This window comes from Alloalcanivorax profundimaris, assembly GCF_015265435.1.
GTDB classification, from domain to species: Bacteria; Pseudomonadota; Gammaproteobacteria; order Pseudomonadales; family Alcanivoracaceae; genus Alloalcanivorax; species Alloalcanivorax profundimaris.
The window spans coordinates 56,138-280,257 of sequence record NZ_JABJWH010000040.1; the positions used below are offsets into that span (position 1 = coordinate 56,138).

The following is a 224,120-nucleotide window of genomic DNA, read 5'->3' on the forward strand; positions in this document are numbered from 1 at the left end:
GGGTCAAGCTGTGGCCCACCCTGATCTTCCTGCGCGACGGTCAGGAGGTGGCGCGTCTGGTGCGGCCCGGTGACCAAACGGAAATCGACGAGGCCCTGGCGCGTATCACCGCCTGATCACGGCTGAAGCGGAACGCCGCCCGGCCGCCGGCGACACTCGCATCCGCGAAATCCCATCCCTATACTAGCCAAATGGACAGTATCGCCGCCCCCGCCACCCTGGATGACCCGCTCTATTACCTGCGCAACTTCGAGACCGTGCTGCGCTGGGTGAGCCACTGTCACGGGGATTTGCTGGACGACGCCGAACGGGCCTTCGTGGCCGGCGTGGCGGCGCAGCCGGTGGCGGCCCGGGCCCTGCTCACGCGCATGGTGATGCGCAAGGGCGAGCTGTTCCGCGCCGACAAACTGCGCTACCCGGAGATCGGCCCGGCGATGCCGGCGCTGGCGTCGCTGGAAGCGGCGGGCTGGGTCCGGCGGGACGGCGACCTGAGCCTGGACGACCTGTTCCGCCTCTACACCAAGGCGGAGCTGGGCCGCGCCCTGGCGCCCCGGCTGGCCGCCGCCGGCCTGGACCGGCACGGCCGCAAGGCGGACTGGCTGGCCACCCTGGCCGAGCACCCGCCCGCGCCCCGGCCGTTGCCCGCCTGGGACCCGGAGGGGCATCTTCCGCCGGCCTGGCGGCTCACCGTGATGCCGGTGTGCGAACGTCTGCGGCTGATGTTCTTCGGCAATCTGTACCAGAGCTGGAGCGAGTTCGTGCTCGCCGAGCTGGGCACCTTCCGCTACGAGCGGGTGCGCCTGGACGCCACCACCCGGCCGTACCGCCACCGTGCCGACCTGGACGCCTGGCTGGCGGTGCACGCCTGCCGGGAGCGGTTCGAGGCCGGCGAACCGGTGGAGGCGGTGGCCGCCGATCTGCCCGATGGCGACACCGGCAACCCCTGGGTGGAGGAGCGCCGCCACAAGCTGCGCTACAAGCTGGCCCGGCAGTGGGAGCGGGAAGACCAACTGGAGCGGGCCGAGGCGTTGTACGCCCAATGCCGCCACCCGGACGCCCGCGCCCGGCGCCTGCGGGTGCTGGAGCGGCGCGGCGAGTACCGCGCCGCTCTGGCCCTGGCCAGCGAGGCCGCCGCCGCCCCGGAAAGCGAAGCGGAGCGCCAGCAACTGGGCCGCTTGCTGCCGCGCCTGCACCGTAAGCTGGATCTGCCCCGCCCGGTGTCGACGCCGCCGCCGGCCACTGAGCAATGGTCGCTGACCCTGCCGGTATCCCGCCTGATGCGCGCCGGCTCCGTGGAGGGCGCGGTGGCCGAGCACTTCCACCGCCAGGACGCGCCGGTGTGCTACGTGGAAAACACCCTGTTCACCGGCCTGTTCGGCCTGCTGTGCTGGGAGGCGGTGTTCGCGCCCCTGCCCGGGGCCTTCTTCCACCCGTTCCAAAGCGGCCCGGCGGACCTGCACCGGCCGGACTTCCTGGCCCGCCGCCGGGAGCGCTTCGCCGCCGCCTTCGCCGACCTGGACAGCGGCCGCCACCGGCGGCGCATTCTCGATACCTTCCGGCGCAAGTACGGGACCCAGTCGCCGTTCGTGCACTGGGGCGCGCTCTCCGAGCCGTTGCTGGAGCTGGCCCTGGACTGCATTCCCGCCGCCCATCTGGCCCGCCACGGCGAACGGCTGCTGGGCGACATCAAGGCCAACCGGGCCGGTCTGCCGGACCTGATCCAGTTTTTCCCGGCGCGGGGCGAATACCGCATGATCGAGGTGAAGGGCCCCGGCGACCGGCTCCAGGACAACCAGCGCCGCTGGCTGGCGTACTTCGCCGAGCAAGGCATGCCGGCGGTGGTCTGCAAGGTGGCCTGGGAGGCGGGGTGAGCACGGCCTTCGAGACCACCACCTACACCGTGGCGGTGCGCGCCCTGTGCGAGTTCACCGCCAAGGCCGGGGACCTGGACCTGCGTTTCACGCCGTCGCCCACCGCCCAGGAGGGCATCGCCGGCCACGCCACCGTCACTGGCCGGCGCGGCCAGGGCTACGAAACGGAAGTGGCGTTGAGCGGCGAGCACCGCCACCTCAGGGTCCGTGGCCGCGCCGATGGCTATGATCCGCGCCGCAACCGGCTGGAGGAGATCAAGACCTTCCGCGGCGACCTGGCCCGCCAGCCCGGCAACCACCGGGCCCTGCACTGGGCCCAGCTCAAGGTCTACGGCGCTTTGCTGTGCCGGGCCCGGGAGCTGGACAGCGTGGAGCTGGCGCTGGTCTATTTCGATGTGGTCAAGCAGAAGGAAACGCCGCTACGGGAAACCCACGCCGCCGCCGATCTGGAGGCGTTTTTCCAGGACCAGTGCGAGCGCTTCCTGCAATGGGCGTACCGGGAACTGGCCCACCGCCGCCACCGGGACGAGCACCTGGCCCGCCTGGTGTTCCCCCACCAGGATTTTCGCCCCGGCCAGCGGGTGCTGGCGGAATCGGTCTACCAGACCGCCTGCACCGGCCGCGCCCTGCTGGCCCAGGCGCCCACCGGCATCGGCAAGACCCTGGGTACGCTGTTTCCGCTGCTCAAGGCGGCCCCCGGCCAGGGCCTGGACAAGCTGTTCTTCCTCAGCGCCAAGACCCCGGGCCGGCGCCTGGCCCTGGACGCGGTGCGCACCCTGACCCCGGACCCGGTGGCGCCGGCGCCCGGCGACCCGCCCCTGCGTACCCTGGAACTGATCGCCCGGGAAAAAAGCTGCGAGCACCCGGACCGGGCCTGCCATGGCGAGTCCTGCCCGCTGGCGGCGGGCTTCTACGACCGCCTGCCGGCGGCCCGCGCCGCCGCCGCTGGCGAGGCGATGCTGGACCGGGCGCGGCTGCGCGAGCTGGCCCTGGAGCACCAAGTCTGCCCCTACTACCTGAGCCAGGAAATGGCGCGCTGGAGCGACCTGGTGGTGGGCGACTACAACTATTTCTTCGACCTGTCCGCGCTGCTGCACGGCCTGGCCACGGAGAACCAGTGGCGGGTGGCGGTGCTGGCGGACGAGGCCCACAACCTGGTGGACCGGGCCCGGGGCATGTACAGCGCCGAGCTGGATCAGATCGCTTTCCGCCGCGTGAAGCGCGCCGTGCCCAAGGATCTCAAGGGCGCCTTCGACCGCCTCAACCGCCAGTGGAACGCCCTCAACAAGGACATCGACGCCGCCCAGCCGGACCGGGACTACCGGGTCCACGACGATCCGCCCCAGGCGTTTCTGTTCGCCTTGCAGCAGATGCTGGCCGCCATCAACGACCACATGGCCGAACACCCGGAACCCCTGGACGGCGAACTCACCCGTTTCTATTTCGACGCCCTGCATTTCAACCGGGTGGCGGAGCTTTACGACGGCGACGCCTTCCTGTTCGACAGCGAACGGCTGGCCCCCGCCCGGGGGCGGCCCGGCTCCCGCCTGTGCCTGCGCAACGTGGTGCCGGCGGCGCTGCTGGCGCCGCGCTTCGAGACCGCCCGCGCCGCCGTGCTGTTCTCCGCCACGCTGAGCCCGGCCCGTTATTACGCCGATCTGCTCGGCCTGCCGGCGGACACCGCCTGGGTGGACGTGCCCACCCCGTTCCGTGCCGAGCAGCTTGAGGTGCGTATCGCCTGGCGCATCTCCACCCGCTACCGGGACCGCCCGGCGTCCCTGGCGCCCATCGCCGAGCTGATGGGCGGGCAATACCGGCAGCGGCCCGGCAATTACCTGGCGTTTTTCAGCAGCTACGACTATCTGGAGCGGGTGCTGGCGGTGTTCCGCCAGCAATGGCCGGACGTGCCGGTCTGGGCCCAGGAGCGGCGCATGGACGAAAACGCCCGCCAGGACTTTCTGGACCGTTTCCAGGACGGCGGCGAGGGCATCGGTTTCGCGGTGCTGGGCGGCGCCTTCGCGGAAGGCATCGACCTGCCGGGCCGGCGCCTGATCGGCGCCTTCGTGGCCACCCTGGGCCTGCCCCAGGTGAACCCGGTGAACGAACAGTTCAAGGAACGGCTGGCGGCCCTGTTCGGCGACGGCTACGACTACACCTATCTGTACCCGGGGCTGCGCAAGGTGGTGCAGGCCGCCGGCCGGGTGATCCGCACCGACGACGACCAGGGCGTGGTGCACCTGATCGATGACCGCTTCGGCCGCTCTCAGGTACGCGCCCTGCTGCCCGGCTGGTGGCGGTTGGGGTAGGACCGGTTAACAGCCGCGCCGGTTAGCAGCCGAACCGCGCCGCCATGTCCAGCAAATCCTCGAACAGGAAATCGTGGTCCTCGGAAAACTGCTTGGCCGGGCCTTTCGGTCCGTATTCCAGTGGCCGTTTCACATAGGCGGTGCGCAGGCCGGCGGCCCGGGCGGCCTCCAGATCATCCTGGTGGGTGGCGACCATCAGTACCTGCTCCGGGCTCACCTGAAAGGTTTCCGCCACGCCCAGGTACATCCTGGGGTCCGGTTTAAAGGTGCCGAAGGTCTCGGCGGACAGGATACGGCTCCAGGGCAGATCCCCATGGGTGGCCAGATCCTCGAGAAGACTCAGGTTGCCGTTGGACAGGGTGCAGGTGGTAAAGCGCCGCTTCAGCCGGTGCAAGGCCGGCGAACCGTCCGGCCAGGGATCGAGCCGGTGCCAGGCCAGATTCAGATGCCGCTTCTGGCTTTCATCGAGATTGTCGATGCCGAATCGCTCCAGTATCTCCTCAAGGATCGAGAAGTGGATGTCATCGATCAGCGCCCAGGGCGCTTCCCCGGATACCACCCTGGCCATGGCCGGCTTATAGCCGGCCCGCCAGGCGAGGGTGAACTCATCGGAGGGCACCGGCAGGTTCAGGGCCCGCGCTTCCCGTTCGATGGAACCGAACCAGTCGACCACCGTCCCGAACACATCGAAGGCCATCACCTGAATGCTCATTGCCGTCACTTCCTGGCTTATTGAGCGTCCACGTTAGCACGAGGGCGGGCGCCGCCGTCGTGGTCCTTCTCCCATTGCTCCAGGGTCCCCGGCGCGCCCAGCTTGTAGCCGTTCACCGTCTTGCCGTAGTAGTCGCGATCCCGGTTGCCGTGGAACGCCTTGATGGTGGCCTCCAGGTCGCCGTCGAAGCGCGGGTCCTGGGGGCGCGGGTGGCTGTTGATGTAGGCGGACAGGTCCCAGGCCTGCTGGTCGGTGAGGCTGCCCGGGCGGCCCAGGGGCATGTTGGCCTTGATGAAATCCGCGCCGGTGTTGACCCGGTGCATGCCGGCGCCCCAGTTGTAGGCGTGGGGTCCCCACAGCGGCGGAAACTCATAGTCCTTGGTGGGCCGGTCGGTGCCGGGGCGGGCGGTGCCCTGGCCGTCGTCGCCGTGGCACAGCGCGCAGTGCGCGGCGAACAGGGCGGCGCCCCGCTCCGGCGACGGCGCCTGCGACGGCGCGGCCAGGGCCGGGTAACCCTGGCCGTCCAGGGTGCGGCCGCTGGGCGCGCCGCTGGCCTGCCAGTGCATGTAGGCCTGCAGGGCGGTGACCAGATCGCTGTCCGGCGCCGGTGCAACGCCCTTGGCCGAGCCCTGGGCGTTCTCGGAATAGGTGAAGCAGCCGACGATGCGGTCCGCCATGGTGTTGATGCGGTCGTTCTTGCTCCGGTACTTGGGGTACAGGCCCCAGGCCGCCCACATGGGGGCGGAATCCGCCTGGCGGCCGCTGTTCAGGTGGCAGTTCACGCAGGCCTGGCCGTTGCCCACGAAGGGCGCGGAGTCCGCATGGGTGGGGGTGGCGCTGAAGATGGCGGCGCCCCGGCGGATGACCTCGCCGTCCGGGCCGTCCGGCAGGTCGGCCAGCAGCGGTGGCTGGAAGTGGCCCTGGACGGCGTCCGCCCGGGCCGGCGCCGGGTCCGGCCGGGTGGTGTCCGGCACCTGGCCCCGGGCGGGCAGGGCGGCCAGCCACGCGGACACCGCCTTGATTTCCTCGTCACTGAGCTGTTCCGCGACCCGTTTCATCAGGCCGTCGGCATCGTTGTCCCGGGTGCCGTTCTTCCACGCCTGGAGCTGGCTTTCCAGGTAGCCGGCGTGCTGCCCGGCGAGGCCGGGGAAATGCGGCGCCACGCCGCGCGCGCCGGCGCCGTGGCAGGCCACGCAGGCGGGCAATTGGTCCGCCCAACGCCCGTTCACCGCCAGCTCCCGGCCGGCGGACCGGTGGTCGCCGGAGGCGGCGCCGCCGTCGCGGGGAGGCAGGCCGGCATAGTAGGCCGCCACGGCCTGGATCCGCGCGTCCGACAGGCCCTTGGCGATGGGCATCATAATCGGATTCCGGCGCTGGCCGTCCGCCAGATCGTGCATCTGCTTGGCCAGGTAGCCCGCCGGCAAACCGGCCAGGGACGGGAAGCCGGCGGCGTTGCCGTGGCCGTCCGGCCCGTGGCAACTGGCACAGGGGGCCACCCCGGGGGCGCCCTGGTTGGCCAGGGTTTCGCCGGAGACGGCGGCGGTGGCGGTACACGGCGGGCCGGCCAGCGCGGCGACGGCCAGCAGGGCCCGGAAGGTCGACGGGAATCGGGTTGTTGTTTTCATTGGGTGGCTCCCTGACGCGGTGGTGGAAGGGGAGTTGCCTGCGGACGATTTTGCGTCAAGGAGCCGTGAAGGTAAATATTGTTTATATGCTTATTCTATTTGGTTATTTACCCGTCCCCGCATATTGATCCCGCAGAGCCTTGCGGTTGAGCTTGCCCACGGCGGTCTTGGGGATGGCGTCGGTGAAGATTACCCGGCGCGGTTTCTTGTAGGACGCCACCTGTTCCGTCACGAAGGCGATCAGGGTGTCCTCGTCCACGTTCTGGTCCGGCTTCAGTGCCACCACGGCGGTCACCGCCTCCACCCATTTGGCGTCCTGGACGCCGATCACCGCGCACTCCGCCACCGCCGGGTGGGCCACCAGCACGTCCTCCACTTCCCGGGGGTACACGTTGTAGCCGCCGGTGATGATCATGTCCGAGGTGCGGTCCTTGAGATGCAGGTAGCCACGCTCGTCGAACGCCGCCACGTCCCGGGTGCGTAGCCAGCCGCCCTCCATGAACATCTCCTGGTTCAGCGCCGGGGCATTGTGGTAGCCGGCCATCATCGACGGCGCGCGCACCGCGATCTCGCCGGGCTCGCCGGCGGGCACGTCCTGGCCGGCCTCGTCCACCAGCCGGATCTCCACGTCCAGGGACGGCCGGCCGCAGGCGCCCAGCAGCTCGTCCTGGTGGTCCTCGGGGCGCAGCACCGCGATGGTCAGCGGGCACTCGGTCTGGCCGTAGTACTGCCAGAATTTCTCCCGGCCCCACAGTTGCATGGCCTGCTCGATCACCGGTCTTGGCATGGGCGAGGCGCCGTAGATCACCTGGCGCAGATGGCTCACGTCCGTGGTCACGAAGCGGGGATGGCCGAGCAACATCTGCAGCATGGTGGGCACCATGTTCACCGCGGTGATGCGTTCCTTCTCGATCAGGTCCAGGAAAGCGTCCGGGTCGAAGCCGGGCATGATCACGGTGCGCGCGCCGCGCAGCCAGAATGGCAGCACGAACACGCCGGAAGCGTGGATCAGGGAGGCGGCGTGCAGCATGGCATCGTCGCGCTGTACGTTGACCAGATTCAGCAGCACGTTGCGGCAGATGCCGGCGTAGGAGGCCTGGGTGTGTTGCGCCGCCTTCAGGGTGCCGGTGGTGCCGGAGGTGAACAGGGTCAGGATCACGTCGTCCGGTTGCACCGCCACGTCCGGCGCCGCCGCGCTGCAGTCCGCGGCGGCGGCCAGCAGATCGTCGCCCACGGCGTCGGCGCCGATGCCGTGGCACACCAGCCCCGGGCGCGCCTCGCGCAAGGCCGCCGCCCGTTCCGCCAGGTCGGCGCCGTACAGCAGCACCCCGGCGCCGGTTTCCTCCAGCATGCGGGCGTGCTCCTCCAGGGACAGACGGGCGTTCAGCGGTACCCGGTTGATGCCCGCCTTCACGCAGGCGAAATCCACCGGCACGCTGTACAGGCCGTTGTTGAGCAGCAGGGCGACCCGGTCGCCCCGTTGCACGCCCCGTTCGATCAGGGCGTGGGCCAGTTGATTGCTTAGCGCCTGGGTCTCGCCAAAGGTCAGGCTCTGGTCGCCGAACACGATGGCGGTGCGCTCCGGGTTGTAGCCGGCGCCGCGATGAATCAGATCCAGATAGGTGGTGGTCATTGCGTCTCTCTCCCGTTGTCGTTCTTGTTCATTCGAATTCACCGTGGCGGCCGGCGCCCTTGGCGAAGCGGTCCGCGCCGGCGATGGCTTCCTCGAAGACGATCGGGTAGCCGCCGGCGCCTTCCCGGCGCAGCGCCTCCGCCAGATCGTGGTCCCACTGGCCGTAGGCGGAGGCCCGGTCCGCCTTCATGCACTGTTGCGGGAAGCCGGCGATCTGGCGGGCCAGGGCCTCGGCGGCTTCAACAGCGGTGCCGTCGTCCACCACCCGGTTGGCCAGGCCCATTCGCAGGGCTTCCTCGGCGCCCACCGGGCGGCCGGTAAGAATCATGTCCAGGGCGCGGCCCTGGCCGACGATGCGCGGCAGGCGCACCGTGCCGCCGTCGATCAGCGGCACCCCCCAGCGCCGGCAAAACACGCCGAACACCGCCGAGCGCTCCACCACGCGCAGATCGCACAACAGCGACAGCTCCAGGCCGCCGGCCACCGCGTGGCCGGACACCGCCGCGATCACCGGCTTGCTCAGCATCATCCGGCTGGGCCCCATGGGCCCGGGACCGGTACCCTGGGGCTCCACCTCGTTGCGGCGCTCCGGATCGCCCAGGGCCGCCAGGTCGGCGCCGGCGCAGAAGGTGCCGCCGGCGCCGGCCAGCACCGCCACCCGCGCTTCTTCATCGGCTTCGAAGGCCTCGAAGGCGGCGCGCAGCGCGGTGGCGGTGGGACGGTCCACCGCATTGCGTTTGTCCGGACGGTTGATGATGATCGTGCGCACCGGGCCGTCGGCGCGGGTAAGAATGGGGGAAGCGGACACGGCGGACTCCTCGACGGCGGATCCTCGGATCCGCTTTGTTACATTTTTTGTCCAATGATGACAAATTAGGATATATTTCACGGAATGTCCAGATCAGACAAATTAAGTTATAAAAAGCCCGGCGGCCCACAACCCGCCGACACCCCGCCGCTCGCCGCCGGCGATCTGGTGCTGGACCTGCTTTCCACCCATGATGCCCACCAGCTCACCGTGGCCGCCCTGTGCCAGGCCGCGGAAATCTGCGGCGTCCGCCCCCAGAACGTGCGCGTGGCCCTCAACCGCCTGCAGCGCCAGGGCAAGGTGGACAGCCCGGAACGGGGCCTCTACCGGCTCGACACCGGCGGCAGCGGCCTGTTCGCGGAAGTGGCCAACTGGCTGCGCCGGGAACAGCAGGCGGTGCCCTGGCAGGGTGGCTGGGCGGCGGTGCTCGACAACGCCGTGCCGCGCGGCGAGAAAACCGCCTGGCGCCGGCACCAACGGGCCCTGACCCTGCGCGGCCTGCGCCACCTCGACGACACCGGCCTGTGCCTGCGCCCGGATAACCTCACCGGCGGCATCGACGGCCTGCGCCGGGACCTGCGGCGGCTCGGCCTCGCCGACGGCGCCCGCGTGTTCCGCGCCGCCGACTTCAGCGACGACGACGAACAGGCCGCCCGCCGCCTTTGGGACACCGCCGCCCTAAGCCGCCAGTACCGCGACATGGAAAAGCGCCTGGCGGCCAGCCACCGCAAGCTGGCCCGGCAAGCGGCGGAAAAGGCCGCCCGCGACAGCCTGCTGCTTGGCCGTGCCGCGATCCGCTGCATCCTCCACGACCCGCTGCTGCCCGATGAGCTCATGGACCAGACCCCGCGCCACCGCCTGATCGAGCGCATGGGCGCTTACCAGCGCGACGCCAAGGCGATCTGGATGGGGTTGCTTGACGCGGTTTGACGAGGTTCACGTTTTCGCCCAAAAACCGTTAAGTCGCGCTTTTTTCCTACAGCGGCCTTAAGAGATTTCTTACAAGCGCGGCGCCGTTCCGTTGCTAACCTCCCAGGTGCAAATGTTTGCTTTCTGTCCACTGGGGGACGGGGGGCCAGGACAATCTGGGGGAAAGGCATGGAAACGCCGCTGGCCAGCCATGGAGGCTGGTTTCGTCTTGTCGTCTGTTTTTGTTTTTTGTTCATCCTGCCGCTGAACGGGCAGGCCGGTCCCGCCGAGGGGCGGCAATGGCTGCTCGGCCAGATTCAGCAGGATGGGTCGCTGAACACTGAGGCCACCCTGGCCACCGCGTTCCAGGCCACCACGGAGAGCGTGGAAACCTTTCGGATTCAGCCGGACGCGGAGCCCGGCGACCTCTCCGGCGTCGCCGCCTATCTGGCCGCCGCCGCGCCGGACCAAAGCGCCGAGAATCTTGCCCGGCGCCTGATCGCTTCGCACGCTCTGGGGCTGGATTTCAATGCCGATCGGCAGGCGCTCATGGCCAGGCAACGTGCCTATTCCGGTTTTGGCGCGTTTCCCGGCCACGATGCCGACGCGGTCAGTACCGCCTTCGCCTTGCGGGCCTTGCACCGGCTGGGCGTGACCCAGGAGCCCGCGGCGTATTCGCTTCAATACCTTCTCGACAGCCAGCTCGACAGCGGCGGCTGGGCACTGGACGGTGACAATGCCCAGGTGCAGACCACCGCCCTGGCCATGCATGCGCTCTGGCTATACCGCAACCAGTACCAGGTGGCCGCCGCGCTCGACGCGGCCCAGTCGTTTTTGCTCGGTGAGCGCGACGGCGTTCTATGGGCGGATACCGAACAATCGGCGCTGGCCTTGATCGCGCTTTTGTCCCGGGCCGTGGATCGTTCCCCCTATGAACCGGCATTGCAGGCTCTGGCCAACGGTCAGAATCCCGCCGGGGACTTCGACGGTGGCGTGTACGTGACGGCGCTGGCTCTTCGGGTATTGGCGCTGGGATCGCTTCCTCCGCGGGATCTCACCCGGCTCACCGGCAGGCTGGTGGACGCGCAAACCGGCCAGCCCCTGGCGGATGGCCGGGTAAGTCTGTCCGGCAGTGATACCCGGGAAGCCCGGACCGGCGCCGATGGCGCCTTTCTGTTCGAGAACCTGCCCACCGGCCAGTATCGGATCGAGGCGGGCAAGGCCGGCTACGGCACCCTGGTGCTCAACACCGTGGTGCAAACCGGCGACAAGCGGGATCTGGGCAGTCTGGCTCTGGACGTACGGCAAACCGATCCCGACACCGGCGAACCGGTATCCACCGGGCTTCTGCGCGGGCGGGTGACCGCCAGCGAAGACGGCGCCGCCCTGGCCGGCGCCACCCTGACATTGGGGGGCTCAGGTCGCTCGGTGACCACGGGCCCCGACGGCCGCTACGTGATCGGTGACATCGCCGCCGGTCCGGTCACGGTGACCGCCTCCGCGCCGGGTTATCGGACCGCCGTGGGCAGCGCCGAGATTCAGGCGGGGCAGACCCTGGTGTTCTCGCCGGCCTTGCGTGTCGCCGTGACGCAGGGTGTGAACGTGGAGGGCCGGGTCACGGCGCAGGCCTCCGGTGACGCGGTGGCCGGCGCGCTGGTTAGCGCCCGGGTCGGCGATACCACGAAATCCGTGAGCACGGACGCGCAAGGCGATTATCGCCTGACCCGCTTGCCCGCCGGGGAGGTGGCGCTCACCGTCAACGCCGATGGCTATGCTTCCGTGTCTGGTCAGGCGCAAGCCGACGACGGCGATACCTTGTCATTCTCGCCACGGCTTGTCCCCGTGGGCGAGCCCCCGGTTTCCCTGCCCGGCGGCTTCCGTGGCATGGTCGTGGACGGCATCACCGGGCGCGGTATCGAAGGCGCTGAAATCCGGGTGGAGTACGAAGGCGGCTCCGAGAGCCAGGTCACCGACGCCGACGGTCACTTCCTCATCGATACGCTGAGCGCGGGGGACGTCGGTTTGATCATCAGTGCCCCGGGCCATGCATCGGTCAGCGCGACGGCGCGGGTGGAAGGCGGCTTCATCAGCGATGTGGGCGAGGTGGAACTTACGCCCCTGGACGAGGCGGTGAACAGTGTCGCCGGCCGGGTGGTGGATGTGCGTACCGGCGAGCCACTGGAAGGCGTGCTGGCCCAGGTTAAACCGCAAGCCTCCTCGTCCACGGTGGTGGCGGAGGCCCTGAGTGGTCCGGAGGGGCGGTTCGAAGTGCCGGGATTGCGGCTGGACGACTATGTCCTGGTGTTGTCGCTGACCGATTACCAGGACCTCACGGTTCCCTTCCTGATCGCCTCCGGCGGTGTGCTGGAAATGGGCGAGTTGCGTATGCGACCGCCGGGTATCGATGCCTTGCTGCCGGATCTGGCGATACAAAGCATCGCCACCGGCGATCTTTCTTCCGACCCGGATACCTTCGCGGCCAGTGGCGATCTGGACGTGGTGGTCATCAACCGCGGTAACACGGCGCTGGATCAGAGTTTCCGCGTGCTGGCCTTCAGTGACCGGGATCGGGATGGCGCGTTCGACCCGGACACGGATGTAGCGCTCGGAGAACAGGTCGTCGACGGGACGCTCGATGTGGATACCACCCGGTTGATCTCCATTGCCGTGGACGGGCCTCTTCCGTTCCGCGATGCACCGATCACGGTGATGCTCGACGCCGATGAAGCGATCTCCGAACTGTCCGAGACCAACAATCTGGAAAGCACCGCCGGGGAATGCGTCAACAACCAGAAGCCGTATCTGGATCTGGCCTTGTGTCTGGACGCGTCCGGCAGCGTCAGCCGTTCCGAGTTCCAATTGCAGTTGGAAGGCACGGCCCGGGCCATCGAGAACCCGGATATCGTGCCACGTGACGGTTCGGTGCGGCTTTCCCTGCTGCAGTTCAGTAACTCGGATCGTCTGGAAATCAACCCGACGCTGGTCGAGGAAGACAACGTGGCCGATCTGGCGGACGCCATCCGGGCGGTGCCGAAAATGGGTGGCGGCACTTCCATCCATCAGTGCATCGATGGCGCCGCCAACACCATCACCCAGACCACGCCGCCGGCGGCACTGCGAGTGATCGACGTGTCCACCGACGGGCAGTCCAGCCAATCCTCCGCGGTGGCCGCCGCCAATCGCGCCCGTGACGGCGGCGTGGATGTGCTCAATGCCATCGGCGTGGGCAGTGGCGCCAACGAAAACCTGCTCAACGCCATCGTCTTCCCGGAACCGGTGGGCGGCGACCGCGGCTTCGTGCTTATGGTCGACAGCTACGAGGAATACATCGAGGGCATCGCCGGCAAGATCGCTAAGGAAACCCGTATTCCCGATCTTACCGTGGGCGGCCTGAAACTGGTGGATCACGGAACCGGCGAACCGGTCAGCGTGGAAGTGGTGGTCGGCAACGCCGGCTCTGCGGCGATCACCGAGGACATTACCGTCACCTTCTTCAACGGTGACGCCAACACCGGCGAGGCAATCGGAGAGGTCACGTTGCAGGAAGGCATCGACGCCGGCGCTTTCCGCACCGTCAGCTTGGACGATGTGCCGGTGGCGGCCCTGAACAATGGCACCGTGCGCGCCGCTGCTGAAATCGCCGGCAACGTGTCGGAGTGCAACACCGGCAACAACGGTGTGAGCATCCCGGTCTCCGTGCAGCGGGGTGAAGTGTCCCTGGGGCTGTCGTCCAGCGCGCCATCGCCCATGGAATTGCTAGGGATTGATGCTCTGGTCGGCAATACCGGCGCTGTGGCCGGCGACTATCGGGTAACGCTGCGTATCGAGGATACCAATGGGGTTTTGGTGGCGGACCTTGGCGAGCACGCCGTCGACGAACTGGCCGCTGGCCAGCAGTACCAACGCACCGAGGAATGGGATACCGGTGTCACGCTGACCGGTGATTATCGGGCCGTGGCCGATCTCTATAACGCCTCCGGCCGTCTGCTGGACAGTGACCAGGCCGCTTTCCGGATCACCGAGGAGGAGGACCCGTCCGCTCCGGTGGCGTCGGTCCGGGTTGGCGCGGACCGGCCCGAATACCGCCTCGGTGACACCGTGATGATCGAGAGTTCGCTGAGCAACACCAGCCTCGGCACACCGATCCCGGCCCCCCGTTATCGCCTTGTGGTGGCCGGCCCTGAAGGGCAGGTGGTGCTGAGCGAGGAGACCGCGTTGGGTGGTCTGGCCATTGGCCAGGTGCTGACCCTGCCGGACCGGCTTGCTCTGGCTGACCTTCCGGTCGGTGACTACGCGGTAACCGGTACCCTGTTCGCCAGCAACGACCAGGTGCTCGCCCGGGACCAGGCCGGCTTCTCGGTCGCCGCCGATCCGCTCCGTGCCTTGCAGGGCGGCGTCTCCGTCGCAGCGGAGTCGGTCTTCCTGGGCGATGCCCAGAGCTGCCACTACCGGCTGCGTAACAGCGGCGAACAGGTCCTGGAAGACATCGGCGTGCGGCGAGCCCGTGTCGATCTGGATAACCAGCTTGAGCTCGCGGACGAAGCCGCCACGGTGACCCTGGCACCCGGTGAGGAACGGACCTTCACGGACACCTTCAGCACCGCCGGGTTCAATCTTACCCGCCACGCCTGCGTGCTTCAGGTCGCCGACGACGGCGAAAGCCGGGATCTCGGCAACGCCACCTTCCAGATTACCGAACCGCCCGTGTCCCTGGAGACCAGCCTCGGCCTGAGTGGTGGCCCCCGCCTGCTGGTATTGGCGGATAAAGAAGTGTCCACCTGCATGGCGGTCAGGACCCTGACTCTCGAAGCCGTGTTCCCGGAGACCTTGTCGCCCTTCGCACTGGTTCACGCCAAGGTGCTCGGGCGGCATTTCCGGATAGAGGATATGGAGTCCGCCACGCCCCGTTTCTTCGATGGTCCGGTGAATCATGGTGATGGCCGCGATGTGGATCTTACCTTGATGGATCTTGACCGGGAGCGGTTGACGGTACGGCTGCAAGGCGAGGGCCTGGTCGACGGTGACTATTCCCTTAAAGCGTTCTATCCGGCCTTCCTGTTCCTGCACAAAGACCTGGATAGTGGTGAAGTTCACTTTGAATGCGGTGAGCCTCCGCGACCGGGTGACGTGCTGGGTGATTTCAAGGTCACCGAGGTGGAGCTGGTGGAAAAAGTGCGCCGGGACGGCGGTGCGCCGGAAGTGCCCGCGATCGCCACGCAACGCCAATGGCTTGATGAAACCCTGGCCGAGCGGGATTACACCCTGGTGGACTCCCTGGAGGCCTTCGGCGCGGCGGTACGCTCCGGCGATTATCAACAATACCTGCTGTTGGCGGACCGTATACCGGTGGAGCACTGGACCGCCAAACAACTCCGGGAGGCGGTGAATCGTGGCGAAGGGCTGGTTTACGCCGCCGGCAATCTGCCCGAGGCAGGCCCGCTGCATGAAGTCTTGGGTATCCAACCTCACCGTGAACGGCCCGGCTTCGGCTGGCACCACCATGAGCCGCGCCAGGGCGCTTACGCCGACGGCGTGTTGATGGAGCGCTCGCCGCTGGGCGATGCCGGTTTCCTGCCGTTTGCTCTCAACCGTGAGCTGGCGCTGGTGCATCGCGAGAACAGCCGCGTGGCCGGTCATTACCAGAACCTGCGCCTGGGCGGCGGCCATGGCCGTGGCCGTCACTGCCCGTTGTACCCCGTCGAGCATCCGGCGGTGACGTATCGGGATTACGGCCAGGGCCGGACCGTGTTCGCCGGCTTCGACCTGGCTGCGGAAGGCACCGCCGAGCCCTCCACGCAGCGCTATGCCGAGTTGCTCCACGGCATGCTCGCCTTCACCGAAACCGACCTGACCATCGCGCGCCCCGGCGCCGTGGTGCCGGTCACCCTGACGGTGGAGAACACCGGGCCGGCGGTGGCCGTGGAAGCGCGCCTGACGCTGGAAGACGGCGGCGAGGTACTGGCGACGCTGCCGCGAACCGGCAATGGCCAACCGGTCTGGCAATTCGAGCTGGCGGAGAGAGAAACGCGCTCCCTGCGTGCCTGGGTACGCCCGGATTATCGGCAGGGCGTGAGCGACCTTTCCGCAACGTTGCAAGCGAGCGCGCCAAGCGGTGCCGCCAAGAGCTTTGAAGAGGCCCTGCGCATCGAACTGCGCGCGGACGCCCCCGAGACCCTGCCAGCGATTGAATCCTCGGTTCGTCAGGCGCTCTGGCAAGCACCCTGGGACCTGGCTCTGAAACACGCGGCGCTGAGCCTGCATCAAGCCGGCCACGCCCGGGAGCATGGCCGAACCGGGGATGCGATCAAACTGGCGCTTAAAGCCACCACGTCGTTGCAGGCATCCCGGCACCGGGATGCCGATGAATTGCGACGTCGCCTGGACTGGGTGATCTGGGCTCTCAACAAGGAAGGGAACTAGGGGGAATCATGCAAGGACGACAAATGACCACCACGATGATGGATCGCAACACTTCCGAAAGCCACGCGGCGCCAGCCATGGAGCGGATGCGCTACGCTCGGCGGCTCTGTCGAACCACCGCTCTGGTCGCGGTGATGATGCTGCTTAACGCGGTGATCTGGCCCTCCTGGGCGGTGGCCGTGGAAGTGGAACGCCAGAAAGAAGCCCAGGCGCAAGCTCGCTGGGAAGCACGCCATCAGTCCCTGGATCAGGTGCTCCTTGGCATCCGCCAGGAAGCCAGGGACGGGCGCTCGATGATGGCGGACACGCTCGCCGAACGAAATCAGGGCTTCCTGGGCAAGGCCCGTTCGCTGCTTGGCATCGAACAGGCGCCCGCCGAGGCGTTGCCCCGTCTGCAATGGCTCTCACAGCGGGCGGCCAACCTGCACGAGCAAGCCCTGGCCTCCTTCGATGAAACCGAGGCGCATTTGAGGAAGAAGGAGCTGCCGCGACGAATTCTCGACCGCAATGACCGTGCCCGCGAAGAATACCAACGGGCTTACGCCACCATGCGCGAAACGTTGAATCAGGCCCTCGATTCCGATTCACTCGGCGAGCAGGAAGAGGCCATGGCGGCGCTGGTTGACTTCATGGATCGCTTCACCCTCGACAAGCCCCGCGACCCCTTCGACCCGAACAAACTGCCCTGGCGCACCCCGGACCCGGACAGGACGCCGACCCCGGCCCGGTCCGCCGAGGCCCTTAGTCAGCGCACCGGTTTGCCCCGTTTTGAGCAAGGGCTCGAACTCGCCAGCCTGAATAACAACGCCGCCCTGAGCGTGGCGCCGGGCGCCCCCACGGACGAGGCCCTGGCCGCTACCCTGGATGCGCCGCAAACGCCTGCCATCCAGGCCAAAGCCGCCGAACTCGACCACGACCCGGTCCGTATCTACCAATGGGTGCGCAACAACATCGAGTTCATCCCCAGTTACGGCTCCATTCAAGGCGCCGAGTACACCCTGGAACTGGGCAAGGGCAATGCCTTCGACACCGCCAGCCTGCTCATCGCCCTGTTGCGAGCCTCGGACATCCCGGCCCGCTACGCCATGGGCACCGTGCGCATGCCCGCCGACCAGGTCATGAACTGGGTTGGCGGCGTCAACGTGCCCAGCGCCGCCGGCAACCTGATGGGGCAGGGCGGCATCCCCAACACCGGCCTGACCCGGGGAGGCCAGATCAGCCACTTCGAACTGGAACACATCTGGGTGGAAGCCTGGATCGACTTCCACCCCAGCCGCGGCGCCGATCACCGCACCGGTGATACCTGGGTACCCATGGATGCCAGCTTCAAGCAGTACCAATACAGCGAAGGTATGGACCTACAGGACCAGGTCCCCTTCGACGCCGAAGGCCTGGCCCGCACCATCGAACAGGAAAGCACCATCAACGAAGAGGAAGGTTGGGTGCAGGGTGTGCCCCAAATGACTATTGAGAATGTTGTAGAGGGTTATAGAGGGCGCCTGGAAAAACATCTAGAAAATCAAAATGCATCAATTAAGGAAACTATTGGTGGGCACGATATAAAAAAAATCATTAGTAAACAATTTTCTGGTGCCTTGCCATATGAATTGGTGACGCGAGAGCTTTTTACGAATGAGATTCCTGAAAAATTGAGGTGGAGATTCAGCTATGAGCTTTACGATGTCTCCTATGGGTTAAAAGGTACTGCGATCTTGGTCATAAATGAGGCTACGGCAAAATTGGCAGGTAGGAAACTGGCATTGTCGTTCTTTCCGTCTAATAAAGAAGATGAGGCAGCGATAGATAGTTATCTTCCAGATTATAGCAGCGAAGATGCCGAGACCAGTTCGTCACATAGTTTGCCGGGGTATTTGATTCGCTTATCGGCGGAATTCTCCGTTGATGATGAAATTGGTGCTTCTTCAGAGAAAGCCATACCTCTAGGCCAAGGGTTGCATTCCGAAATGGGGTACTGGAGTCCTATGTATGGGTGGGAAACTACAGAGAATCGGCCAGTTTCTGGAGAGTATAGATCTATAGCACTGGATCTCCAGGGTGTTAGCTTAGGGGCAGTAAATAAAAACAAATCAGATGTTTATCATGTAAATGATAAAATAAAAAGAGAGGATTATTTGGGGTTGAATAAAAGAGATTTGGTTGGTGATGCTCTCTATGGAACAATAAATAACTACTTCTTTTTAAATGATGTCCAGGACTCTGTTTCTGAGCGAGCATCTAAAAGCGTGGGTTATCGGGCCCCCAGTTATGGGGTTTTTGCCAGTGCCCTTGAGGCCGAGTACTGGTTTGGAGCCCCTCGCAATGTGAGCGTTGTTGGTTTGGCCATGGATGTAGATAATATGCGAAGTATCAGAGTTGATAAAAATAATAACCATGAAGACTGGGTTGGGTATAATAAGATTTTAGGTATGAGGATGTCGGCCATGGAGCACTTGGTTCCGGAAGAGATGTATGGTTTGAACGATAATGTGGAGGCCTTTAGTGCCGTTAAAGCGATGCATGTGGCTGCGAAAGAAGGGCAGAGGATATGGCAAATAAATTCTCAAAATGTTGATGTGGCATTGTCCGAAATTAAACTAAGTGGCTCCGTTAGAAAAAATATAAGAAATTCTGTTATGGCCGGAAAGGAGGTGACTGCCCATGAGAGTATGATTAATATCCAGGGTCGAAAAATGGCTGGTTATATTGTCATCGATCCTGAAACTGGTTCTGGTGCATACATGATATCCAGTGGGGAAAGCGGCGGTTTTTTGCAGACGGCCCTGGCAAGTTTGTTGGGTTTTCTGGGAGGTCTGACTGAAGGAGGAAATAGAGCCGAACCCCCAGTGTTTTCTGATCGACTTAGGAAGTTGGTAAAAAACGCGAGATACGTATCCGTTCTTGGAGCTATTGCACTCTTTTCGGATGCTTTGGTCACTCTGACGAGTTCAGATTTGGGTTGGGCAAGTAAGCTTGGCCGTATATCTACAGCCGTATTTGCTTACGCGGCGACAGCGATTCTGACGGCCTCGGCATTTGCGTTTGCAGGGCCTGTCTTTGCTGCTATTGCCGGGGCTTTGCTTGCCGGTTTTCTTACCGCACTACTTTCCAGATTCAACGAAAGATATTTTTCTAAAATAACGGGGAATAGAAGAAAGTGGGCGTTTTATGCTTGATTGGTTAATAATTGTCTTTGTGTTTTTTGTTTCCTCGGTGTCGTGGGGCTTGTTTGTTTTTTTGTCTTGGGCAAGAAAGTGGCCCAAGGTTGATGTGGCGCTTGGTGATATGGATGTGAAAAAATACAAAATACAAGGAAAAATATATTATCGTCCGGCAGCTAAATATAGTTACAGATGGTCAGGCGAAGAATATCTGTCGTCGGTTTTGTTTCTCATGGGTGGCCGATCGTATAGAGATCGAAAGTCAGCTGAGATCGTTTTGGGATTCGGATCTGCTCACGTTTGTCCGATTTTTCCCAGGTTCAGTTATGTTTATCAGGATAAAAGAGCCTATTGGGGATTCTTTTTGTTAGGGGTTATAGGTCTTTCCTTTTGTGGTTTTTTTTACTCATGGATAGTATAGGTATACAGTGATGGTTATTATCTGGCAGTCCCCTCCTGACGAGCAGTTTCAGTGAAGAACCCACCGTGGCCCTAGCGGGGAAAAGCCTGTCACTCTCCTTCTCCCCGGTGACCCAGGAGGATGAAGACACCCTGGTCAGCTATCTTCCCGACGCCGACGCCGACGAGGACGGTAAGCTGGACCCGGGCGAGCTTCCGGACATCCTGCCCGGTCATCTCATCAATCTGAAAGCACGATTCTCAATCGGATCGGAAACCGTTGCGAACCCGGAACAAGAACCGGCCATGGGCTCGGGCCTCGCCTCTGAAATGGGCTATTGGCAACCGGGTCGCGGATGGGATACCTCCGAGAACAAGCCGATCGCCGGTGAATTCCGCGCGCTTGCTCTGGATCTGCAAGGCATAAGCGGGTCGGCGGCGGAAAAATGGCTGTGTGGGCTTCTTTTTTTGCTGGTAGTGTGGCGGCGTCATTTTTCTCTGCGCAATGGTCTTGTAAAAGGTAGAGTAGATGATCAGGAAAGAGTTTTTTCTAAGAATAATGTTGATCGCCTTGGCCTGGGCTCTTGCCTCGGGTGGGTTGATTAAGGGTTATTACTATATGGCCGCGCTTTCCTTGTTTCTCGGGATCTGGCTCATTGCCATGCCGGATCGCTATAAGAAGGGCCAGGGACGGATGGCTTGGTCGGTAGTGGTTATCGTTTTCGTGGTGCTATGCGGGTTGTTGTACTGGCGCGGGTTGTCCTATTAGACAGCCGGCCTTGATAGAGGGTAGATATCGCAGTGGCGATGATAAGGGGGCGAGCTTGCCGCTGCGGATGAAAAAGCCCGGTGATCCGAAGGCGCCGGGCGGGGAGAGCGTCGCCGGCGCCGGGGGTGGACCACCGGGGGGAAGGGGAGTGGCGGGCTAGAGCAGAATCAGCGTGGAGGTGGCGCTGGCGTAGAGGGTGCCGTCGGCGCCGGTGAGGCGGGCTTCGGTGAAGGCCAGCCGGCGGCCTCGGGAGAGGATCTTGCCTTCGGCGCGGACCGGGCCGGTGTTTTTGGTCATGGCCTTGTGATAGGCGACTTTCAGTTCGGCGGTGCTGTAGCCCTGGCCGGCGGCGAGGGTGGAGTGCACGGCGCAGCCGCAGGCGGAGTCCAGCAGGGTGGCGGCGTAGCCGCCGTGGACGGTGCCAATGGGGTTGTAGACCTTTTCCGTGGGGGTGCCTTCGAACACCACCCGGCCTTCTTCCAGTTCGACCAGGGTGAAGTCCATGGTGCGGCCGATGCCGGGGCGGTCGTCGTTGTCCAGGGCGTATTGCAGGGCTTGCAGGCCGGTCATTTCGGCGAGGTTGCTCATTGGGGTTCCTTGGGTTCGGTGGAATGGGATGAGTGCTTAGCCGTGTGGCTGGTGTCCGGGTGCTGGGCGCCGGGGAGTTCGGCGGCCACCGCCTGGAGGAATTCGTTGGAAAGGGCGTCGTTGTCCACGGCGCGGGCCAGGATCAGCCCGCCGACCATGGCGGCGGTGGCGGCCAGGGCCTGACGCCGTTTGCGCGCCGCCCGGCCGCCGGGCAGGGCGCTTTCCACCAGGGCGACAAGGCGCCGCACGCTGCCGGTCATGGCGGCGCGTACCGGCGCGCTTTGACGTGGGGCGTCGTTGGCGAGGGCGGCCACCACGCAGCCGGCGCCGGGATGGTCCCGGTGGGCGCGGGACAGGTAGCGGCCGGCGACGGTGTCCATGGCGAGGGTGCCGTCGGGAGCGCGGGCGTCGCGCCAGCCCTGGCCGGCGGTGTTGATGGCGTGGTCGCAGGCTTCCGCCATCAGCTGTTCCTTGGAGTCGAAGTGGCCGTAGAAGCCGCCGTGGGTGAGGCCGGCCTGTTTCATCAGGGCGGCCACGCCGATGCCGTCGAAGCCCCGTTCGCGGAACAGCCGGGCGGCTTCCTCGACGATGCGTTCCCGGTTGGCGGCGGCCTGTGCCTTGCTGACGCGCATGCCCGTCTCCTGGCTTTTTGATGATGGTCGTCATTTATATATTGATGATGTCCATCATGTAAATAGCTGGCGCATGGCCGATGCAAGGAAACGGTGAATCCGGACATGCGCCCGGTGAAAACCGACGTCCGTGCCAATCGTGCATAAAACCCGCAAGCGTTACGGGCGCGCTTTTCTTTTGTGGGGGGACGTCGTTCAATAGACCGCGTTTGGCGGCTTTGGCCGGGTCCGGAATCCGTGGGAGGAACAACGATGCAAAACGCCGATATTGGCAAATTGGTGCTGCGCCTGGCGCTGGGGATCATGATTCTGCTGCACGGCATTCATAAGCTGCAGCATGGGGTGAGCGGTATTTCCGGGATGGTGGAAGGCGTGGGCTTGCCCGGCTTTCTGGCCTACGGGGTGTTCATTGGCGAGGTGATCGCGCCGATCATGGTGATCATCGGCTATCACACGCGCATCGGCGCGGCGCTGATCGTGGGGAACATGCTGGTGGCCATCGCTCTGGCGCACACCGGCGAGCTCTTCGCGCTGGGTGGTATGGGCGGCTGGGCCATCGAGCTGCAGGGGATGTTCCTGTTCTCCGCCGTGGCGCTGTGCTTCCTGGGCAGCGGCCGCTACGCGATGAAGAACTAGCGATAGCGGGCGGTTCGTGGGAGCGGCCCGGGCGGTGTGCCCGCCGCTTCGGCCGCGATTGCCATAGGATGGTTATCGCGGCTGAAGCCGCTCCTACGACCGTATGTTGTGGGTGTAATCACACGGCCGTGGCGGTGGGTTCTACAATGAGCCCTGCATCATATTCTTGGCGCTGACCTGGCCGTTCAGGGTCCAGAAGTCGTAGAGGATCCCCAGGCCGAACAGGCCGGCGGTGAACAGATAGAGAATGCCGGTGATCCACTTGCCCATGTAGAAGCGGTGCAGGCCGAACACGCCCAGGAAGGTGAGCAGAATCCAGGCGATGTTGTAGTCGGTGGTCCCGGAGCGGTAGCGCAGGTCGGCGTCGCGGTCCATTCCCGGGATCAGGAACAGGTCGATGATCCAGCCGATGAAGAACAGCCCCAGGGTGAAGAACCAGATGGTGCCGGTGATCTGCCGGCCGTAATAGAAACGGTGCGCGCCCATGAAGCCGAAGATCCAGAGGCAGTAGCCGATGACCTTGCTGTGGGTGTCCCGATACATGAATAACCTCTCCTTGCGTTAAACCACGGACCCGAAGGGAAGGGTGGACCTTACAGGTCCACCTGGATGCCGGCGATGACCTGGTTCGCCTTGGCGCGGGCTTTTTCCACGCTGTCGGCGCGGGCCAGGGCCACGCCCAGGCGCCGGCTGCCGCTCACTTCCGGCTTGCCGAACAGGCGCAGGTCGGTGTCTGGTTGCTCCAGGCCCCGCTCCAGGCCGCTGTAGCGCATGTTGGTGGAGTCGCCCTTGACCAGCAGCACCGAGGAGGCGCTGGGGCCGCGTTGCTCGATGAGCGGCACCGGCAGGCCGAGGATGGCCCGGGCATGCAGGGCGAACTCGGACAGGTCCTGGGACATCAGCGTCACCAGGCCGGTGTCGTGGGGGCGCGGTGACACTTCGCTGAACCACACCTGGTCGCCTTTGACGAACAGCTCCACGCCGAAGATGCCGCGCCCGCCCAGGGCGTCGGTGATGGCGCGGGCCTGGCGTTCCGCTTCCACCAGGGCGGCGTCGTTCATCGGCTGCGGCTGCCAGGATTCCCGGTAGTCGCCGTCTTCCTGGCGGTGGCCGATGGGCGCGCAGAAGGCGGTGCCGCCCACGTGGCGCACGGTGAGCAAGGTGATTTCGTACTCGAAATCCACGAAGCCCTCGACGATCACCCGGCCCTGGCCGGCGCGGCCGCCGGACTGGGCGTAATCCCAGGCGGCATCGATGTCGGCGTCGGTTTTCACCAGGCTCTGGCCCTTGCCGGAGGAGGACATCACCGGTTTGATCACGCACGGCAGCCCCACTTCCTTCACCGCCGCCAGGTATTCGTCCTTGTCGCCGGCGAAACGGTAGGGGGAGGTGGGCAGGCCCAGCTCCTCGGCGGCCAGCCGGCGGATGCCTTCCCGGTTCATGGTCAGGCGGGCGGCGCGGGCGGTGGGCACCACGTTGAAGCCTTCCTCCTCCAGCTTGATCAGCTCGTCGGTGGCGATGGCCTCGATCTCGGGCACGATGTAGTGGGGTTTTTCCTGCTCCGCCACGGCCCGCACGGCCTCGGCGTCGAGCATGTTGATCACATGGCGGCGGTGGGCCACCTGCATGGCCGGGGCGTTGTCGTAACGGTCCACGGCGATCACCTCGCAGCCCAGACGGGTCAGCTCGATGGTGACTTCTTTGCCCAGTTCCCCGGAACCCAGCAGCAATACGCGGGTGGCGCCGGCGGCGTAGGGGGTGCCCAGAGTCGTCATGGTGGCGGCTCCTCAATGTCGCGATGGTTCGCCGCGGGCGCGCGGCGGGTGAGGCACGATTGTAGCGGAAAGCGGGCCGGAAGCGACAAGCCGCGGAGCCTCCGTTGGCGGCGGCTTTAGCCGCGAAAGCGCGAAAGCGCTTTGATCGTGGTTGAAGCCGCTCCTACTATGGCCCTCGTTGAACGAGGAAACGAATTCATGGGCGACGACGAGTACTGGATGGATCGGGCGCTGGCGCTGGCGGAACGGGCCGGCGCCGAGGACGAGGTGCCGGTGGGCGCGCTGGTGGTGCGTGACGGCGAGGTGCTCGGCGAGGGCTGGAACCGGCCCATCGGCGCCCAGGATCCCACCGGCCACGCGGAGGTCAACGCCCTGCGCGACGCCGCCGCCCGGCAGGGCAATTACCGCCTGCCCGGGGCCACCCTGTACGTGACCATCGAGCCCTGCACCATGTGTTTCGGGGCCTTGATGCATGCCCGTATCGCGCGGCTGGTGTACGGCGCCCGGGAGCCCCGGGCCGGGGTCTGCGAGAGCCAGCTGGGCCTGCCGGAGCGGAGCTTCTACAACCATCGCGTGGAAGTGCTGGGGGGCGTGCAGGCGGAACGGGCGGCCGGATTGTTGCGGGACTTTTTCCGCCAGCGGCGGGCCCGGGGCACGGATCGCGGCTGAAGCCGCGCTCTTCGTCCGGAGGGATTATTCGCTGGTGGCGAGCAGGGTCTGGCCGTGGCGCTCGGAATTGTCGGCGCGCACCAGCAGATCGTAGTAGTGGCGGATATGGCGCACGTACACCGCCGCCTGACCGCCGGGGGCGGCGCCGTAGCGGAGCTGGTTCACGTAGCCCGGGTCGTCGAGCAGGGTGAGCCGGGTTTTCACGTCCTGCCAGCGGTCCGGGTCGTCGCCCTGGCGCTGGGTAAGAACGCGGGCGTCTTCCAGGTGGCCCATGCCCATGTTGTAGGCGGCCAGGGCCATCCAGGTGCGGTCCGGCTCCTGGATGCGCTCGGGAATGCGGTCGTGGAGCTGGCGCAGATAGCCGGCGCCGGCGCGGATGCTCTGGGCCGGGTCGGTGCGGTCGCTGATGCCCATTTCCCGGGCGGTGCGGTTGGTCAGCATCATCAGCCCCTCGACCCCGGTGGGGGAGATCGCCTGGGCGTCCCAGAGCGATTCCTGGTAGGCCATGGCGGCCAGCAGACGCCAATCGAAGCCGGCGCTTTCGGCGGCCTGGCGGAAGTCCGCGGTGTAGTTGGGCAGCCGGTCGTCCAGGTGGCGGATGAAGCTGCGCGCGGCGTACAGGTCGAACTGGTCCAGGTGGCCGTAGAAGCGGTCCGCCAGGCGCCGGGTGGTGCCGTCCGCCTTGACCTGGGTGAGGTAGCGTTGGGCGGCCAGATAGAGGCTCTGGTCGTCGTTGGCGTCGAACGCCCAGGCCAGGCCCTGGTCCCGGTTCAGGGTGAAACCGGAGGCCAGGTCCGGGAACAGGGCCCGGTGCATGACATAGGCGTTGGAGTTTATCAGGGCGTAGTCGGCGTCGCCCTGTTCGATCAGGGTCAGCACCTGCTCGGCGGAGCCTTTCTCCGCCACGTTGAAAGTAAGGCCCGGGTTGGCCACGCGGGCGTCGGCGAGCATCTCCGCGTGGCGGCTGCCGGCGCGCACCACCAGGGTCTTGCCGGCCAGGTCCGCCAGGCTGGTGGGGCGGGCGTCGCCCAGGCGGTACATCACCAGGGTGTCCACGTTCTGGTAGGGGGTGCTGTAGCGCAGGCCCTGGCGGCCGTCCTCGCCGGCCAGCAGGGCGGCGGCGGCCAGATCGGCCTTGCCGCGGCGCACTGCCTGGCGCAGGGCGTCGCTGCTGTCCAGCTTGAGCAGCTCCAGCTTCACGCCGAGCCGGTCGGCGAAGCCCTGGGCGAGCTCGTATTCCATGCCGGTCAGGCCGTCGGAATCCCGGTACACGGTGGTCAGCGACGGACGCGTGGCCACCACCAGCTCGCCCCGCGCCTGGATGCGTTCCAGGGCGGTGGGGGTGGGGCGCAGGGCCAGGGTGGCGCCGACCACCGCCAGCAGGGCGAGCGGGGCCAGAAGATGCCTGGCCAGGCCGTTTCGGCTTGGTTTCAACAGCGTCGTCATGTCCGTGGGGGCTCCGTTTGTGATCCCGATCACGTAATGCGGGCGCAATTTTGCCGATCAACTGCTTAAAAATCCAGCAAATTTGTCCGACAAAGCGGTAACCGGATATGTATTGGCCCCATTGGCGCAGGCTATGACCGGGCTCGGCATCGGCGGTTCCACGAATAGGAATTCCGACGTCCATCCCGTATCATTGCGGGCCTTGGAGCCCGTGGCTCCGCCGTCTCCCCGTACAGTCACCCGATGGAAAAAGCCGTTCCTATGCTGATCCTCCCAGGTAGCCCGGCGCTGTCCGCCTTTCGTAAGGAAAAACTGCTGGAAGCCCTGCCCAACGTGGCGGCGCTGTCGGCCCGATACGTGCATTTCGTGGAACTGGAGGCCGGGCTCGATGAGCGCGAGCAACGGGTTCTCGAGAGCCTGCTGGAATACGGTCCCACCCTGGACGAGACGCCGGTGGACGGCGATCTCTACGTGGTGGTGCCGCGCCCGGGCACGGTGTCGCCCTGGTCCTCCAAGGCCACCGACATCTGCCACAACGCCGGCCTGGCGAAGGTGGCCCGGGTGGAGCGCGGCATTGAGTACCGCCTGAGCATGGACGGCCCGGCGGAGCGCCGCGAGCTGGCCGCCGCCCTCCATGACCGCATGGTGGAAACGGTACTGGAGCGGCTCGAGGACGCCGAGCGCCTGTTCACCCATCACCAGCCGCGCCCGCTCACCACCGTGGACGTGATCGGCGGCGGCCGCGAGGCGCTGGCGGAAGCCAACGGCAGCCTGGGCCTGGCCCTGGCGGACGACGAGATCGATTACCTGGTGGAGCGCTTCACCGCCCTGGGCCGCAACCCTTCGGACGCCGAGTTGATGATGTTCGCCCAGGCCAACTCCGAGCACTGCCGCCACAAGATTTTCAACGCCGACTGGACCATCGACGGCGAGGCTCAGGAACTGAGCCTGTTCGCGATGATTCGCAACACCCACAAGCAGGCCCCGGACGGCGTGCTCAGCGCCTACAGTGACAACGCGGCGGTGGTGGCGGGCCCGGTGGCGGACCGTTTCTTCCCCGCCGACGACGACGGCGCGCAGGTGTACCGCTACGTCAACGAGCCGGTGCACATGCTGATGAAGGTGGAGACCCACAACCACCCCACGGCCATCGCCCCGCACCCGGGCGCGGCCACCGGCGCTGGCGGCGAGATCCGCGACGAGGGCGCCACCGGCCGGGGCGGCAAGCCCAAGGCCGGCCTCACCGGCTTCTCGGTGTCCAACCTGCGCATCCCCGGCTTCGAGCAGCCCTGGGAAGATGACTACGGCCGCCCGGACCGCATCGCCTCGCCGCTGGACATCATGATCGACGGCCCCTTGGGCGGCGCCGCTTTCAACAACGAATTCGGCCGGCCCAACCTGTGCGGCTACTTCCGCACCCTGGAAGTGCAGGCGCCGGGCATCAACGGCGAGGAACGGCGCGGCTACCACAAGCCGATCATGATCGCCGGCGGCCTCGGCAACGTGCGCGACGGCCATGTGCACAAGAACGAGATTCCCGACGGCGCCAAGGTGATCGTGCTGGGCGGCCCGGCCATGCTGATCGGCCTGGGCGGCGGCGCCGCCAGTTCCATGGCCAGCGGCGAATCCGACGAGACCCTGGATTTCGCCTCGGTGCAGCGCGACAACCCGGAAATCGAGCGCCGGGTGCAGGAAGTGATCGACCGCTGCTGGGCCCTGGGCGACGCCAACCCCATCGTCTCGGTGCACGACGTGGGCGCCGGTGGCTTGTCCAATGCGCTGCCGGAGCTGGTCCACGACCATGACCGGGGCGCGCGGCTGGATCTGCGCAAGATCCCCAGCGCCGAGCCCGGCATGAGCCCGGTGGAAATCTGGTGCAACGAAGCCCAGGAACGCTACGTGCTGGCGGTACTACCGGAGGACCTGGAGCGCTTCAGCGCCCTGTGCGAGCGGGAGCGCGCACCGTTCGCGGTACTGGGCGAGGCCACCACCGAGGAGCACCTGCGGGTGGCCGACGAGCACTTCGGTGACGCCCCGGTGGACCTGCCCATGGACGTGCTGTTCGGCAAGCCGCCCAAGATGCAGCGGTCCTTCGATCGCGAGGACTTTGAACGCCAGCCGTTCAGCACCGACGGCATCGAGCTCAAGGACGCCATCGAGCGGGTCATGCGCCTGCCCACGGTGGCCTCCAAGAACTTCCTGATCACCATCGGCGACCGCTCGGTGACCGGCCTGGTGCACCGCGATCAGATGGTCGGCCCCTGGCAGGTGCCGGTGGCCGATTGCGCGGTCACCGCCACCGGCTACAACCAGCGCACCGGCGAGGCCATGGCCATGGGCGAGCGCACCCCGGCGGCGCTGGTCAACGCGCCGGCGGCGGGCCGCATGGCGGTTACCGAGACCCTCACCAACCTGGCCGCCTCGCACATCGGCTCGCTGGGCAACATTCGCCTGTCCGCCAACTGGATGGCCGCCGCCGGTCACCCCGGCGAGGATCAGGCCCTGTTCGACACCGTCAAGGCGGTGGGCATGGAACTGTGTCCGGAACTGGGCATCGCCATTCCGGTGGGCAAGGACTCCCTGTCCATGCGCACCCTGTGGCAGGAGCGCGGCCTGGAGAAGAGCGTTACCGCGCCGCTGTCGCTGATCGTGTCCGGTTTCGCCACCGTCACCGACATCGGCCTGACCGCCACCCCGCAGATTCGCACCGGCATGGACAGCGAGCTGCTGCTCATCGATCTCGGCCGGGGCCAGAACCGCCTGGGCGGCTCCGCCCTGGCCCAGGTGTACGGTCAGGTGGGTGCCGAGGCGCCGGACCTGGATGATCCCAAGGATCTGGTGGCCTTCTTCGAGGTCACCCAGGCGCTGCTCGCCGAGGGCCGCCTGTTGGCCTACCACGACCGCTCCGACGGCGGTCTGTTCACCACCCTGGCGGAGATGGCCTTCGCCGGCCGGGTGGGCATCGACATGGTGCTCGACAACATCGCCGGCGACGGCCCGGAGGCGGTGGCCGCCCTGTTCGCCGAGGAAGCCGGCGCCGTGATCCAGGTGCGCGAGGAAGACCTGGCGGCGGTGCGCCAGCGCTACCAGGACGCCGGCCTGGGCGGCTGCGTCCACCACGTGGGCACGCCCAACGACGACGACATCATGCGCATCCGCCTGGGCGGCGCGGTGCTGCGCGAGCGCCCGCGCTGGGGCCTGCAGCGGCTGTGGTCGGAAACCAGCTACCGCATCCAGTCCCTGCGCGACAATCCGGATTGCGCGCGCCAGGAATTCGACGCCGTGCCCGATTCCAACGACCCGGGCCTGAACGTGCGGCTCACCTTCGACATGAGCGAGGATGTGGCGGCGCCCTATCTCAACGCGGGCGCCCGCCCGGCCATCGCCGTGCTCCGCGAGCAGGGCGTCAACGGCCACATGGAGATGGCCGCCGCCTTCGACCGGGCCGGCTTCCGCGCCGTGGACGTGCACATGAGCGACCTGCTCGCCGGCCGGGTGGATCTGGCCGACATGAAGGGCCTGGTGGCCTGTGGCGGTTTCTCCTACGGCGACGTGCTCGGCGCCGGCGAGGGCTGGGCCAAGACGGTGCTCTACAACGAGCGCCTGCGCGAGGCCTTCAACCGCTTCTTCTTCCGCGCCGACACCTTCGCCCTGGGCGTGTGCAACGGCTGCCAGATGCTCTCCAACCTCAAGGACCTGATCCCCGGGGCGGAGCACTGGCCGCGCTTCGTGCGCAACCTGAGCGAGCAGTTCGAGGCGCGCACCTCCCTGGTGGAAGTGCAGGATTCGCCGTCCATTCTGCTCAAGGACATGGCCGGCACCCGCCTGCCCATCGCCGTGGCCCACGGCGAGGGCCGGGTGGAAATCGGCGATGAGGCCCTGCGCCGCAACGAGGAGGACCGTCTGCTGGCGATGCGCTTCGTGGACGGCCTGGGCAACCCGGCGGAACAGTATCCGGCCAACCCCAACGGCTCCGCCCGCGGCGCCACCGGCTTCACCACCCGCGACGGCCGCGTGACCATCATGATGCCGCATCCGGAGCGGGTGTTCCGCGTGCTGCAGAACAGCTGGATTCCGGACGACTGGCACCGGTTCGAGAACGGCCCCTGGTACCGGCTGTTCGCCAACGCGCGCAAGTGGGTGGGCTGATGACCAACGAGACGTTTAACTACTTCGATCTGCCGATCGGCGAGTCCCCGGAGCCGACCCCGGTCTCCGAGCAACGCCGGGCGCTGGCCCGGGAACTGCTGGCGATCAGTGAGCAGCTGGTGCGGCTGGACGCGGACGAGGCGGCGCTGGCCGCCTACACCGAGCAGGCCCGCGCTCTGCGCGAGCAACTGGAAGGTCACGGCCACCGCAGCATGCGCGACATTCTGGGCCGGTTGATCAGCGGCCAGGGCAGCCGCCAGGACGCCCTGGACATGGCCGAGTTCGAGATCCTGTCCGGCCCGGCCAGCCCGCTGTCGCCGCCCATGACCCTGTGGCTGGACGGCGACACCGTGCACGGCAGCGCCACCTTCGGCCGGGTGTTCATGGGCCCGCCGGGCAAGGTGCACGGCGGCGTGCTGGCCCTGGCCCTGGACATGCTGATGGCCAAGACCCAGGATTTCGTCACCGGCCTGGGCATGACCGGCACCCTCAATATCCGCTACCTGGCGCCCACGCCGCTGAACACGGAAATCCGTTTCGAGGCGCGCCTGAACCGGCTGGAAGGGCGTAAGCTGTTCGTCGAAGCCAAGGTGTTCGCCGGCGACACCCAGACCGTGGAAGCCACCGGCATCTGGATTTCCGCCCAGGGCGATTACCGCCTGCGTGACCACTTCGCCCACCTGGGCGCGGCCCGCCAGCCGGCCTGACCGGAGACCATTGCCATGACCGTCTACAAGCTCTGTTTCTACGTCCCGGAAGACCACGTCGAGGCGGTCAAGACCGCCGTCTTCGAGGCCGGCGCCGGCCGCATCGGCAACTACGATTGCTGCAGCTTCCAGGTGCGCGGCCAGGGCCAGTTCCGGCCCCTGGAAGGCAGCAACCCCCATCTCGGCGAGCACGGTGAAATCGAGACCGTGGACGAATTCCGCGTCGAGATGATCTGCACCGACGACCACCTCAAGGCCGCCCTCAGCGCCCTGCGCCTGGCCCATCCCTACGAGGAACCCGCCATTGATCTGTGGCGCCTCGAGGACCTGCCCGGCTGACCGCGACTGAAGCGGTACGCCGCCCGGTGGCGGCTCCGTTTGGGGTATCGCGACTGAAGTCGCTCCTACGAAAGCGCGGTAGGAGCGACTTCAGTCGCGATCCGGCGTTCGGGGATCAAAGAGCGTCGTCGAGGGACGGTTTGCGCTTCAGCGGCTGGATGTCCTGGGTGCGGATCGGGTAGTCGTTGCCGTTGGCGCGGTCCTGGATGTAGTACTTCAGGGTGCGTCCGATGGTGGGGAAGGCCAGTTGGTCCCAGGGGATCTCGTCCTCGCTGAACAGGCCGGCGTCGGCGCTCTCGTCGCCCACCCCATAGTCGCCGTTGACCATCTCGCCCAGGAAGAACATGTACACCTGGTTGATGTGCGGCAGGTTGAACACCGTGTACAGGTCGCCGATGGCCACGGTGGCGCAGGCTTCCTCCCAGGTTTCCCGGGCGGCGCCCTCCTGCAGGGTCTCGCCGTTTTCCATGTAGCCGGCGGGCAGGGTCCAGTAGCCGATGCGCGGTTCGATGGCCCGTTTGCAGAGCAGAAAGCGGCCTTCCCAGACCGGCACCGCACCAACCACGATTTTCGGGTTCTGGTAGTGGATCACGCCGCAATGGTTGCACCAGTAGCGCGGACGGTTGTCGCCGTCGGGAACGGAGAACAGGACTTCGTTGCCGCAATGGCTGCAGTACTTCATAGGGGCTCTCGGCGGTTCAGGGGGCCCGCCCGTCGGCGTGGTCCGGGCGGGGAAGGGCCAGACTACTGGCTCCACGGGCCGGCGGCAATCTCGGGCAACGGCCCATCGCGGCTGAAGCGGTACGCCGCCCGGCCGCTTCCGTCAGGCCAGGTTCGGCTTGCCCGTCGGGCGGCCTCTGGTCAAACTGTTGTTTGAAGTAACCTCGGGAGCAGTCAGTGTTGGATCAATTACGGCAGCGGATGGCGGCCTACCCCTACAACGATTTGCCGGTGAAACTGCCGGAGGCCGCCGTTCTCATGCCGTTCGTGGATCAGCCGGAGCCGGAGCTGATCCTCACGGTGCGGGCCCAGGGCCTGTCCACCCACGCCGGCCAGGTGGCGTTTCCCGGCGGCAAGCGCGATCCGGAGGATCCGGATCTGAAGGCCACCGCCCTGCGCGAGAGCCATGAGGAGGTGGGGCTGCCGCATCACCTGGTGGAGGTGGTGGGCCAGCTGTCGCCGATTCCGTCCCGGTTCGGCATCAAGGTGACGCCCTTCGTGGGGCTGGTGCGCCCCGGCTTTTCGCTGGTGCCCGAGCCCGGCGAGATCGACACCATCTTCCATGTGCCCCTGAATTTTTTCCTGGATCAGCCGCCGGAGCTGTCCGCGCCGGTGGAATACTACGGCCGGCGCCTGCGCATGCCCAGCTACCAGTTCGAGGGCAAGCGCATCTGGGGCCTCACCGCCTTCATGATCCTGGATCTGCTCAACCATGTGTACGACGCCGACGTGCGTTTCGACCTGACAGGTGAAGAATGATTTATAAATTGGGAGATCGCCGCGTGGAGCTGCGCGGCGAGGGTCAGTGGATCGCCCCCAACGCCACCGTGATCGGCTCGGTGACCCTGGGGGAGAACGTCAGCGTGTGGTTCGGCGCGGTGATCCGTGGCGACAACGACCTGATCGAGATCGGCGACAACTCCAATGTTCAGGAAAACTCCGTGCTGCACGTGGACCCGGGCGTGCCGATGAAGATCGGCAAGGGCGTCACCGTGGGCCACAAGGTGATGCTGCACGGTTGCACCATCGGTGATAACAGCCTGATCGGCATCAACGCGGTGGTGCTCAACAAGGCCAGAATCGGCAATAACTGCATCATCGGTGCCCATGCCCTGGTGCCCGAGGGCATGGAAATTCCCGACAATTCCCTGGTGATGGGCGCGCCGGCCAAAGTGGTCAAGGAGATCTCCGACGGCCACAAGGCGATGCTGACCATGAGCAGCCAGCACTACGCCGCCCACGCCCGCCATTTCGAGGAGCATCTGGAAATCGATGAGCGCTTCCAGGACTGAGCCGGCGGTGGCCTCGCCCTGTGTGTCGATCTGCGCTCTGGACGGCGACGACGTCTGCGTGGGCTGCTTCCGCACCGGCCGCGAGATCAGCTACTGGGGCCGGCTGACGCCGGCCTGGCAACGGGAGGTGCTGGCCCGCTGCCAGCGCCGCATGGACGGTGACCCGGCCCCCTGCGCGGTGGCCGTGGCGGAGCTGACATGAACCTGCCGAAACCGAAACTCAAGGGCGACAAGAAGCCGGCGGGCAACGGCGGCGACCAGGGCACCGCGCCGCCGCCGCGCCGCCCGCGGGTGGGCCTGGCCCTGGGCAGTGGTTCGGCGCGGGGGTGGGCGCACATCGGTATCATCCAGGCCCTGGAGGAACTGGGCGTGGAGATCGACGTGGTGGCCGGTACCTCCATCGGCGCTCTAGTGGGCGGCGCCTACGTCAGCGGCGCCCTGGCGGAATTCGGCGACTGGGTGAAGACGCTCACCACCCGGGACGTGTTCAGCCTCATGGATTTCACCTTTTCCGGCGGCGTGGTCAAGGGCGAGAAGCTGTTCGGCTTCTTCGAGGAGATGCACAGCAACCCCAATATCGAGGAGCTGACGCAGCGTTTCGTCACCGTGGCCACGGACATGAAAAGCGGCCGGGAAGTGTGGATCAGCAAGGGGCCGGTGCTGGACGCGGCGCGGGCCTCCTGCGCGCTGCCGGGGCTGTTCTCGCCATTCCAGTACCAGCAGCGCTGGATGCTGGACGGCGGCCTGGTGAACCCGGTGCCGGTGTCCGCCGCCCGCGCCTTCGGCGCCGACGTGGTGATTGCCGTGAACCTCAACGCCCAACTGGTGGGCGCCCACCTCAGCCGTCAGCGGCCGCCGGACACCGGCGACGGCCACGGCGAGGAAGACCGCAGCGTTTGGCAGAAAATGATGGGCTACTTCGCCGCCGGCGATGGCGAGGATCCGGGCTTCTTCGACGTGGTGGCCTCCAGCGTCAACATCATGCAGGACCGCATCACCCGCTCGCGGATGGCCGGCGACCCGCCGGAAGTGACCCTGATTCCGCTGCTGGAGGATTTCGCCCTGATGGATTTCCACCGCGCCAGCGAAGCCATCGACGAGGGCCGCCGCCTGGTGGAGCGCCACGAGGGCGACATCCGCGCCTGGGTGGGCTCGCCCCACGCCGATCGGGTCTAGGGGCCGTCGGCTTTGGCCTGATCGGAGGCGCGCCGCATGCGCGCCGCCTTCACCATGTTGTCCTTCACCTGCAGGATCTCGATCAGATAGTCGTCGATGCGGATCGAGGTGTTGGCGTCGGGAATGTCCTCCAGGTGCTCCAGGATCAGCCCGTTCAGGGTACGCGGGCCACCGGTGGGCAGCGCCCAGTCCAGGGAGCGGTTGATCTCGCGCAGGTGGGTGGCGCCGTCGATCACGTAGCTGCCGTCCTCCTGGGGATGGATGTCCTGGCTGGTGGCCGCCAGGTCGGTGGTGAACTCGCCGACGATCTCCTCGAGAATGTCCTCCAGGGTCACCAGACCCAGCACGTCGCCGTATTCGTCCACCACGATGCCGATGCGCCGCTTGGCGTTCTGGAAGTTGATCAGCTGGCGGTTCAGGGAGGTGCCCTCGGGCACGAAGTAGGGCTCCACGGTGTACTGCATCAACTCCGCCTTGTTGATGTCCTCCTTGAGCAGCAGGCGGCTCAGCTTGCGCAGGTGCAGGGTGCCGAGCATGTTGTTCGGGTCGCCCCGGTACACCGGCAGGCGGGTGTGCTGGCTGGCGCGCAGGGTGTTGAGGATTTCGTCCATGTCGTCCTCGAGATCCACCCCCACCATCTCGTTGCGCGGAATCATGATGTCCTCGACGGTGACGCTCTCCAGGTCGAGGATGTTGAGCAGCATCTTCTGGTGTTTTTCCGGGATCAGGCCGCCGGCCTCGTTGACCACGGTGCGCAGCTCCTCCGGGCTCAGGTGATCGTCCTCGCTTTGCCCCAGGGGCGCGCCGGCCAGGCGCAGGAAGAACATGCTCACGCCGTTGACCAGCCACACCAGCGGCGCCAGCAGCACCTGCAGCGGCTTGAGTACGAAACTGGCGGGGAAGGCGATGCGCTCCGGCTTGAGGGCGGCGTAGGTCTTGGGCGTGATCTCGGCGAACACCAGCATCACCAGGGTGATCACCACCGGCGCCACCGCCGCCCCGGAATCGCCCAGCCAGCGGATCGCCAGGATGGCGGCCACGGTGGCCGCGAAGTTGTTGACGAAATTGTTGCCGATCAGGATCACCGACAACAGGCGGTCCGTGCGGCGCAGCAGTTCCTCCACCCGCGTGGCGGCCCGGTGGCCCTGGCGGGCCAGATGACGCAGCCGGTAGCGGTTGATCGCCACCATGCCGGTTTCACTGCTGGAAAAGAACGCGGAGCCGAAAATCAGGATGATCAGGGCGGTGATCAGCCACCCGTCGGAGAAACTGTCCAAGAGGAAGTCGTTCGGTTGCTTATTGGCAGGCCATTGTTTGGGGGTGGCCGGGGGCTGTCAAGCGAAAGGCGGCCAGCCGCTCAGTCGTGGCCCAACCAGAGCGCGGTGAGCTGGGCGCGGCTGCGCACGTTGAATTTGCGGAACAGGGTTTTCACGTACTCGTGGGTGGTGTGGGGGCTCTGGCCGAGAGTGTCGGCGATGCACTTCTCGGCGCTGCCGGCGAGCAGGTGCTTGAGCACCTGGCGCTCGGTGGGGGTGAGCGGCGCCTCGGCCATGAACTGGCCGTGGCTGAGGTGGATCTGGCGGTTCAGCCAGCTCAGGCTGCGCAGGGCATAGCGGGCCACCTCCAGCTCTTCCGGGGTGAAGTCCGCCTGGCCGCGCAAACGGTCGAATACGAAGTAGCTTTCCAGGTCCTGGTTCACTGGCATCACCACGAACAGCCGGTCGGTGATGCCGCGGCCCAGATAATGGTGGATGTAGTGCTCGCCCTGGTAGAACGCCTCGGAGATGTGATCCACCAGCAGGGTGGCGCGGAACCGGCCGGCCTCATGCACATGGTTGCGGGTGGACTCGTCGGGGATACCTTTGTCCAGCCGCTTCACGGTGGCCACGTAGACCTGCTGATCCGCCGGCAGCTCGCCGAAGAAGCGGATCGAGCGGGCACGCCAGCCGAGCAGGGGGTCGTTGGCGTCATCGCTGAGGCGGATCGAGCAGAGCCAGTAGCCGTGATCGGAGTCGATCAGGTCGGCGATGCGGTTGAGCAAACAGTCCAGGGCGGTGTCCGGTTGCGAGGCGGGCAATTCGGCCAGTTCGTCCCAGAGGGCATGGATCGCCGCCTGTCGCGCCTCGCTGACACTCATATCCGATCGAGCACCACTTCCAGCACCAGCTGCGAACCGAAGAAGGCCACCAGCAGCACGGCGAAACCGGCCAGGGTGAAGCGGATCGCGGTGAGGCCGCGCCAGCCGCGCAGGTGGCGGCCGCCCAGCAGCACGGCGAAGATCACCCACGACACCAGGGTGAGCACGGTCTTGTGCACCAGGTGCTGGGCGAACAGGTCGTCCACGTACAGGAAGCCGAACAGGATCGCCACGGTGAGCAGGCCCTCGCCCAGCCAGATGGTGTCGAACAGCATCGATTCCATCACCTGGATCGGCGGGAACACCCGCATCACCCCACGGATGTGACCGTCCTTGAGCTGGCGGTGCTGAATCAGGAGCATGATCGCCTGGCAGGCGGAGATCACCAGCACCGAGTAGGCCAGGATCGACAGCAGTACGTGCAGGCCGATGCCGTGCTCCAGGGGGTGCACCCGGTAGCCGGTGTCGATCCACAGGCTGGCGGGAATGATCAGCGCGGCGAACGGAAACACCAGGGCGCCGATCCACTGGAAGGGCCGGTACAGGCTACAGGCGATTACCAGCGCGGCGCCCACCGCCGCCATGCACGATGCCACCGGCAGCACGCCCAGCAGCAGCCCCTGGTCGGTGACCATGAGGAAATACAGCGACACCGCGTGCACCGCCGTCGCCACCGCGGCCGGGGCCAGCAACACGGCGGTGGATGGCGTGGGCTGGCTCCGGAATTGCCGGAATAGCAGCAGCGACGCCAGGGCGTAGAAAAAAGTGGCGGTCAGGCCAAGGACCTCGGCAGGGCTCATAAGTCGAGATTTCTCCGGAAAAGCCGCCGAAGTCTGGCATAGGTGGGGGTGGTTTTGAAGCGTCCCGCCATGACGGAGCGCCCCCCGGTGCCCTATAATCGGCCCCCTGTCGCTCAGGCCCCGGATTTCGGGCCGGGCGCCCGCAATCTGGAGGTTGATGATCATGTTCGAGAATCTCACGGACCGTCTGGGTCAGTCGCTCAAGAGCCTGGCCGGTCAGGGGCAGCTCACCGAGGACAACATCCGCGACACCCTGCGCGAGGTGCGCAAGGCGCTGCTGGAGGCCGACGTGGCCCTGCCGGTGGTCAAGGAGTTCGTCGAGCAGGTGAAGGAAAAGGCGCTGGGCCAGGAAGTGCTCAAGAGCCTCAATCCGGGTCAGGCGTTCGTCAAGATCGTCAACGACGAGCTGGTGCACACCATGGGCGACGCCAACGACGCCCTGGACCTGTCGGTGAAGCCGCCGGCCATCATCCTGATGGCGGGCCTGCAGGGCGCCGGCAAGACCACCTCCGTGGCCAAGCTCGCCCGCTACCTGCAGGAGCGCGAGAAGAAGAAGGTGATGGTGGTGTCCGCGGACGTCTACCGGCCGGCGGCCATCGACCAGCTGGAGACCCTGGCCGGCGAGGTGAAGGCGGAGTTCTTCCCCTCCAGCGGCGACCAGGACCCGGTGGACATCGCCAACGGCGCCCTGCAGGCGGCCCGCAACAAGTACATGGACGTGCTGATCGTGGACACCGCCGGCCGGCTGCACGTGGACGAGGACATGATGTCCGAGATCAAGCGCCTCAACAGCGCCATCACGCCCACCGAGACGCTGTTCGTGGTGGACGCCATGACCGGCCAGGACGCCGCCAACACCGCCCGCGCCTTCAATGACGCCCTGCCGCTCACCGGCGTGATCCTCACCAAGGCCGACGGTGACTCCCGGGGCGGCGCGGCGCTGTCCGTGCGCCACCTCACCGGCAAGCCGATCAAGTTCATCGGCATGGGCGAGAAGACCGACGCCCTGGAACCGTTCTACCCGGACCGGATCGCCAGCCGCATCCTCGGCATGGGCGACGTGCTGTCCCTGGTGGAGCAGGCCGAGCGCACCCTGGACAAGAAGAAAGCCGACAAGATCGCCAAGAAGTTCAAGAAAGGCAAGGCCATGGACTTCGAGGATCTGAAGGACCAGTTCCAGCAGATGCGCAACATGGGCGGCCTGGGCAGCCTGCTCGACAAACTGCCGGGCATGGGCGGCATGATGGAGGCCGCCCAGGACCCGGCGGCGATGAAACAGATGAAGCACATGGAGGCCCTGATCGACTCCATGACCCCCAAGGAGCGCCGCAATCCGGACGTCATCAAGGGCTCGCGCAAGAAGCGCATCGCCGCCGGGGCCGGCCTGGAGATCCAGGATCTCAACCGGCTCATGAAGCAGCAGAAGATGATGTCCAAGATGATGAAGAAGATGCGTACCAAGGGTGGCATGAAGAACATGATGCGCGGCATGGAAGGTATGATGGGCGGCGGTGGCTCCGGCGGCCCCGGCGGCGGCATGGGCGGTGGCGGCATGCCCCCGGGCGGCGGTATGCCGCCGATGGGCGGCGGTGGCGGCGGCCTGCCGCCCATGGGTGGAGGCCGCTAGGCCCCGCCGGGCTTTATCTCCCGGGCGGATGGCCGTATAATCCGCCCCCTTCGCGACCCGTCCGGCCCTGGCGCCGGCGGGGTTTCAAGCGGATACGATGGTCCGCGGCACTGCCCGCGGGCCGGGAAACCGGATTGAAAACAAGGTATTGCAACTATGGTAGTTCTTCGTCTTGCCCGTGGTGGCTCCAAAAAACGCCCCTTCTATCGCATCGTGGCCGCCAACAGCCGCGACGCCCGCGATGGCCGTTTCATCGATAACCTGGGTTTCTTCAACCCCATCGCCCGTGGTGGTGAGATCCGTCTGAAGCTGGACGTGGACGCCGTGGACGCCTGGGTGGCCAAGGGCGCCCAGCCTTCCGAGCGCGTCAAGGCGCTGGTCAAGGAAGCTCGCCGGGAAGCCCAGCAGAGCGCTTGATCATGCTGACACCCGATGAGGTGTTGGTGGTGGGCCGCATCGTCGCGGTTCACGGTGTCAAAGGGTGGGTGAAGGTGTATTCCTTCACCGACCCGATGGAGAACATCTTCGAGTACCAACCCTGGCATTTGTTCGAGGACGGCGCCTGGAAACCGGTGAAGCTCACCGGCAAGCGCCGTCAGGGCAAGGGGTTGGTGGCCGGCCTGGACGGGTACGATGACCGTGACCGGGCCGCCCGCGAACTGGTGGGGCGGGAAATCGCCGTCCCCCGCTCGCAGCTGCCCGAGGCCGGCGACGGCGAGTATTACTGGCGGGACCTGATCGGCCTGCGGGTGAAACTCGACGACGGCCGCGACCTGGGCCGGGTGCACGGCCTGATGGAAACCGGCGCCAACGACGTCCTGGTGGTGCGCGGCGACGCGGACAGCCTGGATCGCCAGGAGCGCCTGTTGCCCTGGACCCCCGGCGAGGTGGTCCGCGCCGTGGACCTGGAGGCCGGCGAGCTGCGGGTGGACTGGGACCCGGACTTCTGACCATGCACATCACCCTGGTCAGCCTGTTCCCGGAGATGGCCCGCGCCGTCACCGACTTCGGCGTCACCCGGCGGGCGGTGGAAAACGGCCTGCTGACGCTGGACACGGTGAACCCCCGGGACTTCACCGAGGACCGGCACCGCACCGTGGACGACCGCCCCTTTGGCGGCGGCCCCGGCATGGTGATGAAGGTGGCGCCGCTGGAAAAGGCGCTGGCCGAGGCCCGGCGCCGCGCCGGTCCGGCGAAAACGCTTTATCTGTCCCCCCAGGGACGGCCGCTGACCCAGGCGAAAGCGGCGGAACTGGCCGCCGAGCCCGGGTTGATCCTGCTGGCCGGCCGCTACGAAGGGGTGGACGAGAGGCTGATCGAGACCGAGGTGGATGAACAGGTGTCGATCGGTGATTACGTGCTCAGCGGCGGCGAACTGCCGGCGCTGGTGCTGATCGACGCGGTCACGCGTCTGTTGCCCGGGGTGCTCGGGCATCAGGATTCGGCGGCCCAGGACTCGTTCTCCGGCGACATGGAGAACCTGCTGGACTGCCCGCATTACACGCGGCCCGAAACGTACCGGGACCGCGCCGTGCCCGAGGTGCTGCTCAGCGGGGATCATGAACGGATCCGCCGCTGGCGGCTCAAACAGGCACTGGGACGCACCTGGCGGTGGCGTCCCGACTTGCTCGAGGCGCGCCGCGCGCGCGGTTTGAGCAAGGAAGAGAGCGAGTTGCTCGACGACTACATCCGTGAACACCAGGCGGACGGCGGCGAGTAGCGATACAGCGACCAATAACCGAGGAGCGCGCCATGAGCGGCAAGAAACCCCTGATTCAGGAAATCGAACAGGCACAGCTGAAGACCGATGTGCCCGAGTTCGGCGCCGGTGACACCGTCACCGTGCAAGTGAAAGTAAAGGAAGGCAACCGGGAGCGTCTGCAGGCGTTCCAGGGCGTGGTCATCGCCCGCCGCAACCGCGGCCTGAACTCCGCCTTCACCGTGCGCAAGGTATCCCACGGCGTGGGTGTGGAGCGGGTGTTCCAGCTGCACAGCCCGCTGATCGATTCGATCCAGGTCAATCGTCGCGGTGACGTGCGTCGCGCCAAGCTGTACTTCCTGCGCGAGCGCTCCGGCAAGTCCGCGCGCATCAAGGAAAAAATCCGCTAGGACGGCGCGCGCCGCCGGGCCGGCCCGCGAGCCACGTCGCTTCAGCCTTTGCTGTAGGGCAATCGGAAGCGACCTCTGGACCGGACCGCGCCCGCCGGGCCCTTCATGGGCCGGGCAAGGAAAAGGCCGCCCCTCGGGGCGGCCTTTTTTCGTTGCCGGATCGGCCCGCGCGGCCACCGAAGGCGGCTAGCGGGCCACCGCCCGGAACACCACCAGCACCACCAGGGCGCCGACGATGGCGGTGAACAGCCCGCCCAGGCTGAACGAACTCACCGGCCCGCCGATGCCGGCCATGGCACCCAGCCAGCCGCCGACGATGGCGCCGATAATGCCCAGGATGGTGGTGACGATGAAGCCGCCGCCTTCCCGCCCGGGCATGATCCACTTGGCGATGATGCCCGCCAGCAGGCCCAGAACGATCCACGACAAAATACCCATAAGGTCCTCTCCTGCACCGGTACATTGCTCGCCCCGCCAGTATGCCAAGAGGCCGCCACCGCGCCGGGTAATAAATGGTAAAAACGGGACCGTTTGAGTTTTACCGGGCCTTCGCCAATACTCCCGGCCATGAACGCCGCGCCCGCCACTCCGCTTCCGCCACTGCCCGACGCCGACCAGACGCTGATCGACGCCTGGCTGGACGCCCAGTGGCTGGAGCGGGGCCTGAGCCGCCACACCCTGGAAAGCTACGGCCGTGATCTGCGCCAGTTCGGTCAGTGGCTGGCCGCCCGGGGCGGCGGCCTGGCCCGCTGCCAGCGGCTCGACGTGCTGGAGTACCTGGCCGACCGGGTGGGCGTCAGCGCCCGCTCCGTGGCGCGCCAGCTGTCCGCCATGAAGAGTTTCTTCCGCTGGATGAAGCGGGAAGGGCGGCTCCAGGAGGACCCCACGCTCAACGTGGACCGGCCGCGCACCGGCCGCCCGCTGCCCAAGACCCTCTCCGAAGCGGACGTGGAAGCGTTGCTGGCGGCCCCGGACCTGGACGATGCCCTGGGCCTGCGCGACCGCGCCATGCTGGAGGTGCTGTACGCCTGTGGGTTGCGGGTGTCGGAACTGGTGGGCCTGACCCTGAGCCAGGTGAACCCCCGCCAGGGCCTGGTGCGCGTGGTGGGCAAGGGCGACAAGGAGCGTCTGGTGCCCCTGGGCGAGGAAGCTCTGTACTGGCTGGAACGCTATCTGCGCGACGGCCGTCCGGCCCTGCTCGGCGCCGACCGGGAGGTGCTGTTCCCCAGCCGTCGCGGCACGCGCATGACGCGCCAGACCTTCTGGCACCGCATCAAGCAACTGGCGGTCCGCGCCGGGGTGCAAAAGTCCCTGTCGCCTCATACACTGAGGCACGCCTTCGCCACGCACCTGCTCAACCATGGCGCCGACCTGCGCGTGGTGCAGCTGCTGCTTGGTCACAGCGACCTGTCCACCACCCAGATCTACACCCATGTGGCCCAGCACCGCCTGCGCGAAGTCTACGAACGGCACCATCCGCGCTCGGGAACCTGACTCCGGAACGCGCGGTCGTATCTCATTCTCGGCCCCAGGGGGGCGGACAACACGGACGGAGAACAACGATGAAAGCACTGACAGCCACCGCGCTCGGCCTGCTGATGGCCGCCACGGCCGTCGTTCACGCCGAGGGGGAAATGGACGAGAAAGCGTTCCGCGCCGAATTCCAGGAAGCCTTTCCCCGCGCCAGGGTCACCGCCATCAATCCGTCCCCGGCGGACAATCTGGTGGAGGTGGAGCTGAACGGCCGCGAGATCGTGTACGCCTCCAAGGATGGCCAGCTGATCTTCACCGGCGACGTGATCCAGATGCGCGATGGCGACGTGGTCAACCTGAAGGAGGAGCGCTACCAGAAGGTGCGCCGCGAAGGGCTCGCCGAGATGGACAAGGACGCCATGATCACCTACGCCGCCGAGGGTGACGAGAAAGCCGAGATCTACGCCTTCACCGACATCACCTGCGGCTACTGCCGCAAGTTGCACCGCCATATCGAGGATTACACCCAGGCCGGCATCACCGTGCATTACCTGGCCTTCCCGCGCGGCGGCCCCACTTCCCAGGCGGCCAAGGACATGCGCCACATCTGGTGCGACGCCGACCCCCGCCAGGCCCTCACCGCCGCCAAGCTCAACGACAAGGTGTCCGACGCGGAACTGGCGGACTGCGCCGACGCGGTCGACCGGGAATACCAGATGGGGCTCGATTTCGGCGTGCGCGGCACCCCCGCCATCTACACCGCCGAGGGCGCTCAACTGGGCGGCTACGTGACCCCGGAACAGCTTAACCAGCGCCTCGGCCTGTAATCGCCCGGCGCCTCCCGAGGCCCCGCCACGCGGCGTTTTGCGCCGCGCCGGCGCGGCCTTTTACATTGACGGAACCGGGCTTCGCCGTTAATGTGTCCGGCTTCCCAGTGACCCACCCAAGGTGATGCCGTGGACGCCGATTTTCAGCGCATCAAGCGCCTGCCACCCTATGTCTTCAACATCGTCGGCGAGTTGAAGATGGCGGCGCGCGCGCGCGGCGAGGACATCATCGATTTCGGCATGGGCAACCCGGATCAGCCGACCCCGAAGCACATCGTCGACAAGCTTACCGAGGCGGCCCAGCGCGGCGACACCCACCGCTACTCCCAGTCCCGGGGCATCCCGCGCCTGCGCAAGGCGATCAGCGACTGGTACCGGCGCCGTTATGAGGTGGAGCTGGACCCGGAATCCGAGGCCATCGTCACCATCGGCTCCAAGGAGGGCCTGGCGCACCTGGCCCTGGCCACCATGGGGCCCGGCGACACCGTGCTGGTGCCCAACCCCAGCTATCCGATCCACCCCTATGGCTTCGTGATCGCCAACGCGGACATCCGTCACGTGCCGTTGGTGCCGGGGGTGGATTTCTTCGAGGAACTGGTGCGCGCCATCAAGGAAGCCTGGCCCAAGCCCAAGCTGCTGGTGCTGAATTTCCCCGGCAACCCCACCGCCCAGTGCGTCGATCTGGCGTTTTTCGAGAAGGTGGTGGCCATCGCCCGGGAATACGGTATCTGGGTGGTGCACGACATCGCCTACGCGGACATCGTGTTCGACGGCTACAAGGCGCCGTCGATTCTGCAGGTGGAGGGCGCCCGGGACGTGGCGGTGGAATTCTTCTCCCTGTCCAAGAGTTACAATATGCCCGGCTGGCGGGTGGGCTTCTGCTGTGGCAACAAGGAGCTGATCCACGCCCTGGCGCGCATCAAGTCCTACCTGGACTACGGCACTTTCACGCCGATCCAGGTGGCGGCCATCGCCGCCCTGGAGGGCGACCAGAGCTGCGTCGAGGAAATCCGCGATCTTTACCAGCGGCGCCGGGACGTGCTCTGCGACGGCCTCGACGACCTGGGCTGGACGGTGGAAAAACCCCGCGCCACCATGTTTGTCTGGGCGCCGCTGCCGGAGCCCTATCGGGAGCTGGGCTCCCTGGAATTCTCCAAGAAACTGCTGCGCGAGGCGGGCGTGGCGGTGTCGCCAGGCATCGGCTTCGGCGACTACGGCGACGACCATGTGCGCTTCGCCCTGATTGAGAATGAACAACGCACCCGGCAGGCGCTGCGCGGCATCAAGAAGATGTTCCGCGCCGACGGCCTGCTGGACTGATCGAGAGGAAAGCACGTGAATCCGGTAAAGGTCGGCATCGCGGGTCTGGGCACGGTGGGCTCGGGCACGGTCAACGTTCTGCAACGCAATGCCCAGGAAATCGCGCGGCGGGTGGGGCGCCCCATCGAGATCGCCCACATCGGCGCGCGCCGCGATAATCCGGAGTGCGACATCAGTGGCATCCGTGTGTCCCGGGATATTTTCGCCGTCGCCACGGACCCGGCGGTGGACATCCTGGTGGAGCTGATCGGTGGCATCGACACCGCCCGCGAGCTGGTGCTCACCGCCATCAAGAACGGCAAGCACATCGTCACCGCCAACAAGGCGCTGATCGCGGAGCACGGCAACGAGATCTTCCAGGCCGCCCACGACAACGGCGTGGACGTGGCCTTCGAAGCGGCGGTGGCCGGCGGCATTCCGATTCTGAAATCCCTGGGCGAGGGCCTCGCCGCCAACCACATCAACTGGGTGGCGGGCATCATCAACGGCACCGGCAACTACATTCTCACCGAGATGGAGCAGGGCAACCGGCCCTTCGCCGAGGTGCTCAAGGAAGCCCAGGAGCTGGGCTACGCCGAAGCCGACCCCACCTTCGACGTGGAAGGCGTGGACGCGGCCCACAAGCTCACCATCATCGCCTCCATCGCGTTCGGGATTCCGCTGCAGTTCTCCAAGGTGTACATGGAGGGCATCGGCCGCATCACCATCGAGGACGTGAAAAGCGCCGCCCGGTTCGGCTACCGCATCAAGCACCTGGGCATCGCCAAGGACACCGGCCACGGCATCGAGCTGCGCGTGCACCCGACGCTGATTCCCATCGAGACCATGCTGTCGGCGGTGAACGGCGTGATGAACGCGATCATGATCGACGGCGACGCCGTCGGGCCGACCATGTATTACGGCGCCGGCGCCGGCGCCGAACCCACCGCCTCGGCGGTGGTGGCGGACATCATCGAAATGGGCCGCGCGCTGACCGTGGACCACGAGGAGCGGGTGCCCTACCTGGGCTTCCACGCCGATCAGATGTCCGACGAGCAGATTCTCACCATCGACGACGTGTCGTGCAGCTTCTACCTGCGCCTGCACGTGCAGGACAAGCCCGGCGTGCTGGCGGATGTCACCCGCATCCTCAGCGACAACCGCGTCAGCATCGAGGCCATGGTGCAGAAGGAAACCGAGGAGGGCCTGGTGCCCATCGTGATGATGACCCACAGGGTGCTGGAAGGGGACATGAACGCCGCCCTGGCCCGCATCGCCGCCCTGGACACCGTGGACAAGAACATCATGCGCATCCGCGTGGAAACGCTGGACGCCTGAGACGCGAGAGAGACGACGACATGCCATTCCGTGACCGCTACACCGGCCTGATCAACCGCTACCGGGATCACCTGCCGGTGAACGACGACACCCCGATCATCAGCCTCGGCGAGGGCAACACCCCGCTGATCCGGCTCAAGAACATCCCGCGCCTGCTCGGCAAGGACGTGGACATCTACGTCAAGTACGAAGGCCTCAACCCCACCGGTTCCTTCAAGGACCGGGGCATGACCATGGCCGTGACCAAGGCGGTGGAAGAGGGCAGCAACGCCATCATCTGCGCCTCCACCGGCAACACCTCGGCGGCGGCGGCGGCCTACGCGGCGCGCGCCGGCATCACCGCCTTCGTGATCATTCCGGAGGGCAAGATCGCCATGGGCAAGCTGGCCCAGGCGATGATGTACGGCGCCGTGATCATGCAGATCCGCGGCAACTTCGACCAGGGCATGCAACTGGTCAAGGACGTGGCCGAGACGTCGCCGGTGACGGTGGTCAACTCGGTCAACCCCTACCGCCTGCAGGGCCAGAAAACCGCCGCCTTCGAGATCATCGAGGAGCTTGGTCGCGCCCCGGATTACCACTGCCTGCCGGTGGGCAACGCGGGCAACATCAGCGCCCACTGGATGGGCTACAGCGAGTACCACAAGAGCGGCGTGGTCAGCGCCGCCCCCAAGATGGTGGGTTACCAGGCCAACGGCGCCGCCCCCTTCCTGCGTGGCGCGCCGGTGCGGGATCCGGAAACCGTGGCCACCGCCATCCGCATCGGCAATCCGCAGTCCTGGGACAAGGCCTGGACGGTGCGGAAGGAATCCGGCGGCTGGTTCGATGAACTGGCCGACGAGGAGATCCTGGCGGCGCAGAAAATGCTGGCGGAGAAAGAAGGCGTGTTCTGCGAACCGGCCTCCGCCGCGTCCATCGGTGGCGCCATGCGCGATATTCGCGCCGGTAAAATCGCCGAGGGCAGCACCGTGGTCTGCACGCTCACCGGCAACGGTCTCAAGGACCCGGACACCGCCATCGAGCAGTGCCGCGAGGACCTGCAAAAAGGCTCGCGCATGGTCACCATCGAGGCCGAGCTGGACGCCGTGCGCGACGCCATCGTTAATAATATGTGATGTCAACCCGGTTTACGTAACGACCCGGAGCGCGGCTTTTCAGCCGCGCTTTTTATTTGTTTTATCGCGACAAATTTTCTCTTGAACGATTGAGTTCCCGGCATTTTGCAATCTTTTTCCATTGCCGGAAACCCGCGTTTTTCCAGCATTTCATTGCGCAAAGTCTGATCAAAAAAATGTCGACGATTTGACATCGGCACGCTGATCTTTAGGCTTTCGCATACCTTCTGCTGGGGAGACGAGAATGAGAAGCTCTATTATCAAAATGCCCGCGATGGGCTTGATCGCGGCATCCGCCGCCTTTGTACCCATGACCGCGCAAGCCGGCGCGGAACTCAGTGCCGGTGTTTGGTGGGTCTACCAGAATGTCACCGATGCTCAAGGTGGCGACAGTGAAGTGCTGGATAACGAGACTGGCGGCAGCTTCGCCGATCCCTCTCTGATCATCTACGCTGATGATGATGGCAGCTATGGCCCCTGGCACTTCAGCGCTGAAACCCGGTTCGGTACCGGTTCCTTTACCAATACCGCTAGCAACAACAGCGGCGACAATATGACCGTTCACAAGGCCTGGATCGGTTATGACGTTACTGATGACAGCAGCCTTAAAATTGGTAAGAGTCAGGTGCCCTTCGGTTGGAAAACCGTTAACTTTTGGCCCGGCGATGGGGTGCAGGGCGGTTACGGCGACCAGATGGACGTGGGCCTGAAATACAGCGCCGACGCCGAAGGCGGCATCCATTACGATGTCGCTTATTATCACCAGGACGACTGGGGTGAGGATTCCACCGATACCGTGGATGATAATAACCATTGGGGTTCCAGCGATACCTACCGCAAAATCAAAACCGGTGTGGTGAACCTGGATTGGAACTTCATGGAAGGCCATACCGTCGGGATCTCCGGCCAATATGGGCGCATGCAGGATCTGGCTGCCGCTAGTGCCGCCAACCGCAACGACGAAGGCACCCACCAGGCCTACGACCTGCACTACATGTTCGAGAAGGGCAACTGGTCCGCCAAATACCGCTTCATTCACGCCGAGCGTGATTTCAGCGGCATGGACGCCTTCCTGGCTTCCGGAGACGCGCCGGCGGACGAGGAAGTGGAAACCCAGCGTCACGTGGCGGAACTGGGTTATAACCACGAAAACTGGTTTTATTACATTGATGCGGGTATTGCCAGCACCGACACGACCGGTAATGACGCCGACGATGTCACGTACTTCGCCCCCGGTGTGCGTTACCAATATGGGCCGGGCTGGATTTATTTCGAATACCTGCAATCCGATGGCGATATCAACGGGGCTGGCGACGTGTATGAATTCGACTTTGATGCCCTCTACGTCGCTTTCGACTTCTACTTCTAAGCGACGGCACGTCGACCACCGGCCGGCCCTTCCGGGCCGGCATTCCGGGGTCCGGCGTGCACACGCATGGTTATCCACGCGGGTAATCATGCGTGTCCACTCCGGGCCGTTCCGTGCGGACCCTCCTTACTTGATTTCCCGATTCGGTCCGCGCATGACGCAATAGGAGTCATGCCATGAGCGTGGAATACGAAACAGACTATGAAGTAGGGCAGGATAATGTGCAGGTCCTGGGCATGGACATGCACAATCCGGTCTTCTTCATCAGCGCGGTGCTGATCCTGGCTTTCGTGATCGGTACCCTGATTTTCCCTGAAAGCGCGAACAGCGCCCTGGCCGGTGCCAAAGGCTGGGCGATCGAAAACTTCGACTGGCTGTTCATGCTCGGCGCCAACATCTTCGTGGTGTTCTGCGTCGCCCTGATCTTCCTGCCGGTGGGGCGCATCCGCCTCGGTGGTCAGGACGCCAAACCCAGCTTCTCCACACTGTCCTGGTTCGCGATGCTGTTCGCCGCCGGCATGGGCATCGGTCTGATGTTCTGGAGCGTGGCGGAGCCCGTGGGCTACTACACCGACTGGTTCGGCACGCCGCTGAACGTGGACCCCAACACCCCGCAGGCGCTGGACGCCGCCCTGGGCGCGACCATGTACCACTGGGGCCTGCATCCGTGGGCGATCTACGGCGTGGTGGCGCTGTCCCTGGCGTTCTTCGCCTACAACAAGGGCATGCCGCTGACCATCCGCTCCGCCTTCTACCCGCTGCTCGGTGAGCGCTGCTGGGGCTGGGCCGGCCACCTCATCGACATCCTGGCGGTGCTGGCCACCATCTTCGGCCTGGCGACTTCCCTGGGGCTGGGCGCCAAGCAGGCCTCCGGCGGCCTGCATTTCCTGTTCGACACGCCCAACGCCATCAACGTGCAGATCGCCATCATCACCGGCGTCACCGCCTGCGCGGTGCTGTCCGTGGTGCGCGGCCTGGACGGCGGCGTCAAACTGCTCAGTAACATCAACATGGGGCTGGCGGCGCTGCTGCTGCTGTTCGTGATGGTGACCGGTCCCACCCTGCTGATCTTCACCTCCATGGGGCAGACCGCGGTGGACTACGTCACCAACTTCGTGCCGCTCAGCAACTGGGTGGGCCGCGAGGACCAGGGCTTCCTGCACGACTGGACCGTGTTCTACTGGGCCTGGTGGATTTCCTGGTCCCCGTTCGTGGGCATGTTCATCGCCCGGGTGTCCTACGGTCGCACCGTGCGGGAGTTCCTCACCGCCGTGCTGGTCGTGCCGACCGTGGTGACCATCGTATGGATGGCCACCTTTGGCGGCAGCGGCCTGGATCAGGTGGTTAACGGTGTCGGCCAGCTGGCCAACGGCATCGGTGAATCCTCCCTGGCCCTGTTCCAGATGCTGGAGCAACTGCCGCTGGCGGGCATCACCTCCTTCCTGGCCATCGTGCTGGTGCTGGTGTTCTTCATCACCTCCTCGGACTCCGGTTCCCTGGTGATCGACTCCATCACCGCCGGCGGCAAGCTGGACGCCCCGGTGCCGCAGCGCATCTTCTGGGCGGTCATGGAAGGCCTGATCGCCGGCGCGCTGCTGTTCGGTGGCGGCAAGCAGGCCCTGGACGCGCTGCAGGCCGGCGCCATCACCACCGGCCTGCCGTTCACCGTGGTGCTGCTGCTGATGTGCATCAGCCTCTACAAAGGGCTGTCCGCGGAACGCAAGATGCTCAAGGCGGCCGCCTGATCGGCCCCCCGAAGAGCATCAAGCAGCAATAGGCTGCACAAAGAAGGGCGCGTGAGAACGCGCCCTTTTTTTGTGTGATGACCCGTCCTGAATCAAAGCGGTAGGAGCGACTTCAGTCGCGATCAACACCGTTGCCTGCTTCATCGCGACTGAAGCGGAGTGCCGCCCAGTCGCTCCTACAAAAAATCCCAACCTACGAAGCGGCGGTCACCCGGTTGATGGTGTATTGCAGGTTGAGCAGCGCCGGCAGATGCGGGCCGATCAGCCCCTTGCCGGTGGTCAGCAGGGCGCCGCTCAGGGCCCGATCCGGGTCCGCCCAGCAATAGATGCTGATGAACCCCAGATGGCCGAAGGCACGCGGCGCCGACGGGCCGAACAGGCCGATGCCCCGGTTGCCGAGCATGAAGCCCGGCGAGAAGGTGAGCGGCAGCATCAGGGTGCGGTCCAGGCGCGGCCGGCGCGAGGCCGGGGCGCGGGCGGCGGCCACGGTGTCCGGGTCGAACACACGGTGGTCGCCCCAGCGGCCGCCGTCGAGCAGCATCTGGAAGAAGCGGCTTGCTTCCTCGGCGGTGGCGTAGAGGTTACCCGCCGGCACCGTCACGTCCTGGAAGCGGTCGTCGTTGGTGACTTGCACCACCTCGTCCAGGGTGCCGCCCACGGCGTGGTTGAGAAACAGATCCACCAGTTTCAGGGGCACGCCGGTGGTCATGTCCCGGGCCCGTTCCGGGCCGGTGGCGCCGAAAGTGAAGTAGCGCATCCCCAGCGGCTGGCGGACCACCCGGTCCAGGGTGGCGTTAAGCGGCTCGCCGGTGACTTTCTCCACCACCGCACCGAGCACGAAGCCGGCGGTGATGGCGTGGTAGGCCTGGGTGCCCAGGGTGCTGGGCCGGGCCCGGCACAGAATGTCCAGGATATCGTCCGGGCGGTAGAGGATGTCCGGGTCCACCGGCCGGTCCGGGCGCGGGATACCGGCCCGGTGGGTGAGCATATGGCGCAGGGTGGTGCGGTGCTTGCCCTGGCGGCCGTAGTCCGGCAAATAGCGGCTGATCGGGTCGTCCAGGTTCAGCCGGCCCGTCTCGGCCAGGTGGTGCACCAGCATGGCGGTGATGGATTTCGAGGCGGAGAACAGGCAGACCGGCGTTTGCGGGGTCAGCAGGCGCTCGCTGACCGGGTCCGCGTAGCCCAGGGTACGATCCAGAATCACCTGGCCATTCCGGCGCAGGCACAGGGCGATGCCCGGGCTCATGCCGGTGCGGTACAGTCGCCGGGTGGCCTTCCAGATCGCCGCCACGTCGGTGTCCGCCAGCCCCGCCTCGCCGGCCGGGACCTCGGCGCCGATACCGGTGAGCCGGTCCAGATCCCGGGGGATGGGGGTGCGCGTTTCACACAGCAGGCGGTTGAGGCGGGGGCGTAATACCATGGGACATCCTGTTTACCCGGAGCGGAGAAGCCATTGTCCGCCTCCGCCAAACGTGGACAATGGCCGGAAGGACTCGCGGCTGGTCAGCCGCGCCAGTCGCCCGCGCGGGCCGCAACGAGAAGGGAGCAACCGCCATGAACAGCGTCAAGCAATCCGATTTCCAGAGCTTCGAGGAGTTCTACCCCTATTACCTGCAGGAGCACAGCGACCCCACCTGCCGGCGGTTGCATTTCTTCGGCACCCTGGGGCTGTTCGCGGTGCTGTTGGGCGTATTGGTCACCGGTAATCCGTGGGGGCTGCTGCTGCTGCCGGTGGTGGGCTACGGGTTCGCCTGGGTGGGCCACTTCTTCTTCGAGAAGAACCGGCCGGCCACCTTCAAGCATCCCTGGTACAGCCTGGCCGGCGATTTCGTCATGTTCAAGGACATGCTGTCCGGGCGCATCCGCTGGTGAGCGCGCCGCAACGCTTCATCCCCGGCCAGCCGCCCCGGCCCCGGGACGACACCAAGCCCGACCTGGACTCCCCGGAACAAGTGGAGCGCATGGTGGCGTTGTTCTACCAGCGGGTGCTGGCGGATCCGCTGCTGGCGCCGGTGTTCCTGGAGGTGGCGCGCATCGACCTGGATGCGCACCTGCCGTTGATCGCCGCCTACTGGAAGAAGCTGCTGCTCGGCGAGCCCGGCTACGACCGGCACATGATGGCCAAACATCGCGCCGTGCATGACCGCGAGCCGCTCACCGGCGCCCATCATGAGCGTTGGCTGACGTTGTTCCATGCCAACCTGGACCGGCACTTCGACGGTCCGCAAACCGATCGCGCCCGCCTGATCAGCGCCCGGGTCATGCACAACCTTTACCACAACCTCTCGCGGATCTAGCGCACCACCACGAAGAAGATGCCGCCGTCGCGGTTCACCCGCAGCAGCAGGGCGGCGTCCTTGTCGTCCACGGCGCCACGCAATTCGTCCATGGAGGCCACGTCCTGGCGATTGGCGTTGATGATCACGTCGCCGCCGCGCAGGCCGGCCCGCCAGGCCGGAGAGTTGCGCTCCACGCCTTCCACCAGCACACCCTGGTCCACATGGCTCAGCTCGCCCTGGCGCAGGTCGCGCAGCTCGGCGCCCTTGAGGTAGTTGGAAATGGCGTCGCCGGCGCTTACTTGCTGGCTGGATTCGCTGATCACCGCGGTCACCTTGCGCGGCTTGCCGTCGCGCAGAATGCTCAGGGTGATCTTCTCGCCCACCGGCGACAGGCCCACCTTGTTGCGCAGGTCCGAGGCCCGGTTCACCGGCTGGCCGTCCACCGCGCGCACCACGTCGCCGGCCTTGAGGCCGGCTTTGGCGGCGGCGCTGTCCGCCAGCACATTGGTGATTACCACGCCCTTGCGCGCCTGCACATCCAGGGCCTCGGCCAGCTCGTCGCTGAGATCCTGCACGGTGACGCCGAGCACGCCACGGCGCACTTCGCCGTGCTCGATGAGCTGGGTCATCACGTTCTCGGCCATGTTGGTGGGGATGGCGAAGCCGATGCCCACGTTGCCGCCGGACGGCGCCAGGATGGCGGTGTTGATGCCCACCAGCTCGCCCTTCAGGTTGACCAGGGCGCCGCCGGAGTTGCCCGGGTTGATGGAGGCGTCGGTCTGGATGAAATTCTCATAGCCCTCGATGCCCAGGCCGGTACGGCCCAGCGCCGAGACGATGCCGGAAGTCACGGTCTGGCCGAGGCCGAAGGGGTTGCCGATGGCGACCACGAAATCCCCCACCCGCAGGGACGAGGAATCCGCCAGCCGCACCTGGGTCAGGTCTTCCGCCTTCTCCAGCTTGAGTACCGCCAGGTCCACTTCCTGATCCAGGCCCACCAGCTCCGCGGACAGCTCGCGGCCGTCCTTGAGGGTCACCTCGATCTTGTCCGCGTTGCGGGCCACGTGGGCGTTGGTGAGCACATAGCCCTTGTCGGCGTCGACGATCACGCCGGAACCGGCGGCCACCGCGCGGCGGGTGGGCGCCTGCTCGGGCAGGTCGAAGAAACGGCGGAAGAAGGGATCCTGCATGAGCGGATTCTGGGCCCGGCGCACCTGGGCTTCGATGGCGATGTTGACCACCGCCGGGGACACATCCTCGATCATCGGCGCCAGGGAGGGCAGGGCGCCGCCGTCCGGCGTCCGCTCCGGCAGGGCGGCGCCGGCGGTTTGCGAGAAGGCCAGCAAAACGGCGCCGGCCCAGGCCATCAGAACGTGCGGTTTCATCGCTGCATACAAGGGTCGATCCTCCTGTACCACATGGATAACACGAGGGGTTCGACCGAAAAGTGTGATCAGGGTTCCAGTTCGAAAATTCTGACCCGGTTGTAGTCGCTGGACTCGCCCAGATCCGGCCAGGTGGTGGCGTGCCAGTGGCCCAGCAGATGGAAGCCGGGCGGGTCCAGGTCGGGAATGCGCGAGTCCGCCAGCCACATGGGCAGGCCGGCGGCGTGGAAGCGTTCCAGCAGCGGCAGGTTGTCGCGGTCGTAGAGGATGTCCGCGGCGGTGAGCCGGTCCGCCCGCGCCAGGCTGGCTTCCAGGTCGTCGCTGAGCGTCACCGCCACGCCGTTGAGGAGGGCATTGGCCTCGGTGGCGGCCAGGGCGTCCGGGTCCAGGTCGCAGGCGATCACCTCGGCGGCGCCGGCCCGGGCGGCGGCGATCGCCACCACCCCGGAACCCGGCCCCACGTCCACCACGCGGCGGCCGCGCACCCAGTCCGGCCGTGCCAGCAGGTGGCGCGCCAGCACCTGGCCGGAGGCCCAGCACAGCGCCCAGTAGGGCGGCGCTTCCATGAGCGCGTTGGCGACGTCCTGATCGAGCCGTTCGTCCACCAGCTTGTCCAGCAGCCACAGGGACAGCTCGGGCACCAGGGGCAGCGGCGTGGCCACCAGGCGGATGTCCGGCAGCAGCCGGTTCAGGCGCGCCTGCAGGGCGGCGGGCGGATCAGTCCTGTTCGCCACGGCGGATCGCCTCGCTGAGCAGGAAATTGAAGCGCCGGGGATCGGCGATCTCGCCGGCCTCGTTGAGGGCCGGGTAGGGCACGCCGTATTGGCGGCAGTGCGCCGCCAGCCGGGGGTGGGACCATTGGAACAGGGTGTGCTGGTAGGTGGCCGGGTCCACGCGGCGGCGATCGTAGAGGCCGGCGGCGCGGCGCTGCTCGCAGACCTCGGCGAGGATGATGGCCGCCGCCACGCTGACGTTGAACGACGCCACCATGCCCATCATCGGAATGATCACGTGCTCGTCCGCCGCCTCGGCGGCCGCTTCGCTGACGCCGAACTTCTCGGTGCCCAGCAGCAGCGTCGTGGGGCGGGTGTAGTCCAGCTCCCGGTAGGGCACGGCGCGCTCGGAGAAGTGCGCCGCCAGGACCTGCATGCCCTGGTCGCGGACCCGGCGGATCGCCTCCTCGCCATCGTCGTGGTAGTGAATGTTCACCCAACGCTGGGACCCCAGGGCGGTGCCCGCCGGGAAGCGCGCCAGGTTGTCCGGCAGCGCCGCGTGCACATCGAGAATGCCCACCGCGTCGCAGGTGCGCACGATGGCGGCGATGTTATGGGGTTTGTGCACCCCGTCCATGATCACGCTGAGATCCGGCTGACGGCGGTCCAGGGTGGCCCGCAGGCGCGCGTGGCGTTCCGGGGTCATGGCGTCTCCTGGTGTCGGGAAAGGCGCGATTGTAGCAAAGTCCCGCCGTCTTCCGGACAATGGCGACCCTGGCAAAGCAAAGGATTGAGCATGAACGAACGCGCGCTGCCCCTGGCCGGGGTCAAGGTGGTGGAACTGGGACAACTGATCGCCGGGCCCTTCGCCGGCACGCTGCTGGCCTACTTCGGCGCCGAGGTGATCAAGGTGGAGCCCCCGGGCGGCGACCCGATCCGTGGCTGGCGCAAGCTGGACGACAGCGGCACCTCGTTCTGGTGGCGCAGCATCGGCCGCAACAAACGTTCCGTGACCCTGGACCTGAAGAGCGACGCCGGCCGTGATCTGGCCGCCCGGCTGATCGACGGCGCCGACGTGCTGATCGAGAATTTCCGCCCCGGCACCCTGGAAAAATGGGGGCTGGGCCCGGAGCGCTTCACCGACAGCAACCCGGGGCTGATCTACACGCGCATTTCCGGTTACGGCCAGGACGGCCCCTACGCGGACAAGCCCGGCTACGCCTCGGTGTGCGAAGGCATCGGCGGGCTGCGCTACGTCAACGGCTTCCCCGGCGAACGGCCGGTGCGGCCCAATCTATCCCTGGGCGACACCGTGGCCGGCCTGCACGCCGCCCTGGGTATCCTGCTGGCGCTGTTCGAGCGGCGCGGCAGCGGCCTCGGTCAGGTGGTGGACGTGGCGCTCTATGAAACCGTGTTCAATCTGCTGGAGGCGGTGATTCCCGAGTTCGACGGCGCCGGGCTGATCCGCGAGCCCGCCGGGTCCACGGTCACCGGCATCGTGCCGACCAACACCTACCGCTGCGCCGACGGCAAGTACGTGATCATCGGTGGCAACGGCGACTCCATCTTCAAGCGGCTGATGACCACCGCTGGCCGAGTCGACCTGGCCGACGACCCGCGCCTGGCCGACAACGCCGGCCGGGTGGAACACGAAGCGGAAGTGGACGGCGCCATCGAGGCCTGGTGCGCCACCCTGGACAGCGCCGAGGTGCTGCGCCTTCTGGAGGACGCCCGGGTGCCCTGCGGGCCGATCTACAGCGCCGCGGACATGATGGCCGACCCGCATTTCCAGGCGCGCGGCCTGTTCCAGCAGGTGGAGATCAACGGCAAGCCGCTCAGGATTCCCGCCATCGCCCCGCGCCTGGCCGGCACCCCCGGCGGCACCCGCTGGCCCGGCGGCGAGGCCGGTGGCCACACCGAGGCGGTGCTGCGCGAGCTGGGCCTCGACGAGGAGGAGGTCCGCCGGCTGCGCGCCGACGGCGTCATCGGTTAAGCGGAGAATCAATTGAGCGGGAAGTCGGTCCAGCCGTCGGTCCACACCCGGGCGGCGCCGGGCCGCACCGCGCCCAGGTAGAGCGCGGTCTCGTCCCAGAATTCGCCCTGGGGCGGGGTGGCGGCGCCGTTCTTCAGCGGCGAGGCGCTGCCCGGCGTGTAGTCGGGCCGCGCCAGATCCACCGCGTTGCGCGAGAACAGCGGGTCCTCGCCGAAGCGCATCCCCGGCAGCGCCTGGAAATAGAGGTGTTCATCCAGGCCGGCGTCGTCGTCGCCGCTTTCGCTTTCGTCCTCGAACCAGGTCACGCCACGGGCGCCCACGTTGTGCACCAGCACCGCGTCGAAGGTGAGGGTGCCGTCGTTCAGATTGACCACCGTGCTGGCGTCCTGGATGTCCAGGGTTTCGCCGGAGAAACCACTGATCACCAGATTGTGGAAATGGCCGCCGGTGCCCTCGCGCAGGGTCATGGCGCGCTGGTGCTGGCCGTGGCTGCGCGGGCTGATCAGGGAGACGTTGTACATCACCGGCTCCGAGCGCGGGCGGGCGTCATGGCGGTCGCCGTTGTTGTCCGCCTCGAAGGCGTTGTCGCCGTTGCTGCTGTACTGCTGGGCGATCAGGAACTGCACCCGGCCGCGCCAGCCCCAGTCCCAGTCCAGGGAATCGTCGCCGGCGCCGGTGATCAGGATGTGGCGCAGGTCGGCGGTGCCGCCGAACAGCTCGATGCCGTCGTCCAGGGCACGGTGCACCTGCACATGGCGGACGATGGTGCCGCTGCCGCAGCCGCCCAGGGTCAGGCCGTTCAGTTCGTTGTTGGCGTACACCTCGAAGCCGGCGAATTCGATGCGCGCGTATTCCAGCACGCCGCAGCTGCCGTTGGCGTTGTCGCCGCCAAAGGCGCCGCGCGGGTCGTTGTCCGGCACGCCCTCGATCTGAGCGTCGAGCTGGTTCACCGGCGCGTCGCCGAGCAGTACCACGCCGCCCCAGTCGCCGGCCTGGCGGGTGCCATCCGCCTGATTGCTGGTGAACACCACCGGCGCGTCGGCGCGGCCGGCGGCGTGCAGGCTGGCCGCCCGGGTCACCACCAGGGCCGAGCCGGGGCGCCCTTCCACGCGCGCGCCGGCGTCGATGGTGAGCCGGCCGCTCTCCACGTAGACGATGCCATCCAGAATCCAGGTGCGGTCGGCGCCCCAGTGCTGGTCGCCGTTGAGGGTGCCGCTCACCACCTGTTCGCCGGCCACCATCACCATCAGCGGCCGGTACAGCAACACGGCGGCGATCAGCGCCGCCACCGCGGCGGCCGCCGCCAGCCAGGGCCAGGGGCGGGACCGGTCGCCACCGGTGGTGGCCGCCGGTGCCGGCGCCGGTCGCGGCGGCGTGGTCTGGCCGGGCTGGCGGCCCAGCAGCACGCCCTGGCGGTTGGCGGTCTTGAGCTGGCGGCCCAGGTCGCGGATGCGGGGGTTGTCGCTGGTCAGCGCCTGCTCGATCACCTCGGCGCGGTATTCCGAATCGTTGAGCAGGGTGTTGAAGTGGATGAAACGCAGCCCGCCACCGCCCTCGCGGTCGTAGTTCTGCTTCAGCTGCCACAGCAACTCCACCAGCCGCGCCCGCGGCGAAGACTCGGCGCTCATGCTCAACCCCCTCGGAAAATGTTCCTAACGTCCGGGAGTCTGAAGGGTGCCCATGACCGCTTTATGAAGGTTTGCAAGCTACAAGCAGGCCGTGCTGGAGAAGGGGGCCATGCCAATGGCGGGGCGCCAGTTGAAAGTTACAAGTGGCAAGTTGAAGCGCGGGCGGGGGGCCACGAGACGGCAGGGCCGTGCCCGCGCTTAAGGGAATTCAGAACCGCGACCGGCCTTCCCGGCCGAAGGCCACGGGAAAGCCGCGCGGCCTCCCGCTTCAACTTTCAACTTGAAACTTGCAGCTATTCCGCCAGGATCTTGTCGGCGGCTTTCTCGGCGATCATCACCGTGGGGGCGTTGGTGTTGCCGCCGATCAGGGTCGGCATGATGGAGGCGTCCACCACGCGCAGGCCTTCCAGGCCGTGCACCTTCAGGTCCGGGTCCACCACCGCCTGATCGTCCACGCCCATCTTGCAGGTGCCCACCGGGTGGTAGATGTTGTCGCACTTTTCGCGCAGGAAGGCGCGGATCTGCTCGTCGCTTTGCACGCCGTCGCCGGGCAGGATCTCGGCGCCGCGCCACGGCGCCAGGGCGTCCTGGGCCATGATCCGGCGCATCGCCTTGACGCCACGCACCATGCCTTCCATATCGTCCGGATGGCTCAGGAAGCGCGGGTCGATGAGCGCCGGCGAGCGCGGGTTGGCGTCCGCCAGGCCGATGCTGCCACGGCTCTTGGGGCGCAGGATGCAGACGTGGCCGGAGTAGCCGTGGCCGAAGCTGAACAGCCAGTTGAGACCATGGTTGTCGAGCTTGGCGGCGGTCAGGTGGAGTTGCAGGTCCGGGCGCGGCTCCTCCGCGCGCGACTTGATGAAGCCGCCGGCCTCGGCCACGTTGGAGGTGAGCTGGCCGTTGCGGTGCGCGAAGAAATTCCACAGCGCCTTGGCGCCGGTGAAGGGCAGCTCCCAGGAGCCCAGCGACAGGGTGTCGTGGCGGCGGTTGCGGTGCACCACCAGGACGTCCGGGTGGTCCTGCAGGTTTTCGCCCACGCCGGGAAGCTCGTGGACCAGGGGGATGCCATGGCGGGCCAGTTCCTCGCCGGGGCCCACGCCGGACAGCTTCAGCAGTTGCGGCGAGTTGATGGCGCCGCCGCACAGGATCACCTGGCCGCCCTCGATGGTTTCCTCCCGGCCCTTGCGTTCCAGGCGCACGCCGGTGGCGCGCTTGCCGTCGAACTCCACCCGGTGCACCAGGGCCTCGGTGAGCACGGTCAGGTTGTCGCGCTCCATGGCCGGATGCAGGTAGCCGCGCGCCACGCCCCAGCGCTCGCCGTCTTTCTGGTTGACCTTGTACAGCGCCACGCCTTCCTGAACGTCGTTGTTGAAGTCGTCGGTGGCCGGGTGGCCGGCCTGCACGCCGGCCCGGACGAAGGCGTCGCTGACCGGGTGGCGGAAGCGCAGCTCGGCGATGTTCAGGTTGCCCTGGTCGCCGTGGAATTCGTTGGCGCCGGGTTCGTAGTGCTCGGAGCGCTTGAACAGCGGCAGTACGTCCCGATAGCTCCAGCCGGGATTACCCAGGGATTCCCAGTGGTCGTAGTCCCAGGGGTGGCCCCGGGTGTAGCACATGGCGTTCACCGCCGAGGAACCGCCCAGGGTCTTGCCCCGGGGAATATAGATCTGGCGGTTGTTTAGCGCTTTCTGTGGCACCGTGTAGTAGCGCCAGTTGCGGGCGTTGGAGCGCATCAGCCAGATGATGCCCGCGGGAATGCGCACGAACAGGCTGTTGTCGTCCGGGCCGGCCTCGATCAGGCACACCTTGTTGTTGGGATTTTCCGATAGGCGATTGGCCAGAACGCAGCCGGCGGAGCCGGCGCCCACGATCACATAGTCGAACTGCATGGCGCCCCCTGGGAGAATAAAAGTGTCATTGAACAATGGCAGTATATCGGGGCGATTGCACCGATGTGATTGACCTTTTGTATCCGCGCCCCGGCCAATGCGCCCCGGGCCGGAACGCGGCGCGGTTGCGGATTCGACGCCGGGCTGTTTATGATTTGTGCAATTCTGCTTTCTGATTAGCCGGTCGCGGTCGGTTAACCAGAGACCAGGGCAGGCCGCGCCGGACCGGAGCCGAACCCGGGCCTGGGCGCGCCGCCGCGAAGCGCGGTCGAAGCCGGATGCGCATCCCGCCTTCCATCCGCCCGTCACCGTATCGTCGTTATCCAAGGTGGCGCCCGCCGCGCGCGGGCGGCACCGGCAGGAAACTCCCGCCAGCGCGGGTTTGAAGTCGTCGGACGGGCGAGGTCGTCGAATGAGTGAACGAATACTGCGGTTGGACAAGGCCGGCACGCCGGTGGAGTGGCTGGACTGGCAGGCCGCGGCGGTGCTGTACGCCCGGGGGTTGGTGACCTGGACCCTGGGCGACGTGATCTACCAGCTGCGCGGCGGGGTCAGCCGGCTCACCGGCGACCGCTCCCGCCTGATGCTGCATTCCATCATCGCCTGCGATGGCCTGGCCAGCCCGCGCCGCCGCACCCGGCCGCCGCTCACTAACCGGGCCCTGTTCCGCCGCGACCAGCACTTGTGCCTGTACTGCGGCAAACACTTCCCGGAAGCCCGACTCACCCGCGACCACATCCGCCCCACCTCCCGGGGTGGCCGTGACAACTGGCTCAACGTCGTGGCCGCCTGCCGCCGCTGCAACCAGCACAAGGGCAATCGCCTGCCCGAGGAAATCGGCATGGAACTGCTGGCACTGCCCTATGTGCCGAACATGGCCGAGTACCTGGCGCTGATCAACAGCCACCGCATCCGCGGCGACCAGATGGAATTCCTGCGCGGGCAGTTCGGTAAGAACAGCCGGCTGCTTTAGAGCCCGGTAACCGTTCATTTTGTCCCGACGAAACCAAGCGCAAAAAAAACGGCGCCCAATGGGCGCCGATGAATCGTTTGGCTCGGGAGAGCTATTACGGAGCCGAAACTCCGCTGTCGACGGATGGGACCTCGTCGACAAGAGAAAGTATGTTCGTGACCTGGTTCAAAAACATTAGCTGTACAGCCGTTCACAAACGATTCGTTGGTCAATAAGTGTCCGTCCCCGTTCCCGCCCCGCCGGGCATTAAGCCGCAGGCGCCCATCAGGTCCCGCCAGCGCCCGGTATGGGCCTTCAGCGCCCGGTTGAGCCGGGCCACCTGGCCGCCGTCGCCGAAGTAGCGATCCAGCCAGGCGTCCAGTGCCGGCGTGCCGCCGGTGACCCCGTGCAGGGCGTCCAGGGCCTGGCCCAGGGCCCGGTGGCGGCGGTCCAGCTCCGCCAGAAAGGCCTGCACCCGCTCCCCGTAGTAGCCGTCCAGCAGATTTCGTAGCCGGTGGGCGCGCTGGCTGGCCCGCCCCCGGGGGCACAGGCGGTCGCCCTCCAGGCCGCGCAGCACGGCGGTGGCCCGTTCCAGTTCCACCCGGGCGCGGGCGGTCTGGCGCAGGATGTCGCCGCCGGCGGAGGAATGGGCCAGGGCGGCAAGGTGGGTTTCCAGGTCCGGCAGGGCCGCCGCCGGCGGCGCCTCCTGGCGGGCCAGCCGCGACAGCCGGTCCAGGTAGCCGTCCCAGAGCGCGTCCGCCGGGTCGCCGGGCCACAGCAGCGCGGCCAGGCCGATCAGGGCGGCCAGGGGCGGGGCCAGCAAAAAAGCCTTACGGGAAGTCATTTTTAACAAAGGCATCGCCGAATCGGGGTCGGCAACTGTGCTAGTTTTGCCGATCAGGCTTCAAGTCTTTCCAAATAACCACTGTTTCCAAATAACCACGAAGGCGGTCAAAGGAATGCGATTACATCATTGTGGCGTGCTGTTTCTGGCTCTGTCCCTGCTGGCCTGCGACCCGGCCCCGGAAAAACCGGAGCAGCAGGCCGCCGAACCCGATTCCGGGAGCGCGGCGGGGGAGACTGGTGGCACGCCGCGGGCGCCGGCCCCGGATCCGCGCTGGCGCGACCACCTGGACAGCTGGCCCCACGGCGCGGTGAGCGCGCGGGCGCCGCTGGTGGTGCGGTTCACCCATCCGGTGGTGGATGACAGCCGTCTGGACAAGCCCGCCGAAGGCGTCGCCCGGCTGGCCCCGGAGCAACCCTTCGAGGCGGTGTTCACCGCCCGCGACCGCCTGGAAATCCGGCCGAAGCAGGCGCAGCCCGCCGGTGAGACCCTGACCCTGACCCTGTTCCCCCAGGCGCTTTCCGGGGTCGACGACGGCCTGCCGCCGCTGCGCGCCGACGTCACCGTGATGACCCAGCGGCTCAGCCTGCGCGTGGACGCCCTGGCCCCGGAACCCGGCGACGATGGCGCCATGCAACTGAGCGGCGCCCTGCGCACCCGGGACCGGGCCGACCCGGCGGACGCCCAGGCGGTGCTCGGCGCCGCCCAGGGCGACCGCGACCTGGAGATCGCCTGGCAGCACGACGCCGCCAGCCTCAGCCATGAATTCGTGATCACCGGCATCCGCCGCGCCGACGACGCGGCGCCGGTGACCCTGACCTGGGACGGCGCGCCCCTGGACGTGGACGAGCGCGGCGAACGCCGCTATCCGGTGCCCGCCCCCGGCGAGTTCCGGGTCACCACGGCGCGCACCCTGAGCTACCCGGAGCCGCAGATCCTGGTGCAGTTCTCCGAGCCCCTGATGGGCACCCAGAACACCGCCGGCCTGGTCACCCTCAACGGCGAGGACGCCCGGGTGCGCATCGACGGCAGCCGCCTGCGCGTCTACCCGGCGGACCGGGACGATCTGGGCGACGGCCGCTTTCAGCTGCGCATCGACCCGGGTCTGCGCAGCGCCGCCCGCGCCCGCCTGGAGACCCCCTTCGAGCAGGACCTGACGCTCACCGTGGCCAAGCCCGGCGTGCGCTTCGTCGGCGAGGGCGCCATCCTGCCCAACGGCGAGACCCTGAGCGTGCCGTTCGAGGCGGTGGCCGCCAAAGCGGTGAAGGTGCAGGCCTTCGAGGTGTTCGAGGACAACATCGCCGGCTACCTGCAGGGCAATGAACTGGACACCGCCTACCAGGACAATCGCAGCGGCCGCTACCTGTGGCAGAAAACCCTGTCCCTGCCGCCGGCCACCGGCGGCGACTGGCAACGCTACCGGCTCGATCTCTCCGAGCTGATGGCCGGCCACCCCAACGGCTTGATCATGCTCACCCTCAAGCTGGACGGCGACACCATCGACTACCAGTGCGACGGTGAGGGCCCGCAACGGCGCGCGGAACTGCCGGACAGCTACGACGGCCCCGGCCAGGACGACGACGACAGCCGGCTGCGGCGCTATTACCGCGATGCCGGTTACCTGAGCTGGAGCGAACGGGACAACCCCTGCTCCGACGCCTACTACCGCTACAACGACCGGGCCGAATCCAGCCGCGCCTTCCTGGCTTCCAACCTGGGCCTGATCGCCAAGCAGGGCGAGAGCGACCGGCTCACCGTGATCGCCACCCACCTGGACGACAACACTCCGGCCACCAAGGTGCGGGTCACCGTGCACAACTACCAGCACCAGGTGCTGGCCAGTGGCACCACCAACAACAACGGCGAGGTGACCCTGGCCCTGGACGGCAGCCCCTTCTATCTGGTGGCCCGGGAGAACGACGACCGGGGCTACCTGAAGCTGGCCCGCAACCGGGCGCTGCCCACCAACCAGTTCAACACCGGCGGCGAGAAGGTGCGCGACGGCCTCAAGGGCTTCTTCTACGGCGAGCGGGACGTGTGGCGACCCGGCGACGACATCCACCTGACCTTCGTGCTGGCGGACCCGCAAAACCGCATTCCCGATGACCACCCGGTGACCCTGGACTGGTTCGACCCGCGCGGCGACAAGGTGGCCAGCTACAGCAACGCCGAGCCGGTGGGCCAGTTCCATGCCTTCACCCTGAGTACCGCCGAGGACGCGCCCACCGGCAACTGGCGGGCGGTGGCCCGGGTCGGCGAGCGCTACTTCGACACGCCCCTGCGGGTGGAAGCGATCAAACCCAACCGCCTGAAGATCGAGCTGGATGCCCCGGACCCGCTGAAGGTGGGCGGCGACAACCCGGTTTCCCTGCATGGCCAGTGGCTCAACGGCGCCCGCGCCGGCGCGCTCAAGGCCGACGTCAAGGCGCGCCTGGTCAACGCCGGCGACCCCTTCGAGGGCTACGACGGCTTCACCTTCTCCGACCCTACCCGCAACCTGGGGGCGGAACCCTTCACCGCCTTCGAGGGCAACCTGGACGCCGGCGGCGACGCCCGTTTCCCGCTGCAACTGCCGGACATCACGCCGCCGGGCATGGCGGCGGCCCTGCTCACCACCCGGGTGTTCGAGCAAAGCGGCGATTACAGCACCCAGATCAAACGCCTGGCGGTGTCCCCCTATGCCCACTGGGTGGGCCTGCGGGTGCCCGAGGGCAGCGGCTGGGGCGATTCCCTGGGCCGCGACCGGGACCATGAAATCGGCCTGCTGGCCCTGGACCGGGACGGCAAGCCGGAGGCCGGCCGCGCGCTGACCCTCGCTGTTTACCGCATCGACTGGCGCTGGTGGTGGGACCGGGGCGGCGAGGACCTGACCCACTTCATCAGCGATCCGCACACGGAAAAACTGCGCGAGGAAACCCTTACCAGTGACGACCAGGGCCGTGCCCAATGGACCCTGGCCGGCGCCGATTACGACTGGGGCCGCTATCTGCTGCGGGTGTGCCAGAAGGACGGCCGCCACTGCGCCGCGCGCACCGTCTACCTGGGCTGGAGCGGCGAGCGCAATGCCCAGGGCGACGCCGCCACCCGCCTGGCCCTGTCCAGCGACAAGGACCAGTACCAGGTTGGTGAAACCGCCCGCGTGCGGGTGCCCGCCAGCGGCCAGGGCCGCCTGCTGGTGAGCCTGGAAACCGGCGACCGGGTGCTCGATCACTACTGGGTGGACGACACCGGCGCCGAGGGCGAGAGCCTGACCCTGGAAATTCCGGTCACCGCCGACATGGCCCCCAATGTGTACGTGCACGTGGCCCTGTTGCAGCCCCATGGCGGCCGCGACAACGACCGGCCCATCCGCCTCTACGGCATCGCGCCGCTGATGGTGGAAGACCCGGCCACCCGGCTGGCCCCGGAGATCCGCGCGCCGGACGAGGTGAAGCCGGACAGCACCCTGAAAGTGGCGGTGTCCGAAGGCAAGGGTCGCCCCATGACCTACACCCTGGCGGTGGTGGACGAAGGCCTGCTGGGCATCACCGACTTCGCCACGCCCCGTCCCCACGACGCTTTCTACCAGCGCGAGGCCCTGGGCGTGCTCACCTGGGACCTGTTCGATCAGGTGGTGGGCGCCTACGGCGGCGAGCTCGACCAGCTGCTGGCCCTGGGCGGCTCCGATGCCCTCAAGGACGGCGACGAACAGCGCCGCCGGCGTTTCCCGCCGGTGGTGCGCTTCGCCGGGCCGTTCCAGCTCAAGAAAGGGGAGACCCGGGAGCACGACATCGACCTGCCGCCCTACATGGGCCAGGTGCGGGTGATGGTGGTGGCCGGCAACCAGCGCGCCTACGGCCACGCCGACCGGGACGTCACCGTGACCCAGCCGCTGACCCTGCTGTCCACGCTGCCCCGGGTGCTCGGCCCCGGCGAGACCCTGGATCTGCCGGTGACCGTGTTCGCCGCCGAGGAGGGCCTGGGCGAGGTGACCGTGAGCGCCGAGGCCGGCGCCCCGCTGACCCTGACCCGGGACAGCGCCACCCTGAATTTCCCGCAAAGCGGTGACCAGGTGGCGGCGCTGTCCCTGAAAGCCGGCGACGCCACCGGCATCGCCGACGTGACGGTGCGCGCCCGGGCCGGCGACCAACGGGCGGAGGAAACCGTGCACCTGCCGGTGCGCAGCGCCAACCCGCCCACGGTGCGCGACAGCGGCAAGTTGCTGGAAGCCGGGGCCACCTGGTCGCTGACCCATGTTCCCCACGGCCTGCCGGGCACCAACGAAAGCCGGCTCACGGTGAGCAGCCTGCCGGCCATGGGTCTGGAGCGGCGCCTGGAGTACCTGATCGATTACCCCCACGGCTGCATCGAGCAGACCGTGTCCGCGGTGCTGCCGCAGCTCTACCTGTCCCGGCTCACCACCCTGAGCGAGGAACAGAAAACCGCGGTGCAGGACAACGTGGACGCGGCCATCCAGCGGCTGCGCCGCTTCCAGCAGGGCGGCGGCTTCAGCTACTGGCCCGGCGACGGCGCCGTGAACGACTGGGGCACCTCCTACGCTGGCCACTTCCTGTTGGAAGCCCGCCGCCAGGGCTACGCGGTGCCCGCCGACCTGCTCGATCCCTGGCTCGCCTACCAGAGCCGGGTAGGGCAGAACCCGGGCCGCTACCCCTGGCAATGGGCGGCCCAGGCCTACCGCCTGTACACCCTGGCCCTGGCCGGCGAGCCGGAGGTGGGTGCCATGAACCGCCTGCGCGAAGCCTACCAGGCCCGCGCCGCCGAGAATGGCGGCGACCAGCCCGGTTACCGCGCCGGCCGCTGGCTGCTGGCGGCGGCCTACCAGCAAATGGGCCTCACCGAGGTGGCCGGCGAACTGCTCGCCGCCGCCCGGGACAACGACGCCGACTACGACCGGCCCGGGCCCACCTACGGCTCGCGGCTGCGTGACCGGGCCATCGAGCTGATGGTGCTGGACGCCCGGGGCGACGGAGACGGCGCCTGGGAACAGGCCCGCGTGATCGCCAACCAGCTGGCGTCGGAAAACTGGTACTCCACCCAAAGCACCGCCTGGGCGCTGATGGCCATGGCCCGCTTCGCTGGCAGCGATGGCGCCAAGGGGTACGACTTCGCCTGGCGCCAGGACGACGGCGACTGGCAGGCGATCACCAGCCAGGCGCCGGTGTTCCGCCAGACCCTGGATCTGGATGGCGACGGCGCCGAACTGGCGGTGCGCAACGACAGCGAGCGGCGCCTGTTCGTCTCGGTGAGCACCCGGGGCACCCCGGCGCCCGGCCAGGAGCGGGCGGAAAGCCGCGGCCTCAATCTGAACGCCCGCTTCCGCACCCTGGACGGCCGCGAGCTGAACCCGGCGTCCCTGGCCCAGGGCACGGATTTCCGCGCCAGCGTCACCATCACCAACCGCAGCGGCCGCGACCTGGACAATCTGGCGCTCACCCAGGTGATCCCCTCCGGCTGGCAGATCACCGACAGCCGCCTGGCCGGCGACGACCAGGCCGCGCCCCTGGACTACCGGGACCAGCGCGACGACCGGGTGCTCAGCTACTTCTCCCTGCCCGCCGGCAAAAGCCGCACCTACCACCTGGGGCTGAATGCCACCTTCGCCGGCCGTTTCTACCTGCCCGGCTGGCAGGTGGAGGCCATGTACCGGGGCGACGTTCGCGCCCGGGACCAGGGCCGCTGGGTGGAGGTGACCGACCCGGCGCGGCGGCGCGACGGCGATTGAGGGAACGGCCGTGAGCCGCCGGTGGCGCCGGGTCGCGGTGCCGCTGGCGCTGCTGCTGGCGGCGCTGGCCTGGTTGCAGTGGGCGCCGTTGCCCGCGTCCCTGCAGCGGGTGGATTACGCCACCCTGATGCTGGACCGGCACGGCCGCCCGCTGGCGGCGCGCATCGCCGGCGACCAGCAGTGGCGGTTCGCGCCGGTGACCACGGTGCCGGACAAGTACCGCCGCGCGTTGCTCGCCTTCGAGGACCGCCGTTTCCCCTGGCACCCGGGCGTGGACCCGGTGGCCATTGCCCGGGCGGCGCTGGCCAACGCCCGCGCCGGCCGGGTGGTCAGCGGCGGCTCCACCCTGACCATGCAACTGGCCCGGCTGCTGCGTGAAGATCCGCCGCGCACCCTGGACGAAAAGGCCCGGGAAGCGCTGCTGGCGCTGCGCCTGGAATGGCACCTGAGCAAGGACGAGATCCTCGCCGAGTACGCCAGCCGCGCCCCCTTCGGTGGCAACACCGTGGGCCTGCGCGCCGCCGCCTGGCGTTACTTCCGGCGCCCGCCGGAGGCGCTCAGCTGGGCCGAGGCGGCGCTGCTGGCGGTGCTGCCCAACAGCCCGGCGCTGATCCACCCGGGCCGCGACCGGGACCGGCTGCGGGCCAAGCGTGACCGGCTGCTGGCCCGTCTCCATGAGCAGGGCGAGCTGGACGCCGACGACCTGGCCCTGGCCAGGCTGGAACCGCTGCCCCGGGTCCACGAGCTGCCGTCCCTGGCGCCGCGCCTGCTGGATACCCTCAGCGCCGACGGCGGCGGCCCGCTGCTGCGCACCACCCTGGACGCGGACCTGCAGCGCCGGGTGCGCGAGCTGGCCGGCCGCCACGGCCGCCGCCTGGGCCGCCAGGGGGTGCACAACCTGGCGGTGGTGGTGATCGACCACCGCGACCTGGAAACCCGCGCCTACCTGGGCAATGTGCAGCACGGCGACGGCGACACCTACGGCGCCGCCGTGGACATCGCCAGCCGCCCGCGCTCCACCGGCAGCGTGCTCAAGCCGCTGCTCTATGGCCTGATGCTGGACGCCGGCCTGATCCTGCCGGACACCCTGATCCCGGATTTGCCCACCAACTACGGCGGCTACAGCCCGGAAAACTTCGATCGGGAATACCGGGGCGCGGTGCCCGCCCACGAGGCCCTGGCCCGCTCCCTGAACGTGCCGGCGGTGCGCCTGCTGCGTCGCTATGGTGTGGGCCGCTTCCACGACCAGCTCCGCGCGCTGGGCATGACCACCCTGTTCCGGCCCGCCGACGACTACGGCCTGACACTGGTGCTGGGCGGCGCCGAGGGCACCCTGGAGGAGCTCACCGGCATCTACGCCCGGCTGATCGCCACCGCCCGGGACGGCCAGGCCGCCCCGGTGACTCGCCTGGCCGGCATCACCCCGGTGGCGGAGCCGTTCGCGATCAGCCCCGGCGCCGCCTGGCTGACCCTGGACGCCCTGCGCGACGTGGCCCGGCCCGGCACCGCCCGGCAATGGCGGCTGTACCGCTCCAGCCAGCCGATCGCCTGGAAAACCGGCACTAGCTACGGCCTGCGCGACGCCTGGGCGATCGGCAGCAACGGCCGCTATACGGTGGGCGTGTGGGCCGGCAACGGCAACGGCGAGCCGGCGCCCCACCTGGGCGGCGCCGACACCGCCGCGCCCTTGATGCTGGATGTGTTCAGCCTGCTCGGCCCGGCGCCGTTCCCGGAACCGCCGCTCAACGATCTCAAACAGGTGCGGGTGTGCGCCGACGACGGCTACCTGGCCGGCGGGCGCTGCACGGCGAACACCGTGCTGGCGCCCCTGCACGGCCACTTCCAGACGGTGACGCCGCACCACCGGCGGGTGCATCTGGACGGCAATGGCCAGCGGGTGCACGGCGGCTGCGAAGCGGTGGCCGCCATGCAAAGCCGCGACTGGTTCGTGCTGCCGCCGGCCCAGGCCTGGTTCTACCGCCAGCGCCATCCGGACTACCGGCCCCTGCCGGCCTGGCGCTCGGATTGCCTGGCCGGGGCCCGGGCCCTGGACGCCGACCCGCCCATGGCGGTGCTCTATCCCCACGCTGGCGCCGGCCTCTACATTCCCCGGGAGCTGGGCGGGCGGCGCGGCCAGGCGGTGTTCCGGGTGGTCCACGAGCGGGCCGGGGCACGGCTGTTCTGGCACCTGGACGACCGCTACCTGGGGGTCACCGAGCACTTCCACGAATGGGCCCTGCGCGCCGACCCGGGCTGGCACACCCTCACCCTGGTGGACGATCAGGGCTTCCGGCTTCAGCGCCGCTTCAAGGTGCTCGGCGACTGAAGCGGTCGCGGAAAGGGAAGGGCGGTTTCACGCGCCCTTGGCCGGGGGGCGGGCAGGCTTCCGGGATTGTCGTTCCGCTTTGGAGATTTGCCATGCGCCTTGCCTTGATCGGAGTGTTCGCGGTGTTGCTGGCCGCCTGCCTGAGCCGGCCGGAGCGGCCGCCGATTCCGCTGGCGGAGAACCTGGATCTGGACCGCTTCATGGGCGACTGGTACGTGATCGCCAACATTCCCACGCCGCCGGAGAAGGGCGCCCACAACGCGGTGGAAAGCTACCAGCGGCTGGGGCCGGACAAGATCGGCGTGACCTTCAGCTTCAACGAGGACGGCTTCGACGGCGAGCGCGAAACCATGACGCCCACCGGCTTCGTCACCGAAGCGGACAACGCGGTCTGGAAGATGCAGTTCATCTGGCCGTTGCGGGCGGACTACCGGGTGGTCCACGTGGACCAGGATTACCGCGCCACCATCATCGGCCGGCAGAAGCGGGATTATCTGTGGATCATGGCCCGGGAGCCGAACCCGGACGAAGAGACGTTCGAGCGGCTCTACCGGATCGCCGCCGAGGCGGGCTACGACACCGACCGCATCCAGCGCGTGCCGCAGCGCTGGTGAGCACGGCTTGAAGCTGGCGTTCGCGCCCCCACCCCCGTAGGGTGAAAACGCAACGACCGGTCGGACCGAAGGAGACCGCAATGAGGATTCTGATCGCCGGGGCCAACGGCAAGATTGGCCGTCGTCTGGTGAAGCTGCTGGGCGACAGCGACCATGTGTGCCGCGCCATGGTGCGCGACCCGTCCCAGGAATGGGGACTGCGCGAGCTGGGCGCCGACGAAGTGGTGGTGGCGGATCTGGAAGGCGATTGCCGGGCCGCGCTGATCACCTGCGACGCGGTGGTGTTCACCGCCGGCTCCGGGCCGCACACCGGGCCGGAGAAAACCGTGGACGTGGACCAGAACGGCGCCATCAACCTGATCGACCTGGCCCAGGAAATGGGCGTGCCCCGTTTCGTGATCGTCAGCTCCATGCGCGCCGACGACCCGGACAGCGGCCCGGAAAAAATGCGCCATTATTTCGTCGCCAAGCAAAAGGCGGACAACCATCTGCGCGCCAGCCACCTGAACTACACCATCGTGCGCCCGGGCCGGCTCACCGAGGACGAGGGCACCGGCAAGGTGCGGCTCGCCGAGCGCATCGACGAGTTCGGCGAGATCCCCCGCCAGGACGTGGCGGCTGTGATCCGGGCGGTGCTCGACCACCCGGGCAGCAGCAAGCGGGAGTTCGACCTGATCAGCGGCGACACCGCCATCGATCAGGCGGTGGCCTCGCTGGAATAAGCCGCCCTGCATGCGGTGTTGTAGGAGCGACTTCAGTCGCGATGAAGTTGGCGCCGCCGGTGAATCGCGACTGAAGTCGCTCCTACAAATTACGGCTTGCGATTGAAATTGAGCCGCCGCCGGATGCGTTTCTCCGGCGGCAGGTCGGTGAAGTCGTCGGCTTCGAACACATCGGCGCCCACCGGCGTTTCCGCGTTGCGCTGATACAGCTCCACCAGCATGGCGCGGCGGTCCGCCCGCAGCTGCGACATCAGCACCCCCATCATCAGAAACAGCACCATGGCGAAGGGCAGCGCCGCCAGCAGGCTGGCGGATTGCAGCCCTTCCAGGCCGCTCGCCACGATCAGCGTCAGGCAGATCGCCGAGATCAGCACGCCCCAGGTGAGGCGCTTGTAGAGCGGCGGGTTGAGCGAGCCGTGGTCGGTCATCTGCGAGACGATGTAGGAGGCGGAGTCCGCCGAGGTGACCAGGAACACGAACAGAATCAGCATGGTGACGCCGGACAGGAAGGTGCTGAACGGCAGCGCCTGGTACATCTGGAACAGGGCGTTGGCCACGTCGTCGGCCACCGGCCCGGCCAGGTCCACGCCGCCGCTGAGTTGCAGGTCCAGGGCGGTGGTGCCGAACACGGCGATCCAGGCGCAGGCCAGCAGCGGCGGCACCAGCAGCACGCCGAGCACGTACTCGGTGATGGTGCGGCCCTTGGAGATGCGCGCCACGAAGGTGCCCACGAACGGTGACCAGGCGATCACCCAGGCCCAGTAGAACAGGGTGAAACGGTTCATCCAGTCCCGGTCTTCCAGGGGCGGAATGGTCAGCGCCATCTCGATGTAGTTGCCCAGGTAGGCGCCCAGGCCGTTCACGAAATTGTCCAGGATCAGCACCGTGGGGCCGGTGAACAGCATATAGCCCATGAAACCCAGGCACAGGGCCATGTTCAGGTTACTGAGCACGCGGATGCCCTTGTCCAGGCCGCTGTAGGACGAGGCCGTGTAGCACACGAACATGGCCCCCAGAATCGCCGCCTTGGTCCAGAAGCTGTCCGCCCAGCCGAACACCGTGTGCAGCCCGCCGTTCATCTGCAGAATCCCCAGGCCCAGGGAGGTGGCCACCCCCATCACCGTGGCGACCACCGCCAAGACGTCCAGGGAATCGGACAGGCCCTGGCGGCCCGGCAGTTTCACCGTGGCCGGTTCCACCATGGTGGACACCAGCCCGGGGCGCTCCTTGCGGAACTGGAAGAAGGCGATGATCAGGCCCACCAGGGTGAACGCCGCCCACTGGTTCATGCCCCAATGGAAGAAGCTGTACTGCATGGCCAGGGTGGCGGCCTGGGCGCCGCCGGGCTCGGCCAGGCCGTGGGGCGGCTCGGTGAGATGCTGGATCGGCTCGGCCATGCCGTAGAACACCAGGCCGACGCCGAAGCCCGCGGACAGCAGCATGCTCAACCAGGAAAACACCCCGTACTCCGGACCGGAATTCTGCGGCCCCAAGCGGATCTTGCCGTAGCGGCTCATGGCCAGCCCCAGCAGGAACACCACGAACACGAAGGTACTGATCAGATAGAACCAGCCGAAGTAGTGCCCCAGGGTATTGAGCACGGTCTCGGAGATGTTTTGGAAGGCCTGCGGAGCGGCCACGCCCAGGGCGACCAGAAGGGCCATCAGGGTGGTGGAGATAACGTATACGCGATGTCGTTTCAGCATCCGGCAAGACTACCAGCGGTGGCGCCGGACGCTACCCCAATTGTGAGCCTGTTCAAAAGTTATACATTTTCATCGCCGTTCATGGGTGGACCCGGGTTATTCAACGGTTGTAGAGTTTTTATTCATCGGCCGATGAATAATGAAAAAACGATCACAACAACCGATCAGAACAACAACGTAAAAACGGGAGAACACCATGATCAAGAAGGCCCTGGCCGTCCTCGCGGGCGCTCTGTTCCTGTTGGCGGCGCCGGTCCACGCCGGTAGCTGGCAGGACAACCTGTCCCTGGGCGGTTTCAACAATGTCCACCTCTACACCCCCGACACCGACTCGCCGGTGGGCGCCGGCAAGGCGCTGCTGATCGTGCTGCACGGCTGCACCCAGTCGATCAACGCCTACAAGACCGCCAACCTGGAAGTGGCCGCCGAGGAATACGGCATGGTGGTGGCGGTGCCGGACGCCATGAACAAGGCCGGCTTCAGTTGCTGGTCCTACTGGCAGGGCAGCAAATCGCGCAGCGCCGGCGACTACAACAACCTGATCGACCTGGCCAATGAGCTGTCCGACGACGGTGCCCGTGGCATCGATCCCAACCAGGTCTACATCGCCGGTCTGTCGTCCGGCGCCAGCTTCGCCAACACCACCGCCTGCCTGGCCCCGGACGTGTTCGCCGGCGTCGGCGTCAGCGCCGGCCCCAGCGTGGGCACCAGCTCCATCGGCGTCTGCGAGCAGGCCAACGTGGAAAGCCGCTGCCGCAACCTGGGCGGCGCCTACCGGAGCGCCTTCGACACCCAGGTAGCGTCCATCGCCCACGGCGACGCGGACACCACCGTGGACACCTGCTACAACCGCCAGAACGCGGAAGGCATGGCCGGCCTCTACGGCGTCAGCGAGCTGCCCGGCAGCACCGTGATCAGCCAGGACGGCGGCACCGCCGAGGAATTCCTGTGGCAGGACGGCCGCGTCTCCATGCTGTGGCTCAACGGTTTGGACCACTCCTGGTCCGGCGGCCAGGGCGCCAGCGGCAACTACATCGGCGGCGCCAGCATCAACTACGCCCGCTACCTGGGCGAATTCTTCAGCCAGAACAACGCCCGGGTGAATCGCAACCTGGCGCCCAGCGTGACCGGCCTGACCCTGGCCGCCAACGGCGACGCCATTCAGGTCAGCGGCCAGGCCGCCGACCAGGACGGCACCGTCACCGCCATCACCATCGTTATCGAGGGCCTGGCCGGCGGCGGCGACACCCTGACCACCACCGTGGACGGCGGCGGCGCCTTCCAGGCCAACAGCGGCGGCCTGGCGGACGACCTCTACACCGTGGCGGTCACCGCCGAGGACAACGACGGCGGCGAAAGCGACCCGGCCATCGACACCGTGCGGGTGGGCCCGGCGCCGCCGCCCAGCGCCCCGGTGCTCAGCGACATCGCGGTGAGCGTGGACGGCCAGTGCGCCACGGTCAGCGGCCAGGTGGTGGACCGCAACCAGGATCTCGCCTCGGTCACGGTGACCTTCGCCAGCGGCGCCGTCACCGCCGACCTGGACGGCGTGCACTACAGCGCCCGCGCCTGCGACCTGCCCGGCGGCACCAACAACGCCAGCGTCGAAGCCCTGGACCAGGGCGGCCTCGCCGACAACGACCAGATCACCTTCCAGATCGACGCCGGCCAGGTGGCCACCCTGGACCAGCACATCAGCGCCGGCCGCCTGGACTACACCAACTACGCCAACTGCTACCTGGAATACGGCACCGACACCTTCAAACTCACCGAGCAGGCCAGCGGCGACCAATGCCAATGGCAAGACGACGACGCCAGCTGCACCGGCCCGATCCAGGCCTGCGCCGGCGGCGGTGACGGTGGCGACCCGCAACCGGGCTGCCAGCAGGAAAGCGCCTACAACTACTACCACAAGACCGCCGGCCGCGCGTACAGCACCGGTAATTACCTGACCCCGGACTACTTCGCCCAGGGCAGCGACCAGCCCATGGCCGGCTCCACCTGGGGCAACACCACCCTGCACAGCAGCGACGGTGGCGCCACCTGGCAGGTCGGCACCTGCCCCTGACCGTTCTTGCCGGGGGCGTCCGTAGGAGCGACCGGGCGGCGTTCCGCTTCAGTCGCGATCAAAGGCGGTGCCACCGGCATCGCGGCTAAAGCCGCTCCTACACTCTCCATCCTGGCGCCGGGATAAACCCCGTTACGTGGAAGATCACTGCCAAGCGGTTCCGGGCCAGGCCCTTCCGGGACCCTTGAGAACAGGACGTTCGAAAGGGAGCCTACATGGACGTACTCGCGGCGTTCCCGGAAGGGCCTGGCCCGGAATCGCGCCCCGGCTGGAGGGTGACGCGCATAGGACCGGGTTGCTTGTCGTCCCAGCGGCGCTTGCGTACTATCCGCGCATGACGAAAAAGACCGTGGGCCGCCCCCGGGCCCGGGACGGCGCCGGCGATCGCGGCGCCACCATCCTCGATGTCTCCGAACGGCTGTTCGCCCGCCACGGCTACGACGGCGTGACCCTGCGCACCATCGCCCGGGAAGCGGGCGTGGACGTGGCCCTGATCAACTACTACTTCGGCCCCAAGCAGCAGCTCTTCGATACCGTCTTCCAACGCCGCGCCCGCATCCTCAACGACGACCGCCTGGACGCCCTCAATCGCGCCCGCGCCGAGGCCGATCCGCGGCCGGTGCCCCTGGAACGCATCATCGAGGCTTATCTGCGCCCGCTGGAAATGGCCCAGGAAAGCGAGGACCAGGGCTGGCGCAATTACTGCGCGCTGCTCGCCTTCGTGAATACCTCCCCGGTGTGGGGCCCGGTGCTCATGAGCCGCCACTTCGACGCCCCCATGGAAGCCTTCGTGGAAGCCCTGGCGCGGGTCCTGCCCGACGCCGAGCGCGCCGACCTCTACTGGTGCTACCACTTCATGTCCGGATCCATGACCCTGACCTTCGCCAACACCGGGCGCATCAACGCCATGTCCGGCGGCCTGTGCCGCTCCGACGATTTCCAGACCGCCTACGACCGCATGATTCCGTTCGTGGTGGCCGGGTTCGAGCGGGTGTGCGGGCCCCTGGCGGATCGCGGCTGAAACCCATCGCGGCGTACCGCTTTAGCCGCGATCCTCACCCAGGCTGCTATTCGGTATCACCATCCGGCCGGTCGGGCTCATCGGCGGGCGCGGTTTCGTCCTTGTTGCCGTCGCCATCCGAATCGCCCTGTTCCTGGGCCTGCTCCGCTTTGGCTTCCACTTCCTCGGCGCTCTTCTCCTCGCCGATGCGGTAGGCGGCGAAGCCGGCGTGCACCACCTGGTTCACCGCCATGCCCAGCACGCGCCCGTCGTAGGGGGCGATGATGGCGCTGCCGGTATTGCTGATCGGGTCGGTGACGGTGCCCAGGATCTGGCCCTTCTTGACCTGATCGTTGAGTTCCACCTCGGAGAGCAGAATCCCGCCCTGGCCGGCCCGAATCCATTCAGACTCATAGAACACCGGCTGCGGCGCCCCCCAGAAGCGGCTCGCCTTGCGCATGTCCAGGTTCTCCAGCAGCGTCTCCAGGGCCTGCACGCCGTAGTCCACCGCCTCTTCCTCCAGGCGGTTGGGGCCGCCGGCTTCCATGGTCACCGCCACGATGCCTTCGTCCACGGCGGCGGCGCGCAGCATGCCGTCCGCCGGCGGGCTGTGCAGCACGGTCATGCCGCCGAAGTGCTTGGCGAAGGCCACCACCCGGGGATCCTCCAGGTCGGCGCGCAGCTGCGGCTGGTTGATGCGTTTCTGGGAGCCGGTGTGCAGGTCCACCAGGTAGTCGCAGTGGCGCACGATGTTCTCGAACAGGGAGTACGCCACCCGGCTGGCGGCGCTGCCGCTCTTGCGGCCGGGGAAATAGCGGTTCAGGTCGCGGCGGTCGCTGAGGTAGCGGGAGCCGTTGCGGAAGCCGTCCAGGTTGACGATGGGCACGCCCACCACGGTGCCGGCCAGTTCGTCGGGCTCCAGCTCGTACATCAGCCGGCGCACCATCTCGATGCCGTTCAATTCGTCGCCGTGGACGGCGGCGGTGAGGCACAGATGGGGGCCGGGTTTGGTGCCGTGGGCCACCAGCACCGGCACCGGGGTGGCGATGGAGCGGAACGACTGGTCCGGGGTCCAGTAGAGGGTGTCGAAGGTGCCCACCGGCACGCTCTGGTCGAGCAGCGTCAGGGGCGCCACCGGGTCCGGCGCCGGCGGCATGGCCGGCTCGGGCTCGGCCTCGTCCTGGTTCGCGGCGCTTTCCCGGGCTTCGCCGCCGTCGTCATCACGGTCTTCATCGCGGCGCGCCGGCGGGCCGTCCGGGTCCTCCGGGCGTGGTGCCGCCTGGTCGGCGGTGGCCGGGGCGGCGTGGCGGCCGTCCTCGTCCTCGCTCTCATTGGCCGCCAGCGGCGCGGCCAGCGCCAGCAGGGAAAGGGCGATGATGGCGTTCTTCAGCGGTTGCCTCGGGGTCACGAAACACATCCTCCTCGCGGCCCGGGATCGCCGGGCCTTCTATGAGGGCCGCTGGTCCAGTTCTTCCCAGCGGCCGTAGTGGTCGTTGAGTGCCTGCTCCAGCGTCTGCAATTGGCGCTGGGCGGCGGCGATGTCCTCCGCCGGACCCTTATAGATGTCCGGGTCGGCGAGCCGTTCCTGGGCGGCGTCGAGCTCCGCTTCCAGGGCTTCGATCTTTTCCGGCAACGCCTTGAGCTCGAGCTGTTCCTTGTAGGTCAGCTTACGGGCTCCGTGGTCGTCCGCCGCGGAAGCGGGCGCGCTTTTTACCTTCGTTTCGGTTTTCGGCGCGGCGGCGGGTTTGACGCCCTCCGCCCGCGCCGGTTCCGGACGCTGGCGCAACCAGTCCTGGTAGCCGCCCACATAGACGTGGGGATCGCCGTCGCCCTCGAACACCAGGGTGGAGGTGACCACGTTGTCGATGAATTCCCGGTCATGGCTCACCAGCAGCAGGGTGCCCTGGTAGTTCACCAGCTGCTCCTCGAGCAGTTCCAGGGTTTCCACGTCCAGGTCGTTGGTGGGTTCGTCCAGCACCAGCAGGTTGAACGGCCGGGTGAACAGCTTGGCCAGCAGCAGCCGGTTGCGCTCGCCGCCGGACAGCGAGCGCACCGGCTGGCGGGCCCGCGCCGGCTCGAACAGGAAATCCTGCAGGTAGCCCATGACATGCTTCTTGCGGCCGTTGATCTCCACCACGTCGGAGCCTTCGGCCAGGTTGTCGAGCACGCTCTTGTCGCCGTCCAGGGTGTCGCGCAACTGGTCGAAGTAGGCCACCTGAAGCTGGGTGCCCGGTTTCACGGTGCCGTGATCCGGCTCCAGGCGGCCCAGCAGCAGGCGGATCAGCGTGGACTTGCCGCAGCCGTTGGGGCCCAGCACGCCGACCCGGTCGCCGCGCATCAGGGTCAGCGAGAAATCCTCCAGAATGCGCTTGCCGCCCAGCTCGCAGGCCAGGTGTTCCGCCTCGATGACGATCTTGCCGGAGCTGTCGCCCTGCTGGATTTCCAGGCCCGCGGTGCCCTGGCGGTTACGGCGCTGGGCATACTGCTCGCGCAGGCTCTCGAGGGCGCGCACGCGGCCCTCGTTGCGGGTGCGCCGGGCCTTGATGCCCTGGCGGATCCAGCGTTCCTCCTGGCTCAGTTTCTTGTCGAACTCGGCGTTGGCGCGCTCCTCGTTGTCCAGCGCCGCCTGCTTGCCGGCCAGGTACTTGTCGTAGTCCCCGGGCCAGCTGCTCAGATGGCCCCGGTCCAGTTCGATGATGCGGGTGGCCAGGGCGCGGATGAAGGCGCGGTCGTGGGAGATGAACACCAGGGTGGCCGGGTAGGTCTTCAGGAAGCTTTCCAGCCAGCGGATGCTGTCCAGGTCCAGGTGGTTGGTGGGCTCGTCGAGCAGCAGGATGTCCGGCTCGCGCACCAGGGCCCGGGCCAGCAGCACGCGCCGCTTCATGCCCCCGGAGAGACCGGCGAAGGCCACCTCGCCGTCCAGCTTGAGCTTGGAGAGCACCGTCTCCACGCGCTGGAACAGCTGCCAGGCGCCGCGCGCCTCGATCCGGTCGTTGAGGGTCTCGAAACGCGCCATGGCGTCCTCGTCGCCGCTGGCCAGGGCGCGGCTCAGGCGGTCGTGCTCGTTGAGCAGCTCGCCCAGCTCGCCGAGGCCGCCGGCCACCATGTCGTGGACGCTGTGGTCCTGGTCGTCGGGCACTTCCTGTTCCAGGCGCGCCACGGTCAGTTCCCGGGCGGTTTCGATCTGGCCGTCGTCGGGCTGCTGTTCGCCGGTGAGCACCTTGAACAGGGTGGACTTGCCGGTGCCGTTGCGGCCCACCAGGCACAGCCGTTCGCCGGGTTCGATGGCCAGATTCACCTGGTCGAGCAACGGCTGCTCGCCGTAATGGAGGTCGAGATCACGAAGGGTAATAAGAGGCATGTAGGGACGCGGGTCGCGGTAATGAATAAAGCGCCCAGTGTAACACCTTGCCGGGTGGAAGGTGGTGGTGTGAACCGGCGCACAGTGAAGGCCGGCGTCATGAAATCTCAACGGTTCTGTAACCGAGCCCGTCGAGCATGGCGCCAGCCTTTTATTCGCTGGAGAATGGATCATGCGCGGATCGCTGTTTTCGCCTTTTTTGCTGTTTTCGGGGGCCCTGGCCCTGTTTGGCTGTGCCGGTGACGACGACCGGGTGGAAGTGACCACCGAAGTGCCTGTGGAACTGAACCAGGAGAACCGGTTCATCACCGACCCCTTCCTTCAGATGCCCACCAGGGACTCGGTCAACGTGGTCTGGTTCACCACCTTCCCGGGCACCGAACATACCCTGCATTATGGCGAGGGTCGTACCGCGGCGGCGGACACGACCAAGCTGTCACGGATGATGGAAGACGCTTCCTCGAAGCAGTTTGGCAAGACCTATGAGGGCATCGCGGAGCGGCCGGTGTATCGTCACGAGGCCACCGCCAGCGACCTGGCGCCCGGTGAACGGATTGATTATCACGTCGCCAGCACCGACGACAATGGCCACACCCTGACCAGCGAAACCTTTTCGCTGGCGGCGGCGCCCGGCAAAAACCAGCCGTTGAAAATCCTGCTGACCTCCGATCTTCAATTGAAGAAAAACGCCGCCGCCAATTATCAGAAGGTGGTGGAAACCGTGGGCCGTCCGGACGCGGTGTTCTTCGCCGGTGACCTGGTGAATGTGCCCGATCGCGCGTCCGAATGGTTTGATCAGGCCTCGGACAACGCGCCGGCCTTCTTCCCCACCCTGCAGGGCCGTTATCAGGAATTTCTGCCCGGCTACCCCTACACCGGTGGTGAGATTCTTCAACACGCGCCCTTGTTCGCCACCATCGGCAACCATGAGGTGATGGGCCGCTACACCCATGACGGCAGCGCCGACAGCGATTACACCCTCGGTGGCGCCTTCGGTGACCCGCAGCCGCGCTGGTACGCCGCCATTGCCTATGAGCAGCTCAAGGACCAGGTCAATCCCACCGGCGACGAGGACATTAAGGCGCAATGGATCGCCGACCATTCCCACAACCATGAAAGCTACCGGGAGATTTTCAGTTTCCCCGATGGCGGCCCGGCCGGTGAGGATTATTACGCGGTGGCGTTCGGCGATGTGTTCCTGATTTCCATGAACGTCTCGAGGATCTGGCGTTCCTGGAGCGTCAGCGGCACCGGACGAAGCAAGTTCGTGGAAACCCTGAGTGAGCTGGAGAACCCGGAGGCCTGGGGATTCGGCGAGTTCATCTTCGAGCGTTTCGACAAGGAGTCGGAACAGTACCGTTGGCTGCAAGAGGTGCTGCAAAGCGATGCCTTCAAGCAGGCCCGCTACAAGGTGGTCATGGCGCACCAGGGCGTTTTCGGCCTGGGCGACAACACCGTGCCGGTGCTTGCCGAGCCGGTGATGCAATTGGTGGAAGTGGAGAATGGCGAGGAAGTCATCACCGAACTGCCGTTTCCGATCAGCGCCGATCAGTGGGAGCAGCAGGTGCGCCCGCGTCTGGATTCCGCCTCCCTCAGCGAGGTGCGCTACCAATACCCCCTGGAAGAAGACGTCTGGTACCGCGATATCGAGCCGCTGCTGATCGAAAACGGCGTCGATCTGGTGCACATCGGCCACTCCCATCTGTGGAACCGGGCCGAGGTGGAGGGCATGCATTATCTGGAAAGCTCCAACGTGGGCAACAGCTACGGGGCTTACTACCAGGACAACACCGGCAACTACACCAAGAACGTGCGTTCCAGTGGCGCTGATTTCTGGGACGACGTGAACGGGCCGAACCCGCGCTGGAGCATCGACGACTATGCCCCCAACGGCGACCCCCAGGGGCGGACCATGGCCCTGCCCACCGAGTTCAGCCCGATGAGCTGGGAGGACGGCGGCTATCCGGATCTGCCGTTCGTGGCCAGCAATAATCTGAGCGTGTTTTCCATTCTCGAAACGGACACCGGGCTGGTGAAGAGCTATGTATTCGACCCCGCCGACCTGAACGGCGAGGTGCAATTGTTCGACCAGTTCTCGATCGTCAACTGACGAGCCGGCGCGCGGCCCGCCGGGGCCGCGCGTGAAGGCGAATGTCGCGGATGAACAATTGAAGCGGAGACCGAATTACGCCTGTATAGGACGGGCATACCAAAAACAACATCCCAGGGAGGGAATCATGAAACGGATGCTCATCGGTTTGCTGGCCGTGGCCTGCGTCTGCCCCACCGCCCAAGCCTTCAAGCAAGAGACCCATCGCCGCCTGGTGGAGGATGCGGTGGCCTATATGCAGGCCCATCCGCAGACCACCGGTTACGCCGACCTGCAGGCGGTGGCCAGCGCCGCCGGCTACACCGTGGCCCAGTTCGCCCAGGTGCTCGGTCAGAGCGCCTACGACGTGGACGACTTCCAGGACACCTACTTCTGCGGCGCCATCACCGGCGACTGTGTCTACGCGCCGGTGTTCAACGCCGGCAGTTCCCTGGTCAACTACACCTCCTACTGGCACTTCCAGAACCACACCCGGGGGCCGGACGTGCACGGCAACGACCTGGGCGGTTACAACTACGACAAGCTCACCGTGTCCGGCGACATCGACAACCTGGCCGCCACCTGGCTGGTGGGCGATTACCTGGACGACGGCCCCGGCGGCATGACCGGCTGGTGGTCCAACGACGATTCCGAGTACGACACCTACGGCATCACCGAGGCCAACTACCGCCAGGGCACCACCTCCTCGAAATCCATGTACGACGATTTCGAGGAAATGCCGTTCCAGCCGCTGGATAACCTGGCCCAGTACTGGTACGACCAGTTTCTCGCCAACCCCACGGCCCAGAGCCTGGGCTACGCCCTGCACGCCACCGACGTGGTTCAGCCGCATCATGTATGGACCACCTCGGCGCTCAACCACAGCGGCTGGGAAGGCTGGGTGGCGGATTACTACGACAGCGAGGACCTCAACGACGAGACCCTGGTGACCCAGGCCCTGTCCAGCTACACGGCGCCAGGTGGCGGCACCACGGACATCCGCCCGCTGCTCACCCAGGGCGGCGACATCGCCTACGCCAACGGCGCTCTGGTGCTGTCCAGCACCGATCACTCGGATCGGGTGCAGGTGGCCCGGGTGGTGGTGCCCCACGCCATTGCCCTGGTGGTGCACCTGCTGGGCCACGCGTCCGCGCAACTGACCCAGTAACCCATGGGCATGCGCGCACCGCGCCGCCGCGCCCTGGCGCTGGCGGCGCTGCTGATGGTGGCCCTGGCCGGCGCCACGCCCCGGGATCCGGAGGTGGTGGCGGAGGTCGACGGCGCCGCGCTGACCCGGCCGGTGCTGGCGGTGTTCCTGGCCTCGGCCCGCCTCCATGACGACCGAGTGACGGCCCGCCAGGTGCTGGCGGATCTGGTGGACATCCATCTGATGGGCGCCTGGTACCGGGAGAAGCACGCCGTCGACCACGGGCCGGCCCGGGTCGGCTACGACCGCGCCACCCGTGCCGACCGGGACACCGCCGCGCTGATCCGGGTGGCCTACCGGGACGCCCTGGCGGCGGCCCTGGACGCCCACGGCTGGGACTCGCCGCTGGACGCGGTGGCGGGCCCCTGGCACCTGGACGCCGACAAGCTGGTGCCCATTCTCACCGCCGATTCCGGCCTGCGCCTGGCACTGAACGAGCGCCAGCGCGCCGCCGCCCGGCGCTGGGTGGTGGCCCGTTACCGCTTCCCCGGCGGCGAGGAGCGCCGCCTGACCCTGGCGCGGCTGTACGACGCCCAGAACATTGCCCTCAAGACCCGCTTCCACAATCTCGACGGCGCCGCCATGGCGGACGCCGCCGGAGCCTGGGTGCGCCGCGCCTTCGTGCTCGACTGGTTCGAGCGCCGGGCGCCGCTGGAACCGGCGGAGCGGGACTGGATCCGGCAACTGGTGCTGGACCGGCTGGACCAGCGGGCGCTGCTGCGCGCCCTGGGCCTCAGTGACGATCCCCACGACGACAATCTGCGGCTGCGGGAAGTGGCGGAAACGATTCCCGACAAGGACATCCGCCGCTATTACCAGTTGCACCGCGAGCACTTCCGGCGCGTGGAGAAGGTGCGCGCGGCGCGTCTGTATTTGCCCGATCAGGCGCTGGCCGACCGCGTCCATCAACGTCTGCAAGGCGGTGAGCCGCTGGCCGAGGTGGCGCGGCGCCACGCCGACCGGCCGGGCGTTAGCTATCAGGCCCCGGCCTGGTTGCAGCGCGGCGACCCGGACGCCTGGCTCACAGGCTTCGCGTTCACCGTGGAAGAGGGCGCGGTGTCACCGCCGGCCCGGGTGCCCGGTGAGGCGCGCTGGGTGATCGTGGCGGTGGACCGGCGGCGGGAAGGGTTCCAGGCCGCCGACAGTGAGGCGGTGCGTTACCAGGCGTCGCGGGTGCTGGCCCGGGAGCGCTTGCGGGAACGGCTGCGCACCGGTCTGGCCCGGCGCCAGGCCGCCGCCCGCGTGCGGTTTTACCTGGAGCCGTCGCCGTGATGTGGCGGGCGCTGCTTCTGGCCGCCGCCTGCGCCGGCCTGGCCGGGGCCGCGGTTCTGTGGCCCGCCGGGCCGGCGACGCCCCCGGCGCCGGCGGTGGCCGGGCCCGATCCGGAAACGCCACCGCCGCCGGCCGTCACGCCCCGGTCGCCGGTGAGCCCGGTGCCGGCCCCGACCGCGCGGGACCGGCCGCCACCACCAGCGGAGCGCTCCGAGCCGGCGGCGGCGGAAGGCGTGATCGCGCCCCGGGTGCGCCCGGAGGCGGCGGAATCCCTGCGCCGGGCGCGCCGCGACGGCGATCCGCGCACGCCGCCGGTGGCGTCCCGGGAACCGCGGGTGCCGCCGCCCCAGGACGTGCTCGATGACCCGGAGCGGTACAGCCGTTATGAGCAGGGGGAAAGAATGGCGGTGTACGCGTCCTTCATGGACGCCTCCAAGCGGCGCATCGGTGAGCTGGAAGATTTGGTGGCCCGGGGCGAGCGGGACGGCCTGCCGCCGGAGCAACTGGCGGAAGGGCGGCGCAAGCTGGAAGGCTTGAAAGCCCGCCGCGAGGAATTGCTGTCCCGGTTCCCGGAGCTGGCGCCGCCGGACCCGGACTGACCCGCCTGGCCGGAGGGTCGCTTCAGTGGCGATCAACGGCGGTGCCACCGGCCATCGCGACTGAAGTCGCTCCTACACTACAGCACCACCCAACCTACGGAGCGGCGCTGGACGCTACCTCGTAGCGTCTTGGCGTGGTCCCCCTTCCGGGACCCTGTCAAACAGGATGTTTGACCGGGAGTCTCCACGGACGGATTCACGACGTTCCCGGAAGGGGGACCACGCCAAGACGCGGCCCCGATGGAGAGGCCTCCGCCGATTTCCCGCCAACCGTGATCAGGCTTATTCCTCTCCTCCGTCGCCGACGCCCTTGGGCGGCTCGTCGCCATCGTGGTAATGGCTCCGGGTATTGCCGTAATGGCCCCGGGTGTCGCCGCCCCGGCGGGGTGTCTCCGGCGGCTCGCCGCCGGCTTCCAGGATCTTGACGTCGTCGGTGGTGGAACGCAGATGCACGTCGATCTGGTTGAAGGCGATTTCCACGCCCCGCTCCCGGCAGGCCGCGTCGATGGCCTTGTTCAGTTCGTCGGTGGCGAACAGGATGTCGTTGATCTCGCCCAGGTAGACGCGCAACTCGTGGTCCAGGGTGCTGGAGCCGAACGCCATGAACAGGATCAGCGGTTCGGGATCGGTGAGCACCCGCTTGTTGTCCTTGGCCACCTTCACCAGCAGATCGTGGCAAGCCTGCAGGTCGGAGCCGTAGGCGAAGCCCACCTTGATGGTCAACCGGGTGACGGTGTCCGACAGCGTCCAGTTGATCAGACGCTCGGTGACGAACACCTTGTTGGGGATGACGATTTCCTTGCGGTCGAAATCGATGATGGTGGTGGCGCGGATGCGGATGCGGCTCACCGTGCCGGACAGGTTGTCGATGGTGATCACGTCGCCGATGCGGATCGGCCGTTCGAACAGGATGATGATGCCGGAGATGAAGTTGGCGAAGATCTCCTGCAGGCCGAAGCCCAGCCCCACGCCGAGGGCCGCCACCAGCCACTGCATCTTGCTCCAGGACAGCCCCAGCGAGCCCAGCGCGATGATCACGCCGAGCACGATCACCAGGTAGGAGAGCAGGGTGGTCACCGCGTAGCTGGAGCCCTGGCGCAGGTTCAGCCGCGACAGCAGCAGCACTTCCAGCAGGCCGGGCAGGTTCGCCACCAGCATGAAGGTACCGGCGCCGATGGCCAGGGAGGTGATCACGTCGCCCAGGCTGATCGGCGTGTTGGTGGCGTTCAGGCCGCTGCCCTCGGTGCTTTGCCAGAGCACGATGGTGTCGGTGTAGGAGAAGGCGTTGATCACGTCCGCCCAGACCCAGTAGAGCAGCACGCCGAACAGGCCCAGCAGGGCGAGCCGGATCAGGCGCAGGGATTGCTGGTTGATCTGCTGCAGGTCGAGCTGGGGTTCCTCCACTTCCACCCCTTCCACGCTTTCCTTGTGTTCCGCTTCGCGGTCCGCCACGGCGCGCTTGTAGGCGAGCCGCTGGGCGGCCACGGCCAGGCCGCGCACGGCGGTGGCGTCGAGCAGGATCCACAGCAACGACAGATAGAAAGTGTCGATCATGCGTCCGGACAGACGCACGGCGGTGAAGTAGTAGCCGGCCACGATCAGCGCCACCATCACCAGCGGCACCCCGGCGCACAGCATCACGGCGGCGCCGCGCACGGTGCGCGAGTAACGCCGGGCGCGGTAGGCCAGGGCGGCCCGGGACAGGGTCACGCTGATCACCAGCAGGCCGGCGACCATGGTCACCAGGCCGATGCGGTCGTTGCTGAGCTGGGCCGGCCATTCCTCGCCGAAGGCGATCACCAGGGTCATGGGCACCATGGTCAGCCCCACCACCAGCAGTCGCCGGCGCAGGATCAGGTTGCCCTCCGCCTGCCAGCGGAAGTGGCGCTGGGCGATGCCCTTGGGCGCCAGCAGGCGGTAGCAGAGTTCGAACACCAGCCACAGCAGGGCGATCTTGGCCAGGGCGGCGCCCAGCACCGTGCTCAGGGTGCCGGGCTGGCTCCACAGGCCCCAGGCCAGCAGGCCGATGGCCAGGGGCACCGGCGCGCTCATCAGAGTGGTGAACACGATGGCCACCGGCGTATGGCGCTGGCTGTCGCGCTTGAGAAAGCCGATGTCGCCGTTGAGCGCGCGCAGCCGGGCGCGCAGCCGGCGCCGCCACAGCCACAGCAGGCCGGCGAGCAGCAGCGGCAGGAACAACCAGGGCCATTTGCTGTTCATCAGCTCGGCGGCGTCGTCGCCCAGCCGCTGCCAGGGAATGGCGCCCATCTGGTCGCGCACCTGGGTGGGGAAATCGCGAATCCAGGCCGGCAGCGGCTGGGTGCTGGGCATCCAGAAGGTCTGCTCGGAGATGGTGTCGTGCAGGTTCTCGGTGATCTTGCGCAGCTGCTCCTGGGACAGGTTCAGCCGCACCAGGATATTGAGCTTGCGGCCCAGCTCCTGGTCGAGCTGGTTGAGCAGTTCCACCCGGGTGTCCGCCAGGCGGCGCAGGGCGTCGTCCAACTGCTGGCGTTCCGCCGGGGGCAGGTTGTCGGTGTTGTCCACCTGGAGCGGCTGGTTCTCCAGCTCCTGCATGGCCTGGCGCAGGTCGAACTGGGCCAGGCGGGTGTCGCTGATCAGCTTGTCCAGACCTTCCTGGGGGTGATACTCCGGCAGGCTTTTCTGCTGCTCGTAGAGAATGCGCGAAAGCAGCAGGCTGCCGTCGAGCATGCGGATCTGATCGTTGACCGTGCTGGACAGCGAGCGCGCCCGGTCGAGACGGGTTTCCGCGCTGATCACCTCGCGGATCAGTTCGTTGACCTCGTTGCTGGTCTGCTTGAGCTGATCGCGCAGGCCGTCGTTGCGCTCCCGGGCCTGTTTCAGGCGCGGGTGGTCGGCCAGGCCGGCGGGCAGGTCGGCCTCGTCGTCGCCGATCTCCGTGCTCAGGCTTTCCTCGCGGCGCTCGTTGATCATCGGCTGGAGCACGTCCAGACGCTCCTGAATGGCCGCTTCCTGGGCTTCCAGCACGCGCTTGTTGAGCCGTGACAGTTCCTCCAGGGTGCTGGCCACGGACAGTTCCTGGTTGCGCAGTTGAATGCGCGTTTCCAGGGCGGTCAGCTCGGTTTGCAGGCGGGTTTTTTCCGCGTCGTCCAGGTTGTCTTCCTGGCGGTTGAGGCGCTGGCGGATTTCGTCCATCCGCGCCAGGCTGTCGCTGATGGTGGTCTGGGCCCGTTCCGGCAGGGTCTGCGCCCGGGTCAGCTCGCTGCTGACCTTGGCCAGTTCCTGCTGGTTGCTTTCCAGGGCGTCGAGCTGGTCGCTGAGTTCCTGGACCAGGGCGGCCAGGGACAGGGAGCGGTATTGTTGCCGCCAGTCCTGCTGACGCTGGCGGCGGGCTTCGTCCAACTGGCTGTTGAGGCTGGCCCGGCGGCGCGGCGCTTCCGCCTTCTCCTTCTTGAGCGCCTCGATCCGTTCCCGGTTGGTGTCGATCTCGCGGCGCAGTTCCAGGGTCTTTTCCAGGGTTTCCCGGTGTTCCGGGTTGTCCTGCCCGGCGGCGTCGTTCTGGCCGCCATTGTCACCGCCGCCGTCGCCGCCGCCGGCCAGCTGTTTTTCCAGATCGGCGATGCCGGGCAGGGTGAAGTCAGCGGGGGTCTGGGCCACGGCCGGGTGCGCCGCGCACAGCAGCCCCAGCAGCAAGAGTCGAATCCACACGGGCGTTGTCTTCCGTCGTTTTTTGCGCAGCTTAGGCGTTATTACGCCGTATTACGATAGCCACCGACGGCGCCCGGGTCAGCACCCCTCGCCGCCGGTGATTTCCTCGACACTGTCGGCCACGTTGTCGCTGTCCGGCGCCAGCGCGCGGGCCCGGCACACCGCCTGCCGGGCGCCGTCCCGGTCGCCGGCGGCGCGGCGCGCGTAGGCCAGGTTGTTCCAGGCCGGCGCCAGCTCCGGCGCCAGGGTCACGGTGCGCTCGTAGGCGTCCCGGGCCGCGTCGTGGCGCTCCGCCGCCCACAGGGCATTGGCCAGGCCGAAGCGCAGCCGGCCGTTGTCCGGGAAGCGCGCCACCGCCGCTTGCCAGTGGGCCAGGGTGTCCTTTTGCATCGGCGCCAGGGCGCGCAGCAGGGGCTCCGGTCGCGCGCTGGCCGGCAGCTCACCCGCCGGCAGCAGCACGAAGCCCCAGTATTCCGCCCGCGCCCAGGTGCGCAGGAAACGGTTCCAGTGGCTGGTGGTGGCTTCCTTGGTGCCGCTGTGCAGCACGATGCGCTCGCCGCCGTCGCGGTAACCGATCACCACCGCGTAGTGCCACATGGGCCATTGCGGCAGGGCCAGGTTCTGCAGCACCAGCACCGGATGGCCGGCCTGCACTTCGGCGAACAGGGCATCCGGGGATTGCACCGGGTAAGCGAGCAGGCCGCGGGCGCGGCCGGCGGCCTTCAGCTCGATGCCCAGAGCGCCCTTGCGCTCGGGCAGCCAGACTTCGTCCACCAGCGCTTCCTTGTCGCCGGGCAGCCGGTTCCATTGCAGCATCATGCCCAGGGCGGCCGGGCCGCACTGGTAGGCGTCCTGGGCGATGAAGGGCACGTCCAGGTATTGCTGGGGAGGGTGTTCCGCCTCCTGGGGCGGGGGGACGGTCTGGCAGGCCGCCAGCAGCAGGCCGAGCAGCAAGGCGGCGGCCACGCGGCCGCCGCGCATCAGGGGCAGGGGCATCACCCGATCGGATCGATGACCGGGAACACGTCGGTGGCGCCCAGCAGATCAAGCAGCACCAGAATCAGGATCACCGCCAGAATCACGCCCACCACGCCGCTGCCGGCGGGCATCTGGTCGGATTTGGTGGCCAGTTTTTGCAGCTCGGAGTCGCTCAGGCGGCTCAGGCGCTGCTGCACGTCGTCGCGGGTAACGCCGTTGTCGGCGAGCACCTTGGCGGCGGCGTCCCGTTCCATGAAACGCATGACCTTCTGTTCCATGGCGGCGCGCTGTTCATTGGCGACCATGCCGTCGGTGGTGACCATGGCGGCCTGGGCGGCGGGGACGAACAGGCCTTGAGTGATCAGCATGACGAGGGCGGTCAAAGCGCCCGTGATGGACTTTTTCATTGGCATCGCTCCACTTGAAATGATGGCCAAACACTAGCATGGGCCGCCGTCGTGCAACGTCATGGTGGCGGAAGCTTTGTGATTTTTTACAGTCAGTTCACCGACTTGCGTGGCGGGCACGCGGTGGCGGCGCAGCGCGGCCAGGGCCGCCGGAGCGCGTTCCCGGTCGATGCTGAACAGCAGCCCGCCGCTGGTCTGCGGGTCGGTGAGCGCCGCCAGGCGCGGGTCGTCGGTGGCCACGCCGTGGTGCTCGCAGCGGGCCAGCACCTGGTCGTTGGCCGGTTTCAGGGTGCTGGTGACGCCGGCCTCCACCAGGGTCAGGGTGCCGGGCAGCAGCGGCACCGTTTCCAGATTCAGGCGGGCGTCCACGTCGCTTTGCTGGCAGATCTCCAGCAGATGGCCGAGCAGGCCGAAGCCGGTTACGTCGGTGCAGGCGCCGGGCCGCGTCCCGTCCAGGTCGCCCAGGCCGGCCAGGGCCTCACGGGCCGCACCGTTGCCGGCCAGCATGGCCTCCAGGGTGGCGTCCAGCCAGGGGCCACGGGCGCGACCGTGCATCAGGCTGGCCAGCTGGATGCCGGTGCCCAGGGCGCCGGTGAGAATCAGGCACTGGCCGGGCCGGGCGCCGCCCTTGTGCCACAGGGCCTCCGGGGCGGCGGCGCCGTTCACGGTGAAGCCGGCGGCCAGCTCCGGGCCCTCGATGGTGTGGCCGCCCACCAGGGTGCAGCCGGCCCGGTTCAGCTCCGTCACGGCACCGGCCATCAGTCGTTGCAGGTCGCGGCCCTGCAGGCGCGGATGGTGGCGTGGCACGCACACCGTGGCCAGGGCGGAGTGGGGCGTGGCGTTCATGGCGTACAGGTCGCTGAGGGCGTGCAGGGCGGCCACCCGGCCAAACACGAAGGGCTCGTCCAGGAAGGCGGGAAAGTAGTCCAGGGTCTGCACCAGGCGTTGCCCGGCCGGCCAGCGGATCACGGCGGCGTCGTCGGCCTGGTCGACGCCGGCCTCGATGCCCTCGCGCACCGCCGGTTGCAGCCGCTCCAGGGCCTCGCCCAGGGCGCCGGCGCCGATCTTGGCGCCGCAGCCGGCGCAGTGGGGCGCCGCCTCGGCGGCGGGCGCTGGCATCGGCGGCAAGGGTTCGTCGAAACGCGCCATGAAACGGCGGTCGATGCGGTCCTTCCAGCGCCACACCCAGGGGCCGGCCACGGTGAGCAGCGGCCCGCGGCTGCCCACCGCGTCGCGGTCGCCGGCGGACAGCAGCGACAGGAAGCGTTTCTGCGGACGGTAGGCGCGCAATGCCCGCCCGCCGGCGGCGGCGGCCAGGTTGTGCGCCAGGGTGCGCGCCTGGCGCACCGCGTAGACGCCGGCCTTGGGCAGCCCGCCGGGGAAGGCGGCGCAGTCCCCGGCGGCGAAGATGCGCTTATCGGCGGGGCTGCGCAGCCGTTCGTCGACGCGCACGAAGCCGCGCTCATCGCAGGGCAGGCCGCTGGCCGCCAGCCAGGGCGCCGCCTTGACGCCGGTACACCAGAGCAGGAAGTCATGGGCGACGGTGTCGTGGTCGAGGATCAGCCGGCTCGCCTCCACCCGCCGCACCGGGCTCTCGGTGCACAGCCGCACGCCGTAATCCGCCAGGCGGCGCGCCATCCGCCGGCGCACGGCGTCGGGGTAGCCGGGCAGCAGCTCGCCGGCGGTAACCAGCGTGAGCCGCGCGGCCAGGCCGTGATCGATCAGGGCGCGGGCCACCGCCAGGATCATCTCGGTGCCGCCGGCGCCGCCGCCCACCACCGAGATCGCCAGTTCGTCGGTGCGGTGATCCAGGTCGGCCAGCAGCGAGCGCCAGCGATAATGGAAGTCGCTCACCGGTTTCACGGGTACGGCGTGGGCGGCGGCGCCGGGCACGGCGTCCAGGTCCGGGGTGGCGCCCACGTCCAGGCTCAGCCAGTCGTAGTCCAGGGTGGTGCCGTCGTCCAGGGTCAGGCGGCGGGCCGCCGGGTCCAGGTCGGTGACCCGGGCGCGCACGAAACGGGCGCCGCTGGCCTGGCACAGCCGGCGCAGGTCCACGTGGGTTTCCTCCAGCGTGTAGTGGCCGGCCACCAGACCGGGCAGCATGCCGGAGTAGGCCGCCAGGCTGTCCGGGGACACCAGGGTGAGCCGCAGGCCCGGTTCCCGGTTCATGGCCAGCATGCGCAGGGCCAGGGCGTGGCTGTGGCCGCCGCCGACCAGGACCAGATCCCGGTCCGCCGGGGTACTCACTGGGTTCATGGGGAATCCTTTTTGGAGCCGAGGCGGCGCCCTTCGCCGGCCAGACGCAAACGGGCGCGCAGCCAGCGGGAGAAAGCGTCCACGGCAAGGTTCAGGCACACGGTGGCGAGGATCAACACCAGGGTGCGGTCGAAGCGGAACTCGGCCACGCTGGAGTCGATGTAGAAGCCCAGGGTGTGGATGCCCAGGATACCCAGCACGGCGGTCTCGCGCATGATGATTTCCCAGCGGTAGAGCAGCAGGGCGAGAAAGGAGGGCGACAGCCGGGGCAGCACCTCGTAGGCGTAGCGGTTGACGCCCCGGGCGCTGTCGGCGCGCAGCCGCAGGCCCTCGCTGAAGCGGCCGGTGAGGTGGGCGATGATGGCGCCGGTGTGCAGCGCCAGGGCGAGAATGCCCGGCAGCATGGACGGCCCCAGGATGATCAGCAGGAAGAACGCCAGGAAGAACTCCGGCGTGGTGCGCAGCACCACCAGCAGGCCGTGGCCCAGCAGCCGGGTGGCCCGGTTGCCGAACAGCGGCGAGCGCAGCGGAAACAGCAGCAGCGCCAGCACCGCGGTGAGCAGCAGCGCCGCCATGCCCAGCACCAGGGTATGCCAAAGCCCAGGACCCACTTGCTCGCGCCACAGCATCCAGGCCCAGTCGCCCAGGGCGGCCCAGCCCTGATCCCGGGCCAGGGGCGCGGGCACCAGGTCCTGGGTGACGAAGCGGGCCAGGGTGGCCCAGTCCCCCTGGCCCAGGGGCGGCGCCCACAGCAGCGCGGCCAGCAGATAGACCGGCACCAGCCGGGCGCGCAGCCACAGCCGCTGGCTCAGGATCAGGGCGAACAGCACGTAGAGCAGGCCGGCGCCCTGGGCGTACAGCCCCTCCCGGAAGGCGGTTTCCAGGTGGAAGCCCAGGGTCGGCAGGCCGATGAAACCGAGAATCGCCGAGGCGCGCAGGGCGCACTCCAGCCGGTAGGCGGTGTAGGCCCGGGCGTCGGCGGCGATCAGTGGCAGGCGGGCATAGAACAACGTGCTCAGGCGCCGCCGTTGGCGGGGCAGGCTGGCCGCCGGCGCCGGGTCCGCTTCCTCCAGCATTTCGCCGAACACCTTGGCGAAGATGCCGGCGTAGGGCAGGGCGATGGCCAGCACCCCGGTGAGCGGCGACAGCCCGGCCACCTGCATCAACAACAGCCCCCAGAACAGCTCGTGGACGGCGCGCACCGAGGCGGCGGCCGCGCGCACCGCCCGGCGGTGCCAGAACAGCGCCAGCAGGAAGCCGCCGGCGGCGCCGAACGCCACCCCCTGGAACGCGAACGCCAGTGTATTGGCCAGGGCGCGGCCCAGTTCAGCGGCGGCCAGGCCGTCGTCGCCGAGCCACACCGGGGCGAGGAAGCCCCGGGCCACGCGCAGCAACTCGGCCCCCGGGGCGGTGCGGGTCACCGCCAGATCGGCGCAGGCGAAGGCCAGCAAGCCGGCCAGCAGCAACCAGCCGCTGGCGCGGCGCCAGCCGGCGGCGGTGGTGGCGGGCCGGGCACTCATGGCCGGTACAGCTCGTCCAGGTCGGCCAGGGTCAGGGCCGCCGCCGGGGCATCCAGCACCAACTCGCCGTGGCGCAGGCCCAGCACCCGCTGGAAGCAGGCCAGGGCCAGGGCGCGGTCGTGCATGGCCACCACGGCGGTGTCGTGGGTGGCCAGGGCCCGTTGCATCAGCGCCAGGCCCTGGTGTTCGTCCAGGTTGGAGACCGGCTCGTCGCCGAGCAGCACCGGGCGGCGGGTATACAGGGCGCGGCCCAGGGCGGTGCGCTGGGCCTGGCCGCCGGACAGCCGGTCGACGCTGGTGAACAGCTTGTCGGCGAGGCCCAGTTCGGCGGCCAGGGCGCCCACCTCGGCGCGGTCGGCGGCGGCCGGGCGCAGCAGGGTGCGCAGGTTGTGCCAGGTGCCGTGGCGGTGCAGGCCGCCCATGTAGATGTTGTGGAACACGCTGAGCATGGGCACCAGGGCCTGCTCCTGGGGGCACCAGGCGCACAGGGCCTGGCGCTGTTCACGCAGGGCGGCCAGCAGGGTGGACTTGCCGCTGCCGGAGGCGCCCAGCAGAGCCACGGTTTCGCCGCGCCGCACGCTCAGGTCCAGGGCGGCGAACACGGTGGCGTCGCCGTGGCCCAGGCGCGCGCCGTGGAACCGGAACAGAGCCTCGCTCACCGCGTCAGTCCAGCAGGCCGATGGCCTCGGCGGTGTCCTCGATGGCCTGGTAGTCGTCGTTGGACGCCGGCACGAAGCGGTGGCGCGGGAAGGCCTCCAGCAGGGCCGGGTCGTCGATGGCCAGCAGCGCGTCGGTGACCCGTTCGGTGAAGCCGTCGCCGAAGCGCTCGTCCAGGTCGCCGCGCACGGTCCAGTGGTAGTCCGGGTAGGGCGGGGTTTCCCAGATCACGCGCACTTTGTCGGTGTCCACCTTGCCGTCCTCCAGGGCCCGTTCCCAGACCTTGTAGTTGAGCGCGCCGGTGGCGTAGGCGCCGCTTTGCACCAGGGCCAGGGTGCGGTTGTGGTCGCCGCTGAAGCCGACCTTGTCGATCAGCGCCTGGGGCGCGGCGCCGAACCGTTCGCGGAAGAAGTACTCCGGCATCAGGCGCCCGGAGGTGCTGCCCTTGGAGCCGAAGGTGAACGACGGCTGCTCGGCGAACGCGTCCGGCAGGCTGTCGCCGGGTTCCAGGCCGGTGTCGGCGTGGGCGATGAAGTAGGACTTGAAGGCGGTGTCCTCCTCGCCCTGGGCGACGGCCCGGGAGCCGGGCACCAGGCGGCGCGCCTGGACACCGGACAGGCCGCCGAACCAGGCCATCTGCACCTGGTCGTTGCGGAAGGCGGTGACCGCCGCCGGGTAGGATTTCACCGGCACATAGTCCACCGGCACCTCCAGGGTTTCCTCCAGGTAGTCGGCCACCTGGCCGAAGCGTTTTTCCAGCTGGGATTCATCCTGATCGGGAATCGCGGTGAACGTGAAGGTGGGCGCCTGTTCGGCGGGGCCGCAGGCGCTGAGCAGCAGGGCGGCGCCGGCGGCGGCCATCAGGGTACGGGCAACCCGCGAGGCGCGGGTGGCAATCGGCAAGGGCATGGTCGTCTCCGTTCAATGGGGAGTCGGGCCGGACCGTTATCAACGCCCGCCGCTGGTCCGGTCAGCGCGGCGGGCCGGTTTTCTTCAAGCGTCGCGCAGGAACGCCAGCACTTCGTCCCGCGTGCCCTGGAACAGGATATCCCCGTCCCGGTGCTTGCTCATCATGTAGTCGTACATGGGATCGTAATAGCCGGCCAGCAGATCGCGGATCCAGCCCCGGTGGGCGTCACTCTCGCCGTGCCGGCGCTGCTGCTCCAGGGCGTCCGCCAGGCGCCGGCGCAGGTCCTCGTGCCGGGCGCCGCCCAGCCGCCTGCGGATGCGGTCCATGGCTGCCAGCAGATCGCCGGCCAGCCGTTCGAAGGCGTGGGCCGGACCGTAATGGCGCCGGTATTCGTCCAGCGGGCCGAGCACATAGTCCTCCAGGGTCACCTGGACCCGGGCCTCCAGGGGTTCCTCGATCAACACCCGGGGCGCGTCCTTGAGGCGCGCCTGCAGGCGCGTGGGCAGGAAGCAACGGCCGATGAGCTTGCTTTCGTCCTCGGCCACCACCCGCTCCACCCCGCGGTCCGCCAGGCGCAGCAGGTCGATGGCGAGCCGGTTCTCGAAGTCGATCTGGGTGGGCTGGCCGCCGGGGCGGCGGCCGAAGGCGGAGCCACGGTGATGGGCCAGGCCCTCCAGATCCACGGCGTTGTCCAGTTGCCGGATCACCCGGGTCTTGGCGCAGCCGGTGCGCCCGCCCAGCACCCACAGCGGCTGGCGGGCGAGCTGGGCGTCCAGGCTTTCCAGCAGGAAGCGGCGCATGGCCTTGTAGCCGCCCACCACCAGGGGAACGTCGATGCCTTCGTTGGCCAGCCAGGCCTGGGTGGTGCGGCTGCGCAGACCGCCCCGGAAGCAGTACAGGTAGCCGTCCGGGTGGTCCGCCCGCCATTGCCGCCAGGCGTTCAGGCGGGCCCGTTTGACGCGGCCGCTGACCAGCTCGTTACCCAGGTCGATGGCGGCGGCCTGGCCGGCCTGCTTGTAGCGGATGCCGACCTTGTGCCGTTCGCCATCGTCGAGCAGGGGCAGGTTGGTGGCGCCGGGGAAGGCGCCCTTGGCGAACTCCACCGGCGCGCGCACGTCCAGCAGCGGGGCGCGGTTAAGAAAGAGGGCGCGGTAGTCGCGGGTATCGTCGGCCATGGCGCCAGCGCGGCGGTCAGTCGCCGAGCAGGCGCAGCTGACCGGTCAGGTGGGGTTTGACGCCGTCCCGGGCCAGCACCCGGAAATCCAGGCCGCCGTCCACGTCTTGTTGCTCGAACTTCACGGTGGCGGGAATGAACATGGGCAGCTTGAACTGCACGTCCACCCGGAACGCCTCCTCCGGCAGTTGCTGCTGCAACTGGCCCAGCGCGCGGGCCTTGGACCACATACCGTGGGCGATCTGGCGCTTGAAACCGAACAGTCTGGCGGTGAGCGGGTAGAGGTGGATCGGGTTGCGGTCGCCGGACACGGCGCCGTAGCGGCGGCCGGTATTGCCGGGCACCTTCCATTCGATGGTGTCGGTGGCCGGGGTGGGCTCGCCGGACGCTTTTTTCTCGTCCTTGCGGCCGTGGCCGCCACCCCGGAAGAAGTTGATCGATTCGCTGGACCAGACCCGCTCGCCGGCGGTGCTGACCACGGTGAAGATGGAGAACTCCCAGCCTTTTTCCACCTGATTCAGGTTGCCCAGGGAGCACTTGATGTTGAGCTGCTCGCGCTCGGCGATGGGGCGGTACTGGGTGATGCGGTTGCGCACGTGCACCAGGCCCATGGCCGGGAACGGGAAGCCCTCTTCCATCATCAGCGCCATGTGCAGCGGGAAGGCGTGGATGTGCGGGTAGGTCACCGGCAGGCGGCCGTCGGCGCTGAATCCGCAGACCTTGCGGTAGGCTTTCAGGTGCTTGCTGTCCAGGCCCACGTCGTTGAGGCGCAGCCCCACGTTGGGCAGGGTCGGACTCTTGCCCGGCTTGACCCCGGCGCGCAGCACCGCCTTGGCGAAATTCACCGGCATCGCCGGCGCGTGGCGGAGTTCGCGGAAGTGGACTTCACTCATAGCAGCGTCCTTGAATCTGTACAAAAAAGGTCCGGAAAACTATGGGGACAGTATAGGCAGCGCTCTGGAGCGTCTGATTGGCCGTTCCGCCTGAAAGGTTGCTGGTAGAGCCTATTATTTGCCGCCGGCCGTCGCTCAGGCCGGCGCGCCGGTCTCGGAACGCCATTGGGCGACGCCGAAATAGATCAGCCGGACCTGTTTTTCCGCCAGGATCAGCATCTCCCGCTGGCCGGCCTCGTCGTCCTCGTCCAGCTCCAGCATCTCCTGGGTGAGCGCCACCACGCTGTTGACCACCAGGGACGCCATCATCTGCAGATCCTCGGCGCTCACCTGCACCAGGAACGGAAAACGGGCCATGTCCATGGCCAGCTCGCTCACGAACAGGCGGATTTCCCGGCGGATCGCCTGGCGCATGGTGGCGGAGCCGCCGTACAGCTCCTTGGACACGAACAGGAAATGGGTGCGGTTGTTGCGCACGTAGGTGAAGAAGGTCTCCATGGAGCCCCGGATCATGCGCTCGTTGGGCAGTTCCTGCTGGCGCACCTCGCGCATCATTTGGCGCAGGGTGCGGAACGACTCGTCCAGCAGGGTCAGGCCCAGGGCGCTCATGTCCGGGAAGTGCCGGTAGAAGGCGGTGGGCACCACGCCGGCGCGTTTGGTCACCTCGCGCAGGCTCAGCGAAGAGAACGGGGCCTTGCGGGCCACCAGGTCCAGGGCCGCGTCCATGAGCGCCTGACGCGTGCGTCCGCGCTTGGGCCGCCGCCCGCGGGCCGGCGTTTCTCTGCTCATGGTCTGGCTCCCCGATGGTGATTGTTATGCGCGCCGTCCACGGCGGTCACCTTTCGGGCCGCCGAGGGCATGACGTTGGCAATGGCTCCTGGCCATTCATGTAAACCTGAATTTTTCGCCATGTTATTCAAATTTCTCTCCCGGATACATACAACTACTTGATTTTCCTGTGTAAAAAAATATTTGTGAACACGTGTTGACTGAAAATGGTGGTCGCGGTAAAAAGTGCACACTTGTAAACATTCGGAGTTGGTCATGCACTTGGAGACGCGTTTCGACACCGCCGGCTGGATGCGCCGTCTGGGCAAGGCCCTGGCCACGCCCTTCGACCCGGAGGACTACCTGGCACTGTTCGACGCTCGCCATTCGGCCCGGGAAATCCGCGCCCGGGTGCACCGGGTGCGCCGCGAAGGCGACCGGGCGGTGACCCTGGAGCTGGCGCCCAACCGGCTCTGGAGACCGCATAAAGCGGGCCAGCATGTGATGCTTGGCGTGGATATCGGCGGGGTGCGTCACCAGCGTTGCTTTTCCCTGTCCTCGGCGCCCTCCGACCCGCGCCCGGCGATCACCGTGAAGCGCCATGGCCCCGGCGGCGTCAGTGACCACCTGGTGAACCACTGCCGGGAAGGGGACCTGGTCACTCTGTCCCCGGCCACCGGTGACTTCGTGCTGCCGGAAGCCGCACCGGAGCGCATTCTGTTCCTTACCGCCGGCTCCGGGGTAACACCTGTTCACAGTATCGTGAAGTCCCTGCTCGCGTCCAACTATGAGGGACAGCTGGTCTGGGCCCACTTCGAGCGTGGCTATCACCAGTGGCTCCTCGGCGAGAGCCTGCGTGGCCTGGCCTTGGACGATCGTCTCGATTTCCGGCTGGTGCTCACCGGCGACACGCCCCGGGACGGTGACCAGGCCGGTCGCCTGAATGAACACTGGCTCACCGAACAGGTGCCGGACGCCGCCGGGCGCACGCTGTTCACCTGTGGCCCGGAAGGCTTCCTGGACACGGTGATCGATTGGCACCGGCGGCACGGTCTCGCGCCCCTTTTCCACGAGCGTTTCCAGAGCGCGCCGGCCAGCGGCGGCGACGGCGGCCGGGTGCGTTTCGCGCGCAGCGGCGGCGACGTCCAGGCCGAGGGCGCCCAGTCGCTGCTGGAAGCGGCGGAGGCCGCCGGCCTGCGGCCCAAGCACGGCTGCCGCATGGGCATCTGCCATACCTGCAAGTGCCGCGTTACCCGGGGCCGGGTGCGCGACCTGCAAAGCGGCGCCCGCCGGGAACTGGCCGATCAGGAAATCCGAATTTGCGTGCACGGCGCCGATGGCGACGTGGAACTGGATCTCTAAGGAGGTTTTGCATGAACGCCAAGGTAGAAGAACTGGATCCGATTATCCTTGAACGGGGTGGCACCCGGCTCACCCGGTCCCAGGTGGAGGCCTTCGGCCGCGAGATCGACGCCCTCCGCGAGGAGATCATGAACGACCTGGGCGAGGCGGACGCGCGCTACATCCGCCGTTTGGTGAAGACCCAGAAGGGCATGGAACTGGCCGGCCGCGGCCTGCTGTTCCTGGGCGTGCTGCCGCCGGCCTGGCTGGCCGGCACGGCGCTGCTGTCGGTGTCCAAGATCCTGGAGAACATGGAAATCGGCCACAACGTGATGCACGCCCAGTGGGACTGGCTCAACGACCCGGCCCTGGATTCCTCCACCTACGACTGGGACAACACCTGCCCGGCGGAGCAGTGGAAGCATTCGCACAACTACATGCACCACACCTTCACCAACGTGGTGGGCAAGGACCGGGACGTGGGCTACGGCATCATGCGCCTGTCCGACGAGCAGCGCTGGAACCCGCTGTACCTGTTCCAGCCCGCCTACAACTGGGTGCTGGCGGCGCTGTTCCAGTGGGGCGTGGCGTTCCACGACCTGGAGTACGAGAAGCTGCTCAAGGGCGAGAAGAGCTGGGCGGAATACCGGGTGCAGCGGCGCAAGATCATGAAGAAGGTGCGCAAGCAGGTGCTCAAGGACTACCTGCTGTTCCCGGCCCTGGCCGGGCCTTTCTTCCCGTTCGTGTTCGCCGGCAACCTGAGCGCCAACCTGGCCCGTAACCTGTGGGCCTATCTGATCATCTTCTGCGGCCACTTCACCGAGCACGCGGAGATGTTCACCGAGGAGGAGATCGTCGGCGAGACCCGGGGCCAGTGGTACCTGCGTCAGCTGCTGGGTTCCTCCAATCTGGAAGGCGGGCCGCTGTTCCATATCATGAGCGGCAACCTGAGCCACCAGATCGAGCACCACCTGTTCCCGGACATGCCGTCCAACCGCTACCGCCAGGCGGCGCCCCGGGTGCGCGCCATCGCCGAGCGCTACGGGCTGCACTACAACACCGGCCGGCTGAGCCGTCAGTTCGGCACCGTCCTCAAGCGGATCCACCGGCTGGCGCTGCCCGGTCGCCGACGTGCGAATTCCGCACCGGTGTGATGTGGTTCCGGGTCCCATGACGGTATGCTAGTCTGCGGACTTGGTGTTTACCGTTGGGGAAGTTGCAAAAGGATGGCAGAACTGACCGATTCCGGCGTGCTCCTGCGAATGGCGTACCGGGCCATGCTCAACGCGGATATTGATGCCGACGCGGTGCTGGCCGAACTGGGCCTGGACCGCTCGATACTGGACATACCGGATTTGCGCACGCCCCACGATGGCCAGGAATGGTTCTGGGAGGCGTTGGAAAAGGTGTCCGGCGACCCCCATGTGGGCCTGCATCTGGGCAAGCACATTCCGGTGTACAAGGGGCAGGTGCTGGAGTACCTGTTCCTCTCCAGCCCCAATTTCGGCGAGGGCCTGGACCGGGCGCTGAGCTACCAGCGGCTGCTGTCCGACGCCGCCAGCGCCGAGCTGTTCCGGGAAGGCGACCGGGTGTTCCTGCGGCAACCGTTCTGGGGTCGCCGCCTGTCGCACCTCAACGAATGCGTGATGATGGGCCTGATCAAGTTCTTCCGCTTCGTCACCGACGACGCCTTCGAGCCCCTGGAAGTGCACTTCGGCCACACCATCCAGGGCGACCTGCTGGAATACGAACGGGCCTTCGACTGCCCGGTGAAATTCGACATGCCGTCGGTGGGCGTCTACTTCGACGCGGCCCTGCTGTCGCTGTCCTCCGCCCACCACGAGCCGGAGCTGCTGCGTCTCCACGAGCAGCTCGCCAGCGAGCAGGTGGCGCGCCTGGAGAAGCAGGACCTGGTGGCCCAGGTGAACCGGCTGATCGCCGAGTTGCTGGAATCCGGCCACGCCAATCTGGAAGAGGTGGCGGAGCGGCTCGGCATCAAGGCCCGCCAGTTGCGCACCCGGCTGGCCGACGCCGGCACCAACTTCAACCAACTGGTGGCGGATTACCGCTGCAAGCTGGCCAAGCGCCTGCTGGCCGGCACCGATGAATCCATCGACGAGATCGTCTATCTCACCGGCTTTTCCGAGCCGTCCACCTTCTACCGGGCCTTCAAGCGCTGGGTGGGCATGACGCCCATCGAATACCGGCGCATGAAGGCCGAGGAAGACGCCGCCGAGGCGCGCGGCGAGCTCTGATCAGCGCGGGCCGTCGCGCCCGCTGTCCTCCTCGTTCTCGTCCAGGGTCAGCGGGCGGCGCCGCTGGTCGCCGTCGTTGGCCGGCTCCCGGTCCACGCTGGCGTCGCCGTCGTAGACGTTGCCGCCGCCGGGCCCGCCTCGCCACCGAGTGCTCTGATAGAAAAACACGCCGCCGTTGCCGCCCCGGGAGGCGAACGCCTGCACCGCGCCGCGCCGGATCAGCCGCTCCGCCAGGGCGCGGCGGGTGAACGGCAGCAGCAGCACGAAGCCCAGGGCATCGGTGATGAACCCGGGGGTGATCAGGAAGGCGCCGCCGAGCAGCAGCATCATGCCCTCCACCAGCTCGCGGCCGGGCATCTCGCCCCGGTTCATGCGCTCATTGAGCCGCACCCAGGTATCCAGCCCCTGACGGCGGAACAGCACGCTGCCGATCAGGGCGGTGGTCACCACGGCGACGATGGTGACCGGCCAGCCGATCACGTCCGCCACGGCGGCAAGCACCATCACTTCCACCAGGGCGAAGATCAGAATGGTCAGAAAAACACGGCCGAAGCCCATGGGCACCTCGAAAACATTACGGTTTCCTCAGAGGTGGCGGCGAAGCGGAGGGATTCAAGGGGGAGCGGGCGGAGGGAAAGGCCGGTTGGGGCAGTTGTAGGAGCGGCTTCAGCCGCTCCTACAGGGGCGCCCGCCAGGGACGCCCGCCGATCCAGTGTCAGGCGCCCAGCATCATCTGGCCGCAGACGCGCACCACGTTGCCGCTCAGGCCCTGGGCCGCGGGGCTGGCGAAGAAGGCGATGGTTTCCGCCACGTCCACCGGCTGGCCGCCCTGGTTCATGGCGTTCATGCGCCGGCCGGCCTCGCGGATGGTGAAGGGAATGGCGGCGGTCATCTGCGTTTCGATGAAGCCCGGCGCCACCGCGTTCACGGTGATGCCCTTGTCGGCGTACTCCTCGGAGTAGGTGTCGATCATGCCGATCACGGCGGCCTTGGAGGTGCCGTAGTTGGTCTGCCCCAGGTTGCCGGCGATGCCGGCGATGGAGCTGATCGAGACGATGCGGCCGCCGTCGCCCAGGGCGCCGTCGGCCACCAGCTGTTCATTGATGCGCAGCTGGCTGGCGATGTTGATGTTCAGCACCATGTCCCAGAAGTTCTCCGGCATGTTGCCGAGCATCTTGTCGCGGGTGACCCCGGCGTTGTGCACCAGGATATCCAGGCCGCCCATCTTGCGGGCCGCCTCGGCGATCACCCGGGGCGCCTCGTCGCTGGTGATGTCCAGCTCCAGGGTCTGGCCCTGGATTTCCTCGGCCACCTTGTTCAGGTCCTCGGCCATGGGCGGAATGTCCAGCACCGTGACCTCGGCGCCATCCCGGGCCAGCACCCGGGCGATGGACGCGCCGATGCCCCGGGAGCCGCCGGTGACCAGGGCTTTCTTGCCGGCCAGGGGCTTGTCCCAGTCGAAGGCGTCGGCGTCGAAGCCGGAGGCGCCCACGCGCACCACCTGGGCGGACACATAGGCGGACTTCGGTGACAGGAAGAAGTGCAGCGGCGCGGCCAGCTGGCTCTCGGCGCCGGCGTCGCAGTACACCAACTGCACCGTGGAGCCTCTCTTGATTTCCTTGCCTACGGAACGGGTGAAGCCCTCCAGGCCGCGTTGCGCCACCCGGGCGGCGCCGCCCAGGGTTTCCGGGGTGCGGCCGATCACCAGCACCCGGGCGCATTTGTCCAGTTTCTTGATCACCGGATGGAAGAACTCCCACAGCGCCTTGAGCTGCTCCGGGGTTTCAATGCCGGTGGCGTCGAACACCAGGGCCTTGAACTTGCTGTCGTCTTCCTTGGTGGCGGTATAGTTGTCGGCGCTGACGCCGGCGGCGGCCGCCTGCTTCTGCAGGTCGCTGGCGTTGCCGGTGTTGGCGAGCACCGCCGGTTGCGCTTCCGGCGCGCCCTTGAGGGTGGCGAAAACGGTATCCACGGCGCTGGACCCGGGGGCGGCACCCACCAGCACCCGGCCGCTGATAAAGGATTTCTGGCCGGGCTGCCAGCGTTCGAGAATCACCGGAATGGGCAGATTGATGGCGTTGAAAAGGGCCTTGCCCATGGGGGAGTTGGCAATCGTCTGATAGGTATCGCTCATGATCCTGTCCTTTGCCGTGCGATGTGTAGTGAGGGCGCGTATTGAAGCACCCACCTCGAAAAGGTGTATTGACCGGCCGGAAAAGCCGGTAGGCGCCCAAGCCAATGAGGCCGTGCGGGGGGGAGATAGACTGCGCTCATCTGTTAATCTGGCGGTCCCGACCCGGAGACGCCACTGTGGAGGACTTCAACTATGCTGGCAGGTGATAACGTACGCAAGGTGGCCATCGTCGGTGGCAACCGCATCCCCTTTGCCCGCTCCAACACCGCCTATTTCGAGGTGGGCAACCAGGACATGCTCACCGCCGCCCTGAACGGCCTGGTGGATCGCTTCAAACTCCACGGCGAGCGCATGGGTGAAGTGGCCGCCGGCGCGGTGATGAAGCACGCCAAGGACTTCAACCTGGTGCGCGAATCCGTGTTGGGCTCCAAGCTGGCCCCGGAAACCCCCGCCTACGACCTGCAGCAGGCCTGCGGCACCGGCCTGGAAGCGGCCATCCTGGTGGCCAACAAGATCGCCCTGGGGCAGATCGACAGCGCCGTGGCCGGCGGCGTGGACACCACCTCCGACGCGCCCCTGGGCGTCAACGAGCAGGCCCGCAAGATCTTCATGGAGATCAACCGCGCCAAGAGCACCGGCGACAAGCTCAAGCAGGCGGTCAAGCTGATCAATCCTAAGCTGATGATCCCGGACATCCCCAAGAACGGCGAGCCGCGCACCGGCCTGTCCATGGGCGAGCACCAGGCGATCACCGCCGCCGAGTGGGGCATCACCCGGGAGGCCCAGGACGAGCTGGCCTGGCGCTCCCATCAGAACCTGGCCAAGTCCTACGAGGAAGGCTGGCAGCAGGACCTGATGAGCCCGTTCCATGGCCTGGAGCGTGACAACAACATGCGCCCGGATTCCACCGTGGAGAAGCTGAGCACCCTGAAGCCGGTGTTCGGCGGCCCGGAGGGCACCATGACCGCCGCCAACTCCACGCCGCTCACCGACGGCGCCTCGGCGGTGCTGTTGGCCAGCGAGGAATGGGCCGAGCAGCGCGGTCTGCCGGTGCAGGCCTACATGACCCACTGCGAAGTGGCCGCCGTGGATTTCGTCGGCAAGAAGGAAGGGCTGCTGATGGCGCCGGCCTACGCGGTGCCGCGCATGCTGGCGAAGGCCGGCCTGACGCTGCAGGATTTCGATTTCTATGAAATCCACGAGGCGTTCGCGTCCCAGGTGCTGAGCACCCTCAAGGCCTGGAACGACGAGACCTTCTGCAAGGAGCGGCTGGGTCTGGACAAGCCCCTGGGCGAGATCGACACCAGCAAGCTCAACGTCAAGGGTTCATCCCTGGCCGCCGGTCACCCGTTCGCCGCCACCGGCGGCCGGATTCTGGCCAACGCCGCCAAGCTGCTCAATCAGAAGGGCTCCGGCCGCTGCCTGATCTCCATCTGCGCCGCCGGTGGTCAGGGCGTGGTCGCCATCCTGGAAAAATAAGTTGAAAGTGAAAAGTTAAAAGGAGAAAGCGCGGGCACGGCCTGGCCGAAAAGGCGAGGCCCTGCGCCGCGTTTCAACTTTCAACTTTCAACTTTGTTGTCTAATCAACCCCTCCTGGGCCACCGAGGCCACCAGCTCCCCGGCGCGATTGAAGATGCGCCCCCGCGTGAACCCCCGCCCGCCGGTGGCGATGGGGCTTTCCATGTCGTAGAACAGCCAGTCGTCCAGCCGCACCGGCCGGTGGAACCACAAGGTATGGTCCAGGCTGGCCACCTGCATGTCCCGGCTCAGGAAGGTGACGCCGTGGGGCAGCAGGGCGGCGCCCATCAGGCTGTGGTCGGACACATAGGCGAGCATCGCCTGGTGCAGCAGCGGGTCGTCGCTGTCCAGGCCGGTGGCGCGCAGCCAGGCCTGGCGCACCGGCGCGCTTTTCTCGGGACGCAACGGATGGCGCCGGGTCACCGGGCGGATCTCGATGGGCTTGCGACGCAGCAGGGCGGCGCGGAAGTTCTCGGAAATGTCCTCGCCTTCCAGAAAAGCGGCGGTCACCGCCTGTTCGGTGTCCAGCTCTTCCGGGTCCGGCGCCTCGAAGGTGGCGGTCTGGTGTTCCGGGCCTTGCTCGGCCTGGTGGAAGGACACCGACATGTCGAAGATTGGCCGGTCGCGCTGCTCCGCCACCACCCGGCGGGTGGAGAAGGTGCCGCCATCGCGGACCCGCTCCACCCGGTAGATGACCGGCTCGCGGACGTCGCCGGGGCGCAGGAAGTAGGCCTGCAGGGAGTGCGCGGGGCGCGCCGCCACGGTGCGCGACGCGGCCGCCAGGGCCTGGCCGATGACCTGTCCGCCGAAGATGCGAGGCCCGACGATGTTGCGGCTTTCGCCCTGGAAGCGGTCTTCGTCCAGGGGCGTCAGGTCGAGCAGGGCGAGCAGATCGGGCAGGTCGGTGTCCATGGCGTATCCTTGTTGTGGGAATTGTGGCTTATAAAAATGAAAGCGAATTTCAAAAAGACAACTTCACCCCAGTCGGCGCCCCATTGCAAGCGGGCCGGCCGTTCAGCTTGCGTTCAGGATCGCTTCAGGGAGAATTAAGCGAGCCGTCGTATCGTGAAAACCGTACCCAGGCGGTACGCACGATAACCGGCAGCGCCGAGCCGCGTTGCCCCGATGAGGAAAGGAGACACTCATGAACGCCATCAACAAAACGCTGCTCGCCACCCTGATTGCTTTCACCGGCGCCACCACCGTGGCCCACGCCGACGATGTCGGTCCCGAGCAGGTGGTCAAGCTGGTCAATGACGGCACCATCCAGTCCTTCGAGAAACTCAATCAGGCGGCCCTGGCCAACCACCCGGACGCCAAGATCGAGGACACCGAGCTGGAAGAGGAATACGGCCGCTACATCTACCAGGTGGACCTGCGCGACGCCCAGGGACAGGAATGGGACGTGGAGCTGGACGCCACCAACGCGGAAATCCTGCGCGAGGAACGGGACGACTGAATGCGCCCTGATACCCTTCAACGCATGGGAAAGGCGGCCTTGGCCGCCTTTCTGGCGTGTCTGGTGGCCGCCCCCGCCGGCGCCCTGGACGTGGACCAGGACGAGGCCCTGCGGCTGCGCCAGAGCGGCGAGGTGCGTTCCTTCGAGGCGATCCTGGGCGTGGCCCTGGAGCGCCACCCCGGCGCCCGCCTGCTGGAAGCGGAGCTGGAGCGCGAGGACGGCGAGCTGGTCTATGAACTGGAATTGCTCACCGGCGACGGCGTGGTCCGGGAAATGGACATCGACGCCCGCAGCGGCGAGATCATCGAGGACGAAGTGGACGACTGATGCGCCTGTTACTGGTGGAGGACAGCGTCGATCTGGCCGATCAGCTGATGCCCATGCTGCGCGACAACGGCTACGCCGTGGACTGGCTGGCGGACGGCCGCGACGCCCTGGTGCGGGCCCATGACGAGCCCTTCGATCTGGCCATTCTCGACCTCGGCCTGCCCGGTCTGGACGGCCTGGAGGTACTGCGCCGCTGGCGCGACGAGGGCCTGGCCATGCCGGTGCTGATCCTCACCGCCCGGGACAGCTGGGCGGAGCGCGTGGACGGCCTGCGCGCCGGCGCCGACGATTACCTGACCAAGCCCTTCCACCCCGACGAACTGTTGCTGCGCGTGCAGGCGGTGCTGCGCCGCAGTCACGGCAGCAGCGGCGGCGGTCGCCTGGAAGCCGGCGGCCTGGCCCTGGACGAGGCGCGCCAGTCGGTGTGGGACGGCGACCGGGAAATGGAACTCACCGGCGCCGAATTCCGCATGCTGCGCTACTTCATGCTCAACCCGGACCGGCTGCTTTCCAAGGCGGCGCTTACCGAGCATCTCTACGATGGCGAAAGCGAGCGTGACTCCAATGTGGTGGAGGTGCACGTCAACCGCCTGCGCCGCAAGCTGGGCCGCGACACCATTCAGACCCGGCGCGGCCAGGGCTACCTGTTCGTCGGCCATGGGGCGGCGTGACCATGGGCCACCCGTCCATTGGCCGGCGGCTGGGCCTGAGCCTGTTCGTCAGTCTGCTGCTGGCCGGGGTGCTGGTGGGGCAGGCGGCGCTGTGGTGGCTGGACCGCGAGCAGCGCCAACTGAGCGGCCGCCAGCTGCGCGAGGAGGCCGCCAGTGTCCTGGCCGCCATCGTCACCGGGCCCGGCGGGCCGGTGCTGAACGAGGACATGCTCGATCCGGCCTACCGCAAACCCCTGTCCGGGCGCTATTTCGTGGTGCTGATCGGCGACCAGCGCTGGCGCTCCCGGTCGCTGTGGGACGCGCGCCTGGCGTTGCCGGACCACACCGGCATGGACACCGGGCTGCGCCCCGGCCCCGGCGGCCAGAGACTGCTGCGCTATCGGGCGGAATTCCGCCGCGACGACCGGCCGCTCACGGTGGTGGTGGCCCAGGACTACGGCCCGCAACTGGCCAAGTTCCAGGAACTCAAACACGCCGCCCTGGCCGCCTGGGTGGTGCTGCTGGTGGCACTGGCCCTGGCCCAGCAGGCACTGATCCGCCATGGCCTGCGGCCGCTCAAGAGTGCCCGCCGGCAGATCGAGCAGCTGCGTGGCGGCCGCCGCGGGGAACTGGACGAGAAGGTGGCGGCGGAACTGCGCCCGCTGGTCACCGAGATCAACCGCCTGCAGCGCCATACCGAGCAGCAGCTGGCCCGCTCCCGCCATGCCCTGGGTGACTTGGGCCACGCCCTGAAGACGCCCCTGGCGGTGCTGCGCAACCGCTGCGACGACCGCCTGCGCCGGGAAGCCCCGGACCTGTACCGGCTGCTCAGCGAGCAGCTCGACCAGATCGAAAACACCGTGGGCCGGGCCCTGGGCCGCGCCCGGGTGGCCGCCGGCGCCACCGCCGCCACCCGCTTCGAGCCGGCCCAGGACCTGCCGGTGCTGCTGGACACCCTGCGCCGTGCCCATGACCGGCCCCTGACACTGAGCGCCAGCGGCCAGGATCTGCCGCCCCAGCCGGTGGAACGGGACGACATGCTGGAACTGCTCGGCAACCTGCTGGACAACGCCTGCAAATGGGCCGCCGGCGAGGTGCGCCTGACCCTGGAGCGGGACGGCGGGGATCTGTGCGTGACGGTGGACGACGATGGCCCCGGCATCGCCGCCGACCGCCACGAAGCGGTGCTCCAGCGCGGCCGCCGCCTGGACCAGCGGGTGGCCGGCCACGGCCTGGGACTGGCCATCGTCAACGACACCGTGGACGCCTACGGCGGCACCCTGGAACTGGGCGAATCGCCCCTGGGCGGCCTGCGGGTGCGCGCCCGCCTGCCGCTGCCGGACTGAACCGGGCGCCGATCTGGAACTTTCGTCCCGGTTTGCTTGCCTCTCCTTGAATCACCCAATTGATTGAACCACCCAACCAAGGAGAAGGGACCATGCGACTGTTCTGGATATTGCTGGCGGCGCTGCCGCTGGCGCTGAGCCCGCTGTCGCGGGCCGCCGACCAGCCCGCCTTCGACGCCCGCCTGAGCGGCTACGATTACCCCTACCCGGTGAAAACCCTGGCGCTGGACAGCCAGGACCAGACCCTGGAAATGGCTTACATGGACGTGCGCCCGGAAACGCCCAACGGCCGCACCGTGCTGCTGCTGCACGGCAAGAATTTTTCCGGCGCCTACTGGAAGGACACCATCGAGGCCCTGGTCGCCGACGGCTACCGAGTGGTGGCGCCGGACCAGATCGGCTTCGGCAAATCCAGCAAGCCGGCCCGCCACCAGTTCACCTTCCACGCCCTGGCGGACAACACCCGCGCCCTGCTGGATCACCTGGAGGTGGACGACGTCACCGTGGTGGGGCACTCCATGGGCGGCATGCTGGCGACCCGCTTTGCCCTGATGTACCCCGAGCGCAGTTCCTCCCTGGTGCTGGTCAACCCCATCGGCCTGGAGGACTGGGAGGCCAAGGGCGTGCCCTACCAGCCGGTGGACGCCTGGTACCGGGGCGAGCTGAAGAAGAAGCCGGAGCAGGTGAAGCAATACATGACCGCCAGCTATTTCGACGGCGAATGGAAGAGCGCCTACGACCCCTTGCTGACGATTCAGGAAGGCTGGATTCGCGGCCCGGACTACCGGCGGGTGGCGTGGAACTCCGCGCTCACCTACGACATGATCTTTACCCAGCCGGTGGTGGACGATTTTCCGCGCCTGGACCTGCCCACCCTGCTGATCATCGGCACCCGGGATCGCACCGCCCTGGGCAAGGGCCGGGCGCCGGAGGCGGTGCGCGATGAACTGGGCCTGTACGAGCAACTGGGCGAGCGCGCCGCCCAGCGCATCCCCGACGCGGAACTGGTGGAGCTGGCGGACATCGGCCATGTGCCCCAGTTCGAGACCTTCGACCGCTACATGGAAGCCCTGGAAACCTTTCTCGAGGGCAACGGCCGGAACGGGAGCGACTGATCAGCCGCGGGTGAGGCCGGCCAGCATCAGCGTCACCGCCTGATCGCTGACCGCCTCCATGTCCTCGCGGCGCAGGTAGATGCCGTCCAGCAGCAGGCGGCACAGCCCGTGCAGCGTGGCCCAGCTGGCCTGGGCCACGCGCAGCGGGTCGGCGCCGTCGCGCGGGCCGCCGAGGCGCTCCACCCCCATCGCTTCCACGTAGCGCCGGAAGCAGCCATGGGCCACCCGGGTCAGCGCGGCGCTGGGCCGGCCCGCCTTCCACAGGGTACGCCCGAACATCAACTCGTAGCGCTCGCCATCCTCGCTGGCGAAACGCAGGTAGGCGCGCACGAAGCGGCGCAGGCCCGGTTCCGGATCCGCCGGGTCCAGGGACAGCTCGTCGATCAGCCCCTCCAGACGCTGGAAACCCCGCTCCGCCAGGGCGCAGAGCAGGGCGTTCTTGTCCTCGAAATGGTGGTAGGGCGCGGTGCGCGAGACCCCGGCCCGCTCCGCCAGGCGCCGCAGGGACAGGCCCTCCACGCCCTGCTCGCGGAGCAGAACGCCGGCCTCGCGCAGCAGGGTGTCGTGGAGGTCGCCATGGTGGTAGCGGTCGGGACGGGACATGGGGTTCCTTGGTTGAATCTTGACGGCGTCAAAATAGCACCGTATCTTGACGGCGTCCAGATTAGCCAGGCCGGCCCGCCGGCCCAGCCACACCCGTATTCGGGAAGGAGAACGACATGGTGGCCAACGCCTACCCGCACCTGCTGTCCCCGCTGGATCTGGGGCACACCCAGCTCAAGAACCGGGTGATCATGGGGTCCATGCACACCGGTCTGGAAGACCGTTTCTGGCAGTACCCCAAGCTGGCGGCCTATTTCGCCGAGCGGGCCCGGGGCGGCGTGGCGCTGTCGGTGACCGGCGGCATCAACCCCAACCGCCATGGCTGGTTCTACCCGCTGTCCGGCACCTTCAACCGCAAGCTGGACATCCGCAACCACCGCAAGATCACCGAGGCGGTGCACAAGGAAGGCGGCAAGATCGCCCTGCAGGTTCTCCACGCCGGGCGCTACAGTTACCACCCGTTCTCCCGTTCCGCGTCGGCCATCAAGAGCCCGATCAACCCGTTCAAGCCCAAGGCCATGAGCACCCGCGAGGTGAAAAAGACGGTGCGCGATTTCGCCCGCACCGCCGAGCTCGCCAAGCAGGCCGGCTACGACGGCGTCGAGATCATGGGGTCCGAGGGCTACCTGATCAATCAGTTCACCGCGCCGCGCAGCAACCGGCGCACCGACGAATACGGTGGCAGCGCCGAGAACCGGCGCCGCTTCCCGGTGGAGATCGTCGAGGAAACCCGGCGCCGCTGCGGCGAGGATTTCATCATCATGTACCGGCTGTCGGTGATCGATCTGGTGCCGGACGGTTCCACCCGCGAGGAAGTGCTGGATCTGGCCCGCGCCATCGAAGGCGCCGGCGCCAGCCTGATCAACAGCGGCATCGGCTGGCACGAGGCCCGCGTGCCCACCATCGTCACCTCGGTGCCCCGGGCCGCCTTCGTGGAGGCCACCCGCCAGGTGCGCGAGGTGGTGTCGATTCCGGTGGTGGCGTCCAACCGCATCAATGACCCCGAGGTGGCCGAACGCATCCTCGCCGAGGACCAGGCCGATGCCGTGTCCATGGCGCGGCCGTTGCTGGCTGACCCGGACTTCGTCAACAAGGCCGCCGAGGGCCGCGAGGACGAGATCAACACCTGCATCGCCTGCAACCAGGCCTGTCTGGATCACACCTTCGAACTGAAGCGCGCCTCCTGCCTGGTGAACCCGCGTGCCTGCCACGAAACCGAGCTGGTCTATCTGCGCACCGCCCATCCCAAGAAGGTGGCGGTGGTGGGCGCCGGCCCGGCGGGCCTGGCCTGCGCCACCGTGGCCGCCGAGCGCGGCCACGACGTGACCCTGTTCGACCAGGCCGACCGCATCGGCGGCCAGTTCAACATGGCCAAGGTGGTGCCCGGCAAGGAGGAGTTTCACCAGACCCTGCGTTACTTCGGCAAGCGCATCGAGCGCACCGGCGTGAAGCTGGTGCTGGGCCGCCGGGTGGAGCAGGGCGAGCTGGAAGCGGAAGGTTTCGAGGAAATCGTCATCGCCACCGGCGTGCTGCCGCGCCGGCCGGGTCTCGAGGGCATCGACCACCCCAAGGTGGTGTCCTACGTGGATGTGCTCACCGGCAAGGTCACCGTGGGCGACAAGGTGGCCATCATCGGCGCCGGTGGCATCGGCTTCGACGTGGCGGAATTCCTCGCCGAGGCCCCCCGGGAGGGCGCCCAGCCGTTGCCGGAATGGCTGGCGGAATGGGGCGTGGATTTCCAGGCGGAAACCCGTGGCGGCCTGGTGGAGAAGCACGCGGAGAAACCGGTGCGCCAGCTTTATCTGCTGCAGCGCAAGACCAGCACGCCGGGCAAGGGGTTGGGCAAGACCACCGGCTGGGTGCACCGGGCCACGCTCAAGGCGCGCAACGTGGAAATGCTGGCCGGCTGCCAGTACGACCGGGTCGACGACCATGGCCTGCACATCACCCAGGATGAAAAACAGGGCCTGCTGGACGTGGACCACGTGGTGATTTGCGCCGGCCAGGAATCCCTGCGTGAGCTGTACCAGGAAGAAGACGCCCGCTATCACCTGATCGGCGGCGCGGAACTGGCCGCCGAGCTGGACGCCAAGCGCGCCATTAAACAAGGCTCGGAACTGGCGGCGCGGCTGTAGCCGCGCCGCCAGTTCAGTTAACAGTTAACAGTGAATAGTTAACAGCTAACGTCAAAACAGGAAGGCGCGGGCAGAGTCCGCGCCTTTTTTCATTCACTGTTCACTTTTAATTGTTCACTATTAACTGCCTCACTTCACTTCAGTTCCTTGGAGCTGAGGCCCAGGATGCGGCGGGCGATGATCAGCTTCTGAATCTGCTGGGTGCCCTCGAAGATGTCGAGAATCTTCGAATCCCGCGCCCATTTCTCCAGCAGCTCGTCCTCGGTGTAGCCCACCGAACCGGCCAGTTCCACGCAGCGCAGGGTGATCTGGTTGCCCACCCGGCCGGCCTTGGCCTTGGAGATCGACGCTTCCACCGAGTTGGACTGCTTGTTGTCCGCCATCCAGGCCGCTTTCATGGCCAGCCAGTAGGCGGCTTCCCATTCGGCCTCCATGCGGTACAGGTCCGCCTCGGCGGCGCCGACCGTGTCCACCGGCTTGCCGTAGTCGTAGTCGATGGCCTCGGCGAGCAGCTCCCGGGTGCGCTCCAGGGACGCCTTGGCCACGCCCAGGGCGAAGCAGGCCACCAGCGGGCGGGTGTTGTCGAAGGTCTCCATGACGCCGCCGAAGCCCTTGGTGTCCACCTCCGGATTGCCGAGCAGGTTTTCCCTGGGCACCCGGCAGTCGTTGAAACTGATGGCGGCGGTGTCCGAGGCGCGGATGCCCAGTTTCTTTTCCAGGCGCGCCAGCTCCATGCCCGGCGTGCCCCATTCCACCACGAAGGATTTGATCGCCGCCCGGCCCAGCTTCGGGTCCAGGGTCGCCCACACCACCACGCAGTCGGCCCGTTCCCCGGAGGTCACGTAGATTTTCTCGCCGTTGAGCACGTAGTGGTCGCCGTCTTCCCTGGCGGTGGTGCGGATCGCCGCCGAGTCGGAGCCGGCGCCCGGTTCGGTGATCGCCATGGCCGCCCACTTGCCCTGGAAACGCTCCAACTGCTCGTCGGTGGCCACCGCGGCGATGGCCGCGTTGCCCAGGCCCTGGCGGGGCATGCCGAGCAGGAAGCCGGTGTCGCCGTAGCAGAATTCCAGGGCGCCCAGGCAGGTCATCATGTTGGCGCCGTTCTTCACCGAGCCGTCGTCCCTCACCTTGCCCTTGCCGGTCTGGCTGGCGCCGGCGGAGTTGGCCGGGTCGCCTTCGTTGAAGCCGTCCAGCACCGAGGCCACCATGTCCAGTTCCTTGGGGCGCTCGTGCTCGGCGCGGTCGTACTTGCGCGAGATCGGCCGGAAGCTGTTCAGCGCCACCTGGCGGGCGTTGTGGATCACCGGTTTGAATTTTCTGGGAATTTCGATGTTCATGTGCCGTCCCCTTACAGATGCAGTCCGCCGAAGGCCACGCCGATGGCGCGCAGATCCCGGTACCAGCGTTCCACCGGGTATTCGTGGGTGAAGCCGTGGCCGCCCAGCAGCTGGACGCCGTCGGTGCCGATTTGCATGGCCTTTTCCTTCACCAGGGTGCGGGCCAGGTGCGTCTCGCGCTGGAAGCTCCGGCCCTGTTCCGCCCGGCAGGCCGCCCGGTAGGTGAGCATGCGCATGGATTCCAGCTCGATGGCGATGTCCGCCACCATGAACGCCACCGCCTGGCGGTGGCTGATCGGCTCGCCGAACGCCTGGCGCTCGTTGACGTAGGGAATCACGTAATCGAGCACCGCCTGGGCGGTGCCCACCGCCAGCGCGCACCAGCCCAGGGTGCCCAGGTCCACGAACGCCTGGTAATCGAAGTCGTCGCTGCCCAGGCGCTGGTCCGCCGGCACCCGCACATCCTTCAGGTACAGGGGCCGTTGGGCGCTGGCGCGGATGCCCATGGACGGATCGTCGCCGGCGGTGAGGCCGTCGCTGCCGCCCTCGACGATGAACACCGTCGGGCCGTCCTCGGTGGCCGCCGCCACCAGGAACAGCTCCGCCTCCGCGGCCAGGGGCACCAGGGACTTTTCGCCGTTGAGCACCCAGTGGTCGCCGTCCCGGGTGGCGGTGGTGCGCAATTGTTTCGGGTCGAACAGCGGACGCGGCTCGCACAGGGCGATGGTGGCCAGCGGTGGCGCCTCGTCGGCGAAGGGCGTCAGATACTTGTCCTGCTGCAGGGCGGACCCCCAGTGGGTCAGGGCATTGGCCACGCCCATGGGCGCCAGGATCGCCACCGCCTGGCCCATGTCGCCGCGGGCCAGCTCCTCGGCCACCAGCATGCCGGTGACCGTGGAGCGTTCGGCGGCGGCGCCGCCCAGGGATTCCGGCACGGCGAAGAAGTTGAGGCCCAGTTCCCGGGCCTGGGCCTGCACATCGTCGCCGGTGCGCTGGGCGGCGTCCGCTTCCTCGGCCCGCTCGCGCAGCACTTCCTCGGCGAAGCCGCGCACGCTGTCGCGGATCATCCGTTGCTCCTCGGTGATGCCCAGATCGAACAGATCCGTGGTCTCGCCGGGGGCGTGCAGCCGTTGGGGTTGGTCCGGGTTGCCCTTGCTCTTGAAGGCGCGGGCGCTGGTGGTGATCACCTGGAAACCGCTCTTGGTGAGCCGGTAGGCCAGCCGTTCGGCGCCTTGCCGCATGCCCAGCCGGTCCAGAAACTCGGAGCCGGCGAGCCGGTTGAGGGCGCTCAGCGCGAAGCCGATCGCGTCTTTGGCCATGGTCGGGGTCCTGTTTGGAAAGCGATCACCGGATTATCGGTCAGTGACGGCCAGGACCATTGACTCCCTTGCCTGGCGGCGCGGGCGACGCAGCCAGCGCGGCGGCGCTGGGGCGCTGTTCAGGGTGGGGGCGGGGTAGTAGGCTCCGGGAGGGCGTTATTGCGCTTGCGTCGCGATCATCGGCGTCGGGTATCGCGACTGAAGTCGCTCCCACGGTGCCATTGGTCCATGGTTGTTCTCATCCGCGCATAAAAAAGGGCCGGCGAATGCCGGCCCTTTTCGTTGCGCGTTGGCGAGGGGTTTAGTCCTCGTACTGCGCTTCCTCGGTGGTCGCCTTCATGATGGCTTCCACGCGGCGGTTCTGAGCACGGCCGTCGCGGCTGCCGTTGTCGGCGATCGGACGTTCCTCGCCGTAACCGACGGTGCTGATGCGCTCGCCGTCGATGCCGAACTCACCCACCAGCACGTTTTTCACCGCGTCGGCACGCTTCTGGGAAAGCTGCTTGTTGTACGCGGCGGAGCCGGTGCTGTCGGTGTGGCCTTCAAGCACCAGATTCGCGGACGGGTACTGGTACATGCGCTCGGACAGGTTTTCCAGTTCCGGGTAGGAGGTTTCGCGAACCTCGGCTTTGTCCAGGCCGAACTGAACGTACAGGGTTTCCTTCACGTCCTTGGTCAGGTACTCCTGACAGCCTTTCTCGTCGACCTTGGCGCGGGCCGGGGTGTCCGGGCACTGGTCCTTGCTGTTGACCACGCCGTCGCCGTCGTCGTCCAGTTCACAGCCGGTGGCGTCCACCTGGGCGCCGGCCGGGGTGCCCGGGCAGCGGTCGTTGTTGTCCGGAACGCCGTCGCCGTCGCTGTCGGTGGCGGCTTCGGTCACCGGCTCCGGTTCTTCGTCGTGGGACGCGCCCACCAGCAGGTTCAGGCCGGCGTAGACCTCACCGTCCCAGCGCTCGGTGCGGAAGCTGTAGGTCGGGCGCACGCCCACGTCCAGCAGGAAGTTGCTGGCCAGCGCGGTTTGCATGCCCGCTTCCAGGCCGCCGGTGGCTTCCTTGAAGTCGTCGCTGCTTTCGCTGTTGAACTCGGTGCGGGTCTCGCCGCCGCCGATACCCAGATAGGTTTCGAAGGCGGAATCGTCGTTACCGAAGTGGCGGCGCAGGCTGGCGAAGTTTTCGCGCAGGTACACCTTGCCGCTGCTGGTGGCCATGTTGTTGCGCTGGTAAGTGGCCTGGATGGACCAGTTTTCGTTGAAGCGGTAACCGATCTGAGCCCCGGGAAGGGTCACGGTGTCCTGCTCGTAGGCGGAATCGCTGATGTACCCGTCGCCTTCGTAGTGATCACCGATGTCCAGCCATTGCTGGCCCACGTGACCACCCAGGTAGAAGTAGCGATCCGGGATGTCGTTGGCGACGGCCGTGGTGGCCAGACCCAACGTTGCGCAAGCGATGCTGGAGGCGAGAAAACGTTTAGCGTCCATAACTCCTTCCTTGTTGTCTTGTAGGCAGAAAAACAGTGTCCGCAGTTTTGCCTCACGGGACGGTACTGTAAATGCTTCCATGAAAGCTTAATAAAAAAATTTACAAAGAACGGGAACCGGCGGCGGATAAACGAATTTTTTTGTAAAAATTAATCGTTTTTGATGGGGAAAAAGACTGATATGAAAAGACCATCAGGCGGTTTCATGAGGGCGGTGTTCGTTACGGCTCTGGTACAGCATGTAGTCCGCTTCGTTGAGCAGGGCGTTGAGCTGGCGGCCGCTGTTCTCGGTGCAGGCGGCGCCGATGCGGATCTCGAACTCCACCGGTTGCTCGCCGTCCTGGATCTGGATGGTGGCGGTCAGGGCTTGCAGACCCTGGGCCATGTGCAGGGCGTCGTCGTAGTCGGTATGCGGCAATACCAGCAGGAACTGGGCGCCGTCGATGCGCCCGAACAGGTCGCTGTCGCGGATCTTGTCGCGGATGCGCTCGGAAAACACCCGCAGCAGGGAGTCGCCCAGATGGCGACCGTGGCGGTCGGCGATGTCGCTGAAATCGACGATGTCCACCAGCAGGATGGACACCGGGTAGTCGTGACGCTGGCTCAGCGACAACTCCCGCTCCAGCATGTCCAGCAGGTGGGGGCGGTTGAACAGGCCGGTGAGGTGATCCTCGCGGGCCTGCTGGCGCAGCAGACGGTTTTCCCGGCTCAGCGCCGACAGGCGCGAGAGCATCGGGTAGCACACCGGCGGTACCAGCAGCAGGGGGATCAGCAGCGCCAGGGTAATCGCCGCCAGCCAGTCACGCTGGCCGGTGAGCAGCACGCCCACGGTGGTGATCAGCAGCGACAGCACCAGACCGCCCAGGGTATAGGCGGCGGTCAGCCGCAGGGCGAAGAAACGGTCGGTGTTGTGAACCGGCGCGGCCTGGCTGAAGCGACCTTGCGGCGCACTGGCCATGTGAAACCCCCAAACAGAGATGGAACCGTTGTTTGGGTGAAAGTATCCGGTGTCCCCGGAGGGGGTGCAAGCGCGGCTCAGGCGCCGCCGGAGAGCAGGGCGTCCTTGAGGTTATCGGAGTAGGGATCCTCGCCGAACCAGATCGACAGGTAGGCGTCGGCGAAGTCGCGCCCCTGTTCCCGGGCCAGCACTTCCCCATTGAGGCGCAGCACCAGGGACTGGTCCCGGTCGTAATCCAGGGTATAGCGGTCGCCATCATTGGTGGTGCGGTAGTGCCGGTTGAAGGCGTCGAGGCGCTGTTGCAGCGCCTGGAAGCGCTGTTCCGACAGGTTGCGTTCGATCATCTCGCGGGCCGCCTTGGCGAAGGCGTCACCGGGCACTTCCCGGTTGTAGCCGAACGCCAGCCGCAGCGGCGGTGCCAGCTTGTCGGCGGCGGCGCAATCCGGGCGGAACAGAGATGCCTGGCCCACATGGAAGAATTTGAGAGCCTTCACCTTGCCGGTGGAACAGCGCGGCAGTTCGTCGAAATCGGTGGCGCCGGCGCCGGTGGCCACCAGCAGCAAGGCGATCAGGGATGCTCTCTTAACCATCGTGTCACCGTTCCCAGAATGGGGAGATGTTGATCCAGGCCCTGGCTGCTGTCCCAGAAATCCTGGTGAAAGATCACCCGGCCCTGGTCGTCGAAACGCAATTGCGAGATGCCGATGGTGCGTGACTGGCGTTGGCTGCCCATGATCGAGAAGTGGGTCTCCATGATCCAGCGCAGGAACACGTCCTGGCCATCACGCCATTGCTGCTGCACGTCCAGGCTCATGTAATCGAGGCGCTTGGCGGTCTTGAGCATATGCTCCTTGAGCGCTTCGCGATCGTAGATGGTGGCCAGGGTGTCGTTGAAATACACCTCGGCGGCGTACACCTCGTCCAGATGGGCGTCGATGTAATCGGCATCGATGGGCGAGTACAGCGCCACGAAGCGCTCCACCGCCGCGTCCGATACCCGGGTGGCGCCGGCGCGTTCGCGCAGCCCCTGCTCGTAGAGCCGGGAGTAGCCGTCGTTGTCGGCGGCGCGGCTGGCGCAGCCGGCGGCGGCGAACAGTACGACCATGAGGGTGAGCAGGGAAGATGTTTTCATGGACGCTACTTTCCACGCCGCCCGGTGAATCCCCTGTGAAGCCGGTTCACAGGCCATTGACGGGGGCGGGGCCAAGCTCGCCGGCATGAACGGATCATTCGCCGCCCTGGCGGTCAATTTCATCGGTTTTCAGTTGCTCTGGTTCGTGGCCGTGTACGGCGCGGCCCGGGGCTGGGGTGCCGCCGCGCTGTTGGTGCTGCTGGCCATGCAAGCCGGTGTATGGGCACTGAACCGGGGCTGGCGCCGGGACGCGCCGCTGCTGGCCATGGGCGCGCTGGCCTGCCTGGTGTGCGAGCCGCTGTGGATGGCGCCGCAACTGATCCGCTACGTGGACTGGTCCGCCGGCTGGCTGGCGCCGGCCTGGATCTGGGCACTGTGGCTGGGCTTCGCGGTGAGTTTCAATTACTGCCTGGCGTGGTTGCGCCGGCGGCTGTGGCTGGCCGCTGTGTTCGGCGCTCTGGGCGGCGTATTCTCGGTGACGGTGGGCATCCGTCTGGGCGCCGCCGACACGCCCCACGGCTGGTGGGCGCTGGCGCTGGTCTACGGCGTGGTGTGGGCGGCGGTGGTGCCCGGGCTGGCCTGGCTGGCCCGTCGACTGGAAGAGGAGCAAAGGGATTATGCCTGAGATGCTGTGGTTCAGCCTGGCGGTGCTGCTGATGCTGTTCACCCTGGCGTGGGCTGTGCAGCGCCTGACCGCCAACGCCGGTTACGTGGACGTGGCCTGGAGCTTCGGCACCGGCATCGTCGGTCTTGGCTACCTGCTGGTGGGCGACGGCGAGGCCTGGCCACGCTGGGTGGCCGGCGGCCTGCTGACCCTGTGGGCCCTGCGCCTGGGCGGGCACATTCTTTCCCGGGTGGTCGGCGAGGGCAGCGAGGACGGTCGCTACGCCGCCATGCGCGAGCGCCTGGGCGGCGCCGCCCAGCCGGTGTTCCTGCTGGTGTTCTGGGCCCAGGCCGGGCTCGCCTGGGCGTTCTCCCTGCCGTTCTGGGTGATCGGCCACCAGCCGGATTTCATTCCCCTGTTCGTCAACCTGGGTCTGGCGGTGGGCGTGGTGGCGATCGTCGGCGAGGCTCTGGCCGACCGCCAGCTGGCGCGCTTCAAGGCGCGCCCGGACAGCCACGGCCGCACCTGTCGGGAAGGTCTGTGGCGTTATTCCCGCCACCCCAACTATTTCTTCGAATGGCTGCATTGGTTCAGCTACCCGCTGATCGCCGCGGTGGCGGCGCCCCACGGCGCCTGGCTGTGGCTGCTGCCGGTGGCCATGTTCCTGTTCCTGTGGTTCGTCACCGGCATTCCCTACACCGAAAAGCAGGCGCTGAAATCCCGTGGCGACGATTACCGCGAGTATCAGCGCACCACCAGCCCCTTCATTCCCTGGAGACCCCGAGCATGATCATTCGCATGGCGGAGTCCGGCCTGTTGCCGGACCGGTTGGTACGCGGCGGTATTCGCCATCTGCTCAAGCGCCGTCTCTCCCAGGAGAGCGGCCGGCGCGAGGACCAGGAGCGTTTGTTCCAGGAGCTCTCCCGGGGGCCGGTGGCGATCGCCCAGGACGAGGCCAACGAGCAGCACTACGAAGTGGATTCCCGCTTCTACGATCAGGTCCTGGGCCCGCACCTGAAGTATTCCAGTGGTTACTGGGGCGACGGAGTCACCGACCTGGCCGGCGCCGAGGAAGCGATGCTGGCGCTCACCGGCGAGCGCGCGGAGCTGGCCAACGGTCAGGAGATCCTGGAGTTGGGCTGCGGTTGGGGCTCGCTGACGCTGTGGATGGCGGCGCACTACCCGGGCAGCCGCATCACCGCCGTCAGCAACTCCGCGTCGCAGAAGGCCTGGATCACCGAGCGGGCCGCCGAGCGCGGCCTGGACAACCTGCGCGTGATCACCGCCGATGTCACCGTGTTCCAGCCGGAGCAGCGTTATGACCGGGTGGTGTCCGTGGAGATGTTCGAGCACATGCGCAACCACCGCGAGCTGATGCGGCGCATCCATGACTGGCTGAACCCGGGCGGCAAGCTGTTCGTGCACATCTTCGTGCACCGCGAGCTGACCTATTTGTTCGAGACCCAGGGCGCCAGCAACTGGATGGGCCGCTACTTCTTCACCGGCGGAGTGATGCCCGCCTTCGACTGGCTGCCGCGCTGTGCCGGCGAGCTGGCCCTGGAGGATCGCTGGGCGGTGAACGGCCGTCATTACGGCCGCACCCTGGAAGCCTGGCTGGCCAAGGCGGACGACCATCGCCGGCCGCTGATCCGTCTGCTGGAGGAAGGTTACGGCGAAGGCGAGGGCGCCGTCTGGCTGCAGCGCTGGCGCATGTTTTTCATGGCCTGCGCGGAACTGTTCAACTATGGTGGAGGCGACGAATGGTTCGTGGGCCACTACCGGTTCCGCCGCGATTAACGTCTGACGGGGATGGCATGACGCGCAAGGGGGTTCAGCACCGGCTTACCCGGGTATTCCTGATCCAGATTTTGTTCATCAGCCTGTCCACGGTGTTCGGGGTCTGGGCCACCGCCCAGATCATCGAGAACGTGCTGGTCAAGGAAGCCCTGATCAAGGAGGCCGAGCATTACTGGACCCTCTACCAGCAGGACGACGACTTCCCGCGCCCCAACACCCGCCATCTGCTCGGCCTTCTCGAAGACCAGGATACCCGGGACGCGATCCCCAAGGCGCTCGCCAGCCTGCCCGATGGCTACCAGCGCGTGGAGCTGGACGGCGAAACACCGATCGTCTACATCGAGCACCGCGGCGACGCCCGCCTGTATCTGATCTTCGACGAAAAACGGGTTTCGGTGCTGGCGTTCCTGTTCGGCATCCTGCCGCTCACCGTGGTGCTGCTGGTGATTTATCTCACCTCCTTCCTGGGCTGGCGTAAATCCCGGGCCCTGGTGTCGCCGCTGGTGCAACTGGCGGAAACCCTGCGCCACACCGACTTCAACGATCCGGAACAGGCGCGCCCCAACCTGGAGCGGGTGGAAGCGGAGCCGGGCAGCGAAGCGGAGGTGTTGCTGGCCTCACTGGACGCCTACGCGGACCGCCTGCTGCGTTTCGTCGACCGCGAGCGTCAGTTCACCCGCGACGCCAGCCACGAACTGCGCACGCCGCTGGCGGTGTTCCGCGCCAATCTGGAGTTGCTCGCCAAACAGGTTGGCGATCGGCCGGTGATCGGCCGCATGTCCGACACCGTGGACGATATGGAATCCCTGGTGGAAACCCTGCTGTTGCTGGCGCGCACCGAGCAGCAACCGGTGGTGGAAGAAGAGCTGGTGGTCAACGACGTGGCGGTGAATCTGCTCGACCGGCTGCAACCCCTGGCGGAGCGTAAGCAGATCCGCCTGCAGGTTCGCCAGACCGCGCTGCTGACCCTGGAAGCCTCGGAAACCGTGCTTAACATCGTGCTCACCAACCTGGTGCGCAACGCCATCAACTACAGCGGCTCCGGCGAGGTCACCATCGTCGTGGCCGAGGGCGCGGTGCACGTGGTGGACACCGGTTCGGGCATGGATGCCGAGGCGCTGGCCCGTTTCCTCAAACCGTTCGAACGCGGCGACAGCAGCGAGGGCGGCCACGGCCTGGGGCTGGCCATCGTGCAGCGGTTGTGCGAGCGGTTCGATTGGGGGCTGGACGTGGCCAGCCAGCCCGGCAAGGGCACGGAAGTGCGGGTGCGCTTCCGCTAGTCGGCCCCGGACCGTTTCAATGCACGGCGCCGTTCAGCAGCACCTCGGGCTGCACCAGCCCCGGCGTGGTGCGCAACGGTTCGTACTCACAGCGCATCAACAATCCCTTGGCATTGAGCGCGTCGAGAAGACGCTCGCGCACCTGTTCGGCGCGGCAGGGGGTGTTTTCGGTGAGCAACACGGCGAATTGATCGTGGCCCAGGTAGGCGGCCATGTCCTGGTGACGGATCAGCGCGGCCAGGGAGTCGGCCACCTCGGCGCGGTCGTCCGGGTTCAGGTTGTCGCCGTGCACCCGCAGCACCACGGCGCTGAGTCCGTAATCCCGGCAGCGCTCGCGCTCCTGATCGAGAATCCGGCCCCAGCCGGTCATGTCCAGCAGGTCGGTGTCCGGATCGCGGCTTTCCTCTTCGAAGAACTCGGCGATGCGCTGCTGATCCAGCCCGGCCAGATTCCACACCAGGGCGGTTTCCAGCAGGTGCGCCTGGCGCAACAGCGCCTCGCGGGCGCCGTCCTGGTCGAGCTCCGGGCGCGGCTTTGGATCCAGAGCGCAGAGGGTGCCGAACAGACGGCCGCGGTGATCGGTGAGAGGCAGCCCCAGATAGGCGCCGATGCCGAGCTGGTCGGTGACCGGCGCGTCGCGGTAGGCTGGCTCCCGGGACACGTCGGTGCAGATCAACGGGCCCCGTTCGCGTACCCGCTGGTAGCACAGCGTATCGCGCCAGCGCAGCAGGTCGCCGCGCTCCAGGTCGTAGCCTTCGCCGAAGGAATTCAGCAACAGCCAGTCGTCGTCGCGGTAGCGCGCCAAAAACCACATGGCCATGCCGAACCGCGACTGCAGATCACGCAGCTGCGTTTCGACGAAGTCCTTGAAAGAGTGACTTTTCCCCCGGTGCATATCGTTATCGTGTCGCCCGCTTTTTGATCGCGCCATTCTGTGCTCGCAGACGCGGCTCCGCAAGGGGGCGAAACCTTACTCCCGAGGCGCGCGAATACTGAAACCGACGCCGGGTTGGGTTTCCAGCAGTGAGGTTTCGAAGGGTTTGTCGACGGCTTTGCGCAGGTTATACAAGTGGCTGCGCAGTGCGTCGGAGTCCGGAACCAGGTCTCCCCACAGTTCCTGCTCCAGTTGCTCACGGCTCACTACCTTGGGAGATTCGCGCATCAAAATTCGTAAAATTCGAAACGCGGTGGGAGAAAGCTTGAGCAATTGGCCATCGCGGCGCACTTCCTGACGGGCCGGATCCAGTTCCAGGTCGGCCACGGTGAGCAAGTTGGCGGCCACCTCGCGACGCTCACGGCGCACCAGGGCGCGCACCCGGGCCACCAGTTCCGGCAAGGCGAAGGGTTTGACGATGTAGTCGTCACCGCCCCGGGCGAAGCCTTCCAGCTTGTCGTCCAGCTGGTCGCGGGCGGTCATGAAGATCACCGGCATGGATTTGGCCATGTCCTTGCGCAGTGCCTGGCAGAACGTATAACCGTCCTCGCCGGGCAGCATCACGTCCAGGATCAGGATGTCATAGTGATGCTCCTGCACCAGTGAGCGGGCCAGGGTGGTATCGCTGGCGTAATCCACCATGGCCCCTTCCTGCTCCAGAAATTCGAGCACGCTCTGTGCCAGTTGGCGGTGGTCTTCCACCAGCAGAATGGACAGGTTTTCCATGGGTCACACTCCTTTTTCGTTATCGTTATCTTCCCTGCGCGAGCGTCAAGGCACTGTCAATCTTCCTCACGCCGGCGGCCGGCGAAATAGGCCCGCGCCGCCCGGTTTACCCGCGGCGCCAGGCGCAGCGAGGCGATCATGGTGGGCAGCGCCATCAGGGCGTACATGCTGTCCACCACGCGGATGATCACGCTCAGCGAGGCCACCGAACCGATCACCACCAGACAAAGATAAAACCAAACGTAATGGTGTTGGTAGCGGGCGCCGATCAAAAAGCCCAGGCACTTGGCGCCGTAATACCAGAAGGTGACCACGGTGCTCAGGCTGAGCACGCCCACCAGCACCGCCAGCAGCACGCCGCTGTAGTCCAGGAACAGGCTGTCGAAGGCCGCCACGGTAAGGCTCACGCCATTGTCGTCGCCGCTTTGCCAGACGCCGCTGATCAGGATCACCAGGGCGGTGCAGGTGCACACGATCAGGGTATCGATGATCGGGCCGAGCATGGCCACCAGCCCCTCGCGCACCGGCTCGGCGGTGCGCGCCGCGCCGTGGGCCATGGCCTCGGTGCCGATGCCGGCCTCGTTGGAAAACGCCGCCCGGCGAATGCCGGTGATGATCACCGCGCCGAGCACGCCGCCGGCGGCGGACTGGCCGCTGAAGGCATCGCGCACGATCAAGGCCAGGGCCGGGGCCACCTGGTCGGCGTGGGTGATCAGCACGACGGCGGTGAGCAGCAGGTAGCCGACGATCATGGACGGCACCAGCACGCCGGTGACCTTGCCCACCCGGGGCAGCTTGCCGGACACCACCGCCAGCACCAGCCCGGCCAGGATCACCCCGAACACCAGATCGAAGGTGAAGTGGTCGTCCGAGTGGGTCCAGCCGGCGGGGATGGCGATTGCCTCGCGCACCACCTCGGTGAGCTGATTGATCTGGAAAATCGGCATGGTGCCGAGCAGCCCGGCCAGGGCGAAGAAGTAGGCCAGCGGCCGCCAGCGCCGCCCCAGGCCCTCGCGGATGATGTACATGGGGCCGCCCTGCAGCGCTCCCTCGCTGTCGCGGCCCCGGTACATGACCGCCAGGGTGCAGGTGTAGAACTTGGTGGCGATGCCCACCAGGGCGCTCATCCACATCCAGAAGATGGCGCCCGGACCGCCCACGGCGATGGCCACCGCCACGCCGGCCACGTTGCCCATGCCCAGGGTGCCGGACAGCGCCGTGCTCAACGCCTGGAAGTGCGACAGGGTGCCTTCGTCGTTACGGTCCGCCGGCATGAACAGCAGCCGCACGCCGGAAAACAGGTGCCGGTACGGCAGCAAACGGGAATAGAGAAGAAAGAACAGGCCGCCGCCCATCAGCAGCGCGACCAGCGGCGGTCCCCAGAGAAACCCCACCACCGCCTCCAGGGCCTGGTCGAGGTTTTTATAAATATCGTTCATGGCGCCTTACCCTAGCAGGGTAGGCCCGGGGCGTCACCGCGCCGGCTCAGTCGCGCAGCGAGCCCACCCGGGCGAAGCGCTGCCGGTAGTGGCTCGGCGACAGGCCGGTGTGGCGCTTGAACAGCCGCGAGAAGCTGCTCACGTCCTGGTAGCCGACCTGCTCGGCCAGGTGGCCCAGGTTGGTGGCGCCACGCTCCAGCATCTTACGCGCCGCCTCGATGCGCACCCGCTGCAGATACTGCAGCGGCGGCTCGCCCAGGGCATTGGTGAAACGCCGCTGCAACTGCCGGGGGCTGAGGTGCACGCGCTCCGCCAGGTCCGCCAGGGTGGTGCCCTCGGCGAAATGCTCGTGGAGCCAGGCCTGTACCTGCTGCACCTGTTCGTCGCGGTGATAGGTCTTGGCCGGCAGCCCGGCGTAAACGCTTTGCGGGTCGTTGCGCACGTCGATGACGAACGCCTTGGCCAGTTCCCGGGCCAGGTCGGCGCCGCAGTAGCGTTCCACCAGCAGAATGGTCAGGTCCCGCCAGGCGGTGCCGCCGCCGGCGCAGAAGATGTTCCCGTCGCGGGTGATCAGCTCGCGCTCGTCCAGATTGACCTGGGGGTAGCGCTCCCGGAACAGTGGGCTGTAGCCCCAGTGGGTGGTGGCCCGGCGGCCGTCCAGCAGGCCCGCCTCGGCGAGCAGGAAGGCGCCGGTGCAGTTGCTGGCCATGTCGGCGCCGCCGGCGTGCAGGAAGCGCAGCCATTCCAGGGTGTCCTGCTCCTGGCGCAGCACCTGGGTGATCTCGTTGCCGATGGTGGGCACCACCACCAGATCGCACTGGTCGACCCGCTCCAGGGCATTGTCCACGGCGATGCGCATGCCGGCGGTGCAGCGCACCGGCTGGCCGCCTCGGGACACCACCTGGACCTTGAACTGGCGGTTCAGCGGCTGGCCGTGGATGCGGTTCCAGGTGACGCCGGTAAGATTGAGCAGATCCATGACCCCGGTGAGGGCCGAGGCGAACACGCCGTCGTAGGCAAGCACACTGACTTGATACATATCGTCTCTTATTCGAGGGCCGGACGGCCGGTTTGTCGCGAATCACCATGAATACGTCACGGGCGACAATACCAGTCCGGGGCCCGGGCTGCCATCCTGTTGCGTATTCTGGAACATGAACCGGCGCTGGTTCAGGGCGGGGTGAGCCGGGCTCATCCCGTCGCGACGAATATCGTCATCAGGCTCGGGAGCCTGCCACGGCAGGCATGCTATGACGGTAGTGTTAAGCCCCGCATCCTTGCGGGGCTTTTTTTATGTGCATTCCCTAGAAATTCCCATAGCGGTTGATGTCCAGGATGCCCGCCTGCACCGGCTCGTGGCGTTCCATGTAGCGCTGGGGGGCATGGATGTGTTGCCAGAAGTCGGTCTCGGTACGGCGCAGGCCGAAGCGTTCCACCAGGGCGGTGAAATCCGCCTCGTCGCGGGCGCCGGCGAGGGCGTCGGCGAAGGCCTGGAGCTCCCCGGCCTCGACCCGGAACAGGAAGTTCGGGTAGCTGAGCAGCACCCCCGGATAGAGGGTCAGGGTGTCCTTTTCCGGCTGGTAGCGCAGGGACTCGCCGAACATGAACGCCACGTTGGAGTGGGCCCGGTTGCGCAGCAGGGAGTAGACCGTGGCGTCCTCGCCGTCCTCCACCAGCAGCAGGCTGGCCTCCGGCATCCAGTCCACCACCGGCAGGTCGGCGGCGGGCCGCGAGGCGATTGGCGCCAGGGTGGTTTCCACCCGGCGCTCCAGGTCGCTGGCGTCGGAGCGGGCGCACTGGTCGTCGCCACAGCGGTTGATCGGGTCCGGTCGCGCGTTGACGACGGCGAAGTGTTCCAGCAGCCCGGCGTTGAATTCGTTCATGGGCGTGGCGGTCTGGTAATCGATGGCGGTGGGGGTGTCGGTGTCCGCCTCGGCGTAGCTGATCAGCAGCTTGAGTTTGCCGGTCTTCTGGTACCAGTTGTTGAGCACCGCCTCGCGGGTGTCGGCGGGCAGGTAGCGCAGGGTGTTCTGCTCGGCGCCGTTGCGGATCAGGTCGAAGTAGAGCCGGGTCTGGGCCTGGTGGGACACCGAGCCGAACACGTCGAAATTGACCACCAGATTGTAATAGGAACGCTCGAACAGGGGATAGTCCATCACCCAGGTGGTGAGCGGGTAATCGCCGATCAGTCCGCGCCGCACGGAAGAGTTGTCGTGATGGCGGAAGATGGTCAGCAGGGCGTTGTCGTTGTCGCCGTCGCCATTCCAGATCGAGTCCCAGCCGGGGCCACCGGTTTCCTGCTCCGCGTAGACGTCGTGGCGGGCGCGCAGGTACTGGTTGCGGCGATGGGTATAGCGCAGCCACTCCGGGCCCAGGTCCAGCAGCTTGCCCTCCTGGCCGGGCAGGCCGATCAGGTCGGAGACCTTGGCGCGGTAGTCGGCGTCGGTGATGTAGAGGTCGTGGTCCGGGTCCTGGAACACCGCCCAGAAGCGGTCGCGAATCACGTCCGTGGCGATCTGGCCCCGGCATACCGGGCCGCGAATGAAGGTGCGCACGAAGTACTCGGCGTCGTCCAGCATGATCTGGTAGCGGGCCCGGGCGGGCAGGGCGCCGAAGGTGGTGAAGGGGTTGGCGCGCTCGTCCTCGCCGTAGCCGGGCAGCCGGCTCACGGTCCAGGGCTCGGCGAAGAACAGTTTCTCCATGCGCTGGCGCTTGGCCTCGGTGAGCGCGTAGGTGATGTGGGTCTTGTGCACGATGGCGCCGCGCACCGGCCGCAGCCGGTACCAGAACTCCCCGCCCGGCGGGTCGTTGGGGCGCGGCGTGGCCAGCGGCACCACCGGCTTGCCCGGGGCGGTGCGGGAACGTTCCAGGGTGAAGAAATGGTCCGGGCGCTGGCCGCTACCGTCGTCGAAATACAGGTGCGCCAGGAACAGGTGTTCGTAGACCCAGCGCGCCACCAGTTGCTGGCGGTGCCCGTCGCGGTTGAGCCAGTTTTCCCAGGCGCGGATTTGCCGGGTCTCCGCCTCGGACAGGGTGACGCTGTCGTTCCCCGGCGGCGCGCCGGCCTCCAGCCAGGCGCGCACGGTGGCGAATTCCTCGTCGGTGAGCGCCGGGGTGCCCAGGGGCATGCCGCCCAGGGGGTGGTCCTCGGCGTAGGCGTCCATGCCGGCCGGGGTGGGGCACTGGTTTTGCCGCTTCAGACCCAGCTGAATCTCCTCGGGCAGCTTGTCGCCGGGGGCGAATTCGCGGGCTCGGCCCAGGGCCAGCATGCGGTAGAGCAGGGAGGCTTCCAGCCCCTCGGTGCTGTCGATCACCGAGAAGAACCCCTTGTCGCGCCAGTCCGCGGTAGTGCGCGCGTCCACGAACAATCGGGTCGGGTCGGCGGCCCGGGTGCGTTGCTTATAGACCGGTTCCGTGGAGGCACCTCGGTCCAGGCCGTCCACGGTTTCCAGCTTCAGCTGGCAGGGCGCGTCGTAGCAGCCGTGGCAGGCGATGCACTTGTTCTCCAGAATCGGCCGCACGTCCTGGTTGAAGCTCACCGGCGAGGACGGCGGCGCGGTGTCCGGGGCGTCATCGCAGCCACCCAGCACGGGCGTGATCAGCAGACAGACGGCAAGCAGTGGCGATCGGCGAATTCCGGCCATGGGTCCCTCCAGTACAGTATGCGGCAGAGTCTAGCCCAGCGGCGCGGATCAGAACATGGCCATCATGGCCGCCGCCCAGGCGATCACCAGGGCCAGCACCGAGCCGGCGGTGAGGCAGTGGCGCAGGGAGCGGTACCAGGGCGGCAGCACCTCGAAGAACACCATCTGCTCGCTGCCCCACACGAACACCAGGCCGGTGATCAGCATGGGCAGGGAAAACTCCACCGGCAGCAGCAGGGCCAGCCAGCCGATCAGCGCCGGCAGGATGCCGAACACCAGGGTGCCGATGTGATTACGCCGGTCCAGTTCGGCCAGCGCCCGCCCCCAGTGAACCGCGCCCAGGAACGCCAGGATCACCGCCGCGTAGCCGGTGACCGCGTCCAGCGCCCAGACCCGCGTGGTCTCCACCCAGGTGAGCAGCGCGCAGAAGTAGAACGGAATCAGGCCGCCAATGCCCAGCAAGCGGGCGGCCATCCTGTTGCGTTTCGCGAAACGGTTAGGCACCGGTTTTCTCCCCTTTTCAACCCGATCGCAAGGCTAGCGGTGGCCGGGTGAAGGCGCTGCCAAGAAGTGGCGCTTAAACCGGGTCCGGGGCGGGCATCGGGAAGGGCGTCAGGGTCTTGGGCAGATACAGCGGGTGGGCCGGTTCCCCGGAGCCGTTCAGGCGCAGGCAATGCAGGGCCGGCAGCCGGGCACGGACCCGCGCCGCCCGGTCGTCGTGGGTGCCGTGGTTGCCCCAGCCGGCCACCACCAGGGCGGCGTCGCCGGCCAGCCGGCGCAGCCACCAGTCGTTGCGCGGGCCGACCGGGTCGTCGGCGGCGAACAGGTCGCGTGGGTAGGTGGCGCGGAAGGCGAACAGATTGGCCACGCACAGGCCGGAGTAGCCCCAGTCCCGGGCGAAGCCGATGCAGCGGCGGATGGTGGGATCGTCCTGGCGGTGGTCGGCGGTGGACGGGTTCAGGCCCACCAGCAGCACATAGTCATCGCCGTCGCGCCAGCGGCGCCACAGGGCGTAGCGGTAGCGGCGGCAGCGGGAGAAATTGGCGGATCTCACCATGTGGTCGAGCGGCTTCGTCATGGCGCGCTAGTGTACCGCTTTGCCACACTGCCGCCAGTGCGCCTTCCCATTCAGGAACTCCCGATGGAATTCAATGATGTGCTCGATGCCCGGCGCAGTACCCGGGCCTTTACCCAACAGCCGGTGCCGGACACCGTGCTTGATGCCCTGCTGGACCGCGCCGCCACGGCGTCGCCGAGCTGGTCCAATACCCAGCCCTACCAGGTGGCGGTGGCCACCGGCGCGGTGCTGGACGACCTGCGCGGCGAACTGAGCCGCCGCTTCGAACGGCTGAGCCGGCTGCAAAAAGCGCCGGCCTGGAAAAAGGCCCTGGCGGCCCTGCGCCGGGATCCCGGGCTGCCGGACGGGGACTTCCGCCCGGTGGTGGACTACCCGGACGACTTGCAGCCGCGTCGGGTGGCCACCGGCCGGGCGCTGTACCAGCAGCTTGGTATCGGCCGCGCCGACAAGGCCGCCCGCCACCAGCAGATGGCCGCCAACTTCCGCTTTTTCGACGCCCCGGTGGCCCTGTTCGTGTTCGCGCACCAGGGCCTGGACGTCTACAGCGTGCTCGATGCCGGCATCTTCCTGCAGACCTTGATGCTGGCGGCCACCGACCAGGGCCTGGGCAGCTGCGCCCAGGGCGCCCTGGGGCTGTGGCGCTCGCCGCTGGAGAAGCACTTCCGGATTCCGGCGCGCTACCAGCTGCTGTGCGGGCTGTCCCTGGGCTACCGGGCCGACGCCACGGTCAACACTTTCCAGCCGGACAAACTGCCGGCCTCGGCGCTGCGTATCCCGGAGCGCTGAGCGCGCTCAGTGGATCTCGATGGACCGGGTGCTGCGCGGGTGGTTCTCGTGGCGCGGCACGTCCAGGGTCAGCAGGCCGTTGTTGAACGAGGCGCTCAGCGCGTCGCCGTCGGCGTCCGCGGGCAACGTCAGCAGCCGCTGGAAGCGGCCGAAGCGGCGCTCGCTGTAGTGGTAGCCGTCCTCGTCGTTGAGCCGGGTTTCCTCCTTGCGGCCGCTGATCACCAGGGTGTCGCCGTCCAGGTTCACCGCCAGGTCGTCGCGCTCCATGCCGGGCACTTCCACGGTGATCATGTAGCGATCCGGCTTCTCGACGATGTCGATGTTGGGCCGGAACGGCGAGGAGGGCTCCGCGTGGGGCGCCGGCGTGGTCCAGGCCATGTCGCCGAGCATCTGTTCGAACCAGTTGTCGAACTCCCGGTCCCAGCGCAGCAGCGGGTGGGACGGGCGCCGCTGGGTCAGCGGGCGGTCGCGGCTGGTTTCCTTGCTCAACCAGTTCCAGGGAAGCAGTTTGCTGTTGCTCATGGTTCAACTCCTTCTGACAACCTTCTCATTTTGACATTAAGGCCGCCGGGCCGGGATTCAAGCCCCGACGCGCCGCTTCCTTGACCGGCGTCAGTGTGCGCGTTTCACGAAAACACCGTAAAAGACGGGGCGCCGGCCTTGAAAGACGGGCCTCTGGGGGTCAAGGCTGGGGGGACACTTAGGAAAGGAGGCAGTAATGAGCGAGCACGTTTACAAGAAGCTGGAACTGGTCGGCTCATCCAAGACCGGCATCGAGGACGCGGTGGAGAACGCCGTGGCCGCCGCCGGGAAAAGCGTCAGCAATCTGGAGTGGTTCGAGGTGAAGGAAACCCGCGGCCATATCGAGAATGGCAAGGTGGGTCACTATCAGGTGGTGGTGAACGTGGGGTTCCGGGTCGACGCCTGAGAGCGCCGACCCGGAGCGTCCTCAGACGCTTTCCAGTTCCAGCATGCGCTGGCACACCCGGGTGGTGCGCAGCTGGTGCAGTTGCTTGGCGCTGAGTGCCTCCGGCAGCTGCACCGTGCTGTGGTCCTGGTGGATGCGGATGGCGCCGATCTGGCCGCTGCTCAGGCCGGCCTCGTTGGCGATCGCGCCCACCAGGTTGCCCGGGCGCACGCCGTGGGTCTCGCCCACGGAAACGCGATACATTTTCATCGGCCCCGCGTTACGCGGGGCTTTTCCGTTCTTGCGCTCCCGTTTGGCGCCCTTGCCGGCGGTGGCGCCTTGCCGTTCACGTTTGGAGGGCGGCGGCGCCGCCTTCAGGAACAGCGGCTCCTTCTCGAACATCAGCGTGGCCAGGGCCACCGCCAGATCCTCGGCGGGCAGCTCCAGTTCCTGGGAAAGCCGGGCCAGCAGGTCGCGGTTGGCTTCCGCGTCACCGCGCTTGAGCGCTTCGCCGAGGCGGTCCCGGAAGGCGTCCCGGCGACGCTGGTTGAGGTCGTCCACGGACGGCAGATCCATGCTTTCCAGGCGCTGGCCGGTGGTGCGCTCGATGCCGCGCAGCAGGCCCTGCTCGCGGCGCGCCACGAACAGAATCGCCGCGCCGTCGCGGCCGGCCCGGCCGGTGCGACCGATGCGGTGCACATAGGCTTCCGGGTCGGTGGGCATGTCGTAGTTGAACACATGGGTGATGCGCGGCACGTCCAGGCCCCGGGCCACCACGTCGGTGGCCACCAGCAGGTCGATGCGATGCTCGCGCAGCCGCGCCACCGTGGTTTCCCGCTGCGCCTGGGGCATGTCGCCGTTCAGTGCCTCGGCGCGCCAGCCCCGCGCCAGCAGTTGTTCCGCCAGGTTGATGGTGGCCTGCTTGGTGCGCGCGAACACGATCACGCCATCGTGGGATTCCGCTTCCAGAATCCGGCACAGGGCGTCCAGCTTGTTGATGCCGGCCACCGGCCAGTAGCGCTGGCGGATGCGCTCGCCGGTGCTCGCCTTGCCGCCGTCGATGCGGATCCATTCCGGGTTCTTCAGATGCTGGTCGGCGATGGTCTTGATCACCGACGGCATGGTGGCGGAGAACAGCGCCAGCTGACAGTTCGCCGGGGTCCGCTCCAGGACCCAGCGCACATCGTCGATGAAGCCCATGCGCAGCATTTCATCGGCTTCGTCGAGCACCAGGGCGCGCAGCTGGTCCAGGCGCAGGCTGCCGCGCTCCATGTGGTCCATGACCCGGCCCGGGGTGCCGACGATCACCTGGGAACCGCTCTTCAGCGCGCGCAGCTGATCCCGGTAGCCACCGCCGCCGTAGATCGGCGTCACGGTGATGCCGGGCAGGCCGGAGGCGAAGGTTTCCAGGGCCTCGGCCACCTGCAGCGCGAGCTCGCGGGTGGGGGCCAGCACCAGCATCTGCGGCGCTTTCAGTTGCGGATCCAGACGGGCCAGCAGGGGCAGGCCGAAGGCGGCGGTTTTGCCGGTGCCGGTTTGCGCCTGGCCGAGCAGATCACGGCCATCCAGCAGCGCGGGAATGCTGCGTTCCTGGATCGGGGAGGGAGTTTCAAAGCCAAGACGGGCGATTGCGCCGAGCAGCGACTCGGGCAGGCCCAGGGTATCGAACGACATGCACAGACCTTTCGGTGGACGGGCGCTAGGCCGGGCTTGTCGATCAGTGCGGTGCCGGCGTGGCCCTGAAATGAGGGATGCGGACTATACGGTAAGCGGGGCGGGATTGCACGCTTTTTCGGGATTGGCGTGGTATGGGAAGTGTGGGGGGATCGCGACTAAAGTCGCTCCTACGCGCCCCCCGTAGGAGCGACTTTAGTCGCGATGGGGTGGACGGTGTGTGTTACCCCTCCTGCTTCTTCGCGAAGGCGTCCGCTTCCACCGCTTCCACGGTGATGCGCACGTCCAGCTCGTCGCTCACCGCCGGCGCGTAGGCGTCCATGCCGAAGTCGGAGCGTTGCAGGGTGGTGGTGGCGTTGAAGCCGGCCGCCGGCGCGCCGTCGTACATGGGGTGCTCGCCCACCTTGTTGACGGTGGCGTCCAGGACCACCTGTTTGGTGATGCCGTTGACGGTCAGGTCGCCGACCAGATCGAAGGACTGGCGGTCATCGGCCACGTTGCGGATGCCGGTGCTTTTGAAGGTGATGGTGGGGTGTTCCCCGGCCTTGAAGAACTCCGGCTTGTTGAGCAGGTGTTCGTTGAGCAGCGGCACGTGGGTGTCGATGCTGTCCACCTGAATGGTCACGTCCACGCGGGCGTCGGTGGGGTTGTCCGGATCGGCGGTGAGGGTGCCGCTGATGTCGTTGAAGTTGGCCTCGGGCACGGAGAAGCCGAAATGGTTCCAGGAGAAACGCACCTGGGTGTGGCCCGGGTCCAGGGTGTATTCGGTGGTGTCCGCCAGGGCCGGCGTGGCCAGGGTGAACAGGGCGGCGGCGAACAGGCCGGTGAGTGCGGATCGCATGACGTCTCCTTACGGGTTCCTGATTGGTGGCTCCAGCCTAGCCGGGGAGGCGGGGTAGGAACCACCGCCTCACCGGCACGGTTTCTTCAGATTATTCGATCCGTTACAGCGGCAACACCTCGAAGGTGGCCATGTACTGCAGCCGGCGACTGTCGGCCTGATCGTTCTCGACACGGTCATCGCCGTGGTTGGCCTCCAGGTAGTAGCGGCCCGCGTGCGGCCATTCCAGGGTCACCTCGCCGTCGTCGTCGGTGGTCACGGTCCAGGCCTCCTGGCTGTCCCGGTAACGGGTGCCGGCGGGCATCACTTCCACTTCCAGGCCGGACAGCGGCTCGCCGTCCACCAGGAAACGGAACCGGGCGGCTTCGCTGTCGTAGAGATCATTGGGGTGGGTCAGCGCGTCCAGTTCCAGGCCCTTGCCGGAGGGCGCCAGGGCCTTGGTGTTGGGGGCGCCCACGGTGGCGAAGGTTTCCAGGCGGCCGATCACCTCGGAGATGCGCACGTCCTCGGCGCCTTCGGGCAGCGCCTCGCGCAGTTCTTGCGGAGAGCCGCCGCGCCGGTGCTGGCGCTCGCCGTCGAGCTGGTAAAGGCTCACGTACAACGGCCGGACCAGGGTGATGCGGTAGCTGCCCTGCTGGTTGAGATTGACGTCGAACACGCTGCGGCGGTGGCCTTGCAGACGGTTGTCCACCTCGGCGGGCTCGCCGTCCGGGCCGGTGACGCTCAGGCCATCCAGGGGGAACGGCATGTCCACATAGAAGATGTCGTTGGAGGCGGTGGTGTCCACGGTGATCCACTGGGTATCGGACACCACGGTGTGGCTGGGCAGCAGCCAGCGTTTGTGGGCCTGGGCGGCGGGGCTGAGTACCAGCAGCGCGGCCAGGGCGGCGCCGGCGAAGGGCAGGACTTTCATGGCGAACTCCTTGTCGTGCGTTCTTGTGTCGGAAAAGCGTTGTTCAGGGCGCCGTGCGCAGGCGCACGCGGCCCAATTCCTGGTCACCGCTGGCATCCACGGTGGCGGCCTGGTCGGCGGGCCAGTGGAAGGGCAGGCGCACCACTTCCCGGCCGCCCACTTCCCGGGCCGCTTCCACCACCAGTTGGTAATCGCCCTCCGGCAGGTCGGCCAGGGCCGGCAGCTCGGAGAAATCCACGCTGTGCTGGCCGGGGCGGCGGGTGGCGCCGGTGAGCCCGTCATAGGGATCGCTCTGGCCGCGGCCGGTACGGCGCCACCACAGGCGCAGGTCCTTGAGCCATTTCTCCTGGTCGTCGTACCACAGACCCAGCGGCGTCACCGCGCCGGATTCGTCGTGGCGGACCCAGAAGGCCACGTAGGGGGCGTGGTACTCCGCCACGCTCAGGCGCGGCACTTCCAGCTCGACCTTGAATTCCGCGCTCCAGGCGGCGCCGGCCAGGGCGCACAGGGCGGCGGCGAGGGCAACTCGCATAACGTCTCCTAATGAACGAAAAAGGCGATCAGCAGCCAGGGCAGAATCAGCCCCAGCGCGGTCACCGGCCAGGTGGCCGGCCGCCGTTTGGCGTGCAGCGCCATCAGCACCAGGCCGGTGGCGGCGAACACCAGGGTGGCGACCGCGAAAATGTCGATGAACCAGCGCCACACCGTGCCGGCGTGGCGGCCTTTGTGGAGGTCGTTGAACAGGGCGATCCAGCCCCGGTCGGTGTCCTCCGCCATCAGCGCGCCGTCGGCCCGGTCGATGGCCAGCCAGGCGTCGCCGCCGGGGCGGGGCAGGGCCAGGTAGACCTCCGCGTCGGACCACTCCGCCGGCCGGTCGTCCACCGCCAGCCCGGTTTCCTGGCTCAACCAGCGGCGCAGGTCCGCCGGCAGCGGGCCGGATTCCACGCCCTCCAGGCCGCTCAGAAGCTCCGCCGGCAGCACCCGGTCCACGGCGGTCACCTCCGGTTCGGCGCCGATGGCGCCGGCGTGGTTGAGGGTGATGCCGGTAACGCTGAACAGCACCATGCTCACCAGGCACACCGCCGAGCTGATCCAATGCCACTGGTGGAAGCGCTTCAACCAGCGGGCTTTGGCTTTCTTATCCAAGGGAACGATCCGACCAGCCGCGAAAGCAGGCATGATAATAAGAATCGTTTTTAATTCGCAATCGACACGGTGTAAGGAATGTAATGCCCCCGCTGGCGGTGTGGAATGATAATGCCTATTATTCGCGAATGAATGCCCTGACCCTTTGTCCGGCCCGGCTGCTGGTGATCGAGGACGATCCCGTGCTGTCGGCGGATCTGCACGCCTATTTCAACGACCGCCACCACAGCGTGACGGTGTGCCGGGACGGCCACTCCGGGCTGGCGGCGGCCCGCGCCGAGCGGTTCGATCTGGTGATGCTGGACATCCTGCTGCCGGGCCTGGACGGCCTGGCGTTGCTGGCGGAGCTGCGTCGCCACAGCCCGGTGCCGGTGATCCTGCTGTCCGCCCTGGGCGATGAGCAGGACCGCATCACCGGCCTGGTGCGCGGCGCCGACGATTACCTGCCCAAGCCGTTCAGCATGGCGGAGCTGGCGGTGCGGGTGGAGGCGGTGCTGCGGCGGGTGGCCCTGGAGCGGCGCGCGCCGCCGGCGGTGCAGAGCGCCGGCGGGCTGCGTCTGGACCCGGGCACCGAGAGCGCCGTCTACCTGGGCCGGGACCTGGGCCTCACGGTCACCGAGTTGCGCCTGCTGCAGGTGTTCCTGGATCAGCCGGACCGGGTGCTGAGCAAGGCGTTTCTCTATCAGACCGTGCTGCACCGGGGCTACGGCCGTCATGATCGCAGCCTGGACCTGCACGTCAGCCACCTGCGCCGTAAGCTGCGCGACGCCGGCATCGCCGGCCAGCCCCTGCGCACGGTCTGGGGCCAGGGCTACACCCTGGTCACCGAGGGGCTGTGATGCCCGGCCGTGGTTCCCTGTTCTGGAAGCTGGCCCTGCTGCTGTCCCTGAGCGCGGTGATCACCGTGGGCCTGAGCTGGACACTGACCCGCCACGTGGGCAACCGGGTGTTGCTGCTCGACGACGAGGCCAGGACCGTGATGCGCGGTTACGCCACCGAGGCCTGGCGGGCCTGGGACGGCGGCGGTGAAGCCGGCGTGGTGGCCTGGTTGAACGCCCTGGCGGAGCGGGAGCCCGGTGACGCCATGGTGGTGAACGCCGACGACGCTTCCCTCAGCGGCCGGCCGCTCACCGACGCCCAGCGCGCCGGACTGCGCTTCCAGCGTAAACTGGACTGGCGCATGAGCTTCCGCATGACCGCCATGCCCTACATCGGCGTGCCCTTTCCCCAGGCGCCGGAGGCCGGCAGCCTGGTGATGCAGCTGCCGCCCCGTTACTTCCCCGGCGGCAGCTGGCCCTACTGGAAAACCTTCCTGCTGGTGGTGATGCCGGCGCTGCTGGCGTTGCTCGCCGGCGCCCTGCTGTACTGGCGCATCATGGTGCCGCTGCGCCAGCTGCAGGCCCGGGTGCGGCGCTTCCAGGATGACCCGGCGGCCCGGGTGGACGCGGATCTGGCCCGGCGCGGCGATGAGTTCGGCGAACTGGGGCGGCGCTTCAACCGCATGGCGGAGCGGGTCGCCGGCATGCTCGACACCCAGCGCCGCCTGCTCCACGACCTGTCCCATGAATTGCGCACCCCGCTCAGCCGGCTGACCGTGGCCCTGGAGGGCGACCTCTCCGAGGCGGAACTGCGCCGCCGCGTGGCCCGGGAGCTGGCGGCCATGCGCACCCTGGTGGGCGACACCCTGAGCCTGGCCTGGCACGACACCGAGCAGAGCCGGGCCGCCACCGAGGTGCTGTCGCCGGCCTCGGTGTGGGAACTGGTGGCGGAAAACGCCGCCTTCGAAAGCGACTGGTCCCAGGCCCGTTTCCCCTGTCGGGTGCCGGCCTCGGCCCGGGTGCGGGGCAATCTCAACGACCTGGCCCAGGCCCTGGAAAACCTGGTGCGCAACGCGGTGCGTCACTCGCCACCGGACGGCCGGGTGACCCTGGATGGCCGCCGCGAGGGCGACGTCTGGCACCTGTGGGTGGCCGATGAGGGCCCCGGCGTGCCGGACGAGCGCCTGGAAGCCATCTTCGAGCCCTTCGTGCGCCTGGACCGGGCGCGCTCCGCCGACCATGGCTTTGGCCTGGGGCTGAGCATCGCCCGCCGCGCGGTGGCCCGCCAGGGCGGCACGCTGTGGGCGGACAATGAGGGAGCGGGCCTGCGCGTGCACCTGCGGGTGCCGGCGGAGCCGGATGTATAGAATGTAAATCCTCTTTATTTGCAAATACGAATGAATAGCATTTCGGGCTATTCAAGGTTCCATGCAAATAAGAGGAGTACTGGGATGGGAAGCACCTGGCGCCTTACCCTGGCGGGGCTGCTGGCGGCCGCCGCCGTGCCGGCCCTGGCCGATGACACCGCCGACAACGACCACCGGCTGGGGGCGGTCACCGTCACCGCCGCGGGCCACGCTCAGCAGCTGGAAGACGCGCCGGCCTCGATCAGCGTGATCACCCGCGAGCAGATCGAGCAGCGTTACTACCAGGACGCCACCGACGCCCTGCGCGACGTGCCCGGCGTCACCATCACCGGCGGCGGCTCCGGGGACCGCGGCAACGACATCGTGATCCGTGGCATGCCGTCTTCCTACACCCTGATCCTGGTGGACGGCAAACCGGTCTCCACCCGGGAAACCCGGCCCAACGGCAGCGCCGGCTTCGAGCAGGACTGGCTGCCACCGCTGCAGGCCATCGAGCGCATCGAGGTGGTGCGCGGGCCCATGTCCACCCTGTACGGTTCCGACGCCATCGGCGGCGTGATCAACGTGATTACCCGCAAGGTGGACCGGGAGTGGGGCGGCAGCCTGCAACTGGACACCATCATCCAGGACGACTCCCGCTCCGGGGACATCCAGAAAGGCAACTTCAGCCTCAGCGGCCCGCTCCTCGAGGACACCCTCGGCCTGCAACTCTACGGCAGCGCCTACAGCCGCCAGGAAGACCGCTTCGTGGACGGCTACGAAGAGAAGAAGATGAACAGCCTCAACGCCCGGCTGTCCTTCACCCCCACGGACAACCAGGACTGGATACTGGAAGCCAGCCGCACCAACCAGCGCCGCCGCTCCCTGATCGGCTACAGCGCGCCGGCCACCGGCTGCCGGGGCGGCTGCACCGATTCCGACAATGAGTTCAGCCGCGAGGCGTTCTCCCTGAGCCACACCGGCCGCTGGGATTTCGGCACCACCGACACCTATGTGCAGCGCGAGGAAGCGGAGAACGAAACCCGCGAAATGGAGATCACCAACACCTCCGCCAAATCCAGCCTGGTGCTGCCCCTGGGCGACCACATGCTGACCCTGGGCGCCAACGTGGAAAAGGAGGAGCTGTCCGACAAGACCTCCAACCGCATCTCCGACCGCACCGAGGTGGACGCCGCCCAATGGGCGGTGTTCGCCGAGGATGAGTGGATGTTGCCGGGCAACGTCAGCGTTACCGGCGGCGTGCGCCTGGACGACGACGAGAACTACGGCAGCCACGTGAGCCCGCGCCTGTACGGCGTGTGGGGTTTCGCGCCGCGCTGGACCCTGAAGGGCGGCGTGTCCACCGGCTTCCGCTCGCCGTCGCTGCGTGAGATCACGCCGGACTGGGGCCAGGTGAGCCGGGGCGGCAACATCTACGGCAACCCGGACCTGGAACCGGAAACCTCCCTCAACAAGGAGCTGGGGCTGTATTTCAACGCCGGCCGGCCGCTGCAGGCCAGCGTCACCGTGTTCCACAACGATTTCGAGGACAAGATCACCCGGGTGGCCTGCCCGATCAGCATCTGCACCGACGGACCCAACCAGTTCGGTTCCGACCCCACCTACCGGGTCAACGTGGACGAGGCCATCACCCAGGGCGTGGAAGCGGCGCTGTCCACCAACATCGCCCGGGTACTGGACATCACCCTGAGCTACACCTACACGGATTCCGAGCAGAAATCCGGCGAATACAAAGGCGAACCGCTCAACCAGATTCCCAAGCACCTGGCCAGCCTGCAGGCGGACTGGCGCGCCACCGACACGCTCTCGCCGTGGCTCACCGTGCGCTACCGGGGCGAGGAGAGCCAGCCGGTCACCGGGCCGTCCAGCAGCAGCATCGTGGCGCCCTCCAACACCCTGGTGGACGCCGGCCTGGCCTTCCGTCTGAACCGCAACGCCACCCTCAACACCGGGATCTACAACGTTGCCGACAAGGAAATCTTCCAGGACGAGTACGGCTACGTGGAAGACGGTCGCCGCTACTGGCTGGGCATGAAGGTCACCTTCTGAGGACCAAGCCGCGGTAAAACCGAAAAGGCCGGCGAATGCCGGCCTTTCTGGTTCCCGGGGGAAAGCGGGGACTTAGCGCTGCTCCTCGATGCGTTCGCGCAGTCCGGAATCGTACTGGGCCAGTTGCGCGATCTGGTTGTACTTGCGCACCTCCAGGCCGGAATCCTTCACCGCCTGGACCATTTCCTGCTGCGCTTCGCGCTGCATCTCCATGGCCTGCTCCGGCTGGTCGGAGTTCTCCTGCACCTTGGTGCGGTACTCGCCCTTGATCTCCTCCACCTTTTGCTGGGCGTCGGCGAACTGCTGAACCTCGTTGTCGGAAATGTCCGAGGCCTCGCCCAGGGCCGGCTGAGCGGTCCGCGGTGCCTGCGGAGGTGGCTGCTGACCCGCGGCGTTCTGCTGCGCCAGGGCGGCGCCGCTGAGGCCGGCGGCCAGGAACAGAGCGGACAGAGACAGAACTCGTTTTTTCATGGCAAAGCTCCTTGACTGCTTGGTAAAGGGGACATATTTCCTGTGTCCCCTCATTGGGACCGGCCTTAGAGCATGAGTTCCGGCGCCGGAGCGTCAAATTCCGTAAAGCCGCCTTTGTTCACATATGCTTTATGGGCATAAAAATAGCACTAGATATTTCTTTTAAATGTTTCGGCCGTCCTTATCATGTCCATTCCAAGCCACCGATCTGGAACAAGGACAGGCAACACCATGGGTAACGCGCAGCTGATCACACGAGTGGGCGACAACAGCGCCGGCCTCTCCCGGGACGCCATCGAGGATCTCAACCGGATCTACGCGCCCCTGGATTTCGAAGCCCGGATCCGCCGCGTCTATCAGGATTTCGCCCCCGAGAAGGTCATGGTGACCTCGTCCTTCGCGGCCACCTCCGCTTATTTCCTGCACATCATCTCCCGCATCCGACCGGAGCAGAAGATTCACTTCATCGACACCGGGTACCACTTCCAGGAAACCCTGGACTACAAGGAATACCTGGTGGAGAAGTTCAAGCTGGACGTGATCGACCTGCGCGCCGACCCGCGCCAGCACCAGATCACCCAGGACGAACAAATGTGGCGCACCGACCCGGACCTGTGCTGCCAGGTCAACAAGGTGCAGCCCCTGGAAGACGCCAAGGAAAACTACGACCTGTGGATCTCCAGCCTGATGGGCTGGCAGACCGAGCACCGGGCCGGCCTGGAAGTCTTCGAGGAGCGCCGGGGCATGATCAAGTTCAACCCCATGATCGACGTGACCCGGGAGCAACGGGATGCCTACATCGCCGACCACGACCTGCCGTTCCACCCGCTGGTTGAGGAAGGCTACCACTCCATCGGCTGCAGCCACTGCACCTGGAAAGGCGAAGGCCGCGAAGGCCGCTGGCAGGGCTCCAGCAAGACCGAGTGCGGCATTCACCTCTGACGCCCCCCCATGAACGCGCGCTTCTAAACGCGCCGCGCGATTGAGAAAACGGGCTTCGGCCCGTTTTTTTTGTCCCGCAGTGTGAAACAAAATCGATGTCATCGATGGTTTTCATGCAACTTAATCATTTTTAAGCATTATTGTGCCCCTCTATATTCATTTTCAGGCCCTCTTCATCGGTTCCCATCACACACAACAAAAGAGGAGCGCGGCACGATGAAGGCAACCACGATTTCCGCCCCGGGCGCTCACCGCCCGGACCCCGACCGGCCGATTCTGATGCTGCTGCCCGGCATGGTGTGCAACGGCCGCGCCTGGCGCGACCAGGCCCGCCACCTGGCGGGCCGCTGCGAACCGCGCATCGCTGACTACGGCGGCGCCCGCCACATGACCGACATGGCCCGGGCGGTGCTCGCCCAGGCGCCGGACCGCTTCCTGCTGGCCGGTCACTCCATGGGCGCCCGGGTGGCCATGGAAGTGCAGCGGCTGGCGCCGGAGCGGGTGCTCGGGCTGTGCTTCGCCGGCACTGAATGCGGCCCCAGCCCCGCCGGCGAAGCGGGCCGCCGGGAAACCGAAAGCCGCGACGCCTTGCTGGCGGTGGCCCGGCAACAGGGCATGCCCGCCATGGCCCGCCGCTGGCTGCCGGCCCTGATCCCGGAAGCCCGGCTTGCCGACGAGCAACTGGTCGAGGACATCCTCACCATGATCGCCGAGCATTCCCCGGACCAACTGGAAGCCCACATCGCCGCCGGCGCCACGCGCCCGGATTCCCGCGCGGTGCTGCGCGCCATCGCCACGCCCACCTTGCTCCTGGCGGGCGCCGAGGACCGGCTGCGCCCGCCGGCGGCCCACCGGGAAATGGCCGCCCTGATCCCCGATGCCCGGCTGGTGGAGATTCCCGGTGCCGGGCACATGCTCACCATGGAAAACCCCGAGGCCGTCAACGCCGCCCTGGATGAATGGGTCGCGGCGACCCGGCCGCTTTGTTCCCGAGGGGCGGCGCCTACCCCGGCCCGCCCCGTCAATGTCGACTAAAAACAAGAGGACATGACGATGACCGAAGCCACTACCGTTAACGGCAACCCGGAACGCATCGCCGCCCTGCGCCAGGCCAATCGCGTGGGCAAGCTGCACCACCACGCCTTCATGGCCCGGGACATGGAAGAAACCCGCCGCTTCTACGAGGACATCCTCGGCCTGCCGCTGGTGGGCACCTGGGTGGAGCGGGTCAACCCGGTCACCGGCCAGCCGGACAACTACGTGCACACCTTCTTCGAACTCAATGACGGCAGCTGCCTGGCGTTCTTCCAGTTCAAATCCGAGCAGGCGAGCGAGGAGACCTCGGTGAACAAGTTCGAGGACATCAACCCCTTCGCCCACCACATCGCGCTCACCGTGGAAGGCAAGGATACGGTACGCCACTTCAAGCAGAAGCTGGCCGACGCCGGCGTGTCCGCTTTCGAGACCGACCACGGTTACTGCTACTCAATCTATTTCCATGACCCCAACGGGCTGCAGGTGGAACTGACCACCCTGGTGCCGGCCACCGACCGGCTGATGAACGAAGCCGCCGACACCGCCCACGAGACCCTGGCCACCTGGCTCAAGGAAGAGGACATGGCCAGCAACAACACCGAGCGCGGCGACGGCTGGGTGCGCGCATAAAAACAAAGACAAGAATCAAGAACCAGGAGATCTGAAATGAATACTGAAACAGTTCTGATCGTGGGTGGCGGCCCGAGCGGTTTGATCATGGCGCACGAACTGCTGCGTCGCCGGGTGCCGGTAAGAATTGTGGAGAAAAGGCAGGGGCCGTCCCACACCACGCGAGCGATGACGGTGCATGCCCGTTCCATGGAAATGTTCGAACACATGGGCCTGGCGCACCGGCTCGAGGAAGTGTGTCTGGAGTGCCCCGGCAATATCTACCATTTTCCCTTCCTGGAGGATCATCAGCATCCGCGTACCGATTACCGGAATCTTCCCACCCGTTTTCCTTTCTACTACAAGATCAACCAGAACGACTTCGAGCAGGTTCTGCGGGAGCACCTTTATTCGCATTACAGCATTCGGCCGGAGTACCAAACGGAGCTGGTGGGCCTGAGTCAGGGTGGCGACCGTGTTCATGCTTCGATCAAACGCCCCGACGGCAGCCTGGAAAAGCAGGATTACCCCTGGGTGGTCGGTTGCGACGGCGTACGCAGTTTTGTCCGCGAGGCCGCCGGCATTGAGTTTGTCGGCGAGGATGTGGCGGTCATGGCGATGATGGACGTTGAACTGGAGAACGTCACTTTCGATGATCGCTGGATGAATTACTACTTCAATAAAGACCTGTTCATGAACTGCACCAAGCTGCCAGGGAAGTACTGGCGGATCTACATGAGTGAGCCCACCGGCGAATACGTGAACGCCGAGGACAAGAGGCAGGCTTTTCAGGAAGTGGCTGACCGGATCGGCATCGGCTTCAAGGTGGGCGAACCGCAATGGGCCACTTCCTGGCAAATCAGAAACAACATCGCCGAGAAGTACCGCAATAACCGCATGTTGATATGCGGCGATGCATCGCACGTCCATTCGCCCTCCGGCGGGCAGGGAATGAACGGCTGTATGCAGGATGCGTTCAACCTGGGCTGGAAGCTGGCCGCGGTCTACAAGGGGCAGGCGCCGGAGCGGATCCTGGATACCTACGAAGTTGAACGAAAGCCCATTGGCGAGCAGATCAGCGAGGGGGCCATGGCGACCCACGAGATCGTCATGGGCTTCGGCGTCGAGCCGGAGGACCGGTTGCACCTGACCAAGGTGCCGGGCTGGGAGGAGCGGACCGTGAATCTGGTATCCGGCTTATCGCACACCTACCGGGACGTGGTGCGTCTGCCCGAGGGGCTATCGGCGGTGGCCGGCCCGGAGGCGGGGGATCGGGCCCCGGATGCCAAGCTGCTTCGCGAGCCGCGGAAGCGGGTGTATGACCTTTGCCGGCATCCCGGTTTCACCGTTCTCGCGATTCCGGGCAAGGCGCGTGAGCAGGATCTGGCTTCCTTCTCGAGGCTGAGCCAGGAGCTGGAAGCGAAGTTCGGTGCTTCCGTGTCCGTTTTTCTGATCGCCGAGGATGAGCGGGCCGGCTTCGATATGGATCACTGCTGCGCGGATGAAACCGGAGAGGTACTGGAACGATACGGGATTGGCGACGAAGGCCGCCTGGTCGTCATCCGGCCGGACCTGTTCATTGGTCTGACCTGTCTGCCGAAGGACGGCAACCTGATCGGCGAATACATGGAACAGTGGTTTCCGGCGCGGGCCAAGGCCGGCGATACGGCGAATACGGGTGCCGAGGAGCGCCTTGGCGAGACGGTTGGTTGAGACGATGAAGATTCATCACGTCCTTGTCCGTCAGCACGTCGATCTGTCCCGTTTCGAGGAAAGCGTGCGTTTCTACGAGGGTCTCTTCAACGAAGAGGCCCGGCTTCGGCTGACGCCGGTTGAAGGGGCGCTGCACGTGGCCCAGGTCGCCTCGGTCCTTCTGGTTGGCGTCGGTGCGGATATGGCCGGCGAGATGCCGGATGTCCGCTCGGCGTTTCTGGTGGACAAGCTCGAGGATGTAGTGCGCGATGTCGTCGCCCAAGGCGCCCGGCTGGTCGAGGCAATCACCACCATTGAAACCGGACAATACGCTCTGATTCGTCACCCGGACGGGCTTCTGGTCGAGTACGTGGAACACACCCGAAAGAATCCCAAGGATTTTGTCCTCTCCGAATAGTGCTTGCCTTAGCCGCCTTCCGGGCGGTTTTTTTGAGGAATGAATATGAAAACAACAAGATCAAAGGTCCGAATGTTATTGGGCATGGCTTTGATGGTGGCGGCCTCGTTCGGTCACGCCACCGAATCCGGTGGCTCCGCCTACGCCCATGGCGCGGAGGGCTGGATGACCGGGATGTTACCGCCCCCGGGCGACTATTATTTGAACTATCTGAATTACTACTCCGCGGACCGCCTTAATGGTCCCGACGGTAAAACCCAAATCGACGATTTCAGCATCGAGGCCAAGGCGAACGTCTTTCGTTATGTGAAAGTCACGGACAAACGACTGTGGGGCGCCAGTTACGCGTTCCAGGTTCTGATGCCGGTGGTCGACCTTGAGGTCGAGATGCTTGGGCAAAGGGACAGCCGCACCGGTTTGGGCGACATCATTGTCGATCCTTTTATTCTCGGTTGGCACTTTGACGATCTGCATGTCGTGGCCGGCGTCGATTTCATCCTGCCAACCGGGCGCTACGACAGTCAGCGTTTGGCCAATATCGGCAGAAATTACTACACCATCGAGCCGGCGCTGGCCGTCACCTATCTGCATCCCAGCGGGCTCGAGCTGTCCGGTAAGTTCATGTACGACATCAGCTTCGAGAACAATAAAACCAGCTATGAATCCGGCGATGAGGTCCATATGGATTACGCGGCGGGGTGGCGCTTTGGAAAGTGGTCCGCCGGCGTATCGGGGTATTACAACAAGCAGGTCACGGATGATCGCGTTTCCGGCAGGACGGTGGGCCCCGACGGTAATCGGGGCGAGGTGCTGGCCATTGGCCCGTCGATTCAGTATCGCTCCAAGACAGCGATTTTCTCCGCCTCGTTCCAGAAGGAGGTCGACGCCGAGAACCGGCCCCAGGGTGAAAAAGTCTGGCTGAACTTCATTTTGCCGCTGGGAGGCTAGCGCCGGCGGGCCGGAGATTGCCGCATCACTCCTCCTTCAGCACCCGGCGGATCTGCTTGGCGAACGCCTGGCTGGCGGCGGGCACGCCGCCGCCACGCATCCACAGCAGCCCCGGCGTGCGGATCGGCGTGGGGTTCTCCAAGGGCACCACGCTGACGCCGTCGGTGTCGGCGATGGCGATCTCGCCGACGATGCCGGCCAGCTCGGATTTGCGGATCAGCTGGATCATGGCGCCGATGGAGTCCAGTTCCACCACCACCTGGGGCTGGGCGTCGGCGGAGCGGAAGTGCTCGTCGATCAGCTGACGGGTGGAGTACTGCGGCGGCAACAGGGTCATGCGCAGGTTGTTCAGCTCCACCATGCGCACCCGTTTGCGGCTGGCGAAGGGGTGCCAGTCGGCCACCACCAGCACCATTTCCTCGTTGTAGAGCGGTTCGAACCAGAGGTCCTGGTCGTCCGGCGGGCGGTAGGCGATGCCGAGATCCAGGTCGCCGGATTTGAGCCGTTCGACGATGCGGTGCTGGGGCAGCTCCTCCACCTTGATGCGCAGGGCCGGGTAGCGGTCCAGGAAGGCGGAGATGCAGGCCGGCACCAGCCGGGTGTTGAAGCTCTGAATCACCGCCACGCGCACTTCGCCCTGCACCGCGTCGGTGGGCTGGTGGAGCGTGCTGACGGCGCCGTCGATCTGCTGCAGGGCGGGCATCACGCGGCTCAGGAAGGTATCGCCGGCCTCGGTGATCACCACCCGCTTGCCGATGCGTTCGAACAGTCGCGTGTCCAGTTCGGTTTCCATCTGCTTGATCTGGTGGGACAGGGTGGACTGGGTGACGTGGCACTTCTCGGCGGCGCGGGTGAAGTTGAGGGTTTCCGCCAGGGCGGCGAAATAGCGCAGATGTCGGAGCTCCATGGGGCGTCTCTTTTTTAACTAGTGATGCCATCGATCATTTTTATGGATATTTATCACTTTTAACCACTATAGCCCCCTTCTACGCTTTATTGAAATCTCACTGATCGGATGGATGAGAATAATGAAGATAGGTAAGGAAACGGTTCCCAAAACCGCCATCTGCACCTCCAACCAGGACACCATCGTGGTGCGCGGCCTGGACCTGTGCCAGGACGCCATCGGCCAGCTGTCCTTCACCGATTATTTCTACCTGCTGCTCACCGGGCGCCAGGCCACGCCCGCCACCCGGGCGGTGCTGGACGCCACCCTGGTGGCCATCGCCGAGCACGGCCTGGTGCCCAGTGTGCAGGCGGCGCGCATGACCTACGCGGCGGCGCCGGAGGCGGTGCAAGGCGCGGTGGCCGCCGGTTTGCTGGGCTGCGGCTCGGTGATCCTGGGCGCCGCCCAGCAGGCCGGTGAACTGTTCGACGCCATCGACCGGCGCGCCCGGGAGCAGGGTGAGGACCTGGACCGCGCCGCCCATGCGGTGGTGTCCGAGTACCGCGCCGCCAAGCGTGCCATCCCTGGCTACGGCCACCCGCTGCACAAGGCCCGCGACCCGCGCGTGGCGGCGTTGTTCAAAACCTCCAGCGAGGCCGGCGCCGGCCAGCGTTACGTGGAGATCGCCGAGGCGGTGGAGAGGGTGATTCCGGACGTGGTGGGCAAGGACCTGCGGCTGAACGTATCGGCGGCGATCCCGGCGGTGCTGCTGGGCGCGGACTTCCCGCTCAAGGCCCTGCGCGGGGTGCCGATCCTGGCGCGCAGCGCCGGGTTGATCGCCCATCTGTTCGAGGAGATGAACCAGTCCATCGGGTTCGCGCTGTCCTACCAGGCGTCCCGGGACGTGGAATATCAGGGTGAGGTGCCCGCCGGGTTCGAGGAGCAGCGCTCATGATCAAGGTTCTCGAAGGGGTGCGCGTGATCGAGCAGGGCACCTTCATTACCGGCCCCAACGCGGGCATGCTGCTGGCCGACTTGGGCGCGGAAGTGATTAAGGTGGAAAAACCCGGCAGCGGCGATCCGTTCCGGGCCTTCAAGGGCGGCCTCTACAGTCCCCATTTCCAGACCTACAACCGCAACAAGCGCAGCGTCACGCTCAACACCAAGGAGCCGGAGGATCTGGCCCTGTTCGATCAGTTGATCGCCGACGCCGACGTCTACATCCAGAACTTCCGCCCCGGCACCGCCGAGCGGCTGGGCGCCGGCGAGGAGCGCCTGCGCGCCATTAACCCGAAGCTGATCTACTGCTCGATCAGCGGTTTCGGCCAGGATGGACCGGCCGCCGGCCGCCCGGCCTACGACACCGTGGCCCAGGCCGCCAGCGGTTTTCTGGGGCTGTTGATCAACCCGGAGAATCCGCGCGTGGTGGGCCCGGCCATGGCCGATGCGCTGACCGGCTTCTACGCCGCCTACGGTATTCTCGGCGCGCTCCATGAACGCCATCGCACTGGCCGGGGCCGGGCGGTGGACGTGTCCATGCTGGAAGCCATGTGCCATTTCAACCTGGACGCCTTCACCCATTACTTCGCCGAGGGCGAGGTGATGACGCCCTACAGCCGACCCAGCGTGTCCCAGTCCTATGTGCTGGAGTGCGGCGACGGCAAGTGGATCGCGCTGCACATGTCCTCGCCGGAGAAGTTCTGGCAGGGCCTGGCCAACGCCATCGATCAGCCGGACCTGCTCAGCGACGCGCGTTTCTGCAGTCGCGAGAAGCGCATCGACCATCAGGAGCAACTGATTGATCTGTTGGGGGAACGCTTCAAGCAGCGCGACCGCGACGCCTGGTGCCGGCGCCTGGAAGAGGAGGACGTGCCCCACGCGCCCATGTACGACAGCAGCGAAGCGCTGCGCGACCCCCAGGCCCGGCATCTGCAACTGGAAATCAACGCGCCCCATCCCGCCGGCGGCGAATGGCGCACGGTGCGCTCGCCGGTGAGCTTCGACCACCAGCCGCCGCTCACCGTGAGCGCGCCGCCGGAGCTGGGTGATTACGACGAGGCCCTGCGCTCGGCGGCCCGGGCGCGCCTGGTGAAAGAGGGCTGATGAAGGGCGGCCGATGAAGGACGGCGGATCCGGCCGCCCTCGCGGCTTGCATCGCGGGCCGGGAACCGGGAAGCTTGCCGGCATGAAACGACCCTTCCGCTTCCTGGCCATCGTCGGCCTGTTGATTCTGTCCCTGGTCGCCGCCTGGCGCGGCGGCCTGCTGCCTGGCGTGCCGGCCCCCTGGCACGATGACCTGCGCATCCTGCATGAAGACCGGGACGGCACCGCCGTGATGGTGGTCGAACTGCGCAACACCGACACCCGCACCCGCTGGCACAGCGAGGGCGAGGACCATCGCATCGACATTCGCCGTCGAGGTCCCACGCTGTACGAGCTGGACATTACCTTGTTAGAGAATCGGATCGACCCGCCCATACGGCGCAATATGCATACACGATTGCAGCTGGAAGCCGGCCGCACCGAGATCGGAGGTTTCCGCTTCACCGAGCCGGGCAAGCCGGTGCGGCGTCAGTTGGTGGAACTGGTGCTGCCATCGAGTGCCGGGTAATGTTCACGGCTCGTGTGCCCGCTTTCCCAACTTTACATGGTAAAGTGGAGCTTGCAGGCACGTTGTGTCCCAATGGGACACTGCTGGAAAGAAAGCGCTGGGGGAGGAGAGGCATGAAGGCCGCGATCATCGTGGAAGATCATGACGATACCAGGGAATGGATGACGACCCTTCTGGGCGATGCCTTTCCGAATATCAGCGTGACCACCGCCAGTACGGTCGCTGGCGGGCTGGCTGCCTTGCAAAACGACACCTTCAGCCTTGCCTTGTTGGACATCAGCCTTCCGGATGGCAATGGCGTGACTCTGGTTGAGTGGCTGCGCCATCGCGCCCCTGATACTTATATCGTGATGGCCACGATCTTCGACGACGACGATCATCTGTTTGCCGCCTTGCGCGCCGGTGCCCATGGTTACCTTCTCAAGGACCAGCCCCGGGAAAGGCTGATCGAGCAGTTGTGCGGGATTCTGCGTGGTGAGCCGCCGCTCTCCCCCAGCATTGCCCGTCGCATGATGCGGCATTTTCGCCAGAGTCATGAGCCCGAACGCGACGATACGTTGCTCACCGATCGGGAGCGTGAAGTGCTTGGATTGCTGGCGCGGGGTTTCACTCGCACGGATATTTCCGCCGCCCTGGGTATCGCCGCCAATACCGTCGCCACCTATACCAAGAGTATCTACCGAAAGCTGGGGGTGTCCGGCCGGGCCGAGGCGGCGCTGGAGGCCGTGCGTTTGGGGGTGGTAAGACGGGATGGCTGACCCGGGGAATCATCAGTAATGGTTCGGCTGGGACCGGTTGCGCCACAACAACGTTTGCTTTTCGTGACCCTGATCGCGCTGTTCGTTACTGCTTTGGCGGCGGGGTACGTGATCAGTGTCCCGCAGCTTGGCGTCAACTGGCAGCCCGACGCGGCGCGCGATCAGTTGGTGGTCGAAAGCGTCTCCGAGGAGGGGCCCAACAGTGGCAAGCTGATTCCCGGCGAGGGCGTGGTGGCTGTCCAGCGGGAGGGGGGCGGTCTCACTCCGCTGTCGGCGGAGACCGTCCACGAAGATCCGGATTTGCTCTCCTATCAGGCCTATAACGCGCTCCTGGAGCAACAGAGCCGGATAGTCGAGGAGCTTGAGAAGGGTGAAATCACCTTCATCACATCGCAAGACAGGGTCGTAACGCTTACCGCCGCCACCCTGGTTGACTCCGACGCCCTTGGCTACTTCCTAATGAAAGCCGGTTACGGGTGGGTGGCGCTTTTGGTGGCGGTGGGCATCTGGGCTTACAGCCCGGGAAGAATCGAGACACGGCTGTTCTGTTTGTCAGGCATCAGCATTTTTCTCACCACCCTGACGCTGGGCACCTACGGCGGGCGTGAAATCGCCATTGATGGCGATGTGTTCGCCTTCCTGATGTCGATCAACCACCTTTCGGTGTTACAGGTCTGTGCCTCGCTGTCGGCTTTGTTCTGGGTCTATCCGATCCGCCAAGGCCGTTTCCCTCTGCATTATGTGATTCTTGGGGCGGGGGGGCTGGCCTGGCTCAGTGATCAACTGCAACTGACCGCGGGATCCCGCTATACGGTCTATTCCGTGATCGTGGCCGGCTTTATTTTCGGTGTGTTGGTGCTGGGGCGACAATGGTGGCTTACCCGCAATTCTCCGCTGGAGAGAGCGTCCCTGAAGTGGTGCGCATTGTCCGTTTTTTCCGGCTGCCTGTTACTGACTTCCTTGATTATGCTGCCGCCCGCACTCGGGGCCAATCGGGGTATCCCCTTATCGCTCAGCCTGATTTCCGTGCTGGTGCTGTATCTGGGGATGGCGGCCGGCCTGACCCGCTATCGGCTGTTCGACCTGGAGAGGTGGTGGTTCAAGACCTGGATATGGTTTTTCGGTGGTGTCCTGGTCGTGCTGCTGGACCTGGCGCTGATCTTTGGTCTCGGGCTGGCGGGGGAGATGGCCCTGGCTCTGTCCCTGGCCTTGGCAGGCTGGCTGTATTTCCCGCTGAGGCAGGCGCTGATGCGCCGACTGGGGCGAAACCGTGACAACAACTTTGATCTGGCACTGAAAAATCTGGTCGATAATCTTTTCTCAGCCAACAGCGTCGGGCGCATTCTCGCCGCCTGGCCGGATCTGCTGGCGCAGACCTTCGCGCCGCTTTCCATCACGGAGACCAGCCAGGGGACCGGCGGAAAGCCGGTGGCGGTTTCCAGGGACGGCGTACAACTCACCATCAGTGCCCTGGAGGCTGGCCAGACGGTGCTGAAGCTGGAGTTCGCGGATGGCGGGCGGCGTCTCTTCAGCCCCGAGGATTTGCGTATCGCCACTCTGCTCAGGGCGATCAGCAAGCAGGCTCTGTTCACCGTAAGAGCACGCGAAGACGGCGCCGAAGCGGAGCGCCGGCGTATTATGCGCGATCTGCACGACGATGTGGGAGGCCGGCTCCTGAGCGTGCTTCACAATGCCGGCGATGAACGCCAAGTCTCTCTGGCCCGAAATGCGCTGCAATCGCTGCGGGACGCACTACAAGCCCTCGATCTGGACTCCTCGAGCTGGCTGGCCGATTGCATTCAGGATTGGCATGAACTCTGTTCCCAGCGCTGTCATGAAATGGGGGCACAGTTACAGTGGTTCTTCACCGGAGACATCGACCAGGATCAGGCAATCACCGTGCGCCAGCGCATCAATGTCAGCCGCATTATCCATGAAGCGCTGACCAACGCCTTCAAGCACGCTCGCCCGGACTACATCAAGGTCCATTTGACGGTTGATAGCTCAATGCTCCGTATGAATGTCACCAATGACGGTGTCGCTGGTAACCCTTCCTTGACGGAAAGTATCGCCCGGCGTGGCCTCAATAACATGCGAACCCGCTGCGAAGAATTGGGCGGCCGATTCGCGTTCGATATCCGTGGCAAGGCGGCCACCGTCGATGCCGTGATTCGCTTGGACGGCGACTGAGTCCTTCCTGCCCGCCAGTCCCTGAGACCGAGTGACCCCGTTTGGGGGATGGGGCGGCTGCTCCCCTCCGCCTATGCTGACTCCGCTTGCCCTGGTCCACAGGGCTCCATGGAACGACGCAGCGGATAATAGGGGAACAACATGAAAACCCGTAACCAATTCTCGGGGGCACGCGCGGGCGTGCTGGCGGTGGCACTCGGCGCTTTGCTGGCCGGTTGCGGTGGAGACAGCAGCTCCAGCAAGGGCTCGGCGGCAGGCCCGTCCGACCCCGGCGGCGGGGGTGGCGGCGTTGAGCCCACCGAGCTGCCAGCCCTGGCCGGGCTAGAAGGCGACGCCGACAACCAGGACCTGCTGTATTTCACCCAGCCCGAAGGCGCCGATCCGGGGTTGTACGCGGTGGACCCGGCGGCGCCGGAGACTTCTATCCTGGTGGATGATCGGGTGCTACTGGATGAAAACGCCTTTTCGCTTTCCTACGATCGCAGCTTCCTGCCGATCCACGAAGCCACCCTCAACGAGGACGGTTCGCTGTCCGATTTCCGCGTCGATCGGGTGCTCTACTTCGACAACCGCTCCCTGCTGGACACTAACGGCTTTCATACCGCGGTCACCGATGCCGCTGACCCGCAGCCCGATCCGGTGTCCTCCGAGGACCTGATTCTGCTGACCAACGCCATCATCCAGTACGCCCTGGACGACGCGGACCACACCTCGGTGCTCTATGAACTCAGCGACCAGGGCTGGTACCAGTTCCTGCTCAGCGACGATGAAAACACCGACCCGTTGCAACTGGCGGAGCGCTTTACGCCGGTGGCGCCGGTGCTCGACCCGGACCTGGCGCGGGGCGCCGGCTATCTGGTGATCGACAGCGACGACGACAACCGCATTAAACGGGTCGGCATGGACCTGCACCTGGAGCCCGGCCAGGTCACCATCGAAGGGGTGGCGCCCGCCGAGACCGCCCGGGTGTTGCCGTTGGGCGGCCCGCTCAACGACGGCGCTCAGTATCTGGTGATCAGCGGCGAGGACAGCCCCGGTACCGGCGGGTTGTTCCTGTACCACCCGGATCAGGGCGACGTGGGCACGCTCGAGCAGGTGGTCGACGGGGAGGGTGACCCGCTTATTTTCAACGAATCCCTGTTCCCGCCGCCGACCCCGGCGCTGCCGGCGCCGCGGCATCTTACGCGTAGCGGTGAAGTTCTGTTTTTCGCCATGCAGGGCAACGTGCTCGGCGTTGGGGATTTCGATCTGGTGCGCGTGGAAGGCGCGGAATGGCGTCTGGTGGCCACGGAAACCGGCCTGGGTGAGTTCGTCATCGCCAGCGGCGACCGAGTGGCGGTGCACAGTGAAGATCAGGTGCTCAGCTTCGCGCTGGACGGTTCCGACCGACGCGTGATCGACAGCGACGATTCCATGTTCGGCCAGGACATCTCCACGCCGGTGTTGGGCGCGCGCAACGGCTGGATTTTCTATAACCGCGACACCGGCATCGGCGGCGCCGACCGCTTCGCGGTGGCCAACCGGCTGGACGGCAGCGATCAGGTGGTGATCGCCGACGCCTCCTGGGTGGGCGCCTCGTCTACCGGCACCGCGCCTTCCAGCACCCAGCTCGACGCCATGGAAGTGTCGGAAGTCTTCATGCTGGGCGGCGGCTCCGAGCTGGCGGCCGTGAATGCCGCCAACCCGGACGTCGGGGCGGTACGTCTGGGTCAGCTGCCTGGAGCCGCGGACGAAGTGCGGATGTACGGCCTGGCCCCCGGCCCCCACCGTCTGTTGCAGGCGGTCAGCTCCGGCGCGCCGGAAACCCTTGACGTGCTGTACGTGAACACCCGCGAAGAGGATTCGCTGCGGGTGATCAGCGAGCAGTCCAGCGGCGACGCCGACCAACGTCCGGTGAAGGGCTTCTGATGAAAAACTCGACTCTCGTTCTGTTCTCTCTGCTGGCCGTGCTTGCCGGCTGCGGCGGCGACTCTTCCTCCTCCGGCGGCACCACCGCCGCCGGACCGGCGGCCGAACAACCGGGGCCGGAACAGCCCGGCCCCGGCACCCCCGAGGGCGGCGGCGCGCTGAGTGGCGCGGCGCAGAAAGGCCCGTTCCAGGCCGGCGCCACCGCGCGGCTGCAAAGGCTGGTGAACGGCGCCGTGGACAGCGACACCGCGGCGCTGGAAACCACCGTGGACGAACGCGGCCGCTATGCGTTCCCGGAAACCGGCTTCGTCGGGCCGGCGTTGCTGACGGTTAGCGGGTTCTGGTTCGACGAGGGCGAGGGCCAGTTCAGCGGTGAACCGGTGACCTTGAGCGCGGTGGTCTTCCTTGAAGAGGGCGAACCGGCCGCCGACGCCAACGTCAATGTGCTCTCCGACCTGATCAGTGAGCGGCTGATGGCGGAACTGGCGGATCACAACGACGACTATGCCGCCGCCCTGGCGTCGCTGATGCCGGACTACCGCGAACTCACCGGCCTGCGCCGGCCGCCGGGTCAGCTGGACATGCTGGCCGGCTTTATCCCCGGCGAGACGCTGGACGTGGGTTTCTACCAGGAGGTGCGGGTGCTACCGCTGCTCAGCGCGGCGGTGGCGGAAAACGGGCTGCCCGCCCTGGAAGCGGGGCGCGCCGGCTTTGCCCGGGGCGGCGCCGATGACGAGGATGCCGTGGCGTTCTGGGACGCGATGAAAACCGGCTATGGCACCCTGCTGGCCGAATACCCGGATGAAGAATCGCTGGTGGCCGACATCCAGCAAAACCTGTCGGGCCAGTACCCGCTCAATGAAGGTGAAGGGTTTCCGCCGGCGTCCCTGGGGGCGCTCTCGGAAGCAGTGGGGTTCGCGCCCGCCTGTTCCCAGGGCCCCGACGGCGGCGAGGAAGGCTACCGGCGCGTCTGCGTGGACGCCGGGCCGCAAACCACCAGCCTCGCTTCCGGCGCCGCCAACGCCCGGGACTTTTACCTGGAGGCACCCTATGGCGGCTCCTTCACCGTGCGCCTCAGCCACGACGGCCAGACGCCGGACTCCGACACCATCTTCCAGTACCGCCGCGCCGGCAGCAGTGGCCCGGGCACCCTGCTGGAAGAGTGCAGTACCCGCAGCGCCTGCACGGTGGCGTCCATGTCACTGCGCAAGGGCGAACGGGTGTATCTGCGCGCCATCGCCAACAGTGGCAGTGAGCGTTCCGTGTCGGTGGAAGCGATACTGCTCAGCGACGGCCACTGGCTGGAGCCGGTAATCATTGAGCCCTTCCTGGCACCGCACCAGGGCCAGGTGGGCAGCCGCGACGGCAGCCTGGCGCCCTCCGATTACGCGGCGGAAACCGCCAACAGCCACGCCCATTACTTCCTGTACCTGGGCAAAACCGCCGGACGCACCCTGGTGGTGGACCAGTTTCTCTGCGGCGACGCCATCCTGCCGCCGGGCCACAGCACCCGGGTACTGCTGGTCAAGCTGTTGGGCAGGGACACCGAAGTGGTCAGCGAACGTTCGGTGCGCCGCTGCGAGGGCTTCCGCCATGACTTCGAAGCTGGCCAGGCGGGCCTCTACTACCTGCGTGTGCACGCCGATTACCAGCGCGTGTCGGGTCTGAGCCCGTCATCCGCGCCATACCGATTCCGTATTCGGGGGACTCAACCATGAACGCACAGCGTATCCCCATTCTGCCCCGCCCGCTGCTGGCGGCGCTGATGCTCGGCTCGCTGGTCCTGGTCGGCGGCGCCCGAGCCGACCAACTGGCAGGCACCTTGGGGGGCGAACCCCAGCGCTGGTACGTACTGTCCGGCGAGGATGGCGCGCAGGGCACTGCCACCTTCGCCGTGCTCGGGCCTGGTATGGCGCGTTACAGCCTGCAGGGGCACCTCGAAAGAACGTTCGCCACGCGTGGCTCGCTGAGCCTCAACTTCACGGTAATGAACGGGCAACTGCTGGGAGCGCCCGAAGTGTCCTATTTTCCCAGCGACAAACTGTTCCCGGTGTACAGCAATGAAGGTGCCGGCGACCTGACCATCAAGGCGTTGGATAACCATGGCAACCAAACGCAACTGAGGGGCCGTTACCAGGGTATGTTGGTGCGCCTGGAAGGGGTCGGGCAGGCGCCCAACGGTAGCGATACGCTGACGCTGGATATCGAATTTGATGTGGGTATGACTAGTCGGTAGCCACCGGCCCGGGAGCCCGCGACGGGAGGGGCATGAGCGAGATAGGCTTTTGGGCGTTCGATGCCGCCGATCAGGATGTGCGACAAAACGCCGCATTCCCTTTCCCGGCCGGGTCGCTAGGCTGGCGCGCGATCTTTCCATCCGGAGTACACCGTGTTGCGCCTGTCTGTCCGTGCCGATCGAGTCGGGCCGCTGTTTGTCCTGTCCCTGTTGATGCCCACCGCCTGGGCGCAGACCCCGGAACACCGCCTGGAGGCGGTGGAAGTGGCCGACCCGGTCGATGCGCCCGCGTCGCCCACCACCACCGATGGCCGCCTGGGCCTGAGCGAGCGGGAGACACCGGCCACGGTGAGCACCGTGGACCGGCAGGACATCGAGCAGCTGGGCCTGCGCAACCTGATCGAGCTGTACCGCAGCGCCCCCGGTGTGGCCGCGGGCAACATTCCCGGCTCGCCGGCGTCGGTGTCCATGCGCGGCCTCACCGATGTGGGCTACCTGTTCGACGGCGTGCGCGTGGCGGACCCGTCCATGATGTCACGCAACCTGGACACCTGGAATCTGGAAAAGGTGGAAATTCTCAAGGGCCCGGCTTCCGTGCTGCACGGCAGCGGTGCCCTGGGCGGCACCATCAACCTGGTGACCCGCAAGCCGGACCTGGCCGGCGATCGCAACGACGGCATGATCGAATACGGCAGCCATGACAGCCTGCGGTTGGGCCTGGGCGCCAACCGGGTGGTCAATCCGGATGTGGCGGTGCGCGCCGACCTCAGCCACGGCCGGAGCAGCGGCTACGTGGACGACACCGACAGCGAGACCACGGCGCTGACCACCGGCATCCTGATCCAGGCCAGTGACCGGCTGACCCTGAGCGCCGCCCTTGACCTGTACACCGACCGTTATGCCACGCCCTACCAGGGCACGCCGCTGGTGCCGGCGGACGTGGCTCGCGACCCCAGCGACGTGGTGTCCGGCGGCGGTCTGGTGCTGGATGAATCCCTGCGCGACAACAACTACAACGTGCGCGACGGTGAAATGACCGCCGACAGCCAGTGGTTGCGCACCAAGGCGGATTACCAGCTCAACGACCGGTGGCGCTTGGTCAATGAGTTGAGCCTCTACAACGCCAACCGGGACTGGGCCAACTCCGAGGACTTCACCTACAACGACGCCACCGGGGAACTGGATCGCGGCACCACGCGCATCAACCACCATCACCGGTTCGCCACCGATCGTTTCTACGCGGTCCATGACGGCCAGCTCGGCGAGCGCCGCCACCGCCTGGCGGTGGGCGCGGAATACCAGTACACCGACTTCGACAGCCGTCGCCGCTTCGGCGCCACCACCTCGGTGGACCCGTTCGACCCGGATCGTGGTGATCTGCCACCCAACACCGATGCCAACTACGGCTCCCGGGCGGACTACGACAGCCAGGTGTCCGGCGGCGCCCTGTTCGTGGAGGATGCCCTCAACCTGACGCCCAACTGGGTGGTGGTCAGCGGCCTGCGCTACGAATACCTGGACCTGGATCGCGGCATCGACGATCGGGTCGCCGGCACCCGGGAAACCTTCGGGCAGACCTACGAGGATCTGTCCTGGCGCCTGGGCACGGTCTACGACCTGAGCAACCAGGTGCAGGTGTTCGCCCAATACAACCGCGCCGCCGCGCCGGTGAGCGGGTTGTTGCTGAGCCGCGCCAGCAACGCGGAGTTTGATCTGAGCAAGGGGCGGGCCGTGGAAGTGGGCAGCCGCGCGGCCTTTCTTGATGACCGCGCCAGCCTGACGGTCTCCCTGTATCGCCTGAATCAGGACGACATTCTCACCCGCGACCCGGCCAACCCGGCCCTGTCCGTGCAGGGCGGCAGCCTGCGCGCCGAGGGCGTGGAAGTGGACCTGACCCTGCGGCCCCACCAGCGCTGGTGGGTGAACCTCAACGGCGCCTACAACGACGCGGAATACGATGAGCTGCTGGGCGCCGGCGGCGTGGATCTGTCCGGCAACCGCCTCACCAATGTGCCGGAGAAAACCGCCAACCTGAGCAGCGCCTACACCCTGGCGGCCCTGCCGCTGACCCTGGGCGGCGCGGTGCGTTACACCGGCGATTTCTTCGCCGGCACCGACAATGAATACCGGATCGACGAGCGTACCCTGGTGGACGCCTGGATCAGCTACCCGGTGGCCGACGGCACCTTGACCCTGCGCGGGCGCAATCTCACCGACGAGTTCTACGCGGACTGGTCCGGCTACAGCGCCACCCAGGTCTACATCGGCGAGCCGCGTACCGTGGAGATCGGCTGGACCGGTCGCTTCTGATGGCCGCCAACGGCTACCCCACGGCGTGGCGCTGGCATTTCCATGCCGGGCTGTTCACGGCCCCGTTTTTGCTGATCCTTCCGGTCACCGGCGCCATCTACCTGTTCAATGATGAACTGAACGACTGGATCTACCCGCAACGGCGTTTCGCGCCCGGCGGCACGACCATGGAGGCCGCCGGGAATCTGGTGGCGGCGGTGGCGGCCCGGTCCGGGGCGCGTTAGCGCGCCCGGGCCAGGGCCGGTTGCAGATCCGGGTACACCGCCGAGGAGGCCTTGATCACCTCCGCGAAGGTGGGGTTATCACCGTGTTCGTTGAGTAGCCAGCGGGCCATGTCGTCCACCGAGCGGAACGACAGGTCCGAGGTGGACCGGATGTAGTCCCAGCCGCCGGAGGCCTGGATAGCTGCGTCCCGGCCGGTGTTTTTACCGATCTTGGAGCCGGCGCTGCCGCCGAAGAAACTGCCCAGCAGGCTGCCACCGGGGACCTTCTCCATCAGCTTGCGGCCGGCGTAGGCGCCGGCGGCGGTGCCCAGGGCGGAACCGGTGGCGGCGCCCATGCGCGCGTTGATGGCCTTGTCCACCCATTCGGCGGCGACGCCGTCGCTGGTGTAGGGGCTCAGGTAGGCGCCGCCGTTGCCGCTGAGCACCAGGCTGGGGGTTCGCGGCGCGGCGCCGGCCGGGTCGGGCTCGGCCGCCGGCGTGGTGGAGCCGGCCGGTTGGCCGGGGGCCGCCCGGGCCGCCATCAGGGTGTCGGCGCTGGCGCGGCCCAGGTAGCCGCGAATCAGCACCACGTCCCGGGGAATGCTGTCGTGGGGGCCTTGCACCCGCAGCCGCACCGGCGCGCCGGGCTGGCCGCGGATCACCCGGGCGGCTTCATCGGGCGTATAGCCATGCAGCGACAGCGGCGCCGCCTCCGGCGGCGAGGCCACCGCCACGATTCGGTCGCCGGGCTTGAGTTCGCCGTTCTGTTCCGCCACCGAGCCGGATTGGATGAACTGGATGGCGGGATAGCCGCCGTCCACGACCAGCCCGGCGCCGATGGCGCCTGGCGCCGTCGGCGCGGAGGAGGTGGTGGCGCAACCGCTCAGGTGCGCGAGCAGCAGGACGGCCGGCAGGCAGCGGAGTAATTGAAAAAAGCGTGCAGTCATTGTCGTTCCCCAGTTGTTCATTTCTTCAGTTGTTCATTTTTTCCATGGTGCGCAGGGCCAGTTCGCGGCCCACTTCATTCAGGGACAGGGGTTTGTCCCGTTTCTGGTAACCGTTGGCGGTGGCCACCCACTGGTAGTCACGGCGCTCCTCCGGCGGGCGGCCGCTGGTGACGAAGGTGGCCAGTACCCGGGCGTCGTCCGTGGCCAGCACCCGCACCCGGTAGCTGGGCTGGTCCTCGAAGCGCGGGCCGGCGGTGAGTTCCAGCACGTAGTCGGCGTGCTCCGCCAGGGCGCGCATCCCCAGCCGCGCCCGGTCCGGCGACAGCCGCGAGAAGGTGCCGTCTTCCAGGGCGTTGTCGGTGAGGCGCCGGGCCAGGCTCTGGTCCACCACGCGCGCGCCGCCGTCCTGGAAGGCGCTGATCAGGCCGTCCTGGAGCTCGAAGGCGGCGCCGGGGCCGGACTCCGCCGGGCGCGGGCCACGGGTTTCCGCCTGGGCGCCGGCGCTGGCCTTGCCGCGCAGGTCCACGGTTTCGCCGTTGGCCTGGCCGCTCAACGAAGCGCTTTGCCCCACGCTGGCCCGGTAGCGGCCGTACCAGTCGCTGACCCGGTCGGGCAGGGCGCGATTCCACAGCACCGCGATGCGCGGCGCCTGGAAACGCTGGCGAAAGGCGGCGAGGATGGCTTCGGGCTGGCCCTGGCGTCCTTCCGGCCCCTGGCCTTCCCGGTAGGCGTCCTCGGTGAGCGGCGCCTGGGCGGGGGCCATCATCGGCGCCGCCTCGTGGTCGGACGCGGCCAGGGCGGGGCCGCTGATCAGGGCCAGGGCCAGCAGGCTGGACGCTTTCATCGGGTTTGCCTCACTTCCACGCGGTATTGCAGCCGCTCGGTGCCGACGGATTTTTCCCGGTACACGGCGTTGCCGTTGGCGGGTACCGTCAGCCGGCGCCACACCGGGTCCGCGTCCGTGGGCATGCCGCCTTCGGTGTAGAAGCGGGTGCGCGCTTCCACCTGGTAGTCGTAGTCGGTGTGGTTGCGCAGCTCCACCCACACCTGGGAGGTGCCGGTGTCGGTGCGCTGGATGCCGTGGCCGGTGCTGGTCAGGCGGATCACCTTGTTGGGGCCGACCAGGCCGTCCTTGAAGTTGCGGTTCAGGTCGTAGTCGGTGAACAGCACGGTGTTGTAGCCGCGCGCCTCGGTGCGTTGCTGGTATTCCTTCTTGCTCATGCCGGACTGGCAGCCGGCCACCAGGGCGGCGCCGACCAGCAGGGCGGAGATCAACAGGGGCTTGGCGGTCATGGCGCGGTTCCTTCTTTCAGGGAGCGGTGTTGCCGAGGGCGGTGGCTGGCGAAGGCCAGGCCGTTGCCCCGGTGATCGAAATGCACGGCGGCGTCCACGTCGGCGCCGGCCAGGGGCTGGCCGTGCTCATCCAGGAAGCGCACGTGCAGCGGGCCGCCGTCCGGGGCGTGGCGCAGGGTGGCCAGGTGCAAGCCGTCCGGCAGGCGGTGCCAGTAACGGGTGTCGGCGCGGGTGCGCGAGCGGGCGGACAGCCCCTCGGCGGCCACGCCGATGGCGGTGATGGTGTGGAAGCCGGCGGCCACCGCCCCGCCGGCGGCGGCGCTCAGGCCGGCCACGGCGCTGTTCTGGCTGGCGGCGGTGAGCACGTCGCCGGTGGCCTGGGTGTTCTTCTTGAAGCGCACCTGGCCCTCGATGATGCGGTCCACGGTGCGCCCGCCCCGGGTGGAGGCCTGGAAGAACACGTCCTCCGCCGGGAACAGATCACGGGGCGCGGGCGCGGCCAGCCGCGCGCCATGGGCGCGGATGTGTTTGCCGCGCCGGTACACCAGCTGGTAGTGGCCGACGCCGTCCGCCAGTTTGCGCGGCGCGCTGCCGGTTTCCGCCACCACCAGCAGGTTGTCGCCGGCCTCCGGAATCGGCCCGTCCGGGCGGAACAACCGGTACTCCTGAAAATGCTGTTCGGCCAGGGTCGGGTTACCGTCCAGCCGCGCCGCCCAGCCGGCCAGGAAGATCAGCGAGGCGAAGTCCGTGGTGTGCTGCTCCTCCTCGGCGAAGGCATCCTGCAGCAGGCCGCTCAGGAAGCTGGCCCGGGCGTTGCCGTAATCGCCGTCGCGCAGGAACAGCAGGCCCCGGTAATAGAACACCATGGCCCGTTCATAGGGCTCGCCCTTGAAGTCCTTCTCGCCTTCCTCGTACCACAGGCTGCGGGCCCGCCGCGCCGCGTCGTTGTCGGCGTAGACACTCTCGATATTGAGGATGGCTTCATCCAGGGCGGCGCGGGCCAGATCGTAATGGCCGGTGCGCCAGGCGGCGGCGCCGATCTCCATCAGGTTGAGCACTTCGTTGCGGCGGCCCTCCTGGAACAGCTCCCGGTACAGGGGCTGGAGTTCGGCGGGCTTGTCCGCCACCAGATCCTGTTGGCCGGCGGACAGGGTACGCGCCTGGTACTGGGTGGGGCCGGTGGCGCAGCCGGCCAGCAGCGAGGCCGCCACCAGCGCCGCCGCGCCCCGTTTAGCGATAGAGCACATTGTCCTGGGCCGCTTTGCGCATCTCATAGGCGCCACTCCAGACGATGGTGCCCAGTTCCAGGTCCACCATTTCGAAGGTCACCTGGTGGTAGCGGGAGCGGGTCTGGGTGTTCCGGTCGATGGCGTCCAGGGAGGCGATGCGCCCACCCAGCCGGTAGTCGCCGCCGGCGGTGGCCTGGGTCTTGCGGATGGTGCCGCCGTCCACGGCGCCATCGCGCTTGAGCTCGCGCTCTTTTTCCACCATGTCGGCGTAGTGGCGGCCCACGAACACCATGCGGCCGTTGGCGGCCCGGTTCAGTTCCACGCGCAGCCGGTCGGTGAGCAGGTTGGTGTTGATGATCGAACTGCTCTCGTTGCGGAAGTATTCGTTGTCGATGATGATGCGCGGCGGCGTGGCGCGCGCCGCCAGAATCCGGTTGGCGAGCATGTCGCGCATCATTTCGTCGGTCATCGCCACCACGTCCTGGGATTCGATGCCCACGCCCCGCACCCGGCCGGAGGACCGCGGGTCCTCGTACACCGTGGCCTGGCCACGTACATTGTCCACCTGGCTGGGCGCGCAGCCCGCCAACAGGGCAGCGGCCACCGCCGCCACGCTCAGGGTCCGGATCGTCATGCTCCGCCTCTCGTCGTCTTCGGGTTGGGGAAGGATTAAGCGGAATGCTAGACAGCCCGGCGACGGCCGGCATGCCCCATATGGGGTAGGCGAAGCATCAAGGCCGGTGTGACCCGGGGCGGCCCCTGTGCCATACTCCGCCGGCTTTTCGACCCCTCACACCACACCAAGCCGGATTCCAACCTTGCTCACCACCGCCAACATCACCATGCAGTTCGGCGCCAAGCCGCTGTTCGAGAACGTCTCCGTGAAATTCGGCGACGGCCACCGCTACGGCCTGATCGGCGCCAACGGCTCCGGGAAGTCCACCTTCATGAAGATCCTCGGCCGCGACCTGGATCCGTCCGCCGGCAATGTGTCCAAGGACCCCGACGAGCGGGTCGGCAAGCTGCGCCAGGATCAGTTCGCCTACGAGCAGTACTCGGTGGTGGACACCGTGATCATGGGCCACGAGGAACTGTGGGCGGTGAAGGAAGAGCGCGACGCCATCTACGCCAAGGCGGAGATGAGCGAGGAAGACGGCATCCGCGCCGGCGAGCTGGAGGCGGAATTCGCCGAGCTGGACGGCTACACCGCCGAGTCCCGCGCCGGTGATCTGCTGCTCGGCGTGGGCATCCCGGTGGAGCAGCATTTCGGGCCCATGAGCGAAGTGGCGCCGGGTTGGAAGCTGCGCGTGCTGCTGGCCCAGGTGCTGTTCTCGGATCCGGACATCATGTTGCTGGACGAGCCCACCAACAACCTGGACATCAACACCATCCGCTGGCTGGAAGACGTGCTCAACCAGCGCCAGTGCACCATGATCATCATTTCCCACGACCGCCACTTCCTGAACAGCGTGTGCACGCACATGGCGGATCTGGATTACGGCGAGCTGCGCGTCTACCCGGGCAACTACGACGAGTACATGACCGCCGCCACCCAGGCCCTGGAGCGCAAGCGCGCGGACAACGCCAAGAAGAAGGCGCAGATCGCCGACCTGCAGCAATTCGTCAGCCGCTTCTCCGCCAACGCCTCCAAGTCCAAGCAGGCCACCTCCCGGGCCAAGCAGATCGACAAGATCAAGCTGGAAGAGATCAAACCCTCCAGCCGCCAGAACCCCTACATCGTGTTCGAGCAGGACAAGAAGCTGTTCCGCAACGCCCTGGAAGTGAAGGGCCTGGCCAGATCCTTCGACGGGGAAGAGCTGTTCTCCGACCTGGACCTGCGCGTGGAAGTGGGCGAGCGCATCGCCATCATCGGCCCCAACGGCGTCGGCAAATCCACCCTGCTGCGCTGCCTGGTGGGCGACCTGGAGCCCGGCGCCGGCGAAGTGAAGTGGTCCGAGAACGCCACCCTGGGCTACTACGCCCAGGACCACGCCGCCGACTTCGCCGACAAGAAAAACCTGTTCGACTGGATGAGCCAGTGGGGCAAACCCAGCGACGACGAACAGGTGATTCGCGGCACCCTGGGCCGGCTGCTGTTCTCCTCCACGGAGATCAACAAGACCGTGGACGTGATCTCCGGCGGCGAGCAGGGCCGCATGCTGTTCGGCAAGATCATGCTGCAGCGCCCCAACATCATGCTGCTCGACGAACCCACCAACCACCTGGACATGGAGTCCATCGAGTCGCTCAACCTGGCCCTGGAAAACTACCCGGGCACGCTGCTGTTCGTCAGCCACGACCGCGAGTTCGTATCGTCCCTGGCCACCCGCATCATTGAGCTGACCCCCACCGGCATCGTCGATTTCCACGGCAGCTACGAGGACTACCTGCGCAGCCAGGGCGTGGCGTAAGCGGCTGGAAAGCGTTTGATAGGCAATTCATGAATTGCTTTCGGCGATTTTTGCCTCTCTGCTTTTTGGGAAGCAATAATTAAATTGCTTGATATGTAATAAGAAACCCATATATTTCTTATTGAGCAGAAAGCAACCCAGGAGACGCTTTTATGGCTTCTCTTCGTCAGCAGATCAAACAGCGCCGCAAGGCGCTCGGCTTGCGCCAGGAGGATATGGGGCAACGGATTGGTATGCTCCGTCAGCAATATCAGTACCTGGAAGCCAAGGGTAACCCCCGCTTGGACACCCTGGAGCTGGTCGCCAAAGGGCTGGACAGCGAGGTGATGCTTATCCCCAGGGAAAAACTCCTTGAGGTGCGGGCGCTGCTGGATGGCGAGGGGAGCGGCCAGGTCGGCAAGCCCACGCTGTCCAACGCCGAGGATCCGTGGGCGGGGCTTCTGGACGACGACGCATGAACGAGGCCCGGGTCCTTGCGCTTTCGTTGCATGGCCGCCTGGTGGGTTATCTGGTGGGGGCCCGGGACGGCCGCAACATCCTGACTTTCGATGCCGGCTTCCGGGATGATCCGCTTCGCCCGACCTTTAGCTTGATCACCAGCCCTGCCTTCCCAAACGCTCAACCATTATTGTCCAAACCCTGGGTGACCCGGCAACGGCTTCATCCGGTGTTGTCCAACCTGCTGCCGGAAGGGGCGTTGCGAGCCTTTATCGCGCAATCGCTCAAGGTTCACGAGAACAATGAATTCGAGATGATGGCTTATCTCGGTGCTGATCTGCCCGGTGCGCTTGTCGCCGAGCCGGCCCATCCGGATGATCTGCCGCCGGGTTTGAAATCGGAGTTGGGCAAGGTGGCGCCTTTGACGCTGGTGCCGGGAAAGGGCGAAAAAAAATTCTCGCTGGCCGGCGTGCAAATGAAATTCTCCATGAAGGAGCGGGATGGCCGCTTCAACGTGGCGGTCGGCGATGAACTGGGTGATTGGATTATCAAGACACCCTCGACCACCCATCGCCGGGTTCCCGAGAACGAATACAGCGCCATGATGCTGGCCGCGATGGTTGGCGTGGAGATTCCGGACATTCGACTGGTGTCGCTGGATAAACTGGATAACCTCCCCGACATCAACCTGCCCGACGAAGAGCTGGCGTTCGCCATCCGCCGTTTCGATCGAGACGGCGCGGAGCGAATCCACATGGAGGATTTCGCCCAGGTTCTGGTCAAGTACGCCCACGAAAAATACCGGTCCGCCAACTACGAACAGATTGGTCGCATCCTGTATCAGTATTCCGGGCAGGCGCTGGTGGATGTTCAACAACTGGCCCGGCGCCTGTTAAGCAACGCGCTTCTGGCAAATGGTGATGCCCATCTGAAGAACTGGAGCCTGTTGTACCAGGATCAGCAGACTCCCACTCTGGCCCCTGCCTATGACATCGTCACCACCCGTGCCTACATCGCCAACGAGAGCGAGTTCGCCTTGAACCTGGGCAAGACCAAATCCTGGTATGAGCTGACGCTGGCGCATTTCCAGGCCTGGGCATTGAAAGCCGGGGTGCCCTGGCGCGCGATCCGGCCAGTCTTGCTGGACGTTATGGAGAAGGCGCGAACGCTCTGGCCGGCGGCGCTGGATGACCTGCCCATGGACCAGGGACACAAGCAGACGCTGCGGGCCCATTGGCGTGCGCTCCACGATGACTTCCGCCTTTGATGGCGCATGGGACCGGATAATGTTGCCGCGGAGCGCTCCCGGCGGACACCTGTGGTATGGTCCCTGAAACAAAGGTTTCACGCCCACCGTTTCAGAGAACCGGATGCAACCACTGAATGAGCGTCTGCGCGCCCACTACCAAAGCCTGTCCCCCCAGGAACGGCGGGTGGCGGACTTTATCCTCGACCACTACGACGACCTGATCAGCTACAACAGCGCCGAGCTGGCGCGCGTGAGCGGTGTCTCCAAGCCCACCGTCAGCCGTCTGTTCAAGCGGCTGGGCTACAGCGGCTACAAGGCCCTGCGCGACGAGCTGCGCGCCCTGCGCCAGAGCGGCGTGCCCCTGGCCGATGCCCGTGGCCTGGCGGACGGCGACACCCTGCCGGCCCGCCATTACCAGCAGGAGCTGGCCAACCTGAACCAGTGTCTGGCCGGCCTGGACGCCCGCCGGCTGGGCGAGGCGGCGGCGGCCCTGGCCGGTGCCGGCCAGGTACTGATCGTCGGCCAGCGCAATGCCTACCCGGTGGCGCTGCACCTGCGCCAGCAGCTGATCCAGGCCCGGGGCCAGGTGCGTCTGGCGCCGCAACCCGGCCAGACCCTGGCGGAAGAGCTGGTGGATCTGACCCCGGCGGACGTGGTGCTGGTGGTGGCGTTTCGCCGCCGCCCTCGGCTGATCGCGCCCCTGCTGAAAAGCCTGCGGCAGCGCAAGATACCGGTGGTGCTGCTGTGCGAACCCCAGGCCCGAGCGCTGCCGGAGCTGGCCCGCTGGCACTTCCCGGTGCCGTTGGACAGCCTGTCCGCCTTCGACAGCTACGCCGCCGCCATGAGCCTGGCCAGCCTGCTGGCCAACGCCGTGCTGCATGAGGTGCTGGCCGACGGGCGCCGGCGTATCCACGAGATCACCGACCTCTACGACGACCTGGACGAGCTGGAAAAACCCTCCCCCTAGCGCTTCCTTCCGCCTGAGCGGCCAGGGCGCCTTGATGCCACGCTTGGAACAACTGTTTCAGTTATGTATTATTGAAACTATCGTTTCGTGGCGCCAAGCCGCCACCAGGCCCCGTAGGAGCGGCTTCAGCCGCGATGCCGCGATGCCTTCACCCGCACAGAGGACGCCATGCTGGACATCAACCAGTTCGACCAGATCAACCCACCGGCCCGTCTGCTGATGGGCCCCGGCCCGATCAACGCGGACCCCCGGGTGCTGCGTGCCATGGCCGCCCAACTGGTGGGCCAGTACGACCCGGCCATGACCGGCTACATGAACCAGGTGATGGCGCTCTACCGGGCCCTGTTCCGCACCGAGAACCGCTGGACCATGCTGGTGGACGGCACCTCCCGGGCCGGCATCGAGGCCATTCTGGTGTCGGCGATCCGTCCCGGCGACCGGGTGCTGGTGCCGGTGTTCGGGCGCTTCGGCCACCTGCTGTGCGAGATCGCCCGCCGCTGCCGGGCGGAGGTGCACAGCATCGAGGTGCCCTGGGGCCAGGTGTTCGAGCCCCAGGCCATCGAGGACGCCATCAAGCGCGTCAAACCGCGCCTGCTGCTCACCGTGCAGGGCGACACCTCCACCGGCCAGCTGCAACCGCTGGCGGAGCTGGGCGAGATCTGCCGCCGCCACGACGTATTGTTCTACACCGACGCCACCGCCTCCTTCGGCGGCAACCCCCTGGAAGCCGACGCCTGGGGCCTGGACGCGGTGTCCGCCGGCCTGCAGAAATGCCTGGGCGGCCCGTCCGGCAGCGCCCCCATCACCCTGGGCCCGAACATGGAAGCGGTGATGCGCCGTCGCAAGCATGTGGAGCAGGGCATCCGCACCGAGGCCCACCAGGACGGCGAGGACGAGATGATCGCCTCCAACTATTTCGACCTGGGCATGGTGATGGACTACTGGGGCCCGGAACGCCTCAACCACCACACCGAGGCCACCAGCATGCTGTTCGCCGCCCGCGAATGCGCCCGGCTGATTCTTCAGGAAGGCCTGGACCACGCCATCGCCCGCCATGCCCTGCACGGCGCCGCCTTGCTGCACGGCGTCCAGGGCATGGGCCTGGAAACCTTCGGCGACCTGGAGCACAAGATGAACAACGTGCTGTGCGTCAAAATCCCGGAGGGCATCCCCGGCGAACAGGTGCGCGGCCTGCTGCTCAACGACTTCGGCATTGAAATCGGCACCTCCTTCGGCCCCCTGCAGGGCAAGATCTGGCGCATCGGCACCATGGGCTACAACGCCCGCAGGGACTGCGTGCTGCAGACTCTCACCGCCCTGGAAGCGGTGCTGCTCCGCCTTGGCTTCCGCGCGCCCCAGGGCGGCGGAGCCCAGGCCGCCTGGGATTATTACGACCGGCACGCGGGGAGCGCCGCATGAACGCCGCCGCGATGACCCCGGACCAGGCCCGCGCCGCCGCCGAGCGGGTGATGGCCCGCTGCGATGAACTGGCGGCCCTCAGCGAAACCCCGGACGCCCTGACTCGCGTTTACCTGTCGCCGGAACACCGGCGCGCCAACGCCCTCACCGGTGACTGGATGCGCGAGGCGGGCATGAGCGTCCACCAGGACAGCGTCGGCAATATCCGTGGCCGCTACGAAGGGGCCGCCCCGGAGGCGCCGGCCCTGCTGCTGGGCTCGCACCTGGACACGGTCCGCGACGCCGGCCGCTACGACGGCATGCTCGGCGTGCTCTCCGCCATCGAAACCGTGCGCCACCTCCACCGGCAAAACGCACGTCTGCCCCTGGCCATCGAAGTGGTGGGCTTCGGCGACGAGGAGGGCACCCGCTTCGGCATCACCCTGCTGGGCAGCCGGGCCATTGCCGGCACCTGGCCGGAAGGCTGGCTGGACCAGAAGGACGGGCAGGGCATCCACCTCGCCGGCGCGATGAGCGAGTTTGGTCTGGACCCGCAACGGGTGGCGGACGCCGCCCGCCCGGCCGGCGACATCGCCGCCTACCTGGAACTGCACATCGAGCAAGGCCCCTGCCTGGAACAGGCCGACCTGGCCCTGGGCGTGGTCACCGCCATCAACGGCGCCCGCCGGCTCAACTGCACCTTCACCGGCCAGGCCGGCCACGCCGGCACCGTGCCCATGGCCCAGCGCCGCGACGCCCTGGCCGGCGCCGCCGAATGGATGACCGTGGTCGAACAGGTCACCCGCCAGGCCGGCCAGGATCGGGTGGCCACCGTGGGTTCCTTGCAGTGCAAGCCAGGGGCGGTCAACGTGATCCCCGGGCAAGCGCGGCTGACCCTGGACATTCGCGGCCCGGAGGAAGAACCGCTGGAGGCCCTGCTCGACGACCTGCTGGCCCGCGCCCACACCATCGCCGAACGCCGCGACCTGACCTTCGACGCCGACGAGTTCTACCGCATCGCCGCCACCGCCTGCGACGCCGGGCTGCAACAGCAACTGGCCAGCGCCGTCACGGCGGTGCAGGGCAGCGCCCCCCACCTGCCCAGCGGCGCCGGCCACGACGCCATCGCCATGGCCGAACACTGGCCGGTGGGCATGCTGTTCGTGCGCTGCAAAGGCGGCATCAGCCATCACCCGGCCGAGTCCGTCACCACCGCGGACGTGGCCCAGGCGATCCAGGCCTACACCCAGGCCGCCACCGATGTCGCCACCAACACCGCCCTTGACCTGAACCACGGTTAAGGTCCCAGACTTCCGCGCTCTTTCACGCAGCGAGGAAGCACCATGACCACCCCAACCCCGGCGGCGTTACCGCGCCGCGCCCTGGCCGGCATGATCACCGTGGCCGTACTGGTGGGCCTGAACCTGCGGCCTTCCATGGCCGCCGTGGGCCCCCTGGCCGACCGCATCCAGGCGGAACTGGGCGCCAGTTATACCGGCCTGGCCCTGCTCACCACCCTGCCGGTGCTGGCCATGGCCGCCGGCTGTTTTCTCGGCGCTGGCCTGGCGCGCCGCCTTGGCGACCCGGCCCTGGTGGTGGCCTCGCTGCTGATGATCCTGCTGGCGGACCTGGCCCGCCTGGCCAACCAGACCCTGGCCGGCCTGATGCTCACCGCCCTGGTGGCCGGCTTCGGCATCGCCTTCCTGCAGGTGCGCCTGCCGGCGCTGATCAAACGCCGCGCCGGCGGCTACACCGCTCTGGTGATGGGCTGGTACATCGCCGCGGTGATGGGCGGCGCCGCCCTGGCGTCCTCCCTGGCGCCGTCGCTGGCCACCCTGGCCGGCGGCTGGCGGGCTGGCCTGGCGGTATGGGCCGCGCTCGCGGTGCTGGCGCTGCTGGCCTGGTGGCGAGGCCGGGCCGTGTTCGGCGCGCCGCCGGCGCAAGGCGCCGCCGTGCCCACCGCCGGCCTCTGGCGGCGTCCCCGCACCTGGACCCTGGCGCTGTTCTTCGGCCTCGGCACCGCCGGCTACACCTGCGTGCTGGCCTGGCTGCCGCCGTACTACGTGGCACGGGGCTTCAGCCCCAGCCAGGCCGGCGGCCTGCTCGGCTTTCTCACCGCCATGGAAGTGGTGGCCGGCCTGCTGTTGCCGCCCCTGGTCCTGAAAAGCCCGGACCGCCGCCCGGCGTTGCTGGCGGTGCTCGCCAGCGCCCTGGCCGGGTTCGTGCTGCTGGCCGGCTGGCCCCTGGGCTCGCCGCTGCTGGTGGCCACCCTCCTGGGCCTGGGCATCGGCGGGCTGTTCCCGCTCAGCCTGATCGTCGCCATGGACCACCATGACAACGCGGAAGTCGCCGGCGCCCTGGTAGGCATCGTCCAGGGCATCGGCTACCTGATCGCCGCCTTCTCGCCGTTCCTGGCCGGCCTGATCCGCGACCGCCTCGGCGACTTCGCCCTGGCCTGGGTGGGGCTCGGCGCGCTCTACGTGCTGCTCATCGCCATGGCGCTGCGCTTCAACCCGCGCCGCTACGCCCGGCACTACGGCTGGCAATGGATTAGCCGGAGCGGAACAGGCGCAAAAAACCCTGAATAGGGGGAGGTGGAATGTGTTTTGCGTCACGGTATTCCCGAGGAGCGTGTCTAGAATCATTCGGCAATGCGTCTGGGTACACATAACAGCAAGGGCGCACTACATGAAATTTTGGGGGATAAGATGGATAAAAGCATTTACGCCGGGGCGGCCATGGCCGCGATCCTGGCCATGACCGGTTGTGGCGGGTCGAGCAGTTCCAGTAGCGATGGGGGGGCCGTTGCCCGCACCGCCCACTTCGTGGACAACGCCGTCACCGGCCTGCACTACACCTGCGATGGTTCAAGCACCCAGACCACCGGGGAGCAGGGCCTGCTGCGTTGCCCGGACGGCGCCACGGCACGTTTTCTGATCGGCGACATTCAATTGGGCGAGACCGTGGTCGACGGCAACACCGTCTTCATCACCCCGGCGGACCTGGCCGGCGAGGACGCCGATGAAAACGACAACACGGTGATCAACATCAGCCGTTTCCTGATCAGCCTGGACGCCGACCAGGACCTGGCCAACGGCATTCAGATCGATCCCGCCTCGCACCAGGACCTGGGCCTGGCCATCGACTTCAGCCTGGACCCGGTGGCCTTTGAAACCGCGATCGCCTCCGCCCTGGACATGCTCACCAACGACTTGCCCGGCGGCCCCCACCCCTTGGTGGCCACGGCGGACGCCCAGGACCACGTCACCCTGGCGCTGCATTTGACCAATGCCGGCCTGTACCGTGGCACCGTGCATCACACGGTCGACACCACCAACGGCATGACTTTCCTGGTCACCCGGGAAGGCGCCGTTTACGGCAGCAACCAGTCCGCCGAGGGGTTCTATACGGCCACCGGTTTCGAGGAAAGCTCGGACTGGTTGAGCACCCTGGGCAGCGGCGACGATTTCAAGATCGACGGCACCAGTGGCGCCACCTACTTTATCGACGCCACCTTCGCCAAGGGCCGGGCGACCGGCCAGCCGGCGGGTGACGACTACCCGCGTTTCGAAGCTATCCGCCGCCTGGCCTTCGACCCGCTCTACGACCAGGACCTGGTTCAGGACTTCGCGGATCTGCTGCCGCTGGCCATTGGCATCGGCGAGAACAGCGATGCGCCCTTCGTGATCGCCAGCGCGGGCGAGGGCCTGGACGGCGCGCCGTTCGGTTTCTTTGAAGGCGGGCCGCCCTCCGAGCAGCTTGAGAACGACGTGGAGTATGGGGATATCGTGGTCGTCGAAGTGGTCAGCACGAACGACCGAGCCCTCCGTCTGCTGGGCATGTCCATGGCTGGTTACCTGGTCGATGCCACCGTCGACCTGAGCGAGGCCGAACCCACGGTGAACGCCACCTGGGAACACGTCCACGAAGGTCGACGAGGCGAAACGCAGACCGTTCTCTTTATGGGCGAATAATCCGGCGGAGTTCTGCTGACGGGGGTGGCAGGAACGGCGTTTTTCGTCAGCCGGTTGTGTGGTGCGTCAAGAATGTTATCTTATAACGTCTTTGATGCGCCGATCCCGGGAGCTGCCATGAATCGACGGACTCTTCTGCCCCTCGTGTCTTTCGGGGTGCTGCTGGGCGCCACGGCCCAGGCCGCGCCGGTGCATCAGCACGGCCGCGCGGAGGCGGCTCTGGTGGTGGAAGGTGACTCTCTGACGCTGTCGTTCCGGGCGCCGCTGATGGATATCGTCGGCGCCGAGCGGTCGCCGGCGGACACCGCGGAGCGCGAGCGTTACCGGGAACGCATGGCCAAAGTCACCGCGCCGCGGCCGGCGGAGGCGGCGGGCTGCGAATTGAAGGATGAGCGGGTCAGCGGGCTGGCGGAACTGTTTCCAGAGGGTCACGATCCTGCCGACCATGACCATGACCATGACCATGACCATGACCATGACCATGACCATGACCATGACCATGACCATGGCGACCGTCACGCCCACCATCAGGACCTGGAAGCGACCTGGACCTACCAGTGTGACCACATCGCCGAACTGGACGCGGTGACCTGGCCCTTCCTGTCGGACTTTCCCAGCCTCACCACCGAGGTGATCCTGCTGCTGCCGAGCGGGCAGGGCGCCCGCACCCTGAGCCCCGGCGACACCCGGCTGCCCCTGGAGTGACCATGGCGCTGGAGGTGGAGGACCTGCGTTTCCATCACCCGGGCCAGACACGGCCCTTCATCGCCGTGGAGCGCTTTCATCTGGAAGCCGGCGAACGGGTGCTGATCCATGGCCCCAGCGGCTGTGGCAAGAGCACGCTGTTGTCACTGATCACCGGCATCCGCCCCTTGCAGCGCGGCCGCATCCGGGTGGCCGACGAGCCGTTTTCGGAGCTGTCCCAGCGCCGCCGTGATGCCTTCCGGGCGGACCACATCGGGGTGATTTTCCAGGCCTTCAACCTGCTGCCCTATCTCTCCGCCCTGGACAACGTGCGCCTGACGCCCTCGTTCTCCAAACGCCGCCGGCAACGCGAGGGCCGCGCCGATACGTCCGATACGGCTGATAAAGCCGGAAAAGAGAGCGCCGCCCTGGCCCTGCTGGGCCGGCTGGGCCTGGATTCGACGGTGGCGCGGCTGCCCGCCCATCAACTGTCCTTCGGCCAGCAGCAGCGCGTGGCGGCGGCCCGGGCACTCTACGGCGAACCGGAGCTGATTGTCGCCGACGAACCCACCTCGGCCCTGGACACCGAGCACCGCGATGGCCTGATGCGGCTGCTGGCGGAACAGTGCGAACGCAGCGGCAGCGCCTTGCTGATGGTCAGCCACGATCCGGATGTGGCCGGGTATTTCCATCGCGCCCTTTCCTTCGACGAGCTCAACCGGGCGGCCCACCATGTTGCCTAGAGTGATCCTGGCCTCCCTGGCCACCCGCAAGACCTCGGCGGCCCTGATCGTTGCCGCCATCGCCCTGAGTCTGGTGATGATCCTGGGCATCGAGCGGCTGCGCCACCAGGTGCACGCCAACTTCGCCAGCACCGTCTCCGGCATGGACCTGATCGTGGGGGCCCGGGGCGGGGCCACCAACATCCTGCTCTACAGCGTCTTCCACCTGAGTGAGCCCACGGCCGGCATTGAATGGCGCACCGTGGAGCATCTGGCCGCCCACCCCAAGGTGAAGTGGTGGATTCCCATCTCACTGGGCGACTTCCATCGCGGCTTCCCGGTGGTGGCCACCAACGACAGCTACCTGGAACACTACCGCTACGGCCGCGACCGCCCCCTGGAACTGGCCACCGGTAAATGGTTCGCCGGCCCCGACCAGGTGGTGCTGGGCAGCGACGTGGCCCGGCGCCTGGGCTACGGCCCGGGCACCTCGGTGGTGCTGGCCCACGGCTCGGGCGGCGGCCCGGCCATCATCAAACACGCGGATCACCCCTTCACCGTCAGCGGGGTCCTGGCGCCCACCGGCACCCCAGTGGACCAGGGCCTGTACATCTCCCTGCAGGCCATGGCGCTGATTCACAGCGGCGGGCGATACGCTTATCCAACACCGGGCGGCCCGGCGGCCCGGCGGCCAGCGACATGCCGGACTCCGTCAACGCCGTGATGCTGGGCCTGAAACAGCGCACCGCCATCCTCGGCCTGCAACGGGAACTGTCCAACTACGACGGCGAACCGCTCAGCGCCATCATCCCCGGCGTGGAACTACAGCGCCTGTGGCGCATGACCGCCAACGTGGAAAACGCGCTGCGCGCCGCCTCGGTGGCGGTGTTCCTGGTCGCCCTGCTGGTACTGATTTCCACGGTGCTGGCGGCCCTGGAAGGCCGCCGCCACGAACTGGCCGTGCTGCGCGCCGCCGGCGCCGGCCGGGGCACCGTCTACGGCGTGATCGTCGGCGAAAGCCTCTGCCTCACCCTGGCCGGCTGCGCCAGCGGGGTGCTGCTGCTGTTCGCCGCCCAACAGATCCTTGCCCCCTGGGCCCTCATGGAATGGTCCCTGCGGCTGCCCTCGTACCTGCTGGCGTGGCGCGAACTGCCCCTGGTCGCCGCCGTGCTGCTGGCCGGCTCCCTGGCCGGCCTGCTGCCGGCCGAAAAAGCCTTCCGCAACAGCCTCGCCGACGGCCTCACTCCCCGGAGCTGACATGAAACACCTTTCCCTTGCCCTGGTCGCCTTGCTACTCAGCACCACGGCGTTCGGAGCCGAGCCCGCCCCGCCCGCCGAGCCTCCGGACGTCCAGGCGGAATCCAATGTCTGGGACACCCTGGTCCCCAAGGACTGGGACCCCCGCGCCGAATACGAAGCCATCTCAAAGGAAATCTACGGCGAGAATTCCCCCGACCAGCTCGACGACACCGACGCCCGCGCCGTGCAACTCTTCGACGCCATGCAGGACGCCTGGAGCAATGCACCCCTGCGCCAGGACCTGAACGACACCGCCCTGACTCTCCCCGGCTTCGTGGTCCCCCTGGAAGGCGACGACAAACACCTGCGCGAATTCCTGCTGGTGCCGTACTTCGGCGCCTGCATCCACTTCCCCCCGCCGCCCCGCAACCAGGTGGTGCTGGTCAAAATGCAGGGCGAGGGCATGCCCGTGGACATGATGTGGGACGCCGTGGAAATCGAAGGCACCCTCAAGGTCGACTCCCAGGACACGGAATACGGCACCGCCGGTTACGTACTGGAGGCCGAAAGCGCCGGGCTTTATAAAGGGGACGAATAACCCTCAATTCGAAGGAACAAGCTCCTTGCATTTATTGGCGGGATAGGTAAATTCGGAACTGCTTCACATAAAAAGCCGGCCTGGAGAGCCCGGCTAATAAGGGGATAAAGGGGAAACGGATGTCTGATTACCTAGGTCCGGACTGGGCACCGCGAAGGGGATAAACCGCATGGCGACGGTGATCCCCAACCTCAGCACCCTCCGTAATATGACGCCCGGCGAACGTTGCCTGGGCCAGCGCCTCGAAACCCTGCTTGAAGACGACTACACCGTTTGGTACGACATTCCCCTCGGCCGACAGCGCCGCTACCCGGATTTTATCGTCCTGCACCCCGGGCGGGGTCTGCTGTTCCTGGAAGTAAAGGACTGGAAACCGGATACCCTCCGGCGTCTTACTCCCACCCACGCGGACATTCACACCCCCTCCGGCCTAAAAACCGTCAGCAACCCCTTGGAACAGGCGCGCCAATACGGCCTGGTCGCGATCAACCGTTTGCAGGGCGACGACCACCGCAAGCAAACCGCCGGCCCCGGGCCGCCTCTGTTTCCCCTGGGGTTACGGCGCAATATCAAAAGCATACGATAAAAGTAAGCCGGCGGTGCCAATACCAATAATGTAATTCTACTAACACGACAGGGCAGCGGGAAGTGGGGATCGAAGCACTGATGTTGGTGGGACTGGGCGGAATTAATGAAGATGAGGAGAACCTGGAGTATTGAGTGCGTGTGTTTTGTGGGGTTATAAATTGGGGGCGAAGTAGTTTTTTGGCTGGCGGCGAAGATAGTCTGCTTTTGTAGGGGGTTACATGTTTAGGGCGTCCGGATCCATTATAAAATGGGTGACTAAAGATCGATTTATTAGTGAATTCGAGGAATTTTATGACCATTGAAATGGTAGGTGCGCAGAGCTTCGATGAATTGCGTAATGAATTTGTCGAAGCTGAGGAGTGGTTGCGAGAAATTGGGTTTTCAACTGACAATAATAGGGTGGCGGCATATCGGAAATTGATCGATGTTCTGGTTGCTCTTTATGAGAATGAAAAATTTGAAGAGATAAACGAAGAGCTTTCTTCTTATCTCAATGCGCTTTATGAAGCCAACGAGATCATTTTCATCCACAAAACTATAGGTGGTGTTCAGCCAGCATTGATAAAAGACAGGATAGAAAAGATTGTTAGCGGGCCAGATAATTATAAAGATGAAGGGGCGTCCGGGAATAGGGCGCGTAATTTTGCTTTTGAGCTTTTGGTGGCTGGGCGCTTTATGGGTAGTGGCTTTGTGGTTGGTTTTGATTCGGTTACGGATGTGGTGGTGGAGAATGATGGGATAAGACTATTAATTGAATGCAAGAGGCCCGTGTCTAAAAACAGCGCCTGCCGAAATGTAAATAGAGCGATAAAGCAGATAAAAAAGAGAATGAGAGGCGTTGGTAATAATGCTACTAGAGGTATCGTTGCTATAGATGCTGGACGTATAATTAACGATGGGTTTAAAGTTTTGGTTGGCGACGATGAGACCAACCTTAATGAGAGGCTGAGGCGTTGTGTTTATGACTTTATAGAGATGAATAGAGATAAATGGTTAGCTTTAAGAAAAAAGGGTGTTTTGGGTGTTATGGTTAGATTTTCTTGTATGGCTATAAATAAAGAAAATAATATGTATACATACTGCCAGTACTATTCTGCTTTCCCTTTTGGTGAAAAAGGTGGCTATGATTATGCTGTTTTGTCTGAAATTGTGGGAGGGTTGCAGAGATGATTTGTATTTTTTGCATACTTAAAGGTGGCTAGGGTTTTGTCCCTCTTTATCTCCTGCCATCGACGTGGGGGGGGGGGTCAAATAATTTGGGAGTTGAAAATTTCTTGTATTGCTCTTTTGCCGTATTTGTTTTTCAATCTTATGATAAATAAGGGCTCCACATCTTTTGCGAAACCTAGTAGCCCTTGCAGATGTCTGGTTTCATCGTCTGAAAGAACTCCCAGACAAGATTTGTGAACCATGGAGCTTATTTTCCTTTTTCTTTCTCTTCCAAGGGAAAGCTTGCCGTTGTTATTAATTACGACCCCAGTAACTCTCCTGTGTCCTTTTTTTGAAGAGTAGACGGTTTTTCTGTCGTTAATGCTTAGCTGCGGGTAGTTTACCTCGCTTAGGGTATTGTGTATCTGCTCGAGGATTAAGAAACTTAAACCTTTCCTGTTGGTTGAAAAGGTCAAATCATCTGCATATCTAGTATAAAAAATCGAATTAGAAAAACACCAGTTGGCTATTATTGTGTCAAAATCAAACATAATTGAATTTGAAAGTGCGGGTGAGGCAGGCGACCCCACACTTAATGCTAGGCGGCCTCCGCCTGTCGAGATGGTGCATAGGCGAGCTATTTGGCTGATGCTCTTTCTGTCTAGTTCTAAATCTTTAGGTAAATACTGGTAAAGATGAGTCTCTATGTCTTCCCTCTTTATGGAGGGGAAAAAGTCTTTAAAATCAAATTTTGCAATATAACCATTATTGGAATGAGTGATGGCGTTTCTTTTAATGCTGCTGCCCTTTTGATAGGCTGAGGCGCATTCATGAATCGGGAGTTTAGAAAAGATTCGATCTACAAGCCAGCGCATAACGAACTTTGTTTCTTTTGCTGGTTGTGAAATAGTCCTTCGGCCGCCATTAGCTTTTTTAATGCTATAAGTTTTATACGCATATGGAGCTCTTGCTATTAGTCGGCCGGATTCAGATGTGCTGATGGCGAGTTCTTTTTGTAAAAGTGACTGAAAAACTGTTTCATCCATCGTTGCTCTCCGATGCCTTTATAACACGGTCCCTGTGTCTGTGTTTTCTCTCTTTTGAATATAGCTCTTTACAGCGTAAAGAAATTCTCAATCGGTCATAATGAAAATCTTCTCTGGTGCCAAATTTTATTCCACTAAAGGTGTCTGTGATCCTCATGTAAAAAGATGAGTCGCTATATCTACTATTTTTTACAATTCTGAATCTCTCGAGAATAAATAGCTTCCTTCTTAAGGATTCTCGTTTCATGCTGATGCCCAAAAGGTCTAGGTAGGTTAATATCTCCGACTCTTTCAGTGCTACGAAAATTTTTATTAGCTCTGCTATGAGTGTTATTATATGAGATCCGTTTTCTGAATTGAAGTTATGCTGAGATCGGCTTTTTCTTATTTGTTCATGTATGTCCTCTATCGCATCTTGAGTTGTGTGGTTGCTAATTTCCTCTGGGTGGCCTGTGTCCCAGGGATAGATTCTGACACTTGTATTGGAGGTTTTCTCAATATGCCTAAGGATGCCAAGGTTTATAAAGGAGTCTAAAGAACTAAAGGGTTCCGAGTTTATTGCATAAACCTTTCCTTTTAGGTCTGGCATTTGAGAAAATGCGCCTAGTTCTGCGAATGCGCCCTCACTTTCTAGAACTACCACGACTAAGTTGCAGATAGAGCTTAATTCTTTTTCTAGATCTAGGAGATCGTAAAAAACGGCATCCTCCTTCCAGTCAGTAATCTCCTCTGGGCAAAAAAATTCATATTTAGGGGAGGGAATGTAATTAATTAGAGCATGACGAAAAGAGGCAGGGTGCTGGTTTCCAGTAACTTTTCCACCGCACAATAGAATAATCGGAGAGGATGAAGGGGAAAAGCGTGATTTATCAAGGTCAATCTTTGACAGTATATTTAGATGATAATCTTCCGCTTGGTTTTGCTCTTCCATGAACGCTTAGATCCATTTTCGAACAGTCAAGCGGAAGCAAACATCTAGATATAGATGGGTTTGATGTGGTTTAGTGATAACTGCAAAAAGGGCGTTAGTTGCCATTCTTATTCTTAAGGTCGCTCTGACTGCTTCATATAAGGAGCTCTTTACCTGAAGCCGGCCGCAGATACCTTCTGCGGGTCGGAATGAGCTTGCGAATGTAGAGCCGCAGAAGGTATCTGCGGCCATAAATGCAAGCAATACTTTGAGTCTGGCTTATCGCCCGACTAAGCTCACAGCACGATTAATGTGTAAGCTCAAACGCTAAAGAGCTTCGAAATGTAAGCAAAAAAATGTTCGCCTGTCAAGCTTGCTTTGGTGTTCGTGTTGGATATTAAATTATTATCGGGTGGCCAGATGAAAGTGTAAATTTGGCCTAGTTTCGGGGGCATGCTTCAGATGCATTTTATGAAGATAAGACGCCGCCGCCTCTAAAGTTGATATGTGTTTAGTTTGTCAGGGCCGTGCTGGCGGCTAATCTGGAATTGTGGTTTTTACAGTGATGTTTATTACTTGTCAGTCCACTCCTGACGGGCAGTTTCAGTTATGCCGTTTGTGCGGTGGCTTTTGCAGCGACTTTCTTCTCCTTTAGCTGGCCTTTCACGAACACGGCATAGGGCGTTCTGCCGTTCATGTCGCCCCCTGATGGGGCGTTTGGTGTTGTAGGGAACTAGGTAGTCGTCCAGGTAGGTTTGCATTTCGTCGACACTCTCATACCTCTTTTCGCGGCTCTTGATCCGGAAGTGCTCATCCAGCAACGTGCGGTGCATGCGTTACACTAAGCCGTTGGATTGCGGTCGCCGGGCGCGGGCTGTGCGGTGTTCGATCTCTTAGAGCTGGTGGAATAGATCGTACTGATTCATCAAAGATGCCGATCAACATCCTGCCGGGCATGAAGAATCCTGGTGGCCTCAAGCTGTTTCTGCTAGATGCGGTAGAAAATGACGTGACTGGACACCGGTAGGCTACGTATTTCACTTGAGAACTCAGTGCCTGCTCTGCCTGTCTCTGGATGTTCCAGAAGCGACCAGATTGCTTTTTTAGAGTGTCCAGGTATTTTGTCGGAGCGGGGCCTTCCCCAATAGAGAGTGCCATATGCCGAATTGCTACCAGATTCTCGCGAGCGGCGGATGAGAGGATCTGTGATGTGGCATGGTTATGTTTTCAAGTCTTCGAACAATTCGTCCAGGCCGGCTTTGGAGGTGATTTGTGTGCCTTCGCCGCAGTCCAGTTGATCCACGCCTTGCTGCAGCTGCTCACGCAGGCGCGCGAGCTTGAGTTCATTGATCCATTCTTCATGGGTTTTCACGAAGCCCAGGGCCTCGCGGATGACTTCGCTGGTGTTGTTGTAGAGGCCGCTTTCCACTTTGATTTTGATGTGGGCTTCCAGTTCGGGGGGTAGTGAGATGTGCATGCTCACTCTCCTGGGGTTGGGGTACATGGTTATGCTATGCGGCGGACAAAGTTTGTCCATCTTTGGGGGGTAGAAAGGGGAGGCGCTTCTGACTGGATCAGCGGTGGTGCCATTTTCATCGCGACTGACGTCGCTCCTACATCAAGAACCCAGCCCCCCGGGTAGGAGGGGTTTGGGCGCGCTGAACCCGTAAAAAAGCCCCGGCGGGCGAACCCGCCGGGGCTTTTCAGCTCTCGGCAACGGTGAAGAGAAGGGTGGTTACACCCGCTCGATCACCGTGGCGATGCCCTGACCCAGGCCGATGCACATGGTGGCGAGGCCGATCTGGCCGTCGTTGCCTTCCAGTACGTTCAGCAGGGTGCCGGTGATGCGGGCACCGGAGCAGCCCAGGGGGTGGCCCAGGGCGATGGCGCCGCCGTTGAGGTTGACCTTCTCGTTCATCTTGTCGAGGAGCTTGAGGTCCTTGAGCACCGGCAGGGATTGCGCGGCGAAGGCTTCGTTGAGCTCCACGTAGTCGATGTCGTCGATGGTCAGGCCGGCGCGCTTGAGCGCTTTCTGGGTGGCCGGGACCGGGCCGTAGCCCATGATGGCGGCGTCGCAGCCGGCCACGGCCATGCTGCGGATTTTGGCCCGCGGTTTGAGGCCCATGGCCTGGGCTTTTTCGGCGCTCATCACCAGCATGGCCGCCGCGCCGTCGGAGAGGGCGGAGGAGGTGCCGGCGGTGACGGTGCCGCTGACCGGGTCGAAGACGGGGCGCAGTTTCTGCATGTCTTCGAGGCTGGCGTTGGGACGGATGGTTTCGTCGATTTCGCACAGCACTTTGCGGCCGTCGGCGTCGTGGCCTTCGATGGGCACGATTTCGTTTTTCCAGCGGCCTTGTTCGGTGGCTTCCCAGGCTTTCTTGTGGGAGCGCACGCCGAATTCGTCCTGCTGTTCACGGGTGATGCCGTGCATGCGGCCGAGCATTTCGGCGGTCAGGCCCATCATGTTGGAGGCACGGGCGGTGTACTTGGACAACTCGGGGTTGAGGTCCACGCCGTGGTCCATGGCCACGTGGCCCATGTGCTCCACGCCGCCGATCACGAACACGTCACCGTTGCCGGTTTCGATGGCCTGGGCGGCGCTGTGCAGGGCCTGCATGGAGGAGCCGCACAGGCGGTTGACGGTTTGCGCGGCGCTGGTGCGCGGCACGCCGGCCAGCATGGCGATGTTGCGGGCGATGTTCATGCCCTGTTCCTTGGTCTGGTTGACGCAGCCCCAGATCACGTCTTCGGTTTCCTCGACGCTCCAGTCCGGGTTGCGCGCCATCAGCGCCTGGATCAGCAGCGCGGAGAGTTTTTCCGCGCGCACGTTGCGGAACATGCCGTTTTTGCTTTTGCCCATCGGGGTGCGCACGGCATCGACGATGACCACGTCTTTCGGATTCAAACTCATTTCCAGATCTCCTTTGCCCGTGCCTTAGCCGAAGAAGGACTCGCCCTTGGCGGCCTTGTCCTTGAGCATTTGCGGCGCTTCGTAAAGGGCGCCCAGGTGCGCGTATTTGTCGCACAGTTCGGCGAATGCCTTGGTGCCGATGCTGTCGATGTAACGCAGCGGGCCGCCGCGGAACGGCGGGAAGCCGATGCCGTAGATCATCGCCATGTCGGCTTCGGCGGGGGAGCCCACGATGTTGTCTTCCAGGCAGCGGACGGTTTCGGTGCACATGGGGATCATCATGCGGGCGATGATCTCCTCGGCGTCGTAGTCCTTCGGCTCGCTGGTGACGGCGGGCTTGATCAGCTCATAGGTCTTTTCGTCGACCACTTTCTTGGGCTTGCCCTTCTTGTCTTCCTCGTACTTGTAGAAGCCGATGCCGTTCTTCTGACCATAGCGTTCGTTTTCGAACATGATCTCGGTCGGGTCCTTGAAGTCGTGGTCCATGCGCTCGGGGAAGCCTTCCGCCATCACCTGGGCGGCGTGCACGCCGGTGTCGATGCCGACCACGTCGAGCAGGTAGGCGGGGCCCATGGGCCAGCCGAATTTCTGCATGACTTTATCGACTTGCTGGAAGTCGGCGCCGTCGCGCACCAGCATGCTGAAGCCGGCGAAGTAGGGGAACAGCACACGGTTCACCAGGAAGCCGGGGCAGTCGTTCACCACCACCGGGTTCTTGCCCATTTTCTGAGCGTAGGCGACCAGGGTGGCGACGGTTTCGTCGGAGGTTTTCTCACCGCGGATCACTTCCACCAGGGGCATCATGTGCACCGGGTTGAAGAAGTGCATGCCACCGAAGTTCTCCGGCTTCTTGAGCGCTTCCGCCAGGCGGGTGATGGAGATGGTGGAGGTGTTGGAGGCGAGCACGGCGCCGTCCACTTTTTCCTCGGTCTCGGCGAGCACGGACTGCTTGATCTTGGGGTTCTCGACCACCGCCTCGACCACCACATCGATGCCCTTGAAGTCATCGTAGCTGAGGGTGGGACGGATGGCGGAGAGCACCTTGCCCATGCCGGCGGCGTCCATCTTGCCCTTGCCGACGCGCTTGGAGAGCAGCTTGGAGGCTTCGTTCATGCCCAGGTCCAGCGCCTTGTCGGCGATGTCCTTCATGACGATGGGCGTGCCCTTGAGGGCGGACTGGAAGGCGATGCCGCCGCCCATGATGCCCGCGCCCAGCACGGCGGCGTGTTTGATCTCGGGGGCGCCCTTGGCGGTTTTGCCGTTGACCTTCTTGACCTGCTGATCGGCCAGGAACAGGCCCACCATGGCGGTGGCCTGGGAGGTCTTGGCCAGTTTGGCGAAGCCCTTGGATTCCACGTCGAGGGCGTCGTCGCGCTTCATGCCGGCGGCCTTCTGCATGGATTTCACGGCTTCCACCGGGGCCGGGTAGTTCTTGCCGGCTTGCTGCTGGACCATGGCCATGCCGGTCTGGAAGGCCATCATCTGCTCCATGGGAGGCATGGGCAGCGGCTCCAGTTTTTCCTGGCGCTTGGCGCGGAAGTCGATCTTGCCGGCCAGGCACTGTTGGATCAGGTCCAGGGCGGCGTCACGCTCGTCGCCGGCTTTCACCACGGCGTCGACGATGCCCACTTTGAGGGCCTTGTCCGCCTTGTTCTGGCTGCCGGTGGCGATCCATTCCACGGCGTTGTCCACGCCGATGATGCGCGGGGTGCGCACGGTGCCGCCGAAGCCCGGGTAGATGCCCAGCTTCACTTCCGGGAAGCCCACCTGGGCCGCTTCGCCCATGACGCGGAAGTCGCAGGCCAGGCACATTTCCAGGCCGCCGCCCAGGGCGAAGCCGTTGATGGCGACCACCTTGGGTACGTCCAGGTCCTCGAAGGCGTTGAAGATGTCGTTCGCCTGCCGGGACCACTTGGCGATCTCCGCCTCGTCCTGAGCGAACATTTCGGTGAATTCGGTGATGTCGGCGCCGACAATGAAAACCTTCTTGCCGGAGGTAACCACGATGCCCTTGACCTGGTCGTTGCCTTTGAGGGCCTCGGTGGCCTTGCTCAGGTCTTCCAGGGTGGCACGGTTGAACTTGTTCACGGACTCGCCCTGAAGATCGAACTTCAGTTCGGCGATGCCGTCGTCAAGCAGTTCTACGCTTACGGCGTTGCCTTGGTAAATCATAACGATTGCTCTCCAGTCCCAAAGTACGCGGCGGAGCCGCTTTGGTGAGCCTGCTTTAACCTCCTTGGAGGCGTGAGTCACCGTTCATGTGAGCGTTTGCTTACATCAACGGCCAAACCGCTCAGGGCTGCCAAGTATAAGAATCACGGCGCCTTGATGTTAGCCCCTTTGCGTGACTTACGGGTCGGCGCCCTTGACGACGACCACGGATATGCGGACGCTTGCCGCCATCGCTTCCTGTGATGGCATCCATGACCGCAAGTTCCTACCCCCGTATTCGCCGCCGTCCTTCGGTGTCCGTGGACTGGCCCGGCGTACCGCCGCTGCTGGCGCGCATCCTCGCCAACCGGGGGCTGACCTCCGCCGAGCAACTGGAGCTGACCCTGGGGCGGCTGCCCCATCCGGATGGCTTCCGGGGCCTGGCGGCGGCGGTGGAGCTGCTGCTGGCCGCCCGGGAGCAGCACTGGCGCATCTGCATCGTGGGCGACTACGACGCCGACGGCGCCACCGCCACCGCGCTGATGGTGCGCGGCCTGGAGGCCCTGGGCTTCCCGCGTCCGGATTATCTGGTGCCCAACCGCTTCGAGTACGGCTACGGCCTGTCCCCGGCGATCGTCGATCTGGCCCGGGAGACGGTGGCGCCGGATCTGATCATCACCGTGGACAACGGCATCGCCAGCGTGGACGGGGTGGCGGCGGCCCGGGCGGCGGGTATGCGCGTGCTGATCACCGACCATCATCTGCCCGGCGACCGCCTGCCGGACGCCGACGCCATCGCCAACCCGCGCCTGGAGGAGCAGGGCTTCCCGGCGCCCAACCTGGCCGGGGTGGGCGTGGCCTTCTATCTGCTGATGGCGGTGCAGCGCGGCCTGGGCGTGCGCCGGGGCGTGGTGGATCTGCTCGACCTGGTGGCCCTGGGCACGGTGGCGGACGTGGTGGCCCTGGACGACGCCAACCGCATTCTGGTGGAGCAGGGCCTGCGCCGGCTGCGCGCCGGCAAGGGCAACCCGGGGCTGCGCGCCCTGCTGCAGGTGGCCGGCCGCGACCCGGCCCGGGCCCTGGCCGCGGACCTGGGCTTCGCCGCCGGGCCCCGGCTCAACGCCGCCGGCCGGCTGGCGGACATGCGCCACGGCATCGAGTGCCTGCTGGCGGACAGCGTGTCCGAGGCGCGCCAGTATGCGGAGGAGCTGGACGCCATCAACCGGGAACGGCGCGGCATCGAGCAGGGCATGCGCGATGCCGCCATGGCCGAGGTGGAGCGCCTGCGCGACCGGACCCTGCCGCCGGCCTTGTGCCTGCACGGCCGTGACTGGCACGAGGGCGTGGTGGGCATTCTCGCTTCGCGGGTGAAGGAGGCGGTGCACCGGCCGGTGATCGCCTTCGCGCCGGCCCGCGAAGAAGGGCTGGTGAAGGGCTCCGGTCGCTCGATTCCCGGCCTGCACCTGCGCGACGTGCTGGACGCGGTGGCCACCCGCCATCCGGAGTTGCTGCACAAGTTCGGCGGCCACGCCATGGCCGCCGGCATGACCCTGCGCGCCGACGACCTGGACGCCTTCCGCGACGCCTTTCAGGCGGCGGTGGCGGAGGCCGCCAGCGAGGAGCTGTTCGATCAGGTGGTGGACAGCGACGGCGGCCTGGGCGACGGCGACATCACCCTGGCCACCGCCGAGATGCTGTCGCACTGCTTCCCCTGGGGCCAGGGGTTCCCGCCGCCGCGCTTCGACGGCGAGTTCGAGGTGCTCAACCACCGGGTGGTGGGCGAGCGTCATTTGAAGCTCACCCTGGGGCTGCCGGGCGTCAACGGGGTGGTGGATGGCATTCACTTCAACGCCGACCCGGCGCTGCTGGGCGCGCGCCTGAGTCGCATCGAGGGGGTCTACCGGCTGGAGGTGAACGAGTTCCGCGGGCGGCGCTCGCCGCAGATGATGTTCGAGCATTTGCGGCCGGTATAACCCCGGAACCGCCTGGAGTTGTGACAAAACTTGGCCGCCGGATGCGGGCGCGCCCCAGGCGCAGTACACTCGATGGACACCACGAAACGATGTACACACCCGATCCCGGAAGGAGACCCGCCTTGGCCACCGACAGCCGCCGCGCTGCACTCGATTACCACGAACACCCCGTCCCCGGTAAAACCGCCGTCGTCGCCACCAAGCCCCTGACCAACCAGAGCGATCTGGCGCTGGCCTATTCCCCCGGCGTGGCCTGGGCCTGCGAGGAAATCGTCGAGGACGAGAACAATGTGTTCCGCTACACCGGCCGCGGCAACCTGGTGGCGGTGATCAGCAACGGCAGCGCCGTGCTGGGCCTGGGCAACATCGGCGCGCTGGCCTCCAAACCGGTGATGGAAGGCAAGGCGGTGCTGTTCAAGAAGTTCGCCGGCCTGGACGTGTTCGACATCGAGATCAAGGAGGACGACCCGGACAAGCTGGTGGACATCATCGCCGCCCTGGAGCCCACCTTCGGCGGCATCAACCTGGAAGACATCAAGGCGCCGGAGTGCTTCATCGTCGAGCGCAAGCTGCGCGAGCGCATGAGCATCCCGGTGTTCCATGACGACCAGCACGGCACCGCCATCACCGTGAGCGCCGCCTTCATCAACGGCCTCAAGGTGGCCGGCAAGCCCATCGACCAGGTCAAGGTGGTGGTGTCCGGCGCCGGCGCGGCGGCGCTGGCCTGCCTGGACCTGATGGTGGACCTGGGGCTGCCCCAGGAAAACATCTGGGTCACCGACATCGAGGGCGTGGTCTACCAGGGCCGCAAGGAACTGATGGACCCGGACAAGGAACGCTTCGCCCAGGCCACCGACGCCCGCACCCTGGGCGAGGTGATCGACGGCGCCGACGTGTTCCTGGGCCTGTCCGCCGGCGGCGTGCTCAAGCCGGACATGGTGCAGCGCATGGCGGCCCGGCCGCTGATCCTGGCCCTGGCCAACCCGCACCCGGAGATCCTGCCGGAGGACGCCAAGGCGGTGCGCGACGACCTGATCATGGCCACCGGCCGCTCCGATTACCCCAATCAGGTCAACAACGTGCTGTGCTTCCCGTACATCTTCCGGGGCGCTCTGGACGCCGGCGCCACCACCATCACCCGGGAGATGGAAAAGGCGGCGGTGTACGCCATCGCCGGCCTGGCCCAGGAAGAACAGAACGAAGTGGTGGCCGCCGCCTATGGCACCTACGACCTGAGCTTCGGCCCGGATTACCTGATTCCCAAGCCGTTCGACCCGCGCCTGATCGTGCGCATCGCGCCGGCGGTGGCCAAGGCCGCCATGGACGACGGCGTGGCCGCCCGGCCGATCGCCGATCTCAACACCTACGCGGAGCAGCTCAAGCAGTTCGTCTACCACTCCGGCGCCTTCATGAAGCCGCTGTTCTCCGCCGCCAAGGCCCTGGTGCGCGACGGCGGCAAGGCCCGCATCGTGTTCACCGAGGGCGAGGAGGAGCGCGTGCTGCGCGCCGTCCAGGTGGTGGTGGACGAGGGCCTGGCGTTCCCGATCCTGGTGGGCCGGCCGGAGGTGCTGGCCATGCGCATCGAGCGCTACGGCCTGCGCCTGAAGCTGGGCGAGGACGTGGAGGTCACCAATCCGGAGCAGGACGACCGCTTCCACCGCTACTGGAACGCCTACTGGGAAAAACGCTGCCGCCACGGCGTCACCAAGGAAGTGGCGCGCACCGAGATGCGCCGCCGCATGACCCTGATCGGCGCCATGATGGTTCACCTGGGCGAGGCGGACGGCATGGTGTGCGGCACCGTGGGCCGGTTCGCCGAGCACCTCAATTTCGTCGATCAGGTGATCGGCCTGCGCCCGGAGGCGCGCACCTACGCGGCCATGAACGTTCTGCTGCTGCCCGAGCGCACCGTGGCGGTGGTGGACACCCACGTCAACGAGGACCCCAGCGCCGAGCAGATCGCCGAGTTCACCCTGGCCGCCGCCGAGGAAATGCGGCGCCTGAACCTGGAGCCCAAGGCGGCGCTGCTGTCGCGCTCCAACTTCGGCTCCGAGCGCTGCCAGGCCAGCGAGAAGATGCGCCACGCCCTGGCGTTGATCCGCGAATGGGACCAGGCGCTGGAGGTGGACGGCGAAATGCACGGCGATGCCGCCCTGGAGGCCTCGATCCGCAAGGAAATCCTGCCGGATTCCACCCTCACCGGCTCCGCCAACCTGCTGGTGTGCCCGAACGGCGATTCCGGCAACATCGCCTACAACCTGCTCAAGACCGCCGCCGGCAGCAACGTGGCCATTGGCCCCTTCCTGCTGGGCGCGGACGCGCCGGTGACGATTCTCACCGCCAGCGCCACGGTGCGCCGCATCGTCAATATGGCGGCGCTCACGGTGCTGCGCGCCAACCTGGAACCGAAGGGCTGAGCGCCCCGGCTTTCCCTCCGTCGGGCGGGGGCGGGCATTCCGGTTAATGCCAGCCCCCCGGGTCTTTGCTAGGATTGCGCCGATCATCACTGCCCGGCCCAAAAGGCCGGGTCCCGGAATGCGCCGGCGGCCACCGCCGCCCGGGCGCCGTTCTCCCTGACGGAGGGACAGCATGAAAACAATTCACAAGCATCGCCTGGAAACCGGCACCGAGGTACAGGAAATCCGCCTGCCGGAAGAGGGCGACGTGCTCCGCGTGGACTACATCCAGCAGGAGCGCCTGATCTACATGTGGGTCGAAGTGGACGCCGACACCGTGATCGACACCCCCAAGGAGGTGCGTCGCTTCAAGGTGTTCACCACCGGCAGCGGTATCCCCGACAACGCGGTCTATATCGGCACCACCCTGGACGCGCTCAAACCGGAGGCGTTCCACGTCTACGAACTGGTCGACTGATCGCCCAGCCGGTAGAATGCGCGCCCTTTCACACACCGGGATTTGAGACCTTTTATGGAAGTGAATCCGCTGAGAACCCACCTCACCGACCTGGCCGAGCGCGTCGCAGCGCTGAGGGGGTATCTTTGACTACGACCAGAAGAGTGAACGACTGGTCGAAGTAGAACGCGAACTGGCGCTCCCCGACGTCTGGAACGAGCCCGACCGGGCCCAGGCGCTGGGCAAGGAGCGCGCCCAGCTGGAAAGCGTGGTGACCACCCTGCGCGACGCCGATCAGGGCGTCGGCGACACCCGCGACCTGCTGGAACTGGCGGTGGAAGAGGGCGATGAAGCCACCGTCGCGGAAGTGGAAGCGGACCTGACGCGCCTGGAGCGCATGGTGGCGGACCTGGAATTCCGCCGCATGTTCTCCGGCGAGATGGACACCGCCAACGCCTACCTGGACATCCAGGCCGGCTCCGGCGGCACCGAGGCCCAGGACTGGGCGGAGATGTTGCTGCGCATGTACCTGCGCTGGGGCGAGGCCCACGGCTTCAAGACCGAGCTGGTGGAAGCCTCCGACGGCGACGTGGCCGGCATCAAGTCCGCCACCGTCCGCTTCGAGGGCGACTACGCCTACGGCTGGCTGCGCACCGAAACCGGCGTGCACCGTCTGGTGCGCAAGAGCCCGTTCGATTCCGGCGGCCGCCGCCACACTTCCTTCAGCTCGGTGTTCGTGGCCCCGGAAGTGGACGACGACATCGACATCGAGATCGATCCCGGCAAGCTGCGCACCGATACCTACCGGGCCTCCGGCGCCGGCGGTCAGCACGTGAACCGGACCGATTCCGCGGTGCGCCTGACCTACACCTTCACCGACCCGGACAATGGCAAGGAGCACATCGTGGTGACCCAGTGCCAGTCCGAGCGTAGCCAGCACCAGAACCGGGACAAGGCCACCAAGATGCTGCAGGCCAAGCTCTACGAGCTGGAGCTGCAGAAGCGCAACGCCGAGAAGCAGGCCCAGGAGAACGCCAAGGCGGACATCGGCTGGGGCAGCCAGATCCGCTCCTACGTGCTCGATGACGGCCGCATCAAGGACCTGCGCACCAACGTGGAAAGCCACAACACCCAGCAGGTGCTGGACGGCGATCTGGATCGATTCATCGAAGCTTCCCTGAAAAGTGGACTCTGAGAGAATGGCTGACGAACAGACCAAGCAGAACGACGCCAACGAGGAAAACCGCCTGATCGCCGAACGCCGCGCCAAGCTGGCGGAATGGCGCGACAGCGGGGCCGCCTTCCCCAACCATTTCCGCCGCGACAGCCTGGCCGCCGACCTGGAGGCGGAGTACGGCGCGTTGGACAAGGAAGAGCTGGAAGCGAAGGACATTCAAGTGGCCGTGGCCGGCCGCCTGATGCTCGACCGCAAGGCGTTCAAGGTGCTGCAGGACATGTCCGGCCGCATCCAGATCTACGCGCCGAAAGAAGTGCAGAAAGCCACCAAGCACTGGGACCTGGGCGACGTGGTGGGCGTGCGCGGCAAGCTGTGCAAGTCCGGCAAGGGCGACCTGTACGTGATGATGGATGAGTACCTGCTGCTCACCAAATCGCTGCGCCCGCTGCCCGAGAAGCACAAGGGCCTCACCGACACCGAGGCCCGCTACCGCCAGCGCTACGTGGACCTGATCGTCAACGAGGACAGCCGCGCCGCCTTCAAGATCCGCTCGAAAATCGTCGCCGGCATCCGCAACTATCTGGTCGGCCAGGATTTCATCGAGGCGGAAACGCCCATGCTGCAGGTGATTCCCGGCGGCGCCACGGCGCGGCCCTTCATCACCCACCACAACAGCCTGGACATGGACATGTACCTGCGCATCGCGCCGGAACTGTACCTCAAGCGGCTGGTGGTGGGCGGCTTCGAGAAGGTGTTCGAGATCAACCGCAACTTCCGCAACGAGGGCCTGAGCACCCGGCATAATCCGGAATTCACCATGCTCGAGTTCTACCAGGCCTACGCGGATTACCAGGATCTCATGGACCTCACCGAGGACATGCTGCGCACCCTGGCCCGGGACGTGCTCGGCGACACCCTGGTGCGCAACACCGTGCTCGATGAACACGGCGAGCCCGCCGGCGAAGTGACCTACGATTTCGGCAAGCCGTTCCGCCGACTCACCGTGTTCGACGCCATCCTCGAATACAACCCGGACATGGACGCCAAGGAGCTGGCGGACGAGCAGGGCGCCCGGCGCATCGCCGAGGGCCTGGGCATTCCGCTCAAGGACGGCTGGGGCCTGGGCAAGGTGCAGATCGAGATCTTCGAGAAGACCGCCGAGCACCGGCTGCAGGATCCCACCTTCATCACCGACTATCCCACGGAAGTGTCGCCCCTGGCGCGGCGCAAGGACGACGACCCCTTCGTCACCGAGCGCTTCGAGTTCTTCGTCGGCGGACGCGAGATCGCCAACGGTTTCTCCGAGCTCAACGACGCCGAGGACCAGGCGGAGCGCTTCCGCGCCCAGGTGGCGGAGAAGGAAGCCGGCGACGACGAGGCCATGTTCTACGACGAGGATTACATCACCGCCCTGGAACACGGCCTGCCGCCCACCGCTGGCGAGGGCATCGGCATCGACCGCCTGGTGATGCTGTTCACCGATTCGCCCACCATCAAGGACGTGATCCTGTTCCCGCACATGCGTCCCCGCGGCCAGTAGGCTTGGTGCCCCGTGGCGGCCCGCGCGCCGCCACGGCCGCCATGGAAAGGGCAAGGCACCTGCCACGAACTCCCACAACATCGCGGTGCCTGTTAGGCTATCGGAGATCACCAAACAACAAAGCAGACCGCATTCATGACCTCGGCAATCCGCTACCAGGGACGCAAGACCCGCCGCGCGGGCAGTGAGCAACGCCGCCAGGCGATTCTCGACGCGGCGCTCAACATCATCGTCACCGACGGCATTCGCGCCGTGCGCCACCGCGCCGTGGCCCGGGAAGCGGACGTGCCGCTGTCCGCCACCACCTATTACTTCAAGGACATCTCCGACCTGATCGCGGATGCCTTCACGCTGTTCGCGGAACGAGCCCTGGAGAACGTGGTGCGCCCGTTCCGTGATCAGGCGTTCGCCCTGATCCAGGAGTTCCAGGGCGACGGCGCCAGCCGCGAAACCCTGATCGAGTCCCTGGCCCAGGTGACCACCGCCTTCATGCTCGACGAGCTCAACAACCGCCGCGACCACCTGATCGCCGAGCAGGCTTTCCTGCAGGAAGCGATTCTGGACCCGCGCCTGCGCGAGCTCGCCGACCTCTACCTGGAGGAGATGGGTACCTTGCTGGTGGGCGCCTGCGAGGCCATCGGCTCGCCCACGCCGGAACTGGACGCGGAAGTGATTCACGCCCGTATAATGGCGCTGGAAGTGCGGTTGCTCACCCACCCGGAACTGGCCAGCGAGGCCAGCGTGAAGACCCGCATGCGACATCTTCTGGAGAAGCTGGTCCCCCATGACTGACGCACCATCGATCGGCTCAAGGGCCGAACAGGACGTGCAGCTGGAAGCCGGCTGGAAGCAGGCCCTGGGCGGTGAATTCGCCCAGCCCTACATGCACGAGCTCAAGGCCTTCCTGCGCGACGAAAAGCAGGCCGGCGAAACCATCTACCCACCCGGGCCGGACATTTTCCGGGCCTTCAACGAAACCCCCTTCGACCAGGTCAAGGTGGTGATCCTCGGCCAGGACCCCTACCACGGCCCCAACCAGGCCCACGGCCTGTGTTTCTCGGTGCAGCCCGGGGTGCGGGTGCCGCCGTCGCTGGTCAACATCTTCAAGGAAATCGAGCGCGACCTGGGCATTCCGGCGCCCAACCACGGCAACCTGGATCACTGGGCCCGCCAGGGCGTGCTGCTGCTCAACGCCACCCTCACGGTGCGCGCCGGCCAGGCCGCCTCCCACCAGGGCCACGGCTGGGAGCGCTTCACCGACCAGGCCATCGAGCACATCAACCGCGAGCGTGAGGGCGTGGTGTTCCTGCTGTGGGGCAGCGCCGCCCAGAAGAAGGGCAAGCTGGTGGACCGCCAGCGCCACTGCGTGCTCACCGCTCCGCACCCCTCGCCGCTGTCCGCCTACCGCGGCTTTTTCGGCTGCGGGCATTTCTCCCGCGCCAATCAATATCTGCTTCAGCAGGGCCAGGACCCCATCGACTGGTCCCTCCCGGAATCATAAGGACCCCGTTGGCATGACCGACTCCGTACTGTTCGAAGAACTGAGCACCGCCTGTGGCCGCGTGATCGGCCGCGCCACCCTCAACGCGCCCCGTTCCCTGAACGCCCTGACCCTGGACATGATCCAGGCCCTGGACGCCCGGGTGGCGGACTGGCAGGGCCGCGACGAGGTGGTGGCGATCTGGCTGGACGGCGCCGGCGGCAAGGCGCTCAGCGCCGGGGGCGACGTGGTCGCCCTGCACGGCGCCGCCGTCAAGCACGCCGGCCAGGCCCGCAATCCCTTCGCGGAGCAATACTTCGCCGAGGAATACCGCCTCGATTACCGCCTGCACGTCTCCGAGACCCCGGTGATCTGCTGGGCGGACGGCGTGGTCATGGGCGGCGGCATGGGCCTGATGCAAGGCAGCCAGTTCCGGCTGGTGACGCCGCGCAGCCGCCTGGCCATGCCGGAGGTCACCATCGGCCTGTTCCCGGACGTGGGCGCCAGCTGGTTCCTTAACCGGCTGCCCGGCCACACCGGCCTGTTCCTGGGGCTTACCGGCGTGCACCTGAACGCCCGGGACGCCCTGGACCTGGGCCTGGCGGACCGCTTCCTGGACGCGGACCCGGAAGAGGTGCTCAAGGCCCTCACCGAGAACCGCTACGACGGCGACCGGGCCGCGGACCGCGCCCGGCTGTATCGCCAGCTGCGCGATCTGGGCACCACGCCGGAGGGGCTGCAGGCGGCGGTGAGCGATCACCGCGACACCATCGAGCGGCTGTGCGACGGCGCCACCGTGGAGGAAGTGGTGGCCCGTATCCAGGAGCACAAGCAGTGCGACGGCTGGCTGGACAAGGCGCGCAAGACCCTGGCCGCCGGCTGCCCGCAGACCATGCATCTGGTCTGGGAACAGCTGCGCCGGGCCCGCCACCTGTCCCTGGCGGAGGCGCTGCGGCTGGAATGGTGCGTGGCGGTGCAGTGCTGCCTGCACCCGGATTTCCGCGAGGGCGTGCGCGCCCTGCTGATCGACAAGGACGGCAGCCCGCGCTTCCGTCACCGGTCCGTGGACGAGGTGAGCGCGGATTACATCGATGGCTTCTTCCGTAACCCGGCGCCGGAGCACCCGCTGGCCGATCTGGGCTGACCGCGATCCCCTCTATCCCCACGGGTGATAGCGAACATCACGGATCATCATTTCCCGTCATGAGCGGGGCTCCCTAGAATCCCGATAACGGACCACAGGAGACCCGCCATGCCCTTCCAGGACTACACGCTGATCCAGGCCCCCATGGCCGGCGGCATCAACGCCACCCCGCTCACCGTGGGCGCCGCCCGGGCCGGGGCCCTGGCCTCCATCGGCGCCGGCTACCTGTCCGGTGCCGCCCTCGAGGAAGCGGTGACGGCGGCCCGCCAGGGCGGCGCCGATGCCTTCGCGGTGAACCTGTTCATCCCCGGCGAAGCGGGCGCCAGCGAGGCGCAATGGCGCGCCGCCCGGGAAGCCCTGGTGCCCTGTTATGAGGCCGCCGGCGTGGCCCTGCCGGAGGCTTTCGCCGAGCTGCCCGGCTTCGACGAACAGTTCGAGGCCATGCTCGAGGCCCGGCCGGCGTTCTTCAGCTTCACCTTCGGGCGCCTGGACAAGGCCCGTCGCGACGCCTGCCGGGCCCGGGGCATCGGCCTGATCGGCACCGCCACCAATCGGGCGGAAGCCCGTGACCAAGCGGAGGATGGCGTCGACGCCATCGTGCTGCAGGGCGAGGAGGCCGGTGGCCACCGGGGCAGTGCCGACCCGCGCGGCGCCGGCACGCCGCTGGCTGAACTGCTGGCCGGGTGCCGGGATCTGGAGCGGCCGCTGATCGCCGGCGGCGGGCTGATGGACGGCGCCGATATGGCCCGGGTGTTGGGCCAGGGCGCCGCCGCCGCCCAGCTGGGTACCGCCTTCCTGAGCTGCCCGGAAGCGGGCACCGCGCCGGCCTGGCGGGACGCCCTGGCCGCCGCCGGTCCGGACGCCACGGCGGTCACCGCTGCGGTCTCGGGGCGCTACGCCCGGGGCCTGGCCAATGCCTGGATGGATGAGCGGGCGCCGGCGACGATCGCGCCGTACCCGGACCAGCACCGGCTCACGTCGCCGTTACGCAAGGCCGCCGGGGTGGAATGGAAGAGTCTGTGGGCCGGCACCGGCGCCCACCGGTCCCGGGCCCTGCCGGTGGCAGAGCTGGTGGCCACTCTGCTCGAAGAGTGTCACGCCTTCGGCTTGGGAAGCTCGTAGGGCAATGCCCGTGGCTCCACCCCCAGCGGCATGTCGTCCACCAGCAGCTCGCCCTCATGATCCAGCCGCACCACCGCCAGCATCAAGGCGGTGGGCTCCCCGGGGGCGCTGTCCACCACCTCGCCCACGGCGCGGCCCTGATCATTGCGCAGGCTCTGGCCGGCGGCCAGCTCCGGCCCGGAATAGGCGAACAGGCGCATGCGCTGCTTGAGCTTGCCCTTGAAGTGCATGCGCGCCACCACCTCCTGGCCGGTGTAGCAGCCTTTCTTGAAGCTGACGCCGCCGAGCACGTCGTAGTTGAGCACCTGGGGCAGGAACAGATCCTCGGCGCCGGGCAGAATCTGGCCCTCGCCGGCGAGGAGGTCCTGGAAGCGGGCGCCGGCGCCGTCGGTGATCACCCGTTCCTTGGTGAGCGCCTGCCAGTGGCTGTCCAGCAGCGCCGAGGTGGCCACGATCAGGGCGTGGTCGGTGAGCGCGTAGCGCAGCACGGTGACGCCGTCGCGGCTGGCCGCCTGGCCCGCCTCCGGGGTGGGCAGGCCGGCCTCGGTCAGGGTGGCGTCCACGCCGCCGGAGAGCTGCGCTACCAGGGTGTCCGGATCCGGCCGGAAGGTCACCTTGGCGCGCAGCCTGTACTTCTCCAGGCAGCGGATGGTGGCGTCCACCTGGCCGGTGGGCACCAGCAGCAGGTAGCCGCCCTCCACCCGGGCGATGCGCAGGCTGATCAGGCCGCGCCCCTTGAGCGACAGGTGCATGGCGGCGCGGTGGGCGCCCTCGTCCACCGGTTTCAGATCGGCGGTGAGCTGGCCCTGCAGGTAGTCGCCGGCTTCCTCGCCCTCGGCGTGGATCACCGCCAGGTGCTCGCCGGTGGCCAGGGCCGGGGCCGTTACGCCGCCGTGCCGGGGATGCTGCGCCTCGATCAGGGATTGCCAAGCGTTCATGGTGCTCCTGTGGTTGCCCGTGCGGGTATTCAGTGGGACCCCCGATGATAGATAATCGTGAGCCCCCGTGTCAGTCGATGAAGCAAAGAGATTCTATCAATGACGTCTTCCCCGTCCTCCGAAACCGCCGATCTGAAACGCCGCTACCAGTGGCAATGCCGGCGTGGCGCCTCCGAAGTGGAGGTGGTGCTGTACGCCTACCTGGAACGTTTTTTCGAGGACGACACACCGGAACGGCGCGCCGCCTTCGGCCGCCTGCTGGAATGCCACGACGTGGACATGCTGGACTGGTTCACCGGCCACGGCGAGCCGGAGGACCCGGAGCTGCGCGAATTCGTGGCCGGGATGCTGCGCCGTGTGGCCGAGACGGATTGAACCGGGCGCCTCGCGCTATCCGGCGCGGCTGCGCCTGGCCGGCCTGGCGCTGGCCGGGGCGGCGCTGCTGGTCAGCGGCCTGCCGCTGAGCCTGGTGGCGGTGCTGGGGCTGGCGGCCCTGGCCCTGGCGCGCCGCTGGCGCCCGGCCACGCCGGCACGGCTGGCGGTGTCGCCGGAGGCGGTGCGGCTGGTGCTGCGCGACGGCCGCCGGCTGGCGGTGCGGCCGCCGTTCCGGGCGCTGCTGCGCGAGCACTGGCTGGCCCTGCATTGCCCCGGCGCCGGCTGGGTGTGGCTGTTCCCCGACCAGCTCGACCCGGCGGCGGTGACGCCGCTGCGCCAGGTGCTGTTTCTGCAGCGGCGATAACGGCAAGGAGCAACGATGAGCAACGAATACGGTTTCCACTTCGACAACAGCTACGCCCGGCTCCCCGAGGCGCTGTTCGCCCGCACCGACCCCCAGCCCGTGGCCGAGCCCTCGCTACTGCTGTGGAACGCGCCCCTGGCCGAGGCCCTGGGCCTGGACGGCGCGGCGCTGAACGGCCCCACCGGCGCCGCGCTGTTCGGCGGCAACCAGGTGCCCGCCGGCGGCGAGCCCCTGGCCCAGGCCTACGCCGGCCACCAGTTCGGCAACCCCACCATGCTCGGTGACGGCCGCGCCATCCTGCTCGGCGAGCAGATCACCCCGCACGGCGAACGCCGCGACATCCAGCTCAAGGGCGGCGGCCGCACGCCATTCTCCCGGGGCGGCGACGGGCGTGCCGCCCTCGGCCCGATGCTGCGGGAATACCTGATCAGCGAGGCCATGCATGCCCTGGGCATCCCCACCACCCGCGGCCTGGCGGTGGTGGGCAACGGCGAGCCGGTGCTCCGCGATACCGCCGTGCCCGGCGCCGTGCTCACCCGGGTGGCGGCCTCCCACCTGCGCGTGGGCACCTTCCAGTACGCCGCCGCCCGCCGCGACCCGGATCTGCTCCGCGCGCTGTTCGATTACACCCTGGAACGCCACTACCCGGACCTGAAGGACGCGGACAACCCGGCCCTGGCCCTGCTGGACGCGGTCATGGAGCGGCACATCGATCTGGTGGTGGCCTGGATGCGGGTGGGTTTTATCCACGGCGTGCTCAACACCGACAACGTGACCCTGTCCGGCGAGACCATCGACTACGGCCCCTGCGCCTTCATGGATGTCTATCACCCGGACACGGTGTTCAGCTCCATCGACCAGCGCGGCCGCTACGCCTACGGCAACCAGCCGGTGATCACCCAGTGGAACCTGGCCCGGCTGGCGGAAACCCTGGTGCCGCTGATCGGCGACGACAGCGAGGCCGCCGTGGCGCGCGCCGAGGCCCTGCTGGGCGAATTCGGCGGCCGCTACGAGCAACGCTGGCGGGCGATGATGGCCGACAAGCTGGGCCTGCTCGGCGAGCAGGAGGAGGGCGACCGCGCCCTGGTGGACGACCTGCTCGACTGGATGCGCCGGGAGCGGGTGGATTACACCAATACCTTCCGTGGCCTGATCGGCCGGGCGGTGCCCGATGGCGAGGCCTTCTATCAGGATGCCTTCCTGGACTGGCACCGCCGCTGGCGGGACCGGCTGGGGCGTAATCCGGAGCCGGACAGCGTGGCCGAGGCGCGCATGCGCGCCGCCAACCCGGCGGTGATCCCCCGCAACCACCAGGTGGAGGCGGCCCTCAACGCCGCCCAGCGCGACGACGATCTGGCCCCCACCCGGGCGCTCCTGGACGCCCTGGCCAATCCCTATGAGGACCGCGCCCTGGACGACCCCTACACCCGCCCCCCCACCGACCAAGAACGGGTCCTGCGCACCTTCTGCGGCACCTGATTACCCGGCAAAAGGCCGCCGGATCGATGTAGGAGCGGCTTTAGCCGCGATAACGACGGCGGTGGACGCATCACCGCCCGATCGCGGCTAAAGCCGCTCCTACAACCCCTCAAAAGAAGGGGCGCGGACGGTTCCTCGGAGCTTCCGGGTCGGGTGCGACCGGGCCGGACCGTTGGAGGCAGGGATGCCGGAAACGAGCTACAGGGACGTACTTGCCGCGTGTCCGGCCCGGTCGCACCCGACCCGGAAGCGGCCGTGATGGAGAGCCCGCCCCTCAAGGCACCAGAATGGTATCGCGCGGCGGCTCCGACGCCTCCGGGAATTCGCGCATGAAATGCAGCCCCCGGCTTTCGCGGCGCTGCAGCGCCGAACGGATGATCAGATCGGCGATCACCACCAGATTGCGCAGCTCCAGCAGGTCGTTGCTGATGTGGTAATTGCTGTAGTACTCGGTGATCTCGCTCTTGAGCAATTCCACCCGGTGCTGGGCCCGCTCCAGCCGCTTCACGGTACGCACGATGCCCACGTAATCCCACATGAAACGCCGCAGCTCGTCCCAGTTGTGGCTGATCACCACGTCCTCATCGGAATCGGTGACCTGGGAATCGTCCCATTCCGCCGCCTCCCGGGGCGCCGGCCACTCCGCCAGGTGGGCGCCGATGTCGTCGGCCACCGCCTGGCCGTACACGAAGCACTCCAGCAGCGAGTTGCTGGCCATGCGGTTGGCGCCGTGCAGGCCGGTGAAGCTGGTCTCGCCCAGGGCGTACAGGCCGGGCACGTCGGTGCGTCCGTGCTGGTCGATGATCACGCCGCCACAGGTGTAGTGGGCCGCCGGCACCACCGGGATCGGGTCGCGGGTGATGTCCAGGCCCAGCTGCAGGCACTTGGCGTAGACGGTGGGGAAGTGCTCGATGATGAAGTCCGCCGGCTTGTGGCTGATGTCCAGGTACAGGCAGTCGGCGCCCAGGCGCTTCATCTCGTGGTCGATGGCCCGGGCCACCACGTCCCGGGGCGCCAGCTCGGCGCGCTCGTCGAAGCGCGGCATGAAGCGCTCGCCGTTGGGCAGCAGCAGCCGGCCGCCCTCGCCACGGATCGCCTCGGTGATCAGGAAGCTCTTGGCCTTGGGGTGGTACAGGCAGGTGGGATGGAACTGCATGAACTCCATGTTCCCCACCCGGCAGCCGGCCCGCCAGGCCATGGCGATGCCGTCGCCGGTGGCCACGTCCGGGTTGGACGTGTACAGGTAGACCTTGGAGGCGCCGCCGGTGGCCAGCACCACGGAGCGGGCCAGGATCACGTCGGTCTCGCCGGTCTGGATATTGTGCACATAGGCGCCGCAGCAGCGTTTTTCCGGGCCGTCGGGGCCGTCATGCTCCTGCAGAATCAGGTCCACCGCCACCCGGTGCTCGAACAGGTGCACGTTGTCGCGCTCGGTGACGCGCTCGATCAGGGTGCTGGAGATCGCCACGCCGGTGGCGTCGGCGGCGTGGATGATGCGCCGGTGGCTGTGGCCGCCCTCGCGGGTCAGGTGGTAGGGCAGGGGATTGTCCTCGCTGCTCTCCATGCCCGCCAGGCGGGTGAAGTCCACGCCCTGGTCGATCAGCCAGCGGATCGCGTCCGGGCCGTTCTCCACGGTGTAGCGCACCGCGTCGTCATGGCACAGGCCGCCGCCGGCCTGGTGGGTGTCCTGCACGTGGCTTTCCAGGGAGTCGCCGTCGTCGAGCACCGCCGCCACGCCGCCCTGGGCGTAGTAAGTGCTCGCATGGGTCAGCTTGCCCTTGGACAGCAGCGCCGCCTGGGCGCCGTCGGGCAGGCGCAGGGCGACGGTCAGGCCGGCGGCGCCGGAGCCGATGATCAGGACATCGTAACGGTAAGTGGCCATGGATCCTCGCTGGATCGGGGTAAATTGTTGAACCAATGTGAAAACCGCCGGCCAGTATAGCGGCGCGGGTAACACCTGTTACAATACCGCGCTTTACCCGCCGCCACGGGATAATACGTCCTCCAGGGAGCGAGCACCCGGTGTCTTCAGACGAACAATTAGTCAAAAAAGCCAAGACCGGCGATCAGCGCGCCTTCGAAGTGCTGGTGGTCAAGTACCAGCAGCGGATCTTCGCGCTGATCAGCCGCTATGTGCGTGACCATGACGAAGTCCAGGATGTGGCCCAGGAGGCGTTCATCAAGGCGTGGCGCGCGCTGCCCCGGTTCCGCGGGGACAGCGCTTTCTACACCTGGTTGTACCGCATCGCGGTGAACACCGCCAAGAATCATCTGGTGGCCCTGGGCCGCCGCCCGCCGGGCTCCGACCTGGATGCCGCCGAGGCTGAACAGTACAGTGGCGCGGAAATGCTCCACGAGATTGGAACCCCGGAGTCCCACGTGTTGTCCGAGGAACTGGAGGCGGTCATCCACAAGGCGATCGAGGAGCTGCCTCAGGAGCTGAAGACCGCCGTGACACTGCGTGAATTCGAAGGTCTCAGCTACGAGGATATCGCGGCGGTCATGGAGTGCCCGGTGGGAACGGTTCGTTCCCGCATCTTCCGGGCCCGTGAAGCCATCGATGAAGCGGTGCGCCCCCTGCTGGGGTCGCAGCGCGGAGACAAAGGGTGAGGACATGAGCAGGAACTACGAAGCGCTTTCCGCCTTCCTGGACGGTGAAACCAACGATTTCGAAACGCGGCGCGTGCTGCGCGACCTGGACCGGGACGACCTGGCCACCCTGGGTCGCTGGCAGCGCGCCAGCGACGCGCTGCACGGCCATGCCAGCATGGCGGTGCCGGCGTCGTTCAACGCCAGCCTGTCCCAGGCGCTGGCCGCCGAGCCCAAGCCGGCGCGCCGCGCCGGCATGATGCACGGCTTCGCGCGGGTGGCGGTGGCCGCCTCCGTGGCCGCCGTCACCGTGATCGGCTGGCAGTACTGGAGCGGCCCGGCGGAAACCGGCGCCGCGCCGGTGGTGGCCACCACCGACGCCGCCAACGACGGCGCCGCCGGTGAAGCCTCCATGACCGCTTCGGTGGCCGCCCAGCGCATGACCCGGCCGTTCGGCGAGACCTCCCTGGTGGCCCAGGGCGCCCAGCGCGCCGCCGAGCCCCGCGCCGTGTCCAACGGCCAGCAGCCGCGCGTCAACGCCATGCTGCTGCGCCACAGTGAATTCACCGCCCGCCACAGTGGCCAGGGCATGATGCCCTACGCCCGACTGGTTAGCATGGATGCCCGCAACGGAGCGCGCTAACGCATGATGCGTATCCTCGCCCTGGGGCTTACCCTGACCGCCGCCCCTCTCGCGATCGCCGACAGCCTGCCCGCCCAGACGCTCCTTGAGCGTATGACGGAAGCCACCCAGGAGCTCGACTACCAGGGTCGCTTCCTTTATCAACTGGGCGGGGAGGTCAGCACCATGGAAATCCGCCACGCCGTGATCGACGGCGAGCAGTACCAGCGGTTCACCCACCTGGACGGCCGTCTGGTGGAGGTACTGCGCCTCGGTGACGAACTGGTCTGCCTGCACCCCAACGGCACCCTCACCCGTATCGACGACCCGGACCAGAACCTGCTGTCCTTCCGGCAGCGCCTGTCCTCGCGGATTCCCGAACAGTACAACGTGCTGGTGGACGGCGACGGCCGGGTCGCCGGCCGCGCCACCACCCGCATGCGCGTGGCGCCCCTGGACAATCACCGCTACGGCTACCGGCTGTGGCTGGACAACGAGAGCCACCTGCTGCTCAAGTCGGAAATGGTGGACGCCAGCGGCCTGGCCATGGAGCGGGTGGAGTTCGTCACCCTGGACCTGGAGCCGGACCTGGGCGAGAGCGACTTCGAACTGCCCCGGGTGATCGCCGAGCGCGCCCTGGAAACCGTGCCCGCCAGCCGTTCCGACCGCATTCACCTGGAGGCCGGCTGGCTGCCCCGGGGCTTCCACGCCGCCGAGGGCGACTGGCGCCGGGTCACCGCCGAGCGCAGCCCGGTGGCCGCCCAGAGTTACAGCGACGGCCTGGCCACCTTCACGGTGTTCGTGGAGTCGGTGGCCAGTGACGACATCGAGGAAGGCGTGAGCCGCATCGGGCCCACCGTGGCGATCAGCCGCGTGGCCGCCGCCGGCGAACGCACCTACCTGCTCACCCTGGTGGGCGAGATCCCGCAACCCACCGCCGAGCGCGTCATGGAAGGGCTCGGCGTCGAGGTGGCCGCGCGGCCATGATCGAAGAGCGCGGGCGTGTGGTGGCGCGCGAACCCGGAGCGATCTGGGTGGAGACCGTGCGCGCCGGCGCTTGCGCATCCTGCCAGGCCCGCCAGGGCTGCGGCCACGGCCTGATCAACCGCCAGGCCGGCGGCCAGCGCGCCCGCCTGCGGGTGCCCACCGACCAGACCTTCAATGACGACGACGCCGTGTTGATCGGCGTGCCGGAGAACGCCGTGCTGCACGGCGCGCTCTGGGTGTACGGTTTGCCCCTGGCGTTGCTGTTCGCCGGCGCCTTGCTGGGCCAGGCGCTGACGCCGCGCCTGGGCGGCGTGGACGGCGCCGCCCTGCTGGGTGTGGCCGGCCTGGCCCTGGGGTTCATGATCAATCGCTGGCACGGCCGCCGCGTGGCCCGCGGCGGCCGTTACCAGCCGGTGGTGCTGCGGCGCCTGGATGACCCGTGCGAAACCATCGTGCGCGTCGCGCCGCAGCGCTGAATCTTCCGCGAAAAACGGCAGAAGGGAGCCTTCCCATGGGGATTTTACGCAAGTGCTTGTTGCCGCTGGTGATCGCCGGCCTGCTGGCCGGCTGCGGCCAGAATCAGGAACCGGCCGACAACGGTGGCGGCCAGCCGGACAACGCCCAGACCAGCTCGCGAAGCGATGACAGCGGCGGCGAACAGCTGGTCACCGGCCTGCCGGACTTCACCGCCCTGGTGAAGAAGGAAGCGCCGGCGGTGGTCAACATTTCCACCGTCACCCACCGCGATCAAAGCGACGACCCGCGCATGCAGGAGCTGCCGGAGATGCTGCGCCGCTTCTTCGACGAGTTCGGCGGCGGCCCGGGTGGCCCCGGCGGTCCCGGTGGCGGCGGCCGTGGCGACATGGAATCGCTGGGCTCCGGCTTCATCATCTCCAGCGACGGCTATGTGCTCACCAACTACCACGTGGTGGGCGAGGCCGACGAGATCGTGGTGCGCCTGCAGGACCGCCGCGAGCTGGACGCCGAGCTGGTGGGCTCCGACCCGCAGAGCGACCTGGCGCTGATCAAGGTGGACGCCAAGGACCTGCCGGTGGCGGACATCGGCTCCTCGGAAAACCTCAGCGTCGGTGAGTGGGTGCTCGCCATCGGCGCGCCCTTCGGTTTCGACAGCTCGGTGACCGCCGGCATCGTCAGCGCCAAGGGCCGCAGCCTGCCCACCGACAACTACGTGCCCTTCATCCAGACCGACGTGGCCATCAACCCGGGCAACAGCGGCGGCCCGCTGTTCAACCTGAAAGGCCAGGTGGTGGGCATCAACTCGCAGATCGTCAGCCGCTCCGGCGGCTACATGGGCCTGAGCTTCGCCATTCCCATCGACCTGGCCATGGACGTGGTGGACCAGCTCAAGGAAAACGGCGAGGTAAGCCGGGGCTGGCTGGGCGTGCTGATCCAGGAAGTGGATCGCGACCTGGCCGAGTCGTTCGGCCTGGACAAGCCCATGGGCGCCCTGGTGGCCCAGGTCCAGCCCGGTTCCCCGGCGTCCAAGGCCGGCCTCCAGGCCGGTGACGTGATCATCGGCTTCAACGGCAAGGAGATCCAGCGGTCCGCCCAGCTGCCCAAGTGGGTGGGCGCGCTCAAGGCCGGCACCGAGGCGGACATGACCGTGGTGCGCGACGGCGACGAGCAGACCCTGACGGTGACCGTGGGCGAGCTGCCGGACGACCCGCAGCAGGCCATGAACCAGGGTGGCGAGGGCGGCGACGACGGCGCCGACAGGCTGGGTCTGAGCGTGCGTCCGGCCAGCCCGGCGGAGCTGTCCCGGGTGGAAGCCGCCAATGGCGTCATGATCACCGGCGTGGAGAAGGGCCCGGCGGCCCGCGCCGGCCTGCGCCGTGGCGACGTGCTGGTGAGCCTGGACGGCCAGGACCTGAAAAGCCCGGAGGACTACCAGCGCATTGTCGGCGAACTGCCCGAGGCGGGGAGCGTGCCGGCCCTGGTGAACCGGGGTGGCAACGCCCGCTTCCTGGCCCTCAAGCTGGGCGACTGACCCCGGCTTTACCCTGTAGGAGCGGCTTCAGCCGCGATCGCGCGGTGTCGGACAGCGCCCGATGATCGCGGCTGAAGCGGCGCCCCGGGCCGTCCGGGGGGCTCCGCCGGGGGGATTATCCCCCGGAGCTCTAATCCGATAGAATCGCCCTCCATTGTGTCTTTCTTTACGTTTCCACCATTTGGCGGGTATCTGTGACCGACATTACGCACATTCGCAACTTCTCCATCATTGCTCATATCGATCACGGCAAATCCACCCTGGCGGACCGTTTCATCCAGGTCTGCGGCGGTCTCTCCGACCGTGAGCTCAAGGAGCAGGTGCTGGATTCCATGGATCTGGAACGCGAGCGCGGCATCACCATCAAGGCGCAAAGCGTGACGCTCTATTACACGGCCCGGAACGGCGAGACCTACCAGCTCAACTTCATCGACACCCCCGGCCACGTGGACTTTTCCTACGAGGTATCGCGGTCGTTGTCCGCCTGCGAAGGCGCGCTGCTGGTGGTGGACGCCGCCCAGGGCGTGGAGGCCCAGTCCGTGGGCAACTGTTACACCGCCATCGAGCAGGACCTGGAAGTGCTGCCGGTGCTCAACAAGGTGGATCTGCCCCAGGCGGAGCCGGACCGGGTGGCCGAGGAGATCGAGGAGATCATCGGCCTGGACGCCACCGACGCCTGCCACGTCTCCGCCAAGACCGGCGTGGGCGTGCCGGAACTGCTGGAGCAACTGGTGGAGCGCATTCCTCCGCCGGCGGGGAAGCGCGAGGAGCGCCTGCAGGCGCTGATCATCGATTCCTGGTTCGACAACTACATGGGCGTGATCTCGCTGGTGCGGATTCGCTATGGCCGCCTCAAGAAGGGCGACAAGATCCACGTCAAATCCACCGGCCAGAACCACGTGGTGGACAGCCTTGGCATCTTCACCCCCAAGCGCAAGGAAACCAACGTGCTGGAGGCCGGCGAGGTGGGCTGGGTGAGCGCCACCATCAAGGACATTCACGGCGCCCCGGTGGGCGATACCCTGACCCACGCCAACACCCCGGACGTGCAGATGCTGCCCGGCTTCAAGAAGGTCAAGCCGCAGGTCTACGCGGGCATGTTCCCGGTCAACGCCGACGATTACGAAAGCTTCCGCGACGCCCTCGGCAAACTGGCGCTCAACGACGCCTCCCTGTTCTACGAGCCGGAAAACTCCGACGCCCTGGGCTTCGGCTTCCGGGTCGGCTTCCTGGGCATGCTGCACATGGAGATCATCCATGAGCGCCTGGAGCGGGAATACGACCTGGACCTGATCACCACGGCGCCCACCGTGGTCTATGAGTTGGAGCTGACCGACGGCTCCACCCTGTACGTGGACAACCCCTCGGAGCTGCCGGAAAGCAACCTGATCGAGGAATTCCGCGAGCCCATCGCCCGGGTCAATATCCTGGTGCCCCAGGAATACGTGGGCAACGTGATCACGCTGTGCACCGAGCGGCGCGGCGAGCAGATCAACATGCAGTACCTGGGCAAGCAGATCTCGCTCACCTATGACATTCCCATGGCCGAGGTGGTGCTGGACTTCTTCGACCGGCTGAAATCCGCCAGCCGCGGCTACGCCTCCCTGGAGTACGCCTTCGAGCGCTTCCAGGCCGCCAAGCTGGTGCGCGTGGACGTGCTCATCAACGGCGACAAGGTGGACGCCCTGGCGATGATCTGCCACCTGGATCACTCCGCCCATCGCGGCCGCGTGGTGATCGAGAAGATGAAGGAACTGGTGCCCCGGCAGATGTTCGACGTCGCCATCCAGGCCGCCATCGGCAACAAGATCATCGCCCGGCAAACGGTCAAGGCGCTGCGCAAGAACGTGACCGCCAAGTGTTACGGCGGCGACGTATCGCGTAAGAAAAAACTGCTGCAGAAGCAGAAAGAAGGCAAGAAACGCATGAAGCAGGTGGGCAATGTGGAAATTCCCCAGGCCGCCTTCCTGGCCGTGCTCAAGGTGGATGACTAAATGGATATCGATGTAGGTTTCTGGCTCACCCTGGCGCTGCTGATCACGGTTCTGATCTGGCTCGCCGACCGCGCGCTCAAGCTGCGCCAGCGCAAGGGCATGATCGGCAGCACCGTGGAAACGTCCAACTCGCTGATCTCGGTGCTGTTCATCGTGCTGGTGATCCGCTCCTTCATTGTGGAACCGTTCACCATTCCCTCTGGTTCCATGTTGCCGACCCTGCAGGTTCATGATTTTATTCTGGTCAACAAGTTTTCCTACGGCCTGCGCCTGCCGGTGACCAATACCAAGATCATTCCGGTGGGCGAGCCGGAGCGCGGCGACGTCATGGTGTTCAAGTTCCCGGAGGACACCAGCCAGAACTTCATCAAGCGCGTGGTGGGCTTGCCCGGCGACCGCGTGGCGGTGCGCGACAACGTGGTTTACGTGAACGGCGAGCCGGTGGAGCGGGAGCTGGTGGACAGCGGCCGCATCGCGCCGCGGGTATGGCGCCGCGAGTACATTGAACACCTGGGGGAAGCGGAGCATCTGATCTGGCAGGAAGGCCTGATCGATCCCTACAACGGCGAGCCGCGCATTCCCCAGGGCGGCACCCAGGGTGAGTGGGAGGTGCCCGAGGGCAGTTATTTCGTGATGGGGGACAATCGCGATAACAGTAACGACAGCCGCTTCTGGGGCGTGGTGCCGGAACGGCTGGTGGTGGGGGAAGCCTTCCTGATCTGGATGCACTGGGATCCGATCTTCTCGCTGCCGAGTTTCTCCCGGAACGGCTCGATCGACAAAATTGAAACGAACTAGCGTGGAGACGGAATAATGATAACCCGATCCCGTCAACGGGGGCTGTCACTGCTGGGCTGGGTGGTTGTGCTGATCGTGCTTGCGGTGTTCGGCACCGCCGCGTTCCGCATGGTGCCCGCCTATATGGAATACAACACCATCCGCAGCACCATCAATTCGGTGCTCTCCGACAGCAAGACCGCCTTGATGTCGGAGCACGAGGTGCGCGCCGCGCTGAGCAAGCGCTTCACCATCAACCAGGTGGACGCCATCCGCGTGAGCGATCTGGCGATCAGCAAGGAAGGGGGCCTTTTGGCCGTGGGGGTGGACTATGAAGTGCGGCGGCCGTTGTTCTACAACGTGTCCGTGGTGATGCACTTCGAGGAAACCTTCGACAAGACGATTGGACGCTGATGGACGATCTGGATCGCCTCAGTCGCCGGCTCGGTTACCGGTTCCAGGACCCGTCGCTGTTTGAACTGGCGCTCAGCCATCGCAGCGTGAGCCGGCGGCGCAACAATGAACGGCTGGAATTCCTGGGCGACGCCCAGCTCAGCCAGATTATTTCCACCGAACTGTTCCACCGCTTTCCGGATGCCGCCGAGGGCCAGCTCACGCGCATGCGCGCCTTCCTGGTGCGCGGCCAGACCCTGGCCGAGGTGGCCCGGGAGCTGGGCGTGGGGGAATACCTGATCCTCGGCGGCGGCGAGCTGAAAAGCGGCGGTCACCGCCGTGACTCGATTCTCGCCGATGCCCTGGAAGCCCTGATCGGCGCCATCGTCATCGACGGCGGCGAGGACACCTGCCGGCGGGTAATCCTGGAATGGTTCGCCGAGCGCCTGGAGCACATCTCGCCGCAGTCGGTGCGCAAGGACGCCAAAACCCGCTTGCAGGAATGGCTGCAGGCGCGCAAGCATGAGTTACCCGCCTACGACGTGCTGTCGGTGACCGGCCAGGCGCCGCGCCAGACCTTCGAGGTGGAATGCACGCTGCCGGATCTGAATCAACGTTTCGTGGCCACCGGCGCCAGCCGCCGCCGCTCCGAGCAGCAGGCGGCGGAGCAGGCCCTGAGCTGGCTGGAGCAGTCCCATGAGTGACACCCGTTGCGGTCTGGTGGCCATCGTCGGCCGCCCCAACGTGGGCAAATCCACGCTGATGAACCACCTGATCGGCCAGAAGGTGAGCATCACCTCGCGCAAGCCGCAGACCACCCGGCACCGCATCCACGGCATTCTCAGTCGGGATGACTATCAGATCGTGTTCGCCGACACGCCGGGCATCCACGCGGGCCAGGAACGCGCGCTCAACCGGGCCATGAACGACGCCGCCCTGTCCGCGCTCAACGACGTGGACGTGATCTGCTTCATGGTGGACGGCATCAAGTGGACCGAGGGCGACGAGCACGTGCTCAAGCTGCTGCAGCGCGCCGGCGACACCCCGGTGCTACTGCTGGTCAACAAGGTGGACAACCTGGAAGACAAGCAGGTGCTGCTGCCGCACCTGCAGGATCTGGCCGGCCGCTTTTCGTTCGCCGAAATCATCCCGGTGTCCGCCCTGCGTGGGCACAACCTGGAAGCCCTGGAAAAAGCCCTGGCGGAGCGTCTGCCGGAAGGGGAGTTCTGGTTCGACGACGAGCAGCTCACCGACCGCAGCCTGCGCTTCATGGCGGCCGAGATCGTGCGCGAGAAGGTAGTCCGTCAGCTGGGCCAGGAAGTGCCCCACCAGATCACCGTGGAGATCGATCTCTGGGAGGACGGCCCCAAGGTCACCGACATCGCCGCCACCATCCTGGTGGAGCGGCGCGGCCAGAAAAAGATTCTGATCGGCGACCAGGGCGCGCGCATCAAGCAGATCGGCACCCAGGCCCGTCAGGACATCGAGCGCCTGATCGAGCGCAAGGTGATGCTCAACCTGTGGGTGAAGATCAAGGCGGGCTGGTCCGACGACGAGCGCGCCCTGCGCTCGCTGGGCTATGACCAGCACAAATGAACGCCACGCCGGCGGCCTGTCGCCGGCCTGGCTGCTGCACCGCCGCCCGTTCCGCAACACCAGCCTGATCATCGACCTGTTTCTTCCCGAGCGCGGCCGCGTTGGCGCCGTGGCCCGGGGCGGCCGGCGCGACGCCAGCCTGGCCCCGTTCCTGCCGCTCTGGGTGGACCTGAAACGCGGCGGCGAGCTGTATACCCTGCGCCAGGTGGAGCCCCGTGGCCCGGCGCCGGGGCTGGCCGGGCGGGCGCTGTACTGCGGTTTCTACGTCAACGAGCTGATGATGCGGCTGCTGCACCGGGACGATGCCCACCCGGATCTCTGGCCGCCCTACGAGCACACCCTGGCCGCCCTGGCCGGCGACACGGCCCTGGACGTGACCCTGCGCCGTTTCGAGATGACCCTGCTGGAAGAAGCCGGTTACGGCCTGCCCCTGGACCAGGACGCGGACGGCCGGCCGCTGGCCGATGACGGACTCTACCGGTGGGAGCCGGAGCAGGGCTTCCTGCCGGACCCGCGCGGCTATCCCGGCGATCTGCTGCTGGCCCTGGGCCGGGATGAATGGAACGGGGACGTGCGGCGCATGGCCAAGGCGTTGCTGCGCGCCGCCCTGGAGCCGCACCTGGGCGGCCGGCCCCTGCGCAGCCGGGAATTATTCCGGTAGTTTCAGGCGTCCCGCGCCGCCTCGTCGATCAGCACGCGCATCGCTCGCACCGCCTCGTCCAGCCCGGTGAGCACCGCCCGGGCGACGATCCCGTGGCCGATGTTCAGCTCGTTGATGCCGGGCAGGGCGGCGATTTCCCGGGTGTTGTGGTAATGCAGGCCGTGGCCGGCGTTGACGATCAGGCCCGCCTCGATGGCCAGATCCAGCCCCCGGCGAATGCGCGTCAGCTCGGCGGCCGCCTGGTCCGGATCGGTGGCGTCGGCGTAATGACCGGTGTGAATCTCGATGGCCGGCGCCCCGCAGCGCGCCGCCGCTTCGATCTGCGCCGGGTCCGCGTCGATGAACAGCGACACCTGGATATCCGCTTCGGCGAGCTCCCCGGTGCAGCGCTTGATCCACGCCTCGTTGCCGGCCACGTCCAGGCCGCCCTCGGTGGTCAGCTCCTCGCGCTTCTCCGGCACCAGGCAGCAGTGCGCCGGGCGGATGCGCCGGGCAATGCCCACCATCTCCTCGGTGGCGGCCATCTCCAGGTTCATGCGCGTCTGCAGGGTTTGCGCCAGCAGTTCCACGTCGCGATCCTGGATGTGGCGCCGGTCCTCGCGCAGGTGCACGGTGATGCCGTCGGCGCCGGCCTGTTCCGCCACCAGGGCCGCCTGCACCGGCTCCGGATAACGGGTACCGCGGGCCTGACGGAGGGTGGCGATGTGATCGATGTTGATGCCGAGCAGCACGGGCATTGGGGGCTCCAGAACGGGGTTGGGGAAACGGGCGCCCATGGTAGCAGAGCGGCGGCCCGGTAGGAGAGGCCGGGCGGCGTTCCGCTTCAGCCGCGAAAGGTCCTGGCGGGGCGTGACCGCGCCTTAACGCCGGGCCGCCTGCCGCAGGCTCTCGATCTCCGTCAGCAGGGCGGCGACCAGGCGGTCCAGCACCTCGTCCCCGGCCTCCAGTTTGAGCGCCTCTTCCAGGGCCCGGGCGGCGGCTTCCAGGCGCGGCGTGCCGCAGTAGCGGGTGGCGCCGTGCAGCTTGTGCACCCGCTCCAGCAATGCCTCCCGGTCGTCCCCTTCGGCCAGGGCATTGATGCCCGGCGCGTCCTGTTCCAGGCTCGCCAGCAGCATGGCGAGCATGTCCTCGGCCAGCTCTTCGCGGCCGCCGGCGCGGCGCAGGCCCAGCGCCGGGTCCAGCACCGGGTCCGTGGCGTCCGCCGCCGGCGCTTCCCCGGCCGGCCCGGGGTCCGTTTCCGGGCCCGGCGCCGGGGCGTCGTCCGCGTCATGGTGGGAGGTGCCGTCAGCGCCATGGTGGGGGGCGCCGTCGCCGTGCACCCAGTGGTTGAGGGTATGGCGCAACTGGTTTTCGGTGATCGGCTTGCTCAGGTAATCGTCCATGCCGGCGGCCAGCAGCGAACGGCGCTCGCTTTCCAGGGCGTGGGCGGTGAGCGCGATGATCGGCGTGCGCGGGCCTTCGCCTTCCCGCTCGCGGATCCGGCGGGTGGTTTCCAAGCCGTCCAGGCGCGGCATCTGCACGTCCATGAACACCAGATCGAAGGTGCCCTTGGCGAACGCGATTAGGGCCGCCTCGCCGCCGTCGCAGGCGGTCACGTCGACGCCCATTTCCTCCAGGAACACCCGCGCCAGCTTCAGATTGCCCGGGTGGTCGTCCACCACCAGCACCCGCGCCGGTTTGCCCAGCAGCCCCAGGGGGCTGCCCGGCGGTGCCAGCGTCGCCAGGCCGCCGAGCTCCAGCAAACCGTCGCGCAGCCGGCGGCGGGTGGCGGGCTTGCCCAGCACCCGGCAGGGGCCGGGCAGGCCCGCCAGGCGCCCGGCCAGGGTGTCCGCGTGGGCGGCCAGGATCAGCAGCGGCTTGCCGGTGGCCCGCGCCAGGCGCTCCATGAGCGGCTCCAGGCCGGCCGGGTCGCGCAGCGAGGCGGGCACCGCCAGCACGTAGAAATCCGTGGGCGCCAGACTGTCGTTGTCCAGGTGGCTTTGCAGGGTGTCCAGGGCCTGCAGCTCGGTGACCTTCATGCGCCAGCCGCCGAGCATGTGATACAGCGCCAGCCGTGCGTGTTCGTTGGCCTCCACCAGGGTCACCGAAAGGCCTTCCAGCGCCGTCGGGGCGGGCTCCGGCTCGGCGCCCAGATCGCGCTCGGCGCGCAGGGTGAACCAGAAGGTGGAACCGTGGCCGGTGGTGCTGTCGATGCCGATCTCGCCGCCCATGCCTTCCACCAGGCGTTTGCAGATCGCCAGCCCCAGGCCGGTGCCGCCCTCCTGGCGGCGGCGGCTCTGGTCCAGCTGGGTGAAGGCGTTGAACAGGTTCTTCTGCACCGCCGGCGGCAGGCCGTTGCCGGTGTCGGTGATGGTGATCTTGACCACCGCCTCGGCGCCGCGCTCCTCCTCTAGCATGGCGCGCACCACCACCGAGCCCCGCTCGGTGAATTTGATCGCGTTGTTGACCAGGTTGGTGAGTACCTGGCGGATGCGCAGCGGATCGCCCAGCAGCCGGGTGGGCACGTCGTTGTAGATGATCGCCGCCTGTTCCAGGCCCTTTTCCTGGGCCATGGGCGCCAGCATGGTCTGCACGTCCTCGATGGTGTCGTGCAGGTCCAGGGGAATGTGCTCCAGGGACAGCTTGCCGGCCTCGATCTTGGAAAAATCGAGGATGTCGTTGATGATCGACAGCAGCGATTCCGCGCTCTTGCGGATGGTGCCCAGGTAGTCCTGCTGGCGCGGCGACAGGCTGGAGCGCTCCAGCAGCCGGGTGAAGCCGATGATGCCGTTGAGCGGGGTGCGGATCTCGTGGCTCATGTTGGCCAGGAACTCGGACTTGATCTGGCTGGCCTTGAGCGCTTCCTTGCGGGCCATGTCCAGCTCGATGTTCTGGATCTCGATGGTTTCCAGGGTCTCGCGCAGGTCCTGGGTGGCCTGGTCCACGTTCTGCTGCAGCTCCGCCTGGGCCTCGTTGAGGGCCGCCACCATCTCGCGCAGGGCGTCCTCCAGGTCGCCCAGTTCACCTTCCGCCCGGGCTTGGGGCGGGGTCCCCAGGTCGCCGTCGCGCACCCGGCGCACGTTGTCGATCAGTGTTTGCACCGGTCGGGTCAGGCGCCGGGCGAAGTGGGTCGCCGGCACCACCGCCAGGATCATCAGCAGGGTGACCACGCCGATCATGGTCAGTACCGCCTCCAGGATGCGCACATACTGGCCCTGGCGGGAGAACTCCACGGTGAGCAGGCGTTCGCCCTCGCCGGGCAGCGGCCGCACCAGCTGCCAGCCGGAATCGGTGACCAGCCGGGTCAGGCCGTTGTCCAGGTGCTCCGCTTGCTCCACCGGCCGCAGCCGCGGGCCGGTGTGCAGCTGCCAGCCGGCGCCGTTGTCGAGCAGGGTGGCGGCGCGCACGTCCGGCTGCTCCAGCAGGTCGCGCAGCAGGTTCTGGTAGGCATCGCGACCGTCCGCGTCCAGCGCCGCCAGGCGCGCCGCGTAGCTCTCCACGATCAACTGCTGGCGATGGGCGTTGTCGGCGCGCACGTCCATGACCTGGGTGGCCAGGGTGTAGCCGCCAATGATCAGCGCCGCCAGGAAGGCGGGCAGGGCGGTCATCGTCATGACGCGGGTGCGCAGGCTGGTATGGGCCATGGTCCCCCTGAATGGTCGCTTGTCGTTGTTTTCACGGCGCCGGGCCTGGGGGCCATTATGACCGACTTGAGCGCCGCTGCCAGAGCCCCCCGCCTTGAGATACAATGCGCCCATGACCTACAAGACCATTGAGTCCACGGTGGGCGGCACGCCGCTGGTGCGTCTGCAACGCCTGCCGGGGAACACGACCAACACCATTCTGGTGAAGCTGGAAGGCAACAATCCCGCCGGTTCCGTGAAGGACCGCCCGGCCCTCAACATGATCACCAAGGCCGAGGCGCGCGGTGAGATCAAGCCCGGCGACACCCTGATCGAGGCCACCAGCGGCAACACCGGCATCGCCCTGGCCATGGCGGCGGCCATGCGTGGCTACCGCATGAAGCTGATCATGCCCGCCAACCAGAGCCAGGAGCGCCGCGACGCCATGGCCGCCTACGGCGCCGAGCTGATTTCGGTGACCAAGGAGGAGGGCATGGAGGGCGCCCGGGACCTGGCCCAGGCCATGCAGGAACGGGGCGAGGGCAAGGTGCTCGACCAGTTCGCCAACCCGGACAACCCGATGGCCCATTACGAGAGCACCGCCCCGGAAATCTGGGCGGAAACCGGCGGCGCCATGACCCACTTCGTCAGCTCCATGGGCACCACCGGCACCATCATGGGCTGCAGCCTGTACTTCAAGGAGCAGAATCCGGACGTCCAGATCGTCGGCCTGCAGCCCACGGACGGCGCCTCGATCCCCGGCATCCGCCGCTGGCCCAAGGAATACCTGCCCAGCATCTTCGACGAATCCCGGGTGGACCGGGTCATCGACATGGACCAGGATCTGGCCGAGCACACCATGCGGCGGCTGGCCCGGGAAGAGGGCATCTTCTGCGGGGTATCCTCCGGCGGCGCCGTGGCCGGCGCCCTGCAGCTCTCCGAGGAGCTGGAAAACGCGGTGATCGTGGCCATCGTCTGCGACCGGGGTGACCGTTACCTGTCCACCGGCGTGTTCAACGCGGAACGGGACGATACGGAGGCCGGCTCATGAACGTTCTGGTGTTCGATATCGAGACCATCCCGGACCTGGACGGCGGCCGCCGCCTTTACGACCTGCACGGCCTGGACGACAAGGACACCGCCAGCGCCCTGTTCAACCTGCGCCGCCAGGAAAACGGTTCCGAATTCCTGCGCCTGCACCTGCACCGGGTGGTGGCGATCTCCGTGGTGCTGCGCTCCGCCCAGGGCATCAAGGTGTGGTCCCTGGGCGACGAGGACGCCGGCGAGAAGGAGCTGATCGAGCGCTTCTACGACGGCATCGACCGCTTCACGCCGCAGATCGTGAGTTGGAACGGCGGCGGCTTCGACCTGCCGGTGCTCAACTACCGCGCCCTCAAGCATGGCGTGGTGGCGCGGCGGTTCTGGGAAACCGGCAACGAGGACACCAGCTTCCGCTTCAACAACTACCTCAGCCGTTTCCACCAGCGCCATCTGGACCTGATGGAGCAACTGGCCATGTTCAACAACCGCGCCAACGCGCCCCTGGACCAGATCGCCACCCTGCTGGGCTTCCCCGGCAAGATGGGCATGAGCGGCGCCAAGGTGTTCGATGCCTTTCAGGATGGCGACCTCAAGGGCATTCGCGATTACTGCGAAACCGACGTGCTCAACACCTGGCTGGTGTTCCTGCGCTTCCAGCTGATGCGTGGCGAGATCGACGCCACCGGCTACCAGGCCGAGCTGGACCTGCTGCGCGATTATCTGCGCCAGGAAGGGCACCCGCACTTCACCGCCTTCCTGGAAGCCTGGGAAGCCGCGAGCAATTAACAGTTAACAGTGAACAGTTAACAGTGGCGCGAGCGAGGCGGGTGGCGTCCGAACGGTTCGAGGCCGCGCCCGGCCTTTTGGCGCGGCCCGTGACGGTTCTGTTTCGGCCAACCTCTCGCGCGCCGCTATTAACTGTTCACTATTAACTCTTCACTGAATTGTATTTATGGGTCGACGTCGCAAGAAAAAGCTGCCGGAAATGCCGGTGGCCGCCACCATTGAAAGCCTCAGCCATGACGGTCGGGGGATTGCCCGGCTGGATGGCAAGACCACCTTCATCGACAACGCCCTGCCCGGCGAGCAGGTGTTCTTCCAGTACACCTACATGCGCCGCAAGTTCGACGAGGGGCGGGCGGTGGAAATCCTGGAGGCGTCCCCGGACCGGGTCGAGCCGCCCTGTGCCCACGCCCTGATCTGTGGTGGCTGCAGCCTGCAGCACGTGGCGCCGGCCAGCCAGATCCGCCGCAAGGAGGCGGTGCTCGCCGAGCAGTTGGCCCATTTCGGCGGCCTGCAGCCGGAATCCTGGCTGGCGCCGCTTACCGGCCCGGTCACCGGGTACCGGGGCAAGGCGCGTATGGGCGCCAAGTTCATCGACGCCCGTGGCGAAACCCTGGTGGGCTTCCGCGAGAAACGCAACAGCTTCATCGCCGACCTGCACCGCTGCGAGGTGCTGATTCCGGAGGTGGGCCACCGGCTGGACGACCTGCGCGCGCTCATGGACGGCCTGGAGAGCCGCCACCGCATTCCCCAGATCGAGGTGGCCCGGGGCGACGACGCCGTGGCCCTGGTGTTCCGTCACCTGGATCCGCTGCCCGCCGCCGACCTGGCGAAGCTGGTGGCCTTCTGCCAGGACAAGGGCCTGCAGCTGTACCTGCAGCCGGGCAACGAGAGCACCGTGCACCGGGTCTGGCCGGAGCAGGGCGAGGAGCGCCTCTATTACCGCCATGCCCCCCACGGGCCGGACACGGAAGGCGCCGAGCTGGCTTTTCACCCCACGGACTTCACCCAGGTCAATGCGGAGATCAACCGCCGCATGGTTCCCTTGGCATTGGATTTGCTGGAGGTCGAGGCGCATCATCAGGTGCTTGATCTGTTCTGCGGCCTGGGCAACTTCACCATTCCGGCGGCGCGCCGCGCGGCCCGGGTGGTGGGTGTGGAAGGCAGCGACGCCATGGTGGAGCGCGGTTACGAGAATGCGCGCCGCAACGACCTGGAAAACCTGGAATTCCATGCCTGGGACCTGAGCCGCGAGCCGGAGGGTCAACCCTGGGCCCGGCAGGCCTACCATCGGGTGCTGCTGGACCCGCCCCGCAGTGGTGCGCTTGAAATGGTGCGGCTGATGCCCCATTTCGGTGCGGATCGCCTGGTGTATGTCTCCTGCAATCCGGCCACGCTGGCCCGGGATGCCGGGGAACTGGTGGCGCGGGGCTACCGTCTGAAAGCGGCGGGTGTGATGGATATGTTCCCGCACACCGCCCACGTTGAGTCGATCGCCGTGTTCGACCGACGCTAGCGAAAGGACAGGAATTGCAATGGTAACCGTACGCCGGCAACAGACCGACGAGGTCGAGGCCCGGGACTGGCGGGCTTGGCTGGAACAGCTCACCGCCCGCGTTCCGGTACGTGATCGGGAAATCCTGGAGCGCGCCTGCGCCCGAGCGGAACAATGCGAACGCGCCGGCGAGGCCGCCGGCGGGCACTGGCCCTATGGCAAGGGGTGCCTGGCCATCGGCCTGGAAATGGCGGACGTGCTCGCCGATCTCGGCGCCGACGCCGAGGCCTTGCCCGCGGCGGTGCTCTACCGGGCGGTCCGCGAGGGCCAGCTGTCGCTGCTGGAAGTGGAGAAGGAGTTCGGCGCCCCCCTGGCCACCCTGATCGAGGGCGTGCTGCGCATGGCCGCCATCGGCACCAGCCTCAACCCCACCCGCAAGGCGGTGCTCGGCCAGCAGGACGGCCAGCTCGATAACGTCCGCAAGATGCTGCTGGCGATGGTCGACGACGTGCGCGTGGCGCTGGTCAAGCTGGCCGAGCGAACCGTGATTATCCGCGCGGTGAAGGAATCCGACCCCGAGCGCCAGCAGAAAGTGGCCCGCGAGATTTTCGACATCTACGCGCCGTTGGCCCACCGCTTGGGCGTGGGGCAGTTGAAATGGGAGCTGGAGGACCTGTCGTTCCGCTACCTGCAGCCCGGCGCCTATAAAAAGATCGCCAAGCTGCTGGACGAAAAACGCCTGGACCGGGAAGGCTACATCGACGAGGTGATCGACAGCCTGCGCGGCCATCTTGACCGCAACGGCATCAAGGGCACCCAGGTGTACGGCCGCGCCAAGCACATCTACAGCATCTGGCGGAAGATGCAGAAAAAGCATCTCGATTTCGGCGAGGTCTATGACGTGCGCGCGGTGCGCGTGCTGGTGCGCGAAGTGCGAGACTGCTACGCCGCCCTGGGCATCGTCCACTCGCTGTGGAAACACGTGCCCAAGGAATTCGACGACTACATCGCCAGCCCCAAGGACAACGGCTACCAGAGCCTGCACACCGCCGTGGTCGGCCCGGAGCGCAAGATGCTCGAGGTGCAGATCCGCACCTTCGACATGCACGAAGAGGCGGAGCTCGGCGTGTGCGCCCACTGGCGCTACAAGGAAGGCAGCAAGGCCGGCCGCAAGAGCCGCTCCTACGAGCAGCGCATCGCCTGGCTGCGCCAGGTGCTGGAGTGGCACGACGAGCTGGGCGACAACGCCGACACCATGATCGACGAGCTCAAGCACGGCCTGGTCAGCGACCGGGTTTATGTGTTCACGCCGGACGGCCATGTGGTGGATCTGGAAGCCGGCGCCACGCCGGTGGATTTCGCCTACCACATCCACACCGAGGTGGGGCACCGCTGCCGGGGCGCCAAGGTGAACGGCCACATCGTGCCGCTCAACTACAACCTCAACACCGGCGAGCAGGTGGAGATTCTCACCGCCAAGGAAGGCGGCCCCAGCCGCGACTGGATGACGCCGTCGCTGGGCTATGTGGCCACGTCCTCGGCGCGGGCGCGCATTCAGCAGTGGTTCAAGCGCCAGGACCGGGACGTGCACATTGCCCAGGGCCGCGCCATTCTGGAGCGGGAAACCTCCCGCCTGGCCCTGGACCGCATTGATCTGGACGCCCTGGCGCCGCAAATGAACCTGAAGACCGGCGACGACCTGCTCGCCGCCCTGGGCGCCGGCGATCTGCGCCCCGGCCATGTGGTCAACCAGGCCCAGTCCCTGCTCGGCGACGACCCGCAGCAGGAGCTGGCGTTCGTGCCGGCGCGCTCCAAGGCGTCGGAAAGCGGCGACGTGACCATCCAGGGGGTGGGCAACCTGCTCACCCACATGGCCGCCTGCTGCCGGCCGGTGCCCGGCGACCAGGTGATGGGCTTCATCACCCAGGGGCGCGGCGTCACCGTGCACCGCGCCGACTGCCACAATCTTCTGGCGATGCAGGGCGAAGAGCCTAACCGGGTCATCGAAGTGAGCTGGGGGGAAGCGGACCGCATCTTCTACCCGGTGGACATCTTCTTGCGCGCCTGGGACCGCCAGGGCCTGCTGCGCGACGTGATCGCCGTGCTCGCCAACGAGAAGGTCAACGTCACCGCCGTGCACACCGAGTCGCACACCGAGGACAACACCGCCACCATGCTGCTGACCCTGGAAATCGCCTCCCTGGGCGGCCTCGGCAAAGTGCTGGCGAAGATGGACCAGCTCAAGGGCGTTCTCGAAGTCCGACGCTATAAAAAATAAAGGAGCCTGCCGATGACCGTTAAGCCGCCTTCCGCCGAAGCCGCCATCGCCGAGTTGCTGTCGATCATGGCGCGGCTGCGCGATCCGGACGGCGGCTGCCCCTGGGACCTGAAACAGGACTTCGACAGCATCGTGCCCTACACCGTGGAAGAGGCCTTTGAAGTGGCTGAAGCGGTGGCGCGGCGGGATTACCCTGAGCTCAAGGAAGAGCTCGGCGACCTGCTGCTGCAGGTAGTGTTCCATTCGCAGATGGCCCGCGAACAGGGGCTGTTTGATTTCAGCGAAGTAGTAGCGGTGCTCAACGACAAAATGGTGCGCCGCCACCCGCACGTGTTCGGGGACCGGACCGCCGAGGACGAGCAGGCGGTGAAAGTAAACTGGGAGGCGATCAAAGCCGAGGAGCGCGCCCGCAAGGGCCGTGAGTACGACAGCGCCCTGGACGGTGTGCCGGAGGGGCTGCCGGCCCTGCAGCGCGCTCACAAGCTGCAGAAGAAAGCCTCCAAGGTGGGCTTCGACTGGCGCGCCACGGCGCCGGTGCGCGCCCATGTGGACAGCGAACTTGAGGAACTGGATCAGGCGATGGCGTCCGGCGACCGCGACGCCATCGAGGACGAATTCGGCGACGTGCTGTTCACCCTGGTGAATCTGGCCCGGCACCTGAAGCTGGACCCGGACCTGGCCCTGCGCCGCGCCTCGAACAAGTTCGAGGGCCGTTTCCGCCAGGTTGAACAACTGGCCGGCGCGCCGCTGTCCGATTTCGACGACGACCACCTCGACGCCCTCTGGCGTCAGGCCAAACGCCAATCCGATTAGTGCCGGGCCGCTAACCCGACCTTCCTACCCCGACCGGCCACCGCCTCAGCCGGGGGTTCTAGCTCGGTAAAATCCGAGAAAGTTCCGGGTGAAATAAAAAGGGGTATACGGATTTAATGGTTGATGGGGCACCTTCACCCCATCAATCTGATACCACCCTCAGATGGTTGATAGATCGACTCCGTAGTTGAGTTCCTCTGCGAAGTCCGGCAGTCCGTAACCGATGGTTTTCTTGTAGAAAAGAGAGACCTTCGCAGTCGGTGCCTTCTTCTTGTGCTTCGTGGTGTAGAGCATTCGTGCCCGCATCACCTCGAAGGAGTAACCGCGCCCTTCACGGTTCTTGTCCTTGGCCAGTCGGTTGATGGACTCCGTGTAAGCGTTGGTGACGGGCATGTCCGTCTCGAAGTAGGTCATGATCTCTTCGCGCCAGTTGCCCACAGCCCTGACCAGATCGCTCCAGACTTCCTTCTGGCCTTTCGGAATGGTGGCTATCCACTCGTCCAGGGCGGCTTCTGACTGGGGCCGTGTGGTGGCGTCCCAGATGCCGTAGAAGCGTTCCTTGTGCTCGTAGGCGGCCAGCAGTTGCGGGAATGCGCCTGTCCAGGTCTCCATGATCAGCCGTTCCCGATCTGAAACTTCGTGAGCGCGTTTCAGCAGGATCTTCCGGTCGCCCTTGAGGGTTCGGCTCTGGGAGGGTTTCAGCTCCTTTCTGAGGCCCTTGCGCACCTTCTCCAGGGCATCGTTGGCCATGCGTACCACATGGAACTTATCGACCACGATGCGGGCCTGTGGCAGCACGGCCTTGACCGCTGCCCGGTAAGGGTTCCACATGTCCATGCTGACGATCTCGACCTTCTGCCGGTCTTTCAGCTTCATCAGGTAATTGGTCACCACGTCCTGGCGGCGGGTGGCCAGCAGGTCGAGCAGGGTTCGCTCCTCGATGTTGGTCAGGATGCAGCGGTAGCGCTTGTTCAGGTATAGCTCGTCAATGCCCAGGATGCGGGGCGTCTCGAAGCGGTGCCAGCGCCCCAGGAACTCGGCGCGGGCGTTGAAGATGTCGCGCACCGTCTTCTCGTCCAGGCCGGTCTCTGTGCCGCCACAAAGGTGTAGGGGTGGTTGAAGGATTCCTTCTCCACGTACTCATGCAGCCGCAGTGTCATACGGAATCCGTCCACCACCTCCGGTAGCTGGGGCCTGAATGTTGTCTTGCAGGCCCGGCAGGTGTATCGGCGGCGGACCACCCAGAGAGTGACCCGCTTGCCTTGGATGGGCAGATCACGATGGGGAACATCACGCTTGCCGAACCGCACGAACTCACCCTGCACGCCGCATTCCTCGCAGGCGATCGGATCGGGCACGTCCACCTGGAAGTGCATTTCGTCGTCGGTTGATTTGCAGCCCAGTACTTGGTATTGCGGCAGGTGAAGGATGTTGTCGGGAAGTTCGGTCATGGTGTTGTATAGGCGTAGGTGTCAGTCAGATCCATCCGGCTCGGCATTGGTGTTTGTTTTTTTACCCAAAAAGCTGCCGGAAACGAAAAGTAAGGCACCGAGGACAATTGCAATATCAGCCAGGTTGAAGGCCGGCCAATGCCAGTCTCGCCAATAGAAATC

Annotated in this window: 195 protein-coding genes and 2 pseudogenes (1 of these 197 cut by a window edge); 120 read left to right on the forward strand and 77 right to left on the reverse strand. The window is 66.5% G+C overall.

Annotation, left to right across the window (positions count from 1 at the left end):
• From HMJ39_RS17780 to HMJ39_RS17790, 3 genes are all read left to right on the forward strand, one after another.
• Nucleotides 1–116, forward strand: the end of a protein-coding gene (locus tag HMJ39_RS17780; protein WP_194298337.1) for a thioredoxin family protein. Its footprint begins 211 nt before the window's first position; only the last 116 of its 327 coding nucleotides appear in the window; its start codon lies beyond the left edge, outside the window; it ends in the stop codon at nt 114–116.
• Between the two features lie 75 nt (nt 117–191).
• Nucleotides 192–1,871: a VRR-NUC domain-containing protein gene (locus tag HMJ39_RS17785; protein WP_194298338.1), complete on the forward strand. Its 1,680-nt coding sequence runs from the start codon at nt 192–194 to the stop codon at nt 1,869–1,871.
• Nucleotides 1,868–4,177: an ATP-dependent DNA helicase gene (locus tag HMJ39_RS17790; RefSeq protein WP_323370934.1), complete on the forward strand. Its 2,310-nt coding sequence runs from the start codon at nt 1,868–1,870 to the stop codon at nt 4,175–4,177. The genes HMJ39_RS17785 and HMJ39_RS17790 overlap by 4 nt, the downstream gene beginning before the upstream one ends.
• 22 nt (nt 4,178–4,199) lie before the next feature.
• Here HMJ39_RS17790 and HMJ39_RS17795 read toward each other — a convergent pair whose 3' ends face one another.
• The 4 genes from HMJ39_RS17795 to HMJ39_RS17810 all read right to left on the reverse strand — a co-directional run bounded on the left by HMJ39_RS17795 (nt 4,200) and on the right by HMJ39_RS17810 (nt 8,955).
• Entirely contained in the window at nt 4,200–4,889 is a 690-nt protein-coding gene (locus HMJ39_RS17795) for a haloacid dehalogenase type II (protein ID WP_194298339.1), read from the reverse strand.
• 17 nt (nt 4,890–4,906) lie between these two features.
• Entirely contained in the window at nt 4,907–6,514 is a 1,608-nt protein-coding gene (locus tag HMJ39_RS17800) for a c-type cytochrome (protein ID WP_194298340.1), read from the reverse strand.
• Between the two features lie 103 nt (nt 6,515–6,617).
• Nucleotides 6,618–8,147 carry an AMP-binding protein gene (locus tag HMJ39_RS17805; RefSeq protein ID WP_194298341.1) on the reverse strand — a complete coding sequence of 510 codons (1,530 nt, stop codon included), beginning with the start codon at nt 8,145–8,147 and terminating at the stop codon, nt 6,618–6,620.
• Between the two features lie 28 nt (nt 8,148–8,175).
• On the reverse strand, nt 8,176–8,955 hold the full coding sequence (locus tag HMJ39_RS17810) for a crotonase/enoyl-CoA hydratase family protein (protein ID WP_194298342.1): 780 nt from the start codon (nt 8,953–8,955) through the stop codon (nt 8,176–8,178).
• An 84-nt stretch (nt 8,956–9,039) separates the two neighbouring features.
• On the opposite strand from HMJ39_RS17810, the gene HMJ39_RS17815 reads away from it, so the two are divergent.
• The 4 genes from HMJ39_RS17815 to HMJ39_RS17830 all read left to right on the forward strand — a co-directional run bounded on the left by HMJ39_RS17815 (nt 9,040) and on the right by HMJ39_RS17830 (nt 20,447).
• Nucleotides 9,040–9,885 carry a PaaX family transcriptional regulator C-terminal domain-containing protein gene (locus HMJ39_RS17815; RefSeq protein ID WP_194298343.1) on the forward strand — a complete coding sequence of 282 codons (846 nt, stop codon included), beginning with the start codon at nt 9,040–9,042 and terminating at the stop codon, nt 9,883–9,885.
• 168 nt (nt 9,886–10,053) lie between these two features.
• Entirely contained in the window at nt 10,054–16,284 is a 6,231-nt protein-coding gene (locus tag HMJ39_RS17820; protein WP_194298344.1) for a carboxypeptidase regulatory-like domain-containing protein, read from the forward strand.
• Nucleotides 16,285–16,307: 23 nt separating this feature from the next.
• Nucleotides 16,308–19,457: a transglutaminase-like domain-containing protein gene (locus HMJ39_RS17825; protein WP_194298345.1), complete on the forward strand. Its 3,150-nt coding sequence runs from the start codon at nt 16,308–16,310 to the stop codon at nt 19,455–19,457.
• A gap of 471 nt (nt 19,458–19,928) precedes the next feature.
• Nucleotides 19,929–20,447, forward strand: coding sequence for a hypothetical protein (locus HMJ39_RS17830; protein WP_194298346.1), 519 nt, complete (start codon nt 19,929–19,931; stop codon nt 20,445–20,447).
• A gap of 319 nt (nt 20,448–20,766) precedes the next feature.
• Here the strand turns inward: HMJ39_RS17830 and HMJ39_RS17835 are convergent, their stop codons facing one another.
• Both HMJ39_RS17835 and HMJ39_RS17840 read right to left on the reverse strand, forming a co-directional pair.
• Nucleotides 20,767–21,198: a PaaI family thioesterase gene (locus tag HMJ39_RS17835; protein WP_194298347.1), complete on the reverse strand. Its 432-nt coding sequence runs from the start codon at nt 21,196–21,198 to the stop codon at nt 20,767–20,769.
• The gene (locus tag HMJ39_RS17840; protein WP_194298348.1) at nt 21,195–21,830 is read right to left on the reverse strand and encodes a TetR/AcrR family transcriptional regulator; all 636 of its coding nucleotides are present in this window, start codon (nt 21,828–21,830) and stop codon (nt 21,195–21,197) included. Before HMJ39_RS17840 ends, HMJ39_RS17835 begins: the two co-directional genes overlap by 4 nt.
• A 252-nt stretch (nt 21,831–22,082) precedes the next feature.
• On the opposite strand from HMJ39_RS17840, the gene HMJ39_RS17845 reads away from it, so the two are divergent.
• Complete coding sequence (locus HMJ39_RS17845) at nt 22,083–22,466, forward strand: DoxX family protein (protein ID WP_161385068.1); 384 nt, start codon at nt 22,083–22,085, stop codon at nt 22,464–22,466.
• 141 nt (nt 22,467–22,607) lie between these two features.
• On the opposite strand, the gene HMJ39_RS17850 is transcribed toward HMJ39_RS17845, so the two are convergent.
• Nucleotides 22,608–23,009, reverse strand: coding sequence for an NINE protein (locus HMJ39_RS17850; protein ID WP_161385069.1), 402 nt, complete (start codon nt 23,007–23,009; stop codon nt 22,608–22,610).
• A gap of 50 nt (nt 23,010–23,059) precedes the next feature.
• Nucleotides 23,060–24,241 (reverse strand): formate-dependent phosphoribosylglycinamide formyltransferase, encoded by a 1,182-nt coding sequence (gene purT, locus HMJ39_RS17855; RefSeq protein ID WP_194298349.1) that lies wholly within the window; start codon nt 24,239–24,241, stop codon nt 23,060–23,062.
• Nucleotides 24,242–24,439: 198 nt separating this feature from the next.
• Here purT and tadA point away from each other — a divergent pair, with 198 nt between their 5' ends.
• Nucleotides 24,440–24,910, forward strand: a complete 471-nt coding sequence (gene tadA, locus HMJ39_RS17860; RefSeq protein ID WP_161385071.1) for a tRNA adenosine(34) deaminase TadA — start codon at nt 24,440–24,442, stop codon at nt 24,908–24,910.
• 24 nt (nt 24,911–24,934) lie between these two features.
• Here tadA and mltF read toward each other — a convergent pair whose 3' ends face one another.
• The gene (mltF, locus tag HMJ39_RS17865; RefSeq protein WP_194298350.1) at nt 24,935–26,356 is read right to left on the reverse strand and encodes a membrane-bound lytic murein transglycosylase MltF; all 1,422 of its coding nucleotides are present in this window, start codon (nt 26,354–26,356) and stop codon (nt 24,935–24,937) included.
• Between the two features lie 261 nt (nt 26,357–26,617).
• Between mltF and purL the strand changes: the two genes are divergently transcribed.
• From purL to HMJ39_RS17880, 3 genes are read left to right on the forward strand one after another with little or no spacing between them, the layout of a single operon-like run.
• Entirely contained in the window at nt 26,618–30,505 is a 3,888-nt protein-coding gene (gene purL, locus HMJ39_RS17870; RefSeq protein WP_194298351.1) for a phosphoribosylformylglycinamidine synthase, read from the forward strand.
• On the forward strand, nt 30,505–31,212 hold the full coding sequence (locus tag HMJ39_RS17875) for a PaaI family thioesterase (RefSeq protein ID WP_194298352.1): 708 nt from the start codon (nt 30,505–30,507) through the stop codon (nt 31,210–31,212). Before purL ends, HMJ39_RS17875 begins: the two co-directional genes overlap by 1 nt.
• Before the next feature lie 15 nt (nt 31,213–31,227).
• A complete protein-coding gene (locus HMJ39_RS17880) occupies nt 31,228–31,551 on the forward strand; it encodes a Nif3-like dinuclear metal center hexameric protein (protein ID WP_194298353.1) in 324 nt (107 codons plus the stop codon).
• 115 nt (nt 31,552–31,666) lie between these two features.
• On the opposite strand, the gene HMJ39_RS17885 is transcribed toward HMJ39_RS17880, so the two are convergent.
• The gene (locus HMJ39_RS17885) at nt 31,667–32,233 is read right to left on the reverse strand and encodes an NUDIX hydrolase (protein WP_194298354.1); all 567 of its coding nucleotides are present in this window, start codon (nt 32,231–32,233) and stop codon (nt 31,667–31,669) included.
• 215 nt (nt 32,234–32,448) lie between these two features.
• Here HMJ39_RS17885 and HMJ39_RS17890 point away from each other — a divergent pair, with 215 nt between their 5' ends.
• Genes HMJ39_RS17890 through rssA form a run of 4 tightly spaced genes read left to right on the forward strand, consistent with a single transcriptional unit; the run spans nt 32,449 to nt 34,739 of the window.
• On the forward strand, nt 32,449–33,030 hold the full coding sequence (locus HMJ39_RS17890; RefSeq protein WP_203384946.1) for a CoA pyrophosphatase: 582 nt from the start codon (nt 32,449–32,451) through the stop codon (nt 33,028–33,030).
• Nucleotides 33,027–33,563 carry a gamma carbonic anhydrase family protein gene (locus HMJ39_RS17895; protein WP_194298355.1) on the forward strand — a complete coding sequence of 179 codons (537 nt, stop codon included), beginning with the start codon at nt 33,027–33,029 and terminating at the stop codon, nt 33,561–33,563. The genes HMJ39_RS17890 and HMJ39_RS17895 overlap by 4 nt, the downstream gene beginning before the upstream one ends.
• Complete coding sequence (locus tag HMJ39_RS17900) at nt 33,544–33,765, forward strand: DUF1289 domain-containing protein (RefSeq protein ID WP_194298356.1); 222 nt, start codon at nt 33,544–33,546, stop codon at nt 33,763–33,765. The genes HMJ39_RS17895 and HMJ39_RS17900 overlap by 20 nt, the downstream gene beginning before the upstream one ends.
• Complete coding sequence (gene rssA, locus HMJ39_RS17905) at nt 33,762–34,739, forward strand: patatin-like phospholipase RssA (RefSeq protein ID WP_194298357.1); 978 nt, start codon at nt 33,762–33,764, stop codon at nt 34,737–34,739. The genes HMJ39_RS17900 and rssA overlap by 4 nt, the downstream gene beginning before the upstream one ends.
• Here rssA and HMJ39_RS17910 read toward each other — a convergent pair.
• The 3 genes from HMJ39_RS17910 to HMJ39_RS17920 all read right to left on the reverse strand — a co-directional run bounded on the left by HMJ39_RS17910 (nt 34,736) and on the right by HMJ39_RS17920 (nt 37,676).
• Nucleotides 34,736–36,016, reverse strand: coding sequence for an HlyC/CorC family transporter (locus HMJ39_RS17910; RefSeq protein ID WP_194298358.1), 1,281 nt, complete (start codon nt 36,014–36,016; stop codon nt 34,736–34,738). The two genes, rssA and HMJ39_RS17910, sit on opposite strands and share 4 nt — an antisense overlap.
• Nucleotides 36,017–36,096: 80 nt before the next feature.
• Nucleotides 36,097–36,876, reverse strand: a complete 780-nt coding sequence (locus HMJ39_RS17915; protein ID WP_194298359.1) for a helix-turn-helix transcriptional regulator — start codon at nt 36,874–36,876, stop codon at nt 36,097–36,099.
• Nucleotides 36,873–37,676 (reverse strand): cytochrome C assembly family protein, encoded by an 804-nt coding sequence (locus HMJ39_RS17920; protein ID WP_194298360.1) that lies wholly within the window; start codon nt 37,674–37,676, stop codon nt 36,873–36,875. The genes HMJ39_RS17915 and HMJ39_RS17920 overlap by 4 nt, the downstream gene beginning before the upstream one ends.
• 163 nt (nt 37,677–37,839) lie before the next feature.
• Between HMJ39_RS17920 and ffh the strand changes: the two genes are divergently transcribed.
• From ffh to rplS, 5 genes are all read left to right on the forward strand, one after another.
• Entirely contained in the window at nt 37,840–39,303 is a 1,464-nt protein-coding gene (ffh, locus tag HMJ39_RS17925; protein ID WP_161385085.1) for a signal recognition particle protein, read from the forward strand.
• 156 nt (nt 39,304–39,459) lie between these two features.
• Entirely contained in the window at nt 39,460–39,720 is a 261-nt protein-coding gene (gene rpsP, locus HMJ39_RS17930) for a 30S ribosomal protein S16 (protein WP_161383670.1), read from the forward strand.
• Between the two features lie 2 nt (nt 39,721–39,722).
• Entirely contained in the window at nt 39,723–40,253 is a 531-nt protein-coding gene (gene rimM, locus HMJ39_RS17935) for a ribosome maturation factor RimM (RefSeq protein WP_194298361.1), read from the forward strand.
• A 2-nt stretch (nt 40,254–40,255) separates the two neighbouring features.
• On the forward strand, nt 40,256–41,023 hold the full coding sequence (gene trmD / locus HMJ39_RS17940) for a tRNA (guanosine(37)-N1)-methyltransferase TrmD (protein ID WP_161383668.1): 768 nt from the start codon (nt 40,256–40,258) through the stop codon (nt 41,021–41,023).
• A 32-nt stretch (nt 41,024–41,055) separates the two neighbouring features.
• Nucleotides 41,056–41,412: a 50S ribosomal protein L19 gene (rplS, locus tag HMJ39_RS17945; RefSeq protein ID WP_161383667.1), complete on the forward strand. Its 357-nt coding sequence runs from the start codon at nt 41,056–41,058 to the stop codon at nt 41,410–41,412.
• A gap of 186 nt (nt 41,413–41,598) precedes the next feature.
• Here the strand turns inward: rplS and HMJ39_RS17950 are convergent, their stop codons facing one another.
• On the reverse strand, nt 41,599–41,850 hold the full coding sequence (locus HMJ39_RS17950) for a GlsB/YeaQ/YmgE family stress response membrane protein (RefSeq protein WP_161383666.1): 252 nt from the start codon (nt 41,848–41,850) through the stop codon (nt 41,599–41,601).
• 129 nt (nt 41,851–41,979) lie between these two features.
• Between HMJ39_RS17950 and xerD the strand changes: the two genes are divergently transcribed.
• The 5 genes from xerD to thrC all read left to right on the forward strand — a co-directional run bounded on the left by xerD (nt 41,980) and on the right by thrC (nt 47,464).
• Nucleotides 41,980–42,906, forward strand: coding sequence for a site-specific tyrosine recombinase XerD (gene xerD / locus HMJ39_RS17955; RefSeq protein WP_194298362.1), 927 nt, complete (start codon nt 41,980–41,982; stop codon nt 42,904–42,906).
• Between the two features lie 68 nt (nt 42,907–42,974).
• A complete protein-coding gene (locus HMJ39_RS17960) occupies nt 42,975–43,712 on the forward strand; it encodes a DsbC family protein (protein WP_194298363.1) in 738 nt (245 codons plus the stop codon).
• 129 nt (nt 43,713–43,841) lie between these two features.
• Nucleotides 43,842–45,032 carry an alanine transaminase gene (alaC, locus tag HMJ39_RS17965; RefSeq protein ID WP_161383663.1) on the forward strand — a complete coding sequence of 397 codons (1,191 nt, stop codon included), beginning with the start codon at nt 43,842–43,844 and terminating at the stop codon, nt 45,030–45,032.
• A 15-nt stretch (nt 45,033–45,047) separates the two neighbouring features.
• Nucleotides 45,048–46,349 (forward strand): homoserine dehydrogenase, encoded by a 1,302-nt coding sequence (locus HMJ39_RS17970; protein ID WP_194298364.1) that lies wholly within the window; start codon nt 45,048–45,050, stop codon nt 46,347–46,349.
• Between the two features lie 20 nt (nt 46,350–46,369).
• Entirely contained in the window at nt 46,370–47,464 is a 1,095-nt protein-coding gene (gene thrC, locus HMJ39_RS17975; RefSeq protein WP_161383661.1) for a threonine synthase, read from the forward strand.
• Nucleotides 47,465–47,466: 2 nt separating this feature from the next.
• Here thrC and HMJ39_RS18990 read toward each other — a convergent pair whose 3' ends face one another.
• A complete protein-coding gene (locus HMJ39_RS18990; protein WP_228462455.1) occupies nt 47,467–47,658 on the reverse strand; it encodes a hypothetical protein in 192 nt (63 codons plus the stop codon).
• 50 nt (nt 47,659–47,708) lie between these two features.
• On the opposite strand from HMJ39_RS18990, the gene HMJ39_RS17980 reads away from it, so the two are divergent.
• Together HMJ39_RS17980 and HMJ39_RS17985 are read left to right on the forward strand one after the other, a co-directional pair.
• Nucleotides 47,709–48,833 carry a TonB-dependent receptor gene (locus HMJ39_RS17980; protein ID WP_228462456.1) on the forward strand — a complete coding sequence of 375 codons (1,125 nt, stop codon included), beginning with the start codon at nt 47,709–47,711 and terminating at the stop codon, nt 48,831–48,833.
• A 176-nt stretch (nt 48,834–49,009) separates the two neighbouring features.
• Complete coding sequence (locus HMJ39_RS17985; protein WP_194298365.1) at nt 49,010–50,578, forward strand: BCCT family transporter; 1,569 nt, start codon at nt 49,010–49,012, stop codon at nt 50,576–50,578.
• A 193-nt stretch (nt 50,579–50,771) separates the two neighbouring features.
• On the opposite strand, the gene HMJ39_RS17990 is transcribed toward HMJ39_RS17985, so the two are convergent.
• Nucleotides 50,772–51,998 carry a serine hydrolase domain-containing protein gene (locus tag HMJ39_RS17990; RefSeq protein ID WP_194298366.1) on the reverse strand — a complete coding sequence of 409 codons (1,227 nt, stop codon included), beginning with the start codon at nt 51,996–51,998 and terminating at the stop codon, nt 50,772–50,774.
• Nucleotides 51,999–52,132: 134 nt separating this feature from the next.
• Here HMJ39_RS17990 and HMJ39_RS17995 point away from each other — a divergent pair, with 134 nt between their 5' ends.
• Entirely contained in the window at nt 52,133–52,450 is a 318-nt protein-coding gene (locus tag HMJ39_RS17995) for a DUF962 domain-containing protein (protein ID WP_161383657.1), read from the forward strand.
• Entirely contained in the window at nt 52,447–52,875 is a 429-nt protein-coding gene (locus HMJ39_RS18000) for a group III truncated hemoglobin (protein ID WP_323370935.1), read from the forward strand. The genes HMJ39_RS17995 and HMJ39_RS18000 overlap by 4 nt, the downstream gene beginning before the upstream one ends.
• Here the strand turns inward: HMJ39_RS18000 and HMJ39_RS18005 are convergent.
• From HMJ39_RS18005 to trmH, 3 genes are all read right to left on the reverse strand, one after another.
• The gene (locus HMJ39_RS18005) at nt 52,872–54,242 is read right to left on the reverse strand and encodes a DegQ family serine endoprotease (RefSeq protein WP_194298367.1); all 1,371 of its coding nucleotides are present in this window, start codon (nt 54,240–54,242) and stop codon (nt 52,872–52,874) included. The two genes, HMJ39_RS18000 and HMJ39_RS18005, sit on opposite strands and share 4 nt — an antisense overlap.
• A gap of 68 nt (nt 54,243–54,310) precedes the next feature.
• Nucleotides 54,311–54,976, reverse strand: coding sequence for a class I SAM-dependent methyltransferase (locus HMJ39_RS18010; RefSeq protein ID WP_323370936.1), 666 nt, complete (start codon nt 54,974–54,976; stop codon nt 54,311–54,313).
• A complete protein-coding gene (trmH, locus tag HMJ39_RS18015) occupies nt 54,960–55,661 on the reverse strand; it encodes a tRNA (guanosine(18)-2'-O)-methyltransferase TrmH (RefSeq protein ID WP_194298368.1) in 702 nt (233 codons plus the stop codon). The genes HMJ39_RS18010 and trmH overlap by 17 nt, the downstream gene beginning before the upstream one ends.
• 90 nt (nt 55,662–55,751) lie before the next feature.
• Here trmH and HMJ39_RS18020 point away from each other — a divergent pair, with 90 nt between their 5' ends.
• A complete protein-coding gene (locus tag HMJ39_RS18020; protein ID WP_194298369.1) occupies nt 55,752–56,948 on the forward strand; it encodes a CaiB/BaiF CoA transferase family protein in 1,197 nt (398 codons plus the stop codon).
• Nucleotides 56,949–56,956: 8 nt separating this feature from the next.
• Here HMJ39_RS18020 and HMJ39_RS18025 read toward each other — a convergent pair whose 3' ends face one another.
• Entirely contained in the window at nt 56,957–58,576 is a 1,620-nt protein-coding gene (locus HMJ39_RS18025; protein WP_194298370.1) for a hypothetical protein, read from the reverse strand.
• A 293-nt stretch (nt 58,577–58,869) separates the two neighbouring features.
• Nucleotides 58,870–60,462, reverse strand: coding sequence for a GMC family oxidoreductase (locus HMJ39_RS18030; protein ID WP_194298371.1), 1,593 nt, complete (start codon nt 60,460–60,462; stop codon nt 58,870–58,872).
• A gap of 412 nt (nt 60,463–60,874) precedes the next feature.
• Between HMJ39_RS18030 and HMJ39_RS18035 the strand changes: the two genes are divergently transcribed.
• Nucleotides 60,875–61,435, forward strand: a complete 561-nt coding sequence (locus HMJ39_RS18035; protein ID WP_161383650.1) for an HNH endonuclease — start codon at nt 60,875–60,877, stop codon at nt 61,433–61,435.
• A 208-nt stretch (nt 61,436–61,643) separates the two neighbouring features.
• Here the strand turns inward: HMJ39_RS18035 and HMJ39_RS18040 are convergent, their stop codons facing one another.
• A complete protein-coding gene (locus tag HMJ39_RS18040) occupies nt 61,644–62,258 on the reverse strand; it encodes a DUF3080 family protein (protein ID WP_194298372.1) in 615 nt (204 codons plus the stop codon).
• 115 nt (nt 62,259–62,373) lie between these two features.
• Between HMJ39_RS18040 and HMJ39_RS18045 the strand changes: the two genes are divergently transcribed.
• The 4 genes from HMJ39_RS18045 to HMJ39_RS18060 all read left to right on the forward strand — a co-directional run bounded on the left by HMJ39_RS18045 (nt 62,374) and on the right by HMJ39_RS18060 (nt 71,642).
• Nucleotides 62,374–67,980: an alpha-2-macroglobulin family protein gene (locus HMJ39_RS18045; protein WP_194298373.1), complete on the forward strand. Its 5,607-nt coding sequence runs from the start codon at nt 62,374–62,376 to the stop codon at nt 67,978–67,980.
• Between the two features lie 10 nt (nt 67,981–67,990).
• Nucleotides 67,991–70,306: a penicillin-binding protein 1C gene (pbpC, locus tag HMJ39_RS18050; protein ID WP_323370937.1), complete on the forward strand. Its 2,316-nt coding sequence runs from the start codon at nt 67,991–67,993 to the stop codon at nt 70,304–70,306.
• Between the two features lie 92 nt (nt 70,307–70,398).
• Entirely contained in the window at nt 70,399–70,920 is a 522-nt protein-coding gene (locus tag HMJ39_RS18055; RefSeq protein ID WP_161383647.1) for a lipocalin family protein, read from the forward strand.
• An 80-nt stretch (nt 70,921–71,000) separates the two neighbouring features.
• On the forward strand, nt 71,001–71,642 hold the full coding sequence (locus tag HMJ39_RS18060) for an SDR family oxidoreductase (RefSeq protein ID WP_194298374.1): 642 nt from the start codon (nt 71,001–71,003) through the stop codon (nt 71,640–71,642).
• An 89-nt stretch (nt 71,643–71,731) separates the two neighbouring features.
• On the opposite strand, the gene HMJ39_RS18065 is transcribed toward HMJ39_RS18060, so the two are convergent.
• Entirely contained in the window at nt 71,732–73,348 is a 1,617-nt protein-coding gene (locus HMJ39_RS18065; RefSeq protein ID WP_194298375.1) for a BCCT family transporter, read from the reverse strand.
• Nucleotides 73,349–73,544: 196 nt separating this feature from the next.
• On the opposite strand from HMJ39_RS18065, the gene HMJ39_RS18070 reads away from it, so the two are divergent.
• Nucleotides 73,545–75,416: an extracellular catalytic domain type 1 short-chain-length polyhydroxyalkanoate depolymerase gene (locus HMJ39_RS18070; RefSeq protein WP_194298376.1), complete on the forward strand. Its 1,872-nt coding sequence runs from the start codon at nt 73,545–73,547 to the stop codon at nt 75,414–75,416.
• A gap of 334 nt (nt 75,417–75,750) precedes the next feature.
• Nucleotides 75,751–76,437, forward strand: a complete 687-nt coding sequence (locus HMJ39_RS18075) for a TetR/AcrR family transcriptional regulator (protein ID WP_194298377.1) — start codon at nt 75,751–75,753, stop codon at nt 76,435–76,437.
• Nucleotides 76,438–76,483: 46 nt separating this feature from the next.
• Here HMJ39_RS18075 and HMJ39_RS18080 read toward each other — a convergent pair whose 3' ends face one another.
• Both HMJ39_RS18080 and HMJ39_RS18085 read right to left on the reverse strand, forming a co-directional pair.
• Nucleotides 76,484–77,824: a succinylglutamate desuccinylase/aspartoacylase family protein gene (locus HMJ39_RS18080; RefSeq protein WP_323370938.1), complete on the reverse strand. Its 1,341-nt coding sequence runs from the start codon at nt 77,822–77,824 to the stop codon at nt 76,484–76,486.
• A gap of 39 nt (nt 77,825–77,863) precedes the next feature.
• On the reverse strand, nt 77,864–79,777 hold the full coding sequence (locus HMJ39_RS18085; protein WP_194298379.1) for an ATP-binding cassette domain-containing protein: 1,914 nt from the start codon (nt 79,775–79,777) through the stop codon (nt 77,864–77,866).
• Nucleotides 79,778–79,949: 172 nt separating this feature from the next.
• Here HMJ39_RS18085 and HMJ39_RS18090 point away from each other — a divergent pair, with 172 nt between their 5' ends.
• The 4 genes from HMJ39_RS18090 to HMJ39_RS18105 all read left to right on the forward strand — a co-directional run bounded on the left by HMJ39_RS18090 (nt 79,950) and on the right by HMJ39_RS18105 (nt 84,944).
• Nucleotides 79,950–81,887, forward strand: coding sequence for a purple acid phosphatase family protein (locus HMJ39_RS18090; protein ID WP_194298380.1), 1,938 nt, complete (start codon nt 79,950–79,952; stop codon nt 81,885–81,887).
• A 127-nt stretch (nt 81,888–82,014) separates the two neighbouring features.
• A complete protein-coding gene (locus HMJ39_RS18095) occupies nt 82,015–83,034 on the forward strand; it encodes a phospholipase C/P1 nuclease family protein (RefSeq protein WP_161383640.1) in 1,020 nt (339 codons plus the stop codon).
• Nucleotides 83,035–83,043: 9 nt separating this feature from the next.
• Nucleotides 83,044–84,345 (forward strand): peptidyl-prolyl cis-trans isomerase, encoded by a 1,302-nt coding sequence (locus tag HMJ39_RS18100; protein ID WP_194298381.1) that lies wholly within the window; start codon nt 83,044–83,046, stop codon nt 84,343–84,345.
• On the forward strand, nt 84,345–84,944 hold the full coding sequence (locus HMJ39_RS18105; protein WP_194298382.1) for a hypothetical protein: 600 nt from the start codon (nt 84,345–84,347) through the stop codon (nt 84,942–84,944). The genes HMJ39_RS18100 and HMJ39_RS18105 overlap by 1 nt, the downstream gene beginning before the upstream one ends.
• A 282-nt stretch (nt 84,945–85,226) precedes the next feature.
• Here the strand turns inward: HMJ39_RS18105 and mscK are convergent, their stop codons facing one another.
• The 10 genes from mscK to HMJ39_RS18155 all read right to left on the reverse strand — a co-directional run bounded on the left by mscK (nt 85,227) and on the right by HMJ39_RS18155 (nt 98,215).
• A complete protein-coding gene (mscK, locus tag HMJ39_RS18110) occupies nt 85,227–88,631 on the reverse strand; it encodes a mechanosensitive channel MscK (RefSeq protein ID WP_323370939.1) in 3,405 nt (1,134 codons plus the stop codon).
• 78 nt (nt 88,632–88,709) lie between these two features.
• Nucleotides 88,710–89,627, reverse strand: a complete 918-nt coding sequence (locus HMJ39_RS18115) for a PA2778 family cysteine peptidase (protein WP_228462457.1) — start codon at nt 89,625–89,627, stop codon at nt 88,710–88,712.
• Nucleotides 89,627–89,977 (reverse strand): PA2779 family protein, encoded by a 351-nt coding sequence (locus HMJ39_RS18120; protein WP_267130501.1) that lies wholly within the window; start codon nt 89,975–89,977, stop codon nt 89,627–89,629. Before HMJ39_RS18120 ends, HMJ39_RS18115 begins: the two co-directional genes overlap by 1 nt.
• Before the next feature lie 72 nt (nt 89,978–90,049).
• On the reverse strand, nt 90,050–92,272 hold the full coding sequence (gene selD, locus HMJ39_RS18125; RefSeq protein ID WP_194298383.1) for a selenide, water dikinase SelD: 2,223 nt from the start codon (nt 92,270–92,272) through the stop codon (nt 90,050–90,052).
• Nucleotides 92,269–93,792: a PhnE/PtxC family ABC transporter permease gene (locus HMJ39_RS18130; protein ID WP_194298384.1), complete on the reverse strand. Its 1,524-nt coding sequence runs from the start codon at nt 93,790–93,792 to the stop codon at nt 92,269–92,271. Before HMJ39_RS18130 ends, selD begins: the two co-directional genes overlap by 4 nt.
• Nucleotides 93,789–94,451, reverse strand: a complete 663-nt coding sequence (locus tag HMJ39_RS18135; protein WP_323370940.1) for an ATP-binding cassette domain-containing protein — start codon at nt 94,449–94,451, stop codon at nt 93,789–93,791. The genes HMJ39_RS18130 and HMJ39_RS18135 overlap by 4 nt, the downstream gene beginning before the upstream one ends.
• A gap of 4 nt (nt 94,452–94,455) precedes the next feature.
• Entirely contained in the window at nt 94,456–95,310 is an 855-nt protein-coding gene (locus HMJ39_RS18140; RefSeq protein ID WP_161383682.1) for a putative selenate ABC transporter substrate-binding protein, read from the reverse strand.
• A gap of 132 nt (nt 95,311–95,442) precedes the next feature.
• A complete protein-coding gene (mnmH, locus tag HMJ39_RS18145) occupies nt 95,443–96,534 on the reverse strand; it encodes a tRNA 2-selenouridine(34) synthase MnmH (RefSeq protein ID WP_194298385.1) in 1,092 nt (363 codons plus the stop codon).
• A gap of 16 nt (nt 96,535–96,550) precedes the next feature.
• Nucleotides 96,551–97,426: a MaoC family dehydratase gene (locus HMJ39_RS18150; protein ID WP_194298386.1), complete on the reverse strand. Its 876-nt coding sequence runs from the start codon at nt 97,424–97,426 to the stop codon at nt 96,551–96,553.
• Nucleotides 97,427–97,561: 135 nt separating this feature from the next.
• Nucleotides 97,562–98,215: a TetR family transcriptional regulator gene (locus HMJ39_RS18155; RefSeq protein WP_161383632.1), complete on the reverse strand. Its 654-nt coding sequence runs from the start codon at nt 98,213–98,215 to the stop codon at nt 97,562–97,564.
• A 255-nt stretch (nt 98,216–98,470) separates the two neighbouring features.
• Between HMJ39_RS18155 and HMJ39_RS18160 the strand changes: the two genes are divergently transcribed.
• The 3 genes from HMJ39_RS18160 (at nt 98,471) to HMJ39_RS18170 (ending at nt 101,790) form a co-directional block, all read left to right on the forward strand.
• Nucleotides 98,471–99,556 (forward strand): flavin reductase family protein, encoded by a 1,086-nt coding sequence (locus HMJ39_RS18160; protein ID WP_194298387.1) that lies wholly within the window; start codon nt 98,471–98,473, stop codon nt 99,554–99,556.
• Between the two features lie 11 nt (nt 99,557–99,567).
• A complete protein-coding gene (locus HMJ39_RS18165; RefSeq protein ID WP_194298388.1) occupies nt 99,568–100,689 on the forward strand; it encodes a fatty acid desaturase family protein in 1,122 nt (373 codons plus the stop codon).
• A 72-nt stretch (nt 100,690–100,761) separates the two neighbouring features.
• A complete protein-coding gene (locus HMJ39_RS18170) occupies nt 100,762–101,790 on the forward strand; it encodes an AraC family transcriptional regulator (RefSeq protein ID WP_194298389.1) in 1,029 nt (342 codons plus the stop codon).
• Here HMJ39_RS18170 and HMJ39_RS18175 read toward each other — a convergent pair whose 3' ends face one another.
• Together HMJ39_RS18175 and HMJ39_RS18180 are read right to left on the reverse strand one after the other, a co-directional pair.
• Entirely contained in the window at nt 101,791–102,348 is a 558-nt protein-coding gene (locus HMJ39_RS18175) for an FxsA family protein (RefSeq protein ID WP_194298390.1), read from the reverse strand.
• 157 nt (nt 102,349–102,505) lie between these two features.
• On the reverse strand, nt 102,506–103,924 hold the full coding sequence (locus HMJ39_RS18180) for a 3-oxoacyl-ACP reductase (RefSeq protein ID WP_194298391.1): 1,419 nt from the start codon (nt 103,922–103,924) through the stop codon (nt 102,506–102,508).
• A 192-nt stretch (nt 103,925–104,116) separates the two neighbouring features.
• Between HMJ39_RS18180 and HMJ39_RS18185 the strand changes: the two genes are divergently transcribed.
• Entirely contained in the window at nt 104,117–105,403 is a 1,287-nt protein-coding gene (locus HMJ39_RS18185) for an acetyl-CoA C-acetyltransferase (RefSeq protein ID WP_161383626.1), read from the forward strand.
• Between the two features lie 87 nt (nt 105,404–105,490).
• Here the strand turns inward: HMJ39_RS18185 and HMJ39_RS18190 are convergent, their stop codons facing one another.
• A complete protein-coding gene (locus tag HMJ39_RS18190; RefSeq protein WP_194298392.1) occupies nt 105,491–106,354 on the reverse strand; it encodes an acyl-CoA thioesterase in 864 nt (287 codons plus the stop codon).
• Nucleotides 106,355–106,586: 232 nt separating this feature from the next.
• Here HMJ39_RS18190 and HMJ39_RS18195 point away from each other — a divergent pair, with 232 nt between their 5' ends.
• The 5 genes from HMJ39_RS18195 (at nt 106,587) to HMJ39_RS18215 (ending at nt 110,339) form a co-directional block, all read left to right on the forward strand.
• On the forward strand, nt 106,587–106,901 hold the full coding sequence (locus HMJ39_RS18195; RefSeq protein WP_194298393.1) for a PepSY domain-containing protein: 315 nt from the start codon (nt 106,587–106,589) through the stop codon (nt 106,899–106,901).
• The gene (locus tag HMJ39_RS18200; RefSeq protein WP_228462460.1) at nt 106,902–107,228 is read left to right on the forward strand and encodes a PepSY domain-containing protein; all 327 of its coding nucleotides are present in this window, start codon (nt 106,902–106,904) and stop codon (nt 107,226–107,228) included.
• Nucleotides 107,228–107,899 carry a response regulator transcription factor gene (locus HMJ39_RS18205; protein ID WP_161383623.1) on the forward strand — a complete coding sequence of 224 codons (672 nt, stop codon included), beginning with the start codon at nt 107,228–107,230 and terminating at the stop codon, nt 107,897–107,899. The genes HMJ39_RS18200 and HMJ39_RS18205 overlap by 1 nt, the downstream gene beginning before the upstream one ends.
• A 2-nt stretch (nt 107,900–107,901) precedes the next feature.
• Complete coding sequence (locus HMJ39_RS18210; RefSeq protein ID WP_194298394.1) at nt 107,902–109,224, forward strand: sensor histidine kinase; 1,323 nt, start codon at nt 107,902–107,904, stop codon at nt 109,222–109,224.
• Nucleotides 109,225–109,316: 92 nt separating this feature from the next.
• Nucleotides 109,317–110,339 carry an alpha/beta fold hydrolase gene (locus tag HMJ39_RS18215; RefSeq protein ID WP_194298395.1) on the forward strand — a complete coding sequence of 341 codons (1,023 nt, stop codon included), beginning with the start codon at nt 109,317–109,319 and terminating at the stop codon, nt 110,337–110,339.
• On the opposite strand, the gene HMJ39_RS18220 is transcribed toward HMJ39_RS18215, so the two are convergent.
• The gene (locus HMJ39_RS18220) at nt 110,340–110,942 is read right to left on the reverse strand and encodes a TetR/AcrR family transcriptional regulator (protein WP_194298396.1); all 603 of its coding nucleotides are present in this window, start codon (nt 110,940–110,942) and stop codon (nt 110,340–110,342) included.
• Between the two features lie 116 nt (nt 110,943–111,058).
• On the opposite strand from HMJ39_RS18220, the gene HMJ39_RS18225 reads away from it, so the two are divergent.
• Nucleotides 111,059–113,077, forward strand: coding sequence for an NADPH-dependent 2,4-dienoyl-CoA reductase (locus HMJ39_RS18225; protein ID WP_194298397.1), 2,019 nt, complete (start codon nt 111,059–111,061; stop codon nt 113,075–113,077).
• Nucleotides 113,078–113,211: 134 nt separating this feature from the next.
• Here the strand turns inward: HMJ39_RS18225 and HMJ39_RS18230 are convergent, their stop codons facing one another.
• The 6 genes from HMJ39_RS18230 to HMJ39_RS18255 all read right to left on the reverse strand — a co-directional run bounded on the left by HMJ39_RS18230 (nt 113,212) and on the right by HMJ39_RS18255 (nt 119,299).
• Complete coding sequence (locus HMJ39_RS18230) at nt 113,212–114,414, reverse strand: acyl-CoA dehydrogenase family protein (protein ID WP_194298398.1); 1,203 nt, start codon at nt 114,412–114,414, stop codon at nt 113,212–113,214.
• 11 nt (nt 114,415–114,425) lie between these two features.
• On the reverse strand, nt 114,426–115,733 hold the full coding sequence (locus tag HMJ39_RS18235; protein WP_194298399.1) for an acyl-CoA dehydrogenase family protein: 1,308 nt from the start codon (nt 115,731–115,733) through the stop codon (nt 114,426–114,428).
• 301 nt (nt 115,734–116,034) lie between these two features.
• Nucleotides 116,035–117,210 carry an OmpA family protein gene (locus tag HMJ39_RS18240; protein ID WP_194298400.1) on the reverse strand — a complete coding sequence of 392 codons (1,176 nt, stop codon included), beginning with the start codon at nt 117,208–117,210 and terminating at the stop codon, nt 116,035–116,037.
• Between the two features lie 192 nt (nt 117,211–117,402).
• Complete coding sequence (locus HMJ39_RS18245) at nt 117,403–118,167, reverse strand: GGDEF domain-containing protein (protein WP_194298401.1); 765 nt, start codon at nt 118,165–118,167, stop codon at nt 117,403–117,405.
• A 77-nt stretch (nt 118,168–118,244) separates the two neighbouring features.
• On the reverse strand, nt 118,245–118,757 hold the full coding sequence (locus tag HMJ39_RS18250; protein ID WP_194298402.1) for a chalcone isomerase family protein: 513 nt from the start codon (nt 118,755–118,757) through the stop codon (nt 118,245–118,247).
• Nucleotides 118,736–119,299 (reverse strand): nuclear transport factor 2 family protein, encoded by a 564-nt coding sequence (locus HMJ39_RS18255; RefSeq protein WP_161383570.1) that lies wholly within the window; start codon nt 119,297–119,299, stop codon nt 118,736–118,738. Before HMJ39_RS18255 ends, HMJ39_RS18250 begins: the two co-directional genes overlap by 22 nt.
• Nucleotides 119,300–119,384: 85 nt before the next feature.
• Between HMJ39_RS18255 and HMJ39_RS18260 the strand changes: the two genes are divergently transcribed.
• From HMJ39_RS18260 to HMJ39_RS18275, 4 genes are read left to right on the forward strand one after another with little or no spacing between them, the layout of a single operon-like run.
• A complete protein-coding gene (locus HMJ39_RS18260) occupies nt 119,385–119,924 on the forward strand; it encodes a DUF2878 domain-containing protein (RefSeq protein ID WP_194298403.1) in 540 nt (179 codons plus the stop codon).
• Nucleotides 119,917–120,693, forward strand: a complete 777-nt coding sequence (locus HMJ39_RS18265; RefSeq protein ID WP_194298404.1) for a DUF1295 domain-containing protein — start codon at nt 119,917–119,919, stop codon at nt 120,691–120,693. Before HMJ39_RS18260 ends, HMJ39_RS18265 begins: the two co-directional genes overlap by 8 nt.
• On the forward strand, nt 120,690–121,700 hold the full coding sequence (locus HMJ39_RS18270) for an SAM-dependent methyltransferase (protein WP_194298405.1): 1,011 nt from the start codon (nt 120,690–120,692) through the stop codon (nt 121,698–121,700). The genes HMJ39_RS18265 and HMJ39_RS18270 overlap by 4 nt, the downstream gene beginning before the upstream one ends.
• 17 nt (nt 121,701–121,717) lie before the next feature.
• Nucleotides 121,718–122,980, forward strand: a complete 1,263-nt coding sequence (locus tag HMJ39_RS18275; protein WP_194298406.1) for a sensor histidine kinase — start codon at nt 121,718–121,720, stop codon at nt 122,978–122,980.
• A gap of 16 nt (nt 122,981–122,996) precedes the next feature.
• Here HMJ39_RS18275 and HMJ39_RS18280 read toward each other — a convergent pair whose 3' ends face one another.
• The 7 genes from HMJ39_RS18280 to HMJ39_RS18310 form a co-directional block, all read right to left on the reverse strand.
• Nucleotides 122,997–123,875: a GAF domain-containing protein gene (locus tag HMJ39_RS18280; RefSeq protein WP_161383565.1), complete on the reverse strand. Its 879-nt coding sequence runs from the start codon at nt 123,873–123,875 to the stop codon at nt 122,997–122,999.
• 75 nt (nt 123,876–123,950) lie between these two features.
• A complete protein-coding gene (locus HMJ39_RS18285; protein WP_161383564.1) occupies nt 123,951–124,640 on the reverse strand; it encodes a response regulator transcription factor in 690 nt (229 codons plus the stop codon).
• 56 nt (nt 124,641–124,696) lie between these two features.
• Nucleotides 124,697–126,079, reverse strand: a complete 1,383-nt coding sequence (locus tag HMJ39_RS18290) for an alanine/glycine:cation symporter family protein (protein WP_161383563.1) — start codon at nt 126,077–126,079, stop codon at nt 124,697–124,699.
• A 46-nt stretch (nt 126,080–126,125) separates the two neighbouring features.
• Nucleotides 126,126–127,118 (reverse strand): GlxA family transcriptional regulator, encoded by a 993-nt coding sequence (locus tag HMJ39_RS18295; RefSeq protein ID WP_161383562.1) that lies wholly within the window; start codon nt 127,116–127,118, stop codon nt 126,126–126,128.
• A 265-nt stretch (nt 127,119–127,383) separates the two neighbouring features.
• The gene (locus HMJ39_RS18300; protein WP_194298407.1) at nt 127,384–129,723 is read right to left on the reverse strand and encodes a fatty acid cis/trans isomerase; all 2,340 of its coding nucleotides are present in this window, start codon (nt 129,721–129,723) and stop codon (nt 127,384–127,386) included.
• A 48-nt stretch (nt 129,724–129,771) separates the two neighbouring features.
• Nucleotides 129,772–130,227, reverse strand: coding sequence for a DUF3429 domain-containing protein (locus HMJ39_RS18305; protein ID WP_321206028.1), 456 nt, complete (start codon nt 130,225–130,227; stop codon nt 129,772–129,774).
• A 73-nt stretch (nt 130,228–130,300) separates the two neighbouring features.
• Nucleotides 130,301–130,801: a DUF1643 domain-containing protein gene (locus HMJ39_RS18310; RefSeq protein ID WP_194298408.1), complete on the reverse strand. Its 501-nt coding sequence runs from the start codon at nt 130,799–130,801 to the stop codon at nt 130,301–130,303.
• Nucleotides 130,802–130,864: 63 nt separating this feature from the next.
• Here HMJ39_RS18310 and HMJ39_RS18315 point away from each other — a divergent pair, with 63 nt between their 5' ends.
• Nucleotides 130,865–131,587: a nitroreductase gene (locus HMJ39_RS18315; protein ID WP_194298409.1), complete on the forward strand. Its 723-nt coding sequence runs from the start codon at nt 130,865–130,867 to the stop codon at nt 131,585–131,587.
• 6 nt (nt 131,588–131,593) lie between these two features.
• Here HMJ39_RS18315 and HMJ39_RS18320 read toward each other — a convergent pair whose 3' ends face one another.
• On the reverse strand, nt 131,594–132,109 hold the full coding sequence (locus HMJ39_RS18320; RefSeq protein WP_194298410.1) for an Hsp20/alpha crystallin family protein: 516 nt from the start codon (nt 132,107–132,109) through the stop codon (nt 131,594–131,596).
• A 196-nt stretch (nt 132,110–132,305) separates the two neighbouring features.
• Here HMJ39_RS18320 and HMJ39_RS18325 point away from each other — a divergent pair, with 196 nt between their 5' ends.
• Complete coding sequence (locus HMJ39_RS18325; protein ID WP_161383558.1) at nt 132,306–132,515, forward strand: dodecin; 210 nt, start codon at nt 132,306–132,308, stop codon at nt 132,513–132,515.
• A gap of 21 nt (nt 132,516–132,536) precedes the next feature.
• Here the strand turns inward: HMJ39_RS18325 and HMJ39_RS18330 are convergent, their stop codons facing one another.
• The 5 genes from HMJ39_RS18330 to HMJ39_RS18350 form a co-directional block, all read right to left on the reverse strand.
• On the reverse strand, nt 132,537–134,168 hold the full coding sequence (locus HMJ39_RS18330; protein WP_194298411.1) for a DEAD/DEAH box helicase: 1,632 nt from the start codon (nt 134,166–134,168) through the stop codon (nt 132,537–132,539).
• 223 nt (nt 134,169–134,391) lie between these two features.
• Entirely contained in the window at nt 134,392–135,009 is a 618-nt protein-coding gene (locus tag HMJ39_RS18335) for a YceI family protein (protein WP_161383556.1), read from the reverse strand.
• 103 nt (nt 135,010–135,112) lie between these two features.
• Complete coding sequence (locus HMJ39_RS18340; protein WP_194298412.1) at nt 135,113–135,922, reverse strand: DUF4198 domain-containing protein; 810 nt, start codon at nt 135,920–135,922, stop codon at nt 135,113–135,115.
• A gap of 43 nt (nt 135,923–135,965) precedes the next feature.
• Nucleotides 135,966–136,454 carry a DUF2271 domain-containing protein gene (locus HMJ39_RS18345; RefSeq protein ID WP_194298413.1) on the reverse strand — a complete coding sequence of 163 codons (489 nt, stop codon included), beginning with the start codon at nt 136,452–136,454 and terminating at the stop codon, nt 135,966–135,968.
• Nucleotides 136,455–136,462: 8 nt separating this feature from the next.
• The gene (locus tag HMJ39_RS18350; protein WP_161383553.1) at nt 136,463–137,068 is read right to left on the reverse strand and encodes a PepSY-associated TM helix domain-containing protein; all 606 of its coding nucleotides are present in this window, start codon (nt 137,066–137,068) and stop codon (nt 136,463–136,465) included.
• Between the two features lie 83 nt (nt 137,069–137,151).
• On the opposite strand from HMJ39_RS18350, the gene HMJ39_RS18355 reads away from it, so the two are divergent.
• The 3 genes from HMJ39_RS18355 to HMJ39_RS18365 all read left to right on the forward strand — a co-directional run bounded on the left by HMJ39_RS18355 (nt 137,152) and on the right by HMJ39_RS18365 (nt 141,302).
• Complete coding sequence (locus HMJ39_RS18355) at nt 137,152–137,907, forward strand: response regulator transcription factor (RefSeq protein ID WP_323370942.1); 756 nt, start codon at nt 137,152–137,154, stop codon at nt 137,905–137,907.
• Nucleotides 137,907–139,253, forward strand: coding sequence for a sensor histidine kinase (locus HMJ39_RS18360; protein ID WP_194298416.1), 1,347 nt, complete (start codon nt 137,907–137,909; stop codon nt 139,251–139,253). Before HMJ39_RS18355 ends, HMJ39_RS18360 begins: the two co-directional genes overlap by 1 nt.
• An 84-nt stretch (nt 139,254–139,337) precedes the next feature.
• Nucleotides 139,338–141,302 (forward strand): ligand-gated channel protein, encoded by a 1,965-nt coding sequence (locus HMJ39_RS18365; protein WP_194298417.1) that lies wholly within the window; start codon nt 139,338–139,340, stop codon nt 141,300–141,302.
• 72 nt (nt 141,303–141,374) lie between these two features.
• Here HMJ39_RS18365 and HMJ39_RS18370 read toward each other — a convergent pair whose 3' ends face one another.
• Entirely contained in the window at nt 141,375–141,773 is a 399-nt protein-coding gene (locus tag HMJ39_RS18370; RefSeq protein WP_194298418.1) for a DUF4168 domain-containing protein, read from the reverse strand.
• Between the two features lie 231 nt (nt 141,774–142,004).
• Between HMJ39_RS18370 and HMJ39_RS18375 the strand changes: the two genes are divergently transcribed.
• The 6 genes from HMJ39_RS18375 to HMJ39_RS18400 all read left to right on the forward strand — a co-directional run bounded on the left by HMJ39_RS18375 (nt 142,005) and on the right by HMJ39_RS18400 (nt 147,417).
• A complete protein-coding gene (locus HMJ39_RS18375) occupies nt 142,005–142,715 on the forward strand; it encodes a phosphoadenylyl-sulfate reductase (protein WP_194298419.1) in 711 nt (236 codons plus the stop codon).
• A 216-nt stretch (nt 142,716–142,931) separates the two neighbouring features.
• On the forward strand, nt 142,932–143,750 hold the full coding sequence (locus HMJ39_RS18380; RefSeq protein WP_194298420.1) for an alpha/beta fold hydrolase: 819 nt from the start codon (nt 142,932–142,934) through the stop codon (nt 143,748–143,750).
• Between the two features lie 18 nt (nt 143,751–143,768).
• Complete coding sequence (locus HMJ39_RS18385; protein WP_161383546.1) at nt 143,769–144,380, forward strand: VOC family protein; 612 nt, start codon at nt 143,769–143,771, stop codon at nt 144,378–144,380.
• Between the two features lie 36 nt (nt 144,381–144,416).
• The gene (locus tag HMJ39_RS18390; protein WP_194298421.1) at nt 144,417–146,072 is read left to right on the forward strand and encodes an FAD-dependent monooxygenase; all 1,656 of its coding nucleotides are present in this window, start codon (nt 144,417–144,419) and stop codon (nt 146,070–146,072) included.
• Nucleotides 146,073–146,076: 4 nt separating this feature from the next.
• Nucleotides 146,077–146,469, forward strand: a complete 393-nt coding sequence (locus tag HMJ39_RS18395; protein WP_194298422.1) for a VOC family protein — start codon at nt 146,077–146,079, stop codon at nt 146,467–146,469.
• A 45-nt stretch (nt 146,470–146,514) separates the two neighbouring features.
• Nucleotides 146,515–147,417, forward strand: coding sequence for a SphA family protein (locus HMJ39_RS18400; protein ID WP_194298423.1), 903 nt, complete (start codon nt 146,515–146,517; stop codon nt 147,415–147,417).
• Between the two features lie 25 nt (nt 147,418–147,442).
• On the opposite strand, the gene HMJ39_RS18405 is transcribed toward HMJ39_RS18400, so the two are convergent.
• Entirely contained in the window at nt 147,443–148,324 is an 882-nt protein-coding gene (locus HMJ39_RS18405; protein WP_194298424.1) for a LysR substrate-binding domain-containing protein, read from the reverse strand.
• A 121-nt stretch (nt 148,325–148,445) separates the two neighbouring features.
• Here HMJ39_RS18405 and HMJ39_RS18410 point away from each other — a divergent pair, with 121 nt between their 5' ends.
• From HMJ39_RS18410 to HMJ39_RS18455, 10 genes are all read left to right on the forward strand, one after another.
• Nucleotides 148,446–149,258 (forward strand): citryl-CoA lyase, encoded by an 813-nt coding sequence (locus tag HMJ39_RS18410; RefSeq protein WP_161383540.1) that lies wholly within the window; start codon nt 148,446–148,448, stop codon nt 149,256–149,258.
• Nucleotides 149,255–150,406: a CaiB/BaiF CoA transferase family protein gene (locus HMJ39_RS18415; RefSeq protein ID WP_194298425.1), complete on the forward strand. Its 1,152-nt coding sequence runs from the start codon at nt 149,255–149,257 to the stop codon at nt 150,404–150,406. The genes HMJ39_RS18410 and HMJ39_RS18415 overlap by 4 nt, the downstream gene beginning before the upstream one ends.
• A gap of 82 nt (nt 150,407–150,488) precedes the next feature.
• Nucleotides 150,489–150,914, forward strand: coding sequence for a hypothetical protein (locus HMJ39_RS18420; protein WP_194298426.1), 426 nt, complete (start codon nt 150,489–150,491; stop codon nt 150,912–150,914).
• 113 nt (nt 150,915–151,027) lie between these two features.
• Nucleotides 151,028–151,672: a response regulator gene (locus tag HMJ39_RS18425; RefSeq protein WP_194298427.1), complete on the forward strand. Its 645-nt coding sequence runs from the start codon at nt 151,028–151,030 to the stop codon at nt 151,670–151,672.
• A gap of 63 nt (nt 151,673–151,735) precedes the next feature.
• Nucleotides 151,736–153,862 carry a sensor histidine kinase gene (locus HMJ39_RS18430; RefSeq protein WP_194298428.1) on the forward strand — a complete coding sequence of 709 codons (2,127 nt, stop codon included), beginning with the start codon at nt 151,736–151,738 and terminating at the stop codon, nt 153,860–153,862.
• 141 nt (nt 153,863–154,003) lie between these two features.
• A complete protein-coding gene (locus HMJ39_RS18435; protein WP_194298429.1) occupies nt 154,004–155,770 on the forward strand; it encodes a hypothetical protein in 1,767 nt (588 codons plus the stop codon).
• Nucleotides 155,770–157,488, forward strand: coding sequence for a hypothetical protein (locus HMJ39_RS18440; protein WP_194298430.1), 1,719 nt, complete (start codon nt 155,770–155,772; stop codon nt 157,486–157,488). The genes HMJ39_RS18435 and HMJ39_RS18440 overlap by 1 nt, the downstream gene beginning before the upstream one ends.
• Nucleotides 157,485–158,006, forward strand: coding sequence for a hypothetical protein (locus HMJ39_RS18445; protein WP_194298431.1), 522 nt, complete (start codon nt 157,485–157,487; stop codon nt 158,004–158,006). The genes HMJ39_RS18440 and HMJ39_RS18445 overlap by 4 nt, the downstream gene beginning before the upstream one ends.
• A 153-nt stretch (nt 158,007–158,159) precedes the next feature.
• Nucleotides 158,160–160,316: a TonB-dependent receptor gene (locus tag HMJ39_RS18450; protein ID WP_323370943.1), complete on the forward strand. Its 2,157-nt coding sequence runs from the start codon at nt 158,160–158,162 to the stop codon at nt 160,314–160,316.
• Entirely contained in the window at nt 160,316–160,540 is a 225-nt protein-coding gene (locus HMJ39_RS18455; protein ID WP_323370944.1) for a PepSY domain-containing protein, read from the forward strand. The genes HMJ39_RS18450 and HMJ39_RS18455 overlap by 1 nt, the downstream gene beginning before the upstream one ends.
• Here the strand turns inward: HMJ39_RS18455 and HMJ39_RS18460 are convergent.
• The 5 genes from HMJ39_RS18460 to HMJ39_RS18480 are packed head-to-tail and all read right to left on the reverse strand — an operon-like array spanning nt 160,537 to nt 164,622.
• Nucleotides 160,537–161,466 carry a PDZ domain-containing protein gene (locus HMJ39_RS18460; protein ID WP_194298432.1) on the reverse strand — a complete coding sequence of 310 codons (930 nt, stop codon included), beginning with the start codon at nt 161,464–161,466 and terminating at the stop codon, nt 160,537–160,539. The genes HMJ39_RS18455 and HMJ39_RS18460 overlap by 4 nt on opposite strands.
• A gap of 25 nt (nt 161,467–161,491) precedes the next feature.
• Nucleotides 161,492–162,310 carry a hypothetical protein gene (locus HMJ39_RS18465; RefSeq protein ID WP_194298433.1) on the reverse strand — a complete coding sequence of 273 codons (819 nt, stop codon included), beginning with the start codon at nt 162,308–162,310 and terminating at the stop codon, nt 161,492–161,494.
• On the reverse strand, nt 162,307–162,759 hold the full coding sequence (locus HMJ39_RS18470; RefSeq protein WP_194298434.1) for a putative periplasmic lipoprotein: 453 nt from the start codon (nt 162,757–162,759) through the stop codon (nt 162,307–162,309). Before HMJ39_RS18470 ends, HMJ39_RS18465 begins: the two co-directional genes overlap by 4 nt.
• Nucleotides 162,756–164,006 carry a hypothetical protein gene (locus HMJ39_RS18475; protein ID WP_194298435.1) on the reverse strand — a complete coding sequence of 417 codons (1,251 nt, stop codon included), beginning with the start codon at nt 164,004–164,006 and terminating at the stop codon, nt 162,756–162,758. The genes HMJ39_RS18470 and HMJ39_RS18475 overlap by 4 nt, the downstream gene beginning before the upstream one ends.
• On the reverse strand, nt 163,990–164,622 hold the full coding sequence (locus HMJ39_RS18480) for a penicillin-binding protein activator LpoB (RefSeq protein WP_194298436.1): 633 nt from the start codon (nt 164,620–164,622) through the stop codon (nt 163,990–163,992). Before HMJ39_RS18480 ends, HMJ39_RS18475 begins: the two co-directional genes overlap by 17 nt.
• A 184-nt stretch (nt 164,623–164,806) precedes the next feature.
• On the opposite strand from HMJ39_RS18480, the gene HMJ39_RS18485 reads away from it, so the two are divergent.
• From HMJ39_RS18485 to HMJ39_RS18555, 15 genes are all read left to right on the forward strand, one after another.
• Nucleotides 164,807–166,399, forward strand: a complete 1,593-nt coding sequence (locus HMJ39_RS18485; protein WP_194298437.1) for an ABC-F family ATPase — start codon at nt 164,807–164,809, stop codon at nt 166,397–166,399.
• A gap of 152 nt (nt 166,400–166,551) precedes the next feature.
• On the forward strand, nt 166,552–166,857 hold the full coding sequence (locus HMJ39_RS18490) for a helix-turn-helix transcriptional regulator (RefSeq protein WP_194298438.1): 306 nt from the start codon (nt 166,552–166,554) through the stop codon (nt 166,855–166,857).
• Nucleotides 166,854–168,104 (forward strand): type II toxin-antitoxin system HipA family toxin, encoded by a 1,251-nt coding sequence (locus HMJ39_RS18495; protein ID WP_194298439.1) that lies wholly within the window; start codon nt 166,854–166,856, stop codon nt 168,102–168,104. Before HMJ39_RS18490 ends, HMJ39_RS18495 begins: the two co-directional genes overlap by 4 nt.
• A gap of 103 nt (nt 168,105–168,207) precedes the next feature.
• The gene (locus HMJ39_RS18500) at nt 168,208–169,053 is read left to right on the forward strand and encodes a MurR/RpiR family transcriptional regulator (protein WP_194298440.1); all 846 of its coding nucleotides are present in this window, start codon (nt 168,208–168,210) and stop codon (nt 169,051–169,053) included.
• 168 nt (nt 169,054–169,221) lie between these two features.
• Nucleotides 169,222–170,472, forward strand: a complete 1,251-nt coding sequence (locus HMJ39_RS18505) for a pyridoxal-phosphate-dependent aminotransferase family protein (RefSeq protein WP_194298441.1) — start codon at nt 169,222–169,224, stop codon at nt 170,470–170,472.
• The gene (gene hpxK, locus HMJ39_RS18510) at nt 170,469–171,752 is read left to right on the forward strand and encodes an allantoate amidohydrolase (RefSeq protein ID WP_194298442.1); all 1,284 of its coding nucleotides are present in this window, start codon (nt 170,469–170,471) and stop codon (nt 171,750–171,752) included. Before HMJ39_RS18505 ends, hpxK begins: the two co-directional genes overlap by 4 nt.
• 42 nt (nt 171,753–171,794) lie before the next feature.
• Nucleotides 171,795–173,039 (forward strand): MFS transporter, encoded by a 1,245-nt coding sequence (locus HMJ39_RS18515; RefSeq protein ID WP_194298443.1) that lies wholly within the window; start codon nt 171,795–171,797, stop codon nt 173,037–173,039.
• A 120-nt stretch (nt 173,040–173,159) separates the two neighbouring features.
• Nucleotides 173,160–174,425 (forward strand): hypothetical protein, encoded by a 1,266-nt coding sequence (locus HMJ39_RS18520; RefSeq protein ID WP_194298444.1) that lies wholly within the window; start codon nt 173,160–173,162, stop codon nt 174,423–174,425.
• Nucleotides 174,426–174,542: 117 nt separating this feature from the next.
• Nucleotides 174,543–175,130 (forward strand): ZrgA family zinc uptake protein, encoded by a 588-nt coding sequence (locus HMJ39_RS18525; protein WP_194298445.1) that lies wholly within the window; start codon nt 174,543–174,545, stop codon nt 175,128–175,130.
• Nucleotides 175,131–175,132: 2 nt separating this feature from the next.
• Nucleotides 175,133–175,852: an ATP-binding cassette domain-containing protein gene (locus tag HMJ39_RS18530; protein WP_161383524.1), complete on the forward strand. Its 720-nt coding sequence runs from the start codon at nt 175,133–175,135 to the stop codon at nt 175,850–175,852.
• Entirely contained in the window at nt 175,842–176,555 is a 714-nt protein-coding gene (locus HMJ39_RS18535; RefSeq protein ID WP_161383523.1) for an ABC transporter permease, read from the forward strand. Before HMJ39_RS18530 ends, HMJ39_RS18535 begins: the two co-directional genes overlap by 11 nt.
• Nucleotides 176,531–177,088 (forward strand): FtsX-like permease family protein, encoded by a 558-nt coding sequence (locus tag HMJ39_RS18540; protein ID WP_161383522.1) that lies wholly within the window; start codon nt 176,531–176,533, stop codon nt 177,086–177,088. Before HMJ39_RS18535 ends, HMJ39_RS18540 begins: the two co-directional genes overlap by 25 nt.
• Nucleotide 177,089: 1 nt before the next feature.
• Complete coding sequence (locus HMJ39_RS18545; protein WP_161383521.1) at nt 177,090–177,668, forward strand: DUF3299 domain-containing protein; 579 nt, start codon at nt 177,090–177,092, stop codon at nt 177,666–177,668.
• Nucleotides 177,669–177,837: 169 nt separating this feature from the next.
• Nucleotides 177,838–178,254 (forward strand): nuclease-related domain-containing protein, encoded by a 417-nt coding sequence (locus tag HMJ39_RS18550; protein ID WP_228462461.1) that lies wholly within the window; start codon nt 177,838–177,840, stop codon nt 178,252–178,254.
• A 293-nt stretch (nt 178,255–178,547) separates the two neighbouring features.
• Nucleotides 178,548–179,426 carry a hypothetical protein gene (locus HMJ39_RS18555; RefSeq protein WP_161383520.1) on the forward strand — a complete coding sequence of 293 codons (879 nt, stop codon included), beginning with the start codon at nt 178,548–178,550 and terminating at the stop codon, nt 179,424–179,426.
• Nucleotides 179,427–179,503: 77 nt separating this feature from the next.
• Here HMJ39_RS18555 and HMJ39_RS18560 read toward each other — a convergent pair whose 3' ends face one another.
• The 6 genes and pseudogenes from HMJ39_RS18560 to fadB all read right to left on the reverse strand — a co-directional run bounded on the left by HMJ39_RS18560 (nt 179,504) and on the right by fadB (nt 186,444).
• Entirely contained in the window at nt 179,504–180,451 is a 948-nt protein-coding gene (locus tag HMJ39_RS18560) for a retron St85 family RNA-directed DNA polymerase (RefSeq protein ID WP_161383519.1), read from the reverse strand.
• On the reverse strand, nt 180,444–181,382 hold the full coding sequence (locus HMJ39_RS18565) for a retron St85 family effector protein (RefSeq protein WP_161383518.1): 939 nt from the start codon (nt 181,380–181,382) through the stop codon (nt 180,444–180,446). The genes HMJ39_RS18560 and HMJ39_RS18565 overlap by 8 nt, the downstream gene beginning before the upstream one ends.
• A gap of 586 nt (nt 181,383–181,968) precedes the next feature.
• Nucleotides 181,969–182,278, reverse strand: a pseudogene (locus HMJ39_RS18995) (integrase core domain-containing protein); the annotation flags it as partial.
• Between the two features lie 302 nt (nt 182,279–182,580).
• Nucleotides 182,581–182,838: a type II toxin-antitoxin system ParD family antitoxin gene (locus tag HMJ39_RS18570; protein ID WP_161383517.1), complete on the reverse strand. Its 258-nt coding sequence runs from the start codon at nt 182,836–182,838 to the stop codon at nt 182,581–182,583.
• Nucleotides 182,839–183,096: 258 nt separating this feature from the next.
• Nucleotides 183,097–184,272: an acetyl-CoA C-acyltransferase FadA gene (gene fadA, locus HMJ39_RS18575; protein ID WP_161383516.1), complete on the reverse strand. Its 1,176-nt coding sequence runs from the start codon at nt 184,270–184,272 to the stop codon at nt 183,097–183,099.
• 24 nt (nt 184,273–184,296) lie between these two features.
• Complete coding sequence (fadB, locus tag HMJ39_RS18580) at nt 184,297–186,444, reverse strand: fatty acid oxidation complex subunit alpha FadB (protein WP_194298446.1); 2,148 nt, start codon at nt 186,442–186,444, stop codon at nt 184,297–184,299.
• A gap of 251 nt (nt 186,445–186,695) precedes the next feature.
• On the opposite strand from fadB, the gene recJ reads away from it, so the two are divergent.
• The 9 genes from recJ (at nt 186,696) to HMJ39_RS18625 (ending at nt 197,712) form a co-directional block, all read left to right on the forward strand.
• Nucleotides 186,696–188,396, forward strand: a complete 1,701-nt coding sequence (gene recJ / locus HMJ39_RS18585) for a single-stranded-DNA-specific exonuclease RecJ (protein ID WP_194298447.1) — start codon at nt 186,696–186,698, stop codon at nt 188,394–188,396.
• Between the two features lie 122 nt (nt 188,397–188,518).
• Complete coding sequence (locus HMJ39_RS18590; protein ID WP_323370945.1) at nt 188,519–190,813, forward strand: NADP-dependent malic enzyme; 2,295 nt, start codon at nt 188,519–188,521, stop codon at nt 190,811–190,813.
• A gap of 172 nt (nt 190,814–190,985) precedes the next feature.
• Nucleotides 190,986–191,270: a DUF7352 domain-containing protein gene (locus HMJ39_RS18595; RefSeq protein ID WP_161383512.1), complete on the forward strand. Its 285-nt coding sequence runs from the start codon at nt 190,986–190,988 to the stop codon at nt 191,268–191,270.
• A gap of 54 nt (nt 191,271–191,324) precedes the next feature.
• Nucleotides 191,325–192,444, forward strand: a protein-coding gene (gene prfB / locus HMJ39_RS18600) for a peptide chain release factor 2 (protein ID WP_194298449.1) whose coding sequence is annotated in 2 segments (ribosomal slippage) — nt 191,325–191,396 and nt 191,398–192,444 — 1,119 coding nt in all. Because the reading frame shifts where the segments join, the coding sequence is not laid out codon by codon here.
• A gap of 4 nt (nt 192,445–192,448) precedes the next feature.
• A complete protein-coding gene (lysS, locus tag HMJ39_RS18605; RefSeq protein WP_194298450.1) occupies nt 192,449–193,966 on the forward strand; it encodes a lysine--tRNA ligase in 1,518 nt (505 codons plus the stop codon).
• A gap of 135 nt (nt 193,967–194,101) precedes the next feature.
• A complete protein-coding gene (locus tag HMJ39_RS18610; protein ID WP_161383509.1) occupies nt 194,102–194,758 on the forward strand; it encodes a TetR/AcrR family transcriptional regulator in 657 nt (218 codons plus the stop codon).
• Complete coding sequence (ung, locus tag HMJ39_RS18615; protein WP_194298451.1) at nt 194,751–195,467, forward strand: uracil-DNA glycosylase; 717 nt, start codon at nt 194,751–194,753, stop codon at nt 195,465–195,467. Before HMJ39_RS18610 ends, ung begins: the two co-directional genes overlap by 8 nt.
• Before the next feature lie 13 nt (nt 195,468–195,480).
• The gene (locus tag HMJ39_RS18620) at nt 195,481–196,590 is read left to right on the forward strand and encodes an enoyl-CoA hydratase/isomerase family protein (RefSeq protein ID WP_194298452.1); all 1,110 of its coding nucleotides are present in this window, start codon (nt 195,481–195,483) and stop codon (nt 196,588–196,590) included.
• A 108-nt stretch (nt 196,591–196,698) separates the two neighbouring features.
• Complete coding sequence (locus HMJ39_RS18625; RefSeq protein WP_194298453.1) at nt 196,699–197,712, forward strand: NAD(P)H-dependent flavin oxidoreductase; 1,014 nt, start codon at nt 196,699–196,701, stop codon at nt 197,710–197,712.
• On the opposite strand, the gene ygfZ is transcribed toward HMJ39_RS18625, so the two are convergent.
• Entirely contained in the window at nt 197,685–198,650 is a 966-nt protein-coding gene (ygfZ, locus tag HMJ39_RS18630) for a CAF17-like 4Fe-4S cluster assembly/insertion protein YgfZ (RefSeq protein ID WP_194298454.1), read from the reverse strand. The genes HMJ39_RS18625 and ygfZ overlap by 28 nt on opposite strands.
• A 99-nt stretch (nt 198,651–198,749) precedes the next feature.
• Here ygfZ and HMJ39_RS18635 point away from each other — a divergent pair, with 99 nt between their 5' ends.
• The 3 genes from HMJ39_RS18635 to HMJ39_RS18645 are packed head-to-tail and all read left to right on the forward strand — an operon-like array spanning nt 198,750 to nt 200,868.
• The gene (locus tag HMJ39_RS18635; protein WP_161383504.1) at nt 198,750–199,025 is read left to right on the forward strand and encodes an FAD assembly factor SdhE; all 276 of its coding nucleotides are present in this window, start codon (nt 198,750–198,752) and stop codon (nt 199,023–199,025) included.
• Entirely contained in the window at nt 199,006–199,389 is a 384-nt protein-coding gene (locus HMJ39_RS18640) for a hypothetical protein (RefSeq protein WP_194298455.1), read from the forward strand. The genes HMJ39_RS18635 and HMJ39_RS18640 overlap by 20 nt, the downstream gene beginning before the upstream one ends.
• A gap of 15 nt (nt 199,390–199,404) precedes the next feature.
• Nucleotides 199,405–200,868: a protein adenylyltransferase SelO gene (locus HMJ39_RS18645; protein ID WP_194298456.1), complete on the forward strand. Its 1,464-nt coding sequence runs from the start codon at nt 199,405–199,407 to the stop codon at nt 200,866–200,868.
• Nucleotides 200,869–201,142: 274 nt separating this feature from the next.
• On the opposite strand, the gene nadB is transcribed toward HMJ39_RS18645, so the two are convergent.
• Nucleotides 201,143–202,750, reverse strand: coding sequence for an L-aspartate oxidase (gene nadB, locus HMJ39_RS18650; protein WP_194298457.1), 1,608 nt, complete (start codon nt 202,748–202,750; stop codon nt 201,143–201,145).
• Nucleotides 202,751–202,890: 140 nt separating this feature from the next.
• Between nadB and rpoE the strand changes: the two genes are divergently transcribed.
• The 11 genes from rpoE (at nt 202,891) to recO (ending at nt 212,495) form a co-directional block, all read left to right on the forward strand.
• On the forward strand, nt 202,891–203,478 hold the full coding sequence (rpoE, locus tag HMJ39_RS18655) for an RNA polymerase sigma factor RpoE (protein ID WP_194298458.1): 588 nt from the start codon (nt 202,891–202,893) through the stop codon (nt 203,476–203,478).
• 4 nt (nt 203,479–203,482) lie between these two features.
• A complete protein-coding gene (locus HMJ39_RS18660; protein WP_194298459.1) occupies nt 203,483–204,100 on the forward strand; it encodes a sigma-E factor negative regulatory protein in 618 nt (205 codons plus the stop codon).
• 3 nt (nt 204,101–204,103) lie between these two features.
• The gene (locus HMJ39_RS18665; RefSeq protein ID WP_194298460.1) at nt 204,104–205,066 is read left to right on the forward strand and encodes a MucB/RseB C-terminal domain-containing protein; all 963 of its coding nucleotides are present in this window, start codon (nt 204,104–204,106) and stop codon (nt 205,064–205,066) included.
• Complete coding sequence (locus HMJ39_RS18670) at nt 205,063–205,542, forward strand: SoxR reducing system RseC family protein (RefSeq protein ID WP_194298461.1); 480 nt, start codon at nt 205,063–205,065, stop codon at nt 205,540–205,542. The genes HMJ39_RS18665 and HMJ39_RS18670 overlap by 4 nt, the downstream gene beginning before the upstream one ends.
• Before the next feature lie 35 nt (nt 205,543–205,577).
• Entirely contained in the window at nt 205,578–207,074 is a 1,497-nt protein-coding gene (locus HMJ39_RS18675) for a DegQ family serine endoprotease (RefSeq protein ID WP_194298462.1), read from the forward strand.
• Between the two features lie 194 nt (nt 207,075–207,268).
• Nucleotides 207,269–209,068 (forward strand): translation elongation factor 4, encoded by a 1,800-nt coding sequence (gene lepA, locus HMJ39_RS18680; protein ID WP_194298463.1) that lies wholly within the window; start codon nt 207,269–207,271, stop codon nt 209,066–209,068.
• A complete protein-coding gene (lepB, locus tag HMJ39_RS18685) occupies nt 209,069–209,866 on the forward strand; it encodes a signal peptidase I (protein ID WP_194298464.1) in 798 nt (265 codons plus the stop codon).
• A gap of 15 nt (nt 209,867–209,881) precedes the next feature.
• Nucleotides 209,882–210,259: a DUF4845 domain-containing protein gene (locus tag HMJ39_RS18690; protein ID WP_194298465.1), complete on the forward strand. Its 378-nt coding sequence runs from the start codon at nt 209,882–209,884 to the stop codon at nt 210,257–210,259.
• Nucleotides 210,256–210,942 carry a ribonuclease III gene (gene rnc / locus HMJ39_RS18695; RefSeq protein ID WP_194298482.1) on the forward strand — a complete coding sequence of 229 codons (687 nt, stop codon included), beginning with the start codon at nt 210,256–210,258 and terminating at the stop codon, nt 210,940–210,942. The genes HMJ39_RS18690 and rnc overlap by 4 nt, the downstream gene beginning before the upstream one ends.
• The gene (era, locus tag HMJ39_RS18700) at nt 210,935–211,834 is read left to right on the forward strand and encodes a GTPase Era (protein WP_161383492.1); all 900 of its coding nucleotides are present in this window, start codon (nt 210,935–210,937) and stop codon (nt 211,832–211,834) included. Before rnc ends, era begins: the two co-directional genes overlap by 8 nt.
• Nucleotides 211,818–212,495, forward strand: coding sequence for a DNA repair protein RecO (recO, locus tag HMJ39_RS18705; protein ID WP_194298466.1), 678 nt, complete (start codon nt 211,818–211,820; stop codon nt 212,493–212,495). Before era ends, recO begins: the two co-directional genes overlap by 17 nt.
• Before the next feature lie 2 nt (nt 212,496–212,497).
• Here recO and pdxJ read toward each other — a convergent pair whose 3' ends face one another.
• Nucleotides 212,498–213,232 carry a pyridoxine 5'-phosphate synthase gene (pdxJ, locus tag HMJ39_RS18710; RefSeq protein WP_194298467.1) on the reverse strand — a complete coding sequence of 245 codons (735 nt, stop codon included), beginning with the start codon at nt 213,230–213,232 and terminating at the stop codon, nt 212,498–212,500.
• Nucleotides 213,233–213,355: 123 nt separating this feature from the next.
• Nucleotides 213,356–216,118: a response regulator gene (locus HMJ39_RS19120; RefSeq protein ID WP_194298468.1), complete on the reverse strand. Its 2,763-nt coding sequence runs from the start codon at nt 216,116–216,118 to the stop codon at nt 213,356–213,358.
• 112 nt (nt 216,119–216,230) lie between these two features.
• Here HMJ39_RS19120 and cysM point away from each other — a divergent pair, with 112 nt between their 5' ends.
• From cysM to mazG, 5 genes are all read left to right on the forward strand, one after another.
• On the forward strand, nt 216,231–217,148 hold the full coding sequence (cysM, locus tag HMJ39_RS18720; RefSeq protein WP_194298469.1) for a cysteine synthase CysM: 918 nt from the start codon (nt 216,231–216,233) through the stop codon (nt 217,146–217,148).
• A complete protein-coding gene (locus HMJ39_RS18725; RefSeq protein WP_194298470.1) occupies nt 217,145–217,924 on the forward strand; it encodes a 3'-5' exonuclease in 780 nt (259 codons plus the stop codon). Before cysM ends, HMJ39_RS18725 begins: the two co-directional genes overlap by 4 nt.
• Before the next feature lie 166 nt (nt 217,925–218,090).
• Nucleotides 218,091–219,437, forward strand: a complete 1,347-nt coding sequence (rlmD, locus tag HMJ39_RS18730) for a 23S rRNA (uracil(1939)-C(5))-methyltransferase RlmD (RefSeq protein WP_161383486.1) — start codon at nt 218,091–218,093, stop codon at nt 219,435–219,437.
• Between the two features lie 19 nt (nt 219,438–219,456).
• Nucleotides 219,457–221,694 (forward strand): GTP diphosphokinase, encoded by a 2,238-nt coding sequence (gene relA / locus HMJ39_RS18735; protein WP_194298471.1) that lies wholly within the window; start codon nt 219,457–219,459, stop codon nt 221,692–221,694.
• Nucleotides 221,695–221,706: 12 nt separating this feature from the next.
• Complete coding sequence (gene mazG / locus HMJ39_RS18740; protein ID WP_161383484.1) at nt 221,707–222,507, forward strand: nucleoside triphosphate pyrophosphohydrolase; 801 nt, start codon at nt 221,707–221,709, stop codon at nt 222,505–222,507.
• A 159-nt stretch (nt 222,508–222,666) separates the two neighbouring features.
• Here the strand turns inward: mazG and HMJ39_RS18745 are convergent.
• Both HMJ39_RS18745 and HMJ39_RS18750 read right to left on the reverse strand, forming a co-directional pair.
• Nucleotides 222,667–223,958, reverse strand: a pseudogene (locus HMJ39_RS18745) (ISL3 family transposase).
• Nucleotides 223,959–223,979: 21 nt separating this feature from the next.
• On the reverse strand, nt 223,980–224,120 hold a 141-nt coding region (locus HMJ39_RS18750), incomplete at its 5' end, for a signal peptidase II (RefSeq protein ID WP_194298472.1).

Excerpts from the sequence above, each read along its gene's own strand:
- HMJ39_RS17875 (WP_194298352.1), top strand. The coding sequence starts at position 30,505 with ATGACCAACGAGACGTTTAACTACTTCGATCTGCCGATCGGCGAGTCC.
- HMJ39_RS18550 (WP_228462461.1), top strand. The coding sequence starts at position 177,838 with ATGGCGACGGTGATCCCCAACCTCAGCACCCTCCGTAATATGACGCCC.
- HMJ39_RS18395 (WP_194298422.1), top strand. The coding sequence starts at position 146,077 with ATGAAGATTCATCACGTCCTTGTCCGTCAGCACGTCGATCTGTCCCGT.
- HMJ39_RS18455 (WP_323370944.1), top strand. The coding sequence starts at position 160,316 with ATGGCCGCCAACGGCTACCCCACGGCGTGGCGCTGGCATTTCCATGCC.
- HMJ39_RS18380 (WP_194298420.1), top strand. The coding sequence starts at position 142,932 with ATGAAGGCAACCACGATTTCCGCCCCGGGCGCTCACCGCCCGGACCCC.
- HMJ39_RS18255 (WP_161383570.1), bottom strand. The coding sequence starts at position 119,299 with ATGAAAACATCTTCCCTGCTCACCCTCATGGTCGTACTGTTCGCCGCC.
- HMJ39_RS18540 (WP_161383522.1), top strand. The coding sequence starts at position 176,531 with ATGCCGGACTCCGTCAACGCCGTGATGCTGGGCCTGAAACAGCGCACC.
- mltF (WP_194298350.1), bottom strand. The coding sequence starts at position 26,356 with ATGACGACGCTGTTGAAACCAAGCCGAAACGGCCTGGCCAGGCATCTT.
- HMJ39_RS17850 (WP_161385069.1), bottom strand. The coding sequence starts at position 23,009 with ATGTATCGGGACACCCACAGCAAGGTCATCGGCTACTGCCTCTGGATC.
- relA (WP_194298471.1), top strand. The coding sequence starts at position 219,457 with ATGGTAACCGTACGCCGGCAACAGACCGACGAGGTCGAGGCCCGGGAC.
- HMJ39_RS18670 (WP_194298461.1), top strand. The coding sequence starts at position 205,063 with ATGATCGAAGAGCGCGGGCGTGTGGTGGCGCGCGAACCCGGAGCGATC.
- HMJ39_RS17995 (WP_161383657.1), top strand. The coding sequence starts at position 52,133 with ATGAACAGCGTCAAGCAATCCGATTTCCAGAGCTTCGAGGAGTTCTAC.
- HMJ39_RS18225 (WP_194298397.1), top strand. The coding sequence starts at position 111,059 with ATGGTGGCCAACGCCTACCCGCACCTGCTGTCCCCGCTGGATCTGGGG.
- HMJ39_RS18525 (WP_194298445.1), top strand. The coding sequence starts at position 174,543 with ATGAATCGACGGACTCTTCTGCCCCTCGTGTCTTTCGGGGTGCTGCTG.
- HMJ39_RS18625 (WP_194298453.1), top strand. The coding sequence starts at position 196,699 with ATGCCCTTCCAGGACTACACGCTGATCCAGGCCCCCATGGCCGGCGGC.
- HMJ39_RS17785 (WP_194298338.1), top strand. The coding sequence starts at position 192 with ATGGACAGTATCGCCGCCCCCGCCACCCTGGATGACCCGCTCTATTAC.
- HMJ39_RS18405 (WP_194298424.1), bottom strand. The coding sequence starts at position 148,324 with ATGGAGCTCCGACATCTGCGCTATTTCGCCGCCCTGGCGGAAACCCTC.
- HMJ39_RS18610 (WP_161383509.1), top strand. The coding sequence starts at position 194,102 with ATGACCTCGGCAATCCGCTACCAGGGACGCAAGACCCGCCGCGCGGGC.
- hpxK (WP_194298442.1), top strand. The coding sequence starts at position 170,469 with ATGAACGCCGCCGCGATGACCCCGGACCAGGCCCGCGCCGCCGCCGAG.
- HMJ39_RS18295 (WP_161383562.1), bottom strand. The coding sequence starts at position 127,118 with ATGTATCAAGTCAGTGTGCTTGCCTACGACGGCGTGTTCGCCTCGGCC.
- HMJ39_RS18120 (WP_267130501.1), bottom strand. The coding sequence starts at position 89,977 with ATGCTGATCACTCAAGGCCTGTTCGTCCCCGCCGCCCAGGCCGCCATG.
- HMJ39_RS18490 (WP_194298438.1), top strand. The coding sequence starts at position 166,552 with ATGGCTTCTCTTCGTCAGCAGATCAAACAGCGCCGCAAGGCGCTCGGC.
- HMJ39_RS18250 (WP_194298402.1), bottom strand. The coding sequence starts at position 118,757 with ATGGTTAAGAGAGCATCCCTGATCGCCTTGCTGCTGGTGGCCACCGGC.
- HMJ39_RS18560 (WP_161383519.1), bottom strand. The coding sequence starts at position 180,451 with ATGGATGAAACAGTTTTTCAGTCACTTTTACAAAAAGAACTCGCCATC.
- HMJ39_RS18290 (WP_161383563.1), bottom strand. The coding sequence starts at position 126,079 with ATGAACGATATTTATAAAAACCTCGACCAGGCCCTGGAGGCGGTGGTG.
- HMJ39_RS18220 (WP_194298396.1), bottom strand. The coding sequence starts at position 110,942 with ATGTCCCGTCCCGACCGCTACCACCATGGCGACCTCCACGACACCCTG.
- HMJ39_RS18235 (WP_194298399.1), bottom strand. The coding sequence starts at position 115,733 with ATGGCCAAAGACGCGATCGGCTTCGCGCTGAGCGCCCTCAACCGGCTC.
- HMJ39_RS18635 (WP_161383504.1), top strand. The coding sequence starts at position 198,750 with ATGACGTCTTCCCCGTCCTCCGAAACCGCCGATCTGAAACGCCGCTAC.
- HMJ39_RS17820 (WP_194298344.1), top strand. The coding sequence starts at position 10,054 with ATGGAAACGCCGCTGGCCAGCCATGGAGGCTGGTTTCGTCTTGTCGTC.
- HMJ39_RS18400 (WP_194298423.1), top strand. The coding sequence starts at position 146,515 with ATGAAAACAACAAGATCAAAGGTCCGAATGTTATTGGGCATGGCTTTG.
- lepB (WP_194298464.1), top strand. The coding sequence starts at position 209,069 with ATGGATATCGATGTAGGTTTCTGGCTCACCCTGGCGCTGCTGATCACG.
- HMJ39_RS18190 (WP_194298392.1), bottom strand. The coding sequence starts at position 106,354 with ATGGACACCGACCTGCCCGATCTGCTCGCCCTGCTCGACCTGACGCCC.
- HMJ39_RS18180 (WP_194298391.1), bottom strand. The coding sequence starts at position 103,924 with ATGAGCGATACCTATCAGACGATTGCCAACTCCCCCATGGGCAAGGCC.
- HMJ39_RS18320 (WP_194298410.1), bottom strand. The coding sequence starts at position 132,109 with ATGAGCAACAGCAAACTGCTTCCCTGGAACTGGTTGAGCAAGGAAACC.
- HMJ39_RS18675 (WP_194298462.1), top strand. The coding sequence starts at position 205,578 with ATGGGGATTTTACGCAAGTGCTTGTTGCCGCTGGTGATCGCCGGCCTG.
- HMJ39_RS18030 (WP_194298371.1), bottom strand. The coding sequence starts at position 60,462 with ATGCAGTTCGACTATGTGATCGTGGGCGCCGGCTCCGCCGGCTGCGTT.
- HMJ39_RS18185 (WP_161383626.1), top strand. The coding sequence starts at position 104,117 with ATGCTGGCAGGTGATAACGTACGCAAGGTGGCCATCGTCGGTGGCAAC.
- purT (WP_194298349.1), bottom strand. The coding sequence starts at position 24,241 with ATGACGACTCTGGGCACCCCCTACGCCGCCGGCGCCACCCGCGTATTG.
- HMJ39_RS17920 (WP_194298360.1), bottom strand. The coding sequence starts at position 37,676 with ATGAGCCCTGCCGAGGTCCTTGGCCTGACCGCCACTTTTTTCTACGCC.
- HMJ39_RS18070 (WP_194298376.1), top strand. The coding sequence starts at position 73,545 with ATGATCAAGAAGGCCCTGGCCGTCCTCGCGGGCGCTCTGTTCCTGTTG.
- HMJ39_RS18410 (WP_161383540.1), top strand. The coding sequence starts at position 148,446 with ATGAAGATAGGTAAGGAAACGGTTCCCAAAACCGCCATCTGCACCTCC.
- HMJ39_RS17980 (WP_228462456.1), top strand. The coding sequence starts at position 47,709 with ATGAGAAGCTCTATTATCAAAATGCCCGCGATGGGCTTGATCGCGGCA.
- HMJ39_RS18300 (WP_194298407.1), bottom strand. The coding sequence starts at position 129,723 with ATGGCCGGAATTCGCCGATCGCCACTGCTTGCCGTCTGTCTGCTGATC.
- HMJ39_RS18055 (WP_161383647.1), top strand. The coding sequence starts at position 70,399 with ATGCGCCTTGCCTTGATCGGAGTGTTCGCGGTGTTGCTGGCCGCCTGC.
- HMJ39_RS18385 (WP_161383546.1), top strand. The coding sequence starts at position 143,769 with ATGACCGAAGCCACTACCGTTAACGGCAACCCGGAACGCATCGCCGCC.
- HMJ39_RS18515 (WP_194298443.1), top strand. The coding sequence starts at position 171,795 with ATGACCACCCCAACCCCGGCGGCGTTACCGCGCCGCGCCCTGGCCGGC.
- HMJ39_RS18035 (WP_161383650.1), top strand. The coding sequence starts at position 60,875 with ATGAGTGAACGAATACTGCGGTTGGACAAGGCCGGCACGCCGGTGGAG.
- mazG (WP_161383484.1), top strand. The coding sequence starts at position 221,707 with ATGACCGTTAAGCCGCCTTCCGCCGAAGCCGCCATCGCCGAGTTGCTG.
- HMJ39_RS17960 (WP_194298363.1), top strand. The coding sequence starts at position 42,975 with ATGAAAGCACTGACAGCCACCGCGCTCGGCCTGCTGATGGCCGCCACG.
- HMJ39_RS18500 (WP_194298440.1), top strand. The coding sequence starts at position 168,208 with ATGCAACCACTGAATGAGCGTCTGCGCGCCCACTACCAAAGCCTGTCC.
- HMJ39_RS18310 (WP_194298408.1), bottom strand. The coding sequence starts at position 130,801 with ATGACGAAGCCGCTCGACCACATGGTGAGATCCGCCAATTTCTCCCGC.
- HMJ39_RS18210 (WP_194298394.1), top strand. The coding sequence starts at position 107,902 with ATGGGCCACCCGTCCATTGGCCGGCGGCTGGGCCTGAGCCTGTTCGTC.
- HMJ39_RS18570 (WP_161383517.1), bottom strand. The coding sequence starts at position 182,838 with ATGCACATCTCACTACCCCCCGAACTGGAAGCCCACATCAAAATCAAA.
- rimM (WP_194298361.1), top strand. The coding sequence starts at position 39,723 with ATGCTGACACCCGATGAGGTGTTGGTGGTGGGCCGCATCGTCGCGGTT.
- HMJ39_RS18085 (WP_194298379.1), bottom strand. The coding sequence starts at position 79,777 with ATGCCTCTTATTACCCTTCGTGATCTCGACCTCCATTACGGCGAGCAG.
- HMJ39_RS18345 (WP_194298413.1), bottom strand. The coding sequence starts at position 136,454 with ATGCGAGTTGCCCTCGCCGCCGCCCTGTGCGCCCTGGCCGGCGCCGCC.
- HMJ39_RS18375 (WP_194298419.1), top strand. The coding sequence starts at position 142,005 with ATGGGTAACGCGCAGCTGATCACACGAGTGGGCGACAACAGCGCCGGC.
- HMJ39_RS18435 (WP_194298429.1), top strand. The coding sequence starts at position 154,004 with ATGAAAACCCGTAACCAATTCTCGGGGGCACGCGCGGGCGTGCTGGCG.
- HMJ39_RS18170 (WP_194298389.1), top strand. The coding sequence starts at position 100,762 with ATGGCAGAACTGACCGATTCCGGCGTGCTCCTGCGAATGGCGTACCGG.
- trmD (WP_161383668.1), top strand. The coding sequence starts at position 40,256 with ATGCACATCACCCTGGTCAGCCTGTTCCCGGAGATGGCCCGCGCCGTC.
- HMJ39_RS17950 (WP_161383666.1), bottom strand. The coding sequence starts at position 41,850 with ATGGGTATTTTGTCGTGGATCGTTCTGGGCCTGCTGGCGGGCATCATC.
- HMJ39_RS18040 (WP_194298372.1), bottom strand. The coding sequence starts at position 62,258 with ATGACTTCCCGTAAGGCTTTTTTGCTGGCCCCGCCCCTGGCCGCCCTG.
- HMJ39_RS18175 (WP_194298390.1), bottom strand. The coding sequence starts at position 102,348 with ATGGGCTTCGGCCGTGTTTTTCTGACCATTCTGATCTTCGCCCTGGTG.
- rplS (WP_161383667.1), top strand. The coding sequence starts at position 41,056 with ATGAGCGGCAAGAAACCCCTGATTCAGGAAATCGAACAGGCACAGCTG.
- HMJ39_RS17885 (WP_194298354.1), bottom strand. The coding sequence starts at position 32,233 with ATGAAGTACTGCAGCCATTGCGGCAACGAAGTCCTGTTCTCCGTTCCC.
- HMJ39_RS18130 (WP_194298384.1), bottom strand. The coding sequence starts at position 93,792 with ATGAGTGCCCGGCCCGCCACCACCGCCGCCGGCTGGCGCCGCGCCAGC.
- HMJ39_RS18160 (WP_194298387.1), top strand. The coding sequence starts at position 98,471 with ATGCACTTGGAGACGCGTTTCGACACCGCCGGCTGGATGCGCCGTCTG.
- HMJ39_RS17880 (WP_194298353.1), top strand. The coding sequence starts at position 31,228 with ATGACCGTCTACAAGCTCTGTTTCTACGTCCCGGAAGACCACGTCGAG.
- HMJ39_RS18530 (WP_161383524.1), top strand. The coding sequence starts at position 175,133 with ATGGCGCTGGAGGTGGAGGACCTGCGTTTCCATCACCCGGGCCAGACA.
- HMJ39_RS18565 (WP_161383518.1), bottom strand. The coding sequence starts at position 181,382 with ATGGAAGAGCAAAACCAAGCGGAAGATTATCATCTAAATATACTGTCA.
- era (WP_161383492.1), top strand. The coding sequence starts at position 210,935 with ATGAGTGACACCCGTTGCGGTCTGGTGGCCATCGTCGGCCGCCCCAAC.
- HMJ39_RS17795 (WP_194298339.1), bottom strand. The coding sequence starts at position 4,889 with ATGAGCATTCAGGTGATGGCCTTCGATGTGTTCGGGACGGTGGTCGAC.
- HMJ39_RS18480 (WP_194298436.1), bottom strand. The coding sequence starts at position 164,622 with ATGACGATCCGGACCCTGAGCGTGGCGGCGGTGGCCGCTGCCCTGTTG.
- HMJ39_RS18215 (WP_194298395.1), top strand. The coding sequence starts at position 109,317 with ATGCGACTGTTCTGGATATTGCTGGCGGCGCTGCCGCTGGCGCTGAGC.
- HMJ39_RS18260 (WP_194298403.1), top strand. The coding sequence starts at position 119,385 with ATGAACGGATCATTCGCCGCCCTGGCGGTCAATTTCATCGGTTTTCAG.
- HMJ39_RS18465 (WP_194298433.1), bottom strand. The coding sequence starts at position 162,310 with ATGAAAGCGTCCAGCCTGCTGGCCCTGGCCCTGATCAGCGGCCCCGCC.
- HMJ39_RS17990 (WP_194298366.1), bottom strand. The coding sequence starts at position 51,998 with ATGGTATTACGCCCCCGCCTCAACCGCCTGCTGTGTGAAACGCGCACC.
- HMJ39_RS18520 (WP_194298444.1), top strand. The coding sequence starts at position 173,160 with ATGGATAAAAGCATTTACGCCGGGGCGGCCATGGCCGCGATCCTGGCC.
- thrC (WP_161383661.1), top strand. The coding sequence starts at position 46,370 with ATGCCATTCCGTGACCGCTACACCGGCCTGATCAACCGCTACCGGGAT.
- HMJ39_RS18240 (WP_194298400.1), bottom strand. The coding sequence starts at position 117,210 with ATGGACGCTAAACGTTTTCTCGCCTCCAGCATCGCTTGCGCAACGTTG.
- trmH (WP_194298368.1), bottom strand. The coding sequence starts at position 55,661 with ATGACCCCGGAACGCCACGCGCGCCTGCGGGCCACCCTGGACCGCCGT.
- HMJ39_RS18335 (WP_161383556.1), bottom strand. The coding sequence starts at position 135,009 with ATGCGATCCGCACTCACCGGCCTGTTCGCCGCCGCCCTGTTCACCCTG.
- HMJ39_RS17835 (WP_194298347.1), bottom strand. The coding sequence starts at position 21,198 with ATGAGCAACCTCGCCGAAATGACCGGCCTGCAAGCCCTGCAATACGCC.
- HMJ39_RS18495 (WP_194298439.1), top strand. The coding sequence starts at position 166,854 with ATGAACGAGGCCCGGGTCCTTGCGCTTTCGTTGCATGGCCGCCTGGTG.
- HMJ39_RS18415 (WP_194298425.1), top strand. The coding sequence starts at position 149,255 with ATGATCAAGGTTCTCGAAGGGGTGCGCGTGATCGAGCAGGGCACCTTC.
- HMJ39_RS17815 (WP_194298343.1), top strand. The coding sequence starts at position 9,040 with ATGTCCAGATCAGACAAATTAAGTTATAAAAAGCCCGGCGGCCCACAA.
- HMJ39_RS17900 (WP_194298356.1), top strand. The coding sequence starts at position 33,544 with ATGAGCGCTTCCAGGACTGAGCCGGCGGTGGCCTCGCCCTGTGTGTCG.
- HMJ39_RS17800 (WP_194298340.1), bottom strand. The coding sequence starts at position 6,514 with ATGAAAACAACAACCCGATTCCCGTCGACCTTCCGGGCCCTGCTGGCC.
- HMJ39_RS18535 (WP_161383523.1), top strand. The coding sequence starts at position 175,842 with ATGTTGCCTAGAGTGATCCTGGCCTCCCTGGCCACCCGCAAGACCTCG.
- HMJ39_RS18150 (WP_194298386.1), bottom strand. The coding sequence starts at position 97,426 with ATGAGTGAAGTCCACTTCCGCGAACTCCGCCACGCGCCGGCGATGCCG.
- HMJ39_RS17825 (WP_194298345.1), top strand. The coding sequence starts at position 16,308 with ATGACCACCACGATGATGGATCGCAACACTTCCGAAAGCCACGCGGCG.
- nadB (WP_194298457.1), bottom strand. The coding sequence starts at position 202,750 with ATGGCCACTTACCGTTACGATGTCCTGATCATCGGCTCCGGCGCCGCC.
- ffh (WP_161385085.1), top strand. The coding sequence starts at position 37,840 with ATGTTCGAGAATCTCACGGACCGTCTGGGTCAGTCGCTCAAGAGCCTG.
- HMJ39_RS17915 (WP_194298359.1), bottom strand. The coding sequence starts at position 36,876 with ATGAGTGTCAGCGAGGCGCGACAGGCGGCGATCCATGCCCTCTGGGAC.
- HMJ39_RS18660 (WP_194298459.1), top strand. The coding sequence starts at position 203,483 with ATGAGCAGGAACTACGAAGCGCTTTCCGCCTTCCTGGACGGTGAAACC.
- HMJ39_RS18200 (WP_228462460.1), top strand. The coding sequence starts at position 106,902 with ATGCGCCCTGATACCCTTCAACGCATGGGAAAGGCGGCCTTGGCCGCC.
- HMJ39_RS17895 (WP_194298355.1), top strand. The coding sequence starts at position 33,027 with ATGATTTATAAATTGGGAGATCGCCGCGTGGAGCTGCGCGGCGAGGGT.
- HMJ39_RS18245 (WP_194298401.1), bottom strand. The coding sequence starts at position 118,167 with ATGGCCAGTGCGCCGCAAGGTCGCTTCAGCCAGGCCGCGCCGGTTCAC.
- HMJ39_RS18555 (WP_161383520.1), top strand. The coding sequence starts at position 178,548 with ATGACCATTGAAATGGTAGGTGCGCAGAGCTTCGATGAATTGCGTAAT.
- HMJ39_RS18725 (WP_194298470.1), top strand. The coding sequence starts at position 217,145 with ATGAACGTTCTGGTGTTCGATATCGAGACCATCCCGGACCTGGACGGC.
- xerD (WP_194298362.1), top strand. The coding sequence starts at position 41,980 with ATGAACGCCGCGCCCGCCACTCCGCTTCCGCCACTGCCCGACGCCGAC.
- HMJ39_RS18275 (WP_194298406.1), top strand. The coding sequence starts at position 121,718 with ATGACGCGCAAGGGGGTTCAGCACCGGCTTACCCGGGTATTCCTGATC.
- cysM (WP_194298469.1), top strand. The coding sequence starts at position 216,231 with ATGACCTACAAGACCATTGAGTCCACGGTGGGCGGCACGCCGCTGGTG.
- HMJ39_RS18365 (WP_194298417.1), top strand. The coding sequence starts at position 139,338 with ATGGGAAGCACCTGGCGCCTTACCCTGGCGGGGCTGCTGGCGGCCGCC.
- fadB (WP_194298446.1), bottom strand. The coding sequence starts at position 186,444 with ATGATTTACCAAGGCAACGCCGTAAGCGTAGAACTGCTTGACGACGGC.
- selD (WP_194298383.1), bottom strand. The coding sequence starts at position 92,272 with ATGAACCCAGTGAGTACCCCGGCGGACCGGGATCTGGTCCTGGTCGGC.
- ygfZ (WP_194298454.1), bottom strand. The coding sequence starts at position 198,650 with ATGAACGCTTGGCAATCCCTGATCGAGGCGCAGCATCCCCGGCACGGC.
- tadA (WP_161385071.1), top strand. The coding sequence starts at position 24,440 with ATGGGCGACGACGAGTACTGGATGGATCGGGCGCTGGCGCTGGCGGAA.
- mnmH (WP_194298385.1), bottom strand. The coding sequence starts at position 96,534 with ATGGCCGACGATACCCGCGACTACCGCGCCCTCTTTCTTAACCGCGCC.
- ung (WP_194298451.1), top strand. The coding sequence starts at position 194,751 with ATGACTGACGCACCATCGATCGGCTCAAGGGCCGAACAGGACGTGCAG.
- HMJ39_RS18315 (WP_194298409.1), top strand. The coding sequence starts at position 130,865 with ATGGAATTCAATGATGTGCTCGATGCCCGGCGCAGTACCCGGGCCTTT.
- recJ (WP_194298447.1), top strand. The coding sequence starts at position 186,696 with ATGACCGCAAGTTCCTACCCCCGTATTCGCCGCCGTCCTTCGGTGTCC.
- HMJ39_RS18140 (WP_161383682.1), bottom strand. The coding sequence starts at position 95,310 with ATGGCCGCCGCCGGCGCCGCCCTGCTGCTCAGCGCCTGCGGCCCCGCC.
- HMJ39_RS18340 (WP_194298412.1), bottom strand. The coding sequence starts at position 135,922 with ATGAAAGTCCTGCCCTTCGCCGGCGCCGCCCTGGCCGCGCTGCTGGTA.
- HMJ39_RS18425 (WP_194298427.1), top strand. The coding sequence starts at position 151,028 with ATGAAGGCCGCGATCATCGTGGAAGATCATGACGATACCAGGGAATGG.
- HMJ39_RS18025 (WP_194298370.1), bottom strand. The coding sequence starts at position 58,576 with ATGAGCGCCGAGTCTTCGCCGCGGGCGCGGCTGGTGGAGTTGCTGTGG.
- HMJ39_RS18100 (WP_194298381.1), top strand. The coding sequence starts at position 83,044 with ATGCGCGCACCGCGCCGCCGCGCCCTGGCGCTGGCGGCGCTGCTGATG.
- HMJ39_RS18005 (WP_194298367.1), bottom strand. The coding sequence starts at position 54,242 with ATGAAACCGCACGTTCTGATGGCCTGGGCCGGCGCCGTTTTGCTGGCC.
- HMJ39_RS18355 (WP_323370942.1), top strand. The coding sequence starts at position 137,152 with ATGCCCCCGCTGGCGGTGTGGAATGATAATGCCTATTATTCGCGAATG.
- HMJ39_RS18690 (WP_194298465.1), top strand. The coding sequence starts at position 209,882 with ATGATAACCCGATCCCGTCAACGGGGGCTGTCACTGCTGGGCTGGGTG.
- lysS (WP_194298450.1), top strand. The coding sequence starts at position 192,449 with ATGGCTGACGAACAGACCAAGCAGAACGACGCCAACGAGGAAAACCGC.
- HMJ39_RS17840 (WP_194298348.1), bottom strand. The coding sequence starts at position 21,830 with ATGCGCGTCAGCAAGGCACAGGCCGCCGCCAACCGGGAACGCATCGTC.
- rssA (WP_194298357.1), top strand. The coding sequence starts at position 33,762 with ATGAACCTGCCGAAACCGAAACTCAAGGGCGACAAGAAGCCGGCGGGC.
- HMJ39_RS18205 (WP_161383623.1), top strand. The coding sequence starts at position 107,228 with ATGCGCCTGTTACTGGTGGAGGACAGCGTCGATCTGGCCGATCAGCTG.
- HMJ39_RS18105 (WP_194298382.1), top strand. The coding sequence starts at position 84,345 with ATGTGGCGGGCGCTGCTTCTGGCCGCCGCCTGCGCCGGCCTGGCCGGG.
- rpsP (WP_161383670.1), top strand. The coding sequence starts at position 39,460 with ATGGTAGTTCTTCGTCTTGCCCGTGGTGGCTCCAAAAAACGCCCCTTC.
- HMJ39_RS18115 (WP_228462457.1), bottom strand. The coding sequence starts at position 89,627 with ATGCCCCTGCCCCTGATGCGCGGCGGCCGCGTGGCCGCCGCCTTGCTG.
- HMJ39_RS18065 (WP_194298375.1), bottom strand. The coding sequence starts at position 73,348 with ATGCTGAAACGACATCGCGTATACGTTATCTCCACCACCCTGATGGCC.
- HMJ39_RS18280 (WP_161383565.1), bottom strand. The coding sequence starts at position 123,875 with ATGCACCGGGGGAAAAGTCACTCTTTCAAGGACTTCGTCGAAACGCAG.
- HMJ39_RS18505 (WP_194298441.1), top strand. The coding sequence starts at position 169,222 with ATGCTGGACATCAACCAGTTCGACCAGATCAACCCACCGGCCCGTCTG.
- recO (WP_194298466.1), top strand. The coding sequence starts at position 211,818 with ATGACCAGCACAAATGAACGCCACGCCGGCGGCCTGTCGCCGGCCTGG.
- HMJ39_RS18095 (WP_161383640.1), top strand. The coding sequence starts at position 82,015 with ATGAAACGGATGCTCATCGGTTTGCTGGCCGTGGCCTGCGTCTGCCCC.
- HMJ39_RS18230 (WP_194298398.1), bottom strand. The coding sequence starts at position 114,414 with ATGAACATCGAAATTCCCAGAAAATTCAAACCGGTGATCCACAACGCC.
- fadA (WP_161383516.1), bottom strand. The coding sequence starts at position 184,272 with ATGAGTTTGAATCCGAAAGACGTGGTCATCGTCGATGCCGTGCGCACC.
- HMJ39_RS18420 (WP_194298426.1), top strand. The coding sequence starts at position 150,489 with ATGAAACGACCCTTCCGCTTCCTGGCCATCGTCGGCCTGTTGATTCTG.
- rlmD (WP_161383486.1), top strand. The coding sequence starts at position 218,091 with ATGGGTCGACGTCGCAAGAAAAAGCTGCCGGAAATGCCGGTGGCCGCC.
- HMJ39_RS18665 (WP_194298460.1), top strand. The coding sequence starts at position 204,104 with ATGATGCGTATCCTCGCCCTGGGGCTTACCCTGACCGCCGCCCCTCTC.
- HMJ39_RS18360 (WP_194298416.1), top strand. The coding sequence starts at position 137,907 with ATGCCCGGCCGTGGTTCCCTGTTCTGGAAGCTGGCCCTGCTGCTGTCC.
- HMJ39_RS17985 (WP_194298365.1), top strand. The coding sequence starts at position 49,010 with ATGAGCGTGGAATACGAAACAGACTATGAAGTAGGGCAGGATAATGTG.
- HMJ39_RS18045 (WP_194298373.1), top strand. The coding sequence starts at position 62,374 with ATGCGATTACATCATTGTGGCGTGCTGTTTCTGGCTCTGTCCCTGCTG.
- HMJ39_RS18325 (WP_161383558.1), top strand. The coding sequence starts at position 132,306 with ATGAGCGAGCACGTTTACAAGAAGCTGGAACTGGTCGGCTCATCCAAG.
- HMJ39_RS17805 (WP_194298341.1), bottom strand. The coding sequence starts at position 8,147 with ATGACCACCACCTATCTGGATCTGATTCATCGCGGCGCCGGCTACAAC.
- HMJ39_RS18270 (WP_194298405.1), top strand. The coding sequence starts at position 120,690 with ATGATCATTCGCATGGCGGAGTCCGGCCTGTTGCCGGACCGGTTGGTA.
- HMJ39_RS18370 (WP_194298418.1), bottom strand. The coding sequence starts at position 141,773 with ATGAAAAAACGAGTTCTGTCTCTGTCCGCTCTGTTCCTGGCCGCCGGC.
- HMJ39_RS18155 (WP_161383632.1), bottom strand. The coding sequence starts at position 98,215 with ATGAGCAGAGAAACGCCGGCCCGCGGGCGGCGGCCCAAGCGCGGACGC.
- HMJ39_RS18445 (WP_194298431.1), top strand. The coding sequence starts at position 157,485 with ATGAACGCACAGCGTATCCCCATTCTGCCCCGCCCGCTGCTGGCGGCG.
- HMJ39_RS18090 (WP_194298380.1), top strand. The coding sequence starts at position 79,950 with ATGCGCGGATCGCTGTTTTCGCCTTTTTTGCTGTTTTCGGGGGCCCTG.
- HMJ39_RS18285 (WP_161383564.1), bottom strand. The coding sequence starts at position 124,640 with ATGGAAAACCTGTCCATTCTGCTGGTGGAAGACCACCGCCAACTGGCA.
- HMJ39_RS18475 (WP_194298435.1), bottom strand. The coding sequence starts at position 164,006 with ATGTGCTCTATCGCTAAACGGGGCGCGGCGGCGCTGGTGGCGGCCTCG.
- HMJ39_RS18620 (WP_194298452.1), top strand. The coding sequence starts at position 195,481 with ATGACCGACTCCGTACTGTTCGAAGAACTGAGCACCGCCTGTGGCCGC.
- HMJ39_RS17845 (WP_161385068.1), top strand. The coding sequence starts at position 22,083 with ATGCAAAACGCCGATATTGGCAAATTGGTGCTGCGCCTGGCGCTGGGG.
- purL (WP_194298351.1), top strand. The coding sequence starts at position 26,618 with ATGCTGATCCTCCCAGGTAGCCCGGCGCTGTCCGCCTTTCGTAAGGAA.
- HMJ39_RS18075 (WP_194298377.1), top strand. The coding sequence starts at position 75,751 with ATGACGAAAAAGACCGTGGGCCGCCCCCGGGCCCGGGACGGCGCCGGC.
- HMJ39_RS18330 (WP_194298411.1), bottom strand. The coding sequence starts at position 134,168 with ATGTCGTTCGATACCCTGGGCCTGCCCGAGTCGCTGCTCGGCGCAATC.
- HMJ39_RS18195 (WP_194298393.1), top strand. The coding sequence starts at position 106,587 with ATGAACGCCATCAACAAAACGCTGCTCGCCACCCTGATTGCTTTCACC.
- HMJ39_RS18020 (WP_194298369.1), top strand. The coding sequence starts at position 55,752 with ATGAACGAACGCGCGCTGCCCCTGGCCGGGGTCAAGGTGGTGGAACTG.
- HMJ39_RS18460 (WP_194298432.1), bottom strand. The coding sequence starts at position 161,466 with ATGACTGCACGCTTTTTTCAATTACTCCGCTGCCTGCCGGCCGTCCTG.
- HMJ39_RS18440 (WP_194298430.1), top strand. The coding sequence starts at position 155,770 with ATGAAAAACTCGACTCTCGTTCTGTTCTCTCTGCTGGCCGTGCTTGCC.
- HMJ39_RS18165 (WP_194298388.1), top strand. The coding sequence starts at position 99,568 with ATGAACGCCAAGGTAGAAGAACTGGATCCGATTATCCTTGAACGGGGT.
- HMJ39_RS18545 (WP_161383521.1), top strand. The coding sequence starts at position 177,090 with ATGAAACACCTTTCCCTTGCCCTGGTCGCCTTGCTACTCAGCACCACG.
- HMJ39_RS18990 (WP_228462455.1), bottom strand. The coding sequence starts at position 47,658 with ATGTCAAATCGTCGACATTTTTTTGATCAGACTTTGCGCAATGAAATG.
- HMJ39_RS18595 (WP_161383512.1), top strand. The coding sequence starts at position 190,986 with ATGAAAACAATTCACAAGCATCGCCTGGAAACCGGCACCGAGGTACAG.
- HMJ39_RS19120 (WP_194298468.1), bottom strand. The coding sequence starts at position 216,118 with ATGGCCCATACCAGCCTGCGCACCCGCGTCATGACGATGACCGCCCTG.
- pdxJ (WP_194298467.1), bottom strand. The coding sequence starts at position 213,232 with ATGCCCGTGCTGCTCGGCATCAACATCGATCACATCGCCACCCTCCGT.
- HMJ39_RS18390 (WP_194298421.1), top strand. The coding sequence starts at position 144,417 with ATGAATACTGAAACAGTTCTGATCGTGGGTGGCGGCCCGAGCGGTTTG.
- HMJ39_RS18645 (WP_194298456.1), top strand. The coding sequence starts at position 199,405 with ATGAGCAACGAATACGGTTTCCACTTCGACAACAGCTACGCCCGGCTC.
- HMJ39_RS18265 (WP_194298404.1), top strand. The coding sequence starts at position 119,917 with ATGCCTGAGATGCTGTGGTTCAGCCTGGCGGTGCTGCTGATGCTGTTC.
- HMJ39_RS18470 (WP_194298434.1), bottom strand. The coding sequence starts at position 162,759 with ATGACCGCCAAGCCCCTGTTGATCTCCGCCCTGCTGGTCGGCGCCGCC.
- HMJ39_RS18060 (WP_194298374.1), top strand. The coding sequence starts at position 71,001 with ATGAGGATTCTGATCGCCGGGGCCAACGGCAAGATTGGCCGTCGTCTG.